Consider the following 227,553-nt stretch of genomic DNA (forward strand, 5'->3'; position numbering starts at 1 on the left):
CGACCGGCGAGCGGCGCTTCTACGGCTGCTTCCTGTTCAGCAAGGGCGTCATCGCGCCGGACGGGGAGTGACGACATGAGCAGGAATGGCGTCGCCGTCCTCGGCGTGTTCGTCGTCGATCTGGCGTTCCGCGCCGGCAACATGCCGGCGATCGGCGAGACCATCGCCGGATCTGGATTCGCGATGGGGCCCGGCGGCAAGGGCTCCAACCAGGCCGTCGCGGCCGCGCGCGCCGGCGCCAGCGTGAGTTTCATCTCGCGGATCGGCAGCGACGCCTTCGGCGAACTCGCGCTGAAGACCTGGGAGACCGAGGGAATTCGTCCGCGCGTCGCCAGGAGCGCCGAAGCGCCGACCGGCGCGGCCTTCATCTACGTCCACGAGACCCGCGGCGATAACGCGATCATCGTGGTGCCGGGTGCGGCGGGCGGGATCAGCCCGGCCGATGTCGACGCGGTGGCGGACGCCATCCGCGACTCTCGCGTGTTCGTGACCCAGCTCGAGCAGCCGGTCGATGCGGCGCGGCGCGGGCTCGAGATCGCGCGCGCCGCCGGCAGCATCACGGTGTTCAACCCCGCGCCGGCGATCACGTTCGACGACGATGGCCTGTTCGCGCTCTGCGATTATGTCGTTCCCAACGAGACCGAGGCCGAAGGGCTGACCGGCATCGCGGTCGGCGATCTCGCCGGCGCCCGCCGCGCCGGCGATGCGTTGCTGGCGAAAGGCGCCGGCACCGCCTTGATCACGCTCGGCGAGCGCGGCGCGTTGTTTCATGCGCGGGATCGCTCGCTGCACGTGCCGCCGTTCGCGGCCGGCAAGGTGGTGGAGACCGCCGGCGCGGGCGATGCATTCGTCGGCGGCTTTGCCGCAGCGCTTGCAGGCGGCGCCGATCCGCTGGAGGCGGCGCGGTTCGGTTCCGCCACGGCCGGAATCTCGGTGACCCGACCCGGCACCGCGCCCGCGATGCCGCAGCGCGCGGAGATCGACGCGCTGCTGAAGGGATGACCGCGCGATGATGCGGAACGATCCGATCAAGCATGTCTTCATCTGGCCGGCGGTGCTCGTCGTGCTGGCGATCTCGATCTTTCCGCTGATCTATTCGCTGACCACGAGCTTCCTCAGCTATCGCCTGATTCCGCCGATTCCGCCGCGCGTGGTCTGGCTCGGCAATTATGCCACGCTGTTGCAGGAGCCGCGGTTCTGGAGTGCGCTGTTCACCACAACGCTGATCGCCTTCATCGCGGTCGGGCTGCAATACGCGATCGGGTTCGGCGTCGCGCTGGCGCTGAACGCGCGGGTGCCGGGCGAGCGGCTGTTTCGCGTTGCCCTGCTGCTGCCGATGCTGCTGGCGCCGGTCGCGGTCGCGCTGGTGGCGCGCATGATCTTCAACCCGACGATGGGGCCGCTCAACCAGTTCCTGTCGAAGTTCGGGCTGGCCAATCTGCCGTTCCTCACCAACGGCCATTGGGCGCTCGCCTGCATCATCGCGGTCGAGGTCTGGCAGTGGACCCCGTTCATCATCCTGATGATGCTGGCCGGCCTGCAAACCCTTCCCGAAGATGTCTATGAGGCCGCCGAGCTCGAGAATGCCAGCGCTTGGCAGCAGTTCTGGGGTATCACCTTTCCGATGATGCTGCCGATCTCGGCCGCGGTCGTCTTCATCCGCCTGATCGAGAGCTACAAGATCATGGACACGGTGTTCGTGATGACCGGCGGCGGACCGGGCGTCGACACCGAGACGCTGACCTTATTCGCCTATCAGGAAGGCTTCAAGAAGTTCAATCTCGGCTACACGTCGGCGCTCAGCTTCCTGTTCCTGATCGCGATCACGATCATCGGCGTCACCTATCTGGCGCTGCTGCGGCCGCATCTGGAGAAGCGCCGATGAGCGGACAGGGCCTGACCGGATTGTCGCCATGGAGCCGCCGCCTGGTCGCGGTCGGTGTTCTCCTCTGGTGCCTGATCACGGTGTTTCCGCTGTATTGGGTGGTGGTGACCGCGTTCAAGACGCCGCCGGGCGTCGTCGGCGGGCCGACTTACATTCCGTTCGTCGACTTCACGCCGACCTTGCAGCCCTTCATCGATCTCTACCAGGGGATCCGCGGCGAGTTCTTCCGGACCTTCCTGAACTCGACCATCGTCGGCATGTCGGCGGCGGCGATCGCCACCGCGGTCGGCGCGATGGCGGCCTATGCGCTGGTGCGGTTCGAGTTCAAGGTCCGGCTTGGTGCGGGCCTGGTGTTCTTCCTGCTCGCGCTCGGCGGCTATCTGCTGTTCAACGCGACGTTGGGGTTGACCCGGCCGCAGGCGCTGCTGCTCGCCTTTCCGATCGCGCTGATCGCGGCCGTTATCGCCAATCGCCTGCCGCTGCCCGGGCCGATCCTCGGCAATGAGGACATCCTGTTCTGGTTCGTCAGCCAGCGCATGTTTCCGCCGATCGTCACCGCGTTCGCGCTCTATCTGCTCTACAGCGAGATCGGCCGGCTCGGCTTTCAGCTGATCGACAGCTTCGTCGGCTTGACGCTGTGCTACGTCGCGTTCTCGCTGCCGATCGTGGTCTGGCTGATGCGCGACTTCTTCGAGGCAATCCCGATCGAGGTCGAGGAGGCCGCGATGGTCGACAACGTGCCGAGCTGGCGCATCTTCATCGGCATCGTGGTGCCGATGTCGATGAACGGCCTGCTGGCGACGTTCATGATCACGCTGGCCTTCGTCTGGAACGAGTTTCTGTTCGCGCTGTTCCTGACCAATTCCAGATGGCAGACGCTGCCGATCCTGGTGGCGGGACAGAACAGCCAGCGCGGCGACGAATGGTGGGCGATTTCGGCGGCGGCGCTCGTCGCCATCGTCCCCATGATGATCATGGCGGGCCTGCTCAGCCGCATGATGCGGTCGGGCCTGCTGCTCGGGGCCATCAAATAGCAAAAGCGTATGTAGGGAGGACTAGACGATGTTACGACGGACGTTCCTGATGTTGACCACCTCGCTCGCGATCGCGGGCGCTGCGAGCCAGGCCAGTGCGGCGTGTAGCCCGGATTACACCGGCGTCACCCTGACGGTGGCGTCGCAGACCGGACCGTATATCGCGTCCGCGCTCAAGCTCGGCGCCGACGAATGGGCCAAGAAGACCTGCGGCAAGGTCAATGTGGTCGAGTTTCCCTGGTCCGAGCTCTATCCGAAGATCGCGACCTCGCTGACCGCATCGGACGCGACGTTCGACCTCGTCAGCTTCGCGCCGGCCTGGCTGCCGGACTTCGTGCCCTATCTCAGCGAGATGCCGAAGGAGATGCAGTCCGGCAAGGACTGGGACGACATCGAGCCGGCCTATCGCGAACGCCTGATGGTGTGGGAAGGCAAGATCTACTCGCAATCGATGGACGGCGACGTCCACACCTATACCTACCGCACCGACCTGTTCAGCGATCCCAAGGAGAAGGACGCGTTCAAGGCCAAGTACGGCTACGACCTCGCGCCGCCGAAGACCTGGAAGCAGTATCTCGACATCGCGGAGTTCTTCCAGCGGCCCGACAAGGGCCTGTGGGGCACGGCAGAAGCGTTCCGTCGCGGTGGTCAGCAGTTCTGGTTCTTCTTCAGCCACGCCGCGGCCTACACCAACAATCCGAACTATCCGGGTGCGATGTTCTTCGACCCCGAGACGATGGACGCGCAGATCAACAACCCGGGCTGGGTGAAGGGGCTTGAGGAATACATCCGCGCGTCGAAGCTCGGGCCGCCCAACGCGCTGAACTTCTCGTTCGGCGAGGTGAACGCCGCGGTCGCCGGCGGCCAGGTGGCGGAATCGATCGGCTGGGGCGACACCGGCGTCATCGCCGCCGACCCGAAGCAGTCGAAGATATCGGGCAAGGTCGGCTCGGCGATGCTGCCCGGTTCGGACGAGATCTGGAACGCGAAGACCAAAAAGTGGGACAAGTTCCCGAGCGTGCTGCCGGGCCCGTTCATGGCATTCGGCGGCTGGCAGATCGCGGTGCCGAAGGCCGGCAAGAACCAGCAGGCGGCGTGGGACTTCGTCAAGACGCTGACCAGTCCCGACGTGTCGGGGCAGGCGGCGATCACCGGCGGCAGCGGCGTCAATCCCTATCGCAAATCGCACACCGCCAATCTGCAACTGTGGAGCAAGATCTTCACGCCGGAAGAGGCCAAGGAATATCTCGGCGCGCAATCGGACTCCATCAACGCCAAAAACGTCGCGCTCGACATGCGTCTGCCCGGCTACTTTTCCTACACCGAGGTGGTGGAGATCGAGCTCGGCAAGGCGCTGGCCGGCCAGACCACGCCGCAGGCGGCGCTCGACGCGATGGCCAAGGAGTGGAACCGGCTGACCGACGAGTTCGGCCGGGCCAAGCAGCTCGCGGCCTATCGCGCGGCGATGGGCCTGCCGCCCAAGAACTAGCTTTCAACCGAGACATCCCGGATGATGCGCAAGTGTCATCCGGGACCTTACCTGCCGTCGACGAAGGGACGGAAAAGGATTCCATGGCGCACGTCGAGATCGAGAACGTCAGCAAGGCATACGGGCCCTACAAGATCATCGAAGGGCTCGACCTCAACGTGGCCGACGAGGAGTTTGTCGTGCTGGTCGGTCCGTCCGGCTGCGGCAAGACCACGACATTGCGCATGATCGCGGGACTGGAGGCCGTCACCGGCGGCACCATCCGCATCGGCAACCGCGACGTGACGCAGCTGCGGCCGGGCTTGCGCAATTGCGCGATGGTGTTCCAGAACTATGCGCTCTATCCACATATGACGGTCGGCGAGAACATCGGCTACGGCATGAAGGTGCGCGGTGAATCGCGCGTCAGCATCGAGAAGGCCGTCAACGACGTCGCGCGCGTGCTTGACCTCGAGCAATATCTACAGCGGAGGCCCAAGCAGTTGTCCGGCGGCCAGCGCCAGCGCGTGGCGATCGGCCGGGCCATCGTGCGCAGCCCGGATGTCTTCCTGTTCGACGAGCCCTTGTCCAATCTCGACGCCAAGCTGCGCATCGAGATGCGGACCGAGATCAAGGCGCTGCACCGCCGCCTCGCCAAGACCATCGTCTATGTCACGCACGACCAAGTCGAAGCCATGACGATGGCGGACCGCGTCGTGGTGATGAACAAGGGCCGGATCGAGCAGGCGGCCGATCCGATCACGATCTACGAGAAGCCGAGCAATCTCTTTGTCGCGGGCTTCATGGGCGCGCCCAGCATGAACTTCATTCATGGCGAGATTGTCGCCCGCGACGGCGCGCTCACCTTCACCGAGCCGTCGGGCACGGCGTTGCGATTTCCGAAGTCGCGTGAGACGGCCTATGCCGGCAGCGTCGGCAAGCCGGTGGTGCTCGGCGTGCGGCCCGATCATGTGTTGCGCGAAGGCGCCCCGGCGGGCTCGTCCATCCGCATCCTTGTGAAGGACGTGGAGCCGCTCGGGCCGCACACGCTGGTGATCGGGACGGTCGGCGCGTTCGCGTTCACGGCGCAAATGCCGGTCGGCGTCGCCGCCGCGCCGGATCATGCGATCGACGTCGCGCTCGATCTCGAGCGAACGCATTTGTTCGACAAGGCGTCGGGGATGGCGATTTGCTGATCGGCCTGCCCGCTCAACGGCTCCGGGTGAGGGCTCTTGCCTCTCGATAGACCATAAACCCTCACCCGATTTGCTGCGCAAATCGACCTCTCCCAAGGGAGAGGTGAACTTTCGATGCCGTTGCAGCTCAACCTAATCTCATCATGCGCTAGCTGCTGAACCCTCGCACGCGCCGGACGGTATCGGACGGATATAGGCCGAAAGCCGAGCGGTACACCGCAGCGAAGCGGCCCATATGGGTAAAGCCCCACTTCAGGGCGACTTCGCTGACCGGAAGCATGTTCTCCGGTCGCGACAGCTCATCGTGGATTGCCTCGAGGCGAATTTGCCGCAGATAGGCGACCGGCGTCGTGTCGTGGATCTTGCGGAAACCCAGTTGCAGGAGCCGGCTGCTGACGCCGACCGTCGCGGCAATGTCCGATATCGTCAGCGGAAGGTGCGGATTGGCGCGCATATATTCGACCGCCTGCCGGATGTAGCGCGGCGGTGTGTCCAGCGGGTGGCGGTTCAGGCGGTCGGTCAGCCGGTGGGGAACATTCTCGAGGATCAGCTGTATCGCAGCCTCGGACAGCAGCGCGCTGGCCTTCGGGGAGCGCGCCAGGGTCCCGTCGTACAAACCGGTCGCGCTCGTGCGAACCAGTTGAAGAAGCGTTTGCCCGGCTCCCGTGGACACGTCGACGATCGGCGTCAAATTGAGATCTTCGAGCGCTGCGCTCCCGAAAGTCGCAGACAGCACCTTTGTGACGATGCCCGTATGCAGCGTCAGCGTGACGCTTGAGTATCTTCGGTCGACCACTTCGACGCGCTGCGCCTCCATCGTCGGGAGGGGGACGATGGCGATCTCGGACGGGGTTCGCTCGATGCTCTTTCCTGCAATCAGCGTCTCGGCCTTGCCGACATTCAGCAGGCCTATTGCGAGCTCTCCGGCGGAGTCCTCGTAGGAGTAGCGCCAATCCCAGCCTGCGGAAAGGTCCGCCCGCACGACGTCGATTTCCGCTCCAATTGCAATATCGGCATGCCAGCGAAACGATCCGTCAGACTGCGGCGAGGAGTGGGCACTGATCCCGTGCGGTCTGAGCATTTCGAGGAGATCTTCAAACGAAGAGCCCGATCGTGTGGGGGGTGCAGCGAGTACGTCTTCGACCATTAATCCCAACCAGTTGCTGTGCGCGACATGACCCGATCCATCCGGACCGCGGTCCATCATTCAGGACGCCTGCCACACGCACAACCCGCACGATCACAATAGCACAGCTTAAGGAATACAGCTCCCGTTCTCTTTTTCTTCTCCCTCAATATCCAATTGCCGAACGGAATATCCATCACGCGAACATCGAGCCGCGAAAGGTAAGATTTGATCCAATTCCTCGCCTCGATTGACGGCGATGCCGCAGCGACCATCGCCCGCCGCGCCTTCGCTGCGGTGCTGATGTTCTGAAGCTACAGCGAGCGTGACGCGTGAGTGATCACTAGCCGAAATCCGAACGCGCCCATCCGGAATGCGATGGCATCCATGGACTCGTAGCCCATTTGGCCTACATCGTCCCGACCAACTCAAACGGGTTATGAAAGCATGCTTACAAGGATTACTTGCGTATTCGCGCTTACGGTTGTTTCGTCCATACCTGCGCTGGCCGATAGCTGCGCAGATCACGTCCAGAGCGCCGGCGTTCCGATGGTATCGGGCATGACGCACAAGACCTGGATGACCTTCCCGTCGGTCAATCCCGGTGTCGCCCTCGACAAGGTGTCGCGCGCCGTACTGGCGGAGGGCTTTGTCGGTGTGAACGTCGACAAGAAACTCGGCACGGTGACCACCCAGCAGGAGACCACCGGATCCGGCCGGCCCCAAACCTTGCAAGTCGTCGTCCGCAAGGACGGCAAAGGCAGCCGCGTCGATGCGAGCTTCATCTTGCCGCCGGGACAGCTGGCTCCAGGCGTCGGCGATAATCTCTGCCGCGTCGTGAACGCAGCCGGCCAGTGAACTCCGCCCATCCGTGAAGCAAGGCTGACGCGCGAATCGTAACCGGCCGCGCGTGCAAGGGTGTCGTCCGGTCCCGCACCGGACGAACCATCCATGTTGAGGGAATTGGGACGCCGGTGCCGGCCTGCGCCCACAGCAATGAAGCAGGAGATATGATGCGTAGGGCTCGCTTTCTGAAAGTCGCTTTGACGGCCACCACCGGCGTTATGATGTTGTCCGCCTCCGCGATCTCGGCTCCGCTGCAGCACGGCGCCGGTGTTGCGGCCGCGGTGCCGCCAGCGGCCGAGCAGGTCTGGTGCCGTTACGGGAATTGCTACGACAATGGCGGCGGTGCGGCCGTCGGCGGACTGGTCGGAGGCCTCATCGGCGGCGTCATCGCGGCCGGTGCAGCCAATGCCGCCGCGCAGCAGGAAGCTGCTGCGGCCCAGCAGCACGCGGCGTCTTGCGCGCAGCGCTATCGCTCGTACGATGCCGCATCGAATACCTTCCAGGCAAAGGACGGCCGGCGCTATCCCTGTCAGTAAGCGTTGAAGCTTTTAGTCGCGACCATATTGCGTTCGGGCTGCGGTGTGGCACCGCAGCCCGTTTTATTTGTCGGGATCGCCACAAGACAGGCCGTGCGGAGTCAATCCGCCGAGAAGCCGAACGGCACGCTCGAGGTTCTGAAATCGTCGGGAAGAATCTCGCGCCCGATCGGGGGCGCCGACCGCGCCGCGCATCGCGGGCGATGGCAGACCCGGCAGGCGACGCCGATCGGGGTCGGCTCGTCCGCGTTCGGTCCCCGTCCATCGCGGGTGTAGATCAACTGGCCGGCATGCTCGGCGGCGCAGCCGATCGCGATCGCACGCTCGACCCGGATGGCGCCGAACGCGCCGCCGCCGGCGGTCACGGTGCGGGCGATCGAGAAGAACCGCTGACCGTCCGGTAATTCCAGCCATTGCGTGACGATCTGGCGCGGCGTCTTGAAGATATCGTGGACCGACCACAGCGGGCAGGCGCCGCCGTGCTTCGCGAACGGAAATCCGGCGCCATCGAGCAGCTTGGAGATGTTGCCGGCGGGATCGACGCGGACCAGGAAGAACGGCACCTTCTCGAGACCCGGCCGCTGCAAGGTCGTGACGCGGTGCGCGGTCTGCTCGAAGCTGGTGCCGAATTGACGTGCCAGCGCCTCCAGATCGTAGCGCCGCGTCTCGACCGCTTTCGCAAACACCGAGTAGGGCATGATGAGCGCGGCCGCGGCGTAGGCTGCGAGTGCGCGGCGAGCCAGCAATTCGGCGCTCTTGCTGCTGAACTTGCCGTCTTCCACCGCCGCGCTGATCTCGCCTTCGAGTTCCAGATAAGCGAGTTGCTTGGCGAGCTGGAAATTGAGGCCTGCGGTATCGAGCGAGTCCTCGAGCAGCAATTGCCGGCGATGCAGGTCGAGCCGCCTGACCGAACCGAGCATGACGTTCGGCGGCAGATAGCGGACCTGGAGCTTGTGACGCTCGCGAAGCCGCTCGATGAACCCGGCTGGTCCAGCCGGTTCATGGACGAGACGCTCGGCGGCATCGTCGAGATTGGCGAAATTGTTGCGGCGCGCGGCGAGGAAGCGCCGGACTTCCGCAACCGGATCGTTGGCATCGAAGTTCTCGCCCGGCAGCAAGGCCGCACCTGCCAGGTCGGGCGCGCGCCGCTCCGCCAGCGCCAGCTGCTCTTCGCGATAGGCGGTGTAGAGGCGCAGGAACGCCTCGGTCATTCCGGGATAGCTCACCGCGAGGTCGCTGACCTCGAGCGCGGGGATGTCGATGTCGGCAAACATCGGTTCCTTCAGGACCGACTGCATGCGCGCGGTGTGATCGGCACCGCCGTCGCCGGCGAGATCGGCCAGATCGATCTTGTAGGTGCGGGCGAGGCGCAGCAGCATGTCCGCCGTCACCGGGCGCTGGTTGCGTTCCAGCAGCGCGACATAGGGGGCGGAAATCTCGAGATCGGCGGCCATATCCGCCTGGGTCAGGCCGAGGTCGCGCCGCAGCCGGCGCAGCCGGGGGCCCATGAAAACCGAACGGGCGGTTGAGGTGACCATCGCCTAATCCATGTAAGATTCTTACAACAATACAACGCTTTCTTGTAAGTTATGACAAGTTTTCCGCGCCAGGTCTAGCTCCTGACGGCGCCGCGGGTCACAAACGGTGCAGTTATTTCGTCACCGAAGGGATCACGGACATGAACTTCCAACCGCGCGGGATCAGCGACCGGGCCATCCAGGGACCGGCTTCGTATCAGAGCGAGATCGAGGCGGCCGAGGCGCTGCTCAAGACCAAGGATACCTGGAACGGCGTCACCGCCGAAGCCGTGGCGCGCATGCGCCTGCAGAACCGCTTCAAGACTGGTCTCGATGTCGCCCGCTACACGGCTGCGCTGATGCGCGCCGACATGGCCGCCTATGACGCCGACAGCACCAAGTACACCCAGTCGCTCGGCTGCTGGCACGGCTTCATCGCCCAGCAGAAGCTGATCTCGGTCAAGAAGCACTTCGGCAATACCGACCGCCGCTACCTGTATCTGTCGGGCTGGATGATCGCGGCGCTGCGCTCCGAGTTCGGCCCGCTGCCGGATCAGTCGATGCACGAGAAGACCTCGGTGCCGGCCCTGATCGAAGAGCTCTACACCTTCCTGCGTCAGGCGGATTCGCGTGAGCTCAACGATATCTTCCGCGCGCTCGATGCGGCGCGTAAGGAAGGCGACAAGGCCAAGGAAAAGGCGCTGATCGAGAAGATCGACAACTTCCAGACCCACGTCGTGCCCGTGATCGCCGACATCGACGCCGGCTTCGGAAACGCGGAAGCGACATATCTGCTCGCCAAGAAGATGATCGAGGCGGGCGCCTGCGCCCTGCAGATCGAGAACCAGGTCTCCGACGAGAAGCAGTGCGGCCACCAGGACGGCAAGGTCACCGTGCCGCATGAGGTGTTCATCGCGAAGATCCGCGCCTGCCGCCATGCGTTCCTCGAGCTCGGGGTCGAGGACGGCATCATCGTCACCCGCACCGACTCGCTCGGCGCAGGTCTCACGCAGCAGATCGCCGTCAGCCACAAGCCCGGCGACATCGGCGACCAGTACAACAGCTTCCTCGATTGCGAGGAAGTGACGGCTGCCAACGCGCGCAACGGCGACGTCATCATCAACCAGAACGGCAAGATGATGCGTCCGAAGCGGCTGCCCAGCAACCTCTACCAGTTCCGTCCCGGCACCGGTGCGGACCGCTGCGTGCTCGACTGCATCACCTCGCTGCAGAACGGCGCCGACCTGTTGTGGATCGAGACCGAGAAGCCGCATATCGAGCAGATCGCCTCGATGGTCGATCGCATCCGCAAGGTCATTCCGAACGCCAAGCTCGCCTACAACAACTCGCCGTCCTTCAACTGGACCCTCAACTTCCGTTGGCAGGTCTACGACGCGATGAAGGAAGCGGGTCAGGATGTCAGCAAGTACAACCGCGCCGAGCTGATGAAGGCGGAGTACGACGACACGCCGCTGGCGAAGGAAGCCGACGAGCGGATCCGCACCTTCCAGGCGGACTCGGCCAAGCGCGCCGGCATCTTCCACCATCTGATCACGCTGCCGACCTATCACACGGCTGCGCTGTCGACCGACAATCTCGCGCGGGAATATTTCGGCGAGCAGGGCATGCTCGGCTACGTCAAGAACGTGCAGCGCGCGGAGATCCGTCAGGGCATCGCCTGCGTCAAGCATCAGAACATGGCGGGCTCCGACATCGGCGACGATCACAAGGAATACTTCGCCGGTGAAGCCGCCCTCAAGGCGGGCGGCGCCCACAACACGATGAACCAGTTCGGCTAATCGAACGGATCATTCCGACCATCGGCTGGACAGGCTGGCTTGCGAGCAGCCACCTGTCCGCCGACTTGACGGGGCGATTTCGACCACTGGTCGAAATTGCCCCGCAACGTTTTGCAGAGCCGCTTAGTCGCGATCCGCGGCAGCATTCACCGCCGTCGTCCCTGCGAAAGCTATCAAGTCCGTCATCCTGAGGAGCGCGTAGCGCGTCTCGAAGGATCGACGGCCACCGGCCGTGCATCCTTCGAGGCTCGCCCAGCGGCGCAATCGCGCCGCAAGGCTCGCACCTCAGGATGACGGTCTAGGTCGGCAAGTCGGAGAAGTTCATTCCCCCGCAACGAGGTGGCCGACCGGCTGATGCGCGAGGCGGCGGTGCCTGCGGCGCGACAGATAGAGCAGCAGGCCAGTCACGGCGAACAGCGGCATCATCGCGGCCGCCAGCATGAAGGCGAGCTTGCCCGGCCAGCCCAGGATGGCGCCGCGGTGGATGTCGAGCACGCCTGCCAGCACGCGCTCGCCGAAGGTCTTGTCGGCGTAGCGATCCGAGGAGATGACGCGCTTGGTGACCGCATCGATGCGGAATTCGTCGCGCACGCTCTCGAGCGATGAATCCCGTGGCCATGACCGCACGCGCACCGCCGTGCCTGCGCCGGCCGGCAGGGTCAGCAATGCGCGTCCGTAATCGTTGTTCTCCTGCTGCAGGAACGCTGACCAGACGTGATCGAACACCAGCGGTTTTGCCTCGGCCTTCGCGTGCGCCCCGGCTTCAGCCTTGCCCTCTGCAGCGACCGTGCCGCGTGGTGATTTGGGTTGCACCGCTGCGGCCGTGGCCTGAGGCCGCGCGAACAGCCAGTTGGCGCCGGCCTTGTACCATTCGAACGAATACCACAGGCCGGTGAGCGTCATCACCAGATAGACCGGCAGCACCCAGGTGCCGATCACGGCATGCAGCGAGCGGTGCAGGCCACGCCCGCGCAGGCCGAAATTGGGCTTCAGCCACATCTTCACGCTGCGCGCGCGATGCGGCCAGCGCAGCACGAGGCCGGATATCAGCATCACGATCAGGCATATTGCGGCCGACCCGGTGATCTTGCGGCCAACGCCATTGCCGTCGCCCGGCAGCAGCAGCCAGCGATGCAGCTTGCGGACGGTGGCGAAGAAGTCCTCACCGCGCGGCGAACCGAGCACATGTCCGTCATAGGGGTCGACATAGACCGAAGACGGCCGCGCGCCGCCATCGCTGCGGGCAAAGCGGATACGCGCCGCGGCCGACGGATCGCTGGACATGGTGACGGCCGAGACCTTGCCGAAGTCGCCGGCTGTCTGAAGCCGCGCGACCAGTTCGTCCGGCGTCAGCCGCCGGGCGGCGCTGGCGTCGACATGCATCATGTGGCTGTTCAGGCTGGCCTCGATCTCATCCTCAAAGGCCATGGTCGCGCCGGTGAGCCCGACCACGGCCCAGAGCAGGGCCAGCACGAGGCCAACGACGGAATGGACCTGCAACAGCGCGGCCTTGATCGGGCGTCGGAGGTCACTCATCGATTCCGGCCTTTCGGATCAGGGCGATCGCGGCCGCTTGATGCGCGGCGATCTCGTCGACAGGCAGTGCATCGGCAGGGAACGATCCGATGCCCTCGACGATCGGCGGCAGCTTTGCGGTCGCAAGGACGGGATATTCCAGCTCGGCAGCGGCAAAGATCGTCTGCGCGTCGGCTGTGACGAGGAATTCGAGGAACGCGCGCGCGGCGGCCGGATGCGGCGCATGCCGGGCGATCGCCGCGCCGGTGAGGTTGACGTGACTGCCGCCGTCCGTGAATGCGGTCGGTACCGGTTTCACGGCATCCGCCCATACGCGCCAGTCATTGCCTTCACGGCCGTCGCGCAGCTGGGCCAGCGCGACCGTGTTGCCTATGCCGATGGCGCAGTGGCCTTCGGCGATATCGCGGGCCACGTCGTTGTCCTTGCCGGCCGGTTTGCGCGCGAGATTGGCCTTCAACCCGGCGAGCCAGGTTTCCGTTGCGTCCGTCCCGTGATGCGCAAGATAGGCTGCGACCAGCGCGACATTGTTCTGGTGCGCGGCCGGCCGCATGCACAATTTGCCGCGCCATTTGGCATCGGCGAGGTCTTCATAGGTGATTGCGGCGAGGGGATCGTCCTTGCGCGCGAACACCACGCGCGGACGGATGGCGAGCGCAATCCATTCGCCGTCCTTGCCACGCAGGTTCGCCGGCACCGCCCGATCGAGCGTGGGCGATGCAAGCGCCTGCGTCAGCCCGCGCGTCGCCAGTTGCGTCGTCTTGTCGAGACCGATGCTAAGCAGCACATCCGCCGGCGAATTGTCGCCTTCCGAAGTCAGGCGGTTGACCAGGCCGTCTTCGATGAAGACGGTCTTGACCTTGGTGCCGCGCGCGGCCGTGAAGGCCGCGATGACAGGCGCGACCAGATGGGCTTCCCGGGTCGAATAAAGCGTGAGCTCGTCGGCGCGGACGCTGGTGGCGAGCGCGGTCGTGGCCAGGATGGCGAGCAGTCCGATCGCTATCCGACCTGCGCGCATGCTAGAATTTCACCGTCGCCGAGAGCGAGAAGCGCCGCGCGTCGCCCATCGCCACGGCCAGATTGCTGACGGCCGAGGGATAGTAGACGGTGTCGAACAGGTTCTTGACGTTGAACTGGTAGATCACCGGGAAGCTCTGGACCTTGGTCTCGTAGGTCGCAAACGCATCCGCGACGGTGTAGGCCGGCAGCACGAAGCTGTTCGCGGCATCGCCGGGCCGGTCGCCGACATAGCGCGCACCGCCGCCGAGACGCAGCCGGCCGGGCAGGGTGGTGCCGAAATCGTAGACCAGATAGAGCGAGGCGGTGTTGAGCGCGACGTTCTGCAAGGCGTTGCCGGCGAGCGTCGGATCCTCGGTGACGCGTGCATCGGTGTAGGCGTAGCTGCCGATCATGCTCCAGCTGTCGGTCAGCCTGCCGGTGACGTCGAGCTCGACGCCGCGCGAGCGAACCTTGCCGGCGGTGCGGTACTCGACGATGCCGTTCGAGGCGTTGAGCTGCGAGACCAGCACGTTCTTCTTGTCGATGTCGTAGAACGCAAGCGTGCCGGAGATCCGCTTGTTGACGTCGAACTTGACGCCGGTCTCCCACTGGGTGCCCTGTTCGGGCGCGATGTTGGAGCCGATCACGACACCGCCGGTGAGCGGCGCGATGGTCGAGGTCGGCTTCAGCGACTGCGTGTAGCTCGCATATAGCGAGACCTCGTCGGTGAGCTTGAGGATCGCGCCGGCGAGCGGCAGCACCTTGTCCGCCGACACGTTGGTGTTGGTGATGAACGGCCGACCCCTGCCGGCGATCTGGTCGTAGTCCATGTAGCGCACGCCGCCGACCAGCGCGAAGCGTTCGGTCAGATGCAGCGTGTCCTGGAAGAACAGCGACCACTGGCCGAGCTTGTCGGTCTGGGCGCTGTCGCTGGCGGAGACCGTGGTGCCCGGCGAGACCAGGCCATAGACCGGGTTGTAGAAGTTGAAGCTCGGCGTCGCCTGCCGGATCAGATTGTCGCGATAGATCGTGCGATACTGGCTGTCGCCGCCGAACAGCACCTCGTTGCGGAAGCCGCCGAGCCAGACATTGCCCTGCAGATAGGAGGTGCCGTAGCTGGCATTGCTCAGCGAGCCCTGCGTGCCGTCATTGCTGCGGGTCTCGACGCCGGTCTTGGCGTTGATGCCGGTGATGCGGAGCTGGTTGGCGCTGAAGCTCTCGGTGTTGTAGCTGTAGGCCGCGAACAGCTTCCAGTCCTGGTTCAGGCGGTGCTCGACCGAGGCCTGCATCAGGTCGGAGGTTCCCCACATGTTGTTGAAGGGCTCGTCGAGCCGGCGCGTCGCGGGAATCGCAAGCGGTGCATTGTTGACGAACGCGGTGCCGCGGTCGAACGGCGTGATGAATTCGCGGTGCTCATAGTTGAGCTGCACGGTGGTGTTGTCGCCATACCAGGCCAGCGACGGCGCGACCAGCATCTCGCGATGCCGTCCGAAATTGCGCCAATAGTCCTCGCTGACGCCATAGCCGATGAAGCGATAGGCGAGGCCGCCATCGCCGATCGGGCCGGTGATGTCGACCGTGCCGTCGGCGCCGGTCTTCGAGTTGGCGTAGGTCGAGCCGAGCAGCGTCACCGAGCCGTGCTGGTAGAGCTCGGGGCGCTTGCTGATCGTGTTGACGATGCCGCCGGGATCCATGATGCCGTAGAGCAGCGACGCTGGACCCTTCAAGACCTCGACGCTTTCGACCGCCGCATTGAGGCTGCGGCCTTGCACCAACGGCATGCCGTTGCGCATGATCGAGCCGTCGCGGTTGTCGCCGAAGCCGCGCCGCATCACGGCGTCCTGGGTGCCGGCCAGCGTGTTGCCCTGGGTGACGCCGCTGACATTGGCCAGCGCATCATCGAGATTGCGCGGCAGCTGATCCTTCAACACCTGCTCGGGCACGACGTTGACGGTTTGCGCGGTGTCGAGCGGCGAGGCGCCGCTGCGCAGCGTGGTCGAACTCGGCATCGCGCGGTAATGCAGCTTGGCTTCGTTCAGCACCGCGGCGGCTGCCGCCGCGCGCTGCGAGGGGGTCGGTGCTGTTGGTTGGGCGTTGCGGGCGCGCTGCCGTGCCGCCGCCTGCGTTCGCTGCGCCGACCGTGCCGAACTGGCTGCCGGCTTGCGCTTCTGGGTCGGCTGCTCCACCGTGACCGGCGGCAACGGCACGCTCGATTGGGCGCCTGCCGGGGTCGCCGCGGAGGAGACGTCGGCGAGCAGGAATGCTGCACCGATCAGCAGGTGGGTGCGGCCCTTGTCGGCGGCATTTCGACGGTCGCCGGCAACCCGGCGATCAGCATTCACAGGCACTCTTGGACTTCCGATTCACGCGAACTCATTCACGCCGCGCCTCTAGCAGTCGGCGCGCGCGAAAAGAACCGGAGCAGACTTGAATCCCTCTAACCGCGGTGAATTTGAATCGTTCTAAGACGCCGCAAGACTCGCGCGTGCGCGAGCCCTGCACCTCATGACTTGGTTGTCGCGATGACTTGGTTGTCGCGTCAGCGCGTCAATTGGTCGCGATTGTGGCGAGAGACGACAGTCGTCGTCCTGTCACGCCTCGAGCGTAGTGTCGCCCGTGTGGCGCGATGCGCCTTACGACAATGTCAGGCTGACAGGCGCCTTGCCGACCATTCCCGTGCTGACGCCGTCGCGGGCCATCGATTCGATCTCGCCCCAGTTCTCGCGAAAGATTCGCGCCGCCTCGTTGGCGCTCTCGGCCTGGATCGTCAGACTGCACGCGCGTCGCGTGCCATTGCTGGCAAGCTGAAAGTAAAGGACATAGCCGGATGAGTCCGCGTTCCGCGCGGCCAACGGTGCCTGCTGCATGTAGGTTTTCCCCAAGTGTTCTTGTTGCGCCACCGGTAGTCAGCATTGGGCCGGGATGCGGCACAGTCGTGGTCGCGATCGAACCAAGCTGAACGTTTGTTCATTTTGTTCGCCGGTGTTGCCGGGATTCAACAGGCGATGGAACCGGCGATGCGCACGGTTGCAACTCAGCCGCGACCACGGCGCCGCGGCTTCAACCTACCTAGTGTGGTGTCTCCGACAGTCCATTCCGTCATTCCGGGGCAGCCCGAAGGGCTGAGCCCGGAATCCATCGGGCCGCGAAGCTTGCGGCGCAATGGATTCCGGGTTCTCGCTTCGCGAGCCCCGGAATGACACTGAGCGAATCCGAAAATCGACGCCGCGGCAGACCGCCGGCAGCGAGCGCGACCGCGCAAGCCTGAGACCGCGGGCGCCGCCGACAGATTGTATCCTTGCGCGCTGTTCCGGGATGCGCGGCGGCTTCTTAAAGCCGCTTGCCGGCCCGCGGGGCTCGTGCTAATTATTTACCGAACGACCGTTCGGATTATTATTGACGACCGATAAAGCACCGCGGCAAGCGGCTGGCGAGGGAGACGGAGCGATGAACATGATGACCGGCGTCTCGCCATGGGAACGGCTGATCCGGCCCGACCGGGTGCACGGCTCGCTCTATACCGATCCCGAGATCTTCGAGGCCGAGCTCAAAAACATCTGGTACCGGACCTGGGTCTATGTCGGGCACGAGAGCGAGGTGCCTGATGCCAACGACTACGTGGTCAAGTCGATCGGCCCCCAATCCGTGATCATGACCCGCGACGAGCAGGGCAAGGTCAATCTGCTGCTCAATCGCTGCTCGCATCGCGGCAACCAGGTCTGCTCGTTTGAGCGCGGCAATGCGCGCTCGTTCACCTGTCCGTTCCACTCCTGGACGTTCGCCAATGACGGCCGCCTGGTCGGCTATGCCTTCCCCGACGGCTACGAGGGCCAGGACAAGGCGCAGCTTGCGCTTGGGCGGGTGACTCGCGTCGAGTCCTATCGTGGCTTCGTGTTCGGCTCGTTCGCGGCCGAGGGGCCGACCCTGAAGGAGCATCTCGGCGGCGCCGCCGAGACCATCGATCGCCTGGTGCGGACTTCGCCGGAGGGCGAGGTCGAGATCACGGCGGGCTTCCTCAAGCATCGCGTCAAGGCGAACTGGAAGTTCATCCTGGAGAACGAGTGCGATGGCTATCACCCGGCCTTCGTGCACACCTCGATCTTCGGCGTCGCCGACAGCATGATCGGCAAGCTCTACGGCGGCGCCTCGACCGCACTGACCCGCGATTACGGCAACGGCCATACCGAGATCGATCTGCGGCCCGAGTTCCGCAAGCGCGGCGCGCCGATGAGCTGGTTCGGCACCAGCGACGAGCGGCTGCCGGACTACACCGCGCGGATGAAGGCGGCTTACGGCGACAGCGCGGCGCGCCAGATCATGATCGACGGCACGCCGCATGTGATGATCTTCCCGAACCTGTTCATCGCCGAGATCCAGATGTTCGTGATCCAGCCGCTCGGCGTCGACGACAGCGTGCAGCATGTCACCGCGCTGCAGTTCAAGGGCGCGCCGGATCTGAACCGGAGGCTGCGCCAGCAGACCATGGGCTCGGTCGGCCCGGCCGGCTTCCTCCTCGCGGATGATTCCGAGATGTACGAGCGCTGCCATCGCGGCGTGCTGGCGCGCAATCCGGAATGGATCTTCCTCGGCCGCGGCGAGAAGCGGGAACGGCAGGACGAGCAAGGCTTCACCGTCGGCCACGTCACCGACGAGGTGCCGTCGCGCGGCATCTGGACACACTATCGCAAGCTGATGGAGCCCAACTGATGCTGTCGCACGAGAGCAGCGCCACGTTGATGAGCGCCATCACCGCCTTCCTCTTCCGCGAGGCGCGGTTGCAGGACGAGCATCAATACGAGGCCTGGGAAAGGCTCTGGACCGATGACGGCGTCTATTGGGTGCCGGCCAACGGCGCCGACATCGACCCGGAGCGGCAGATGTCGATCATCTACGACAACCGCTCGCGGATCGCGCTGCGCGTCCGCCAGCTGATGACCGGCAAGCACTTCACCCAGACGCCGCAATCGAATTTGCGCCGGCTGATCTCCAACATCGAACTGATGGACGAGCAGCCTGACGACGGCGACATCGCGGTCGCCAGCAACAGTCTCATTTTCGAGTCGAGCCTGCGCGACGACACGCTGTGGGCGGCGCGCAATGAATACCGGCTGCGTCATGTCGATGGCGAATTGCGGATGGCCAGCAAGAAGGTCATCCTCGTCAACAACGACAAGGCGATCTACACGCTGTCATTCCTGGTTTAGGGAAGGTCTCGCCATGATCGACAAGGGCCCCGTCCTGCTCGACATCACCGACGGCATCGCGCGGCTGCGCCTCAACCGTCCCGATGCGGCCAACGGCATGAGCGCCGAACTGTTGAGCGCGCTGTGCGACGCCATCATGGTCTGCCACGGCCATCCGGATCTGCGGGTGGTGCTGCTGAGCGGCGAGGGCACGAACTTCTGCGCCGGCGGCGATGTCCGCGCTTTTGCTTCCAAGGGCGAGAAGCTGCCGGACTATATCCGCCAGGCCACCGCGTACCTGCAGAATGCGGTGACCGGCCTGTTGCGGCTGGAGGCGCCGGTCATCGCTTCGGTGCAGGGCTTTGCGGCGGGCGGCGGCGGCTTCGGCCTGGTCTGCGCCTCCGACATCGTGATCGCAGCCGAGTCGGCAAAATTCCTCGCCGGTGCGACCCGGGTGGCGATGGCGCCGGATGCCGGCGTCTCCGTCACGCTGTCGCGGCTGGTCGGCTTGCGCAGGGCGATGTCGATCCTGCTGACCAACCCGGTGATATCAGCTGCCGAAGCGTTGCAGATGGGCATCGTCACCAAGGTCGTGCTCGATGCCGAACTCGCCGATGCGTCGCTGGCATTGGCGTGCGAGCTCGCGGCCGGCGCGCCGAAGGCGCTGGCGGCGACCAAGCGGCTGGTCTGGGCCGGCACCGGCACCAGCATCGAGCAATGCCTGTCGGAAGAGGCGCGCACCGTCGCCGAGCTCTCGGGGATGGCCGACGCGCGCGAAGGGCTCGCCGCCGTGATCGAGCGGCGCAAGCCGGTCTTCACGGGGCGCTGAAATGGCGACCCTGCCATTCGGGCGCCTCGATGGCCGCCGTGCCTTCGTCTCCGGCGGCGCGCGCGGCATTGGCGCCGCGATCGTGCGCAGCTTTGCCGGGGCCGGCGCCAGGGTCGTGATCGCCGATCTCGATGTCGCCGCGGCGTCCGAGCTTGCGCGCGAGACCGGCGCTGTCGTCGCCGGGCTCGACGTCAGCGATGCCACCGCGGTGCAGTCCGTGATGGTGCAGGACGGTCCGTTCGACATTGTCGTCAACAATGCCGGTGTCGATCAGCACGCCTTTTTCACCGAGACGACGGCGGAGGATTGGACCCGGCTGATCGCCGTCAATCTCACCTCGGTGCTGGCCTGCACCCACGCCGCGCTGCCGGCGATGCAAGCGGCCCGCTTCGGCCGCATCATCAACGTCACCTCGGAGGCGGCACGCCTCGGCTCCAAAGGCGGTGCGGTCTATTCCGCGGCTAAGGGCGGCGTGATCTCCTTTACCCGGAGCATCGCGCGGGAGAACGCGCGCTTTTGCATCACCGCGAACGCGATCGCGCCGGGACCGATCCGCACCCCGATGCTGGAGCAGGCGGTCGCGAAGGGCGGCGACAGGATATTGCAGGCGATGACCGGCGCGACGCTGCTCGGCCGGCTCGGCGAGCCGGAGGAGGTTGCGGCGGCCGTGCTGTTCCTGGCTTCCGATCAGGCGGCCTATATCACCGGTGAGACGCTCGGCGTGTCCGGCGGCATGGGCGTCGGCGGCTGAGATGGCGGACGCGAGCGACGATATCGCACTCACGCCGGTCGATCGTGCCATCGCGCGCCTGCGGGCGATCTATCGCGGTTGGACCCGCGAGACATCGGCGGCGCAGATGCGCAGCGATTGGGACAATGCTTTTGCTGGCTGCACGGTGCCGGTGACGTGCCGGCCGGTCTCCGACGGCGTCGACGGAGAATGGCTCGTGCCATCGGATGCGCCGCGCGAAAAAGCGATCCTCTATTTCCACGGCGGCGGCTTTCGCATCGGCTCGGTCGCCTCGCACCGTGATCTGGCTGCGCGGATTGCCGATGCATCCGGCTGCCCGGGTGCTTTCGATCAATTATCGCCTCGCGCCGGAGCATCGCTTTCCGGCGGCGCCGGACGATGCGTTGTTTGCTTATCAATATCTGCGCGATCAGGGACTGCGTCCGGCGGATATCGCTTTCGCCGGCGACTCTGCCGGCGGCAATCTCGTGCTCAGCGCGATGTTGGCGGCGCGCGATCGCGGCCTGCCGCTCCCCGTCGCCGGCGCGCTGATGTCACCGTGGACCGATCTTACTGCTGGCGGCGCGAGCTACGAGAGTCGGGCCGAGGCCGATCCGATCCACCAGCGCGCGATGATCCTGGCGCTGGCGAAGAATTATCTCGGCAGGGATGCCGATGCCCGTGATCCGCTGGCCTCGCCGCTTTACGCGGATCTCGCTGGGTTGCCGCCGCTGCTGGTGCAGGTCGGCGACCGCGAAACCGTGCGCGATGACTCGATGGAATTGGCGGCAAAGGCGAAAGCCGCCGGCGTCGACGTCGAGCTACAGGTCTGGGACGGCATGATCCATGTGTTCCAGATGTTCCCGGAAATTCCGCAGGCTGGGGAGGCGATCGCATCTCTCGCGAATTTTCTGCGCAAGCATCTTCACATCGGCCATCAGAGGGCGCCACAATGAACGTCATGACCTCGGATCCGCGCCAGCTCTCAGACATCGAATTCCATTTCCCGGAGCAGCCCAACCTGCCCGAAGAGCTGCGCATGCTGCGCGAGCAGGTCCGCCGCTTTGTCGAGAAGGAAGTGGTGCCGCATGCCGACGACTGGGAGTGCGACGGCAAGATCCCGCGCGAGATCTATCGCCGCATGGGCGCGCTTGGTTTCCTCGGCATGCGCCATGCAGCCGAATATGGCGGCACCGACATGGGGCCGCTGGCCTCGATGGTGTTCGCCGAAGAGCTCGGCCGCTCGAGCTTCGGCGGCTTCACCTCGTCGGTCCTCGTGCATACCGACATGTCGGCAGTGCACATCTCCTTGCGCGGCACGCCCGGACAGAAGCAGAAATATCTGCCGGCGATTATCCGCGGCGAGACGGTCTGCTCGATCGCGGTGACCGAACCCGACGCCGGCTCCGACGTCGCAGGGCTGAAGACGCGGGCGCGGCGCGACGGCGATCATTGGGTGATCAACGGCGCAAAAATGTTCATCACCAACGCGGTCTATGGCGATCTCCTGATCGTTGCCGCGCGTACCGACCCGCACGCCAAGGGCAGCCGCGGCATCTCGCTGTTCATCGTCGAGCGCAATTTGCCGGGCATCACGGCAACCAAGCTCGACAAGCACGGCTGGCTCTGCTCGGACACCGCCGAGCTCGGCTTCCACGATGTGCGCGTGCCGGCGGAAAACCTGCTCGGCGAGGAGAACAAGGGCTTCTATGGCATCATGGAGACCTTCCAGAACGAGCGCATCTGCATCGGCGGGATCTGCGCCGGCGAATCCGCCAAAGCGATCGAGCTGACGACGAACTATGTGAAGACGCGGCAGGCGTTCGGCGGCCCGCTCTGGAACCAGCAGGGCGTGCGGCTGAAGCTCGCCCAACTCGCCGCGAAGGCGGCCGCCGCGCGCGCATTGGCCTATCAGGCCGCCGAGCTCGCCGCCGCGGGGAAGGAATGTCTGCGAGAAGTGTCGATGGTCAAGGCGCTGTCGCCGGAGGTGCTGCACGAGGTCGTGCATGGCTGCCTGCAGCTGCACGGCGGCTCAGGATTCATGCGCGGCACCGCGATCGAGCGCATGGTGCGCGACGCCCGCGTGCTGACGATCGGCGGCGGCGCCACCGAGGTGATGCTGGAAGAGGTTGCCAAGCGGATGTGAGGAGGCTTACCTCGCCCCGCTTGCGGGGAGAGGCCGGATCGCATCGTGAGATGCGATCCGGGTGAGGTGGGTAAACCACCGGGAGGGGTGAGGTAGGTTTGCGGGAGCTGTTCACTGCACCGGCTTGAAGCTGAGCGTCGCCGCGTCGGCCTGCATGATCTGCAGCTTCTGGTTCGAGAAGCGGACGCCGGGACCGAAGCTGATCGGTGCCATCACGCCGGTCTCGATGTTCTTGGTCTTCTCCAGTTCCGAGATGGTGCAGGCCCAGGTCGGTTGTTTGCCGCAACGTTCGATCGCCGCGATCAACACTTTCGCCGCGGCGTAGCCGGTCATGGTGTAGCGGTTGATGCCCTTGAACTCGGCCTCCGAGACCAGCGGCTTGGCTTTCTCCAGGAACGCCTTGCCGGCGGAGCCTGCGAACGGCTCGACATAGTCGACCGCATAGATGCCGTCGCCGGCCGGGCCCATCAGCTTCAGCACCGGCTCGATGCGTCCGGGCCAGAAGATGCCGGTCACCGGCTTGATGCTGAGCTTCTCGAGCTCCTTCATCATCGCGATGTTCTCGGCGATGATACCGCCGGCCAAAAACACCTCGGCGCCGGACTCCTTCAGCTGCAGCATGTCGGACGAGAAGTCCTGCTGGCCCTTCTTGTAGTTGCCGCTGTAGACGACGTTGAGCTTCTTGGCCTTGACCACGGAATCGAATCCGTCGCGCACCGTGATGCCGTAATCGTCGTCCTGGGTGATCAGGCCCCATTTCTTGCCGGGGTTCCTGTCGGCGAGGAAGTTGACGAGGTGGATGATGCCTTCCTCGTAGGACTGCCCGACCACGAACACGTTCTTGCGCGGCGGCTCCCACAGGAATTTCACCGGCGCGACGTCGATCACGGTCGGAATGCCGGATTTCTCCAGCACCGGCATGACGGCGATCGATTGCCCCGAGCCGGAGATGCCGAGCATCGCAAACACCTTGTCGACGTCGATCACCTTCTTGACGCCCTGGATGGTGCGCGCGGTGACGTAGCCGTCATCTTCCAGCACATATTTGATCTTGCGGCCGTTGATGCCGCCGGCGGCGTTGGCTTCCGCGATCGCGATCGTGTGGCCGATCGAGGCGGCGACGCCAAGCAGCGCCGGCGGCCCGGTCAGCGGCTCGACGTCGCCGATCAGGATCTCGCTGTCGGTGATTCCGGGATCGGCGGCCGCCGCCGGACCGATGGTAAGACAGGCAGTGGTGAGCAGCAGCGCGATCGCCGCCAGATATTTGATCATTGTCTCCTCCTCACGGTGTTTTCTTTTTTGTTAGTAGCGCAGCGGCCAGTGCACCCAGGTCCGCTTGATGTCGTGCCAGGCGCCGACCAGCCCCCTCGGCTGGAAGCGCAGGAACAGGATGATGACGAAGCCATAGAGCATGCTCTTCAGCTCCTGCGCCCCGGTCGTGAAGACGGCGTCCATCTGCGCGCTGAACAGGCTGAGGACGAGCCGTGTCGCCTCCGGAAGCAGCACGATCAGGATGGTGCCGAGCACGGCGCCGAGCGCCGAGCCGAGGCCGCCGACGATCAGGATCGCCAGCGCCTCGATCGAGAGCAGGAACGGAAAACCTTCGACGCTGACGAAGGAGAGATAGATGCCGTAGAGCGCGCCGGCGATGCCGGTGATGAAGGCCGAGGTGACGAAGGCGAGCAGCTTGTAGGCGTGCAGATTGATGCCCATGACGCGGGCCGCGGTGTCATTGTCCCTGATCGCGACGAAGGCGCGGCCGACCCGGCTGCGGCGGATGTTGAGCGTGGCGAACAGCGTCAGCGCCGCGATCGCGAGGCAGAGATAGGTGAACGCGGCATCGCTGTCGAAGCTGATGCCGAAGATGTCGGGGCGCGGCACCTGGATGCCGCGCGCGCCGTTGGTGAGCCAGCGCATCTCCAGGATCACGGTGTTGATGATGAAGGAGAAGGCGAGCGTGGTGATCGCGAGATAGAGCCCCTTCAGCCGCAGCGACGGCGCGCCGACGATCAGGCTTGCGAAGCCCGGCACCACGCCGGCGCCGAGGAAGCCGACCAGCGGCGGCATGTGATATTTCGATACCAGCACCGCATAGGCATAGGCGCCGGTGACGAGGAAGCCGACATGGCCGAGCGAGATCAGGCCGGTATAGCCGGTGAGGATGTTGAGCCCGAGCGCGCCGGTCACCGTAATCAGGATGATCATCACGAACGACAGCGCGTAGGAGTTCAACACAAACGGCGCTGCGATCAACGCCAGCAGCAGCACCGCCGACCACAGCCACACCGGCGGGGAATCGATCAGCGCGACCAGCTCGCCATAGCTCTGCTTGTAATCGCCCGTGCGCATCACACCCTCTCGATGTCGCGTTCGCCGAAAATGCCGAACGGGCGGACCATCAGCACCACGATGATCATGGCAAAGCCCGCGACCTCCTTCATGCCGGAGCCGAGATAGCCGCCCGCCAGGTTTTCGGTGATGCCGATCAGGAGGCCGCCCAGGCCGGAGCCGAGCACCGCGTCGAGGCCGCCCAGGATCGTGGCCGGAAACGCCTTCAGCCCGAGCTGGAACACCGCCGGCGACAGGTCGTAGGACAGCGCGAAGAACACCCCGCCGATGCCGGCGATCACCGAGGAGGCGGCCCAGGCCAGCGCATGGACTTTTGTAGCGCTGATACCCATCAACAGCGCGGTGCGGTCATCGGCCGCGACCGCGCGCATCGCGACGCCGACCTTGTTGTAACGGAAGAAGGCCCAGATCGCGGCGAGCAGCAGAAGCAGCGTCGCGATCACGGCAATCTGCCCGGTGCGCACGCCGATGCCGCCGAGATGCACGATGCCGCGGCCCATTCCGAGCTCGAGGCCGTGCGGATAGGCATCCCAGATGAAGTTGATCGCCGAGCGCAGGATCACCGCGAGCCCGATCGTCACCATCACGGTCGCGAACACCGGCTCGCCCAGCATCGGCCGCATCACCAGCCGCTCGATGACGAGGCCGAGCACGACCGCGGCGAGGATAGCGCCGATCGCGACCACGACCACATTGCCGCTGACCGTGGTCGAGATGGTCCAGGCGATATAGGCCGTGATCATGGTCATCTCGCCCTGCGCGAAATTGACCAGCCCGGTCGACTTGTAGATCACCGCAAAGCCCATCGCGATCAGGCCGTAGATCGCACCGATCGCGAGCCCCGAGATCAGGAGCTGGATAAGGTACTGCATTCAGCCCTCCGCCCGGTAGATGATCGCGAGCTCGCGCGCGAACTTCTTCTCGATCATGGCGCGCCGCACCTTTTGCGTCGCGGTCAGCTCGCCATCGTCATGGTCGAGCTCCTTTTCGAGGATGGCGAAGCGCCTGATGTTCTCGACCCGGGCGAAGCGCTTGTTGGTCTCGTTGACGACGCGTTCGACCAGCTCGTGCACCTCGGGGAGCTGCGACAGCGACTTGTAGTTGGTGTAGGCCAGCGCCCGGTCGCGCGCCCAGCGGCCGACATTATCGTAATCGACCTGGATGATGGCGCCGAGATACTTCCTGGCCTCGCCGACCACGATCGCCTCCTTGATGAATTCGGAATCCTTCAGCGCATTCTCGATCTCGGATGGCGCGATGTTCTTGCCGCCGGCAGTGATGATGATCGCCTTCTTGCGGTCGACCACGGCGATCTCGCCATTGTCTGTTATCTCGACAATGTCGCCGGTGCGCAGCCAGCCGCCTTGTTCCAGCGACGCGGTGGAGGCCTTCTCGTCGAGGAAGTAGCCCTTGAAGACGCCGGGGTTGCGCAGCAGGATCTCGCCGTCGGGATCGAGCTTCCATTCGGTCTGCGGCAGCGGCACGCCGCAGCCGCCGATCCGGTGATGGCTCTCGGTTTGGATGAAGGCGACGCCGCCGCTCTCGGTCAGGCCATAGCCCTGCGACACCGGCCGGCCGATGATGTCGAAGAAGCGCAGCGTCTCCGGCGAGATCGAGGCGCCGGCGCAGAGCCGGTGCCGGCTATGCGCGAAGCCGAGATGGCGCTGCAAATTGCGGAACATGAGCACATAGAGCAGGCCATAGGCCAGGCGATCGAGCAGGTTCTCCTTGCCGGCCTGGCGGCGGTCGGACAGCATGCGGCCCCAGCCGAGGCAGGCCCTGGTGAAGCCCTGCCGCAGCCGGCCGCTCTCGCCGAGCCGGAACAGAAAGCCCTGCTGCAGCTTCTCGTAGATGCGCGGCACGCCGACAAAGAAAGTCGGCGCGATCTCGCGGATGTTGATCGCGACCGTGTCGATCGATTCGGCGAACGAGACGGTGCCGCCGAGCACCAGATGGGTCACCGTACCGTAGCAGCGCTCGGCGACGTGGCACAGCGGCAGATAGCTCACCGCCTCGAACGGGTTGTCGGCGATCCCCACAGTTTTGGCGTAGGCGTAGGCCGCGTAGACCAGATTGCGGTGGGTCAGCATCGCGCCCTTCGGCGGGCCCGTCGTGCCCGAGGTGTAGACCAGGATGCAGACATCCTCGGGCGCGCCCTGGCTGATCAACCGGTCGAGGGTCGCGTTGGCTTCGGGATTCGCTTCGGCATAGGCCTTGCCGCGCGCGCATAGTGCCTCGAACGACATCAGTCCGGACTGCCGATAGTGCCGCAGCCCCTTCATGTCGACGCAGACGATGGCCTCGAGGTCCGGCAGGCCGCCATTGTTGGCCATCGCATCCAGCACCTTGTCGGTCTGCTCCTGATCGCCGGTGACGACGACGCGTGCGCCGGAATGCTTGACGATATACTGCAACTCGACCCAGGGATTGGTCGGATAGATGCCGACCGCGACCGCGCCGATCATCTGGGCGCCGAGATCGGCATAGAACCATTCCGGCGTGTTCTCGCCGGCGATGGCGACGCGGTCGCCCGGCTTGATGCCGAGCGAGAGCAGGCCGAGCGCGACCGCACGCGCAGTCTCGTAATAGTGCCGCCAGGAATACGGGTTCCAGATGCCGTAATCCTTCTCGCGCAGCGCCAGCGCATCGCCATGCATCGCGGCGCGCTGCCGCAGCAATTGCGGGATGGTGATGGCGGCATCCGCAAGTGCGGCCTGGAGCGCATCGGCACTTGTCGCCGCCGGGTTGCGCAGCGTGCCCACCTGCAACGGCGGATGAGCGGTGCGGAGACTGTCCAGCGTCGACATCACGCGCCTGCCTTTGCCATGGCCTCGGCGCGCTGGCCGCCAAGATAGGCCTCCGCCACCGCCGGGTCGCGCCTGATCTGGTCGGGCGTGCCTTCGGCGATCTTGCGGCCGAAGTTCAGCACATGGATGCGGTCGGAAATGTCCATCACGATCCGCATCTCGTGCTCGATCATCACGACGGTGACGCCGAGCTCGTCGCGGATATCGAGCACGAAGCGGGCGATGTCCTCGGTCTCCTCCTGGTTCATCCCGGACACCATCTCGTCGAGCAGCAGCAGCTTCGGCTCGCAGGCCAGCGCGCGGCCGAGCTCGACGCGCTTCTGCTGGCCGTAGGACAGCGTGCCGACCACGGCGTCCCTGATATGCTCGATCTCGAGGAATTCGACGATGTGCTCGACGCGCTGCCGCGCCGCGATCTCCTCGTTCCGGGTGCGGCCGAAGAACACCACGGCGTCGAGCACGGTCGAGCGCAGATGGGTGTGGCGGCCGGTCAGGATGTTCTCGACCACGGTGCCGTGCTTGAACAGCGCCAGGTTCTGGAAAGTGCGGCCGATGCCGACGGCGGCGAACTTCCACGGCGAGATGGTCGCAAGGTCGATGCCGTCGAAGACGATGCGACCGCCGCTTGGCCGCAGCACGCCCGAGATCATGTTGAACAGCGTGGTCTTGCCGGCGCCGTTCGGGCCGATCACGCTGCAGATCTCGCCCGGCGCGACCTCAAGGCTGACGTCGGCGACCGCCTGCAGGCCGCCGAAGCGTTTTGAAAGCTTGTCGACCGTGAGCAACGCGGTCACGACAGCCACCGCTTGCGACGCTTGTAGTGCTTGACGTCGCGCAGGCTCTTGCGGCCGCCGGAGGAGACGCCGAGGTAGAATTCCTGGACGTCCTCGTTGGCGGCGAGCTTCTTGGCCGTGCCGTCGAGCACGACGCGGCCGGTCTCCAGGATGTAGCCGTAGTCGGCGATGTCGAGCGCGCGCTGCGCGTTCTGCTCGACCAGCAGCACCGTCATCTTCAATTCGTCGCGCAGGCGCACGATCACCTCATAAATCCGGTCGATGATCAGCGGCGCGAGGCCGAGCGACGGCTCGTCGAGCGCCAGCAGCACGGGATCGGTCATCAGCGCGCGGCCGATCGCGAGCATCTGTTGCTCGCCGCCGGACATGTAGCCGGCGATCTGGTCGCGCCGTTCATGCAGCCGCGGAAACAGCGCGAACACCTTGTCGCGGCGCTCGCGCGCCTCGGCGCCGGTCCTGGTGTAGCCGCCCATTTGCAGGTTCTCGTCGATGGTCAGCGCCGCGAACACGCGGCGGCCCTCCGGCACCTGCACGATGCCGCGGCGCACCAGCTCGTCCGGGGCGAGGCGATGCACCTCGTCATTGCGGAAGCGGATGCTGCCGTTCTCGATCACGCCTTCCTCGGTATAGAGGATGCCGGACATCGCCTTCAGCAGCGTCGACTTGCCGGCGCCGTTGGAGCCGAGCAGGGCGACGATGCTGCCTTCGCCCACCGCGATCGAGACGTCGCGGATCGCTTCGATCGCGTTGTCGTAGACGATCCGGACGTTGCGGAATTCGAGCAAGGCATCCTGCGCCGGCGCGGCCTGCGGCGTCGGATGAGGGATCGTCGTCGGCATCGTGCTCAGCCCCGGCCCGCCGCGCGGCGCGGCCGCGCAGCGAGGATCGTATCGGTGACGATCTTGGCGGTCTCGGCGCAAGCCTGCGTGCCGCCATTGCCGTATTGCTTCACCGCGTCGCCGACGCACCACAGGCCCGCGATGCCGGTCTCGCGCGGCAGGTCGTAACCGGCGCAGCTGCGTTGCGCCGGCCAGTCGTCGCGCATCACCCGGATCGACAGGATTCTTGCCTGGTCGAAATTGGCGAACTGCTCGCGCAGATCCTCGAGCGCCAGCGCGACCTCGGCATCGCCATCGAAATCGCCGAGCGCGGGCACCGGCACCGCGTAGGCGACATAGAGATGCCAGCCGGGCGGCGCGAGTTCCGGACAGGTGGCGGAGAGGTTGGCCATATTGCACAGCCGGCGCGTCTTGCCGAAGGTGACGATGCCGGGGTGGTTGATCAGCGGCTCGCGGCTCGCGATATTGATGACGATATTGGCGGCCGGGCGAAGATCGCTCTTCACCTTGACGATATAGTCCGCCGGAAAAGCCTCACTGCCGGCGAGCGCGACGGTGGCCTTCGGCCCCGCATTGCTGATGACGAGATCGGTGTCGATCCGCATGTGCTCGCCGTTCCGAAGAACAGTGACGCCCTCGACGCGGCCATTGGACGTGTGGATCGCCGTCGCCGGCGTACCGAGCCAGATGTCGCCGTTGCGCCGGACGGCGCTGCCGAGGCTGTTCCAGACGCCGATCGTGCCCTGAGGGCAGAAGCCGAACTTCTTGAAGGCGCCCTTGCTGGTGAAATAGGTGAGGAAGGCGCGAGCCGGCAGCTCGGCGGCGTTGCAGGCGAAGATCGCCGCGCAGAGATTGCGGAACAGCGCATGCACCGTAGCGTTGCTGGTGTAGCCCTTCAGCCAATCCTCGGTCGATTGCCGCCCGTCGGGCAGATTGCCTGAGCGCGCATCGGCGAATTTCTCCAGGATGCGCGAGGCCTGTTTTGTGAGCTGCCCGAGCAGCAGCGACCAGCCGCCGCGGCCGACGTCGATCACCTTGCCGTCGATGAAGAACGAGCTCGCGGGCTCCGGCGCGCGAATGTCGAGCGGCGCGCCGACGGTGTGGAAGGTCTCCTCGAACACGCCGCCGAACTCGATCGCGATCGCGCCGATATTGACCTTGAAGCCGTCGATCTCCTCGGTCGAGGCGCGGCCGCCGAGCCGGTCCTTGTCGTCGACGACCAGCGTATGCAGCCCGCCATGGGCGAGGCGCGCCGCCGCGCACAGCCCGCCGGCGCCGGCTCCGATCACGACAGCATCGACCTTGTGAGCATCCACGCGCAGCCTCCCTCGATGCCGCCGGGTTGGTCCCGGCGTGCGCAATCCGCTTGCTTGACGGCAGGCACTCTAATATAATCCGACCGGTCGTTCAAATTATTTTTTGACGCAGGTCAATGGACCGGCGCCGCTTGATCGACGAGTTCTGGTGGATGGTGCCCGCAAAGGGGAGGAGGGCGCGGGGTGGCGGTAGTATAGAGAGACGGGTGCCGCTCGATTCCGGCGACGCCGATGGTGCACGAAAGAGACGGGTATGGCGCGGACGCGCTCGGAAAATTACGACGAGATCCAGCAGGGCATTCTCACCACCGCCTGCGGCCTGTTCGCGCGGCAGGGCTATATGCGCGCCTCGATCGCCGACCTTGCCGATGCCTGCAAGCTGTCGCGCGGCGCGCTGTATCACTATTTCGACTCGAAGGAAGCGATCCTGTTCGCGATCCTCGATGCGCATATCCGCGAGATGATCGCCGACGTCGATGCCGCGATGGCCGGCAAGGCGACGACGCTGGAGCAGTTCCGCGCCGCGATCCAGGCCATCGTCGCGCTCAATGCGCGCTCCAGCGACGAGCAGCGCGTGATCCTCAACGATCTCTCGTTCCTCGGCGAGACGGAGCAGGATGCGATCAAGGCGCTGGAGCGTCAGCTGGTCGACACCATCGCAGATCTTCTGGTCAGGCTCGACAAGGAAGGCAAGATCGTCAAGCGGACCAAGAAGATCTACAGCATGATGCTGTTCGGCATCCTGAACTTCAGCCACACCTGGTACGATCCGAAAGGCGGAATCGATCCGACCGAGTTCGCCGACATGGTGGTGGACCTGTTCCTGTACGGTTTCACCATGCCGGTGCCGGCAAAAGACGCGCGGCCGCTGCGCCAACGCGCGTGAACGAAATGGTTTTCGAGCGAAGTGGATTCCGCTTCGCGTGAAGAAAACGCGTCAAGCAAGAAGCTTCGTTCCGATTTATCGGAACGAAGCTTCGGCCGCGACGGCAAGTCAATTCTCCAGGATGTGCACGTAACAGACAGCGCCGACACCGACCATATGCGCAAGCCCGGTCCGCGCGCCGCCATGCTGTCGTGGGCCGGCTTCGCCGCGGAGCTGCATCACGATCTCGCCGATCTGGCCGATCCCGGTCGGGCCGATCGGGTGTCCCATCGCAATCAGGCCGCCGGAGGGATTGATCGCGCATTGCCCGCCGATATCCAGCGCGCCCTCCTTCAGCATGCGAACGCCATGCCCTTCGGGGCAGAGGCCGATGCTCTCGATGTAGTGCAACTCCTCGACCGTGAAGGCGTCGTGCAGCTCGATGACGTCGAGATCCTTCGGCGTCAGCCTGGCCTGCGCCAGAGCGAGGTCGGCGGTCTCCTTGGTGAGCGCCGCGTCGAAACCTGCGCCGGGCGGATAGACCCGCTCGCTGCGGCCGACCGACGCCGTGGTGCGAATGGCGCGGCCGGCGTCGATGCCGAGCCTGCGAATGCCGTCCTCGGATGCGACGATCACGGCGGCGGCGCCTTCACCGATCGGCGTGCATTGCAGAGCCGTCAGCGATCCCGAGACCTTCTTGCCGCCGAGCACTTCATCGAGCGTGCGCTCCTGCTGCCGCTGCGCGTTGCGATTCTTCGCCCCGTTGCGGTGGTTCTTCACCGCGACCAGCGCGATGTCCTCGGCCGACGCATTGTGCCGGACCGCATATTCATTGGTCAGCAGCGCGAAGTGCGTGAACGGGACGATCGCGTCCTCGGCGAGGTGACCGATGCCGGTGTCCGAGCGCCGCACCGGATTGCGCTTGTCGACACCGACCGCCAGCGCAACGTCGGAGATGCCGCTTGCGACCTCGATGCAGGCATGGCGGAACGCGGTCGAGCCGGACGCCGACGCGTTCTCGACATGCATCAGCGGCGCGCCGGTCGCGCCGAGATGGCGCAGCATCGGCCGTCCCGACGCCATGCCGAGCAGCGCGGTCGCGACATAGCTCGATTCCACCGCGGGCCATTCGATCCGCGCATCATCGAGTGCGGCGCGGATCGCGGTGAGGCCGAGCTCCACATAGGGCGTCTCGCTCGGGTTCTGATAGCGGTGCCAGCCGATGCCGACGACGTAGACCGGGCGCAAATGATTGAGTGATCGTGCCATGGTGATCCTCCAAATCAGGATGCGGCGCTGAAGCGGAGATCGAGCACGGTCTCGCCGCTCTCGCTCTGCGTCGTCGGAACGAGCCTGCCGGTCACGCGCTGACCTTGCGCAACCGGTGCGCTGTCGTCGGCCAGCAGGGTGCGGATCACGGGCCCGTCGTCGAGCGCGACCTTGACGATGGTGAAGGGGGCCGGGCGGTTCTTGTCGGCGTGCAGGTGAACGGTCGCTTCCGCAAGCAACACTCCGTTGGTCGACAATTCGCAGGGCGTCAGCGCATCGCCATGGCTGCCGCAGCGCTCGCAGCCATAGGTCTGCATCGGGAAGAATACGTATCCGCAGCGGCAGCGGCCGCCCTTCAGGCGGGCTGTCGCGCCGCCGCATTCGCGTAGCTCCGCGGAATACAGGCCTGGTTTCAATAGCTTGCTCGGTTGCATGCATTTCCTCCAAGATATTTGTTGACTGACCAACAAACATCGTTCTAGCTTGAATGCAAGCAAGAAGTCGCCGTGCGGCAAAGGGAGCGAAGCTGAATGGCACGAGCAGTTCGACGCGCGCAGGAGCCGCGAGATGACGCACCGGCGTCACGGCGCACGCAGGTCGAGCGCCGCGACGAAGCGGAGCGGCGGATCCTTGAAGCCGCCGCACTGATCGTCGCCGAGAACGGGCTCGACGCGATCACGCTCGCCGAGGCCGGTGAGCGCGCCGGCTATAGCCGCGGGCTGCCGTCACACTATTTCAAGACCAAGGCCGATCTGTTGTCGGCGCTCGCCACCTACGTGATCGAGTCGTTCATCACGACGCGCCGCGCCGCCGCGCCGGAATTGACCGGCTACGACGGCCTGATCGCGTCGTTCAAATATTACTTCCTGTTGCCGGCGCGGAATCCCGTGATGGGGCGCGCCTTTCACGTCGTGCTGGCGGCTGCGCTCACGGTGCCGCAGATCACGGCTACGGTCGCCAGGCTCAATCGCGAAACGCGCGGCGAAATTGCAGCCGGCCTCAGTGCGGGGATCGCGGCAGGCCGGCTGCGCGCCGACCTCGATCTGGAGACCGAGAGCGCACTGATCCTCGCCACGCTGCGCGGATCGATTGCGCAGTGGCTGGTCGATCCGGAGGGCGTCGATCTCGAGACAATGAGCGCGCGGTTCATCGCGGCGGTCGAAGGAAGGTTGGCGAAATGAGCATCCTGCCGAACAGCGTCGAATACTGGGCCGCCAATCGTCCCGACGATGCCGCCTTCATCGAGGGCGACCGCCGGATGACGTGGTCGGAGCTCAACGATGCGGCGAATCGTGTTGCACATGGCCTGGCGGCCCGGGGCGTGGTCGCCGGCGACATCGTGGTGCTGCGGACCCAGATCCGGATCGAATGGCCGGTTCTGAGCGAGGCGATCGGCAAGCTGCGCTGCTCGCTGCTCGGTCTGAACTGGCGGCTGACGCCGTCGGAGACGCAGTATGTGCTGTCCAACAGCGGCGCCCAAATCGTCGTCTGCGACGACGAGGATCCCGCGGCGCTGCGCCCTGCATTCGAAGGCTTGCCGATCAAGCTCGCGGTCTCGATCGGCACGGCGTCGCCCGGCTTCGTCGCCTTCTCCGAGCTGCTCGACACGCCTGCCGATCCGCCGCTGCATTCAACCAGCCGGCCGCCGCTGATCCTTTATACGTCGGGCACCACGGGCCTGCCCAAGGGCGTGGTCTCGGTGGTGCAGCCGGGCGTGCAGATGGATCAACGCACCAGCGAATATCTCTCCGACGTCGCATCGACCCGGCGCGGCCAGGCCGGCGGCGTCTCGCTGTTGACACTGCCGCTGCATCACGGCGCCGGCCCGTCCCAGGTCTGGGGCGCGATCCAGCTCGGCAATCCGACGATCCTGATGCGCCGCTTCGATCCCGAAGGCGCGCTTCGCCTGATCGCGGCCCATCGCGTCACCAACTGGACCGGCGTTCCGACCATGTATAAGCGCCTCGCGGCGCTGCCCAAGGAGGTGCTCGACGCCTACGACGTCTCGTCGATCCGCGCGCTGTCGATTGGTGCTGCACCGGTGCCCTATGAGCTGAAGCGCTGGATCATCCGGTATTTCGGCAGCGATGTCCTTGGTGAAGGCTACGGCGCCACCGAGGTCGGCATGATCAGCTTCCTGCCGCCCGAGATGCAGGAGCGCAAGCCCGGATCCAGCGGCCGCCCGCACAAGCACGTCGATATCTCGATCCGCGATGTCGAGGGGCGCGAGCTGCCGCGCAACCAGTCCGGCGAGATCTGGATCAGGACGCCCGTGACGATCCGCTCCTATCTGAACGGCAAGCCGCTCGGGACGGACACGCGTGACCACGACGGCTACTTCCGCGTCGGTGATGTCGGGATGCTCGACGACGACGGCTATCTGTTCATCACCGATCGCGCCAAGGACATGATCATCGCCGGCGGCGTCAACATCTACCCGGCCGAGATCGAGGCCGCGATCCTCCGGCATCCGGACGTGCAGGACGTCGCGGTGATCGGCATTCCCGACGACGAGTTCGGCGAGCAGGTCAAGGCATTCTGCGAGCTGAAGCCGGGCCATACCGCTGACGAGACCGCGATCCTCGACTTCTGCCGCGACCATCTCGCCTCGTACAAGCGGCCGAAGACGCTGTCGATCGTCGATGAATTGCCACGCAACACCATGGGCAAGCTGCTCAAGCGCGAACTGCGCGAGCCCTACTGGAAGGGACGGGAGAGAAACGTATGAGTGATATCCTTGATCTGAACGGCAAGGTGACGCTGGTCACCGGTGCGGGCCAGGGCGTCGGGCGCCAGATCGCGCTGCATTTCGCCGCGCACAACGCCGCCGGCATTGTCGTCAACGACTACTTCCTCGATCGCGCCGAGCAGGTCGCGCGCGAAATCAACGCCGGCGGCGGCAAGGCAGTCGCGGTGCAGGCCGACGTCACCGATCTCACATCGGTCAAGGCGATGGTCGGCAAGGCCGAGCAGGCGTTCGGCCCGATCGACGTGCTCGTCAACAATGCCGGCAATGCCGGCGCGACCCCCGATCCGGATGCGCGCAAGCCGTTCTGGGAGACCGGCCCCGAAGTCTGGAACAGCTTCATCGGCGTCAATCTCTACGGCGTCATCAACTGCGCCTCGGCCTGCGTGCCGCAGATGATCGAGCGCAAGGGCGGCCGCATCGTCACCATCATCTCGGATGCCGGCCGTGCCGGCGAGGCGGGCCTCGAGGTCTATTCCGGTGCCAAGGCGGGCGCCGCCGGCTTCACGCGCGCGGTCGCGCGCTCGCTCGGCCGCCACAACATCACGGCGAACTGCGTCGCGATTGCCGCCACCCTGACGCCGGCGATCGAGGCGCGGCTGAAGGCCAATCCCGAGATGCAGAAGAAGATGATGGAGCGATACGTCATCCGCCGCCCGGGCCTGCCGTCCGACGTCGCCAACATGGTGCTGTTCCTGGCCTCCGATGCCAGCGCGTGGATCACCGGCCAGACCTATCCGGTCAATGGCGGTTTTACCTTCGCATTGTGAGGCGTAGCGATGAGGACCGAGAATGAACAGGTCGTTCTGACCGAGCGGCGCGGCCACATCCTGGTCGTGACCCTGAACCGTCCCGAGGCGCGCAACGCCTGCAACGCCGCGCTTGCGCGCGGTATCTCCGATGCGATGGATCTGCTCGACGCGGAGGACGCGCTGTTCGCAGGCGTCATCACCGGTGCGGGCGGCAATTTTTCGGCCGGTGCCGACCTCAAGGCGGTTGCGCGCGGCGAGCGCGGCGTGACCGAACGTGGCGGCTTCGGATTGTTTCGCCGGCCGCCGCGCAAGCCCCTGATCGCGGCCGTCGAGGGCTATGCCGTCGGCGGCGGGCTCGAGCTTTGCCTGTCCTGCGATCTGATCGTTGCGGCGCGCGACGCCAAGATGGGCCTGCCGGAAGTCCGGCACAATGTCGTTGCGATCGGCGGCGGCCTGTTCCGGTTGCCGAAGCGGATCCCCTATCACGTCGCGATGGAGCTGGCGCTGACCGGGCAGTTCAAGGGCGCGGAGTATTTCGAGCGCCTGGGCCTCGTGAACCGGCTCGTCGAACCCGGGCAAGCACTCGAAGCCGCGGTCGCCTTTGCCAATGAGCTCCTCGTCAACGGCCCGACGGCGCTCGCCGCCTCGAAGGAGATCATCTTCCAGGCCGCGAACTGGACCGACGAAGGGGGCTGGGCCGCACAGATGCCGATCGCGGAACGCGCGTTGAACTCCGAGGACCGCGCCGAAGGCCTGAAGGCGTTCGCCGAGAAGCGCAAGCCGGTCTGGAAAGGGCGCTGATCATGCAGGTCGCTGCCCGCCGGAGTGCGTTTCCCGCCGCGATCGCGCAGCGGCTTCGCCTGCCGCTGATCGCAGCGCCGATGCTGCGCGTGTCCGGCGTCGATCTCGTGACGGCGGTCTGCCGCTCCGGCGCGGTCGGCGCGTTTCCAACTGCGAATGCCCGCTCGGTCGAGGAACTCGACGCCTGGCTCACCCGGATCGCGCGCAACGTCGCCGAGCTTGGCCGCCCCGCGGCGCCGCATTGTCCGAACCTCATCATCCGCCAGCCGCGCTTCAAGGACGACCTCGCCTGCCTTGTGCGGCACAAGGTCGAGATGGTCATCACCAGCGTCGGTTCGCCGGCGGCAGCCGTTCAGCCATTGCATGATGTCGGCTGTCTCGTCTTCGCGGACATTGCCTCGCTACGTCATGCCGAGAAGGCGATCGAGGCGGGCGCCGATGGCTTGATCCTGCTGACCGCGGGGGCCGGCGGGCAGACCGGCTGGGCCAATCCATTCGCCTTCGTGCGCGCGGTGCGCGCCATGTTCGACGGTCCGGTCGTGCTCGCGGGCGGGGTGACCGACGGCACCGCGCTCGCCGCGGCGCGGCTGCTCGGCTGCGATCTCGCCTATATGGGAACGCGCTTCATTGCGGCGCGCGAGAGCATGGCGAGCGATGCCTATCGGAATATGCTGGTCGACAGCACGCTCGATGACGTCATGCTGACGAAAGCCTTCACCGGGCTCGATGCCAGCATGCTGCGGCCCTCGATCGTCGCCGCGGGTCTCGATCCCGCAAATCTCGACGAGTCGGTTTCGGAAGCGCGCGCGCGCGAAAAGTTCGGCGGCAAGAATGACGCGGACGGGCCGCGGCGCTGGATCGACGTCTGGAGCGCCGGTCATTCGGTCTCCGGCGTGCACGCGGTGACAGGCGCCGCCGACATCATCGACGAGATCGCCGCGCAATATCATGCGGCATTCGACAGAGGCGCTGCATAAGGCGCCCAGATCAAGCGGAGGAAACCATGGAGACGATCAGCCGTAGAACGCTGCTCGGGACGATGGCGGCTGGGCTCGCGGCGTCCCTTGGCGGCAGGGCCTTTGCCGGCGCCTCATACGATCCCGGCGCCAGCGATGCGGAAATCCGCATCGGGCAGTTCGGGCCGCTCAGCGGCCCGGTGTCGTCGTTCGGCGTGCTTGCCAATGCGATGGATGCCTATTTCCGGATGCTGAACGAGAGCGGCGGCATCAATGGCCGCAAGATCAGGTTCATCAATTATGACGACGCCTACAGCCCGCCGAAATCGGTCGAAGCGGCGCGGCGCCTAGTCGAGGGCGACGAGGTGCTGTTCATCGCGGGCGCGATGGGAACGCCGGGCAACATCGCGGTGCAGAAATACATGAATGCGCGCAAGGTGCCGCAGCTGTTCCTTGCGGCCGCCGCCAGCAAGCTGGCGGACCCGGTGGCCAATCCATGGACCATGGTCAGCGGATCGACCTACGAGATCGAAGGCGGGGTCGTCGGCCGCTACATTGCCGGTTCCACGCCCGATGCGAAGATCGGCCTGCTGTACCAGAACGACGACGCCGGCAAGGCGACGCTGGCAGGCCTGAAGTCCGGTCTCGGCGCCAAGACCGCGCAGATCGTGTCCGAGCTGAACTATGCGGTCGGCGATCCCACCATCGATTCTCAGATCGTCCAGATGAAGCTGTCCGGCGCCGACGTGGTGTTCCTCGTCACCATTCCCAAGATGGCGAGCCAGGCGCTGCGCAAGATGGCTGCGCTCGAGTGGCGGCCGCAGGTGTTCCTCGGCGCCGGCAACGGCTCGGTGCGGGCGACGCTCAAGCCTGCCGGCTTCGAGACTGCGCAGGGCGTTCTCGCCTTCGCGACGCGGATGGATCCCGGCAATCCACTCTGGGCCGACACGCCGGACATGAAGCAATACATGGCGTTCCTCGATGGCTACGCGCCGAACGCCGATCGCGCCGACGATCTCTACGCCATCGGCTACACCGCCGCGGCAACCGCTGCCCACGTCATCAGGCAATGCGGCGACCAGCTGACACGCGCCAATATCCTGCATCAGGCGACCAGCCTGAAGAACTACGCCGCGCCGCTTCTCATTCCCGGCATCACCCTCAACACCACGCCGAGCGACTATGTGCCGATCAAGCAGTTTCAGCTGATGCGGTTCAAGGGCGAGGCCTATGAGAAGGTCGGCGAGCTGTTCACTGCGGCGTGACCCATCACCTCGCCCGCACATCCTTGTGAAGGCCGTGGCCGCGTCCTGCGCGTAACACACGCGCGGCGCGCTGCGTAGTCCTGCCACGAACGCCGCAATAGCGGCCGATGATGGCAACCCAGGGAAGAAACATCCGGATGAATCTGTCGTTCAACATCGCCGAACGAGGCGAGGGGTCTTTTCGTCTGCTCGCGATCCTGCGCTGGGTCATGGTGGTGATCTTCGTGTCGTTCGGCATGCAGAAGTTCACGCTGCAATCGGCGCAAGGCATCGCGCAATTCATCAGCAACAGCCCGTTCGTCTCGTGGCTGTCGGTGTTCGGCCTCCGCGGCGAGGCCTATGTGCTCGGTGTCACCGAGTTCGGCATCGCCGTGCTGCTTGCCGCCGGCGCATTCAACCCGATGCTGTCCGCGATCGGCGCGCTGATGGGCGTGATCACCTTCGCGGTGACGTGGTCGTTCTTCTTCACCACGCCGGGCGTGGTCACATGGAGCCTGTCGACCGATCCGATGGCCTGGAACCTGGCCGGCGAGTTCCTGTTCAAGGACGTCGTGCTGCTCTGCGTCTGCTTCGTGCTGCTGCTGGCGTCGTTGCCGGGTCGGATCATCCGCTCGCGCGCGGCATAGTCGCGTCACTCGCGCGGTCGATGGTTAATCCATGCTTAATCGTGGCATCGCGCGCATCCGGCATCTGGAACAGGACAATTCGTCGCAGACCGCAATGTCTTGTCACTCGAATCCGATGCGGCTATGCAACCCTTGATTGACGAATTGTTGCTAGTAGGAAACGGTCCCCGGTTGGGAGCTGAATGTGACGAAGTCAGACACGTCGACGGTCGGCCCGGCAAGCGTTGGTCTTGGCCATCCGTCGAAGCTTACCCCCGGCATTTTCAAACGCCCCGCATTTTTTGATGTCATTGCAGTTCCCGCGCCGTGGCTGGAGTGGGAGGGCGGTCGCGATCGCGACGTCCGGCAGTGACCGCCGGAACCGCGATCGGGCCGCCCGTTCCCCGGCCGGGGCGGATCACGCTGGAATGCGCGCAATCGTGAATGCGGACCGACCGGTTCCGTCGCTAGGATCGCGATGTCGCCACCTCTTGATGGCTGAACAGGCCCGCCCGCGGGTCACATCGCAACATCGTCCCGATTTCAGTCTTTATGAGACAATGGCTTCTCGTCCGGATCGTCACCGTCCTGCTTGCCGCAGCTGTTAGCGCGCTTGCGACGGCGCGCGCGGATTCCGACATGGATGCGCAGATCAGGGATATCGTCACGACGGAACTCGCGCCGACCGCGACGCCCGCCGATCCCGGAGGCCTTGCCGCGGCGGTCTACGCCGGCGGCCAGGTGACCTTCTTCACCTACGGCCTTGCTGACGTTGCGCGGAAGCAGCCGGTCACCCCGGACACCCTGTTCAACCTCGCTTCGCTGCGCAAGCTGTTCGAGGCGACGCTGCTCGCGCTCGGCGCCGAGCGCGGCGAATTGCGGCTCGACGATCCCGTCGAAAAGTATCTGCCCGAGTTGCACGGCGACTATATCAGCCGCGTCACCCTCGGCGAGCTCGTCAATCATACGTCCGGGCTGCTGCTGCCGACCGATCATCCGCCATGGCCGAACGAGACCTTCGGCCGCGATCAGTTCATTGCGATGCTCAATGCCTGGACGCCGCCTGACGGAGTAGCGCCCGGCAAGCAGCGCATCTACAGCCATGCCGGCTATGTGCTGCTGCAATTGGTGCTGGAGCGGCGCTATGGCACACCGATCGCGACGTTGATCGAAAGCCGCATCCTCACGCCGCTCGGCATGACCTCGACCTTCGTTCCCGAGCGTGCCGAGGACAATCGCGCGGTGCTCGCGCCGGAGATCATGCAGCGCATGGTTCAGGGTTACTCCCACGACGGTACGCCGATCGGGCCGCCCGGCAATCAGCAGAGCTATTATGATTTTGCAGGTACCGGCCAGATGTTTTCGTCGGCGCGCGATCTCGGCATCCTGCTCGGCGCCTGCCTCGACGGCGCGGCAATCGATCCCGAATTGCGTGCGGCATTGCAGGCGACCATGCGCGAGAGTTTTCGTGTCGATGCGAAGTTCGGCCAGGCGATGGCGTGGGAGCATGTGCGGCTCGATGGCGTCACCGTCATCGACAAGCCCGGCGGTCTCAACAATGCCTCGGCCTATATCGGCCTGGTGCCGGCGCGCAGGTTCGGCATCGTGCTGCTCGCCAATCGTGGCGACTATCCGCACGAGATCGCGCGCTACAAGATCCTGCCGGCCCTCGCGCGGCTCTGATCAAACCCTGATTCCCTAGCAACGCCGCGTGCCAATCCGATGACATGGCACGCGCGGCAGCGTAGGGGGCTGCATGCAAAAATTGTCATGGCACGGAACCATGATCGGCTGTATAAGCCGGTAGCTTCTTCTCCATTCTGAAGAGGCTGCTATGACTGATCTGCAAAATTCCGATTTGCACACTCCTGATCTGCACACTCCTGATTTGCACAACACGGACCTTTACGGTTGGCTTTCGCAACAGCCGCACGGCTTGCGAACCTACCGAACCCTCCAGGACAAACTCGAGACCTTGAGCAGGCATCAGCCCGAGCAACGGGCGATGTGCCGGCTGCTGAGCGGCTTGGTCGGCAATTACATCGAGGCCTTCGATGAGGAGCCATTGCCTGTGGCGGTGGCCGACCGCGCCTATGGCCGGTTGCTCGATCTCGTCGCAAGCCTTGATTTCAAGGGAAATTCCGACCGCCGCCTCGCCGACATCAACCGCATTGCGTCCTGCGACCTGCTGAACTGATCGTGGCCTGAGTTACCTGCGCGCGGCGGCGAGCTCGCGATAGAGCGCGGCGTAGTGGCCGGCGCGATTGCGCCACGACACATCGGTGGCCATGCCGGCCTGTTGCAGCCGGCGCCAGGTCACCTTGTCGTTGAACAGCAGGTTCGCCGTGCGCAAGCCATGGGCGAGCGCTTCCGAGGTGACGGGTGCGAATTTGACGCCGGTTGCGGCACTGCCTGTGACAGCGGCTTCATCGAAGCCCAGCACGGTGTCGGCAAGGCCGCCGACATTGGCGACGACAGGGACGGCGCCGTAGCGCAGCGCGCAGAGCTGGGTGAGGCCGCACGGCTCGAACCGCGACGGCACCGCAAGCGCATCGGAGCCGGCTTGGATCAGATGCGCCAGCGCCTCGTCATAGCCGATCATGACGGCGATCCGGCCGGGATTGTCGTGCGCCAGCGCGGTGTAGCGGTCCTGCAGATCGCGATCGCCGCTGCCGAGCAGCGCGAGCTGAATGCCTTCGCCGAGCAAGGTCGGAATGTTCTCGAGCAGGAGGTCGAGGCCCTTCTGCCACGACAGCCGGCTGATGACGCCGAGCAGCATTGCCTCCGGCGCCGGATCGAGGCCGAAGCGCCGCTGCAGCGCCGTCTTGTTGGCGGCCCGCTCGGCGATCTGCCCGGCGCCGAAGCGTGCCGCGATGTCGGGATCGGTGGCCGGATTCCAGACGTCGATATCGATGCCGTTGAGGATGCCGCTCAGCACGTCGGCCCGTTCGCGGAGCAGGCCGCCGAGCCCCATGCCGCCTTCGTCGCTCTGGATCTCCTGCGCATAGGTCGGCGACACCGTGGTGATGCGATCGGCGAATTGCAGGCCGGCCTTCAGGAGACTGACGGTGCCGTAATATTCGACGCCGTGCAGCGAGTAGGCTTGGTCCGGCAGGCCGAAGGCGGCGAGCATGTCCGGCGAGAACTGTCCCTGATAGGCGAGGTTGTGCACGGTCATCACCGTGCCCGGCCGTTTGGGCCCGCCATAATGCAGATAGGCCGGCGCAAGCCCGGCCTGCCAGTCATGCGCGTGCACGATGTCGGGGACGAATGACGGGATCGCACCGCGGCCGATTTCGGCCGCCATCCGCGACAGCGCCGCAAAGCGGATGCCGTTGTCGAGCCAGTCGCGTCCGTCGGGGCCGACATAGGGATTGCCGGGGCGGGCATAGAGATGCGGCGCGTCGAGCGCGAACAGGTCGAGGCCGCCATGGCTGCCGCCGAGCACGCGGATCGGCCCGCCGTAGAATTCCGGCCAATGCAGCAGCGTCTGTGCGGAGGCCAGCGCGTCGAGCACGGCCGGATAGCCGGGCACCAGCGTCCGCGTCGCGACGTCATGCCCTTGCAGCGCCGCCGGCAGGGCGCCGACCACATCGGCGAGGCCGCCGGTCTTGACGATCGGATAGACTTCCGAGGCGACCGCGAGGACGCGCAGCTGCGTCATGTCCCGAGCCTGTCGATCATCGGCTGGGTGATCAGCGTGATGCCGTGCTCGGTGGTGCGGAAGCGCTTGCCGTCGAACTCGGGATCCTCGCCGACCACGAGTCCCTCCGGAATCCGCACGCCGCGATCGATCACGACGTTCCTCAGGCGGGCGCCGCGGCCGACATTGACATAGGGCATGATCACCGCATTCTCGACATTGGCGTAGGAGTTGACGTGGACGCCGGTGAACAGCAGCGAGCGGCGCAGCGCCGCGCCGGAGATGATGCAGCCGCCCGAGACCAGCGAGGTCACCGCCTGCCCGCGCCGGCCATCCTCGTCATGGACGAATTTGGCCGGCGGCGTGATCTCGGCATAGGTCCAGATCGGCCATGAGCGATCGTAGAGATCGAGCTCCGGCACCACGTCGGTGAGATCGATATTGGCGGCCCAATAGGCGTCGACGGTGCCGGCGTCGCGCCAATAGGCGCGCGGATCGTCGCCGGAGCGGACGCAGGAATCGTTGTACTGATGCGCGATCGCGCGGCCGTGCTTCACGATGTAGGGAATGATGTCCTTGCCGAAGTCGTGGGCCGAGTTCGGGTCGGCGGCATCGCGGCGCAGTTCGTCGAACAGGAATTCCGAATTGAAGACATAGATGCCCATGCTGGCGAGCGACTTGTCCGGCTTGCCCGGCATCGGCGGCGGGTCGGCCGGCTTCTCCAGGAAGGATTGGATCAGGCCGTTCTCGTCGATATGCATGATGCCGAAGCCGGAGGATTCCGCGCGCGGCATTTCCAGGCAGCCGACGGTGACGTCGGCGCCGCTCTCGACATGCTGCTTCAGCATGATCTCGTAATCCATCTTGTAGACGTGGTCGCCGGCGAGCACCAGGATGTACTTGGTGCCGTGCGCCTCGATGATGTCGATGTTCTGGTAGACCGCATCGGCCGTGCCGACATACCACATCGTTTCCGAGACGCGCTGGCTTGCGGGCAGGATGTCGAAGCTCTCGTTTCGTTCCGGGCGGAAGAAGTTCCAGCCGCCTTGCAGATGCCGGATCAGGCTGTGCGCCTTGTACTGGGTCGCCACCGCGATGCGGCGGATGCCTGAATTCACCGCATTGGAAAGCGCGAAATCGATGATGCGCGACTTGCCGCCGAAATACACCGCCGGCTTGGCGCGCCTGTCGGTGAGCTCCTGAAGTCTGCTGCCGCGTCCGCCGGCCAGCACGAAGGCGAGGGCGTGACGCGACAATGGTTCATTTACGACGGTTCTCATGGTCATCCTCCCAGAACTTCAGGCGTGGCCCCGCTGCCTCCTCTTGTCTGGAAGGCCTCATCGGGCGCCAACGGGGCCGATTGGGAACGTAGCAAGCGCGCCCCGGTTGAGCAAAGCGGATGATCAATTTTCGTTCCCCTGACCCCGGCTCGTGAAGATCGGGGTTGCAGGCGGGTTAAGCCTATTGACGAGGCGCGATTTCGGCCTAGAGCAGGTCTGCGCATAACCCGCCCAAGGTCCCGTCCAAGGCCAGCATCTCATGACAGTTTCTTCGGTGACGCCTCAGACCGTCCGTGCAATGCTTCTGCTGGGCAGGGAGATCGCGCTGCTCGACGTCAGGCATGAGGCGGAGTTCGCCACCGGCCATCCGCTGTTCGCCGCCAACATGGCCGCCGGCCGGATCGCGCTCGAAGCCGAGCTGCGCTTGCCGCGCAAGGACGTGCCGATCGTGCTCTATGACAATGGTGAGGGGCTGGTCGCAGCCGCGGCCGAGCAGCTGCAGGCACTGGGCTACGGCAATGTCGCCGCGCTCGAAGGCGGCTTGCAGGGCTGGAAGGCCGCCGGTTACGAGGTGTTCGAGGACGTCAATTCCTATGCCAAGGCGTTCGGCGAGCTGGTCGAGGCGCGCAGGCATACGCCATCGCTGAGCGCCGACGAGGTCGCCGCGCTGATCTTCGAGAAAGCCAACATCGCGATCCTCGATGTGCGCCGGTTCGACGAATACGCCACCATGAACATTCCGGGCTCGGTCAGCGTGCCCGGCGCGGAGCTGGTGCTGCGCGCAGGGCGCGCGGCACCCGATCCCGACACCACCATCATCGTCAACTGCGCCGGCCGCACCCGCTCGATCATCGGCACGCAGTCGCTGATCAATGCCGGGTTGCCCAACAAGGTGCGGGCGCTGCGCAACGGCACGATCGGCTGGACGCTCGCCAAGCACGATCTCGAGCACGGCGCCGGCAAGCGCGGCGCGGTCGGGCCGTTCGCCGGCGCCGCCGACAACGCGCGCGACGTCGCCTATCGCGCCGGCGTCCGCCATATCAGTCAGGCCGAACTCGCCGCGCTGGAAGGCGACGCGCAGCGCACGCTGTATCGCTTCGACGTGCGCGATGCGGAGGAATATGCCGCCGGTCACCTGGCCGGATTCCGGCATTATGCCGGTGGCCAGCTGGTGCAGGAGATCGATATGGCAGCTCCCGTGCGCGGCGCGCGCATCGTGCTGACCGACGACAAAAGCATCCGCGCCGACATGACGGCGTCCTGGCTCGCGCAGATGGCGTGGGAGGTCTACGTGCTCGAAGGCGGCTATGACGGCCGGCTCGAGGTCGGTGCACCTCACGTCGTGCCGCGGCCCGATCCCGCGCATCGCTATCGGCGCCCTTACGAGGGCACCGGCGTCGCCGAGCAGGCGATGCAGGCCTATCTCGATTGGGAGTACGGGCTGGTCGAGCAGCTCCGTCGCGACGGCACGCATGGGTTTTATGTGATCTGAGGAGCGGCGAGACGCGGTTCGAGCTATGACCGCACCGCCCCTGCGCTCCCTCTCCCCGTTCTTACGACGATCTTACGGGGAGAGGGTTGGGGTGAGGGGCGTCTCGCGAGTTCGGTGACAGGCTGAGTTCGCGGAGGCTCCCCGTCACCCGTAACGCATCTGACGATGCGTTACGGCCGCTCCCCGCACGCGGGGCGAGGTGAGCCAGCGGTCCGATCTCTACTTCGGCAGCGCCACCGGTGTCAGCGTGAACGGACCGGGGTCTTTTCCCTTGTTGTCGCCGATGATGTAGGACAGCTTGCCCTCGGCGATCCAGCCAGTGCCGCCGACCTCGGTCACCGAGACCGGCTCGGCGAGACCATCCTTGATGGTGTCGATGGCGGCCTCGCTGCCCGTCACGGTCACCTTGTCGAGCTTGCCGTTGCCCTCGATCAGCAGCAAGCCGCTGCCATGGGCACGCAGCGCGTCGGCATGATCGAGCGGCCGCGACGGCTTCAGCTCGGTCACCGTCCCCGCCTTGCCGTCCTTGACCTCGACCTTGAACAGCTTCGCGGGAATGAAGGTCGTGACGTAGATATTGCCGTCGGCGCCGATCGCGATGCCGTCGAGGCCGACGCCGTCCTTGGCCGGCGCGAGCTGCGGATCGGTGGCAAAGGTCGCAAGCGCCGTGGCGCCGGGCTTCAGGCTGTAGACGATCGGGGTGAAGGAGTCGCTGACATAGGCGGTGCCGTCGGCGCCGACCGCGATGTCGTTGCACAGCGATTTCGGATCGCTCAGCGCGAAGCTGCCTTTCGGCGCGCCGCTCTTGAGGTCGAAGGTCTTCAGCCAGGCGCCCTTGGTGTCGCTCGGTCCGGCAACGCCGAAGCCGGAGATGTCGTTGGAGCAGACATAGAGCGTGCCGCTCTTCTCGTCGGCCAGCACGCCGAGCGTCGAGCGGCTGTCGGCGGCACCCGGCTTGACCAGCTGCTCGGCCTTGCCGCCGGAAATCTTGGTCACGCCGCCATGGTTGAAGCTGCCGACGTAAAGCGTGCCGTCGGAAGTCGACGTCACGCTCTCCGGAAAGCTCTTGTCGGGCACGCCGACCGGCGCGGTTTCGGCGCGGGCTGCGCCGGCCGGATCGAGTGCAAGGATAAGGGCCGCAGCGCTCGCGAGCGATGCGCGGCGGATCTTGAGCAGGTCTCCCGTTGCGCGCGGATGTCCCGCGTCGCCATTCTTCTTTATCATGATCGCGTTTCCTCGATGATCCCAGTTGGACCAGGCAGGAAGTGTTGCGGCGATCGTCTCCGGTCTATGGTTGTTGTGCAGGGTTCCCGACCGGATTGTTCACCCGCCTGCCTTGTCACTATCGATGTATACGATAGTATATAGCGCGAGGAAAGCTCGACGGCGGGAAAGCGGGTCTACGGATGCGTGGGCGTTCGCCTGCAACGAATGCACCGCGAGCCTGATCGTGGATGCAGCACGGCGCAGGCAGGAGACGGTTCGGCGGAAGTCGTAAGGCGGGATGCTTCCAGTTCCGTCATTGCGAGGAGCGCGAGCGACGAAGCAATCCATCTATCCGTAAGCAACCGGATAGATGGATTGCTTCGTCGTTTCACTCCTCGCAATGACGAAAGTGCGACGGAACTCAATCCGGGCTGAACGCGTCGTACACCAGCTTGCGGAATGCCGGCGTGATGCGCTGGCGCTCGTTCTGGGTCTGCTCCAGCATGATGTAGATCATGTCGAGTTTCGGATCGACGCCGAAATAGGTGCCGCTGCCGCTGTCCCATTTCAGCTCGCCAATCGAGCCGGGCGGCGCCGGCTTGGCGATGCCGGGATCGGTGCGCACCGCGATTCCGTAGCCGTAGCCGAAGCCGTCGCCTGGAAAATACCAGTAGTCGCGGCCGACGCCCGAGCCCGGCCCGATATGATCCGTCGTCATGGTCTTGAAGGCGGCGGGGCTGAGGTAGCGCTTGCCGTCGAGCTCGCCGCCGTTGAGCAGCATCTGCGCGAAGCGCGCATAGTCGGTTATGGTCGACACCAGGCCGCCGCCGCCGGATTCCCATTCCGGATGCGCGCGCCGGTCGTTCTCGCCTTCGATCAGGATCGTGTCCGAAGGCAGCGGTTCGGCCAGCCGCGTCCGTTCGGTCTCCGCATCGAGCACGTATCGGGTGTCGGCCATCCCAAGGGGATCGAATATGCGCTCCTTCTCGAACTGATAGAGCGTCTTGCCCGAGACGATCTCGATCACTCGGCCGAGCACGTCGGTGGAATGGCCGTAGCGCCACAGCGTGCCGGGCTGCCGCGACAGCGGCAGCTTGGCCAGCCTTGCTGTGAATTCCTTGTTGTCGAACTTGCCGTCGAACAGATGTCCCGCGCGGTAGATCTTCTGGATCCAGTCGGCGCCGATATATTCGTAGGTGATGCCCGAGGTGTGCCGCATGATGTCTTCGATGGTCACCGGGCGGATCGGCGGCACCAGCTCCACCTTGTCCGGATCGTTGCCGCCGTCGGGTTCGATCGCGACCTTCACGTCGGCGAACGCCGGAATGTATTTCGACAGCGGATCCTGCGGCGACAGTCTGCCTTCGTCGACCAGCATCATCGCGGCGGTGTTGGTGATCGGCTTGGTCATCGAATGCAGCGCGAACATCGTGTCCGCCCGCATCGGCGATTTGGTCGTGACGTCGCGATAGCCAAAGGCTTTCAGATAGACCGGCTTGCCGTGCTGCTGGATCAGGATGACTGCGCCGGGCAGCTTGCCGCTGTTGACTTCATTGTTGAAGAATTCGGTGATGCGGTCGAGCTTCTCCGGCGACGGGGCAGGGGCGTCGGTGGCGCGTGCGTCGCCCGATGTGACAAGTGCAAGACACGCGATCGCGGTCGTTACCCCACGAAGTATCCGCACGGCAAGGTGGATCGCCCGATCATATCCACATGACATTGAGAAGCCCGCCCCTGCCTGATGTTCTGAACGCCGCATGTCTAGCGCAGGCGCCCGCGCAGCATAATCATTTTCGAGCGAGTTTATTCCCGAACGATGGTCGAATTTTAGACAATCTGCGTGGCGCCGGCCGGCGTGCGCACGGCACTCGACAGCACCTGCAGCGCCTGGCTCAGCTCGGCGCGGTTGCGTGCGGCACCGAGCGAGACGCGCAAGCCGCGCGGCGCGGCATCGCCCGCTGCAAAGGCGTCTTCGCCGACGACGGCAAGGCCATTGCGCATCAGATGCGACAGCAAATCGGTGCCGTCGAAATGCTTCGGCAGCGGCATCCACAGATGATGGCTCGCCGGCCGCGCCGCATAGCTGACGCCCTTGAGGAAGCGGGCGGCGAGCTGCTGGCGCGCGGCGGCCTCGTTGCGGATGGCGCGGATGATGTCGGCGGCGACGCCGGAGCGCAGCCATTGCGTCACCAGCGCCACCATCAGCGATGGCGGCATTTGCATGGTGGCCTGCATGCTGGCGCGCATGCGCTGCTCGGCGCTCGCATCGGGCGCCAGCAGATAGGCGACGCGCAAGGCCGGCGCGATGCATTTGGCGATGCTCGCGGCGTAGTAGGTGTGCTCCGGAATCAGGGTCGCGATCGGCGCCATCTGCGGTTCGAGCGGGCCGTAGACGTCGTCCTCGATCAGGACAGAGCCGCGCTTCCGGATGATGTCGGCGATCGCCTTGCGCCGCGCAGTGCCCATGGTCGCGGTGGTCGGGTTCTGCTGCGTCGGCACCAGATAGACCGCCTTCGGCCTGTGCTTGCGGCAGGCCTCGTCCAGCGCGTCGGGCCGCGCGCCCTCCGCGTCCATCGCCACGCCGACCAGGCGGACATCGAGCCGCGCCGCCGCGGCCTTGATGCCGGGAAACGTCAATGCTTCCGTCAGCACCACATCGCCGGGCGAGGTCAGCGCCAGCAGCGCGTTGAAGATGATCGCCTGCGAGCCCGGATAGATCACGATGCGGTCGGCGGAAGCGTTCGGCACGCGCGGCTGTAGCCATGCGGCGCCGACCTCGCGCTCGTCCGCGGTGCCGCCGGGCCGCGTGTAGCCGAGATAGGCGGAGAACCCGGCGTCTGAGCGGATGGTCGCGAGGCCCTGCGCGATGCGCAGGTCGAGATTGGCCTCGACCGGCTGCGGCGGCAGGTTCATCGACAGGTCGATGTTGACGGGCGCCGATAGTTCGGGGGCTGCGCGCGCGGTGGTCTCGGAGACGAAGGTGCCCTGGCCGACTCGGGCATCCAGCAGTCCGCGCCGCCGCGCCTCGCCATAGGCGCGTGTCACCGTCGTGAGGTCGATGCCGAGCGCGGTCGCCAGCGCGCGATGGGTCGGCAGCCGCTGGCCGCGGACCAGCCGGCCGCTGGCGATATCGGCGGCCAGCGCATCGACGATGCGCAGGAACATCGGGCCGTGCCATTCCGAAACTGTAGGGATCCAATCCATGCAATCCAGCACATTGTCTTTGATTGTAGGCTCTTATGGGCATATTGTATGGATCATCAGATCAGGTCAAGGACAACGACCAAGGACGACGACGATGACCGAGACGGTTTCCCTGCCAAAGGCGATGTTGCGCGGATTTTCGATGAAGTGCCCGAACTGCGGGCGCGGCCATCTGTTCGGCCGCTTCCTTAAAGTGGCTGATCATTGCGAGGTGTGCGGCGAGGACTTCACCCCGCAGCGTGCGGACGATTTCCCGGCCTATCTCGTCATCGTCGTGGTCGGCCACGTCGTGGTGCCGGCGCTGCTCTGGATGGAGATGACCTACGCGCCGCCGGCCTGGCTGCAACTGGCGATCTGGCTGCCGGTCACCTTGTTCAGCGCGCTGGCGCTGTTGCAGCCGACCAAGGGCGCGATCGTCGGCTTGCAATGGCAGCTCGGGATGGAAGGATTTGCGGCGACGCGGCGCGCGGTGTCGCCGGCTCGTGCCAACGTGGGCTCTGTGGGGCGGATTAGCGACTTGGCCGCCGTAGCTCGAAGAGCGAAGGCGGAAGCGTAGTCCGCCGCGCTGCTCGATAGAAATGCGATGGATTACGCCTTCGACTAGTCGAATGGAGATGGGTACGACATCTGGCGCCGCCGGTTGAATGTGTTTGGTTGTCGGCAGTCCTACGGCGCGCTGACAAATACCTGTGCTTTGCTTCGAAATGTCCGTGGTTAAACGAAACGGGCCACTTGTATCCAGACACCCGTCCCCCCAGATTCCGGCCAAGCTGCCGAGGAGGGCGGGGAATGATTGCTGAGGAGGACTTTGCAGCCGTGGCGGATTGCCCGCCCGATTTGGCGTTTGCGAGGCTGGAGAAGAAATTTCGTGATCGGCTCGAAATGAACCTTGAGCATACCCAGAACAACAATTCCTGGGCTCACTATATTATCGAGTACATGAACCATACCTCCGCCGCCGCCGAAGTGCTCGGATTGGACTTCCTCGACTTTTTCGTGATCCCCGATAACAACAACACCTCGGGTCTCGACGATGTGTACAATGCGTTCGTCAGAGCAGTAGACAACTACACCGTGCGTGCGCACATCCGAAATGTTCGCGTCGGTCCATCAACCTCACTCCCCCTCGATGAGAACGATAAGAAGCACATCCGGGCCTATGTCACGAAAATCAAGGAGATCGTGGAGGCATCTGCCCTAGAGATTGGGAAGAAGGAGACGTTGATGAATCGACTCAACGCATTCCTGGCTGAGGTCGACCGCGACCGGACTTCAATGCAGCGGTTCAGCGACTTCATCATGTCGTTGGCCAAGACCACGGCGGATGCGACCGAAGAGTTAGAGCCTACGTGGAAATGGGCGCGGCTCATCGCCGCGATATTTGGCGTTCGCTATGATGCCGAGAACGCCAAGTTGCCGCCGCCGAAGAAAAACATCGAGCCGCCGAAGCCGAAGCTCCCTCCGCCCAGAAGAGCAAACGGTGCTAGTCGAGACATGGACGACGACATTCCCTTTTAGGATTTATCCCGCTTGTCCACAAAACGACCTGACTTGATCAAAGACCGGCCGACTGAGGACCAGCAGATCGACGTTCTGCAAGCTCTCAGAACCGCGCCTGACCATATGTTGGCTATCACTGCGGCGGCCTACGTGGACTACGCCCTTGAAATGGTCATCCGCGAGCGGTTCCGTATCGACAAGGATGAGGACGCGCGGATATTCGACGGCGCGCAAAACGGCTTTCTGGCCACGGCATCGTCGAAAGTCACTATCGCCTATGCTGCTAGATTTATTGAAAAGATGTCTCGGGACGATCTGCGGATCATCAACAGGGTTCGAAATACCTTCGCCCACTCGATGCATCAGATCGATTTCAAACATCCTGAAGTCTCGGCCAAGTGTCGAAAGCTGAGCTTGGTGCAGCGACGGAGCGACATGTTTCCTAACGCCGCAACAGCAGACCCACGCTCGCTTTACTGGAATACGTGCCTCGACTTCTTCGCCGCCTGGCAGTTTCAACGGCGTGGCATCCGGGAGGACGGGACGATCCTGACTGTCGCTCCGTCTGACGAAGAGTAATCCGCACCCTCGACTTTTCTTCGGAATTGAAAAGTCGGATTGACGAAGCGTAATCCGCCGCACTGGTGGTGACGAAGACGGTGGGTTACGCCTTCCGCCTTCGCTCGTTGAGCTACCGCGGACGTAGTCGGCTAACCCACCCTACAAGATCAAATCGGATGGTGATGGGGCCGGAACATGCGGCCCTTTTCCGTCACCAGCACCACGGCGAGCGCGGCCAGCGTGCAGAGGAAGAAGCCGGTCGCGAACGGCTCTAGCGTGCCGTTGTAATCCTGGCCGATCACCGTCCCGACGCCGATCCCGAGCAGCGTGGTGATGGTGCCGTACAGCGAGGAGGCGGTGCCGGCGATCTTGCCCTGCGGCTCCATCGCCAACGCCGTGAAGTTCGCCATCATCAGCCCGAACGCGAACATCATCAGGCCCGCCAGCACCATGAACAGCGGCAGCGACAGCGTGTTGGTCTTCACGGCGAGGAACAGTGCCGCGGCGACGACGGCGAAACCGGTCAGCGCGGCGTGCGAGATCACCCGCATGCCGATGCGGCCGACGATGCGAGAATTGAGGAAGCCGGCGATCGCGACGCCGACCGCGCAGGCGGCGAACGCGACCGGGAAGTAATGCCCGAGCTTGAAGATCTCGGTGAAGATCTGCTGCGACGAGAACACGAAGGCGAACAGCGAGCCCTGCACGCCGCCGGCGGCGAGCGCATAGCCGAGCGTCTGGCGATTGGTGACGGTCTGGCGGAATGCGGACAGCACCTCCGGGATCGCCAGCGACTTGCGCAGCTCCTTCGGCAGCGTCTCCGGCATCCGCATCGCGCTCCAGGCCAGCGCGATCACCCCGTAGATCATCAACAGCACGAAGATGCCGCGCCAGTGCGTCAGCAGCATCACCGCCTGGCCGAATGACGGGGCGATCACGGGGACGGCGATGAACACCATCATTGCCAGCGACATCACGCTCGCCATCCGCCGCCCGGCGTAGCAGTCGCGCACGATCGAGGTCGCGATCACGCGCGTCGCCGCGGTGCCGAGCCCTTGCAGCGCGCGCGCCAAGAGCAGCGTCTCGAACGAGGGCGCCATGATCGCGAGCAGGCCGGCGATGGTGTAGACGGTCATGCCGCCGAGCAGCACCGGGCGGCGGCCGAAGCGGTCCGACAGCGGGCCCATCACGAACTGGCCGACCCCGAAGCCGACCAGGAAGATCGACAGCACCATCTGCGGGCGGTTGGCGTCGGCGATCTGGAATGCGGAGCGGATGTTCGGCAGCGCCGGCAGCATCATGTCCATTGCCAGCGGGTTCAGCGCCATGATGGAAGCGATAACGACGACGAATTCCGGAAAGCCCATCGGGCGGTGGCCTGAGGAGACCCAGGCATCGGCATTGATGTCAGACACTTACGACCTCTTGGAGCGCTGGGATCATAATGCTCTTGCTGCAATGCACAATCGGCGTTTTGGGATGGGAGACCGTCGGCGACGGGTGAGGTAACGGGGTCATGGAACCGGTCGGGCAGGGGGTGGCGGCATGTCGGCCGTGGCTACACCGTTGCGATTGCAACTATTTTGCTCGTGCTCGGCCGGAAGCTCTGCTATCCCGCTACCAGCACCCGTGCCGGGGCAGGCCATCGCGCCCGAACACCCGCACGGACAAGAACCGCACTTGGGGAGGCCACATGTCCATCGAACTATCCGCGCGCTCGCGCGGTGCTGAACTGTCGGATGAGGAACGCAAGGTTCTCACCGCAACGCTCGTCGGCACCACCATCGAGTGGTACGACTTCTTCGTCTACGCCCAGGCCGCCGGCCTGGTGTTCGGCGCGCTGTTCTTCGCGCCGATGAACGCCAACAATCCGCTGCTGGCGCAGATCGTCTCGTTCGCGACGCTCGGCCTCTCCTTCCTGTTCCGCCCGCTCGGCGCGATCGTCTGCGGTCATCTCGGCGACCGCTTCGGGCGCAAGAACATGCTGGTCGTCACGCTGCTGTTGATGGGCGCTGCGACCGCGCTGGTCGGCCTGCTGCCGACCTATGCGCAGATCGGCGCCTGGGCGCCGGCGCTCCTCATTCTTCTGCGCATCCTGCAGGGCTTCTCGGCCGGCGGCGAGTGGGGCGGCGCGGCGCTGATGGCGGTGGAATCGGCACCCGTCGACAAGCGCAGCTTCTTCGGCTCGTTCCCGCAGATCGGCACGCCGCTCGGCATGATCCTGGCGACCGGCGTGCTGTGGGTGCTGACGGCGATGCTCGGCAAGCAGGCGATGATCGAATGGGGCTGGCGGATCCCGTTCCTGCTGTCGATCCTCTTGATCGTGGTCGGCATCGTGATCCGCCGCACCGTGGAGGAATCGCCGGTGTTCCAGGCGATGCAGCGGCGGCACAAGGAATCCTCCGCGCCGCTGCGCGAGCTGATGCGCAATCATGCCAAGGAGATCCTGCGCACCGCCTTGATCTTCATGGCCAACAACGGGGCCGGCTACATCCTGATCGCGTTCATCATCAGCTATGGCGCCAACACGCTGAAGCTGCCGTCGGAGCAATTGCTGCTGATCGGCACGCTGGCGGCAGTGAGCTGGTTCATCTTCACGCTGCTCGGCGGCATCCTCGGCGACAGAATAGGCCGCGTGCGCTGCTTCCAGATCGGCTACACCCTGATGGTGCTGTGGGCGGTGCCGATGTGGTTCTTGATCGACAGCAAGAATTTGCTGCTGTTCTTCATCAGCGCCGTCGGCCTCACCATCGCGCTCGGCCTGTCCTATGGCCCGCAGGCCGCGCTCTATGCCGAGCTGTTTCCGGCCAAGGTGCGCTATTCCGGCGTCTCGATCGGCTACGCGCTCGGCGCCATCTTCGGCGGCGCCTTCGCACCGATGATCGCGCAATGGATCATCGGCACTTACGGTGAGTCCTGGCGGGTGGGCGTCTATATCGGCCTGCTGGCGCTGATCTCGCTGATCACGGTGTCGACGATCAGGGATCCGCAGGGCGTGGACCTGAACGTGAAGGACGCAGGGACGTAGGCGAGGGGAATCCGTAGGGCGGATTGGCCGCAAGCGTAATCCGCCACTGCCGTTGCGTCGCGGTGGATTTTGCCTTCGGCTAATCCACCTTACGCAGCGGCGGCCATTCAGATTCGGGCGCCGCGGTTGTAGCCGTCGACGAGTTCATTGTAGTCGCGCATCAGCCGGGCCGGCGATCCTTCCACCATCCAGCCGGCGCCGGCATTGCTCAGCATCATCTTCTCACCGGAGCTGTAAGGCACCTTGTCGCGCATGCGGCGCATCAGCTGCTTGGCCGTGGTGAGGAATGATTTGGCGCTGCCGACGAACATCGAGCCGAGCTTGACGTCGCCGTCCTTGCCCGAGGCGTCCTCCATGGCCTTCACCGTCGCTTCATATTCGCTGAGCCCCTGGGTGATCGCGTCGAGGTCGGGCTTGTCGGCCTGCTCCGCGCGAAGCACGCGTTTGGCCTGGATCATCAGGGCCTCGACATAATAATGCGACTTGCGGCCTTCGCTCGCCTCGATCGCGGCCAGCTGCTCGGCCGAGCGCTTGTCATTGATCGCCTCGACGCCGGCGCGCAGCGCCTTGTCGGCGCCGGCGAATGCATCCCATGCCGCGACCAGGCGCGGATGCAGCGCCTTGCCCTTGGCCATCTTGTCGTCCTTGTAATTCTCCTGGGTGTAGTAGTCGTCCGCCTCCTTCAACAGCGGCTCGAGCGTGGTCACGGCGGCAACATAGGCATTCGCAGCCGACTCAAGCCCGGCATCGTGCGGGTCCGCCGCATTGGCGGCCGCGACGCTCGTCTTGCAGTCGGAGGTGTCGTAGATCGTGTAGGTGCCGTAGATGATCCGCTCCTTGCCGGTGGGACCGCTCCTGGCGGCCCAGGAAAAGTAGCGGTCGCGGGATTCGTAGGAGCGCGACGACAGACGATTGATGCACCCGACATAGGCATTCATCTTGCGCGTCAGTTGCGCGGAGGCGGCGCTCTCCGATGACGCAGGCGGGGCCTGCTGGGCGACGGCCGGTTCGAGACAGGCAGCGATGGCTGCAATTGCAAAGAAACGGATATTTCGCATCGGGAGTTTGCCCTCATCTCGGCCGCACGTTGCCCGCCCCAGCTTGGAAGGATTGTGTGACGGCAGACCGTGACGTCACACGAGCCTTCGCCGAGGCCGCGCGGCACACTATCGATCAACGTGTTTGTCGGCTATGGGCCAGACGCCACCACCGCCGAAACAATGCGCTGATGGCCGCCTACTTGATTCCGAGCAAAGCCTTCAACTTCAACACCGCGCTGTCGGGCGTCGTCAGCACCTCGCGGCCGGTGATGTCGGCGACGCGCGCGGCGGCCGGGGCCATGCTGTACTGGGCGAGCGCGATCAGGTCGCAGTCGCGCAAATCGCGGCTGGCCTCGACCACGATGCGGTCGTGCTCGGCGCGGTCGCCGCGATCGAGCGCGGCCAGCGCGCCGTCGGCGAGCTTCGGCACCAGCGTCACGGACGACGGAAATTCCGGCGGCATCGACGCCAGCGTCGGCGGAAAGGTCGAGAGCAGGCCGATGCGTTTTCCCATGGCGACCGCCTGTTCGATCATCGCCTCGTTCGGCTTCAACACCGGCATCGGCGCGTGCGCACGCGCCACCGCCTCGATGCACGGGCCGAACGCCGAGCAGGTGAACAGGATGCCCTCGGCGCCGGTGCCGACTGCATATTGCCCGATGGCAAGGAAGCGCTCGGTCATCCGGTCGGTCAGCTTGCCGTCGCGCGCGAGGTCGGCCGACAGACTGTCGTCGAGCAGGTTCATCAGCCGCGCTTCCGGCCAATGTTTTGCGAATGACGCCTCGATCGGCGCGATCGAATGCTTCAGGGCGTGAATGAGCGTGATGCGCATGATTTCTTTCTACTCCCTCTCCCCGCAAGTCGTTGAGGTTGGAGGCTATAATCCATCAACTCGTCATTGCGAGGAGCGATAGCGACGAAGCAATCCATCGCTGTACTTGTGCCGCGATGGATTGCTTCGCTTCGCTCGCAATGACGGGAGGAATAGGTTCAAGGCCTATCAGAGGATCATTTGAACGGGATCGCGTACATCAGGCCGCCCTTGCTCCAGGTGGCGTTGAGGCCGCGTTCGAGCTTCAGGGGGCTTGCCTTGCCGACATTGCGCTCGAAGATCTCGCCGTAATTGCCGCCGGCCTTGATCGCCGCGACCAGCCATTTGTTGTCGAGGCCGAGCCGCGAGCCGAGATCGCCGGATGCGCCGAGCAGGCGCTGGATCGCCGGCACCTGCGACTTCGTCATCTCGTCGACATTGGCTTGCGTCACGCCGAGCTCTTCGGCTTCGACCAGCCCGTAATGCAGCCAGGTGATGATGTCGCTCCAGACCTCGTCGCCGTTGCGGGTGAACGGGCCGAGCGGCTCCTTGCTGATGGTCTGCGGCAGCACGACATAGTCGTCGGCCTTCGGTGCCGCGGTTGCGACCGCGCCGGCAAGCGCCGAGGCGTCCTGGGTCATGGCATCGCAGCGGCCGCCGAAGAAGGTCTGGTACATGGTATCGGGACGGTCGAACACCAGCGGCTTCCAGTCGATGCCGTTGGCGCGGCCGTAATCGCCGAGCGTCACTTCATGCGTGGTGCCCTGCGCGACGCAGACGGTGGCGCCCTTGAGGTCCTTCAGCTCCTTCACGCCGAGGTCCTTCTTCACCACAAAGCCCTGGCCGTCGTAGAAATTGACCGGGCCCTGGCGCAGCCCGAGCGTGGTGCCGCGCAGATAGGTCTGCGTCGAATTGCGGTAGAGCACGTCGATCTCGCCGGATTGCAGCGCGGTGAAGCGGTTCTGCGCGGTCAGCGCGACGTAGCGCACCTTGGCTGGATCGCCGAGCACGCCGGCGGCAAGCGCGCGGCAATAGTCGACGTCGAGGCCCTTGAAATTGCCCTGCGAGTCCGGCGCCGAGAAGCCGGCAAAGCCGGTCGAGACGCCGCACACCAGGGTGCCGCGCTGCTTGACGGTGTCCAGCGTCGCCGCGCTTGCGGTCGCGGCGCCGGCGACGAGAACGGCTGCAGTAATCAATCCCCTGTACATTTTACACCTCCCTCATGCTTGAGCATGATCTTCTCGGAAAACCGGTACCCACTTTTCCGGATCATGCTCCGTGACCAACATCCTTCAGCGCGCTGTCGACCGCAGCGCCGAGCCTTTCGACGATCATGTCGATGTCGCCGGGCGTTGCGATATAGGGCGGGGCGAGCAGCACATGGTCGCCGCGCTGGCCGTCGGCGGTGCCGCCCGAGGGATAGCAGCCGAGGCCGCCGGCAAAGGCTGCGGACTTGATTCGCTGATGCAGCTTCAGCTTCGGATCGAACGACTGCCGCGTGCCGCGGTCGGCGACCAGCTCGATCCCCCAGAACAGGCCGCGGCCCCTGATGTCGCCGACATGGCGATGATTGCCGAAGCGCTCGATCAGCCGCTGCTCGAGCTGGCGGCCGCGCTCCTTGACCTGGTCGAGCAGCCTCTCCTCGGCGATCGTCTTCTGCACCTCGAGGGCGGCGGCGCAGGCGAGCGGATGCGCGAGATAGGTGTGGCCGTGCTGGAACGCGCCGGAGCCGTTGCGCACGGTGTCGACGATCGTGCCGCTCGCGAGCATCGCGCCGATCGGCTGATAGCCGCCGCCGAGCCCCTTGGCGATCGCCTGGATGTCCGGCGAGATGCCTTCCTGCTCCCACGCATGCAGCGTGCCGGTGCGGCCCATGCCGCACATCACCTCGTCGAGGATCAGCAGCGCCCCGTGGCGAGTGCAGATCTCGCGCACCGCCTTGAAGTAGCCCTCCGGCGCCGGCACGCAGCCGGCGGTGGCGCCGACCACGGGTTCGGCGATGAAGGCTGCGACATTCTCGGGGCCGAGCCGTTGGAATTCAGCCTCTAATTCGGCGGCGAGGCGGCCTACGAACGCGGCCTCCGATTCATCGTCGCGCTTCTCGTGATAGGCGAAGGCGGGGGTGACATGGCTGAACGAGGGCGACAGCAGCGGCGCGTAGGGCTCGCGGCGCCAGGCATTACCGCCGGCCGACAGCGCGCCGAGCGTGTTGCCGTGATAGCTCTGGCGGCGGGCGATGAAGCGCGCGCGCTTAGGCTCGCCGCGCTCGATGAAATATTGCCGCGCCAGCTTGATCGAGGCCTCGATCGCCTCCGATCCGCCGCTGACGAAGTAGACATAGCCGAGCCCGCCGGGCTCGTGGCCCACTAGCCGCTCGGCGAGCTCTTCCGCGGGCTCCGACGAGAAGAAGCCGGTGTGCGCATAGGCGATCTTCGACGCCTGCTTGGCGATGGCGGCAAGAATGCGCGGATGCTGATGACCGAGGCAGGACACCGCGGCGCCGCCGGAGGAATCCAGGATGCGGTGACCGTCTTCCGCGATCAACCAGACGCCGTCGCCGCCGATTGCCTTGGGCGGGGTCTCGCGCAGGCTGCGGTGCATCACGCGGCTCTTGGAGGCGGCTGTCATGACAGTCATCCTTTCTCGACAGTATATTGCGACATCCCGGCAAGCCGGCTTTCAGTCTCTTCCAGCTTGCGTTTTGCCCCGGCGCCGCCCAGCGTGAAGGCGACCGCGGCGAGCGACTGCGCGACTGCGATCGCGCCGGTGAGGCTCGGGAAGAAGCCGGGCGAGGCGGCGGCCTCGAACAGCAGCAAATGATCGGCGCCTTCGGCCATCGGCGCCGAGATCGTGTCGGCGATCGCGATCAGCGCGGCGCGCGCCTGATGCGCCGCACGCGCGGTCTCGACGCTGACCAGCGTGTAGGGCGCAAAGCCGATCACGACCACGGCGTCCTCAGTGCGGAAGGCGCCATGGTCGAGATCGAACGGGCCGGACCCACCGACCAGCTGCACGGCGTCAGGGCGGAACAGGCGAAGCTGATAGGTCAGCAGTTCCGCGACGCTGCGGCAGCTGCGAAAGCCGGATATCCAGATCCGGTTGGCCGAATGCAGCGCACGCGCGGCGTCCGCAATCGCATTCGCGGAGATGCGCGCAAGCCCCGCGGCTTCGGCTTCCAGCTTGTCGTGCACCAGTTTGACATCGGCATTCGGCCCGCCGCGGCGGCTCTTGGCGCGGCCGGAGAACGGCGAGCCCTGCTCGGGCCGCCGCGCCTCGGTGAGTGCGGCGCGCAATTCGTCCCAGCCGGAATAGCCGAGCGCTTTTGCCAGACGTGTAAAGGAGGCTGGATCGGCGCCGGCGACGGCGGCGAGCTCGCGCATCGAGCGGGTGGTGGCGTCGTAATCATTGGCTGCGACAAACCGACCGACCTCCTGCAAACGCATTGGCAGCGACGGCAATGCGCTGCACAATTCGTTGAGGGGCGATGGTTTCGGCTCAGCCTGGGCCATGAAACATATGTTGCATGAATCTTGATTTGGTGCAACATATGATGTGCGCATGCTCGAATAGACGCCTGCGCATGGCAGAAGATCGCTTCTCAGGGGATCCTGTGCTGTGACGACATCGACGCCGAAACACCCTCCCGTCCGCAACTGGCGGCTCTCGCTCAGCGATCCCCGCGTCGCCGGCCTGTTCTGGCAGGTCCTGGTGGTCGGCATCGCGGTCGCCATCGTCGCCTTCCTGTGGTCGAACGCGCTGCATAATCTCTCGGTGCGGCGGATCTCGACCGGCTTTGCCTTCCTCGGCCGCGAGGCCGGCATGCCGATCGCGGATTCCTGGATCGACTACACGCCGAAGGACACGTACCTGCGCGCCTTCATCGTCGGCGTCGTCAACACGCTGCGCGTCGCCGTGATCGGCATCGTGCTGGCGACCGTGATCGGCACGCTGGTCGGCATCGCGCGGCTGTCGTCGAACTGGCTGCTGGCGCGGCTCGCCGCCGTCTATGTCGAGGTGCTGCGCGACCTGCCGCTCTTGCTGCAGCTGTTGTTCTGGTACGTGCTGATGCAGGGCCTGCCGGCGGCGCGCCAGGCGTTCAAGCCGGTCGAGGGCGTCTATCTCTCCAATCGCGGCCTGATCCTGCCGTCGGTCCCGCTGCACGAAGCCAATTGGTGGACCATCCTCGCGCTGGTCGCGGGCCTGGTCGTTTTCACTTTCCTCAGGCGCCGCCTGATCGCGCAACAGATGCGCGACGGCCGGGCCCGGCCGGCCTGGCCTTATGCGCTCGGCCTCGTCGTCGCGCTGCCCGCGCTGGTGTCGTTCCTCTCGGGCGCGAGCTGGAGCATCACGCTGCCGGAGCTGCGCGGCTTCAACTTCGTCGGCGGATTGACGCTCGCGCCGGAATACTTTGCGCTGCTGATCGCGCTCGTCACCTACACCTCGGCCTTCATCGCCGAGATCGTGCGCAGCGGCATCCAGGCGGTGCCGCGCGGCCAGTCCGAGGCCGCCAAGGCGCTCGGGCTGAAGCGCGGCTTCGTGTTGCAGCACATCGTGCTGCCGCAGGCGCTGCGCGTCATCATCCCGCCGATGACCAGCCAGTATCTCAACCTGACGAAAAACTCCTCGCTCGCGGTCGCGGTCGGCTACCAGGACATCGTCTCGATCGCCAACACCACGCTGAACCAGACCGGGCAGGCGATCGAGTCGATCGCGCTGATCATGATGGTGTTCCTCACCATCAGCCTCGGCATCAGCCTGTTCATGAACTGGTACAATGCGCGGATCGCGCTGGTGGAGCGCTGACATGAGCTCGGTCGCCCACCTTCCGCAGGATCCGCTGCCGATCGGCCCGCGCCCCGCACCGCGCGCGCTCGGCGGTCATCTCACCGCCTGGCTGCGCGCCAATCTGTTCGCCTCGATCCCCTCCAGCATCATGACGCTGCTGTTGTTGTTCGTGCTCGGCAAGGCCGGCATCGCGTTCTGGCAATGGGGCATTGCCAACGCGGTCTGGATCGTCTCCGGCAACGACACCGCGGCCTGCCGCGCGCTGCGCGGCGTCGGCGCCTGCTGGGCGGTCGTGCCCGAGAAGTACCGCTTCATCCTGTTCGGCACCTATCCGTTCAGTGAACAGTGGCGGCCGGCGCTCGCGGTCGTGATCTTCATCGCACTGTTCGTGGTGTCGAGCCGCCGCAGCTTCTGGCGCAAGGAATTGTTCCTGCTGTGGGCCGCGGCGCTGATCGTGATCGGCTGCCTGATGTGGGGCGGCTTCCTTGGCCTCACCTTCGTCACCCAGGACCGCTGGGGCGGGCTGCCGGTGACCTTGATCCTCGCGACGTTCGGACTGGCGCTCGGCTTCCCGCTCGGCATCCTGGTCGCGCTCGGCCGCCGCTCGAACTTGCCGGCGATCCGTTCGCTCTGCGTGCTCTATGTCGAATTGATCCGCGGCGTGCCGCTGATCAGCCTGCTGTTCATGGCGAGCGTGATGTTCCCGCTGTTCATGCCCGACGGCGTCAACATCGACAAACTCCTGCGCGCGCAGATCGCCTTCATCCTCTATGCCGGCGCCTATCTCGCCGAAGTCGTGCGCGGCGGCCTGCAAGCGGTGCCGCGCGGACAATATGAGGCCGCGGATGCGCTCGGGCTGTCTTATTGGGAGAAGCACGCGCTGATCGTGCTGCCGCAGGCCATCCGCCACGTCATCCCGCCGCTGGTCAACACCTTCATCGCCTTCTTCAAGGACACCAGCCTTGTCCTGATCATCGGCATCTTCGATCTCTTGACGACCGCGAAAACCGCGATCGTCGATCCGGCCTGGCAGTCCTTCAGCGTCGAGGTCTACGTCTTCGTCAGCGTGATCTATTTCGTGTTCTGCTTCGCGATGTCGCGCTACAGCCGGAGCCTCGAGGCGCAACGCGCGCACGGCTGAGCCGGCCGGGCTTTCCGCCAATTCCCGAATGTTCGATTCTGGCGTGCCGTCCGAAGGACGGCGCCGCTCCCGTTCGCTCGGAGGTCGGAAGCGAGCCCCTTGCCAAGCCGTCGCAATCCTATTTATGATCATAAAATGGATAAATCGGCTCTGCCCACCCTCGACCCCTCCCGCCGCGCTTCGATCAAGCGCAAGCGCCCGGACGCGGTCGCCGATCTGATCCGCAGCCACATCTTCCAGGCCGGCTTGCAGCCCGACGACCGGCTGCCGCAGGAGGGCGAGCTGATCGCGATGTTCGGGTGCAGCCGCTCGACGATCCGCGAGGCGCTCAAGTCGCTGGAAGTGCAGGGGCTGGTGCAGAACACCACCGGGCCCGGCGGCGGCGCGCGGGTGGCGCCGGTCTCGATCAACCGGATCGTCGGCCTGCTCAGCAACTACTTCTATTTCCAGTCGGTCAATGCCGCGCAGATCTACCAGATCCGCCGGCTGATCGAGCCGGAGCTCGCCTTCAGCGTGGTCGGGCACCTCACCGCGGCGCATCTTGCCGCGCTCGACAACGCGATCGCGGTTCAGGAGCATCACCCCGGCGGCGAAGCCGATTGGGATCATCATCGCCACGCCGAGATCGATTTCCACGACATCCTGATCGAGGCCTGTCCCAACCCGCTGCTCGGCCTGATGTGCAGGTTCGTCAACGAGGCGATCCGTCACCTGATCGGCAAATTCGGCGCGCAGCAGTTCTCGTCGCGCTTCACCTGCGAGAACATCGACTTTCACAAGCGCCTGATGGCCGCGTTTCGCTCCGGCAATGCGGCGCGCGCCCGGCGCGTGATGCTCGATCATGTGCTCAGCGCCGAGGCGGTCGTCGTTCCCAAAGAAGACCGGCGGATGGACCAGCCGGTGTTCTACGAGCCGTTGCGGCTCGACTGAACCAACCAGCAAGAAACCAGTGCGAGAACCAGTGGAGGATAACACGTGACGAATGCACCGATCTGGCAATGGTCGGCCGTGGAGACGGCTGCGGCGATCAGGAACGGCGAGGCGACCTCGGAGCAGGTGGTCCGCGCGCATCTCGATCGCAAGCAAGAGGCCAACCCGGCGCTCAACGCTGTCGTCGTCGATCTCGGTGACGCCGCGCTGAAGTCGGCGAAGGCCGCGGACGAGGCGTTGGCCGCCAGCAAGCGCGGCGGCGCTGCCGTCGGGCCGCTGCACGGCGTGCCGGTCACGATCAAGATCAACATCGACGTCGAGGGCCAGGCCAATTCGAACGGCGTGGTCGCCTTCAAGGACAATATCGCGCCGGGCGACTCGCCGGTGACCGCCAACCTCAAGAAGGCCGGCGCCATCATCATCGGCCTGACCAACACGCCGGAATTCTCGCTGCGCGGCTTCACCGACAACCCGCTGCACGGCCTGACGCGCAACCCCTGGAATGCGGAGGTGACCTGCGGCGGCTCCTCCGGCGGCGCCGGCGCGTCGATCGCGGCCGGCATCGGCACCATCGCGCATGGCAACGACATCGGCGGCTCGCTGCGCTGGCCGGCGCATTGCAACGGCATCGCCACCATCAAGCCGACCCAGGGCCGGATTCCGGCGTTCAATCCCTCCGCCACGGCAGAGCGGCCGCTGATGGCGCAGTTCATGTCGTCGCAGGGACCCTTGGCGCGCCACGTCGCCGACGTCCGTCTCGGGCTTGAAGTCATGGCGCAGCGCGACCCGCGCGATCCCTGGTACGTGCCGGCGCCGCTCACGGGGCCGAAGCCCGCCGCGCCGGTCAAGGTCGCGCTCGCGAAGGTCCCCGAGGACATGGTGACCGATCGCGGCGTGATTGCGCTTCAGCGCAAGGCGGCCGATCATCTGGCCGATGCCGGCTATGCGGTCAGCGAGGTCGAGGTCCCCGAGCTCAACAAGGTCTGGCAGCTCTGGTGCGACCTGATCATGACCGAGGTCCGCGTGCTGCAGCAGGACCAGATGCTGGCGACAACCAGCACCGACTTCCAGAAGACGTTCCACGGCTTCATGGCGCTGGCCAACCCGCTCGATCAGGCCGGCTACATGAAGGCCATTGCCGAGCGCTCGCGCCACATCAGGGCGTGGATGGCCTTCCTCGAGCAATATCCTGTCGTGCTGATGCCGACCACGGTGCGCAAGACGCCGGAGGTCAATGCCGATCTCGGCGGCGATCAGCGCGTCAAGGATTTGTTCTGGAACGATCTGCGCTTCATCTCGTCGATCAACGTGCTCGGCCTGCCGGCGGCCGTGGTGCCGGTCGGCCTGCATGAGGGCGTGCCGGTCGGTGTCCAGATCGTCGGCTCGCGCTATCGCGAGGACATGTGTCTCGACGCCGCCGAGGCGATCGAGCGCAAGGTCGGCATCCTGGCAAGGCAATTGTGGGAGCGGCGTTGAGGCGATCTCGTATCGTCATTCGTATGATCCAGGCAACGCCGCGGCAAAATTTCGTCGCGGCGTTCGCATGACCGGCGACGCGCGAGCCGACGCATTCGTCGCGTTCCTCCTCCCGGAATTTTGCCGCGGAATCGCAGAGCGCCATGCCGGCGAACGGGGTTGTCGGTGATCCCTGATTGCTTCAGGAGTTCGTCGAACCATCCGAACTGTCCGAAACCTTTGGGAACGAAATGTCCATCACGAAACGCTCGCCTGTCCTGGCCGTCATTGCCGCCGCGTGTCTGTCATTTGCGGCCGGCACGGCCCACGCGGAGGATGGTGTGCTGCGGGTCGGCATCATCACCGATATGAGCGGGCAATATTCCGACGGCAATGGCCCGGGATCGGTGATCGCGGCGCAAATGGCCGCGGAGGAGATCGGCGGCACGGTCGCCGGACGCAAGATCGAGATCATCTCGGCCGATCACCAGAACAAGCCTGACGTGGCGACCGGCATCGTGCGCAACTGGATCGACACCAAGGGTGTCGACGTGATCGCCGAAGGCGTCAACTCTGCGGTGGCGCTCGCGATCCAGACCGTGACGCGCGACCGCAAGAAGCTGTTCCTGATCTCGGGCTCCGGTTCGTCCGATCTCACCGGCAAGCAGTGCTCGTCGACCAGCGTGCAGTGGACTTACGACACCTATGCGTCCTCGAACGCGACGGCAAAGGCCGTGGTCGCGCGCGGCGGCACGCCGTGGTTCTTCCTCGCCGCGGACTACGCGTTCGGCCAGGCGCTGGAGCGCGATGCCAGCAAGGCCGTGACCTCAGCCGGCGGCAAGGTGCTCGGCGCGGTCCGTCATCCCTTCGACACCGCGGACTTCTCGTCCTTCCTGTTGCAGGCGCAATCCTCCGGCGCAAAAATCCTGGCACTCGCCAATGCCGGCTCCGACTTCCGCAACGCGGTGTCGCAGGCCGACGAATTCAACATCCGGGCCAGCATGCAGGTCGTCGCGTTGCAGGTGACGCTCACCGACGTGCCGGCGCTCGGGCTGGCGCACGCGCACGACCTCTTGTTCACCGATTCCTTCTATTGGGATCGCACGCCGGAAACACGCGTGTTCGCCCAGGAGTTTTTCAAACGGCATGGCGCGATGCCGACCGCCTACCAGGCCGGCGTCAATTCGGCGCTCAGGCACTATTTCAAGGCGGTCGCCGCCACCAACTCGGTGGATTCGGAAACCGTGATCGCGCAGATGCGCAAGACCCCGGTCAACGACTTCTTCGCCCAGAACGGCGTCGTGCGCGAGGATGGCCGCATGGTGCACGACATGTACCTGATGCGCATCAAGAAGCCGGAAGAGTCCAGGAGCAAGTGGGACCTCTACGAATATCTCGCGACCGTGCCGGGCGACCAGGCCTTCCGTCCGCTCGATGAAGGCGGCTGCCCCTACGTCGCCAAGGCGCATTAGGGCTCTAGTCATTCCGGGGCTCGCGAAGCGAGAGCCCGGAATCCATCAGGCCGCATGTACCGTGGATGGATGGATTCCGGGCTCGCGCTGCGCGCGCCCCGGAATGACGAAGGGATACCGCGTAGCTGGTTGCGGCGATGCTGTTGCAAATTCGACACGTCGGGCAACTCAACAAAATGCGTCAAGCCCCCGCGGCAAAAATATTTCGCTTTATCCGAAGTATAACTCAGTGTATAAGTTCGCCCGTCTCGCCCGATTGAGGGGCGCTTCGCGGTCGTCACGAACGCGGGTCGAGATGCGGTGGACGCTGCGCGTGGCCTGACGAGAGCACGCAAGGCGGACGGTGAAGTCGTGCAGGCCTGACGCCCTAGCGGTAGGTGTCTCTTCCGATTGCGCAAATGCGCGTTGTGAAGACGGTGACAACAAAGCCAAGTCTCGCCGGGGAGAGCACGTATAAGCCGTAAGCCATCGCGCAGGGAAAGCCGGATTGCTCCGGTTACACCTGTGGTCCTACCCCCGTGCTTTCTACCCATTGCACGGGGCCCATGGGTGCGATCGGCACCCGGCTTTCCCTGCGCCCTCTGTAAGACGAGGGCGGAACGAAGAGCAAGACTCGGACGATTCATGTCGCGAGAATGCGGATTCACGCGATCATCACTGTTTGATAAGCGCAGCAGAAATCAAACCGTCATCCTGAGGTGCGAGCCTCTTCGGCGAGCCTCGAAGGATCGACGGCCCGGCTGGTGGCCGTCGATCCTTCGAGACGCCGCTTCGCGGCTCCTCAGGATGACGGTTCGAGAGCTTTCGCCAGGACGACGGCTGTGATGAAATCGGGCCGTTCGTGTGTATCCTGCATCTCGCGGCGTCATCGACCGCCATATCACCGTGTCCACATCAAGAGGCACCATGACCAGCACCATCGAAGCTCCCGACGGCGGCTACCGCTTCATGCCCGGCGTCAGTCAATATTCATGCGGCATCGGTGCGCTATCAGGCTTTGCCATTGAGCGCGTTCGGTTTGCCGATCCGGTGCCGCTGAGCGAGGGCTTTAAAAGGATTGAGTCAATCATCAAGGCCGCCGGCCGGCCGTTGACCGCGTTCGCAGCCTGCGAGCTGCGCTCGCCGGCGCCGTTCACCGAGGACGGGTTCAAGGCGTTCAACGAGATCTACATCAAGACCCTGATCGACTGGGGTGTGATGCGCGACGCCGTCAATCCGGTGGCGCGCAGCAATGTCTGCCCGAAATTCGATCCGCCGGCTGAGCCGAGCTTCCACGCCTTCTGCTACACGGTGCCGGCTGCGAACGACGCGCCGGCGAGCTTCGTCGTGGCCGGCAGCGGCGAGTCGGTCGAGGGCAAGGCCAATTATCGTGACCATACGGTCGCGCCCGGCGATACCAGCCCGGCCGGCCTCCTGGCGAAGGCGAAATTTGTGCTTGGCGAAATGGAACGCCGGATGAGCGCATTCGGTGGCTCCTGGCGCGACACCACCGCGGTGCAGCTCTACACCGTGCACGATGCCTATCCGGTGCTCGAAGGTGAATTCGGCCGCCGTGGCGTGCTGCGCAACGGCATGACCTGGCATTTCGACCGACCGCCGGTGGTCGGGCTCGATTTCGAAATTGATTGTCGGCGCGTGCACCGCGAGCGCGTGGTGTGATGGGTCGGTCGCCTGACGCATCAAAAGCGCGTGTGGCTGGATGTGGAAGCGTGCGGCCTTTCTTGACACGGATCGCATCAACCGTTTCCCTTCGCATCGACGTCAGCGGCTGGGTGGGCGCGGGTGCAGAACGAATCTGTGATCAGGCGGCGGGATCTGCTGACGCTGATCGGGACCATTGCCGGCAGTTCGGCGATGTATCACGCGATGACGAGCCTCGGCTTCGCATCGGAGTCCGCCTACAAGGGGCCGGTCAAGCTCGCCGGCGACGTCAAGGGCGCCTCGGTGCTGATCCTCGGCGCCGGGCTTGCCGGCATGACGGCGGCGCTGGAACTGCGCAAGGCCGGCTACAAGGTCCAGATCCTCGAATTCAACAGCCGCGCCGGCGGCCGCAACTGGTCGATCCGCGGCGGTGACAGCTTCACCGAGCTCGGCGGCTTCAGGCAGACCTGCCAGTTCGAGCAGGGGCTCTATCTCAATCCGGGCCCATGGCGGATTCCCTATCATCACCGCGCGCTGCTCGATTACTGCCGCCGGCTCAATGTGACGCTGGAGCCCTTCATCCAGCTCAACCACAATGCCTATCTGCACGCGACGCGCGCATTCGACGGCAAGCCGCAACGCTTTCGCAGCATCAAGGCGGATTTCCAGGGCGGCGTGTCGGAGCTGCTTGCAAAAGTCAGCCAGCAGGGCCGGCTCGACGAGTTCGTCGGCAAGGAAGACCAGGAGATCCTGTTGCAGGCGCTGCGCGACTGGGGCGCGCTGGATCGCGATTACAAATACAATGCCAACCTCGGCTCCGCCGAGTTTCGCGGTTATGCCCACGATCCCGGTGGGGGCCTGATGCCCGACCCGCTGCCCAGCGACCCGATCTCGCTGCAGGAGCTGTTGCGGTCGCGGATGTGGCGCTATCTGCAGACCTTTGCGCGCTACGACTTCCAGACCACGATGTTCCAGCCGGTCGGCGGCATGGACTTGATCGGCAAGGCGTTCGTGCGCGAGGTCGGCGATCTCATCCGCTACAACGCCAAGGTGACGCAGATCCAGCAGAACGGCTCCGGCGTCACCGTGAGCTATGTCGACACCGCCAACCCGTCCGCGGTGCAGCAGGCGACCGCCGACTGGTGCATCTGCACCATCCCGTTGCCGATCCTGAGCCAGCTGCCGATCGATGTCGGCGCGCCGATGAAGAGTGCGATCGAGGCCGTGCCCTATGCCGCCTCGGTGAAGATCGGGCTGCAGTTCAAGCGGCGGTTCTGGGAAGAGGACGAGGCGATCTATGGCGGCATCAGCTACACCGATCTGCCGATCCGGCAGATCGCCTATCCGAACACTGGCTTCAACCGCGGCGGCCGCGGCATCCTGCTCGGTGCCTACATGTATGGCGGCGCCAATTCGTTCGAGTTCACCGCGATGACGCCGGCCGAGCGGGTCGCGAGCGCAGTCGAGTTCGGGTCGGCGATCCATCCGCAATACCGAAGCGAATTCGAGAACGGCGTCGCGGTGGCCTGGCATCGCGTGCCGTTCACGCTCGGCTGCGCCGGCGAATGGACCGAGGCCGCGCGGGCGCAGCATTACCGCAATCTCTGCCAGATCGACGGCCGCATCGCGCTGGCCGGCGAGCATGCCTCGCAGCTGCCGGCCTGGCAGGAGGGCGCGATCCTGTCCGCGCTCGACGTCATCTCCCGATTGCACGAACGCGTGGTGAAGACGTGATGATGCGCAAAGGACCATCTGTCATTGCCATGTTGGCGCTGCTCGCAACGTCCGCGGCCGCTGCGCAGGACGGTGGTGCGGGCAAGCGCACCTTCTCCTCGGGCTACCGCTTCGTCGAGATGACCGGCGAAGAGCTGTTCGCCAATGTCTGCCAGGGCTGCCACATGCCGGACGCGACGGGCGCGAGCGGCGCCGGCAGCTATCCTTCGCTCGTCGGCAACAAGAATCTCGAATCCGGCAGCTATCCGATCTTCCTCGTCGTCAATGGCCGCCGCGGCATGCCGGCATTCGGCGACATGATGACCGATGGTCAGGTCGCCGCCGTTGTGAATTATCTGCGGACGCACTTCGGCAACAGCTATCAGGACGCAGTGACGACCAAGGACGTCCAGGACGCCCGCCGCTAACAAATACACTTGGGAGAGTTTGATGAAATTCACCGCTATCGTGTTGGGCGCCGCGCTGTCGGCGATGGCGACCGCCGCCTCGGCCGACGTGGTCAGGCATCCGATTCCCAACTCGACATTCCCGATCGCGCAGGCCGTCACCGTCACCGGCAACACCACGACGATCTATGTCAGCGGCCAGGTGCCGCCAGTCGTCAACAAGGATGCCGATCCGTCGAGCCCGCAGGCCTATGGCGACGCCAAGACCCAGACCGTCGGCGTGCTCAACCGGATCAAGGCGATCCTGGAGGGCCAGGGGCTCGGCATGGGCGACGTCGTCAAGATGCAGGTGTTCCTGGTGCACAGCGCGGCCGCGCCGATGGACTTCAAGGCCTTCATGGAGGGTTACACCCAGTTCTTCGGCGGCAGCCAGCCGAACCTGCCGGCGCGCTCGGTGGTCGGCGTCGCCGCGCTGGCCAATCCCGGCTTCCTGGTCGAGATCGAGGTGATCGCAGTCAAGGATTCCAATAAGGACTCCAAATAGCGTGCACGAAACTGCGGAGCATGCGCGCGCAAATTGAAGGGCTTGCCGTCTTGCCAAAGCCCGTGTCGCCTGTCTGAATTCGTTGCAGTGGAATTCTGGGAGAGCATGATGTCGCACAAGACCCGAAACATGGTTCGATCGTTGCTGCTGTCGGCGGCGCTCGGTGCGCTGCTCGCAACCGGCGCCGCAGCGGAGGGATTGACCGAGCAACAGCAATTTGCCCGCGGCATCTACCAGGAGCTGGTCGAGATCAACACCACCACCGCGACCGGCGACACCCGGAAGGCGGCGGAAGCGATGGGCGCGCGGCTCCGCGCTGCGGGCTTCCCCGAGGCCGACGTGCATGTGTTCTCGCCGGCGCCGCACAAGGGCAATATGGTGGCGCGGCTGCACGGCTCCGGCGCACGCAAGCCGATCCTGCTGGTCGCCCATATCGATGTCGTCCCCGCCCTCCGGGAAGACTGGACGGTCGACCCGTTCAAGCTCACCGAGCAGGACGGTTATTTCTACGGCCGCGGCTCGAGCGACGACAAATACATGGCCGCGTCCTTCATCACCAATCTGATCCGCTACAAGAAGGAGGGCTACAAGCCGGACCGCGACATCATCGTAGCGCTGGAGACCGACGAGGAGATCCTCGATGCCAACGGCCTCGGCATGCAGTGGCTGATCAAGAACCATCGCGACCTGATCGACGCCGAGTTCGCGCTCAACGAAGGCGGCGGTGTCGGCCTGAAGAATGGCAAGGCGATCCGCAACAGCGTGCAGACCAGCGAGAAGGTCTCGGTCGGCTACCAGCTCACCGTGAAGGATCGTGGCGGCCATTCATCGCTGCCGCGCAAGGACAATGCGATCTACCGGCTCGCCGAAGGCCTGGTTCGTCTCTCCAAATACGACTTCCCGATGAATCTCAACGAGACCACGCGGATCTATTTCGCCAAGACCGCCGAGACCGAGAGCAAGGAGAACGCCGACGACATCAAGGCAATCCTGGCGCCGCAGCCCGATCCGGCGGCCTTGGCGCGATTGTCGGACAAGCCCGGCTACAACGCCCAGCTCCGCACCACCTGCGTCGCGACCATGCTGGAGGGCGGCCATGCCATCAACGCGCTGCCGCAGCTGGCGAGCGCCAAGGTGAATTGCCGGATCCTGCCCGGCGAGCCGGTCGATGGTGTCCAGGCGGCGATCGAGCGCGTGCTGGCCGACAAGCAGATCGAGGTGACCGCGACCGGCAAGGCGGTGCTGAGCCCGCCGTCACCGTTGAACGAGGAGATCATGGGTTCGATCGAGAAGCTGTCGAAGGAGTTCTGGCCGGATGCGGCCATCGTCCCGGTCATGAGCACCGGCGCGACCGACGGCAGCTATCTGCGCAATGCCGGAATCCCGACCTATGGCCATTCCGGACTCGGCGCCGATGTCGACGACAACCGCAACCATGGCAAGGACGAGCGCGTGCTGGTCAAATCGTTCTACGAGGGCCAGGAGTACCTCTATCGCCTGGTCAAGATGCTCGCCGGTGGGAAATGATGGCGGACGGTAAGGCTAAGTTGCGGGTCGCGGTCGCCGGCCTCGGCGCGATCGGCACCGACGTCGTCAAGGCGCTCGATCAGGGCATCGAGGGCCTGACGCTGGTTGCGGTGTCGGCCAATAGTCCGGACAAGCATGGCGGCTGGGTCGCGGCGCTCAAATCCGCGCCGCGGCTGGTGCCGATCGAGCAGCTTGCCGATGTTGCCGACATCGTGGTCGAGTGCGCGCCGAGCAAGGTGGTGCGCGCGATCGTGGCGCCGGTGGTCGCGCGCGGCAAGACCGCGGTCGTGCTCAGCGTCGGTGCGCTGTTGCAGAACGAGGACCTGGTCGATCTCGCGCGAGCCCATGGCGGCCAGATCATCGTGCCGACCGGCGCGCTGATCGGGCTCGATGCGGTGACCGCGGCGGCGGTCGGGACCATTCGCTCGGCGAAGCTCGTGACGCGGAAGCCGGTCGCGGGCCTGCTCGGCGCGCCGCATCTGGTCGAGAACGACATCAAGATCGATGATATCACCGAGCCGCTGCGCATCTTCGAAGGCAGCGCGCGCGACGCCGCAAAAGGCTTTCCGGCCAATCTCAACGTCGCGGTGGCGCTGTCGCTCGCCGGCATCGGCCCGGACCGGACCCGGGTCGAGATCTGGGCCGATCCGACGGTGACGCGCAACACCCACCGCATCGAGGTCGATTCCGATTCCGCGCGGTTCTCGATGATGATCGAAAACATCCCCTCGGAGAACCCCAAGACCGGCCGCATCACCGCGCTGTCGGTGATCGCCTGCCTGCGCAAATTGCGCGCGTCGTTACGGATCGGCACCTGATGAAGATTGAGCCTGACGATCTCCTGTTGATCATCGACGTGCAGAATGATTTCTGCCCCGGCGGCGCGCTGGCGGTTGCCGACGGCGATGCGGTGGTGCCGGTGATCAACCGGCTCGCGGCGCGGTTTGACCATGTCGTGCTGACCCAGGACTGGCACCCGGCGGGCCACAGCTCGTTTGCGACCTCGCATCCGGGCGCGGCGCCATTCTCCGCGATCACCATGCCCTATGGGCCGCAGACGCTGTGGCCGGACCATTGCATCCAGGGCACCGCGGGCGCGGCGTTTCATCCGGGCCTCGCCATCGACCGCGCCGAGCTCGTGATCCGCAAGGGGTTCCGCTCGGCGATCGATTCCTATTCGGCGTTCTTCGAGAACGACCGCACAACCCCGACCGGGCTCGCCGGCTATCTGCGCGAACGTGGCCTCACGCGTGTCCTGATGGCGGGGCTGGCGACGGATTTCTGCGTGCAATATTCGGCGCTCGATGCGCGGCGGCTCGGCTTCGAGACGGTGGTCGTGTTGCCGGGCTGCCGGGCCATCGATCTCGGCGGTTCGCTTGCGGCTGCCATCGCGGCGATGCGCGAGGCCGGCGTGAAGCTTGTCGAGGAGATCGTCTGAGCCTCGCCAGGCAGGGGCAAAAACCATTGTTTTGACTGGCCTTTTGTTCTAATCCCCAGCCGTTGATGATCACGCGCAGCGGAGCTTTCGTGTCGGGACAGGTTTTGCGGATTGGGACGCGCAAGAGCGCGATGGCACTCGCGCAGACGGATGAGGTCGCGCGGCTGCTGCGCGCCTCGGCAGCGGACCTTGCCGTCGAGATCGTCAAGTTCGAGACCCGCGGCGACCAGGACCAGACCAGCAAGTTGCTGCGTCACGGCGGCAAGGGCGGCGCCTTCGTCGCCGAGATCCGCGAGGCGATGCGCGCGGGCACCTTGCAGGCCGCGATGCATTCGCTGAAGGACGTGCCGGGCAATGAGGAGACGCCGGGTCTGGTCCTCGCGGCGATGCTGGCGCGCGACGCCGCCAATGACAGCCTGGTGCTGCGGCCGGGCCTGTCACTGGAGACCCTGCGCGCCGCCCGCGGCAAGGGCTTCATGATCGGTACCAACGCGGTGCGCCGCGCCGCCTATCTGCGCCGGCTGTTTCCGGAAGCAACCGTGATCCATTATCGCGGTGCTGCCGACACGCGAGTCGCAAAACTCGATCGCGGCGACAAGCAGCGATTGCCGGATGGCGGCGAGGTCGGGCCGGCGGATGCGCTGGTCATGGCGCGCTCCGGCCTCGAGCGCATCGGCATGACCGCGCGCATCGCACATGATTTCTCCGTCGGCGAGATGCTGCCGGCGGTCGGCCAGGGCATCGTCGCGGTCGAATGCGTCGCGACCGATTGGGCGACGCGGGCGCGGCTTGCCGCGATCGACAAGGCGGCGTCGCGGCTTGCCGCCGAGGCCGAGCGCGAGGTGCTGTGGGTGCTCAACGGCCATTGCAACTCGCCGATCGCCGGCCACGCTACGCTCTCCGGAAACGAGATGACGCTGCGCGCCTCGGTGCTCGACGAGGGAGGCGCCGGCTTCATCGAGGTGACGCGGCACGGGCCTTCGGATCGACCGCGCGAACTCGGCCGCGCCGTCGGCATGGAGTTGTTGGAGAAAGGCGCCGCCGAGATCATCGCCCGCACCAGGGTGGACGAGTAGCGTCCGCTATTGCGCGCGCAAGGGCCAGCTGTCGATGATCCGGAACCGGGATGCACGATCGGCTTGCTTGAACAGCGCGATGCGGTCGACCGCGAGCGTTGCAAGCTCGATTGCCGCGAACCGTTCGCGCAGTTGCGCTACGATAGGGCCGCGCCGTTCGTCGCTCAACCGCCCGGTCAGCGTCATGTGGAAGCGGAATTCCTCCATGACGTAGGGATAGCCCCAGCGGTCGAGATAGTCGCGCTGCCGTTCCGTGAGCCGTTCGGGTTTGCGCCGCGCGCGATCGTCCGGCGTGAGTGGCGCGCGAAACCTGTCGAATTCGGTGACGCAGTCGGCGGCAAGCTGCTGCAATTCATCCGAGCGGCTGGCCGGGATCACGGCAATGAAGCCGCTGATGGCATCGACCACCGGTTCGATCACGGGAATGCGCCGCGCGCGTCCGGCGAAGGCGGCGCAGGCGTCGAGAAGTTCGGACTCGCTCCTGCCGTCGGCGAGCGCGGTGGGCGCCTTCAGCGTGGCGTGAAAACCGTATTTGCGCGGATCCGCCGTCACCTCGCGCCAGTCCGGCGCGACGCCATCGGGAAACGGCAGGTCGTTGCCGTCAACGGCATCGTAACCGAGCAGTGTCGAGCCGAAGCGATGCAAGGCGCTGTCGGGCGGCGGCGTATAATAGATCGCGTAGCGCGGGATGGAAGTCATGGCGGCAGAATAGAGCCTGACTACGCGGCCGCAACCGCCTTGCGCTGCGCGAACGAATGAACGAGGCAGCTTGCGTCGGCGAGATGCACCAGCCGCCCGGCCGCGATCACGGCGACGATGCGCGGGCGCATTGGCACCTTGTCGTCGACGACGATGACGTCGGCGCGGCAGCCCGTGGCGAGCACGCCGCGATCGGCGAGCCCGGCGGCGCGCGCCGGCGCCGACGAGATCAGGTCCCACGCCTCCGTAAGCGGCAGGATGCCGTCGGCGGCGAGCCGGAACGCCGCGAGCAGCTGCGCCGGATAATAATAATCCGACGCCAGCACCGAGCAGAGGCCCTGCGCGATCATGTCGGAGGCCTTGGTCCAGCCGGTGTGGCTGCCGCCGCGCACCACGTTGGGCGCGCCGAACACGATGAAGTCGCCGGCAGCCGCGGCATCGCGCGCGGTCTCCTCGTTGACGGGGAATTCGGCGATCGTGGCGCCGAGCGCACGAAACTCCTGGCGCATCGCCGGGCTGTTGTCGTCATGCGACAGCATGCGGATATCAGCCGCGCGTGCAGCCGCAGCCAGCCGCCTGATCGAAGCCGGCACCTCGGGACGGCGCGCCACGATCCGATCGAGCATGTCGTTGACGGCGTCGACGGAGAGTCCGCTACGTTCGGCGAGCTGGTTACGCTTCTTCGGCTTGACGTTGCTGTGGTCGTTGAAGGCGAACAGATCGATGCGGCCTTCGGTGAGCCATTGAATGATCTCGGCCTCGGCGTCGAGATTGTGGGTCTCGTGACGCAGATGGAAGCGGGTATCGGCGGCGAGCTGCGGCCGCAGTGCCTCGATCGCATCGAGCAGCTTGCGCGCGTTCTCAGCGCTGCGCAGGCCGGGCTCCCACGACCAGGTGGTGCCGTGGAACACGGTGGTGATGCCGTTGGCGATCGCCTGCCGGTCGCTGTCAACAATCGCCACGTCGGTCGGGAAGTCGACACCTGGGCGCGGCATCATCTGCCGCTCGAACGCATCGCCGTGCAGATCGATGATGCCGGGCAGCACCAGCAGGCCCTTGGCGTCGATATGAAGCGCGGCGCGACCCTGCTCGGCGTCGAGCGCGCCGATGTCGCGGCCGGCGGTCCGCAGCGAGGTCTCGACCAATGCCCCGTCAACCAGCGCGCGCCCGCCTTCGATGAAGATATCCGTCACGATGCGGCGCTCCGTTGTTTGTCCAGTGATTGGGATACGGCCTCGGCCTCATACTTGTCGAGGAATTCTTCGGCCGTGAGCTTGCGAAAATCGGGCAGCACACGACGAAGTGTTTCGTGATCCCAGTCCCACCATGCGAGCGCCGCAAGGCGATCCGCCGTGGTCTCGGAAAAGCGCCGCTTGATCGGACGCGCCGGATTGCCGGCAACGATCGTATAGGCGGGGACATCCTTGGTCACGATCGCACCGGCGGCGACCACGGCGCCGGTTCCGATGTTCCGTCCCGGCAGCAGGATCGCGCCGTGACCGATCCAGACGTCATGGCCGATATGCACGTGATGCGCACGTCGCCAGTTGAAGAAATCGACGTCGTCGCTCTCTCTGGGGAAGTAGGCGCTGGCGCGGTAGGTGAAGTGCGCCTGCGTCGCGCGATGCATCGGATGGTTGCCGGGGTTGATCCGGGTCATCGCCGCGATCGAGCAGAACTTGCCGATCGAGGTGTAGGTGATCTGGCTGTCGTTCACGACGTAGGAATAGTCATCCATGCTGACTTCAAGCAGGATCGTGCGCGCGCCGACCTCGGTATATTTGCCGAGCTTGCTCTCGCGGACCGACGCGGTCGGGTCGATGGTCGGCACAACCGAGAGTGTTTTTCCGGCCATCAGGGCCCTCCGCAATTCTTGCAAATCGTTGGCTTCCGGGGAGATGGGGCCCGTCATCGGGATGCTTGATGACGGCATCATGACGTTAGGATGACGACATGCGAGCGGGTGTGGACGATCGCCGCACCGCAACGTCACGTCACATAACTGTAAAACGCCGGGGATAGCGATGGCCCAAACGCGACGCGGTTGGAGCATTGCATGCTGGTGGTGGAAGGTTTGACGTGCCGGTTCGGCACAAAAGCCGCAGTCGACAACGTATCGTTTTCGATCGCGCCGGGCAGCTTTGTCGGTGTGATCGGCCGCTCCGGTGCCGGCAAGTCGACCCTGCTGCGGATGATCAACCGTCTCGCCGATCCGACCTCCGGCCGCATCCTGTTCGAGGGCATCGACGTCACCGCGCTGCGCGGCAAGGAGCTGCGGCAGTGGCGGGCACGTTCGGCGATGATCTTCCAGCAGTTCAATCTGGTCGGTAGGCTCGACGTGCTGACCAATGTGCTGATGGGCCGGCTTGCGCAGATTCCGTCCTGGCGCTCGCTGGCGCAGGTCTGGCCGGAGCAGGACAGGGCGCTGGCGATGTCCGCGCTCGATCAGTTCGATATTGCCCAGCTCGCGGCGCAGCGCGCCGACCAGCTTTCCGGCGGCCAGCAGCAGCGCGTTGCGATCGCCCGCGCGCTGGTGCAGGAGCCCGATATCATCCTCGCCGACGAGCCGATCGCCTCGCTCGATCCGCGGAACACCAAGATCGTGATGGATGCGCTGCTGCGCATCAACAAGCATTTCCGCATCACGGTGCTCTGCAACCTGCACTCGCTCGAGCTGGCGCGAACCTATTGCGACCGCCTGGTCGGCATGGCGGCCGGCCGCGTGGTGTTCGACGGCGCACCTGCGGCGCTGACCGACCATATCGCCCGCGAGCTCTATGACCTCGAGGCCAATGACGTCATCGGCGCGGCGCCGCTGCCCGCGCCCGACGGTGCGACCGCGCCGGCGCTCGGCACCGCTGCCGCGGCCTGAGCGTCGCGCATTTTTCTTGATCTGCGAGGCTGGGCGTTTTGCCCGGCCAACAGGTGTGTAACCACAAAAGAGGGGTAGTCATGTTCACTCGTCGCATCATTCTGGTCGGCGCTGCCGCGCTGGCCTTCGCCGGTTCGGCGTCCGCGCAGGACTGGAAGGCCAAATATCCGGAGCTCACCTTCGCGGTGGTGCCGGCCGAGAACGCCTCGGGCGTCACCGAGCGCTGGACGCCGTTCGTGGCGTATCTATCGAAGGAGCTCGGCGTGAAGGTCACGCTGCGCATCGCCAACGACTACGCCGCCGTGATCGAAGGTCAGCACGCCGGCAACATCCAGATCGCCAGCTACGGTTCGGCGTCGTTCGCCCGCGCACGCCTCACCGGCGTCAAGACCGACGCCTTCGCCAACGACATGAACCAGGACGGTTCGACCGGCTACTACTCGGTGTTTTACGTGAAGGCGTCGAGCCCCTACAAGAAGGTCGAGGATCTGAAGGGCAAGAACCTCGGCCTGGTCGACCCGAATTCGACATCGGGCAACAACGTGCCGCGCTTCGAACTCGACAAAATGGGCATTCCCGATGCCGAGGGCTATTTCGGCAAGGTCGTGTTCACGGGCAGCCACGAAAACGCCGTGCTGGCGCTGGCGCAGGGCACCGTCGACATGGCGGCCAATCAGTGGACCAACGACGACGATTCGACGCTCGCGCAGATGCTGACCAAGGGCATGCTGAAGAACGCCGACGGCTCGGCGATGAAGAAGGACGACTTCCGCATCATCAACAAGTCGTCGCCGATCATCAACGGCCCCTACGCCTATAACTCCGACCTTCCGGAGGACCTGAAGGCGGCGATCGCCAAGGCCTTCTTCGACGCGCCGACCAAGGACAAGGCCGCGTTCGACCGTCTCTCCGACGGCCAGAAGAAGGGTTTCCATCCCGCCACGACCAAGGATTGGGACAGCACGATCGAGCTGATCAAGTTCGTCGACAGGCTGCGCAAGAAGGCGAGCTGATCGCACCACGGAGACATGCGGAGCCGGGTTTTTCATAACCCGGCTCTTTCCGTTGAACCTCCAGCCCGGCTGATCAACACGATGGCAACTGCCGTATCCATCCTTCCGGCCCAGCAACTGGCGGTGCTGGAAGACGCCTACCGCAAGGCGGTTGCGCGCAAGCGGCTGAGGGGCGCGCTGGCGACCGCGGCGTTCTGCGTCGCCCTGGTCGTCGCCGCGTTCGGCGCCGAGGTGAACCTGCGCACGCTGTTCACCTATTTCGGCAATTTCGTCAGTTATTTCGATCGCATCCTCACGCTCGATTCCGGCGCGCGGGTCTGGACCGACCCCGCCGAATGGTTCTGGGGCTGGCACAAATGGCTGAGGATGCTCGGCGAGACGCTCCTGATCAGCTATGTCGGCACGTTGACCGGCGCGGTGTTCGCCTTCGCGCTCAATTTCTTCGCCGCCCAAAATACCTCGCCGGGGCCCTGGGTGCGCTTCATCATCCGCCGCCTGCTGGAATTCGCCCGCACCGTGCCCGGCATCGTGTTCGCGCTGATCTTCGTGATCGCGTTCGGCCTCGGCCCGATGGCCGGCGTGCTGGCGATCGCGATCCACACCACAGGCGCGCTCGGCAAGCTGTTTGCCGAGATCGTCGAAAATGCCGACATGAAGCCGGTCGAGGGCATCCGCTCCACCGGCGCGAGCTGGCTGTCCTGCATGCGCTTTGCCATCCTGCCGCAGGTCTCGGCCGGATACGCCAGCTACGCGCTGCTGCGCTTCGAGATCAATGTCCGCGAGGCGTCGGTGATGGGTTTCGTCGGCGCCGGCGGCATCGGCCAGGAGCTCGTGGTCGCGATCCGCAAGTTCTATTACTCGGACGTCAGCGCCATCCTCGTCACCATTATCCTCACCGTGTTCATCATCGACATCTCGACCGGCTGGCTGCGCGGCCGGCTGTTCGGCAAGGAGACGCGCCGATGAGCCAGATGCCGAAGCCGGATGCCGCCGAACTCCGTGCGAAATATCCCGACGCCTTCGAGCGGCCGGCATCGGCGCGGCTGGCATTGCCCGCGATGATCGCGGTCGCGTTCGCGATCTTCGTGTTCGGCCTGGTCGATCTCGACTTCTCGCCGTCCAGGCTGATCTCGGGCGTCGGCCAGCTCGGCTGGATCACCATGCTGATGATCCCGCCGAATCCCGGCGCATCATTCCCGCTCTACATGCAGGCGCTCGGCGAGACGCTGTCGATCGCGCTGCTCGGCACCACGCTTGCGGCGCTGTTGGCGCTGCCGGTCAGCCTGCTGGCGGCCCGCAACGTCATCCCCTCGAATTTCATCCGATTCCCGGTGCGGCGCTTCCTGGACACGATCCGCGGCGTCGATACGCTGATCTGGGCGCTGGTCTGGATCAACGTCGTCGGGCTCGGTCCGTTCGCCGGCGTGCTCGCGATCATGGTCTCCGACTTCGGCGCGTTCGGAAAGCTGTTCTCCGAGGCGATCGAGGCGGCCGACCGCAAGCAGGTCGAGGGCATCCGCGCCTCCGGCGGCAATGCGCTGCATGAGATTCGCTTCGGGCTGCTGCCGCAGGTGCTGCCTGTCATCGCCGGACAGGTGCTCTATTTCATCGAGTCGAACACCCGCTCGGCCACCATCATCGGCATCGTCGGCGCCGGCGGCATCGGCCTGCAGCTCGCCGAGCAGATTCGCGTGCTGGAATGGCAGAAGGTGTCGTTCCTGATCCTGATGATCCTGATCGCGGTCGCTGCGATCGACTTCGTCTCGAGCAAGCTGCGCTTCGCCATCATCGGACGGCGAGCGGTGGCGTAGGACTCCACCTCGCCCCGCTCTTGCGGGGAGAGGTCGGATTGCGAAGCAATCCGGGTGAGGGGTGCTTCCCCGTGCTCATATCTGTCGAATTCGCGGAGACAGCCCCTCACCCCAACCCTCTCCCCGCAAGAGCGGGGCGAGAGAGCAGAGCGATCAGCCGTTCTCGACCAGAAACTCGACGCGCTCGGCGGCGAAGCGCGAGCGCTTGGTCACCAGCGGCTGGTCCAGCATGTCGACATCGGTGGCATCGACCACCAGCACCGGCCGTCCCAGCGGCAGGTCGAGCCGCGCCGCATCGGTGGCATCGGCAATCGCGGCGGTGATCCGGGTCGAGGCGCGGTGATAATCCTTCACGCCGTAATGTCCGAGCAGCTTGGTCATCGAGTGGACATTGGCGAACACGCTGCCGGCATCGGGAAATCGCTCGGCGGACAGCCATGTGGTGGAGACGCAGATCGGTGTCCGGTCGGCAAGCCGCACCGCTTCGATCCGGATCAGCGGCGCACCGATCTTCAGGCCCAGCTCACGCGCGATCTCGCGGTTGGCAATATCCTCACCGGCCTCGATCAGCTGGCCACGCGGTTCGTGGCCGCCGGCGCCGACGATCTCCGAGAATCGCGTGCGCGAGCGCAACGGATAGGCGAGGCGCTGGGCTTCGACATAGGTGCCGCTGCCGCGCTCGGCGCGCACCAGTCCGCGCTCCGCCAATGCGGCGAGCGCGCGCCGCACGGTGTGGCGATTGACGCGGTAAGTCTCGGCGATCTCCATCTCGCCGGGCAGCTTTTCGCCCGCGGCAAAGCGGCCGTCAGCGATGCCGCGCTCGATGCCGTCGGCGACCTGCCGCCACAAGGCGACGCCGGAACTTTCCTGCATGCTCATCGCGCGGTGATACCAGAAATCTTCGGTTTGTCACGAAACAGTCATGGCGCTCCGCTATCAAGTTGTCTAGTATCATAGACAACTTGATACAAGCAAGGTTGCCAATGAGTTCGACCGGATCAAACAGCAAGCAGGCCCAGCGCAAGGCTGCGATGACGGTGCTGGCGCACTCCGCGGCTGCGGATATCGCGGGCAGGCTGGCGGCGATCGCAATGCCCGCGCACGAGAACCTCCGTGAACCGGAAAACGGCCTTGTGATGCTGCGCGGACGGATCGGCGGCGACGGCGCGCCGTTCAATCTCGGCGAGGCGACGGTGTCGCGCGCGGCGGTGCGGCTTGCCACCGGCGAGGTCGGCTTCGGCTACACGCTCGGCCGCGATGCAGAGAAGGCGCGGATGATCGCGCTGTGCGACGCCATGGTGCAATCGGCGGCGTTGTCCGGCGAGGTGGAGACCAAGGTGATCGCGCCGCTGCGTGCCGCGATGAATGCTGAACGCGCCCGCAAGGCCGCGGAGACCGCGGCGACGCGGGTCGATTTCTACACGATGGTGCGCGGTGAGGGGTGATGCAATGACGACGATTGCCGAAATGCCCGCAGGCTTTGCCGACAAGGTGCTGTCGGCGCAATCCACCTTCCGTTCCGTGATGGATGCGATGGCGCGTCCAGGCAGCGTGCAGCGCGTCGCAGCAAGCGTCGGGGTGCCCGCCGGCATGATGCGCGGCTCGGCCGCGATCGCGCTGACGCTGTTCGATCACGACACGCCGATCTGGCTCGATGCCGCGATGTCGGCGACGCCGGATGTCGCCCGCTGGCTGAAGTTTCACGCCGGCGCGCCGGTGGTCGGGGATTCCTCGATCGCAAGCTTCGCGCTGATCGGCGATGCCGCGAACCTGCCAGCGCTGGAGCGCTTCGCGCTCGGCAGCAGCGAATATCCGGACCGGTCGACTACGCTGATTCTCCAGGTCGACAGCCTGACCCAGGGGCCGGCCTTCGAGCTGAAAGGGCCCGGCATCGACGGCAGCGCGTTGCTGCAGGCGATGATCAAGCCGCGCGATCTGTTTCAGCGGCTCGCAATCAACGAAGTCCTGTTCCCGCGCGGCATCGATGTCGTGCTGGTCCATGACGACGCCATTGTCGCGATCCCGCGCACCACGCGGCTGATCGCAAGCGGAGTGTGAGCGATGTATGTAGCCGTCAAGGGAGGCGAACGCGCCATCGAGAACGCTCATCGCCTGCTGGCGCATGAGCGGCGCGGCGATCGCGATGTGCCCGAGGTGACGCTGGCGCAGATCTCCGAGCAACTCGCGCTCGGTGTCGATCGCGTGATGACCGAGGGCTCGCTATACGACCGCGAGTTGGCGGCGCTGGCGATCAAGCAGGCGCGCGGCGACATGATCGAGGCGATCTTCCTGGTCCGCGCCTTCCGCGCCACGCTGCCGCGCTTCGGCGCCACCGAACCGGTCGACACCGGCGAGATGCTGGTGCGGCGGCGGATCTCCTCGACCTTCAAGGACGTCCCGGGCGGCCAGATCCTGGGACCGACTTTCGACTACACCCATCGCCTGCTCGATCCGCAGCTCGCGGCAGGCTTCATGCCGGAGCGGCCGGCCACCGCGGAGGCGTCGCAGGCGGCAACGCCGCGGGTCACCGATATCCTCGGGCCGCGATGGCCTGATCGAATCCTCGCCGCAGGCAGATAGCAACGCGCCGGTCGGCGACCTCACGCGCGAGCCGCTGAGCTTCCCGGCCGATCGCGATCTGCGGCTGCAGAACCTGGCGCGCGGCGACGAGGGCTTCCTGCTCGCGCTCGGCTATTCGACGCAGCGTGGCTATGGCCGCAATCACCCCTTCGCCGGCGAGATTCGCTTCGGCGAGGTCGAGGTCGAGCTGTTCGCCGAGGACGTCGATTTTGCGGTGCCGCTCGGCTCGATCGAGCTGACCGAATGCCAGATGGTCAACCAGTTCAAGGGCTCGACATCAGAGGCACCGTGCTTCACCCGCGGCTATGGCCTCGCCTTCGGCCAGAGCGAGCGCAAGACCATGTCGATGGCGCTGGTCGACCGCGCGCTGCGGGCACGCGAGCTCGGCGAGGAAGCGGCGGCGCCGGCGCAGGACGAGGAGTTCGTGATGTCGCACTCCGACAATGTGCAGTCGACCGGCTTCGTCGAGCATCTCAAGCTGCCACATTATGTCGACTTCCAGTCCGAGCTCGGCCTGCTGCGCAAGCTGCGGCAGGAATTTGCCGAGGCCAATCAGGCGATCGAACTGCAGGAGGCCGCGGAATGAGCGCGCCGACATACAATTTCGCCTATCTCGACGAGCAGACCAAGCGGATGATCCGCCGCGCGATCCTCAAGGCGATCGCGGTCCCCGGCTACCAGGTGCCGTTCGCCAGCCGCGAGATGCCGATGCCCTATGGCTGGGGCACCGGCGGCGTGCAGGTGACGGCCGCGATCCTCGGTCCCGACGACGTGCTGAAGGTGATCGACCAGGGCTCGGACGACACCACCAACGCGATCTCGATCCGCAAGTTCTTCGGCAAGACCGCAGGTGTCGCGACCACGACCTCGACCGTAGAGGCGACCGTGATCCAGACCAGGCACCGGATTCCCGAGGCGTCGCTGCATGAAGGCCAGGTGCTGGTCTATCAGGTGCCGATCCCCGAGCCGCTGCGCTTCCTGGAGCCGCGCGAGACCGAGACGCGGCGGATGCACGCGCTCGCCGAATACGGCCTGATGCACGTCAAGCTGTACGAGGACATCGCGCGCTTCGGCCACATCGCGACCGCCTACGCCTATCCGGTGAAGGTGAATGCGCGCTATGTGATGGACCCGTCGCCGACCCCGAAATTCGACAATCCGAAGATGGACAATTGCGCGGCGCTGCAGCTGTTCGGCGCCGGCCGCGAGAAGCGCATCTACGCGATCCCGCCCTACACCACGGTGGTGTCGCTGGATTTCGAGGATCACCCGTTCACGCGGTACCGCTTCAACGCGCCCTGCGCGCTGTGCGGCGCCGACAATTCCTATCTCGACGAGATCGTCACCGACGACAGAGGCGGGCGGATGTTCGTCTGCTCCGACACCGACTTCTGCGAGCAGCGCCAGGCCGCCGGCCATCACGGCACCGAGAGCGCCGCGCCCCACAAGGAGAAGGCGCATGCCTGAGCTCGCAAGCCTCGACAACGACCAGCCGCTGCTGGTGGCCGACGGGCTCGCCAAGAATTACGGCCGGCTTCCCGCCTGCCGCGACGTCTCGTTCGCGCTGTATCCCGGCGAGGTGCTGGCGATCGTCGGCGAGTCCGGTTCGGGCAAGTCGACCTTGCTGCAACTGCTTTCGGCGCAGCTCGCGCCGAGCGCGGGCCGGGTGTCGTACCGGATGCGCGACGGCGTGCTGCGCGATCTCGCCGAGCTCGGCGAGGCCGAGCGGCGCTTCCTGTTCCGCACCGACTGGGGCTTTGTGCATCAGGACCCGGCGCAGGGATTGCGCATGGGCGTCTCGGCCGGCGCCAATGTCGGCGAACGGCTGATGGCTGTGGGATGGAATCACTACGGCCGGATCCGCGACACCGCATCGACCTGGCTGGAGCGGGTCGAGATCGATGTCGGCCGTATCGACGACGCGCCGAAAACCTATTCCGGCGGCATGCGGCAGCGATTGCAGATCGCGCGCAACCTCGTCACCGAGCCGCGGCTGGTGTTCATGGACGAGCCGACCGGCGGCCTCGACGTCTCGGTGCAGGCGCGGCTGCTCGACCTGATGCGCAACCTGGTCAGCGAGCTTGGCCTCGCCGCCATCGTCGTGACCCACGATCTCGCCGTTGCGCGCCTGCTGTCGCATCGCGTGATGGTGATGAAGGGCGGCCGCGTGATCGAGACCGGTCTCACCGACCAGGTGCTCGACGATCCGCGCGAGCCCTACACCCAGCTGCTCGTTTCCTCGATCCTGCCGCCATGAGCTTGCCAATGACCGCGATGATCGAACTTGCCAACGCCGAGAAGACCTTCACCATGCATCTGCAGGGCGGCGTCGAACTGCCCGTGGTGCGTGGCGTCTCGTTCCACGTCGTCGCAGGTGAATGCGTGGTGCTGTCGGGCCCGTCGGGCGCCGGCAAATCCTCGATTCTGAAGATGATCTTCGGCAACTATCGCTGCGACAGCGGCCGGATCGGCATCCGCCACCACGGCACGGTGATCGACCTTGCGACCGCCGAGCCGCGCCAGGTGCTCAGCATCCGCCGCTCGACCATCGGCTATGTCAGCCAGTTCCTGCGCGCGGTGCCGCGGGTGGCGACCATCGACGTCGTCGCCGAGCCGCTGATCGTCAACGGCGCGACGCGCGAGGAGGCCCGCGAGCGCGCCGGGAAACTGCTGCGCCGGCTCAACATCCCGGAGCGGCTGTGGACCCTGCCGCCCTCGACCTTCTCCGGCGGCGAGCAGCAGCGCGTCAACATCGCGCGCGGCTTCATCTCGAACCTGCCGATCCTGCTGCTGGACGAACCGACCGCTTCGCTCGACGCGCCGAATCGCGCCGTGGTGGTCGAGCTGATTGCCGAGAAAAAGACCAAGGGCGTCGCCATGGTCGCCATTGTCCATGACGACGAAATCCGTCATCTGATCGCCGACCGGATCGTCGACGTCACCTCGTTCGCCGCTGCCGCCTGAAGGACCGTTTGCAATGACCGCCAAGCAAGACACCATCATCGGCAACGCCCGGCTGGTCCTCGCCGATCGCGTGATCGAGCAGGGCTGGCTCGCGATCGCGGATGGCAAGATCGCCGAGTTCGGCGAGGGCAGGGCGCCGGAGGCTGCCGAGGATGCCGGCGGCGATCTGCTGATGCCCGGGCTGATCGAGCTGCACACCGACCATCTCGAGATGCACTACGTGCCGCGGCCGAAAGTGTTCTGGAATCCGGTTGCCGCCGTGATCTCCTATGATGGCCAGCTCGCGACCTCGGGCATCACCACGGTGCTGGATTCGCTGCGGGTCTGGCGCGAGGACGGCGCCGAGGATGTCGACGGCCGCGCCGGCGTGCTGGCGGCGGCGATCTCGGCCGCGCGCGAGGAGAACCTGCTGCGCGCCGATCACTTCCTGCATCTGCGCTGCGAGGTGCCGATGCCTGACGTCGTCGCCGAGGCCAAGGAGCTGATCGACCGGCCCGACGTGCGGCTGATGTCGCTGATGGACCACACGCCGGGCCAGCGCCAGTTCCGCGACGAGGTCAAGCTGCGCGACTACTATCGCGGCAAGGGCGGCGGCATGACCGACGCCCAGCTCGACGTGCTGTTCGCGCGGCGCTTCGCCTACCAGAAGGAATATGCCGTCGCCAACACCCGCGCGATCGTGGCGCTGGCGCATGCGCACAGGATCCCGCTGGCGAGCCATGACGACACCACGGACGAGAACGTGGTCGACGCCATCAACGACAAGGTCGCGGTCGCGGAATTCCCGACCACGATGGAAGCCGCGCGCGGCCTGCATGCGGCAGGCATCGACATCCTGATGGGCGCGCCGAACGTGGTCCGCGGCGGCTCGCACTCCGGCAATATCGCCGCGGTCGATCTCGCCAATGAGGGCATGCTCGACATCCTGTCGTCGGATTACATCCCGTCGAGCCTGTTGATGGCGGCGTTGCAATTGCCGCGGCATGTGCCGGCGATCGATCTCGCTGCTGCCGTCCGCACGGTGACCAAGACGCCGGCGGAAGCCGTCGGGCTCATCGATCGCGGCGAGATCGCGGTCGGCCGGCGCGCCGATCTGATCCGCGTCCACGTCGCGCGCGACCTGCCCGTGGTGCGCAGCGTCTGGCGCGAAGGGGGGAGGGTGGCGTGACCGACGCGTCCGTCATCGCGGAGCCGCGCGCTGCGATCGGTCCCGGCCGGTTGATCCTGGTGGTCGGCCCGAGCGGTGCCGGCAAGGATACGCTGCTGGGGCTCGCGAAAGCGGCCTGTGCCGGTGATCGTGACATCGTGTTTCCCCGCCGCCTGATCACCCGCCAGGCCTCGGCGTCGGAAGACAATGAAGAAATCGGCGCGGACGCCTTCCAGAGCGCCGCTGCCGCCGGCGACTATGCGATGCACTGGGAAGCGCACGGCCATCGCTATGCGCTGTCGCGGACGATCGACGACGAGATCCGCGCCGGACGCATCGTGATCGCGAACGTGTCCCGCACCGTGATCGCGGCAGCGCGGCGCAACTATGCCAACGCGACCGTGGTGTCGATCACGGCGCCGCCGGATGTGCTCGCGGCACGGCTGGCTGCGCGGGCGCGCAGCAGCGACGGCCTGCTCGCGCAGCGGCTGTCTCGTGCCGTCGACGAGAGCACGGCGACGCCCGATTTCACCATCGTCAATTCCGGCACCGCCGAATATCACGCGCGACAGCTGGTCCGCATCATCAAGGGCGAGCGCTGGGACGACTAACCATAGAGGGAGAACAGCACTGATGTCGGTTATTTCTACGATCGAGCAGCTTGAGGCGATCTACGGCTTTCCGAACGACGCGTCGACCGTGAAGGTCGCCGATCATGTGACGCCGCTCTATCGTGTGCTCATCGAGAGGTCGCCATTCGTGTCGCTTGCAACCTCTGGCCCCGAGGGGCTCGATTGCTCGCCGCGCGGCGACCTGCCAGGTTTTGTCCGCATCCATGATCCGAAGACGCTGATGATGCCGGATCGCCGCGGCAACAATCGCTGCGATTCGCTGCGCAACATCGTGCGCGATCCCCGCGTCGGGCTGCTGTTCCTGATTCCGGGCTCGGGCAGCACGCTGCGCGTCAACGGCCGCGCCCATGTCACGGCCGAGCCGGAGCTGCTCGCCTCCTTCAAGATGGAAGGCAAGGCGCCGCGCACGGTGATCGTGATGACTGTGGACGAAATCTACTTCCAGTGCGCCCGCGCGATCGTGCGCTCCGACCTCTGGAATCCCGATAAGCGGGTCGATCCGACGACGCTGCCGACGCCGGGCCAGATCCTCGCCGAGATGAGCGAGCACACGGTCGGCGGCGAGACATATGATCGCGAGTGGCCGGAGCGTGCGCGCCAGACGATGTGGTGACGTAACGGGCCGCTCAGCCCTTCGCCTGCTCCTCGAATGCCTTCAGCGACACCGCAGCGATCTCGCGCAGCGCGTTGCGGTCGGCACCCGAGGAGGCCATCACGCACATGCCTGACGTCACCGCGGAGAGATAGCGCGCGAGCGTGGCTGGATCGACGCTCTCGCCGAGGTCACCCTCGGCCTTGGCGCGGTCGAAGCGATTGCGCAACTGGTCCTCGGTTCGGGTGCGACGCGCCGCCAGTTCAAACGGAACGTTCTCCGAGCCGGTGCCGCAGGCAAGGCCGCCCTGCACCAGCAGACAGCCGGGCGGGTTTGCGGGGTCGGTCTGGGCGTCCGCATGCTCCATCACGAATCGTTCGGCCACCTCGTGCGCGGTCGGGGCATCGAGCACCCGGTCCATCCAGGCGTCGCGCTTTTCGGTGTAGCGGTCGAGCGCGGCCTTCAGCAGGCCTTCCTTGCTGCCAAAGGCGGCATACAGGCTCGGCGGATTGATGCTCATCGCCTCGGTGAGCTGCGCGATCGTCGCGCCCTCGTAACCATGGCGCCAGAACACATCCATGGCCCGGTCCAAAGCGGCGTCCGCGTCGAAGGCGCGGGGGCGTCCCATTCCCATGTGTCGTTGCTCCGTAAGCCGGGTGCCGTTTCTGCGACGGATTGTCCCCGGCTTATCCTCTTGTTGCACGTGATGTTTTTCCGCGTCTTCCCATTTCCCCACGAATGAGATAATAAATTCATAGTGCTCGATACATAAGTATCTTGCGAACCGGCGTCCAGCTCCACATCTGTAGCGAACACTACAGATATCTGGAGCGCGTGAATGCCCTCGTCAACCCAAAATCCCCGTTCCGGCCGTTTCCGACGCGTCGTCGGCGGTGTCATGATCCTTGGCGCCCTCGGGGCGGCCGGGTCGATCGCGACCGGCCACTATTTCCATGCCGCCCAAGCGACCGCGACTGCCACCGCCGCCGCTGAACCGGCGGTGCCGGTCACCGTGGCCGTGATCCAGCCGCGGCCGACCACCCTGTTCGATGACTTCTCCGGCCGCCTCGAGGCCGTCGATCGCGTCCAGCTGCGTCCGCGGGTGGCGGGTGCGATCCTGTCGACCAACTTCACCGAGGGCGCGCTGGTGAAGGCCGGCGACATCCTTTTCAAGATCGACCCTGCGCCCTATGCGGCCGAGGTCGACCGGGCCCAGGCGCAGCTCGAGGCCGCCAAGGCCCGTGCGGTTTTTGCCGCCAATGAGGTTGAGCGCGGCGCGCAGCTGGTCGGCAACAACATCGTCACCAAGCGCGATTTCGACCAGCGCGACAACACCAATCGCGAGGCGATCGCCAACGTCAAGGCCGCCGAAGCCGCGTTGCAGACCGCAAAGCTCAATCTCGACTATACCGAGGTCCGCGCGCCGGTCGACGGCCGGGTCGGCCGGATCGAGGTCACGGTCGGCAATCTCGTCGCAGCAGGCACGTCGTCGCCGGTGCTGACCTCGCTGGTCTCGGTCAATCCGATCTATGCGAGCTTCGATGCCGACGAGGAAGTGGTGCTGCGCGCGCTGAACTCGATCGCGGATGCCTCCGGCAAGCGCGGCAATCTCGACCAGATCCCGGTCGACATGGTGACGTCGGGCGGCCTCAGCGCCAAGGGGCACATCCAGCTGATCGACAACCAGGTCAACGGTCAGAGCGGCACCATTCGCGTCCGCGCCGTGTTCAACAACGATGACGGGCGATTGATCCCCGGCCAGTTCGCCCGCGTGCGCATGGGCCAGCCCAAGCAGCAGACCCTGGTGCTGATCGACGAGCGCGCCGTCGGCACCGACCAGGACAAGAAGTTCGTCATGCTGGTCGGCGACGACAGCCGCGCGGTCTACCGCTCGGTCACCCTTGGCGGTGCGGTCGATGGCCTGCGGATCGTCACCGCCGGCCTGAAATCCGGCGACCGCATCGTCGTCAACGGCCTGCAACGCGTGCGTCCCGGTGCGCTTCTGAAGATGGAAGTCGCCGAGATGGGCGCCCGCGGCATGCAGCAGGCATCCACTGAAACCAACCAGCACGTCGTGCAGCGCTAGGCGCTGCACGCGGGGGCGAAGCCATGAATCTCTCGAAATTCTTCATCGACCGGCCGATCTTCGCCGGCGTGCTGTCGATCCTGATCTTCCTGGCCGGCCTGATCTCGCTGGTGGCGATGCCGATCTCGGAATATCCCGATGTGGTGCCGCCGTCGGTCGTGGTACGCGCGACCTATCCCGGCGCCAATCCGAAGGTGATCGCCGAGACGGTGGCCACGCCGATCGAGGAGCAGATCAACGGCGTCGAAGGCATGCTCTATATGTCGAGCCAGGCGACCACCGACGGCGCGATGACGCTGACGGTGACGTTCCGGCTCGGCACCGACCCCGACAAGGCCACCCAGCTGGTACAGAACCGTGTGCAGCAGGCCGAGCCGCGCCTGCCGGCCGTGGTGCGCCAGCTCGGCATCATCACCAAGAAGAGCTCGCCCGACCTCACCATGGTCGTGCATCTGCTGTCGCCGAACAACCGCTACGACATGACGTATCTGCGCAACTACGCAGTGCTCAACGTCAAGGACCGGCTGGCACGGATCGACGGCGTCGGCGACGTCCAGCTCTATGGCGCGGGCGACTATTCGATGCGGGTCTGGGTCGATCCGCAGAAGGCGGCCGAGCACAGCCTGACCGCAAGCGATGTGGTGCGCGCGATCCAGGCGCAGAACGTCGAGGCGGCCGCCGGCGTGGTCGGCTCCTCGCCGAGCGTCAAGGGTCTCGACCTGCAGCTCTCCGTCAACGCCGAGGGACGGCTGTCGACCGAGGAGCAGTTCGGCGACATCGTGGTCAAGACCGGCTCAGCCGGCGAGGTGGTGCGGCTGCGCGACGTCGCGCGGATCGAGCTTGGCGCCTCCGAATACGGCCTGCGCTCGCTGCTCGACAACAAGCAGGCGGTCGCGATCCCGATCTTCCAGGCGCCGGGCTCGAACGCGCTTGAGATCTCCGACCATGTCCGCGCCACCATGGCCGAGATCAAGAAGAACATGCCGGAAGGCGTGTCCTACCAGATCGTCTACGATCCCACGCAGTTCGTGCGCTCCTCGATCGAGGCCGTGATCCACACCCTGCTCGAGGCGATCGCGCTCGTCGTGCTGGTCGTGATCCTGTTCCTGCAGACCTGGCGAGCCTCGATCATTCCGCTGATCGCGGTGCCGGTGTCGATCGTCGGCACCTTCGCGGTGATGCATGTGTTTGGGTTCTCGATCAATGCGCTCAGCCTGTTCGGCCTGGTGCTCGCGATCGGCATCGTGGTCGACGACGCCATCGTCGTGGTCGAGAACGTCGAACGCAACATCGAGTCCGGGCTGTCGCCGCGCGACGCCACCAACCAGGCGATGCGCGAAGTGTCCGGCCCGATCATCGCGATCGCGCTGGTCCTGATCGCGGTGTTCGTGCCGCTCGCCTTCATCTCCGGCCTCACGGGACAGTTCTACAAGCAGTTCGCGCTGACCATTGCGATCTCGACCGTGATCTCGGCGATCAACTCGCTGACGCTGTCGCCGGCGCTGTCGGCGCTGCTCTTGAAGGGCCATCACGAACCGAAGGACTGGCTGACCCGGATCATGGAACGGTCGCTGGGCTGGTTCTTCCGCGGCTTCAACAAGGTCTTCACCAAGTCCTCGGAGAACTACGGCCGTACCGTCACCAAGGTGATCTACGGCAAGGCCGTGGTGATCGGCCTCTACGTGCTGCTGATCGGCGTGACCGGCGTGCTGTTCAAGCAGGTGCCGTCGGGCTTCGTGCCGGGCCAGGACAAGCAGTATCTGGTCGGCTTTGCCCGGCTGCCCGACGGCGCGACGCTCGACCGCACCGAAGAAGTGATCCGCAAGATGAGCGACATCGCGCTGACCCAGCCGGGTGTCGAAAGCTCGGTGGCATTCCCCGGCCTGTCGATCTCCGGCTTCACCAACTCCTCCAACGCCGGCATCGTGTTTTCGACGTTGAAGCCGTTCGACGAGCGCAAGGATCCGTCGCTCTCGGGACCTGCGATCGCGATGGCGCTGAATAAGAAATATGCCGGGATCCAGGACGCCTTCATCGCCATGTTCCCGCCGCCGCCGGTCAACGGTCTCGGCACCATCGGCGGCTTCAAGCTGCAGATCGAGGACCGTGCGGGCCTCGGCTATGAGGCGCTGAACGACGCCACGAAGGCGTTCATGGGTGCGATCCAGAAGGCGCCGGAGATCGCCGGTGCATTCTCGAGCTTCCAGGTCAACGTGCCGCAGCTGTTCGCCGACATCGACCGCACCAAGGCGTTGCAGCTCGGCGTGCCCGTGACGGAAGTCTTCAACACGCTGCAGATCTATCTCGGTTCCTACTATGTCAACGACTTCAACAAATTCGGCCGCACCTATTCGGTCTATGTGCAGGCCGACGCGCCGTTCCGCGCGCGTGCCGACGACATCAGACAATTGAAGGTGCGTTCGTCGTCCGGCGACATGGTGCCGCTGTCGGCCTTGCTGAAAGTCCGCCAGAGCGCGGGTCCGGAACGTGCGATCCGCTACAACGGCTTCCTGTCGTCGGACATCAACGCCGCGGCCGCGCCCGGCTATTCCTCCGGCCAGGCGCAGGAGGCGGCGACGCGGATCGCGGCCGAAGTGTTGCCGCCGGGCTTTGCCTTCGAATGGACCGACCTGACCTATCAGGAGTTCATCGCCGGCAATTCCGGGCTCTGGGTGTTTCCGCTTGCGATCCTCCTGGTGTTCCTGGTGCTCGCCGCGCTCTATGAGAGCCTGGCGCTGCCGCTCTCGATCATCATGATCGTGCCGATGGGCCTGCTGGCCGCGATGTTCGGCGTCTGGCTGTCGAAGGGCGACAACAACGTCTTCACCCAGATCGGCCTGATCGTGCTGGTCGGCTTGTCGGCCAAGAACGCCATCCTGATCGTCGAGTTCGCGCGCGAGCTCGAATTCGCCGGGCGCTCACCGATTCGCGCCGCGATCGAGGCGAGCCGGCTGCGGCTGCGGCCGATCCTGATGACGTCGATGGCGTTCATCATGGGCGTGCTGCCGCTGGTGCTGTCGACCGGCGCGGGTTCGGAGATGCGGCGCGCGATGGGCGTCGCGGTGTTCTCCGGCATGATCGGCGTCACGGTGTTCGGCCTGTTCCTGACGCCGGTGTTCTATGTGCTGCTGCGCAGCCTCACCGGCATGAAGCCGCTGACGCAGCACGGCGAGGCGACGATCCCGGGAAAGACACACGCGGCATGATGCCGCGTGTGTAAGCTTGATGTCAGCTTCGAAGGATCAGGCTGCGATATCGAGCAGCAGCAGCGACGAACCGCGGACCAGCACCTTGCGGCCCGCGGGCGTCAGTTCAAACGAATCGCCGCGCATGGCGACGTAGCCGAGCGTGATCAGGCTCTCGACGGCAAATCGGTTCAGCCGTGACGGGTTTGCTGCGGGAGCCCGCAGCGCTTTCAGCGCATCCCACTGATCGGGTCTGAGTTCGAATTCTTCGCTCATCGGTCCAGGCACTCCAGAAGTTCTTGGCGTGCGAGATACCGAGCGCAGATGAATTTCGTGCGACCACAACGAGTCAGGATTTCGATTTATGTGGACGCGCCGTCACATCGCCGTGTCATTGGAATACTTCAATTTTTTCGAATCATTGCGGCGCAATAACGCGTGATTGCGTCACATAGATTAACCGCGCGTGGTCACATAGGTTAATCGTCCGGGTTAACCGCGCCGCACGCTTGCGCCGCCATCGACCGGCAACGTGACACCGGTCACGAAATTCGCCTCATCAGAGGCGAGAAACAGCGCGGCATTGGCGACATCCCAGCCGGTGCCCATCTTGTGACGCAGCGGCACCTTGCTGTCGCGCTCGGCCTCGACCTCGGCGCGGCTCTTCTTGAATTCGCGCGCCCGCGTGTCCACCGCCATCGGCGTGTTCATCAATCCCGGCAGGATCACGTTTGCGCGAATGCCATATTGCGCATTCTGGTAGGCGAGCTGTTCGGTGAAGGCGATCATCGCCGCCTTGGTCGCCTTGTAGGCGACGTAGGGATAGGTCGTGATCGCGGCCATCGACGAGATGTTGATGATCGAGCCGCGCTGCTGCCGGCGCATGATCGGGATCACGTGCTTGGCGGCGAGGATGCAGCTCTTCAGGTTGATCGCCACGCAGCGGTCGAACGCTTCTTCGGTAAGGTCGAGCAGCTCGGCATCGCCGCCGGATAGGCTGACGCCGACATTGTTGTGCAGGATATCGACGCTGCCCCAGCGGCCATGCGCTTCCGCCACCATCGCCTTGATGTCGGCATTCCTGGTGACGTCGGCCTTGAAGGCAACTGACGTGCCGCCCTTGGCCGCGATCAGATCGACGGTCTCCTGGGCCGAATCCAGATTGTAATCGACACACAGCACCTTGGCGCCTTCGCGGGCGAAGGTCAGCGCGGTGGCACGGCCGTTGCCGATACCCTCGCCGGGGCTCTGCCCGGCGCCGACGACGATGGCGACGCGATCTTTAAGGCGCATATCACTTCACTCCCGGGATCGGGTACTGTTGCAGTACCTCTTTGTAGGTGGGCTCGTTGTCGATCTGCATGGTGGCGAGCACCCGCACCACGGCGCAGTAGAACGCGATGGTCAGTACCAGGTCGGTCATGTGTTCGTCGGACAGCTCCCGCTTGATCTCGGCGAAGGTCGCCTCCGACATCGCGAGCTCGCGCACCATCTCGCGGGCACCCCTGAGGATCGCTTTCGCCAACGGCTCGAGCGCCGAGGGCTGGCCGTTGGTCTCGGCGATCAGGCCCTGGATGTCCTCGTCGGTGACGCCAAACTCCTTGCCGATCTTCACATGGTGGGTGAACTCGTATTCCGACTTCTCGAGCCAGCCGACCTGCAGGATCGCAAGCTCGCGCAAGCGCGGATCGAGCTTGCTCTTGAAGCGGATATAGCCGCCGACGCCGTTGAAGGCCCGCGCCATCTCCGGCGAGTTCACCAGCAGTTTGTGCAGATTGGTGTTGCGCTTGAGCATGTCGCGATATTCTGACGCGACCTGGTCGGCTTCGAGATAGGGCAGGCGGGCCATTGTTGTTGTCCTTGTTGCGGCGGCTTGCGGAACAGGCGGCTATTGCCTCAGCCGTAGAGGGCCTTGTGCTCGCGCTCGTAGTTGGCGTAGGAATCCTTCATGCTGGCGCCGTTGAGCAGCATGGTGGCGACGACGGCGTTGTCGGCATCGAACACGGTCGAGCGCACCCACATGCTCTCGGTGCGCTTGCTGCCGGAGAGCGCCACGACCTCGCGCTCGACCCAATAGGTCTCGCCCGGGAATAGCGGCCCGCGCACGAGCCGGATCTCCTGGTCGGCGAACAGCCCGACGGCGGGGCCACGGACCGGCAACCGGTCCTCGCGGGCGCGGTACTGGAACAGCACGCTCAGCATCTCCATCGGGATGATGGCGCGGCCCCAGGGATTGTGCTCCAGCGAATAATAGTCCGACGGCTCGGTGATCACCTTGAGCTTGTCGGCCAGCGAGAACGGGTAGAGATCGCCCATGTTCTGGTCGAAATCCATCCTGATCGCCTGCCGCGGCGTCTTCATGCCGAGCTTGATGTCGGCGAGGATCACCGGATCGGTCAGCGGCTTCAGTTCGCCGAGCCGATGGCTCAGCGCGGTCTCGCTGCCGTCACCGTCGATCGAGGCGGTGCCGCGCAGGATTTCAGTGCCGTCGCGCTTGATCATCCCGATGGTGCAAACGGTCTGCCCCGGCTTCGGCTTCTCGATCTGGGCCTGCACCTCTTCGCCTTCGAACACCGGGTTGCGATAATGCGCGGAGAGGCATCCGGTCATGAACCAGGCCCGGCCCCAGATCCGCTCGCACAGCGGCGCGAACTGGCTGAAATGGGTCGGCCCTTCAATCGTGCCGCCGCGGAAGCCGAGCTTCTGCGCGGTTGCGTCGTCGTGGATCGACGCGTGGGAGTCGTAGGTCTGGGCCTGCAGCATCTGCTTCGGGCTGCGCCAGGGACCCACCAGCAGACTCTCCTTCTCCACGATTTCCGTCGTGAACGCGGATTCGACTGTAATCATCCTTGGTCTCCCTTTGCCCGCCACCGTTTCAAAGATGCCAGGGTTCGGCAAGCCTCGCGGAGAAACAAGGCCTCGCAGAGCCATAAGGCCTCGCACGCGCAGCACGAGATATGTGCTGCGGCCATGGAACGGGGCTGTTCATGCATAACAAAATCAGTGCATGCTGATGCATGATTATTGCGACGACAACGAGACCGGTGCGGACCGGCGCGACTAACCGGCGGGGAGCCTGACTGATGGCGTTGATGGAAGTTGGACTGGACGACAAGTACCGGTTGGACACCAAGCGAATCTTCCTCTCCGGTACCCAGGCGCTGGTCCGATTGCCCATGTTGCAGCGCGAACGCGACCGCGCGCACGGGCTGAACACCGCCGGTTTCATCTCCGGTTACCGCGGCTCACCGCTCGGCATGTACGACCATGCGCTGTGGCGAGCGAAATCCTTTCTGAAGCAGCATGACATCGCCTTCGTTCCCGGCCTCAACGAGGATCTGGCAGCGACCGCGGTCTGGGGCAGCCAGCAGGTCGGCATGTTCCCCGGCGCCAAGGTCGATGGCGTGTTCGGCATCTGGTACGGCAAGGGGCCCGGCGTCGACCGCTCGCTCGATGCGCTCAAGCACGCCAACTCGGCCGGCACCTCGCCGAATGGCGGCGTGATCGCGCTCGCCGGTGACGACCATGGCTGCCAGTCCTCCACGCTCGCGCACCAGAGCGAGCAGGTGTTCGCCTCGGCGCTGATGCCGGTGATCAATCCGGCGACGCTGCAGGATTATCTCGATCTCGGCATCCTCGGTTTCGCGCTGTCGCGCTATTCCGGCTGCTGGGTCGGCTTCAAGGCGATCTCCGAGACGGTGGAAAGCTCGGCTTCGATCGTCAGCGATCCCGACCGCATCAGGATCATCATGCCCGACGATTTCGAGATGCCGCCGGGCGGGCTCTCGATCCGCTGGCCGGATCCGCCGCTGGAGGCCGAACGTCGTCTGCACGGGCCCAAGATGGAGGCCATCGCGGCCTTCGCCCGCGCCAACCGGTTCGACCGCATCGTGCTGGATTCCAAGCCGGCGCGGCTCGGCATCATGGCGACCGGCAAGGCCTATCTCGACCTGCGCCAGGCGCTCGCCGATCTCGGCATCACCGATGCCGAGGCGCAGGCGCTGGGGCTGCGCATCTACAAGGTGGCGCTGACCTGGCCGCTCGAAGCAAACGGCGCGCGCGCCTTCGCCGAGGGCTTGCAGGACGTGCTGGTGGTCGAGGAGAAGCGCGGCTTCATCGAGGACCAGCTGGTCCGCATCCTCTACAACATGGATGCTGCCAGGCGTCCGTCGGTGGTCGGTAAGCGCGACGAGAGCGGCGCGCCGCTGCTGCCGAGCGAGGGCGAGTTGACGCCGACCATGGTCGCCGCCGCCGTGGTGGCGCGGCTGCGCAAGCTCGGCCACCGCAGTCCGCTGCTGGAGCAGCGCCTGGCAAAACTCGAGGCGTTCGATCGTCCGGCCGAAGGTACGGGGACCGCGAAACTGTCGCGGACGCCGTATTTCTGCTCGGGCTGCCCGCACAATTCGTCGACCAAGATCCCCGAGGGCAGCCGCGCGATGGCCGGCATCGGCTGTCACGGCATGGCGCTGTCGGTGCCGAACCGCAACACCCAGACCATCTCGCATATGGGCGCGGAGGGCGTGAGCTGGATCGGGCAGGCGCCGTTCACCAGCGAACAGCACGTGTTCCAGAATCTCGGCGACGGCACCTACACGCATTCCGGTCTGCTGGCGCTGCGCGCGGCGGCGGCCGCCGGCGTCAACATCACCTACAAGATCCTCTACAACGATGCGGTGGCGATGACCGGCGGTCAGCCCGCCGAGGGCGGCTTCACGGTCTCGCAGATCGCGCATCAGGTCTGGGCGGAGGGCACCAAGAAGCTCGCGATCGTCTCCGACGATCCCGACAAATATCCCGCCAATTATTTCCCGTCGGGCGCCACCATCCATCATCGCCGCGAGCTCGACGCCGTGCAGCGCACCTTGCGCGAGATCGAGGGCCTCACCGTCCTGATCTACGACCAGACCTGCGCCGCCGAGAAGCGCCGCCGCCGCAAGCGCGGGCTGTTTCCCGATCCGGCCAAGCGCGTGTTCATCAATGAGCGCGTCTGCGAAGGCTGCGGCGACTGCTCGGTGGCGTCGAACTGCGTCTCGGTGCAGCCGCTGGAGACCGAGCTCGGTCGCAAGCGCCGCATCGACCAGTCGAACTGCAACAAGGATTTCTCCTGCATCGAGGGCTTCTGCCCGAGCTTCGTGATGGTGCAGGATCCCAAGCTGCGCAAGGCCGACCGCACCGCTGCCGATCCGAAGGCGCTGTTTGCCGACCTGCCGACGCCGCCTGCGGCCACCCTGAGCAATCCCTACAACATCCTGATCACCGGCATCGGCGGCACCGGCGTCATCACCATCGGCGCGCTGCTCGGCATGGCCGCGCATGTCGAGGGGCTGGCCTGCTCGACGCTCGACTTCACCGGCCTGTCGCAGAAGAACGGCGCGGTCATGAGCCATGTCCGGCTGGCGCCTACATCCGATATGCTGACCACGGTCCGCATCGCGCCGGGCAATGCCAATCTGATCCTCGGCTGCGACCTCGTCGTCGCCACCAGCGTGCCGGCGCTGAGCCGTGCCGAGCGCGGCGTCACCCGCGCCGTCGTCAACGCCGACCTGCTGCCGACCGCGAGCTTCGTGATCGATCCCGATATCGACTTCGAGGCAAGCTCGATGCGCGATGCCCTGAACGGCGCGGTGACATCAGGCGATCTCGACATCCTCGACGCCACCGGGCTTGCCACCGCGCTGATGGGCGACAGCATCGCCACCAACGCCTTCATGCTCGGCTTCGCGTTCCAGCGCGGCGCGATCCCGCTGTCGCTCGACGCGATCCTGAAGGCGATCGAGCTCAACGGCGCCGCGATCGAGATGAACAAGACCGCGTTCTCGTGGGGCCGGCTTGCCGCGCACGATCTTCAGCGCGTGGTCAGCGCCGCCCGCTTCAAGAATGCGGGCGCAGCTCCGGCCAAGAAGACGCTGGATGAAGCGATCGCATTCCGCGCCAAATTCCTCACCGACTATCAGGACGCGGCCTACGCCAAGCGCTATCTCGACGACGTCGCGCGTGTCCGCACGGCGGAAGCCGCGGCGGCGCCGGGCTCGCAGGACCTGACCGAGGCTTTTGCAAAAGGCCTGTTCAAGCTGATGGCCTACAAGGACGAATACGAGGTCGCGCGGCTCTATTCCGATGGCGAGTTCAGCAAGGCGCTGCGGGAGCAGTTCGAGGGCAATTCCGGTTTGAAGGTCCTGCTGGCGCCCCCGCTGCTGGCACAGCGCGATCCCGTCACCGGGCGCTTGCAGAAGCGCGAGTTCGGCCCGTGGATCTTCAAGGCGTTCGGCTTGCTGGCCGGGCTGAAGGGCCTGCGCGGCACCGCGTTCGACATCTTCGGCTATACCGCCGAGCGCAAAATGGAGCGCGCGCTGCCGGTCGAATATTCGGCGATGATCCTGCGGCATCTCGACGGCAACAAGCCGCTCGATCTGCCGCGCCTGGTGGCGCTGGCCAAGGCTGCGGACCTCGTGCGCGGCTACGGCCACATCAAGGAAGGCAACGTCGCCCGCTACCGCACCGAATGTGCGCGGCTGGAGCGTGCGATCGGCCAGCCGCTGGCGCAGGCGGCCGAGTAGGGGAACTTTCCGCGGCCGCCTTGGTTGACCGGTAACCCTGCCCGCAACCTGCGGCTGGATTCGCGCGGCCGGGCCCCTACATGATGGCTGTTCTGTTCGAGTGATTTCAGGAGGCCCTTTTGACGGTCCTGAAAAACGTTTTGGTTGCAACCGTTTGCGCCGCGTGCCTGGCATGGGGCGGTGTCGCGTTGGCCGACGACTACCGCCCGAGCGAGTTCTTCAGCCTCGATCTTTCACGCGCAGTCCTGTCGCCGAAGCCGCTTGGCCCGCCGGCGCAGTTCGAGCCGGTTCCGGTCGAGGCGAAGGCCGACCACGGTGCCGATCAGCATGCAGCCGCCGAACCGAAGGTTGAGGAGCCGAAGGTCGAGCGGCAGAAGCCGGTACGGACCACCAGGGTGACGCCGCCGCGCGAGACGGCACCGCGAGAGCGGAAGCGCGCAGTCGCGCACGTTCCTGCTCGCGCCAAGCTCGCGCGTCGGCATTCGAACCCGCTCGATGCCGAAGCCCGCGATACCAGGATCCAGACCTGGCCGTGCCGCACCGGCGGCATCTGCAACTGGCGGCGGTGAGAGGCGGCGGCCGCGCCTCTCTCTTTCGAGGTGCACTAATCCCAAACCGTCATCCTGAGAGCTTGTGACGGATTCGGCTCCTGCGGAGTTTTTGGCGGCTGTTCGTCGCAGCAATTGGCAGGTTTGAGTTCGAGTTCGGCGATGACCCGTTGTTTAGGCTCTGGAGAGGCGGTTGCCTTGCAGGATGTTGTTGACGAGGGCGTACCAGAGCACGACGGCACGGACCTTTTCGATGCCGCGCACGGTCAATTGCCGCAGGTCCCAATTGCGCCAGCGGGCATGGATGCACTCGCAGATCGACCGGGACCTGTATCGGGCCTTGCCCTCTTCGCTCGCCATTCGCGCACGCCAGGCCAACACCCCCGGACCGTCGCCGCGCCGCGGTAGATAGGGATCGGTACCGTGCTTGGATTGAGTGGGCGGACAAAAGATATCGATGCCCTCGGCATAGGCCCATTCGATGTCCTCGGCACTGCCAAAGCCGCCATCGACGAGATGGTCCTTGGGCAACCCTCCGGGCCGCGCACGCTGCCGCTCCAGCATGGGGCGCATCAGGCCGCGATCGGATCCGACGTTGCAAATTCTGGTGTCGACGACGATCTGCTCGCCGGCCACGCTCGTCACCTGCACGTTGTAGGCGGGGCGGAAGCCGCCGTTCGCCATCTTCATGACCCGTGCATAGGCGTCCGTCGTGGAGGCCCGCGGCTCCTTCGGCGTCTTGCCGTTGCCGCGACTTTCTTCGCGCTCCTTGCGCTGCTGCTTGATCTCGGCGAGCGCCGTCTGCGCCGCCTTCACCCGCGCGCTGCGTTCCCGCGCGGCCCGCTCCTTGGCTGCCCGGGCACGCTTATTGCTGGCGTCCGAGCGTGTGTCGACCTCGCGCTTGAGGTCTTCCACCACGGCCTCAGCCTGCGCCAAATGCTTATCCAGCGTCGCCTCGCGCCGGAACGAGGCGGCCCCGGCGCTGGCCCGGACCCGCATGCCATCCTGCGCCAAGGTCTCCAGATCGACGAGACCGGCCTTTGCCAACGCTGCCAGATGCTCACTGAGCAGTCGGTCAAGCAGATCGGCGTTGCCGACCCGGAAGTCCGCCAGCAGGTGATAGTTCACCGACACCCCGCCGCACAGCCAGCGATAGGCATCGTGGCTCTCGCACAGCCGCTCCAACGCCCGCGCGCTGCCAACGCCTTCGCTGGCGGCATAGAGCCACAGCGCCAGCAAAAGCCGGGGCGAGGTCGCGGGGTGACCGGGACGATCGCCGCGAGCCTTGATCCGGTCCTCCAACTCACTCAGATCAAGCTCTTCGACATAAGACCAGATCAGCCGCACCGGATGGTCTTCCCCGATCAGGCTCTCAATATCAACCGCTCGCAGCGCAATCTGGTCGCGCTGGGGCTCACGCAGCCGCGGAGCGCCGGGCAAGCCCGCTTCGGCTGGTGGCTTCGCCTGCTCCGGCAGGTCCCCAAACAACTCATCGGCAGCCAACATCACCTCCCGCGAATCCGTCATCGCCAGAGAATCACACCGCGCCGGCTTTCGGCTATAATGCTCGCTGAAACCCCAAAAAAATCACACCCTCTGAGGAGCGCGCCTTGCGCGCGTCTCGAAGGATCGACGGCCCGTCTCTGGCCGATTCATCCTTCGAGACGCGCGGAGCCTGTCATCGGGCCGCGCTTCGCGCGGACCCGGTGGCGCTCCTCAGGATGACGGGTCAGGCGCGTGAGCGCTCGGCGCCCGATGCCGTTCCCAGAATTTCCCTGAGTCATCCCGCCGTCGCAAAACCGTCGGCGCAGAGTCAAGAAACCGTCAGGGCGGAGTCAAACGGCGCAGGCAAAACCTTCGTTGCGATTCGACGAAGGTTATTCGATGCCGACAGTGATCTCCGCAAGGGGGCGAGGCCTTACAAGGCGTCAACTTCTGGTGCGCTCGGCGTCGACGGCTGCGCTCGCGGGATTGGGGGCGCTGGCAAGGCCCTATCTAAGCCGCGCCGCGGATCGGCCCGCGATCACAGGGATCCAGTCCGGCGATGTCGCCAGCGATTCCGCTGTCATCTGGGCCCGCGCCGATCGCGCGGCACGGATGCGCATCGAATGCGCCGCAGTCGAGAGCTTCGTCAGCATCCTGCGCACGGCGACCACGGATGCGCTGCCCGAGCGCGACTTCACCGCAAAACTGCTGCTCGATGGCCTGCCGCCGGGGCAGGACCTGTTCTATCGCGTCAGCTTCGAGGATCGCGACGGCCTCGTCGGCGAAAGCCGCATCGGGCATTTCCGCACTGCGCCGGTCGATCGCCGCTCGGTCTCCTTTGTCTGGTCCGGCGACGTCGTTGGGCAGGGCTGGGGCATCGACCCCGCTCGCGGCGGCCTGCGCAGCTACCGCACCATGCTGAACGAGCGCCCGGATTTCTTCATCCACTCGGGCGATCATATTTATGCGGATTGCACGGTGCCCGCGGAGCAAGCGCTGCCGAACGGCGAGGTCTGGCGCAACGTCGTCACCCCTGAGAAATCCGTCGTCGCGCAGACTCTTGAGCAGTTTCGCGGCAATTACAAATACAACTGGCTCGACGAGAATTTCCGCGCCTTCCATGCCGAGGTGCCTGTGTTCGCGCAGTGGGATGACCACGAGGTGGCCGATGACTGGTCGCCGATCGGCACCGCCGACGCGACCGGCTACGACGCGGATGGCAATTCGAAGCTGGTGGCGCGGGCGCGGCGTGCGTTCCACGAATTCATGCCGATGCGGCTGATGCCGGAGCGTGATGGCCGGGTCTATCGCAAGATCGGGCCGCTGCTCGACGTCTTCATCGTCGACATGCGCTCCTACCGCGATTCCAGCTGGAACAAGCAGGGCGATCCGGAGCAGGCGTTCATCCTCGGCGAGAGTCAGCTGGCCTGGCTGAAGCGCGAACTGATGGCATCGGATGCTGTCTGGAAGGTGATCGCGGCGGATCTGCCGATCGGGCTCATCAGCCTCGATGCCGTTGCGCTCGGCGACGGGCCGCCCGAGCGGCGCGAGCACGAGATCGCCGACCTGCTGTCCTTCATGAAGCGCGCCGGCGTCCGCAACACGGTGTGGCTCACGGCGGACATGCATTACACCGCGGCGCATCACTATGATCCGAACCGCGCCGTGTTCCAGGAGTTCGAGCCGTTCTGGGAGTTCGTCTCCGGTCCGCTGCATGCCGGCACCTGGTCGCCGGGCGCACTCGACAACACCTTCGGCCCGAAGGCGATGTACGAGAAGGGCTGCACCGCCGAGCAGGGCGACAACCTCGCGCCCTGCTTCGGCCTGCAATTCTTTGGCCGCGTCGACATCGACGGCAGGACCGCCGTGATGACAGTGACGCTGAAGGACGTCGACAACCACGATCTCTGGTCGGTCGACATCGAGCCAAGGCCGGACGCACGGCCCGGCCAGATCTTGGCGGAACATATTTAAGCTCGCCAATGCCGTCGCGACATCTTGATTTGCGGCGGCTTGCCCGAAGGGCCGGTTTGCGGGCAGACTAGGCATTGGCAGTCCTGCCAATTTCATTCCACGAAACGATTTGCTGGCGTGACGTCGTCGATTTCCTCGGCGTCCCACGCGTCAGGAGCTATCCATGGAAAATCTGCAGACACAGGGCATCAGCCTGCCGCAACTCGGGCTCGGCACCTTCCGCATGCAGGGCGATGCCTGCCGCGCGGCGGTCGAGAGCGCGCTCGGGCTCGGTTACCGGCACATCGACACCGCCGAGATGTACGCCAATGAAGAGCCGATCGGCGCGGCGATCGCGGCTTCCAAGGTCCCGCGCAAGGACCTGCATGTGACGACCAAGGTGTGGCACGAGAATCTGGCACCGGATGCGATCCGGACGGCGTTCGATGCCAGCCTGAAGAAGCTGCGGCTCGATCACGTCGATCTCTATCTGGTGCACTGGCCGTCGAAGAACATGAAGCTGCCGGCCGTGTTCGAAACGCTGATGCGGCTGAAGCAGGAGGGCCGCGTCCGGGCGATCGGCGTCGCCAATTTCACCACCGCGCTGCTCAAGATCGTGGTCGAGGACATCAAGGCGCCGATCGCCTGCAACCAGATCGAATATCACGCGATGCTGGACCAGACGCCGGTGCGGACATATCTCGCCGCGAAATCGATCCCGCTGGTGGCCTATTGTCCGCTGGCGCAGGGCCGTTTCGCGACCGACGAGACGCTGGCGAAGATCGGCAAGAAGCATGGTGCGACCGCAGCCCAGGTGGCGCTGAAATGGCTGCTCGATCAGGACGGCGTTGCGGCGATTCCGAAGGCCTCGCGCGCGGAGAGCCAGCAGGCCAATCTCGACTCGCTGAAGGTCAAGCTCGACGATGATGATCGCAACGCGATCGCTGCGCTCCGCAAGGACATGCGCTGCGTCAATCCGGGCTTTGCCCCGGCGTGGGATTGAGCCCCTCCAGCGTCTGATCAAGACGCAGAATAAGAAAATGGCTCCGCGAGGAGCCATTTTCCGTTGTGTCGGTCTCTTGGATGTGTCGGTGATTAGTAGCGATCGCGCCGGATCACGACCGTGCGGTCATGATCGTGATGCCAGCCGCGATGCCAACCGCGGTCATGCCAACCACGGCGCATCTCGGCGCGCGCGCCCCAGCCGCGATCCCAATGATGGTGATGGCCGCGCTTGATCACGACGGTCTCGGCGCTCGCAATCGACGGAACGGCCACTGCGAGCGTGCCGATCGCCGCAAGAACAAAACCAATCTTTTTCATGTCATCCTCCTCAAATGATGCGACGAGAAAACCGTGCAGGCATCGAAACGTTCCTGAGGAACAAGCAGAGTTTTCTGAACGGTTGTTCATGTGGGCTTGCCTAACCCCGGAGTCCGACGCATCATCGCGCCACAAAAATCAATGTTCGGGGGGACGTTGCCGTGAGTGGATCTTCACGCCGGGATTTCTTGAAAGGTGCGGGATCGGCTGCCGCCGCTGCCATCGCAGGGCCGGCCGCAGCCGCGATGGGGCCGGATGACAAGTTCGACCTCGTGATCAAGAGCGGCGACGTGATCGATCCCAGCCAGTCGTTGCGCGGCAAGCGCGACATCGGCATCCGCTGGGGCCTGATCGAGGCGATCGAGGACGAGATCCCGGCCGCGCGCGCCAGCAAGATCATCGATGCGTCGGGCAAGCTCGTGATGCCGGGCCTCGTCGATCTGCATTGCCACGTCTACCCTTATGGATCCGCGATCGGCATTCCCGCCGACGAGCTGGTGCAATTCCAGGGCACCACGACAGTGGTCTCGGCCGGCGATGCCGGCGTCAACAACCTCGCGGCGCTGCGACGCTTCATCGTGGCGCAGTCGCGGACGCGGATTTATGCTTTCGTCCACATCGCCAATAACGGCCTGTCGGCCTTCCCGGTGGCCGAGCTCTACAACATCGACAACGCCCAGGTCGAAGCCTGCGCGATGGCGCTGGCCGAGAACCCGGACTTCCTGATCGGGGTCAAGGTGCGGATGTCGGAGAACGTCATCTTCAAGCACGGCATCGAGCCGCTGAAGCGCGGTATCCAGGCCTGCGAGATGTGCGGCTGGCCGGCGCGGATGATGGTGCATATCGGCGGCGTCGAGACCAAGGAGCTGATGTCCGACATTCTCGACCTGCTGCGGCCGGGCGATATCCTCACCCACGCCTATTCCGGCGCGCCGAACATGTCCGGCGCCTTCACCAACATCGTGCAGGACGGCAAGCTGTTGCCCGCAGCGCTCGCGGCCAAGCAGCGCGGCGTGCTGTTCGACGTCGGCCATGGCGGCGGCAGCTTTGACTTCACGGTGGCCGAGATCGCAATTCCGGCGGGCTGCACACCCGATACGATCTCTTCCGACATCCACGTCTTCTCCGGCAATTCGCCCGGCATCCCGTTCCTGCCGAACGTGATGAGCAAGTTTTTGGCGATGGGGTCCTCGCTGGATCAGGTCGTGGCAATGGCGACCTCGGCGCCGGCGCGGATCATCAATCGGACGCCCAAGATCGGCACGCTGCAGCGCGGCGCGCCCGGCGACCTCGCGATCATGGACCTCGTCGAAGGTCCGGTCACCTTCGTCGACACCCGCAACAACAAGCGCGATGGCAATCAGCAGTTGAAGCCGGTGCAGACAGTCATCAACGGCGTGCCGTTCGGCCGGCCCTATCAGGCGCCGTTTTCGGTGCGTTGAGCGCGGAACATCAGCCGCGCTTCTCCACATTGCTGCTGCGCGCGGGCACGCCGAATTCCTTGCGGCACACCTCGGCCAGCACCGCGATGCCTTCGCGGATCTGCGCGTGCGAGGGGTTCGCGAAGCAGAGCCGCAGCCGGCTGCCGGAATGCGCCTTGCTGGTCGACCATTCCGGTCCCGGATTGATCGAGACCCCGGCGGCGAGCGCGGCCTGATAGAGCTTCAACGTGTCGACATTGTCGGGCAGCTTGACCCACAGGAAGATGCCGCCCTTCGGCGCCTCGAATTCCGCCGCGGTGCCGAATTGCTCGTTCAGCGCCTCCATCAGCGTGTCGAGTTTTGCGCGCAGCCCTCGCGTCAGTTTGGGCACGTGGGTCGCGAAATGCGGCGCACAATATTCCGCGAGCACCATCTGCTCCAGCGCGCCGGAGCCGGCATCGGTCTTCAGCGGCAGCATCCGCGACATGATTGCCCATGGCGCGACGATGAAGCCGACCCGCAGCGCCGGCGCAATCGACTTCGAGAACGAGCCGATATGGATCACGCCGCCATGCGTGCTCATGGCGTAGATCGCGGGGGGCCGCTCGCCGTTCCAGATCAGATCGGCATAGCAATCGTCCTCGAAGATCGGCACGCCGTATTCTTTCGACAGCTTCAGCATCTCGGCGCGGCGGCTTTCGGGCAGGATCGAGCCGGTCGGGTTCTGCACGGTCGGGATGGTGTAGATGTATTTCGGCGTGATGCCGCGCCGCTTGTGATCGGCGAGCGCGGCGGCCAGCGCATCGATCCGGATGCCGTCGCCGTCGAGGGGAATGCCGACCGCGTTGACGCCGAGCCGCGTCAGCCGGTTCAGCGAGCCCTGATAGGTCTCCTGCTCGATCAGCACGGTGTCGCCCTTGGCGAGCAGGGTTTGATTGACCAGATCGAGCGCTTGCAGCGAACCGGAGACGATCATGATCTCATCCGGCGTGCAGCCAATTCCGGCATCGCGCTTCAGCTTCTCGGTCAGGAACTGGCGCAGCGGCAGATAGCCCTGTGGCCCGTGCGCGAGGTTGTAGGTCGCAAGATTCCGGCCCTCGCGCTTCAGCACGGCGTTGACCGCCTCCAATAGTCCGTCGACCGGGACCTGGTCGGGATCGTTGTTGCCGCCGACGAAGCTGTATTTGGCGAGCCCGGTCCAGCGCGCAGCCGGTGCAGGCAGGCCGGCCGGGAGCAGTGGTGCAAAATCGAACTGGGCTGAGGTGGACATGGGACGTTTCGCTCCGTGTTGTTATCGTTGAGGCGGCCGCACGTCAGCGGACGTCCGTGAAGTCAGTTCTTGCCGGTCAGCCGGATCGGGCGGCCCTGGCTGACGAAGGCATAGTGCCCGGCGCCGACGCTGCCGATCATCAGGGCCTCGACTGCCGGTTCCGCGATCTCGCCGGCGGCGGCCCAATCGACCACGAAATTCGCGCCGGTGCCGCCGCGTGTATCGGTGGTCGCGATCGCGACCTCGACGGTCGCAAACGGTTTTAGCGCGATCGGCGATTTGAGGTAGTTCTCCACCATCTTGCCTGATGTGTCGAAATAGGCGATCCGCTTCAGCACCAGCGGCTTGGTCTCGGAGGCGTTGTGCACGCTGAGCGTCACCGAGAAATCCGCCCTGAGCTTGCCCTGGCTCATCGACACGCTGGAATACACCGGCACGTAGAACGCACCGGTGGCGGTGAGGCCTTCCGACGGCACCGCGGTCAGCGAGTTCGCAAAATTTTGTTCAATACTCGCCGGAGATTGTGCTAGCGCCTCCGTCGCCCGCACGGTGGGCAGGCAGAGCAGAACTGCCAGAAAAATGCCGCCTGCGCGGATGTGACACATTGCTAGGTTGATCCTCACGCCCGGCCCTCTAGGTTGCGGCAAAGGAAGTCTTTGACGCATGCATGAACTGATTCCCGATATCACGCTCTGTATCCTGTTTGCCTGGGGGATTGGGCTATTGGCCCATTTCTCCCGGCAACCGCTGATCCTTGCGTACCTTATCGCCGGCTTTTTCATTGGTCCATTCGGCATGGGCTGGGTCAAGTCCCAGGAATCGATCAGCGTCATCTCCGAGCTCGGCCTGATCTTCATGCTGTTCATGATCGGGCTCGAAATCGACCTCAAGAAGATCATCCGCGCCGGCAAGGTCATCCTGTTCGCCGGCGCCGGCGAGCTGATCGGCGGCTGCCTGATCGGCGTGGCGTTCTTTGCGGGAATAGGCCTTGCGGTCGGCGGCGGCAAGTTCGATGCGGTCTATCTCTGCGTCGCCTGCGCGCTGTCCTCGACCGTCATCATCGTCAAGGTGCTCTACGAGAAGCGCGAGCTCGATACGCTGCCGGGCCGCATCACGCTCGGCGTGCTGGTGCTGCAGGACATCTTCGCGATCCTGTTCCTGGCGGTTCAACCGAGCCTCGATAACCTGCAGATCAGCGTCGTGCTGCTGTCGATCGCCCGCGTTGCGGTTCTGGTCGCGACCGCGCTGGTGCTGAGCCGCTACGTGCTGCCGCGGCTGTTCCACCAGATCGCGCGGCGGCCCGAGCTGGTGCTGCTCGGCGCGCTCGCCTGGTGCTTCCTGATCGGCGAGATCGCCGAGCGGCTGCATCTGTCGCGCGAGATGGGCTCGCTGGTCGCGGGCGTCTCGATCTCGACCTTTCCCTACGCGCTCGACGTCACCGCCAAGGTCACGACGCTCAGGGATTTCTTTATCACGCTGTTCTTCGTCGCGCTCGGCATGACGATCCCGATCCCGGGCTTGCAGGTGATCGGACTGGCGCTGGTCATCGCAGCCTTCACGGTGGCGAGCCGCCTGGTCACGACGTTTACGCCGCTCTACCTGATGAAGCAGGGCCTGCGCGCCAGCCTGCTACCGGCGATCAATCTGGCGCAGATCTCCGAATTCTCGCTGGTGGTGATCCAGACCGGCATCGCCGCCAACCATATCGGGACCGAAACTGCGAACGCGGCCTCGTTCGCCTTCGTGGTGCTGGCGGTGCTTTCGACCTTCGCGATGGGGCGCAGTGACCAGATCGTGCGCGGCCTGATCGGCCCCTTGAAGCGCATCGGGCTGCGCGATCTCGACCATGTGGGCGAAGCCCGCGGTGAGGGCGGCCAGGAGGGCGGACATGGCGAGATCCGGCGCATCGTGATCCTCGGCTTTTTCCGCGCCGCGAGCGCGCTGATCAGCCAGATCGAGCGGCAGAACCAGTCGCTGCTTGAGCAGATCAGCGTCATCGACTTCAATCCGCTGGTGTTCCGGACGCTGTCCGACCGCGGCATGCACGTGATCTATGGCGACATCAGCAACGTCGACACGCTGGTCCATGCCGGCATCGGCAAGGCCGAGATCATCATCCTGAGCGTGCCGGATTTCCTCCTGGTCGGCGCCGACAATGAGAAGCTGGTGCGCCACGTCCGCGCGCTCAATCCCACCGCGCGGATCGTCGCCACCGCCGATCTCCTGACCGGCGTCGACGATCTCTACGCCGCCGGCGCCGATTACGTGACGGTGACCCGGCTCAGCGACGCCGCCGAGCTTTACTCGGTGATCGAGGCCGCCGACGCCGGCCTGCTCGACGACAAGCGCGCCGAGCTGGATGCCCAGCTCGCCGATCGCCGCGAAGTGCTGCCGTAGAAGCCGGCTGTGTAGCCAGGATGCAGCGAAGCGAAATCCGGGGATGTTTCCGTGTGCATGGTCCCGGATTTCGCTTCGCTCCATCCGGGCTACGAGCTCCTGGTATGCCTGCCAAACGCATGGCGGGTTGCATAATGATACTGGCGCTGCCATCGGAACCCGGCTAATCCACTGCCTGCATAAAGCGAGATGTCAGGACAATGGCCGATACGATCCAGGAAGTGCTGCAAGCCTTTGCGAAGGGTGAACTCGTCGTCGTCACCGACGATGACGATCGGGAAGGCGAGGGCGATCTGATCGTCGCGGCGTCGTTCTGCACGGCGGAAAAGATGGCCTTCATCATCCGCCACACCTCCGGCATCGTCTGCGCGCCGATCACCACCGAGGATGCCCGCCGGCTGCGGCTCGACCCGATGGTGGCGCACAACGAGTCCAACCACACCACGGCCTTCACCGTCTCGATCGACTACAAGCCCGATGGCGGCACCGGCATCTCGGCCGAGGAACGTGCCTCCTGCTGCCGCGCGCTGGCCAATCCCAATGCCGGCGCCAACGACTTCGCGCGCCCCGGCCACATCTTCCCGCTGATCGCGCGCGATGGCGGCGTGCTGCTGCGCTCCGGCCATACCGAAGCCGCGGTCGATCTGTGCCGGCTCTCGGGCCTGCCGCCGGTCGGTGTCATCAGCGAGCTGATGAACGACGATGGAACCGTGATGAAAGGCGAGCAGGTTGCGAAATTCGCCGCCGCCCACAAGCTCAAGCACGTCACGATCGCCGACATGATCGCCTACCGCCAGGCGCGCGAGAAGCTGATCGAGCGGGTCGCGACCTTCACCACCGAGAGCCCGATCGGTCCGCTGCAGGGCTACGCCTATCGTTCGCCGTTCGACGAGATCATGCATGCCGCTTTCGTCTATAACGGCATCGGCGACGGCCGGGACGTGCTGACACGGCTGCACAAGCCCAACATCGTCAAAGACCTCTTCACCGGGTCGGCGCGGATGGAAGCCGTGTTGCGGCACTTCGAGGCTGCCGGCCGCGGCGTGCTGGTCTATTTGCGCGACGGTGCCGCCGGTGTTCCGGTCCAGCCGGTCGGTGAGCAGAAGTCGGCGGAAGCCGATCGCAACAAGCAATGGCGCGAGGTCGGCGTCGGCGCCCAGATCCTGCGCGATCTCGGCATCACCTCGATCCGGCACCTGACCTCGTCGGTGCACGACTACAAGGGATTGTCCGGTTTCGGCATCGAGATCGTGTCGAATGAGAAGTTCGACGGTTAGCACCCGTCATTCCGGGGCGCGCGATAGCGCGAACCCTCAGGGGCGCAATTGCGCCCCGAGAATCTCGAGATTCCGGGTCTGGTGCTCGCGCACCATCCCGGAATGACGGTGAGAGGATCACCAATTGCGCTTCGCGGCTGAGCGCTTTAATTTATCCGCCAATTTCCGAGTGATGATGCGAAAGGATGTTTCATGAGCGTGCGCCCCCAGTCCAAGGACAAGCCGGCTGCCGCCAGCTTCCAGTGGGATGATCCCTTCCTGCTTGACGACCAGCTCACCGAAGACGAGCGCCTGATCCGCGACACCGCGCGGGCCTATGCGCAGGACAAGCTGCTGCCGCGGGTCACCAAGGCCTATCTGGAAGAGAAGACCGACCGCGAGATCTTCAACGAGATGGGCGAGCTCGGCCTGATCGGCGTGACGCTGCCCGAGGAATATGGCTGCGCCAATGCGAGCTACGTGGCCTACGGCCTCGTCGCACGCGAGATCGAGCGCGTCGACTCTGGCTATCGCTCGATGAACTCGGTGCAGACCTCGCTGGTGATGTATCCGATCTACGCCTATGGCGACGAGAGCCAGCGCAAGAAATATCTCCCCAAGCTTGCGACCGGAGAATGGGTCGGCTGTTTCGGCCTGACCGAGCCCGATGCCGGTTCCGATCCCGGCGGCATGAAGACCCGCGCCGAGAAAGTCGCCGACGGCTACAAGCTGAACGGCGCCAAGATGTGGATCTCGAATGCGCCGATCGCCGACGTGTTCGTGGTGTGGGCCAAGTCGGCAGCGCATGACAACCAGATCCGCGGATTCATCCTCGAGAAGGGCATGAAGGGCCTGTCGGCGCCGAAGGTCGGCGGCAAGCTCTCATTGCGCGCCTCGATCACCGGCGAGATCGTGCTCGACAATGTCGTGGTGCCGGAAAGCGCGCTGCTGCCCAACGTCTCCGGCCTCAAGGGCCCGTTCGGCTGCCTCAACCGCGCCCGCTACGGCATTTCCTGGGGGGCGCTCGGCGCCGCCGAGGACTGCATGCACCGCGCGCGCCAGTACACGCTCGACCGCAAGCAGTTCAACCGGCCGCTGGCCGCCACCCAGCTGGTGCAGAAGAAGCTCGCCGACATGGAGACCGAGATCGCGCTCGGCCTGCAGGCCTCATTGCGCGTCGGCCGCCTGATGGACGAAGGCAAGATGGCGCCCGAGATGATCTCGATCGTCAAGCGCAACAATTGCGGCAAGTCGCTCGACATCGCCCGCATGGCGCGCGACATGCACGGCGGCAACGGCATCCAGATCGAGTATCACGTGATGCGGCACGCCGCGAACCTCGAGACGGTGAACACCTATGAGGGCACGCACGACGTCCACGCGCTGATCCTCGGCCGCGCCATCACCGGCATCCAGGCGTTTTCGTAAGGGACACTGCTCCGACAGCGTAGGATGGGTAGAGCGAAGCGAAACCCATCTTACTGCCCGCCATGCGGCTCGCATGATGGGTTTCGCTGCGCTCTACCCATCCTACAAGATCGCACTCCGGGCACTCACCATGGCCGACAATGACGACATCCCATTCAACCGCGATTTTCCGCTCAGGCCCGGCGTGGTCGAACAGGTCCGCCCCGGCGTCCGCCGCGTCCTCTGCAACAATCCGAGCCCGTTCACCTTCACCGGCACGGTCAGCTACATCGTGGGCGAGGGCAAGGTCGCGATCATCGACCCCGGTCCTGACGACGAGGCGCATGCGAAAGCGCTGCTCGATGCGGTCAAGGGCGAGACCGTGACCCATATCCTGGTCACCCATACCCATCGCGACCATTCGCCGAACACGCCGCGGATCAAGGCCGCGACCGGCGCGCCTGTTTATGCCGAGGGGCCGCATCGTGCCTCGCGGCCGCGCTTCGAGAGCGAGAAGCACAATCCGGAATCCGGCGCCGACCGCGATTTCCGGCTGGACATCGCCGTCAAGCACGGCGACGTCATCGAGGGGGCAGGCTTCGCGCTGGAGGCTGTCGCGACCCCCGGTCACACCGCCAATCATCTGGCCTTCGCGTGGACCGAGCGCAGCATCAATTTCGTCGGCGACCATGTGATGGGCTGGTCGACTTCGATCGTGGCGCCGCCGGACGGCTCGATGATCGACTACATGGCCTCGCTGGAGCGGCTGGAGCAGCGCCCCGAACAGCTCTATTTCTCGGGCCACGGTCCGGAGATTCCGGAAGGACCGCGCTATGTCCGTTTCCTGGCGCGGCATCGCCGCGCGCGCGAGGCGTCGATCCTGCATCGGCTCGGCAAGGGCGAGGCCGACATTCCGACCATGGTGCGGGCGATCTATATCGGGCTCGACCCGCGCCTCGCCAACGCCGCCGGCTATTCGGTGCTGGCGCATCTGGAGGACCTGGTCGGGCGCGGCGTCGTGGCGACCGACGGCGATCCGGTGATCGGCGGCACGTATCGGTTGGCGTAGGGACGCTGTCCATTCGTCATTCCGGGGCTCGCGAGGCGAGAGCCCGGAATCCATTTCACCACATCACTTGCGGCCCGATGGATTCCGGGCTCATCGCTGCGCGATGCCCCGGAATGACGGAGAGAGATTTATTTCTTCACCGTCTTCGCCGGCGGCGCCTTGGGTGCGACCGGAGCTGCCTTCTTCGCCGGCTTGTCCTTGTCGTTTTCCGCCGCGGTGTTGAGGTCCTCGATCAGCTTCTTGACCCGCGCGGCGTTGCTGCCGAGATCGGTGTCGAAATAGCGCGAGGCCGAGCGGATATCGACGCGGGAATCCTCGTCGTCGGGCGTAACGCGGATCGCGACGTCCTCGCGAAAGCCCATGATCGGCGTGCGCGCCACCGCCTCGATGCGGCCGATATTGCGCGGCGGCTGCGGGGCGCGGGCGTCGATGACGAGCCATTTGCGGCGGTTGACCAGCCGCAGCGCCAGCTCGTAGGCGCGGTCGGCCGGGACCTCAAGCTCGACCGTCTCAATATCCGGATAGGCGGCGCGCTGCCGCTCGGCCGAAGCGAGGCCCGCGTAGGCGGCGGGATTGGTGCCTTCCCCGGTGCGCAGCCGCGCCAGCGCCTCGAATCTCGGCGGGTCGATCGCGTCGGTGGTGACGTCGTAGAGCCGCGGCAGCTTGCGGTACTGATAGGTCAGGTAGGCCGGGTAGGCGAGGATCGCGGCGTCGATCAGGAACGCGAGCAGGATCCGGCCCATGCCGCGGGTGCCGTTCTGCCAGATCGCGGCGAAGGCGGCCAGCCCAAGCAGGACCGATAGGCCGGCCAGGCCCAGCGCGCCGAAGAAGGTCGCCAGCGCCGGCTTGACCTCCAGGAACCCGAAACGGACGATCAGGATCGAGACCACCACCGCGACGACGGAGAAGATCGCGAGGTTGCGCGACCAGGTGGCAAGACCGGACACGGGCTCCTGCTGGTAGGGAGCGGAAAACCTGCGCGCCATCGTCGAAAAATCTGCCGGTTGAGATGTCCCCGGCGACCTCGGCCGCCGCCAATGACCGTGTGAGACCACGGACCTGCGGCGAATTCAAGGGATTTGGGCGGGTGTCTTATGCTCCGTTGGAGGGCAGGGCGATCGCACATCGCCGGCCTCCGCAGCGGCGCACGGCCAAAACATCGAAAACAACCCCATGCAAAGGAGCCGGCGGCGTATGCCGGCCCCACCTCGGTCCGCATTTCGCTGCGCGTCATGCGAACCCATCCCGGAGCGAGCTGCGCTCGTCTCGACCCCCTCCGGGGAGATAAGGGAGCCTACGCCGCAGCGGTCGGGAAGGTGTAGTCCTTGAACTGGTCGCGCAGCGCCGTCTTCAGGATCTTGCCGGTCGCGGTGTGGGGAATGCCGTCGACGAAGGCGACGTCGTCGGGCATCCACCATTTGGCGATCTTGCCATCCATGAACTTCAGGATGTCCTCCCGGGTGGCGCTCTGGCCCTGCTTGAGTTGCACGATCAGCAGCGGCCGCTCGTCCCATTTCGGGTGATGGACGCCGATCACGGCGGCTTCCGCGACCGCCGGATGGCCGACTGCGAGGTTCTCCAGATCGATCGAGGAGATCCACTCGCCGCCGGACTTGATCACGTCCTTGGAGCGGTCGGTGATCCGCATGTAGCCGTGCTCGTCCATCGTCGACACGTCGCCGGTGTCGAAGAAGCCGGCATCGTCGAGGATGTTGGCATCGACCCGGAAGTAGGCCTTGGCGATCGCGGGACCGGAGACCTTGAGGCGGCCGAAGGTCTTGCCGTCCCACGGCAACTCCTTGCCGGCATCGTCGGTGATCTTCATCTCGACGCCGAACGGCGGATAGCCCTGGGTTTGCAGGATGTCGAGCCGCTCCTCGCCGCTGCGATCGGTGAACGGCGGCTTCAGCGTCGCCAGCGTGCCGAGCGGACTCATCTCGGTCATGCCCCAGGCGTGGCGCACCTGGCTGCCCATGTCGAGGAACGCCTTGATCATCGAGCGCGGCATCGCCGAGCCGCCGCAGATCACCATCTGGAGGTCGGGCAGCTTGAGATTGTTGGCGGCCATGTATTGCAGCAGCATCAGCCACACCGTCGGAACGCCGGCGGTATGGGTGACCTTCTCGGTCGACAGCAGCTCATACACCGAGGCGCCGTCGAGCTTCGGGCCGGGCATCACCAGCTTGGTGCCCATCGACGGGGCCGAGAAGGCGATGCCCCAGCTGTTGGCATGGAACAAGGGCACCACCGGAAGCATTGTGTCCGATGCGGAGGTGCCGAGCGCGTCCTTCGAGTTGGCCATCAGCGCGTGCAATACGTTGGAGCGGTGCGAATACAGCACACCCTTGGGATCGCCCGTCGTGCCGGAGGTGTAGCACATCGCCGCCGCGGTGTTCTCGTCGAAGCTCTTCCACTCGAACTTGCCGTCGGATGCCGCGATCCAGTCCTCATAGGCGACCGCGTTCTTCAGCGTGGTCTGCGGCATGTGCGCCTTGTCGGTCAGCACCACGTAGCGGTCGACGCTCGGCAGCTGGCTTGCGATCTTCTCCAGCACCGGAACGAAGGTGAGGTCGGTGATGACGATGCGGTCCTGGGCGTGGTTGACGATCCAGGCGATCTGTTCCGGAAACAGCCGCGGATTGATCGTATGGCAGATCGCGCCGATCCCCATGATGCCGTACCAGACCTCGAGGTGGCGCCAGGTGTTCCAGGCGATGGTGGCAATGCGGTCGCCGAGCTTGATGCCGTCGCGCTCCAGGCTCTGCGACACCTTCAGCGCGCGGGCATGGATCTGGGCATAGGTGGTGCGATGGATCGGGCCTTCGACCGACCGCGTCACGACTTCCTGCGTGCCGTGATATTTCGCGGCGTGCTCAATAATCTTGTGGCACAGCAAGGGCCAATCTTGCATCAAGCCAAGCATACGCAACTCCCTCCTCGATCCTCACGCATGATCTGCCGGCATCTTGGACGGCCGGCAGTAAAATCATGGAACTGACATGAACTGTAGCGCGGAGAAAGCAAGCCGGAAATGGCCTGATGGCGCGTTTCGTCGCGCCTGCGCGGCAATGGTTACCGCTGCCGCCGCGCTGCTTTGCCTTGGCATGCAAGCGGGCCCCGCTGCGGCCGCCCGCGGCGCACCGAGCTTCCCGTGGGACGATCTGTTCGGCACAAGGCCGCAGCGGGCGCACAAGGCCGTGCGCCGCTCCGCGGTGCCGCTGCCGAAGCCGCGCCCCGCCGAGGCGCCGGCGGCATCCGAGGCACCGGCGACCGCTGAGCCTGAGCGTGAGCCGCCTGCGGCCGCGACGCAGCGGGCTGCCGCGCCTGCCGAAGCCGCCAAGCCGGCCGAAGCGGCCAGACCGGCCGAGCCGCCCAGGCCGCAGCTCTCGGCCTGCCGGCAGGCGCTCACCGAGGAGATCGCGATCGCGCCGAGCATTCCGGATATCCACGGCGCCGGCGGTTGCGGGGGCGAGGACCTCGTGCGGCTCGAGGCCATCGTGCTGGCGGACAAGCGCAAGATCGCGGTCAAGCCCGCGGCGATCCTCCGCTGCAAGATGGCCGCCGCAGTCGCGGACTGGGTCCGCACCGATATCGCGCCGCTGGCGCAGAGCTTCGGCGGCGAGATCAGCAATCTCGACAATTTCGACTCGTTCGAATGCCGCGGCCGCAATCGCGTCGCCGGCGCACAACTTTCCGAACATGCCCGCGCCAATGCGCTCGACGTGCGCGCGTTCGGTCTTGCCAACGGCAAGTCGATCTCGCTGACCGATCGCAGTGTGCCGCGGACCCTGCGCGAGACCGTGCTGCATTCGGTCTGCTCCCGCTTCTCCACCGTGCTCGGCCCGGGCTCGGACTGGTACCACGAGGACCACATCCATCTCGACCTGATCGAGCGCCGCAACAATTACCGGATCTGTCAGTGGAACGTGTACGACCCGCTGCCGCAGGTCGCGCCGGTATTGCCGGCCGAGCGGCCCGAGGAGGCGCCGCCGCGCGAGGTCGCTGCAAAATCGGACGTGTCCAAGCCGGACGCATCGAAAGCCGACCGCAGCAAGGCCGATGAGCCGGATGCGGCGAAATCAGACGATGCGGCCCCGTCCGAGGGTGCAGCCGAGACCAAGCCGCAACCGCAGCCAACAAAAAAGCGCCGGCACAGCCGGCGCTTTTGATCTCGTCCGCGTATCTGGTGCGGTTCAGTAGGTGACGTTGCCGCCACCCTGCAGCGCCATCTGCGGCTTGTAGGGCGAGTCGCCGTGCTTCGGCTCCAGCACCACCACGATGGTGCCGAGCTTGACGCGGTTGTAGAGGTCGATGACGTCCTCGTTGGTCATGCGGATGCAGCCTGAGGAGATCGACGAACCGATGTATTCCGGCTGGTTGGTGCCGTGGATGCGGAACAGCGTGTCCTTGCCGCCCGAGTAGAGATACATCGCGCGCGAGCCCATCGGATTGTCCGGGCCCGGGGCCACGAAGGTCGGCACGCCGAGGCGCGAGATCTCGCCGGGAGTGGGGTGCCAGGCCGGCCATTCGGTCATGCTGCCGACCTTGGCGATGCCGGACCAGGCCATGGCTTCTTCACCGACGGTGATGCCGTAGCGGATCGCCTTGCCGTCGTTCAGCACGTAATAGAGGTAGTGGTTGTCGGAATCGACCACGATGGAGCCGGGGGCTTCCTTGCGGTGATACTCGACGATGGCGCGGCGGAACGGCTCGGCGACCGGGGTCTTGACGTAGGTGGTCTTGGCCAGCAGTTCCTTGTCACGCGGCTTGAACGCAGCGGTATTGGTTGCCTCGTAGGTCGTGGCCTGCATGCAGCCCGACAACATCAGGCCCGCAGCGAGGATCCCGAGGGTAACTTTGAGCGACGACATGATTACATTCCAATCGAAAATCCGCGCCCGAAAGCGCCAACATTACGCCCCAAACGCCACGATTCCATGAGGGGCATTATCGCTGAAACCTGTGGTTCTTCCCAGACTTTAGATGGCTTTCCCGCATCGCGGGACGTGATCTGTGGCTTTTTTGCCGCAACTGTTCTGGCGTGGGTCGATTTTTTGTGCAAACAGGCAACGGTCGTCGAGTCGAAGCTCCCTCACTGCCAACTGGCCGCCACAAATATGGACGCTCGGTTAATGCCGCGGTCATGAAGCGCCCGCCAGAATCGGGCTAAGTCGGCGGTCCTGCCAGCCCTTTTTGTGGAGTTCGTGATGCTGTCGGTGTTCGTTCCCTCCGATTTCTCCCTCAAGAAGGTCGCCGCCACCGACCTCGGCGCGCTGCCCGAGGGCGCGGTCTGGGTCGATCTGGTGAACCCGACCGTGGAGGAGGACCGGGCCGTCGAGAAGCTCGCGGGGATCGCAGTTCCGACCCGGGAAGACATGCAGGAGATCGAGATCTCCAGCCGGCTCTATATCGAGAACAGCGCGCGCTACATGACCGCGACGCTGATGTGCCATTCCGACACCGACATGCCGCGCACCACGGCGGTCACCTTCATCCTGACCAGCCATCGCCTGGTCACGGTGCGCTACGACCTGCCGAAACCGTTCGCGCTGGTCGAGAACAAGCTGGCCCGCGCCTGTTCCCCCGGCATCACCGGCGAGCAGGTGCTGATGGAACTGCTGGATGCCGTGATCGACCGCTGTGCCGATCTGCTGGAGCGCTGTGGCGCCGACATCGACCAGGTCTCGCACGACATCTTCGAGCCGGAGAGCGAGCGCCACGGCCACGCCAAGCAATATTCGCAGATCCTGATCGCGATCGGCCGCAAGGGCGACCTGACCTCGAAGGTTCGCGAAAGCCTGGTCTCGATCGGCCGCCTCGTCACCTTCCTGTCCGCGATCGTGGAAGGGGTGAAATGGTCCAAGGACATGCGCGAGCAGCTCAAGACCATGCAGCGTGACGTGGCCTCACTGACCGATCACGCCTCCTATCTCTCCAACAAGATCACCTTCGTGCTCGACGCCATGCTCGGCGTGGTCAATCTGGAACAGAACAACATCATCAAGCTGTTCTCGGTGATGGCGGTGGTCTTGATGCCGCCGACGCTGATCGCCTCGATCTACGGCATGAATTTCAAGATCATGCCGGAACTCGAATGGACGCACGGCTATCCGTTCGCGCTGGTGCTGATGCTGATCGCGGCGATCGTTCCGTACTGGATTTTCAAGTGGAAGAAGTGGCTGTAGCGCTTGTTCCATCGTCGCGTTTTGGGACGCGCTTTTCTGCCTTATTTCCTCTCCTAAAATTTGAGCGTTGCGCTGAACGTTTGGGCGAAACTTGTCTGCGATAACGCCCGCCTCGAAGCCGGAGGACAGCAATGGTTGAGAAGATCATAACGCCACGGCGTAACGTCATCGACTTTGCGCGCTATCAACAGGACCGCGCAGCAGGCAAGGTGCAGGCGATCTCGCCGAGACTTTGCCGTTACTGTGACGCGGCGCTGCTTGATGGCGAGGACGAAGACGACTGCTCCAGCGCGCTGAACGACGTCGCGCTGCGGCAAACTGAGAAGAAGTCACGCCGGTTTTACGCCGACTAGAGGCAGAAGCCTCGTCCGCGTCGTTACGCCTGCCATCGAAGCAATCCCTCTATCACGGCCGCGGCGGCGGCCGGGATCGCCTCGAACCCCTCGCTTCCTTCCCCGGAACACATCCAAGCCCGAAGCTCAGACGTGCTGGCCACCATTGATGTGGATCTCGGCGCCGTTCACGTAAGAGCTGGTCTCCGTGCACAGCACGTAGATGATCTTGGCGACCTCGTCGGGGGTGCCGAGACGATGCATCGGGATCTGCTGGTCGACGATCTTCTCGGTGCCGGGCGACAGGATCGAGGTGTCGATCTCGCCGGGCGCGATCGCGTTGACGCGAACGCCGACGCGGCCGAAGTCCGATGCCATTTCGCGCGTCAGCGCCGCCAGCGCCGCCTTCGAGGTCGCATAGGCCGCCCCCGCGAACGGATGCACGCGCGAGCCGGCGATCGAGGTGACGTTCACCACGGCGCCCTTGGCGTGCTTCAGCTCCTCGATCAGACCGCGCGCGATCATGATCGGAGCGAAGAAGTTGACGTGGAAAACGTGATTCCAGGTCTCGACGTCAGTGTCCATGGTGCCAAGCCGGCCGCCGCCGGGCGCCTTCGGCGAGATCGCGGCGTTGTTGACCAGCGCGTGCAGCTCGTCGTTGTCGAGCCGCCGCCGGATCTCGGAGATCGCGCGCACGGTGTCGTCATGGCTGCCGAGATCGACCTCGATGTGGTCTTCCGGCCCGGCGCCCCACGGACAGACCTCGGGGAAGGCATGCCGCGACAGGGTGATGACGCGCCAGCCGGCGGACGAGAACCGGATCGCTGTGGCGTGGCCGATGCCGCGGCTCGCGCCGGTCAGGAGCAGCGTGCGCCGCGGCGCATTGGAAGGGCGGGTCATCGACGGGGTTCTTTCGTTTTCGTCATGCGCAGCATCGTGCCGGGCATCGACGTCCTTGAACGATGGAGGATCAAGCCGTCGATGGCCGGGGTCATCTTACACGAAGACGCGCTTCGTACTTTCGCCCTTCCATGACGGTCGCGGCTTTTTCAGGGATAGAGCCGCACCTTCGACCAGGCGCTGCCGGCGCCATCGCGGCGGAATTCGATGCGGTCGTGCAGGCGATACGGGCGGTCGTGCCAGAACTCGATGCGCTGTGGCGTGATCCGCCAGCCGCTCCAGCCCGGCGGCCGCGGCACCTCGCCGATGACATATTTCGCGCCGGCCTTGGCGATCGCCTGCTCGAAGGCGAAGCGGCTCTCCAGCGGCTGCGACTGCTTGCTGGCCCAGGCGCCGATCTGGGCCTGCTTCGGCCTTGTGGCGAAATAGGCGTCGGCCTCGGCATCGGTGACCGGCGCGACCGGCCCGCGGATGCGCACCTGGCGGCGCAGCGATTTCCAGTGAAACAGTAAAGCCGCCTTAGGATTTGCGGCCAATTCGCGGCCCTTGGCGCTGGCAATGTGACTGTAGAACACGAAGCCGTCGGCATCGAAGCCCTTCATCAGCACCATCCGCACGTCGGGCAGGCCGTCGGCGTCGACGGTCGACAGCGCCATCGCGTTCGGATCGTTCGGCTCGGACTTGACCGCTTCCGCAAACCATTCGCCGAACAGGGCGAACGGCTCCTCCGCCGCGGTGAAATCACCCGATGTTAACGGTGTCGGGTGTTTGATGGAGGTCGTGTCGGTCATGTCAGGAGTCCCGATTTGCATCCGCCCGCGTCAGACAACGCGTTCCTGGCCCTATATAGGGCATGGGGGCGCGTTGGCCTATCGGTGATCCGCCCCGCGGGCGCGGTGGTGACCTTGATCGTTGTCGGCGTCGGCGCCAGCGGCTGCAGCCTGTCGCGCACCGATGCCTTCGCCAAGATCGACGACAAGGATGTGACGGGCTCGATCAGCCCGACTCTGGTCAACGCGCCGATGCCGACCGACAGCGATCTCGCCTTCGCCCGCAACGCCGCCTCCGACGTGCTGACCAAGGGCGACAAGGATTCCAGCCAGCCTTGGGAAAACCCCGAAACCGGCGCGCGCGGCTCGGTGACGCCGCTGGCCCAGGCCTACTCGGGCGAGGACGGCAAGACCTGCCGGGATTTCCTCGCCAGCTATGTCAACGGAACCACCGAAAGCTGGCTCCAGGGCGCCGCCTGCAAGGCTGGACAAGGGCGGTGGGAAATCCATAGTTTGAAGCCGTGGAGAAAGTCCTGAGGTTCCGGCTGGAGTCGGTCCAGGACTAGTTGCAAAAATGCCACTGACCCCCCACATCAAGGCGAGGTGGGCCCGGATGGGCTCCCAGCCAGAATCGATTTTCCCGTGAAGGAGACGTGACGGATGCGCGACCCCTATGAGGTCTTGGGGGTGCAGCGGAGCGCCAGCGCTGCGACGATCAAGAGCGCCTATCGCAAGCTCGCCAAGAAGCATCACCCCGACAACAACAAGAACGACCCGAAGGCGGCGGCCCGCTTTGCGGAGATCAACACCGCCAACGAGATCATCGGCGACGAGGACAAGCGCAAGCAGTTCGATCGCGGCGAGATCGATGCCGACGGCAAGCCGCGCTTCCAGGGCTTCCCTGGCGGCGGCGGTGCCGGCGGCCGTGCCGGTCCGGGTGGCTTCGAGTACAGCTTCCGCAGCGGCCCTGGCGGCGGCATGGGGGGCGGCAGCTTCGAGGACATCCTCAACAGCATGTTCGGCAATGCCGCGCGGGGCGGCGGCGCCCGCGCGGGCCGCGCCAGTCCGTTTGAATTCGATGGCGGCGGGGTCGGCGTCGACCTCGATCTGTCGGTCGCAATGACGGTGTCGCTGGAGGAATCGGTCAGGGGCGGCGACAAGCGAGTCCGCCTGCCGACCGGCCGCGAGCTCAACGTCAAGATTCCGCCCGGCGTCACCGCGGGCCAGCAGATCCGGCTGAAGGGGCAGGGCGACACTGCGCCGGGCCATCCGCCCGGCGATCTCCTGATCACGATCTCGATCGCGCCGCATCCGTTCTTCAAGGTCGACGGCAACGATCTCAGGATCGATCTGCCGGTGACGCTGTACGAGGCGGTGCTGGGCGGCAAGGTGCGGGTGCCGACGCTGGGCAGCGCGGTCGAGCTGTCGATCCCGAAGAACACCTCGAGCGGCCGCACCTTCCGCCTCAAGGGCAAGGGGCTGCCGAAGGCGGGGGCTGTCGGCGACCTCTACGTCACCACCCGCATCATCCTTCCCGATGGGAACGATGCCGAGCTTGAGGCATTGATGCAGACGTGGCGGGAGCGTAACCCCTATAATCCGCGCAGCGATCTCGGCTGACCGCCGAGGGCGCGTCCCTAAGACGCGAAGACGCGAAACTGCAACTACCCCGGACTCTATCGGGGTAGACGCGGCGCCGTGAGCGCGTCAAAGGATGACCGGCCGTCCGTACTCCTGGTCTGCGGCGTGCAGACCGGATGGCGGAAAAAGGAGTGCGGCCTCGAGAGGGGGACCAGCGCGGTACACAAAACCCCAATCGAGGCCGCGTGCGCCGATCGGCGGATCGGGCGCTGATCATCTTCGCGTGAGCATCCGGTGCGATAATGAGACGCGGCAATGACGCGAATCGAAATTTTCAATGTCGGAATTGGGACGCTGAGTGAGGCTGGATTCACTTACTCGAAACGGCACAATGTCGCGACACGATCTCCCGTAGAATTACGGGAGATCAGCTTTTCTCCATCTGATCGTACACGGCCTGAGCGACCTGGTTCAGGCGGCTGCGGTCGGTGCCGCCGCTGACCACATAGGCGACACCGCGATCGGCCCAGAACAATGCGCCGTCGCTGCCCTGCACGGCATAACGCATCTGGGTCGCCTCGGTCTTGGCCTTGGCGGTGTAGACCGTGAAGCGCTCGCCGGACGTGCTCTCATACATCAGGAACGACGCCGGCCCGCTCGGCCCGGGCAGCAGGCGGCCGCCGACCAGCTTCAGCCCGCTGAGCTCCGGCGCCCGGACGTCCCAGCCGCAGCGCTTGGTCAGCCATTGCTGCAGATGGTCGCGCTCGCTGCCGGGCACCTCCACGGGATGGCGGACCTCGACCACGTAGAGCCGGTGCGCATCGAGCGCATCAAGCGTGAAGCTCTGGAAGGTCGATGGTGCAGCCGTAGCGCCGCGCGCGATCCAGCCCACGCTGCCGCCGGCGATGAAGGCGACCAGCGTTGCCGCCACCGCACCATAGACCCAGCGGCGCGGCTGGCGCACCAGCCGTTCGAGCTCGAGCCGCTTCGGCACCGCCTCGTCCAGCACGCCGTCGTAGCGCGCATGCAGCGTCTCGGCCATCGCGCGCCATGACTGCACCCGCGCCGCGTCGTCAGGATGGGTGGCGAGCCAGGCCTCGACATCGCCGCGGCGTTCGGCCGGCAGCTCGTTGTCGACGTAAGCGTGCAGCTCGTCTTCGGTGACGGGGATGTTCGGGTTCGTCATATCAGTCGTCTCTGCCAAATCCTGTTCGAAAATCGTTCAAGCGAAACAGCTCAAGCGAAACAGCTGCCATCGCGCACGTTATCATTTCACCCGCCTGAGCGCCGGGCGCTGGCCCTCGATCGAGGCCCGCACATGGGCGCGTGCGCGGGCGAGGCGGGACATCACGGTGCCGATCGGTACGCCCTGGATGTCGGCGACCTCGCGGTAGCTCATGCCCTCCAGCATCACCAGCAGCAGCACCGAGCGTTGCTCCTCGACCAGCGTCGACAGCGCGCGCTCGATGTCGCGTCCCTCGGCCTCGGTGCCGCTGGCATCGGCATTGTTGTCGAGCAGCGGCATCAAAGGCGGCCGCCGCGCCAGCGAGCGCCTGCGGTTCTTGTTCAGGTTGGTCAGGATCGTATAGAGCCAGCTCCTGACGTCGCCGCCGAGAAACAGCCGCTCCGAGCGCAGCGCCCGCACCAGCGTGTCCTGCACCAGATCGTCGGCGATATCGGTGTCGCGCGTCAGCGCCCGCGCATAGCGGCGGAGCGCCGGAATCATGGCTTCGACACTTTGGCGAAACGCGGTCATGCATCCAGTCTTCGATGGTCTCGGCGATGGTCTGCCTTGTCCAGCATAACACCCTAACGGCGTGGCTATTCCGGTTGCATCGATCTGCGCGCAGAGCGCCTCAGCTGCGGCGGATTTGGACTTGTCGCCAGGCGAAGCGCTGGTGTACCTCCGAGCCGGAAAATTCGAGGCGTGGAAGCCTGTGGTGAGGCGCCCGACAGCTCAGGATCAGCCGTTACGGGAATGCCGGTGCCAACCATCTATTACATCCGTCACGGCGAGACCGCTTGGAACGCCGAAGGCCGGCTTCAGGGCGCGCAGGACATCGCGCTCAACGAGCGCGGTCGCGCCCAGGCGGGGCATGCCGGACGCATCCTCGGCGATCTGCTGGCGCGCGACGGCCGTGACAAGGCGACGCTGCCGTTCGTCGCGAGCCCGCTGATCCGGGCACGCGCCACCATGGAGCTGGTGCGCGCCGAGCTAGGCCTGCCGCCGGGCGACTACGCCCTCGACGCGCGGCTGCGCGAGATCGGCTACGGCACGTGGGAGGGCTCGACCTTGGCGCAGGCGCAGGCCGCCGACCCCGTCGTCTATGCCCGCCGCCTGACCGAGAAGTGGCAGGTCGCGCCGGAGGGTGGCGAGAGCTATGTCGAGGTGCAGGCGCGGATGACCGACTGGTACCATTCGGTGACGTCGGACACCGTCGCCGTCGCCCATGGCGGCACGGCGCGGGCGCTGATGGTGGCGCTCGGCTTCGAGACCCCGGCCTCGGCCGCCGAGCTTTATATCGAGCAGGGCGCGGTCTACGTGTTCGGCGCGGCGGGCCTGCGGAAATATAGTTAAAGCCAGTAACTCTCTCCATCGTCATTCCCCGGTGCGCAATTGCGCACCTGAGGGCGACGCGTAAGCGTCGAGCCCGGAATCCATCAGGCCGCGTGTCCCGTGGGCCAATGGATTCCGGGCTCTCGCTTCGCGAGCCCCGGAATGACGACCTGGACGGCTATGCCCGGCCCTGACGAAGTCGAGGTTTGACCCCGCTGCCTCCGCGCGTTACGACACGCCATGTCCTTCAACACCTTCGGCCATATGTTCCGCGTCACGACCTTCGGCGAGAGCCATGGGGTCGCGATCGGCTGCGTGGTGGACGGCTGCCCGCCGATGATCCCGCTGACCGTGGAGGAGATCCAGCACGATCTCGACCGCCGCCGGCCCGGCCAGTCGCGCTTCACCACCCAGCGCCAGGAGCCGGACGCGGTGAAGATCCTGTCCGGCGTGATGGCGCATCCGGAAACCGGCGTGCAGGTCACGACCGGCACGCCGATCGCGCTGTTGATCGAGAACACCGATCAGCGCTCGAAGGACTATTCTGAGATCAAGGACAAGTTCCGCCCCGGCCATGCCGACTTCACCTATGAAGCGAAATACGGCCTGCGCGATTATCGCGGCGGCGGCCGTTCCTCGGCGCGCGAGACCGCGACCCGCGTCGCGGCCGGCGCGATCGCGCGCAAGGTGCTGCCCGACGTGAAGGTGCGCGGTGCGCTGGTGCAGATGGGCCCGCACAAGATCGACCGCGAGAAGTGGGACTGGGACGAGATCGCCAACAACCCGTTCTTCTGTCCCGACAAGGACAAGGCGGCGTTCTTCGAGAGCTATCTCGACGGCATCAGGAAGAGCGGCTCCTCGATCGGTGCCGTCATCGAGGTCGTCGCCGAAGGCGTGCCGGCCGGGCTCGGCGCGCCGATCTATGCAAAACTCGACAGCGATCTGGCGTCGGCGATGATGAGCATCAACGCGGTCAAGGGCGTCGAGATCGGTGCCGGCTTCGGCGCCGCCGAACTCACCGGCGAGGAGAACGCCGACGAGATGCGGACCGGCAACAATGGCACGCGCTTCCTGTCCAACCATGCCGGCGGCGTGCTCGGCGGCATCTCGACCGGCCAGCCCGTGGTGGTGCGCTTTGCGGTCAAGCCGACATCCTCGATCCTGACCACGCGCCGCACGGTGGATCGCAAGGGCGCCGATACCGACATCCTGACCAAGGGCCGCCACGATCCCTGCGTCGGCATCCGTGCGGTGCCGGTCGGCGAGGCCATGATGGCCTGCGTGCTGGCCGATCATTTTCTGCGCGACCGCGGGCAGACCGGGCGCTGATCCCCTATATCCTATATAATGGCGGTACCAGACCGCCTTGGGGACTGCCATGAACGCGTCGGAGCTTCGGGATATCATCGCATGGATGATCGGCGGCGCGCGATCGGCGCCGACCCCGGTGCAGATGATGGCGGAATGCTGCGAACGGCTGACGCGGGCCGGGCTGCCGCTGTGGCGCATCGGCGTCTTCGTGCGCACGCTGCATCCCGAGATCTACGGCCGGCATTTCCTCTGGAAGCCCGGCGCCGAGGTCGAAACCGGCACCGTCGCGCACAACATCGAGGAGTCCCCGGACTTCGCCGTCAGCCCGCTGCGGATCGTCTTCAAGCAAGGTGTTGAAGTACGCGCGCGGTTCGACGACCCCTCGAGCAAACGCTTTCCCATTGTCGAGGACCTGCAAGCCGAGGGCGTCACCGACTATATCGCGGTGCCGCTGATCAACACCGACGGCCGCCCCAATGCGTCGAGCTGGACCACCAAGCAGCCGGGCGGCTTCACCGACGAGCAGCTCGATGCGATCCGCTCGATCGCCGTGCCGCTGGCGCGCTACATCGAAATCGTGACGCTGCGCCGCACCGCCTCGCTGCTGCTTGATACCTACGTCGGCAACCGCGCCGGCGAGCGCATCATGGGCGGCCAGATCCGGCGCGGCCATGCCGACACGATGGATGCCGCGATCTGGCTGTCCGACCTGCGCGGCTTCACCGCGCTGTCGGACCGCCTGCCGGCCGAGACCGTCGTCGAGATCCTCAATCTCTATTTCGACTGCCAGGTCACCGCGATCCGCGACCATGGCGGCGAGGTGCTCAAATTCATGGGCGACGGCCTGCTCGCGGTGTTTCCGGTCGACGAATATCTCGGCGACGAGGTGCAGGTCTGCTCGCGGGTGCTGGATGCCGCGCGCGCTTCCCGCGCAGGCGTCGAGGCGCTGCAATTCCCCAACGGCGATGCGGTCGAGCGTTTCCGCTTCGGCGTCGCGCTGCATCTCGGGCGCGTGCTCTACGGCAATATCGGCGGCGGCAACCGGCTCGATTTCACCTGCATCGGTCCGGCGGTCAATCTCGCGGCACGGCTCGAGAGGATCGCCGGCCGTCTCGGCCGCACCGTCGTCGCCTCCGAGCGCTTCGCCGGCATCCATGATGGCGGCTGGAGCGATCTCGGCGAGTTTCCGATCGCGGGATTTGCCAAGGCCGAACGGGTCTACGGCCTGTTCGACGAGGCGCCGGTCGCGGCTGCGAGCTAGCCGCCGGTGTGACGTGGCTGACACGAACGCGCAGCATCGCAAGGGGATTGCGCTGGTCGTGGCGGCGGCTGTGGCCTGGAGTACCGCGCCGTTCTTCACCCGGCTGCTGCACTTCGATTCCTGGACCATCCTGTTCTGGCGCGGCCTGTTCGGCGGCGGCGCGATCGCGCTGTTCCTCCTCGCCACGCAAGGCCGGCGCGGCGTGCGCGATCTCGTCGCGATGCCGGCGAGCGGATGGCTGGTGGCCGGTCTCTCGACCTTCGGCATGGTGACGTTCATTCCGGCGCTGCAACTGACCAGCGTCGCCAATGTCGCCATCCTCATCGCGATGCAGCCGTTCGCGGCGGCCGCAATCGCCCGACTCTGGCTCGGCGAGCGGGCGCGGCCCGGCACATTGCTGGCAAGCCTCGTCGCGCTCGCGGGCGTCGCCATCACCGTCAGCGGCGCCGCAGGCGTTACGGATTACAGGGGCATTGGGCTCGCCTGCGTGATGGTGCTGGCGATTTCGCTGATGACGGTGGTGATCCGGCGGCACCGGGGCACGCCGATGATCGCTGCCGCGGCGCTCTCGAACTTTCTCGGTAGCGTCACCAGTCTGCCGCTCGGGCAGGGCATCGGCGCGGTTGGCGGCACCGATCTCGGCGTGCTCGCGATGTTCGGAGCGTGCCAGGTCGGGCTCGGGCTCACTTTGTTTACCGTCGGCTCCAGATTCCTGCCGTCCGGGCAGGCGTCGCTGATTGCCACCCTGGAGACGCCGCTGATGCCGTTCTGGGTATGGCTGGCGTTCGCCGAAGTGCCGTCGCTGCGCGCGCTCATCGGCGGCGCGATGGTGCTGGGGGCCGTCGTCGCAGACATCGTGGCCAGCCAGCGGGCCGAGTCAGCGCGACGGTGATGCCTGCTACTCTTCCGGCTCGGTGGTGAACAGCAGCGGATAGCCCTTGGCGCGGCCGGCGTCGGTGGCGCGCGTCGCCTTGGTTTCGGCGACATCCCTGGTGAACACCGCGACCACGCAGACGCCGCGCTGATGCGCGGTCAGCATCACCTTGTAGGCCTGGTCGTCGGTCATGCGGAATTCACCCTTCAGCACGGTGACGACGAACTCGCGCGGCGTGTAGTCGTCGTTGACCAGGATCACCTTGTGCAGGCGTGGCCGCTCGACCTTGGTCTTGGTTCGGGTTTTCGGCTTGACGACAGTATCTGGCATCGCACTCCCTCGCGATTGCCCCGTAAGACTACCGTCTTCCGGCAGCTGTTGGAACCGTTCGAATTGCACGGCGTCATTGCGGCAACGGCACGGCGCGTGCTGCCGCATTCGCGGCAAGTCACGTCGAACCTGCAAGCGCCTAACTCGAATGTGAAGGACAGATGATATCAGCGCTTTTCGCCGCCTGATTTGCGTGTCACCATGACGCGACACGACGGGAGGGCCGCAATGCGCTGGTATGTCTCGATCGGAGCGGTGCTTGTCGCGGGCATGCTGGCCAGCGGCGATGTGGCCGGTGTTGCCGCGCCCGGCCCGGGACCACAGACCGGCCGGCTGGCTGAAAAGGAATCCACGCCGAGCGTCGACATCGAGCTGATCATCGCGGTCGACGTCTCCTATTCGATGGACATGGACGAGCTGGCGATCCAGCGTGAGGGCTATGCGCAGGCGATCGTTTCCAAGGATTTCCTGCAGGCGCTGAAAGCCGGCCCGAACGGCAAGATCTCGATCACCTATTTCGAATGGGCCGCCTCCAACGACCAGAAGGTCATCATCCCCTGGCGGGTGATCGACGGTCCTGAATCCGCCGACGCGGTCTCCGCCGAGATCATGAAGACGCCGGTGCGGCGCGCCTCGCGCACCTCGATATCAGGCGCGATCTATTTCGCGATCCCGATGTTCGACGAGAATCCGCATCGCGGCCTGCGCCGCGTGATCGATATTTCCGGCGACGGACCCAACAACAACGGCGCACCGATCACGCCGGCGCGCGATGCGGCTCTCGACAAGGGCATCGTCATCAACGGCCTGCCGATCATGGTCAAGGAGCCGTCCTACTCGACGATGGACATCGAGAATCTGGATTACTATTACGAGGATTGCGTGATCGGCGGACCCGGCTCCTTCGTGGTGACGATCAAGGATCGCGAGAAATTCAAGGAGGCGATCCGCACCAAGCTATTGCTCGAGGTCGCCGGCCGCACTCCCGAGCGCCCGGTGGTGCGGACCGCCGAGAAGGAGCCGCGGGTCAGTTGCATGATCGGCGAGAAGATCTGGCAGGATCGCTGGGGGCGGTAGCTGTGATGTAGGACGGGTAGAGCGAAGCGAAACCCATCATTCTAGCCGCGAAGAAGAATTGATGGGTTTCGCTCCGCTCTACCCATCCTACAGTTCTTTGCTAGCCCAGCCTGCAAATCTTTGAAACGTCGCTTTCAAGTTCGCGCAGCACCTGCAACGCACCGGTATGCTCGCCGGCTCCGATCCGTCGCCAGACTTCGGCAACATGCGTAGCGAGGTCGCGGACCGTCACCGGAAAATTCGCGGCCTGCGCCAGCGCGCCCTTCTCGTTGATCAGATATTGCCCGTTCAGCGCAAACAGCACCTGTGCGATGCAGGCCAGCGCGCGATAGGCGCAGCCGGCGATGTGCGTGCTGTCGCCGCGCGGCAATGCGAGCTCGGCATTCTCGATCGCGAACAGGATTTCCCATTGGAAACGCCGCACGAGAGCATCGCGCAGCGCCGGCGGGTAGGGCGCAGTCCGCGCCTTCAATGCCGCGATCAGGCCGTCGGGATCATGCAGGACGCGGCACAGCGCGATCTCGCCCATCCAGATCGCCGAGCAGAAGCCGTGCGGATGGCCGGGCTGGTAGTGCATGCTGATCTCGCCGCCGCGGCAGGCATCGATGACAGCGGTGACCTGGTCGACGCTGCGGTAGAGCAGGTCGACCTTGCGGCCGCCGATCGCAAGCCAGGCGCCGCCGACGATCCATGGTCCCCATTCGCCGACCGGCGTCACATGCGCAGCAGCGGGATCGTCGACCAGAGCCGCAACCGCCGCGCGCAGCTGGTCGATATCGAGAGTGGCGTCATCCCGGTAGTAGATACCGAGATCGTAATCCGACATTTCATGTGCTGTGCCGCGCGCCCGCGAGCCGCCGAGCACAATGGCGGTGACGCCGGGCACGGCGGCGAGGATGGGAATGATGCGCGCGAGCAGCGGATCGTGGGACATGCAGGGCGGACTATAACGAGACTGCCACGCGCTGCGATAGTCGCAGCGTCGTCTCAGCGCGCAAACCGTGCCACCAGCTCGATATGCGGCGTGTGACGGAACTGATCGGCCGGGGTGACATCGGCGAGCTTGTAGCCGCCATCGATCAGGATCTTTGCGTCGCGCGCAAAGGTCGCGGCGTTGCAGGACACCGCGACGACCACCGGCACCTTGCTGGCCGCGAGCTGGGTGACCTGCGCCTGCGCGCCCTGACGCGGCGGATCGAACACGACGGCGTCATAGTCGCGCAATTCCTGCGGCATCAAGGGGCGGCGGAACAGGTCGCGCGCCTCGGCCTTCAGCGGCTTCAGCCCCGGCGTCGTCTGCGCGGCCTTCTGCAGCGCCGCGATCGCGCCGGCGTCGCTGTCGAACGCCGCGATCCGCGCCTTCTCCGCGAGGCGGAGCGCAAACGGGCCGACGCCGCAAAACAGATCGGCGATGTGCTTGGCGCGACCGCAATGCGCACGAACCAGCGCCGCAAGCGTCTCCTCGCCCTTGACGGTGGCCTGCAGGAACGAGCCCGGCGGCAGCACGACCTTCGCCTTGCCGATCGCAATCTCGGGCGAGCCGCGCTGCAGCACCAGTTCGCCGTGCCGGGTCAGCCGTGCCAGCCGGTGCTTTTCGGCGACCCGCGACAAGGTGGTGATCAGGCTGGTCGGCAGCGAGCCTGAGCCGCGCACGTCGATGTCGAGGCCGTTGAGCGTCGCGGTCACCTGGATGTCGAGCGGCTTGCCGATCGAGATCAGCGGCTCGGCGACCGCCCAGGGCCGCCTCGAGCGCGCCGTCGAGCGCGGGATCGAGGATCGGGCAGCGGTCGACGGGAACGATGTCGTGCGAACCGGCAGCGGCGAAGCCGACCTTGAGGACCTCATGGGTGCCCATGCGCCCGTGCAGCGTGATGCGGCGGCGGCCCGCGCCGTGCGCGTCGAGCAGCGGCGCGACCTCGGCGTCGATCCTGGCCTGCGCCAGCGTTTCCACGACAATGTTGCGCTTCCAGGCGTGGTAAGGCGCCTCGCTCCAGTGCTGGATCGCACAGCCGCCGCAGACACCGAAATGCGGACAGAACGGCGCGATGCGCTCGGGGCTTTGCTGGGTGACCCGCAGCAGCCGCCGCCGGTCGGGATGATTGCCGGGGACGTCCTCGACCTCGACGGTTTCGCCGGCCAGCGTGTAGGGCACGAAGATCGACTGCGCGCCGTCGATCGCGACGCCGTCGCCACGGTGGCCGACATGGTCGATGGAGAGAAGCTCAGCCACGGCGGGCGCCGAGGAAGAATTCGATGTTGCCGTCGCCGCCTGGGATCGACGACGGGAACACCTCGATATCGGTGCAGCCCTGCGAGGCGGCAAAGGCGGCGATGTCGTCGCAGATCTGCTGGTGCACCATCGCGTTGCGGATGACGCCGCGCTTGGAGTGTTTGCGGGCCGCCTCGAACTGCGGCTTGATCAGCGCCAGCAGATGCATGGGGGCTGCCGCCAGCGACAGCGCCACCGGCAGCACCAGCTTCAGCGAGATGAAGCTGACGTCGATCACCACGACGTCGGGCCGCGCCGGCAGGCGCTTGCCCTCGAAATTCCTGATGTCGGTCTCCTCCATGGAGACGATCTTCGGATGCCCTTGCAGCGACGGGTGCAGCTGGCCGTGCCCGACATCGACGGCGAAGACGAGGCTCGCACCGTTCGCGAGCAGCACTTCGGTGAAGCCGCCGGTCGAGGCGCCGACATCGAGACAGACATGGCCCTCGACGTCGATCGGGTAGTGCTCGAGCGCGCCGGCAAGCTTGACGCCGCCGCGCGAGACATAGGGATGTGCCGGCTCGGCGGTGAGTACGGCGCCGGACGCGACGATCTCGGACGCCTTCGCAATCTGCTTGCCGTCGGCGGTGACGAGGCCGGCGTCGATCGCGGCGCGCGCCCGGGCCCGGCTCTCGAACAGGCCGCGTTCGACCAGCAGCACGTCGATGCGCTTGCCGGCGGAGGCGTTGTTGTCGTTGTCGCCCGCCTTGGTCACGTGTGTTTGCTCACTTGGCAGCCTGACGGCGCTGCGCGGCTGCGAGCCGCACGCAGGCCTCGAAGGAGGTGAGGTCGTGCCAGAGGTCGGCCGCCGGCTCGCGCGGGGTGACTAGCGGGCTGCCGTGCAGATCGAGCGCGTGCATCATCATCAGATTGTCCGGCAAGCCAAACTCTTCCACGGTCAGACCCTCCGCGTCGATCAGGCGTCCGTCGGATGCCGGCGCCACCTGGCTCAGCCGTGCCACGCGATTGGCGTAGGACGTGGGATCGTTCGAATAGGCGAGGCACAGCTTGCCGCGTCCCGCCATGTAGCCGAGTTCGTAGACGGTGCCTGCGTCGGCACTGGGGCCGCGAAACGGCGTCAAATTGGCGATGATGGCGTCGGCGGACTCCATCATCGCCTCGTTGCTCTTGAAGATGCTGAGCGACGCGCCGGCGACGGTCGGATTGATGCTGTTGTCGAGCGGGTACAGCCCGGTCAGCCCGTGGTAGGCGCAGACCTCCGCCTTGCGGCGGCCGATCTCCACGGCATCCGGCAGGAATACGTCAGGACCTGCCAGATAGATTCTCATGGACGTGCCGGTGCTATGGCGTTTCGTGCAAACAGGAAGCCAGAGCTCCGGTTCTGATTCAATCAGAACCGGAAATCCTCGGGCCGCCCGGAACGATTACGCGAGCTTGACGGTCTCGGTCTTGTAGTCCTTGCCGAGGGTTTCGAACACCTTGGCAACGATGCTCTTGGCGTCGAGACCGGCGCGGGCATACATCGCCGCCGGCGTGTCGTGATCGAGGAACACGTCGGGCAGGATCATCGAGCGGAACTTGAGCATGCCGCTGTCGAGCATCGCGTTGTCGGACAGGAACTGCATGACATGCGAGCCGAAGCCGCCGATCGAGCCTTCCTCGATCGTGATCAGGATCTCGTGGTCGCGGGCGAGCTTCATGATCATCTCTTCGTCGAGCGGCTTCATGAAGCGCGCGTCAGCGATGGTGGCGGAGAGGCCGTGGGCGGCGAGCTCGTCGGCGGCCTTCTCGCACTCGGCGAGGCGGGTGCCGAACGACAGCAGCGCGACCTTCTTGCCCTCGCGGATGATGCGGCCCTTGCCGATCGGCAGGGGAACGCCGACTTCCGGCATTTCGACGCCGCGGCCTTCGCCGCGCGGATAACGCAGCGCGCTCGGACGGTCGTTGATCGCAACCTGCGTCGCCACCATGTGCACCATCTCGGCCTCGTCGGCGGCAGCCATGATCACGAAGTTCGGCAGGCAGCCGAGATAGGCGTTGTCGAACGAACCGGCATGGGTCGCGCCGTCGGCACCGACCAGGCCTGCGCGGTCGATCGCGAAGCGGACCGGCAGGCTCTGGATCGCGACGTCATGGACCACCTGGTCGTAGCCGCGCTGCAGGAAGGTCGAGTAGATCGCGCAGAACGGCTTGTAGCCCTCGGTGGCGAGGCCGGCGGCGAAGGTCACCGCATGCTGCTCGGCGATGCCGACGTCGAAGGTGCGGTCGGGGAACGCCTTGTTGAAGATGTCGACGCCGGTGCCCGACGGCATCGCCGCGGTGATGGCGACGATCTTGTCGTCCTTCTGGGCTTCCTTGACCAGGCTCTGGCCGAACACGTTCTGGTAGGCCGGCGCATTCGGCTTGGCCTTGGCCTGGGTGCCGGTCGCGACGTCGAACTTGACCACGGCGTGGTACTTGTCGGCGGAGGCTTCGGCCGGGCCGTAGCCCTTGCCCTTCTGGGTCACGACGTGAACCAGGATCGGCCCGGTCTCCATGTCGCGGACGTTCTTCAGCACCGGCAGCAGATGGTCGAGGTTATGACCGTCGATCGGGCCGACGTAATAGAAGCCGAGTTCCTCGAACAGCGTGCCGCCGTCCATCATGAAGCCGCGGGAATATTCCTCGACGCGGTTGGCGCGGTTGGCGAGGATCTTCGGCAGGCGCTTGTTGATCTGCTTGGCGGCCTCGCGCAACGAGCGGTAGGTCTTGCCCGAGTAGAGGCGCGACAGATAGGCGCTCATCGCGCCGACCGGCGGCGCGATCGACATGTCGTTGTCGTTGAGGATCACGATCAGGCGCGAGTTCATCGCGCCGGCATTGTTCATGGCCTCATAGGCCATGCCCGCTGACATCGCGCCGTCACCGATCACGGCGATAACGTTGTTCTTGCCGCCGGAGAGGTCGCGCGCCACGGCCATGCCGAGGCCGGCCGAGATCGAGGTGGAGGAGTGCGCGGCGCCGAACGGATCGTAGTCGCTCTCGGTGCGCTTGGTGAAGCCGGAGAGGCCGCCGCCGGTGCGCAGGGTACGGATGCGGTCGCGGCGGCCGGTCAGGATCTTGTGGGGATAGGCCTGATGGCCGACGTCCCAGATCAGGCGGTCGCGCGGGGTGTCGAAGATGTAGTGGATGGCGGTGGTCAGCTCGACGACGCCGAGGCCGGCGCCGAAGTGGCCGCCGGTCACCGACACGGCATCGATGGTTTCCTGGCGGAGCTCGTCGGCAACCTGCCGCACCTGCTCGACCTTCAGCTTGCGCAGGTCATCGGGCGTGTGAATAGTGTCAAGAAGCGGCGTTTTACTAAATGTGGTCACAGCGAATTTCCAATTTTTGCCTGTCGGAACGAACCGCCCGACGCGAGATGGGTTGGCGCGCACATCGCGCAGCGAATGCCAGACATCGGGTGCCGCCCCGGCAGACCGTGCCTGGTTGTAAGCCTCAATTCACTCCGGATTGGACCACGTGATATGCATCACCTTGGTCGCTCTTCACCCGTCCCGGTTCAGTTTTGTCGAACCATTCGAGATGCATGCCGCCCGAAAAATTCGGGCCGCCGGCCACCCTCAAATGCCCATAGAACTGGAAGCATTACACCAAAGCTGTAGCCAAAGCCAACCCGATCGGGGGTGCAGGGTTCCTATGCGCCGCATTGAAAAGCCTAGCCTTTTCAATGCCTGCGCCGGGTTCCGGTTCCACTTCGCCCATTTTTGCGGCAACCGGACGGTCCGGATCGGCCTGATTCGCGGCCGCACCCGATCGCCGCGGCGAGCTCCGCGTCGTCACGGAATGCTGGAAACACGCAGCAACAATCGCCCGCCGTGGCGGACATCGTGTCGCACGATCGGAGGTGCGAAACGCCCGCGGCGCTACTGCACGTCGAGCGGCTCGGTGCCGGTCGGCTGGCCCGAGGCGTCGGTGGTGATCTTGTCGACGCGGGCTTCGGCCTGGCGCAGCAATTCCTCGCAGCGCCGCTTCAGCGCTTCACCGCGCTCGTAGATCGCAACCGATTCCTCAAGCGGGACCTTGCCGTCCTCGAGCCGCTTGACGATCGATTCGAGCTCCTCGATCGCGCGTTCGAAGGACAGCTTCTTGACGTCGGCTTGAGTGTTTTCGGCCATTCTTTGCGTTCCCGATTGCGTGGATCAGATCGCAACCTGATCTTGTCGTCCAAACATGACCCGTCGCAGGCCATGTTTGCCCCGGCGCAGAATCAATCGAATTTTTGCGGACGTATTGTGGCGGGTATTTACGCGCCCATCAATGCGGTGACATGAGATGCCACCGACTCTTTCAGGCCCTCGAGGTCGTAGCCGCCTTCCAGCACGGAGACGACCCGGCCGCCGGCGCTCTTGTCGGCAACATCCATCAGCTTGCGCGTGACCCAGCCGAAATCCTCAGCCGTGAGGTTGATCGAGGCCAGGGGATCGCGGTGATGCGCGTCGAAGCCTGCCGAAATCACGACAAGTTCGGGCGAGAATTTTTCGAGCTGCGGCAGGATCAGGTTCTCGAACGCGGCGCGGAACTTGGCGCCGCCGTCGCCCGGCGCCAGCGGCGCGTTGACGACGGTGTCGTGCTCGCCGCGCTCGCCCGAAGCGCCGGTGCCGGGAAATAACGGCATCTGGTGCGTCGAGCAGTACATCACGGTGGGGTCGGCCCAGAAGATATCCTGCGTGCCGTTGCCGTGATGGACGTCGAAATCGACGATCGCGGCGCGCTTGATGCCGTATTTGCGCTGCGCGTGGCGGGCGGCGATCGCGACATTGTCGAAGAAGCAGAAGCCCATCGGCGTCGACTTCTCGGCATGATGTCCCGGCGGGCGCACCGCGACGAAGGCGTTCTGATGCTTGCCCTCCATCACCGCTTCGGTCGCGGCCACCGCGCCGCCGACGCCGCGCATCACGGCTTCCCAGGTGCCCGGCGACATCGAGGTGTCGCCGTCGATATAGATCATGCCCGAGGTCGGCGCGATGTGACGCAGCTCACCGACATAATGCTCGCCGTGGCAGAGCAGCACGGTGTCGAGGTCGCCCTCCGGCGCGAGGTCGCGCACCAGCGCCTTGAAGCGGTCCTCGCCGAGCACCTCGGCAACCGCGCGCAACCGGTCGGGGCGTTCGGGATGTCCGGGCGGGGTGAGATGGTTGAGGCAGGCGGTGTGCGTCAGAAGCAGTGTCATGCAAATTCCCGGCGCAATGGAGGCGCGTGCGAGGACGCATGATCCGGAAAAGTGCGCAGCGGTTTTCCGGACAAGATCATGCGCGAACGACCCCTAATCTAGGCCGTTAGCGGCGTTCCGGAAAGGGCCCGCCCTGAGCCGGTCCTCACCTTTTCGGGACAGCGACCGAACGTGGAGGCAAAAGCCGAACTCATTCCACGTCATTGCGAGGAGCTACGCGACGAAGCAATCCATGCAGCCGCATGCGCGGATGGATGGATTTGCTTCGCGGAGCCTGTCATCCAGCGGCGCCGCGCGCCGACCGGGTGGCTCGCAATGACGAAGGATGCAGGGTGTTCCATGCCCGCACGTCTTTCAATTGATCCGCTCAATTGATCCGCTCGATCCGCTTTCCGGCCGCCGGGCCGACCGGGCTGTTGACCTTGAAGTACGCATAGAGCGCGTCGACGTCGTAGATGCCGAACTGCTGCGCTGCTCCTTGCTTGAATACGGTGAAGCCGTCGCCGCCTTCGGCGAGATAATTGTTCACGGTGACGCGGTAGCTCGCGGGGGCCGGGTCGATCGGCTTGCCGTCGAGCGACATCCGCTCGGCGATGATGCGCGCGCCGTCGCCCTTGCTCGCATCCCATGCATAGCCAAAGCCCTTCGAGACCTGCAGGGCGCGCGGCCGTTTCGGGTCGGCCCATTGCTGCTCCAGCACGTCCTTGAGCTGCTTGCCGGTCAGCGTCATCGTCACAAGCTGGTTGCGGAACGGCTGGCTGGCGAAGATATCGGCATAGGTGACCGCGCCGTCCTCGCGCTTGACGATGTCGGTGCGCACGCCGCCGGGATTGGTGAAGGCGATCACCGCGCCGCCATTCGGCTCCGAAGCGGTCGCAGCGAGCTGCGCGTCGGCGACGATATCGCCGAGCACGCTCTCGCCGGTCTCGGTGGGCATACGCGATAGCGTTTCCGTGACCGAGCCGGCCGCGCGATTGGCGATCGGCGCGGCCAGCCGGTCATAGGATTCCAGGAGCGCGCTCTGCTCCGGATCCTTGGCCGTGCCGCCGATTTTCACGATGGTGTTGGCGGCCGTGGCGCTGATCACGTCACGGCTCTTCGGATCGAGCTTGAGATCGAATGCGGTGACCAGCGTGCCGTATTTGTCGCCCGATGTGACGAGACGTCCGTCGATCTCGCAGACATAGGCCTGGTGGGTATGGCCTGAGATCACGACGTCGACCGCGCGATCGAACTTCTTGACGATGTCGACGATCGGGCCGGAGATCCCTGGGCATTCATTGTAGTCGCCGGTCGGGAAGCCGCCCTCATGGATCAGCACCACGATGGCCTCGACGCCCTTGGCCTTCAGCTCAGGGACCAGCGCATTGACGGTGTCGGCCTCGTCGTGGAAGTCGAGGCTGGCGACGCCGGCCGGTGACACCAGGTTCGGGGTGTTCTTCAGCGTCAGCCCGATGAAGGCCACCGGAATGCCGTCGAATTCCTTGATCTCGTAGGGCGGAAAAACCGTCTTGCCGGTGCTCTTGTCGAAGGTGCTCGCCGCCAGATAATGGAATTTGGCCCCTAGGAAGGGATGCGGGCCCCGGCACTGGTCGACCGGGTGACAGCCGCCATTCTGCATCCGCAGCAACTCGTCCTTGCCCTCGTCGAATTCGTGATTGCCGACCGAGGAGATCGCAAGCCCCATCATCGAGAGCGACTCGATGGTCGGCTCGTCATGAAACATCGCCGACAAGAACGGGCTCGCGCCGATCAGGTCGCCGGCGGCGACGAAGATGTTGTTCTTGTGTCCGTCGCGCAACTGCTTGACGACGGTCGCCATCCGCTCGGAACCGCCGGCGGGCACCATGATCTTCTTGGTCGCGTCGGCGGGATCGGTGATGCGGATGCCGCCCGGCGGCGGCCGCAGGTAGCCGTGGAAGTCGTTGATCGCGAGAACGCGCAAGTCGACCGGCGCTGCGCCCTGCGCCAGGCAGGGACTTGCTGCGGCGAGGCCAAGCGCGAAGAACGCGGCGAGGGGCGTGAGGCGGGGCTGTCTCATGACCTGTCCATGGAGCACACGATCATGGCGCGACGCCACTACAATTTTGCGACGCTTCGTTTCAATCCTTCGCGCGCGCCATGAACGCCTTGAAGGCGGCGATCGCCTCGTTGGAGCGCATCCGCTCGCTGAACAAATGGTTCTCCTGCTCGATGCGGCGGGTGACGTCCTCCGGCGGCAGCCGGATCAGGCGCCGCGAGGTCGCCACCGCCTCGGCCGGCAGCGCGCAGATCTCGCGCGCCACCTTGTGCGCCTCGACCTCGGCATGTCCCGGCGCCACCACTGTGTTGACGAAGCCGGCGACGCGGGCGTCGTCGGCCGACATGGTGCGGCCCATCACCAGCATCGCAAACGCCCGCTGGTGGCCCATCATCCGGGGCATCAACAGGCTGGAAGCGCCTTCCGGCACCAGCCCGAAATTGGAGAACGGCGTCGAGAACAGCGCGGTCTTGCTCGCCAGCACGTAGTCGCAGTGAAACAACATGGTGGTGCCGATGCCCATCGCGACGCCGTCGACGGCGGCGATGATCGGCTTCACATTGTGGGCCAGCGAATACAGGAACTTGACCAGGTCCGAGGCGGGCGGCGTGTCGCCGGTCGAGGTGCCCTGCGCGAGCAAATCCTCGATGTCGTTGCCCGCAGTGAACACGCCGGAGCCGCCGGTGATGATCAGGCAGCGGATCTTCGGATTGTTCTGCGCCTTGTCGACCGCATCGCTGATCGCGCGAAACATCTCCTGGGTGATCGCGTTCTTCTTCTCGGGCCTGCGCAGCCGGATCACGCGTGTGGCGGCTTCGTCGGTCACTATGACATGCGCGGTCATCAAGCGGTCCCAGGGTCGGCCGGCGTCGTCGCCGGGCGGAAGCATGCCGCTATCCTACATGATCCGGTGCAAGCCCCAAGGGCTCCAGGCCGCTTTTCCCGGTAGGCGAGCATGAGAACGGCGCAATGCAGTTAACCGGATTTCCGCGCCTGCGGCGGGAGACGTTGGTCGTAGGCCGGTTTCGCGCGGTGAGGCCGAGGGGCCGCGCCATAATGGCGCAGTGGCGGCCGGCCTGCGGCGGCGTACCGCGCTCTCGACGAGTTTAAGTTCGGGCGAGAAACATTCCGCTGCCCGCAGCATTCCCCTCAAGTCCAGCCGGAGCCGACCCGGTGGTTCCGCGCTCGGCCGATGCGTGAGGAGGAGAGCGGCATGCAGATCTCCGGACATTTGGAACTATCCCGCCGCCATCTGTTGATTGTCGGAGCCGCCTCGCTGGCAGCGTCGTCGATCGCAACGCCGCCGCCCGCAACTGCCCAATCTGCCCCAACCGGAGCGCCCGTGATGACGCGAGTATCCTTTGACGTGAACGGCGAAACCCATCAGCTCGAGCTCGACACCAGGACCACGCTGCTCGATGCCCTGCGCGAGCACCTGCATCTGACCGGTACCAAAAAGGGTTGCGACCACGGCCAATGCGGGGCATGCACGGTGATCGTCGATGGGCGGCGGATCAATTCCTGCCTGACGCTGGCCGTGATGCATCAGGGCGACGAGATCACCACGATTGAAGGTCTCGGCACGCCGGACGGGTTGCATCCGTTGCAGGCGGCGTTCGTCGAGCACGATGGCTACCAATGCGGCTATTGCACACCGGGGCAGATCTGTTCGGCGGTCGCGGTGCTGGCCGAGGTCAAGGCCGGGATCCCGAGCCATGTCACCGATGACCTCAATGCGCCGGTGCGATTGACCAATGCCGAACTCCGCGAGCGCATGAGCGGCAACATCTGCCGCTGCGGCGCCTATTCCAACATCGCCGAGGCGATCAGCGAGGTCGCCGGGAGGAGCGCATGAGATCATTCAGCTATGAGCGCGCGAGTTCGCCGCGCGACGCGGCCGCCGCAGCTGCCGGCACCGCGCACGCGAAATTCATCGCCGGCGGCACCAATCTGCTCGACCTGATGAAGCTCGAGATCGAGACGCCGGCGCACCTGATCGACGTCAATGACCTCGCGCTCGACCGGATCGAGGAGGCCGCGGACGGCGGCTTGCGCATCGGTGCGCTGGTGCGCAACACCGATCTCGCCGCGGATCGGCGCGTGCGGCGCGACTATGGCGTGTTGTCGCGCGCGCTGCTCGCCGGTGCCTCCGGCCAGTTGCGCAACAAAGCGACCACCGCCGGCAATCTGTTGCAGCGGACGCGCTGTCCGTACTTCTATGACACCAATCTGCCCTGCAACAAGCGCAAGCCCGGCAGCGGCTGCGCCGCGATCGGCGGCTTCAGCCGCCAGCATGCGGTCGTCGGTGCGAGCGACGCCTGTATCGCGACCCACCCGAGCGACATGGCGGTGGCGATGCGCGCGCTCGACGCAGTGGTCGAGACGGTGCGGCCCGATGGCACCACGCGCAGCATCCCGATCGCCGCGTTGCATCGTCTGCCCGGCGACAGCCCCGAGCTCGAGACCACTCTGGAGTCCGGCGAATTGATCACGGCGGTGACGCTGCCCAAACCGATCGGCGGCACGCAGGCCTATCGCAAGGTCCGCGACCGCGCCTCTTACGCCTTCGCATTGGTCTCGGTCGCCGCGATCGTGCAGCGCGACGGCAGTGGCCGCGTCGCGCTCGGCGGCGTCGCGCACAAGCCATGGCGCGTCGAGGCGGCGGAGTCGGAATTGCCAAATGGTGCCAAGGCCGTCACCGCACGGCTGTTCGCCGATGCAAAACCGACCAAGGACAATGCGTACAAGCTGCCGCTCGCCGAGCGGACGCTGGCAGCGGTGCTGCGCGAGGCCAGAGCCTGAGACAGGCTTGAAATGAAGGCTTGAGATGAGGGCTTAAGATCATGCGTTTTGAACATCCCGCCACCTTCAATCCGATCGACCAGCTCAAGGTGGTCGGCCATCCGACCAACCGGATCGAGGGGCCGCTGAAGACCACCGGCACTGCGACTTACGCCTATGAGCGGCACGAATTCGAAGCGAACCAGGCTTATGGCTACGTAGTCGGATCGGCGATCGGCAAGGGACGGATCGGCTCGATCGATCTCGAGGCCGCGAAGGCTGCGCCCGGCGTGCTCACCATCGTCACATCGGACAATGCCGGCAAGCTCGGCAAGGGCGAGCGCAACGCGGCGCCGCTGCTCGGCGGGCCGGAGATCGCGCATTACCACCAGGCCGTCGCCATCGTCGTCGCTGGAACCTTCGAGCAGGCGCGCGCCGCCGCGCAACTGGTCCGGATCGACTACGTCAAGGGCGACGGCCGGTTCGATCTTGCCGCGGAGCGCGACAAGGCTGGGACGCCGGATCCGAAGATCGGCGGCCCGGCCGATACCGCCGTCGGCGATTTCGCCGCCGCCTTCGCCGCTGCGCCGGTGCAACTCGACGCCACCTACACCACGCCCGATCAGGGCCACGCGATGATGGAGCCGCACGCGTCGGTCGCGGCGTGGGACGGCGACAAGCTCACGGTCTGGACCTCCAACCAGATGATCGCCTGGGGCGCGGAGGATCTGGCGAAGACGCTTGGCATCCCCAGGGAGAATGTCCGCCTGGTGTCGCCCTATATCGGCGGCGGCTTCGGCGGAAAACTGTTCCTGCGCGCCGACGTGCTGCTCGCAGCACTCGGTGCCCGCGCGGCCGGCCGTCCGGTCAAGGTCGCGCTGCAACGTCCACTGATGTTCAACAACACCACCCATCGTCCCGGCACCATCCAGCGCATCCGCATCGGCGCCGAGCGCGACGGCAAGATCACCGCGATCGGTCATGAAAGCTGGTCCGGCAACGTCAAGGACGGCGAGCCCGAGATGGCGGTGAGCCAGACCCGGCTGCTCTATGCCGGCGCCAACCGGATGACGGCGACGCGGCTCGCCGCGCTCGATCTCCCCGAAGGCAACGCGATGCGCGCGCCGGGAGAAGCCTCCGGCATGATGGCGCTCGAGATCGCGATCGACGAGCTCGCCGATGAGCTCGGCATCGATCCGGTCGCGCTGCGCATCGCCAATGACACCCAGGTTGATCCGGAGCACCCGCAGCGGCACTTTTCGCAGCGGCAGCTCGTGCAGTGCCTGAACGAGGGTGCAGCGCGGTTCGGCTGGAGCAAGCGCAATCCGAAACCGGGCCAGGTTCGCGACGGGCGCTGGCTGGTCGGCATGGGCGTTGCTGCGGCCTTCCGCAACAATCTCGTCACCAAATCGGCGGCCCGCGTCCGCCTCGACCGGCAGGGAAGGGTGACGGTCGAGACCGACATGACCGACATCGGCACCGGCTCCTACACCATCATCGCGCAGACGGCGGCCGAGATGATGGGCGTCCCGCTGGAGCAGGTCGTGGTGCGGCTCGGCGATTCGGATTTTCCGGTGTCGTGCGGCTCGGGCGGGCAGTGGGGCGGCAACAATTCCACCGCCGGCGTCTATGCCGCCTGCACCAAGCTGCGGGAGACCATTGCGCAGAAGCTCGGCTTCAACTCCGCAGAAGCGGTGTTCGCCGACGGCGCGGTCAGCTCGGGCAATCGCACCGTGCCGCTGGCGCAGGGCCGCCGGCGCGGGTGACCTGGTGGCGGAGGATGCCATCGAATATGGCGATCTCGCCAAGACCTACCAGCAATCGACCTTCGGCGCGCATTTCGTCGAGGTCGGCGTCGATGCCGACACGGCGGAGATCCGCGTCCGGCGGATGCTGGCGGTGTGCGCTGCGGGCCGCATCCTCAATCCGAAGGCGGCGCGCAGCCAGGTGATCGGCGCAATGACGATGGGCGTCGGCGCCGCGCTGATGGAGGATCTCGTGGTCGACAAGCGGCACGGCCTGTTCGTCAATCACGACCTCGCCGGCTATGAGGTGCCGGTCCACGCCGACATCCCGCATCAGGACATGATCTTCCTCGACGAGACCGATCCGATCTCGTCGCCGATGAAGGCCAAGGGTGTCGCCGAGCTCGGCATCTGCGGCGTCGCCGCCGCGGTCGCCAATGCGGTCCACAACGCGACCGGCGTGCGGGTGCGCGACTACCCGATCACGCTCGACAAGCTGCTCGCAGGGATGCCGGTCTAGCCGCGTCCGACGAACGAGCCGATGCCGCGGCCGATCGCGGCGCCGTGCTGAAACAATGCGCCGAGATGATCGCCGGGGACCGACATCGCGTACAGGCCGTTCTCTGCGGCAAAGCGCTGCATCGGCGCGTGCGGTCCGTCGTCCTGCCCGTTCCACAGCAGCACCGGAACGCGCGACGACAGCACGGCGTCCCTGGCACCGTCGACCTGGCCGAGCGCATTGAAGCAGGCGCGCACTCCGTCTTCGAGATCGGACGTCACCCATTCGGCGAGCTCCGGCACGGTGCGGCGGGCGAAGGTGATGAAGGCGGCATAAGTCAGCGGGCCGGCATTGCCGCGCGGCAATCCGGTGAGAAAATCCCAGCCGCCGATCGAAAGTGATGCCAGCCGCGCCGGGAAAAACCGGGCAACGCCGACCGCAACCCAGCCGCCCATCGAATGTCCGACCACATGGGCGCGCTCGCCGCCGAGATCGTCGATCACGGCGACGATGTCGCCGGCGCGCTGTTCCTGATCGTAAAGTTCGGGATCGGCGGGCTTGTCGCTCGCGCCGTGTCCGAGCGAGTCGACGCAGACGACGCGAAAGCGATCGGCAAGCGCGTCGACCACGCCGCATTGCTTCCAGCTTGCGGCGTCGAGCAGCAGGCCGTGTTGCAGCACGATCAGCGGCCCGGATCCCTCGACGGTGTAATGGATACGTTGGCCCCGATGATTGGCGAAAGGCATAGATGGAGTTCCCCACGTTTCACCAGAGGTGAGCGTGGAGATGGGCGACTTCAAGGCCCCGTTTAGATCGGGAACCGTTGCCATTGCGCGATCGCGGACGGAACCGCGCTCAGCCGCCCCACACGGCGGCTTCCGTCCATCCGAGCTCCTTGAACTCGGCCGCGCGCAGCGGGGCTTCGCCGGCGGCGAAGAATTCGTCGAGCTGCGGCGGCTTCACCGTGGTTTCGGACAGCATCGCGTGGGCCTGGCCGCGATGATGGATCTGGTGTTGAAACAGATGCATCAACAGGCGGTCGCGCCGGTCGGTCTGCACGGATGTGTCGCGATTGACCTTGACCAATTCGTCGAGCCGCTCAGCCGTCAGCGCATCGCAGTGGGCGATCAGCCGCTGGTCGACCGCGCGCTGCGCGCTCTTCAACGCGGCGACCGCGGGGTAAGGCACTTCGTTCGCCCACGCCTTTGGCCCGAGCCAGCCGCCTTCGAGCGCGTCGACATAGAACAGATCGATGACATGGATGTGGTTCAGCGTCGCCTGCAGGCTCGGGAAGAACCCGGTGCGCGCCGCGGCGAACTCCGCCTGGCTGAGTTCACCGCAGGCCGTCAGCAGGCGATGGTTGGCCCAGGCATTGTTGTAGGCAAAAGCGCGAAAGGTCTGAACCAGGCCTGCTGGCATATCGGTCCTCGCTGATTGACTGTGTCAGGCGGTCGCAGCGGCCAGGCGGCCGACCCGCGATAGTGATCGTGGTGCTTGCGTTGGTGACCTGATCCTCGCATAGCTGGCCCATCGTGGTGCACTTCATCCGAGGACAGCAGCAGATGCAACTGGCAAAGACGGTGATCGACATCGGCCTCTCCTCGAACCATCTCGAGCCGATGCTTCGTTTCTGGCAGCAGGACGCCGGCCTTCGCTTCGACCATGTGCAGCCGATCCGTCGTGGGCAGAAGCAGTACCGACACGACGCGCATGGTTCGGTGATCAAGCTCAATCATCATGTCGAGCCGCTGCCGGATGCGCCGCCGAGCGGCTATCGCGAGCTGATCGTTGCGCGCGAGGGCGTCGCGGCGCCGCAGCGCATGGTCGACCCAGACGGCGCCCGGATTGCCTGGTGGCACCCGGACATGACGGCATCTCGCAGATCGCGGTCCTGATGGCGGTGCGCGACCTTGCCGCGCACCGCAGGTTCTACGGCGAGCTCCTCGGCTTTGCCGAGCAATCGTGGTCGGGCGGCCCGGCGTTTCGCCTTGGCGACAGCCTGATCCTGCTCACGGAAGATCGTGCCGCGACCGTCGATCCGGTCCGGTCGGCGCGCGGCTGGCGCTATATCACGTTGCAGGTCGCCGACATCGACGCGGTGCATCACGCGCTGCGCGCCAAGGGCGTGCGCGAGGGCCTTGCGCCGGTGACGCTCGGCGAGGTCGCACGGATTTCCATGATCCTCGATCCCGACGGCAACTGGATCGAACTGTCCCGCCGCGCGTCGATCGTCGGCAGCCTGACCGACCACAAGGCGCCGCGGCCGGACGCGACTTCAATCTAGCTTGCGGACATTGCCCGCGGGCCGTCGGCGTGGCTGGAGTGTCGGACTTCCCGAGAGCAGAGGTTGTCAGGCCGCTATCAGGCCATTAGCAGCTCTTCTGTTGCAGATGCTGGATGCAGGTACATGTCGTCGAGGCCGTCAGCTTGACGTCATAGTACGGAAAGTTCGCGTTGGCGGGGCTGTTGGTCGAGCAGCGCGGGAACAGGTAATAGCTGTCCGCGAGCGTCAAGGTCCCGCTGATGGTGAAGCCGAGGTGGGGTGTGTAGCCGTACGACACTTCGCCCAGGACAAACGAGACATTGTAGTTCTGTGTCCCGGTGAGCGAAGCAGGCAACGTGATTTTCTGCCCGACCGGCCGTCCCGTGCCGTAGCTCGTTCCATTGTACGATTCGCTCCATTGCACCGTCGCGTTGCCGTTGTTGTCGGTGGAGACGCCGGAAACGGTAATCGTGGTGACCGAGCTGCCGTTGGCGGTTGTTGGATACGGCGCGAGAATCGCGGTCGAAGCGCCGAGGATGTTCTGCAGCTGGGTCGCGCTGACCTGGGTGTTCTGCGAGACCATGTCGGCGACCGAATGAGCGGCCGCGGTGACCTTGACGTTGATGGCCATGCCATTGGCGAGCTCGATGCCGCCGACATAGAGCAGCAGCATGAAAGGCAATATCATGGCGAACTCGATCGCGGCCAGGGCCTCGGTGTCGATCCAGAACTTCCGCACGCGAAATGACGGGGGTCTCATGAAAATCACCTGTTACGAAGACGGCTCGTTCTGGAAGGCGGCGGTCGCCAGGATCAACCGCGTGTTGTTCGGCTGATTTGAAAGATTGAATCCGAGTGGTCCGAGGAAGACCGGCCACAAATACATCACCCGGACCACGACGATGTCTCCGGCGTTGCCCGGATTGAATTGCATGTTGTTGACGTTGCCCTGGCTGTCATACGTCGGAACGAGAGCCGAGGTATCGGCGCTCGACCAGCTGCTCGCGACCCGCACGTCGACGAATATCTTGCTGCAGGTGAACAGGACGGTGACCTGATTGCAGACGGTCTGGTGAAAGGCGGCCTGTGTCGCTTGTGCCGATTGGGTCTGCCCGGTCAGGATTTGGCGGCTCGATTGCTGCACTACGGATTCGAGCAATTCCTGCGCAAAAAAGACGAGAAACGTCTGCAGGATCGCGATAAGGAGCGCGATAAAGGGCGCCGCGACCAGCGCGAACTCGACCGCGGTGGCGCCCCGGCAATCCCTGACGAATCCGGCAGAGCGATATCGATGTTGTCTTGCCAATGCGAGTGTCACGTGGGTCTCGGCGCTTTCTTATTGCGTGAGGCTGGCTGTGCTTGAGGCGACCTTGATGAACAAGTCCGTCAACGCCGTGGAGATGTCGCCGCCGGTTTGAACATCGGAGAAAAGGCCGGGCGAGGCGCATGCTTGCAGGTTCTGCGCGATCTGGCCGGTTGAGGAGGATGGATTGTTGAATTGGGCGATGTGACCCGTGTACCAACTGTCGGTCGGAAGTTGCAGATACTCGGTGTAGAGGATCGCGATCCGGATGCCCCGGTTCTTGATCGTCGTGCACATCGTGGTGTCGAGCGGCTGCTGGCATCGATAGCTGGAGCCCACCGCTTGCAGCGTCGCGTTGGCGTTGCAGGACGAGCTGAGGGCAACGATCTTGTCGTCGACGCCGTCAGTGACGAGGAAGACGACTTCCTGCGGCGTATCTCCCGATTGATTGCTGCCAAGACCGGGGTTGGGCATCAGGTTGTTGACGCTGGTCAGCGCGTTCTCGATGTCCGTGCCGTAGTCGGTGTTGCAGCTTCCCGAGATCACGCAGTTCTGGTGATCGACCGTCATCAGCTGAATGTTTGAGATGGCCTGTCCCGCCGTGGATGGGCTGGTCGGCGACTGCAGCGTGTTGAAGTTGTAGTCGAAGGTGTAGAGGCCTGCCTTGTAGGTGGTGTTGTTCAAGGCCGACATGCATTGCATGACGCCGCCCGACACGCTGGTCTGCGGGCAGTTCGACCACGACACGAGCAGCTGATTGACGGCATTCACCACGAGATCGATGCGCAAGGTGACGCCTTTGTTCCGCGCGATGGTCAGGTTGTCGACGCTCGAGGACTTGGCACCCGAGTCGAGGTTGGGATGCGTCTCGTGGCAGGCGAAGCCGCAGTTCTGCGAAGCCGACGGCTGAGCGGATGTGTAGGAGATGAGGTTGTTGATGTCGGTCTGGGTCGCGCCGATCGCCATCGAGGGCGAGTCGTCGAGCACCAGATAGAAATTCATGTTTGGCGCGCTTGCCGCCTTCGCGGTCGAACTGCCGTTGATCGGCCAGGCCGCACTGCGCAGCAGGGTGCCGAAATTGTTGATCGATGCGGCGCTATACGAGACCGTCACGGTACGTTGCAGGCCGGAGTCGACGATGTTGATCGTCGGTGACGGGGCCGAGGTCAAGCCCGACATGCTGTTGGCGGTCGACGCGAAGACGGCGGCGGCCGCGGCCTTCGCCGTCGAATCCGTTTGCAGCAGCATCGCGGGCCTGACGGCTGCAATGGCGGCTGCGTCCGCCGCGGCATCCAGCTGGTTCTTCTTGCGCAGGGCCTGCGTGTAGTCCGTCGCCATCCCCAGCAGATAGATCAGCGGTACGGTCGCGAGCGCGAAGATGATCGCAACGTTGCCCCGGCGGTCTGTGGCGAAGCGATACAACCCGGAGCGCATCATGAACTTCATCTTCCACTATCGGTTTTAATAAAGCGATTTGCGGCAAACTCTGAGCGGCCGGAGGTATCCGGTGCTGTCAGAAGTTCTGAGGATGAAGCTCTTAAGCAATGCTTACGCACCCATATGAATCTCTATGGGGTCATAAAAATCTTTGCGTCGATGCGTACGAGTGCAAAGCTTTTCGGCATCGGCTTACACGAAACTTACGGTGAGCTGACGCGAGGCTTACTGCGCTGCTGTTTGCGGATATCGATTGATCGCCTCCCCTAGCAACATACTCCGTGTCGTCCCGGCCTAGTGCGCAATTCCGCACGGGAGATATGTGCGTCAACCAAGCGGGCCGAGGACAGCCGTGATGGTGGAAGACTGCCGGCGCGCTATCCCGCCAGCACCGCATCTGCCCCGGTCACCGCCTCGGCGCTCTCCGTCACCGTCTTCTCCAGCGACGGCGCCTGCACGGCGATGTTCTCGGCGAAGAAGCGCGCCAGTGCGACGTAGCGTTGCGGCTCGGCTTCGCCATTGGCCTTGGCGGCGAGCGCCTCGCCGGCGAGCATGCAGCCGCCGAGCGTCGAACCGAACAGCCGCAGATAGGGCGTCGCACCTGCCAGCGCCTCGTTCGGTGCGGAGGCCAGCCGCTCGAGCAGCCATTTGCTGCTGCGTTCCAGCGCGGCGTGGGCGTCGCGGAGCTTGGTGCCCGTGGTGCCGAACGCCGGATCGTTCGAGGTCTCGACCTGCTTGATGGTGATGGCGAGTTCGTCGAGCAGCGCCCACACCGAGGCACCACCATTGGCGCCGAGCTTGCGGGTGACAAGGTCGATCGACTGGATGCCGTTGGTGCCTTCATAGATCGAGGTGATGCGGGCATCGCGATAATGCTGCGCGGCACCGGTCTCCTCGATGAAGCCCATGCCGCCATGGACCTGGACGCCGAGATAGGCGACCTCGTTGCCGATGTCGGTGGAGAAGGCTTTCGCAATCGGGGTCAGCAGGGCGCCGCGCGCAGCGGCCTCGGCGCGGACCTTGGCATCCCCAGCGCGCACCGAGACGTCGAGCGCGACCGCGGTGGCGTAGCAGATCGTGCGCGCCGCCGCCGTCATGCTGCGCATCTGCATCAGCATGCGCTTGACGTCGGGATGCACGATGATCGGATCCATGCCGTCGCCCTTGTGGCCGACGGCCTTGCCCTGCTTGCGCTCCTGCGCATAGGCCAGCGCCTGCTGATAGGCGCGGTCGGCAATGCCGACGCCTTCGAGGCCGACGCCGAGGCGCGCCTGGTTCATCATCGTGAACATGCAGCGCATGCCGGCGTTTTCCTCGCCGATCAGGAAGCCGATCGCGCCGCCCTTGTCGCCCATCGTCATGGTGCAGGTCGGCGAGGCGTGCATGCCGAGCTTGTGCTCGACGCCGGAGGCGTGGATGTCGTTGCGCGCGCCAAGCGAGCCGTCGGCGTTGACCAGGAACTTCGGCACCAGGAACAGCGAGATCCCCTTGGTGCCGGCAGGCGCATCGGGCAATCGTGCGAGCACGAAGTGCACGATGTTGTCCGTCATGTCGTGCTCGCCATAGGTGATGAAGATCTTGGTGCCCTTGATGCGGTAGGTGCCGTCTCCGGCGCGCTCGGCGCGGGTGCGCAGCGCGCCGACGTCGGAGCCGGCATTGGGCTCGGTCAGCTGCATCGTGCCGGTCCATTCGCCGGTGACGAGCTTCTCGAGATAGATCTTTTTCAGCTCGTCGTTGCCATGGGCATCGAGCGCCTCGATCGCGGACAGCGTCAGCAGCGGACAGAGGCCGAAGGCGACGTTCGAGGCGCTCCAGATCTCGGTGCAGGCGGCGTTGATCGCGAGCGGCAGGCCCTGGCCGCCGAACGCTTCCGGCCCCGACACCGCGTTCCATCCGGCGGCGGTCCAGCGCTGATAGGCATCGGGCCAGCCCGGCGCGGTGGTCACCTTGCCGTTGTCGAGCTTGATGCCGTGCTCGTCGCCGACCTTGTTCAGCGGCGCCAGCACATCGGAGGCGAACTTGCCGGCTTCTTCCAGCACCGCAGCGGTAATATCGCCGTCGAAATCGCCGTAGTGGCCGGCCGCCACGGCGGCCGCGAGCCCCGCACCGTGGTTGAGGGACAGCAGGATATCGTTGATCGGCGCACGGTAGGTCATGGCGTTACTCCCGACGAGGCGTTTGGGAATTGTCTTCCCATGAAACCGGCGGCCTCTCAACAGTCCGAGCGGATAGCGCACGGTCTGTTTCGGCCGCCGCGGCGTATCTCTATAATGGAGCCGGCATCACCTTGCGGCTTTCGTGCCTTTTCGACCGTCGCGGTGTTGAAATGGCGGGACTCACCCTATAGACCGACGTGGCCGTCGATCGGCGCGTTGGGGCGTAGCCAAGCGGTAAGGCAGCGGATTTTGATTCCGCCATTCGGAGGTTCGATCCCTCCCGCCCCAGCCAGCAAACAAGCTATTGATTCAGATGGAAGAATCGATTTCTCCCGATCTCGCCCCGGCGCGGGCATTTCGGGGGTCGGATCGGGCCTTCTGTCGGAAACCTGTGCCGCTTTGGTCTCCATGCCAGGGGGCGACAGGCCCCGAGTCGCCCCGAAATGCTTGTCATCAGGCACTCGGACTTTCGACATAACGATGGATGTGACGTGGCGAAGACCAGGAAGACTCGCGCTGCTGCTGGCGTGAGCAAGAAAAGCAAGGGAGCGGCGCGCTCCGGAATCTCATCGTCCTCGCCGCTCGGCATGCTGGCGCTGCATCTGCTGGAGCAATGGAAGAAGTCCGGCCGTGACGGCATCGTGTTCCTTGCGGACAGCGAGAACAGGGCGGAACGTCTCGGCAGCGTGCTGCATTCGCTCGATCCATCGCTCGAGGTGCTGGTATTCCCGCGGCTGAACACCTTGCCGTTCGATGGGCTGGAACCGTCGCGCGAGATCGCCGGCAGACGAAGTTCGGTGTTGCGGCGTCTTGCGAAGAGCAGGAAGCCGGTGTTCCTGGTGTCGACGGCGGAAGCGATCATGGAGCGGCTGCCGCTGCCGGCGAGCTGGGCCCGCCTCAGCATCAGCCTGAAGGTCGGCGCCGTTTATTCCGAGCAGGATCTCAAGGATCGCCTGGAAGCGCTCGGATACGATCTCGACGAAGAGGCGGATTATCCGGGAAGTGTCCTGTTTCACGGCATGACGTTCGAGGTGTTTCCCGCCGGCGCGCTGGGGCCGTTCAGGATCGAGCATTCCGCCGGCGTGATCCGCCGCATCGCCGGCGTCGATCCGGACGAGCACGACGTCGTCTTCGACACGCAGGAGCTGCTGATCGATCCGATGTCCGAACGGATCGCGCTGGGCGGCAAGCGGATACAGCGCGCGGCGCTGCCGGATTATTGTCAGCGCGCGCGCTGGATCGCGGATGCCGCGGTGTCGGGTCATGCCGATAGCTGGCTCGGCACGATCAAGGAGGCGGCCGGCCGCCGCGACGTCGAACGCGAATATCTCGGGCTTGCCGACTGGAAGCGGCTCGCCAAACGCATGAGCGTGCTGCCGCGAAAGGCGGCGTTCACGGCGACGCCCGATTTCTCGAAGCTCGCCTCGTCGCGGAAGGCGCTCCGCGTCTTCGTTGCCGACACCGAGCGCGCCGGGTCGCGGCTGCTGTTCGTCGCGGCGGTCGAGGACGACCTGCGCGCGATGGAGCGCATGAGCGGGATCAAGGCGGAACGCTGCGCCGACTGGAACGAGGCGGCGAAGGGACGGGGCGGCGAAGCGGCCTTGCTGGCCGACTTCGACACCGGCTTCATCGGTTCCGGCCGCAAGCCGCTGGTCGTCGTGACGGCGACCGACGTGCTCGGCAGCCGGGCGCATCATCCGCAGCCGATGGCCAAGGCCTGGGCTGCAGCCTTCGATCATCCCGACGTGCCGGAGCGCGGCGCGGTCGTGGTTCATTTGCAGCGCGGGCTCGCCGTGCTCGACGGCTTGCAGACCTTCGACATGGGCGAGGAATCGGCCAAGGGATCGGCGAAGGGATCATCGCGCGAGATGGTCAGGCTGGCATTCGCGGGCGATGACGCCGTGCTGGTCCCGCCGGCCGATCTTGCGCTGATCTGGCCGTATGCCGCGGAGCTCGGCAGGCTGACATTGGACAAGGCCGATGGCAGCACGTGGTGGGCGCGGCGGACCAAGGCGGAGCAGGAAATCCAGATTGCCGCCAAGGCGCTCGCCAGGCACATCGCGCAGCGGCGCCGCCGTCGCACGCAGAGGCTGGTCGCTCCCGGCCCCGCCTATGAGCGGTTCGTCGCGCGCTTTCCCTATTTCACGACGGTCGATCAGGCGAAGGCCATTCGCGACGTGCTCGATGATCTCGCCTCGGGGCATCCGATGGATCGGGTGGTCTGCGGCGATGTCGGATTTGGCAAGACCGAGGTTGCGTTGCGCGCGGCGGCGGCCGTTGCGCTGTCCGGCAAGCAGGTTGCCATCGTCGTGCCGACCACCGTGCTCGCCAGGCAGCACGTCGCAACGTTCCGCAAGCGGTTCGCGCCGCTTGGCATCGAGGTCGGAAGCCTGTCGCGTGCGACCTCCGCGCAGGACATGCGGGAGACCAAGGAGGGCCTGCGCAGCGGCAAGATGAAGGTCGTGGTCGGCACCCAGGCGATCGCGTCGAAGGACGTGAAGTTCGCCAAGCTCAGTCTGGTCATTGTCGACGAGGAGCAGCATTTCGGCGCCGCGGAGAAGGCGAAGCTGTCGGGCCTCGCAAAGGGCGTCCATACGCTCTGGATGAGCGCCACGCCGATCCCGCGCACGCTTGCGGCGGGGCTTGCGGGATTCAGGGAGCTCAGCGTGATCGCATCGCCGCCGGTTCATCGGCTGCCGGTCGTGACCAAGATCGCGCCGCTCTCGGACGCTGCCATTGCCGCCGCTTTGCTGCGCGAGCAGCGGCGTCACGGGCAAAGCTTCCTGATCTGTCCGCGCATCCAGGATCTGGAGCCGATGCTGGCGCGCGTGCAGGCGACAGCTCCGGAGCTCCGCATCGTTTGCCTGCACGGCAAGCTGCCCGCCGACGAACTCGACGACCGCATGATGAGCTTCGTCGAAGGCGCGGCGGACGTCCTGCTCGCAACCAACATCGTCGAAAGCGGTCTCGACATCCCCCGGGCGAACACCATCGTGGTGTGCTGGCCGGAGAAGTTTGGCCTGGCGCAACTGCACCAGCTCAGAGGGCGGGTGGGCCGCGGCGGCACGCGTGCCTTCGCCTATATGCTGACCGAATCCAGTTCGGAGCAATCCGGCAAGCGCCTCGCGGTTCTGGAGGAGTTCAGCAGACCGGGCGCAGGCTTCGCCATCAGCGAGCGCGATCTGGATCTCAGAGGTGCCGGCGATCTGTTGTCCGAGCGGCAGTCCGGCCATGTGCAGGTGTTCGGGCCGGTGCTCTACAGCCACCTTCTCAAACAGGCATCGGAGAAGACCAGCGACCGGGCCGCCGATCTATGGGTGCCCGATCTCAACCTTCCGCTCGCCGATCTCCTGCCCCGGAGCTACGTGCAATCGGAAGCCATGCGGCTTGAAATCTACGGCCGCGCTGCCAGGTGCCGGAACGAAGACGACCTGGAGGATCTGGAGGAAGAGACCTCGCGCCGCTTCGGCAAGCTGCCCGCGGCCGGCCGGGACTTCTTCGCGGCGGCCAGACTCAGGATCGATTGCAAGCGGCGCGGGATCGTGCGGCTCGACGTCGGGCCTGAGGCTGTCGCCGCGACGTTCCTGCCGGGAAGGCTGCCGAAATCCAAGGCACGATCCAAGGCACATTCCAAGGCACGTTCGCTCCAGCGCGACGGCGATCGGGTCTTCTACTCGGGCAACACGAATGAGCCGCCTTTCGAGCGGATCGAAGATCTGCTGGATATTCTGGACGAGTGATACGCCGGCGCCTTCGTCCGACTCACGCGGGCTGACATCTCACTGACATCGAGCTTCGCTACTGGACAGCTCGCGTGATCCGTCCGCCCTCGTTTGGCCTGCTCCGAGCAATCGGAATGCCCCCTTCCAGGTCCGAGTCGGCGGTATCCGAGGCAGGTTATCTCGTTCAGATGCCGGCTATTTTTGAGCCAAAATAATGAGCAAGGCGGCGGAATCAGCCGTCTCCAGATCGGTGCCGGCCGCCGCTTGCTCCGTAGGATTACGCGTTTTGCACACCGTTCCGCCCGGTGTTGCCCAAACTTGTGCCCGCCAACGGTAACTTAAATATTCCTTTTTTGAATCAGTCACTTGGCCGAACGTCGCTGTTCAAATGCCCGTGATATTTGTGCAACATTTGCCCGAAAACAGCCGCAACTCATCCCAAACTCAGCGGTCTTTTGTTGCGTGATCGGGGGCCTTCTGTCTCATATGGAACTGCGACGGAGGGGGGCATCCCAAGGTCGTCCCGTTTTAGGTGGTTCGCTTAAGTCCCTCGCGTTCATGCGGGTGTGTCCGAAGGCGCGAAGCGACTGAGCGGGGTTTAAGGGACAAAGGGAACCAACCTGAGGGTGTTTTACCCGGCGGATCCGGAACCTTCCCTGAGATAGAGCAACTTGGAGGTTTAACATGAAGATGGTTAAGAGCCTTATCCTCGGCTCGGCGGCGGCTCTCGTCGCGGTCGGCGGAGCTCAGGCGGCCGATCTTCCCGTCAAGGCCAAAGCGGTCGAGTACGTGAAGGTTTGCTCCCTGTATGGTCCCGGTTTCTATTACATCCCGGGCACCGATACCTGTATCAAGCTGGGCGGCTACCTGCGTGTCGACGTCGTGGCGAACACCAACTCGGACCACACCGGTAACTACGGTGGTGCGGGCGGTGCGGGCAACCGTTTCACCAACGGCTACACCTGGCGCTCCCGTGAAGATCTGAACATCGATACGCGCACCGCGACCGAATACGGCGTGGTCCGCACCTTCTTCGATGCGACCTTCAACTGGACCTCGGACAGCTACGCGGGTCAGGGCAACGGTTCGTCCGTCTACTCGGCGATCGGCACGGTTCAGGCGCCGAACAACGCCAACGGCGCTGCGGTTGCGGCCGGTACGGTCGGCGTCTACTACGCCTTCATCCAGTTCGCCGGCTTCACCATCGGTAAGGCGGTCTCGCAGTTCGCGGCTCCCTGGACCAACTACCCGGCCGGCAACACCTTCGACGGTCTCGTCGGCGGCAACAGCACGGTCACCGGTGTGAACCAGTTCAGCTACACCGCGCAGTTCGGCAACGGCGTGTCGCTGTCTCTGTCGGCTCAGGACCAGGTCGCCTATACTCAGGGTGGCGTGCTCAACCTCGGCGCGGCTCCGGGCGCGCTCGGTCCGTACGGCACCAGCGACTATGCCGGCACGATCGCTCCGGACCTGATCGCGGCTCTCCGCGTCGACCAGGCTTGGGGTCTGTTCCAGGCGTCGTTCGCGGCGCATGACAACCACGCGGCCTACTACGGCGGCACCGAGTTGACCGGCCATCCCGACGACAAGTGGGGCTGGGCTGGTGCGTTGGCCCTGTCGATCAAGAACATCCCGACCGGACCCGGCGACACCATCAACATCCAGGGCGTCTACACCAACGGTGCGACCCGGTATAACCTGCAAGAGCTCTCGGGCACTTCCGCCTTTACCGCGTTCAGCGGCACCGGCGTTCCCGGCGCCTACCAGAGCATCGGCTTCGGCTTTGCGCCCGACTCGGTGTTCATCAACGGTGGCTCGCAGCAGCTGATTACGACCTACGGCTTCCGTGGTGCGTACATCCACAACTGGAACCCCTACTGGAACACCAGCATCTACGGTGCTTGGGCCCAGGTTAACTACAACAGCACTGCCAAGAGCTACATCTGCGGCCCGACCGGCAATGGTGTTGGCGGCTCGTTCGGCGCCACCTTCGGCACCGCCGGCCTGACCTCGTGCAACCCGAACTACAGCGTTGCGCAGCTCGGTACCCAGACCCAGTGGACGCCGGTGAAGAACCTGACCTTCTCGGCAGACTTCACCTACACCCGCCTGGATCAGAGCTATGCCGGCACGATCACCTATCCCGGCAGCGCCGCGATCGGCAAGCCGGCCGGCATCTACGAGCTGAAGGATCAGAACACCTACCTGTTCGCCCTCCGCGCTCAGCGCAACTGGTAATACCGGTTGATCCGACTGTGATCTAACAGAGCCCCCGGCGCCAAAACGCCGGGGGTTTTGCTTTGTGCGGCCAGAGCGTTTTCGAGCGAAGCTTGTCCCGGACTTGATCCGGGATGGACACCGGTTCGCGTGAAGAAAACGCATCAAGCAGGAATCCAGAGCTTCGGCTCTGATTCAATCGGGACCGAAGCTCTCTCGCTGCGTTTACGCCGCGAGCATGTCGCGGACCATCGGCACCACCTTGCTGCCGTAGAGCTCGATGCTCTTCATCAGCTTCTCGTGCGGCAGCGGGCCGGCCGAGTATTTCAGCTGGAAGCGCGCCGCGCCGAGCGCCTTCACGGTCGCCGCGATCTTGCGGGCGACGGTTTCCGGCGCGCCGACATAGAGCGAGCCGTGCTCGGCCTCGGAGACGAACTCGTCACGGCCCATCGGCGGCCAGCCGCGCTCCTTGCCGATCCGGTCGCGCATCACCTTGTAGTCCGGCCACAGCTCCTCGCGCGCCTGCGCGTCGGTCTCGGCGACATAGCCCGGCGAATGCACGCCGATCGGCTGCGGCGTCCGGCCGAACTGCTGGTAGGCACGCTGGTGCAGATCGACATAGGGCGCGAAGCGCTTGGGATCGCCGCCGATGATGGCGAGCATCAGCGGCAGGTCGTAATGCGCTGCGCGCACCACCGATTCGGGGCTGCCGCCGACGCCGATCCAGGTCTTCAGCCGGCCGTGCTCGATCGGCGGATAGACCGACTGGCCCTTCAGCGGCGGCCGCAGCTTGCCCTGCCAGGTCACCGGCTCCTGCTTCAACAGCGCGGTGAACAGGTCGAGCTTCTCCTCGAACAGCTCGTTGTACTGCTTGAGGTCGAAGCCGAACAGCGGGAACGATTCGGTGAAGGAGCCACGGCCGAGGATCACTTCGGCACGGCCGTTCGAGACCGCATCGACGGTCGCGAAGCGCTGGAAGACGCGGATCGGATCGTCCGAGCTCAGCACCGTCACCGCGGAGCCAAGCCGGATGTTTTCGGTGCGCGCGGCGATGGCCGCCAGCACGGTCTCGGGAGAGGAGATCGCAAAGTCCGCCCGGTGGTGCTCGCCGAGCCCGATGAAATCGATTCCGAGCTGATCGGCCAGCACCGCCTCGTCGACGACGTTGCGGATCACCTGGGCATGCGACACCGGCACGCCGGCCGACTCCTTGCTGGCCAAGTCCTTGGTGACGTCGCCGAACGTGTCGAGCCCGAATTCGAGAGAGGTCGTCATCACAGAGTCCAGTTGTCGGCATGGCGGAGCATCCGCCACGGGCCACCCATCGCACGCAGGCCGGTAGGTCGTGTTGCTGCGGAGATGTCCGCAAGCCTGCGCTGTGGAGCCTTCGGTTGGAGATGGTGTGGAGGTATGGCTTGTTCGCCGGCCGGCAAGGTCACGCCGCGAAACGCAGCGTTTCCAGCTCGCCCGTATTCCCCAGCCGTGGCGGCGACTGCGACGGTCAGCCCGGGACGACCAGGAAGCCGGCCCGCGGGAAATGCACCACGACCTCGCCGGCGCGCTCGTCGGAGCGGCGGATCGCGATGTGCTGCGCCGACAGCGAGACGATCTCGCCGCGGACCGGGACCTTGCCGTAGTCGTCCGGCATCACGCTGACGATGTCGCCGGGCTTGCGGCCGTTCGGATCCGCGGGGTCGCCGAACACAGGCGATTCCGGCTGCGCTTTCGCCGCGATCTCGAGCGCGTCGGCCGACGACATCTCGGTGCGCGTGCCGTGGCCGATGCCGCGGATGCGCTCTTCCCACGCTGCAACGCGCGGAAAGGCTTTCATGATCTCGCCCATCGTGGCGAGGCTCTGCCGCGCGTACCACACGTTCATGGAGGCGCTGACATCGGCAAGGCTGAACTCGCCGAACAGCCATGGCCTGTTATCGCCGAGCTGCGCCTCGATCCAGTCGAGGTTGGCGCGGAACTGGTCGCGCATCTGCGGCAGCGCTGCGGTCATCGCGGCGACGTCGAACTTGGCGCCGCGCAGCTTCTCGCGATCCGCGATGAAATCCTGCGGGACCTTGTCGCCGATGAAGCCGAACACGAGATTGACCGTGTTCTGGAAGAACGGCCGGTCGGCCCACATGCCGAGCGCCCAGGGCATCCCGGCATTGCCCGCGGGAAACAGCGTCGGCGTCGGATAGCGCCGCTCCAATTCGCGGATGATGATCTGGGTGTCGCAATAGATGTCAGCGCCGATCTGCATCGTCGGGGTGCGGCGATAGCCGCCGGTCATCGGCATCAAATCCGGCCGCGGCATGATCCGGGAAATCCGCACCGAGTTCCAGGCGAGCTTCTTGAATCCGAAGATGATGCGGATCTTCTCGGAGAACGGCGACTGATCGAAATGATGCAGGATCGGTGTCGGCTGCGACATGGCCTTCTCCCGGGATATGGTGCGATCTCGACGAACCTTGTCGCCTAGCCTGACAAGATTTCGGCCGATCGCAACCGATTTTCCCGGGTGAAGAGCGGCGATCCTCGGCCGTCAGAACTGTTCCGCCCAGGGCCGCAGGTCGAGCTCCAGCGTCCAGGCGCTGCGATGCTGATGATGCAGCACCCAATAGGCGTCGGCGATCGCCGCGATGTTGAGCAGGCCATCCGGCCCGCGCTCGTCCTTCAATTGCGGACGCAGGCTCAGCAGCCGGTCGCCGCCGATGCCGCCATCGACCACGACGTGGCCGACGTGAATGCCCTGCGGCCCGAACTCCCGCGCCACGCTCTGCGCCAGCGCGCGCAGCGCGGCCTTGGCGGCGGCGAACGGCGAGTAATTGGCCTTGCCGCGCAGCGAGCCGCTGGCGCCGGTGAACACCAGCGTGCCGCCGCCGCGCGCCAGCAGGGCAGGGATCGCGGCTTGCGCGAGCTGGAAACCGCCGAGCGCATGTTCGCGCCAGTGCTCCTCGAAGCGCTGCTCGCTGACCTTGAGGAACGGCGCGGGCCGGTTCGAGCCCGCATTGTGCACGGCCATCGCCAGTGGCGCGAGCCGTTGCGCCGCCTCGACGAAGCGGGCGACATCGGCCGCGGTGGAGACGTCGCCCACGACATGAGTGACGTTGGCGCCGCTGGCTGCGAGTTCGGCCGCCGTCGCGGCGAGCTTCTCGGCATTGCGTCCGGCGACCGCGACGGGATAGCCGCCGGCGGCAAAGCGGCGCGCGATCGCAGCGCCAAGGCCGTTGGATGCGCCGACGCCCGCGATCAGCACGCTTCCCTGCACCGCGGTCGGCTCGAGGACGGATCGGTCGTTCATGGCTCGCTCCATCAAGCAGCCCGCGGTGCGGGCAAGATCATTCGTCGGACGCCATCGCGACGACGCTGTCGCGCACCGTGCGCAGAACGGCATCGGATCGCTTCGGATCGGTGAGGACGCGCGAGATCGCGAGCGCGCCGACCATGGCGCTGACCGCGACGATTGCGCGGCTGTCGTCATCGTCACCGAGCGCCTCGGCGACCTTGGCGATGAAGGCTTCGATGTGCGGCTCCATCACCGCGCGACACTGCGCGTCGGCGCGGCCGACATCGGAGATCAGCGCGCCGATCGCGCAGCCCGACGTGGGCTGGTCGCGATGGCTGCGGCTGAGATAGCTTCGCGCCAGCGTGTTGACGCTGACCGGCTTGTCGGGATCGCGCGCGGCGTGCGCCGACGCTTCGCCTGAAGTCAGCGCCTGTTGCAGCGCGGCGGCGATCAGCTCGGAGCGCGAGGCGAAGTGCCCATAGAAGCCGCCATGGGTCAGCTTCACCTGCTGCATCAGGCTGCCGATGCTGAGCGCGTCGAGCCCCTTGTCGCGGATCTGCGCCGCCGCCTCGTTCAGAATCCGCTCACGGCTCCTGGCCTTGTCGGCCTGGGAATGGCCCATCTCGCATCGCCCCTGTTTGACTCTCCTTCTGGATTATGACCATCATGCATCTGGATGACAAGCATCATCCAGAAAATGTTCAGTCACAAGGCAGGGAGGAACAGATGTCCGACGGCGCGAGTGAGGGGCGGGTCCGCCACGAGCGGCATGACCACATCCTGAAGATCGTCATCGACAATCCCGCCAAGAAGAATGCCTTCAGCCCGGAGATGATGGCCGAGCTGTCAGACGCGCTGACCTTGCTCGATAATGACGACGGCCTCTGGGTCGGCGTGCTCTGTGCCGCCGGCGGCAGCTTCACCGCGGGCCTCGACATGCCGAAATTCTTCGGCCCGACGGCGACCCGCAAGCCGCTGCCGGAGGGTAACGTCGACCCCTTCGGGCTGTCGAAACGATGCCGCAAGCCGATCGTCACGGCGGTGCAGGGCATCGTGTTCACCGTCGGCATCGAGATGATGCTGGCCGGCGATATCGTGGTCGCCGCGGACGACAGCCGCTTCTGCCAGATGGAGGCCAAGCGCGGCATCGCGCCGCTGGCCGGCGCGCATTTCCGTTACATCAGCCGCGCCGGGTGGGGCGATGCGATGTATCACCTGTTGCTGTGCGACGAGTTCTCCGCGACTGAAGCGCATCGGATCGGTCTGGTGCAGGAAGTGGTGCCGGCCGGTCAGCAGATCGAACGCGCAATGGCGCTTGCCGCGATCATCGCGCGCAACGCACCGCTCGGAATCCAGGTGACGAAGGAAGCGGGCCGCAAGTTCATCGAAGCCGGCGAACAGGCAGCAATTGCGATCATCCCGCACATCCGCGAACGCGTGCTCAACACTGCGGATGCGGCCGAGGGCATCAAGTCCTTCGTGGAACGCCGCGCGGCCGTGTTCCAGGGACGCTAGGCCGGTCAGATTAGGTTGGGCTGGAGCGCCGTCGAACGTTCACCTCTCCGTTGGGAGAGGTCGATTTGCGCAGCAAATCGGGTGAGGGGTTTCGGTCTATCGAGAGAGCAAGAGCCCTCACCCGGATTGCACCGGACGATGTTTCGCATCGGCAGGCGCAATCCGACCTCTAACGGAGAGAGGTGAAGCGAGACCGCCAAGCCGATTCAGGTTGTGACAATGTTGTTGCAACCGGCCGATTTCGATCGCAACGATGTTGCGACGACTCTTGTCGAGATTCGTCGAATCAGGGAGATTCGAAGCATTCATTACATTCCATTTCGTCCTGCTTTGACTCAAGCGTCCGGTAGGGATTCCCATGACAAACGCGCGCGTCATCGTTGTCGGAAACAACAAGGGCGGCTCTGGCAAATCGACAATTGCCATGCACATCGCCGTCGCGCTGATCAAGGCGGGTCAGCGTGTCGCCACCATCGATCTCGACAACAAGCAGAAGTCGCTGACGCACTACGTCGATAACCGGCGGGACTGGGCGCGGGAGACCTCGCTGGATCTCGGCATCCCCGCGCATATGTGCTTCGAAACGGTCGACGGCAGGAGCAGCGAGGTCGAGACGCTCGGCCGCAGCGCGCTCGCCGAGATCGTCGAACGGCTGAGCCGGTCGCACGATTTCATCGTGATCGATTGCCCCGGCCACGACACCTATCTGACGACGTTCACGCATTCGCTGGCGAACACGCTGATCACGCCGCTGAACGACAGTTTCGTCGATTTCGACGTGCTCGGCACTGTCGATCCGAACGACTTCAAGGTGACCGGCATCAGCCACTATGCGAACATGGTGGAGGAGGCGCGGCGCCAGCGCAGCGCGCACGATCAGCCGACCTTCGAATGGGTGGTGTTGCGCAACCGCCTGTCCACGATCGGGTCGCGCAACAAGCGCCTGGTCGGCGAGGCTCTCACCGAGCTGTCGAAGACGCTGAATTTCCGCCTGGTCGACGGCCTGGCCGAGCGCGTGATCTTCCGCGAATTCTATCCGCGCGGATTGACTGCGGTCGACGACGTCAATCAGCTCGCGCTCGGTGGCCGGCCGACCATGTCGCATGTCACTGCGTGGCTCGAGATGGAGCGGCTGATGACCGCGATCATGCTCGGCCATCTGGTGGCGCGCCCGCCGGCGTCCGCCGACGCCAGCCGCGACGCCGCATAAGCCGACGACGGACCGCTACCGGCAATTGCTGTTGCCCGTATCGGCAACGATCAGGAACGTGATCGTCGCAGGCGCGAACACAATCGAGCCTGCTGCGGTTAAGACACCGCTCAGATCGGGAATTTCGTCGGAAGTCCCGAGTGCAAGCGTGCTGCCGTTGAGCTGAATGCTGCCGTCGGCGGGCCTTGCGCTCGCCAATGTGTAGCGTTGCGAGGCGACTGGCAGCGTCAGCCTGCGCTGTCTCCGCTGATCATTGTTGATGACGAGCAAGGCTACCCCGTCTGGCATGTCGCGCGCGCAATGCGCATAGACATGGAAGCCGGGTTGCTCGGCGATGCTGGCATCGAGCACGGTGGTGCCCATCAGCCGTCGCCACAGCAGCGCGGCCCAGTAGTTCGGCCGCGGCAGATGGGTTCGCTCGTCGAGCAGCCCGTAGTCGCTCGCGGCAAGCGTGTTGTGCATCACCACCTGGACGCCGGCCTTGGCCAGTCGCCCGAGCTGATCGAGGTAGCGGAAGGTATCGATGAAGGTCGCCGCCCAACGGTTGCCGCCGCACGCGGTCTCGGCGGTCTCGGTCAGCCAGATCGGCTTATTCGGTGCGAGCCGGTCGCGCAGCGTCCGGTCGACGGCGAATGTCTTGCCGGTTCGTGCCAGCCATTCGTCCGACAGGGCTTGCGTCGCCGTGCGATCGCCGCCGCATCGCGCCGAGAGCGCGCCATAGTGATGGTAGGAGACCGTGTCGATGCCGGCCGCCGAGACGGCGAAGCGCGCGCGCGCATCCGCTCCAGTGCCGATCGTGCCGGGACCGAGGATGGTCACATCGGGCGCGGTGTCCTTCATGAAGGCGCGGAAGGTCGCAAAATCGCGGCCGTAGGCCGCGGCTTCGTAGCGGTCAGGGGCGCCGCCGATCGCCGGCAGGTCCGGCTCGTTCATGAACTCGGCTGCGGCGATCTGCCCGTCGCTCGATTGCGTGAAGGCGAGCAGCTGCCGCCCCTGTTCGGAGGTCCATCGCCCCGCCGCGTCACGCGTGCCGGCGCTGATCGCAAAGGAGGTGACGATGGGCACGTCGACCGCGTGCGAGAAGTCGATCACGTTCCGCCACTGCTGTCGCGTCAGCACGCCTTTGAAGCCGATCGGCGGTGCCGCCGGTGGCGTCTCGGAATCCGCAAAGAACGTGCTGTTGGCCCAGGTCCCGCTGACGCGCAGATACGCAGGCGAGAGCGCTGCGGCGAGCTTGCGCAGCCTGCCGTCGTGCAGATCGATCGGGGTGCGCGCCGCGAACAGCTCCGCCTTGGCACCGGCGGCACCATATGGTTTCCAGAATCGCCCACCGGTCACCTCGACCATCTCGATATTGTAGGACTGGAAGCGCGGATCGATGGTCGCGACGCGCGGCATGGTCGCGACATCGAGCGTCGGTTCGGCCGCGATCGCCTTGGCGCAAATGAGGGCGGCAACCGCCGGGATGGCGATGCGCGTGAGACGTCGAAATGCGGCCCGGCAATGGTTGCGCACGGCTCCTCGCGGCGTTCTGAACTGCAAGTTACGTTAGCAAGCCTTGTCAGAATGCCGCCGCAGCCTGTTTGAATCAACGCTATGGCGCGTCCTTCGGCTCGTTCGCGATGCGATCCCACAGCGCGCGGATCATGTCCTTCATATCAAGCGCGTCCTGCCAGCGGTCGGACAATTCCCTGCCGTCAGGTCCAGTGATCGCATAGGGCGGCGGGCCGAGCTCGCACAGGAAGGTCAGGGTCGCATCGGGCCCGGCGCGCTTGCGCCAGGAGCGGATGCCGTAGTCCCACCAAGCCGTGAACAGCGACACCCAGCCCTGGTGCTGCGGAAAGCCGAGCGAGATCTGCACCTGCTCGCGGCTGGCGATGCGGCCGTGGATGCCCCAGGCATGGTCGAGGATGCGATGGATCATCGCATGGTTGATGTCGTCGACCGGCCAGGCGAATTCGCGGCCGACCAGGTAATGCGAGAGATCGGCGGTCAGCCGCAGGTCGGGACAGTGATCGAGCAAATCGAGCATGAAGAACAGATCGGTCGTCATGCGGTCGCGATGGGTCTCGACATGCACGGCAACGCCGGCCTCGGCGGCAAGCCGTCGCCAGCCGTCGAGCAGGGGAATGCAATCGGAAAGCCGGCGTGGCCGGACGTCCGGTTGCAGGTTGACGTGATCGGCGCCGAGCCGGGCGACCAGCTCGAGCACCGGCTTCAGATCGTCGACGCTCTTCGGATAGCATTGCGCCTGCCAGATCATGCCGTGCGCGCGAAGGAAGCTCGTCACCTCGCGCGCAAAGGCCGGATCGATGAAGCGCACGCCGGCGCCGTCAAACCCGGCATCGCGGATCATCGCGAGCTGGGTTTGCAGCGGCCATTCGGCCTCATCCGCCAGCCGCCGCTCCATCGCCCAGAGCGATTGCAGGACCCGCAGTTGCTGCGCCACCGATCAGGCCCGCGCAGGGATCGCGGTGGGCAACTCGGCCTGCTCGCTCGCATCGGCCGCGATGTTCTCCTGATAGGTCTCCGGCCCGATCCAGATCGCAATCACGGTGCAGGCCGACAGGAACATCGCGTAGCAGGCGACCGGCCACCAGGTGCCGTAGGCCGCCACCAGCGCAGTGGCGACGAACGGTGCCGGGCCGCCCGATAGCAGCGAGCCGAGCTCGCGCGCGAAGGCGAAGCCGGCGAAGCGGCGCTGCGGCGGGAACAGCTCGGCGAAATACGCCGCCTGCGGCCCGAACATCGCCGCCGTCACCACGGCGCGGGCCAGGATGAAGGCGAGCGCGATCATGATCCATTCCTTGGTGCCGACCATCCAGAAGAACGGGAAGGCGAGCGCCACGCCGGCCAGCGCGCCGAACATGTAGACCGGCCGCCGTCCGACCCGGTCCGACAAGGCGGCGAAGCCGAGGATCGCGAACAGCTCGACCGTGAAGGCCAGCATCAGCGCGCTGAGCGCGTCCGCTTTCGGCACGCCGAGCGTGGTGATCACGTAACTGAGGCCAAATACCGGGAAGAAATAGCCGAGCCCGTTCTCGGCCATGCGGGCGCCGAGCACAACCAAGAAGTTGCGCGGGTGCTGGCGCAACGCCTCCATCGCCGGGTTGCTCTCGACCTTGCCGCGCGCGACCACCGCCTCGGTATAAACAGGCGTCTCGGCGATGCGCATGCGGACGAAGATGCCGACCACGATCAGGAGGAAGCTTGCCAGGAAGGGCAGGCGCCAACCCCAGCCCATCAGCTGCTCGCGCGGCAGCATCGTCACCAGCGCGAAAGCGCCGGCGGCGAGCAGATTGCCGACGGAGACGCCGAGCGGCGCGAAGCCGCCCCAGAAGCCGCGATGCTTCGGCGGCGCATTCTCGACCAGATAGATCACCGCGCCGCCATACTCGGCACCGGCGCCGAGGCCCTGGATGACGCGCATCGCGACCAGCAGCACCGGCGCCCAGATGCCGATCTGCCCATAGGTCGGCAGCACGCCGATCGCGGTGGTGCCGATGCCGATCATCAGGAGCGTGGCGACCAGCACCGGCTTGCGGCCATAGCGATCGCCGAGGATGCCGAACAGCAGGCCGCCGAACGGGCGCACCACGAAGCCGACGCCGAAGGTCAGGAACGACAGCAGCGTGCCGACCACCGGATCGCTCTTCGGAAAGAACAATTCGCCGAACACCAGCGCGGCTGCGGTGCCGTAGAGGAAGAAGTCGTACCATTCGAGCGCGGAGCCGATGCTTGCGGCAAGAATCACACGCAGGCGCGATTTGCTGGCGCCATCTGCCATCTTGGTCATTCGTTTCCCCGTTGTCTGTTTTTATGTCTGGAAAGCAGCAATGCCCGCGGCTCGGCCACGGGCATTGTCTCAGGTCCTAAGCGGCGCGCGTGAAGTAGGATTTCTTCGACGCCGACTGGGTCTCGTAGATCGATCCCTGCCGCTTGGCCGGCGGCAGCGGCATCCGCACCGGGACGTCGGCGAGCCGCGGTGCGACCACCGGCGGACCCGCCAGCAGGCGGCTGTTGAACTCGTCGAAATCCTTCACGCCCATCAGCGGCCAGGCATCGCTGGCGGCGACTTCGTAGAGCAAGAGGTTTCGCGGCCGGTTCGACGTATTGGTCGCCGAGCCGTGCAGCGCGCGCACGTGGTGGAACGACATGCTGCCGGCCTTGCCCATGCAGGGCACCGCGCGCTTGATCTCGTCCTGGATCTGGTCCGGATCGATCAGGCCGGCGAAATGGCCGTCCTCGCCGTGATGATCCCACATCGTGGCGCCGGTGTGGGTGCCCGGCGTCACCAGCATCGGGCCGTTCTCAATATCGCAATCGTCGAGCAGCACGCCGATCGCGAGGATGTCGTCATTGGTGTGCGGATAGAATGCCCAGTCCTGGTGCCACTCGACCGGCGAGCCGTATTGCGCCGACTTCATGTTGAGCTTGGAGCCGTGCAGGCGAAGGCCGGGGCCGATCAGTTTGGTCAGGATCGAGATCACGGCGGGGCTGCGGACGATCTCGTCGAAGATCGGGTGCACCTTGTGCGGCGCCTTGATGCGGCGGACGCGCGGGTTCTCCGGGGTGTGGCCCGGCTCGAGGTCGTAAACATCGGTGTGCTCGGTCACCGCGGCGGCCCCGGCCACCAGCTCCGCGAGCACCGTGCGCACCTTGCCCAGGGTCTCCTGGTTGAGCACCTCGGGGACCACGATCACCCCGTCGCGCTTGTAGGCTTGGGCCTGTTCGTCCGAAATCATGCCGTTTCTCCCTTCTTGTTCAATGTTAGCGCTAACATGAGGCGATGCTAGCGCTAACATCATGGCTTGGCAACCCGGAATCGTGCAGGGTCGGGCCATGAGCTCCGAACTCACCGCCCCCAGGACCGTCCCGAGGACCGGCCCGGCCGGTGCCGCGCCCACTCTGTCAGAGGTGGCCAAGCGCGCCGGCGTCTCCTCGATCACGGTCAGCCGGGTGGTGCGGATGCCCGATCTGGTCGCCCCGGAGACAAGGGCGCGGGTCGAGCAGGCGATGCGCGATCTCGGCTATGTGCCGAACCTGGTGGCCGGCGCGCTGGCGAGCGCGCGGACCAATTCGGTCGGCGTGCTGGTGCCGACCATCGCCAACTCGATCTTCGCCGACACGGTGCAGGGCCTGTCCGACAAGCTCGAGCCGCTCGGATTCTCCGTGATCCTGGCGCAGTCGCGTTACGACGCGGCGCGCGAGGACCGCATGCTGGCGGCGCTGCTGTCGCGGCGGCCCGAGGCGATCATCATGGTCGGCTCACCGGCCACGGAGGACGGCAGCCGCCTGCTGCGCAATGCGCGGATTCCGATCGTCGAGACCTGGGATCTGCCGGCAAGCCCGATCGATGCGGTCGCGGGCTTCGACAATTACAGGGCCGGTGTCGCCGTCGCCAGGCATCTGGTCACGCAGGGCCGCAAGCAGCTCGCCTTCATCGGCGGCGACGATCCGCGCGGCACGCGCCGCTGGCTCGGTTTCAGGGATGAAGCGCTGGCGAGCGGGCTCGCCGAGCCGCGCCGGCTGATCCTGGACCGCAAGGACTCCGGCAGCGTGGCCGCGCATGCACGGCTGCCCGGTGTCGATGCGGTATTCGCCGCCAACGATGCCCATGCGATCGGCTTCATGTCCGGGCTGCGCAAGGCCGGCGTGCTGCGTGACGGGCCCGCATCGGCGCAGCCGGTCGCCGTGATCGGGCTCGGCGATCTCGAGATGGGCCGGCTGATCTCGCCGACGCTGAGCACGATCAGCGTGCATGGTGACGCGATCGGCCGCACCGCGGCGACGCTGACGCTGGAGCGCGGCGGCGAGCGCCGCATCGATCTCGGTTTCGAGCTGGTGCTGCGCGACAGCGGCTAGTTGCTTGCGCGTCTCTGCCACCGCTCGACGCCGGCGAGCAGCGCGGCGATTACGCACCCCGAGATGATGCCGAACGTCAGGTCCTCGAACACCGTCAGGCCGAAGGTCGGGATCAGCACCACGGCACCGCGCCAGCGCCGGATCAGGTGCAGGAAGTCTTCCTTCTCGGCCATGTACCAGCACACGACGACGAGCACGCCGGCCAGCGCCGAGAGCGGGATGTAGCTCGCAAGCGGCGCCGCCACGACCATGAACCCCAGCAGGAACGCCGAATGCATCATGCCGGACAACGGGCTGCGCGCGCCGGCCCGGATGTTGGTTGCGGTGCGCGCGATCGTGCCGGTGACGCTGATGCCGCCAAAGAACGCCGAGGCGATGTTGGCGATGCCCTGCGCCACCAGCTCCATGTTGGATCGGTGCTTGCGGCCGGTCATGCCGTCGGCGACCTTGGCCGAGAGCAGGCTCTCGACGCCGCCGAGCAGCGTGAAGGACAGCGACGCCGGCAGGATCTGCAGCAGCAGCGCCCAGGAGAATTGCGGCAGATGCGGCACCGGCAGACCGCGCGGAATTTCGCCGAACCGGCTGCCGATGGTCTCGACCGGCAAATGCAGCAGCAGCGCCGCGACCGACGCGATCGCAATCGCAATCAACATTGCCGGCCAGGAAGGCCTAGCAGCGCGCAGCACGAAGATCACGGACGCCGACCCGATGCCGACGGCAAGCGCCGACCAGTTCAGCGTCGGCAAAGCATGGCTAAGCGCCGCGAGCTTGGGCAGGAACGGGCCGGGCTCGGCGCCTGATAGTGTCAGCCCGCCAAGATCGCGCAACTGGCTGGCCAGAATGGTGACCGCGATTCCGCAGGTGAAGCCGACGGTGACGGGATGCGGGATGTAGCGGATCAGCGAGCCGAGTCCCGACGCGCCGATCAGCGTCAGCATCAGGCCTGACACCAGCACCGTGAGCAGCAGCCCTTCGACGCCGAATTTCGCGGTCGTTGCCGCGACGAGGACGATGAAGGCGCCGGCCGGGCCGCCGATCTGAAACCGGCTGCCGCCGAGCGCCGAGACCAGGAAGCCGCCGACGATGGCCGTGAACAGCCCACGCTCCGGCGTCACGCCGGAGGCCACCGCGATCGCCATCGACAACGGCAGCGCCACCACGGCCACCGTCAGCCCTGCCATCACGTCGTGGCGGAATGCGTCGAGACCGTAACCTTCGGTCAGCGTGGTGACGAGCTTGGGACGATAGAGATGCGTTGTGGAGGAACCGTCAGGCATGGTGATGACCTAGGGAACAGGGTGAAGAAATCCGGCAGAAAAGCTGGATGCTGAAAACATGCTTCGGATTGCCGGCGCGGCCGGGGCGAGGCAGTGCGCTCATTCGGCGATCTTCCGGTAGACCGCCGCGGCGCGGCGCAGGAGGTGGTTCTTGCGCTTCCGCGCATGCACGCGCTGGTGCTTGGCCTTGCGCTCCTCGGCGCGCTGCGCGGCCGCGTCGGCAGTCTCGACCAGCTTGCGACGCACCTCGTGATCGTTCAGCTCGCCGAGTAGTTGCTGGCCTTTGCGCAGATGCTTCAGCACATTGCGCCATGATGCGTAGTCGTCGGGGGGCAGGCCGCCCTCGGAGAATTCGATGGCGTAGCGCAGCCGCTTGCTGGCAAGCCGGACGCGGTGGCGCTTGTTCTTGCCCATGCCCTGCAGCCCGCGGCTCTTCTGGCACAGTTTGCCATGCCACCGCGCCAGCCGGCGCGCGTGAAACACCGCGACCGGCACGGCGCGCCGCTGGGCGGCGCGGCGATCCTGCCGTGCGGTCCAGGGGCCGCTGCCGACCCAGTCCCACATGCCGTCGAACCATTGCCAATAACGGTCGCTTTGCATCGCCTCCTTGAGGGCTTCGAACGCGTCGGTTCGCGCGGTCTGGAGCATGTGCTGCTCGGGCAAGCCCTCGCTGTTTTCGATCGCGACGTCGAAGTCGCGCGTGGCGCCGAGATGGGCGCTCAGCCATTTCAGCTCGGATTTGAGTCGCTTCCATTCGGCGTCCGCCACCATCGGGCCATAGAAGGCCACCGCGGCCTTCAGCCGCGTCAGTGCAATACGGGTCTGATGCAGGGCGGTCGGATCTCCGGAGCTCACGGCTTCATGGTTGGTCGCGACGTCTTCGAGGCATTCGGACAGGATCAGGCGAAACGCGGTCTCACAACGCATGGCTTCGCTGAGATGGCGCGGCCGCTTCGGGCGGATAGCACGCTCCCGGTCCGGACTGGCCGCTGACGTCATGACACTCCCGTGGCGCCGCCGAAGCCGCGAAGCAGTGACACGGCTCACGGGAGAGAAGATTTCCCATTTGGTTGATGTCGATCAAGGGTTTTCTGCGTGGCCGCCGTGAAACGGTCCGCCGGGGCGTTCAAAATGTCGCAATTGCCTGCGGAGCTGGCTTATTTCGGGGTCATACGTGGGGCTCGCTCCGATCAGGGCGCCCTGTTGCGCTTTATTTCGCGCGCGAAATATCTTGATATTTCGCATACGAAACATATAACGAGGATATGAAAGCGGAACACCGGCTGATCTTCCTTCTGACCGTGGCCTACCGGCGGCTGCAACGCGCCATCGATCAGGAGACGGCCGCGCATGACCTGACGTCGGCGCAGGCCGGCGTGCTGTTTTTTCTCGGGCGCAACGACGGCGCGCTGATCGGCGACGTCTCTCAGGCGCTCGACATCGTGCCGTCGGCGATGACCGGGCTCGCCGACCGGATGGAACGCGCGGGCCTCGTCAAGCGCCGCCGCGATGGCGAGGACGGGCGCAGCCAGCGGCTCCATCTCACCGTGGCGGGGCAGGAGCTCGGCAAGCGCGCGGCGACGCGGACCAGGGTGATCAACAACCGCCTGATGGACGGATTTTCGGAAGCCGAGATCGACGTGGTGTCGCGCTGGCTGACCAGCCTGCAAGAAAAATTTCCGAAAGATGTCTAGCAATCAAGGAGTGAGACATGAGTGAAGTGACCGTGGCGCTGGACAATGGCGTGCTCACCGTGACGATGGCGCGTCCGGACAAGAAGAATGCGATCACCAACGCGATGTATGGCGCGATGGCCGACGCGCTCGAACGCGCGGAAAGCGATCCTGCAATCCGCGCCGTCGTGATCCAGGGCGATGGCGACAGCTTCACCGCAGGCAACGACCTTGCCGATTTCGCGGCGGTGTCGCGCGGTGTGCAGGGCGAGCGTCACGTCTCGCGCTTCCTTAGCTGTCTTGCCAAGGCGACGCGGCCGCTGGTTGCCGCGGTGCAGGGCAATGCGGTCGGCATCGGCACCACCATGCTGCTGCATTGCGACCTCGTCTATCTGGCGCCGACCGCGCGGCTGATCACGCCGTTCGTCAATCTCGCGCTGGTGCCGGAGGCGGCGTCGACCTATCTGCTGCCGCAGCGCATCGGCTACGCGCGGGCCTATGCGATGTTCGCGCTCGGCGAGCCGGTCGAGGCGGAGACTGCGGTCGCCATCGGCCTCGCCAATGCGGTGGTGCCGCTTGAGGATCTCCGCGCCAGGGCACGCGCGGCGGCGGACGCATTGGCGAAGCGGCCGTTCGGCTCGCTTCAGCACACCAAGGCGCTGATGCGCGATCCCGCGGGGATCAGCGCGCAAATGGCCCGCGAGGGCAAAATCTTCCAGGAGCGGCTGATGAGTGCGGAGGCGCGCGAAGCGTTTGCCGCCTTTGCCGAGCGCCGTCCGCCCGATTTCTCCAAGATCGTCGGGTAAAAGATCGTCGGGTAAGCCGGGATGGGGCCGCCGCGTGCGGCCCCATCGCTTTGGGGTTGACGGCATCGCCCGCATCGAACATCTCGTGTCCGGGGCACAGCGAACCCGGCGAGGCGAGGCATGAGCGACAGTCACACGTTGCGCGGTGATGGCATCGCGGCGACCATTCAGGCCGAGGGCGCCGAACTGTCGTCGCTGAGGAATGCCGAAGGGACGGAGCTGTTGTGGCAGGCCGGCCCGCAATGGCCGCGCCATGCGCCGATCCTGTTCCCGATCGTCGGCCGGTTGAAGAACGACACGCTGCGTCACAACGGCAAGACCTATCCGATGACGCAGCACGGCTTTGCGCGGGACCGCCGCTTTGCCTGGGTGGAGCAGGGAGCTCGGTCGTGCAAGCTCGCGCTGTCAGACGATGCCCAGACGCGGGCGCGCTACCCTTTCACGTTCCGGCTGGAGGTCACCTGCACGGTCGACGGCGCCGATCTTGACGTCGCCTTCGACATCATCAACACCGACGACGAGGTGCTGCCGGCCTCGCTCGGCGGTCATCCCGCCTTCAACTGGCCGCTGGTGCCGGGGCTGCCGAAGGAGGCTTACACATTGACCTTCGGCAAGGCCGAACCCGCGCCGATCCGACGGTTGAAGGATGGATTGATGCGGCGGCAGCCTGAACCCAATCCGGTCAAGGGCAGAACGCTTGCGCTGTCGGAGGAGTTGTTCGATGACGACGCGATGATCTTCGATCAGGTCGCAAGTCCGTCGATCGTCTTCGCGGCGACACGAGGTCCGGCAGCAGCCACCCAGGGCCCGGCGGTGGAAATGTCATGGCGTGGCTTTCGCGAACTCGGCATCTGGTCGAAACCCGGCGGTGCACCGTTTCTGTGCATCGAGCCGTGGCATGGTTTTGCTAGTCCAGTGGAGTTCGACGGCGAGTTCGCCGACAAGCCCGGCCTGATGCATATCGCGCCGGGCGCCCGTCAGTCGCTCGGCTATCGCATTCGCGTGAACTGATCGGCAATAAACTGTGCCGCAACTCAATGCGCGCGGCTGCCGAGCGTGTTGGTGAGTGCGCCGACCGATGGCGGGTTTTCGTGCGCCCAGGCCTCGTGCGCGGCGAGATCGCGATAGTGCTCGGCCATCCGCAGCAGCCGCTCGCGGATGGCGCTATCTTCCTCGCCGTCGGCCTGGTCGGCGAGCTGCGCGGCGCGTTCGAGAAGCGTTTTCGGATCGATCACGACGGGCTCCAAATCCGGTTTCGCCTGGCGGATAACGGTCACAGCCAAGCACAGTTCCTGCCATGGCTTGATGACAGCTGTGCCGAACCGATCGATGCCGTCGGACTGCGTTGGAACCCTAGTTGAACGCCATGCCGCCGCTCATCGCGATGGTCTGCCCGGTCATATAGGGATTGTTGACCAAGAGCATTACCGCCTGCGCGACTTCCTCGGCGGTACCGAAGCGGCCGATCGGGATCCGGCTGACGAGGCCGCTCTGTCCCTTCATCATGTCAGTCTCGATCAGCGACGGCGCGACGGCGTTGACGGTGATGCCTTCCTTGACCAGGCGCGCGGCATAGCCGCGGGTCATGCCCTCCATCGCCGCCTTGGACGCGTTGTAGTGCGGCCCAATCGCGCCGGCGCCACGCGCCGCGCCGGAGGAGATGTTGACGATGCGGCCCCACGTCCGGGTGCGCATCATCGGCAGCACCGCTTGCGTGCAGAGGAACGCCGATTTGAGATTGACTGCGATGGTGCGGTCGAAATCCTCTTCGGTGAGGTCGTCGACACCCTTGACGATCGCGATGCCGGCGTTGTTGACGAGGATGTCGATCGGGCCGAGCTCGGACTTGGCGCGCTCGACCAGTCTCGCGACGGCGGCCGCGTCCGAGACGTCGGCGGCGACCGCGACGGCCCGGCCGCCCGCGGCAATGATGCCCTTCGCCAGCGTCTCCGCCTCGGCCGAGCGCTCGCGGTAATTGATCGCGACGGCGGCGCCGGCCTCCGCCAGCATCTTGACGATGGCCGCACCGATGCCGCGCGAACCGCCGGTCACCAGCGCCACATGTCCGTGCAGACTGTTGGTCGTCATTGGCCGTCCTCCTGTGCGCGTGCGGTCAGGTTCGCAAAGCGGGCGGCGCGGCGCAACGCAGCCCTGCTCAAATCTGCGTTGCGGCAGCCGCCCTTGCGGCCAAAAAACCGGCGTCCCGGGCCGGAATCGGCCTTGCGTCCGGCGCGGGCCGGCGGCAATGGTTGGGACGTCACTCCCCCCGCCTACCCACGAGAGCCCGATGAGCAAACTGATTGTCCGCGCCGGCGATTTCACCTTTGATGCCCGTTTCGAGGAACAGCTCGCGCCGAAGACGGTCGCCGCGTTCCGCAAGGCGATGCCGTTCGAGAGCCAGGCGATCCATGTGCGCTGGAGCGGCGAGGGGGTCTGGATGCCGCTCGGCGATCTCGATTTCGGCGTCTCCTACGAGAACCACACCAGCTATCCGGCGCCGGGCCAGATCATCCTCTATCCCGGCGGCATCAGCGAGACCGAGATCCTGCTCGCCTATGGCGGCGTGCACTTCGCCAGCAAGATGGGGCAACTCGCCGGCAATCATTTCATCACGCTGACCTCGGGGCTGGAGAACCTCACCGCCTTCGGCAAGACCGTGCTGTGGAAGGGCGCGCAGAACATCCGCTTCGAGGAAATCTGATGTGACCGAGGCCCGCTATCCGCGCGACCTCCGCGGCTACGGCCGCAATCCGCCCGATCCGAAATGGCCCGACGCCGCGCGCATCGCGGTGCAGTTCGTGGTCAATTTCGAGGAGGGCGGCGAGAACAACATCCTGCACGGCGATCGGGCCTCGGAAGCGTTTCTGTCCGACGTGCTGGGCGCACAGCCCTGGGTCGGCCAGCGCCACGCCAACATCGAGACCATGTTCGAATATGGCTCACGCGCCGGCTTCTGGCGGCTGTGGCGGGTGTTCACCGAGCGGAAGCTGCCTGTGACCGTGTTCGGCGTCGCGATGGCGCTGAAGCGCAATCCGGATGTTGTCGCCGCGATGCAGGAGGCGGGCTGGGATATCGCCAGCCACAGCCTGCGCTGGGTCGAACACAAGGACATGTCGGAGGACGAGGAGCGTGCGGAGATCGCGCGCGCGATTGCCGTGCACACCGAGGCGACCGGCGCGCGGCCGCTCGGGTGGTACACCGGCCGCTCCTCGATCAACACGCTGCGGCTTCTGATGGAGGCGGGCGGCCTGCGCTATGTCTGCGATTCCTATGCCGACGATCTGCCGTACTGGATCAAGACTGATAGCACCGAGCCGCATCTCGTGATCCCCTACACGCTCGATGCCAACGACATGCGCTTCATCAATCCGCAGGGTTTTGGCGGCGGCGACGAGTTCTACACCTATCTGAAGGACAGTTTTGACGTGCTCTATGCCGAGGGCGCGACGCGACCTGCAATGATGTCGGTCGGCCTGCATTGCCGCGTCGTCGGCCGCCCCGGCCGCGCTGCCGCGCTGATGCGCTTCCTCGATTACATCCAGAAGCACGAGCACGTCTGGGTGCCGACCCGGCTTCAGATCGCCGAGCATTGGCACGCCAATCTGAAGCATCTCGCCGCGGACGCGTTCGAGATCGCCTAGCGGTTCCACTGCCGTCGACGTGACGAGGGTAGAGCATCTCGCGCATCCGGGCTGCGCGAGATGAATTGCTGCGTTGCGTCAGAGGCAGCAGCCATCTCGATTGCCGTGCGTTAGCGCCGCATCCGCGTGGGGAACGAGAGCGTCAAGGTTCCATGGAAGACATTGTCGGCAGGGTGGAGCGCCTCTTCGACTGGGTGCCACAATGGGTTGTCGGTCTTGGCCTTGTTGCGGGCGCAATCTTGCTTGCGCTCGTAGCCCATTCGATCGCGCTGCATCTGCTCTGCCGCATTCTGAACACGAGGTATCCGGTCGCCACCGTGATGCTCAACCGGACGGCGGGCCCGACGCGATTGGCGGCGTGCCTGGCCGCGGTCGCTCTCGTGCTTCCGCTGGCGCCGCTCAACGATCTGCTGCGTCAGGCGCTCAGTCACTTCTTCGGCGTCGCGGTGATCGCGCTGGTGGCCTGGATCTCGATCAGGGTCGTCGACATGGCGTCGGCCAGGTACCTGGACCGCTTTCGCCTCGAGGTCGCCGAGAATTTCCTGGCGCGCAAGCACGTCACCCAGGTTCGTGTCTTCAAGCGGGTCACTGACACCCTGATCATCATCATCGCGGTCTCGACCGCGCTGATGACATTCGATTCCGTCCGGCAATATGGCGTCAGCCTGTTCGCCTCTGCGGGCGCCGCCGGCGTGATCGTCGGCCTTGCGGCGAGGCCGCTGCTCAGCAACCTGATTGCCGGCGTGCAGATCGCCGTCACCCAGCCGATCCGGATCGAGGACGCCGTCATCATCGAGAACGAGTGGGGCTGGGTCGAGGACATCGCCTCGACCTATGTCGTGATCCGGCTGTGGGACTGGCGGCGCATGGTGGTGCCGCTGTCCTACTTCATCGAGCGACCGTTCCAGAACTGGACGCGCGACGCGCAGTCGCTGATCGGAGCGATCATTCTGCACGTGGACTACAGCGCGGACGTGCCGCGGATCAGGAAGCGGCTGGAGCAGATCGCGAAGGAGTCGCGGCTCTGGGACGGCGCGGTGGTCAATCTGCAGGTGATCGATACCCACCCACGCACCATCGAGCTGCGCGCGCTGGTCAGCGCGCGGAATGCGCCGCAATCCTGGGATCTGCGCTGCGAGATCCGCGAGAAGCTGCTGGCCTATATCCGCGACGAGATGCCGGAGGCGTTGCCGCGCGATCGCGCGATCCTCGCGCCTGCCGTCGACGATTTCGGCCGGGCGTTCCTGCGCGGCGCGCCTGCACGGCAGCGCGCAGCGCCGCCGTCGCGCAATTAGTCCGCGGCTTGCCTTAATGGCCGGCCATGTGCCGGCCGATCTCGGTGAGATCGGCCTCGCTGGCACGGGCCTCGTGCACGAACGCGCCATGGAACATCACGACCAGCCGGTCCGACAGTTCCAGCAGCTCGTCGAGGTCTTCGCTGACCAAGAGCACCGCCGCGCCACGGTTGCGGGCGGCCATGATCTCGGCGTGGATCTGCGCCACTGCCGCGAAATCGAGCCCGAAGCACGGATTGGCGGCGATCAGCACCTCGACGTCGCCCGAGAGCTCGCGCGCCAGCACCGCGCGCTGCACATTGCCGCCGGACAGCGCCGCGATCGGCGTCTCCGGCGTGCGGGTCTTGATCTTGTAGCGGTTGATCTTACGGGTCGCGTCGTCGCGGAACGCCGAGCGGTTCAGCCACCAGCCGCCGCGCGCGAACGGGGCGCGGTCGAATTCGCGGAACGCGATGTTGTCGGCGACGCTCATGCCGCCGACGCAGGCGTTCTTCAGCGGCTCTTCCGGCAGCAGCGACATCCGGTGGCGGCGCATCTCCTCGCGGCTTGCGGAATATGCTTCGCCCTGGACGCGGATCACGCCGCTCTCGGCCTCGCGCTGTCCGGCCAGCACCTCGACAAGCTGGCGCTGGCCGTTGCCGGAGACGCCGGCGATGCCGACGATCTCGCCGCTCCTCACGGTCAGCGACACGCCGTGCACGGCAATCGCGCCGGCGTCATCGAGCGCGGTGAGCTTGTCGAGCTCGAGCCTGGCCGCGCCGGTCTCGCCGGTGCGCGGCGGCTGCACGGTCAGCTGCTCGGCGCCGATCATGGTGCGCGCCATTTCGTCGGGCGTCAGCTCCGAGACCTTGCCGGTGCCGGCGAGCTTGCCGCGGCGCAGGATGGTCACCTCGTCGGCGAACGCCATCACCTCGCGGAACTTGTGCGTGATCATCAGGATCGTCAGTTCGCCCGCGACCACCATGGCGCGCAGCATGCCGAGCACCTCGTCGGCTTCGCCCGGTGTCAGCACCGAGGTCGGCTCGTCCAGGATCAGGAAGCGGCGCTTCAGATAGAGTTGCTTGAGGATCTCGCACTTCTGCCGCTCGCCGGCGGAGATGTCGGAGACCTTGGCATCGAGCGGCACCTTGAACGGCATCCGCGCCAGGAACGCTTCGAGCGCGGTCTTCTCCTTGCGCCAGTCGACCACGGGGGGCACGTCGTCGCGCGCCAGCACCAAATTCTCGGCAACCGTCATCGCCGGCACCAGGGTAAAATGCTGATAGACCATGCCGAGCCCGAGCGCATGCGCATCCTTGGGATTGGCGATGGCCTGCTGACGGCCGCCGACCAGGATGTCGCCTTCGGTGGCGTGATAATAGCCCATGATGCATTTGACGAGCGTGCTCTTGCCGGCGCCGTTCTCGCCGAGCAAAGCGTGGAACGAGCCGGGGCGTACCTTGAGCCCGACATTGTCGAGCGCCGTGAAGTCGCCGAACCGCATCGTCACGGATATGGCGTCCACACCGAACGCGCCTGAGGGTGCGGGCGGCTCGCCGATGATCACGACAGCGCTCCGATCAGGTCGGCGGATCTGGTCACGGCGCCGAACACGCCGCCCTGCATCTTGATCATCTTCAGCGCGTGGTCGTGGTTGCTCCTGTCGGTGGCGCCGCAGCAATCCTCGACCAGCACGCATTCGAAGCCGCGGTCGTTGGCCTCGCGCATCGTGGTGTGGACGCAGACATCGGTGGTGATGCCGGTCAGCACGATGTTCTCGATGCCGCGCAGCCGCAGCATCAGCTCCAGATCGGTAGCGCAGAACGAGCCTTTGCCCGGCTTGTCGATGATCGGTTCGCCCGGCAGCGGCGCCAGATCGGGGATGATGTCCCAGCCGGGCTCGCCGCGCACCAGGATGCGGCCGCAGGGGCCGGGATCACCGATGCCGGCGCCGATCTGGCGCGAGCGCCAGCGCTTGTTGGCGGGCAGGTCGGCGAGGTCAGGCCGGTGGCCTTCGCGGGTGTGGATGATATGGAAACCCTGCGCCCGCATCACCGCGAGCAGCTTCTTGATCGGCTCGATCGGCGCCCGGGTGAGCGAGAGATCGTAGCCCATCTTGTCGACATAGCCGCCGACGCCGCAGAAATCGGTCTGCATGTCGATGATGATGAGCGCCGTGTTCTCCGGCCGCAGATCGCCGTTATAAGGCCAGGCATAGGGTTCGGATTTGACATAGCGCTCGGGCATGTTGAACTCACTAGTTCTATCGGGTGATCGACAATTCGGCCGGCGCGCCGGTCAGCGTGCGCTTCGGCGAGCAGGTGATGATCATGATCGCCAAGGTCAGGATGTAGGGCGCGGCGTTGAACAGATGATAGCCGGAGGTGATGCCGACCGATTGCAGCGCCGGCCCGAGCGCGGCAGCGCCGCCGAAGGCGAGCGAGGCCCACAGGCACAGCATCGGGTCCCAGCGCGCGAAGATCACCAGCGCCACCGCGGTGATGCCTTGTCCGGAGGAGAGGCCCTCGTTCCAGCTGCCGGGATAGAACAGCGACAGGAACGAGCCGCCGATGCCGGCGAGGAAGCCGCCGACCATGGTGGCGCGCAACCTTATCAGCAGCACGGAATGGCCCATCGCGCGCGCCGCATCCGCGCTCTCGCCGGCGGTGCGGATCAACAGGCCCCAGCGCGTCGTCCTGAACGCCCAGTAGAGCAGCGGCGCGATCGCGACGCCGATCAGGAACAGCACGTTGATGCGCAATGCCGCGCGGAGCTGCGGCACGTCGCTCCACCAGCCGAAATCGATCGCCGGCAGCCGCGCCGCGGTCGGCTCGATCAGCGGCTTGCCGAGGAAGAAGGCGAGACCCGTTCCGAGCAGCATCAGCGCGATGCCGACCGCGATGTCGTTGACGCGCGGCAGGGAGCAGATGCCGGCATGCAGCGCACCGAACAGCGCGCCGGTGATCCCTGCGGCGAGCACGCCGAGCCACGGCGAGCCGGACAGGTAGGAGATGCCGTAGGCGCTCATCGCGCCCATCACCAGCGTGCCTTCGAGGCCGAGATTGATGCGGCCAGATCGCTCGGTGATGCATTCGCCGAGGCTGACGAACAAAAACGGCGTCGAGACGCGGATGGCGCCGCCGAACACGGCGAGCGGAACGGTCCAGAGCCCGAGCGATGCGTCCGCCATGTCAGGACTTTCCCTTCAGGAAGCCGATCCGCCCGTAGAGCGCATCGCTTGCCAGCACGAACACGAAGATGATGCCTTGCAGTACCAGCACCGAGGCGTCGGGCAGACCGAGCCGCCGCTGCAACAGGCCGCCGGAGGCCGAGATGCCGCCGAGCAGGATCGCGACCGGAATGATCGCGAGCGGATTCTGCCGCGCCAGGAATGCGACCAGGATGCCGGTGAAGCCGTAGCCTGCGGCGAGGTTGGCATTGGTGCGGCCCTGCACGGCCGCGACCTCGATCATGCCGGCAAGCCCGGCGCAGCTGCCGGCGAGGAAGCACACGGTCATGATCAGTTTGCCGACCGAAAGCCCGACGATCTTGGCGGCGCGGATGTTGCCGCCGGCCACCCGCGCGGCGAAGCCGAAGGTGGTGTGATAGATCAGGATGTAGGCGGCAACGGCCGCGACGAGGCCGAACACCAGTCCCCAATGCACGTCGGTGCCGGGAATGCTGCCGATCATGTTGGCGGCGCCGATCTCGCGCGTCGACGGCTTGTTGAGGCTCGCCGGATCGCGCATCGGTCCCTCGACCAGATGGTTGAGGATCGCGAGCGCGATATAGACCAGCAGCAGGCTCGAGATCGTCTCGTTGACCCCGCGATACTGCCGCAGGCCGCCCGACAGCGCGATCCACAGCCCGCCGCCGATCATCCCGGCGATCACCATCGCGATCTGCACCACGATCGGCGCGGCGCCCTGCAGGGCCAGCGCCGCCGATGTCGCCGACAATGCGCCGATCAGCAGCGCGCCTTCGCCGCCGATGATCACCATGCCGAGCTGCGCCGGCAGCGCCGTGCACAGCGCGGTCAGGATCAAGGGCGCGGCGCGGGTCAGCGTATTCTGCCAGGAGAAGGCGGTGCCGAATGCGCCGTAATACATGTAGAAATAGAGATCGAGCGGGTTCTTGCCGTAGAGCGCAATGAAGCCGCCGAACACCGCGAGCGCGCCGATCAGCGCAGCAGCCGGGATCAGGATGTATTCGATGCTTGCGCCATGGCGCTGGAGGAATCCGGCATCGGCGGCCGGAGCAACGCCGGCCGCCTCCACCGATTCCGCCGCCTCGGTTGTCACGCGGTGGCTCCGATCACGCCCTCGACGAGATAGTCCATCTTCTCGAGTTCGGGATCCTGCTGGCCGCGATCGGTGCCGCCGGCAATCACGGTCTTGCCCTTGTTGTCGGCGATCGGACCCTTGAAGATCGTATACTCGCCCGATATGAACTTGGCCTTGACGTCGTCGGCATGCTTGCGCGCTTCCGCCGAGACCATCTCGCCATAGGGCGAGACCTTGACGATCTCTTCCTTCAGGCCGCCGCGATAGAAGTTCGGGATCGCTTCTCCAGCCACGATCATCTTGACGAATTTCGGATAGAGCGCTTCCCAATTCCATTCGGCGCCGGTGAGATAGGCCTTCGGCGCCAGCGGCGACTGGTTGACGTGATAGCCGCATACCATCGCGCCGCGGCGCGCGGCGTTCTCGACCATCGTCTTCGGTCCGTCGACGTGACAGGTCAGCACGTCGACGCCCTGGTCGATCAAGCTGTTGGTCGCCTCGGCCTCCTTGACCGGCATCGACCAGTCGCCGGTGAAGATCACCTGCGTGGTGGCCTTCGGGTTAGCGAGGCGCGCGCCGAGCGTGAACGCGTTGATGTTGCGCAGCACCTGCGGGATCGGCTTGGCGGCGACGAAGCCGAGCTTGCCGCTCTTGGTCGAATAGCCGGCGACGATGCCGGAGATGTATTGCGCCTCGTCGATGTAGCCGAAATAGCTGCCGGCGTTCTTCGGGTCCTTCTCGGACCACAGGCCGCCGCAATGCTCGAAGTGCATCTTCGGAAACTTGGCCGCCATCTTGAGAACGTGCGGGTTGTAGTAGCCGAACGAGGTCGGAAACAGCAGCGAGGCGCCGTCGAGATTGATCATGGACTCGATCGTCTTCTCGACCGCATCGGTTTCCGGCACCTTTTCTTCCTCGACCACCTTGATGCCGGGCAGCTTCTTCAGCGCCGCCGCGCCTTGCGCGTGCGCCTGGTTGTAGCCGTAATCGTCGCGCGACCCGACATAGATGAAGCCGACCGTGGTTTCCGCCGCCGCCGCGCCGCGAACACCGAGCGTGCTGCCGAGCGCCAATGCCGCGCTTCCCTGCAATAAATGCCTTCGTGAAATCCTGCCAAAATCCATCGCCTGCTCCCTCCGGCGGGCCGGCCCGCCTGCCCTTGTCGCGGCCGCCGTAACGGCGACGCTTGACGGAATGTCGCAAGCTTCGTGCCAGAGCACGTTTGGTAATCATGGTTCCATAAGTAATTGAATATGAAAGAGAACGGATATTCACCTGCGGCTGCCTGCAAGCTGATCAAGATCGGATTGCCTATTTTGTGAGCGATCAATCGTTGTTGTATGCAATGCCGTTAAGCAGTCGCTAACCGGCCGGCGGCCGATGCGAGCCCGCTTGTGACCAGCTCACGGCGCACGATTTGCCGGCTGGTGAATCGGACTGGGCCTGCTACGAGTGAAGCGGGCTGCGGCGCCGGATTGGACTGATGGGAAACAGTATGAGCGAGACAAAACCGTCCTCGAAATCGTCCCCTCTTGGTGACGAGATCGTGGGCCGGATCAATCAGCTCGCGACGATCTCGGAGACGCCGGAGCATCTGGCGCGAATCTTCCTCACGCCCGAGCACCGCAAGGCGGCCGATCTCATCCTGTCCTGGATGCGCGAGGCCGGCATGCGCGCGCATCTCGATGCGATCGGCAATGTCTGCGGCCGCTACGAGGGCGAGCGGCCGGGCCTGCCGGCGCTGATGCTCGGCTCGCATTACGACACCGTGCGCGACGCCGGCCGGTGGGATGGCCCGCTCGGCGTCATCACCGCGATCGCCTGCGTCGCCGAGCTGAACCGGCGCGGCAAGCGGCTGCCGTTCGCGATCGAGATCGTGGGCTTCGCCGACGAGGAGGGCGTGCGCTTCGCCTCGACCTTGCTCGGCAGCCGCGCGGTGGCCGGCACGTTCGACGAGAGCGTGCTCAACACAAGCGATCGCGCCGGAACGACGATGCGCGATGCGCTGATCGCCTTCGGGCTCGACCCCGATCACATCGGCAGAGCGGCGCGCGCCCGCCGCGAGCTGCTCGGCTATGTCGAGCTGCATATCGAGCAGGGCCCCGTGCTTGAGGAGAAGGCGCTGCCGGTCGGCGTCGTCACCGCGATTTCAGGCGCGACGCGACTCGCCGCCAGTCTCACCGGCATGGCCGGGCACGCCGGCACCGTGCCGATGCCGCTGCGGCGCGATGCGCTTGCGGGCGCGGCCGAATGCATCGTTGCGATCGAGCAGTTCTGCAAGTCCGACGAACAGGGCCTGGTCGGCACCGTCGGCTACATCAATGCCATGCCCGGCGCCACCAACGTGATTCCGGGCAAGGTGTCGTTTACCATGGACATCCGCTCGCAGAGCGACATGCATCGCAAGCGCGCCGTCGCCGACATCGTGCGGCAGATCGAGGCGATCGCCAAGCGCCGCGAGCTCGCCCTGCAGATCGACATCACTCACGAGAACCGCAGCGTGCCCTGCGCGCCGTGGCTGAAAGCGCAGATCGCCGAGGCGGTCGCCGCCGAAGGCCATGCCGTGTTCGAGCTGCCGAGCGGCGCCGGCCATGACGGGATGGCGATGGTCGACATCGCCGATATCGGCATGGTCTTCGTGCGCTGCCGCGGCGGCATCAGCCACAATCCGGCGGAGCATGTCGAGCTCGCCGACGCCGACACCGGCGCGCGGGTGCTGCTGCGCTTGATCGAGAATTTTCGTCCGCACGCTACCGTGAATAGCTGAAGCTGCAGCGCCAATGCCATCTGAACCGTCATCCTGAGGTGCGAGCGGAGCGAGCCTCGAAGGATGCACGGCCACAGTTGGGCCGTCGACCCTTCGAGGCTCGCTCCGCTCGCACCTCAGGATGACGGTCCAGATGGCGTTCCACCTTGCGTCAGCACGCCGCAGACCCGTGTCGAATCCGGACAGGTCAGACCGTCATTTCCGGCTCAGCTGCGGCTATTTGCGCCCCGGCCCTGAAGCGCTAGACTTGCGCCGATTGGGGAGGGGGAGGACATGCGGTCGTCCGTCGTCCAGGACGTTCAGTTCCCAAAGCAACCGGCGCTGCAGCTGATCTATGACACTGCACCAATCGGCCTTGCGTACCTCTCGCCCGATTGCCGTTACCTCCAGATCAATCAGCGCCTCACCGAGATCTGCGGCATCTCGGTCGAAGGTCATCTCGGACGCACGGTGCATGATTGCGTGCCTGCGCTGGCCACCGCGGTCGAAGACATCGTTCGCTCGATCATGGAGACCGGCGAACCCGTCACCGGCGTCGAGGTTTACGGCCAGCGCCCGGGCCACAATGACGAGCGCTGCTGGATCACGCACTGGCATCCGCAGCGCGGGGCGAACGGCAACATCGTCGGCGTCAACGTGGCGGCCGAAGAGATCACCGATCGCAAGCGCAGCGAGCGTGAGATCCGTGCCGCGCGCGATGCGGCCGAGAAGGCCTTGCATCATTTGCAGGAGACCCAGGCATCGCTGATCGAGGCGGAGAAGCTCGCGGCGCTCGGCCGGCTGGTGGCCGGCGTCGCGCACGAGATCAACAGCCCGGTCGGCACCAGCCTCACGGTCGCCTCGGTGCTGGAGCAGAAATGCGCGGACTTCGCCGCCGAAGCGGCGCGCGGCAAGCTGAAGCGCTCGACCCTGAGCGATTTCATCGAGGTGGTCGAAAGCGCGTCGTCGCTATTGGTCGGCAATCTCAAGCGCGCCGCGGATCTGGTGCAGTCATTCAAGCAGGTGGCCGTCGATCGCAGCTATTTCGACCGCAGCGCGTTCGATCTCGGCGAGGTGACCGAGCAGGTGCTTTCGAATCTGCGTCCGGTGCTGCCGAAGAACAACCTCGCACTCGCGGTCGATTGCCCGTCGGGTGTGGCGATGAACAGCTATCCCGGTCCCTGGGGCCAGGCGCTGACCAATCTGTTCGTCAATGCGGTGGAGCATGCTTTTCCGGACGGCAGACGCGGCACCATCACGATCCGGCTGCGCGCGTCAGGCGTGGACCGGGTGGAGATCCTGTTCGCCGACGATGGCTGCGGGATGGACCGCGACGTGCTGCGGCAGGCCTTCGATCCGTTCTTCACCACCCGCCGCGACATCGGCCGTATCGGGCTCGGCCTCCACATCGTGCACAACATCGTCACCAATCGGCTGGGCGGCGAGATCGATCTCGACAGCGTCCCGGGGATGGGGACCAGCGTGCGGATCACGCTGCCAAGGGTGGCGCCGCAGCGCGGGACCGATCATTGATAGGGGCCTGAGAAGGAAATCCTCCCCGGCCTCCGGCCCGGAAAACGTCCTTCCAAGGTACCGGCGCAAAAGGCATTCCACGACCCTTGCTTCCGCCCCCACCGTCGCGACATTGTCACGGTAATCCCTGATGGTCACGAGATGAGCCAATCCGCATTCGATCCCTTCGGTGAGCCGGTCCCCCCAGTCGATTCGTCAGCCGCGAGCGAGGGCGTGTCGAAATGGCTGAAGACCGCGGGCACCAGCGTGTTCTGGGTGCTGGTGGTCGGCATTGTGCTGGCGCGCGCCGTCTATTTCGAGCCCGGCGTGTTCAGCTTCGAGCATGCCGTTGCCTGGGCGCAGGGTCTGTTTGCCGCGCTCTAGCCTCCGGCATCCGCGGTGCCGTCTTCGCAGTCGTCGTCTCCCGAATGATCCCCTCGAACGCCACCGCCGCCGGCACGTCGAGCCGGCCGGGCGATTTGAGCTGCCATAGCGTGCGTTCGATATGGACGCCCTTGATCGGGATCACCTTCAGCTTTCCGAGCTTCACCTGATCGTCGATGGTCGCGATCGACACGATGGCGACGCCGACGCCTGATGCCACCGCCTGCTTGATCGCCTCGGTGCTGCCGATCTCGAGCGTGCGCTGCGGCTCGACGCGGTGGGCGGCGAGCGCCTGCGCGACCACCTCGCGGGTGCCGGAGCCGGGCTCGCGCACGATCAGGATCTCGTCGTTGAGGTGGCGGACATCGATTGGTCCCGTGGCGCTTGCGTAGCGGTGATCGGGCGCTGCGATCAAGACCATCGCGTCGGTGCGCCAGGCTGCGCTGGTCAGGGCCTCGTCCTCGACCGGCCCCTCGACCAGCGCGATCTCGATCTCATGCCCCAGCATCAACGCGGCGATATCAGAGGTGTTGGCGCTGACGACATGCAGGTCGATGCCGGGAAAGGCGCGGTGGAACACGCCGAGATATTGCGGGATCATGTAGGTCGCGATCGTGGTGCTGGCGCCGATCCGCAGCGAGCCGCTGTCGAGGTTGCGCAGCGCCTGCAACTCGTCCTCGGCGGCGCGCTCGGCCGCGAACAGCGTCTCGGCATGGCGGGCCAGCGCCGCGCCCTCGCGGGTCGGGCGCACGCCCTTCGGGGTGCGGTCGAGCAGCCGGCAGCCGACCTGCAGCTCGAAATCCCGCACTCCCTTCGAGATCGCCGGCTGGCTGATGTGCAGCAGGTCGGCGGCGCGGGAGAAGCTGCCGGTTTTCGCCACGGCCGCGAACAAGCGGAGCAGATGCAGGTTGAGGGACATAACTTCTCTCTATCGGGGCAGTCCGAAAATATATTAGCCAAGAGACCCGCTCCGGCGCATAAAATCTTCTCCGAAAAGAGGATTTCGTGCCGGAACAACAACAAGACCAGGGCGAGAGGCAGGGGGCGCTGACGCGCATATTCCTGCTCATTCCCGGCATCCTGCTCTGCGGGGTGGTCACGGTCATCTCGCTCGGCATCCAGGCCGCCGAGGAGCGCCTTTTCGACCATCCCTATATCGAGGCCCTGGTCGTCGCGATCCTGCTCGGGATGGCGGTGCGCACCCTCTGGGAGCCGTCGGAGCGCTGGCGCTCGGGCATCGCCTTCAGCGCCAAGCAGTTGCTCGAGGTCGCGGTGATGCTGCTCGGTGCCTCCATCAGCTTTGCCGCGATCGTGGCGTCGGGCGGGCTCCTGATCGGCGCCATCGCGGTGACCGTGGTGATCATGCTGGCGGTGAGCTATGGGCTGAGCCGGCTGCTCGGTCTGAAGACAAAGCTCGCGATCCTGATCGCCTGCGGCAATTCGATCTGCGGCAATTCCGCGATCGCGGCGGTGGCGCCGGTGATCGAGGCCGACGGCGACGACATCGCCTCATCGATCTCGTTCACTGCCATTCTCGGCGTGCTGATGGTGCTCGGCCTGCCGCTCCTGATTCCGCTGCTGAAGCTGACCGCGACGCAATACGGCATCCTCGCCGGGCTCACGGTCTATGCCGTGCCGCAGGTGCTGGCGGCGACCGTGCCGGCCGGCATCGTCTCGACCCAGATCGGCACGCTGGTGAAGCTGGTGCGGGTGTTGATGCTCGGCCCGATCGTGGTCGGCCTCTCGCTGCTCGTCGCGCGGCGGCGCAAGGGGGCTGCGAAAGCCGCCGCGATCAGCCCGTTCAAGCTGGTGCCCTGGTTCATCATCGGCTTCCTGGTGCTGGCCGCGCTGCGCTCGTTCCAGCTTGTGCCGGACATCGCGATCGCGCCGGTGACCAGGACGGCCGCGATCCTCACCGTGGTGTCGATGGCCGCCCTCGGGCTCGGCGTCGACGTGCGCGTGCTCTCCACCGTCGGTGGCCGGGTGACGGCCGCGGTCACGCTGTCGCTGCTGCTGCTGCTAGCCTTGAGCATCGGCCTCGTGCATTTCTTCAAGTAGCCAGCTGCGGCGGCTACTCGGCCGCCTTCGCGGTCTTGCCGAACATTCGTGTCGGTGCGGGGAAGCCGCAGGACGTGCCGTCCGTGATCTTGACCTGATCTTCCCAGGGCAGACGGAAGCGGCCCGACACCATGTCCTGCATGAAGGTGTAGGGGCAATCCATCGCGCCGCCTTTCACCGCGACATAGCCGCGGTGCCACAGCTGATAGATGTTGTTCTCGACGCCCCAGTTGATCCGCGCCTCGCGCACGAGGTCGGGCCGCACCTCGGCGGTGATGATCTCGTCGGCCCGTCCCGTGGTGCCGTGCGCGACGATGCTGCCGTCGAAATTGACGATCATGCCCTCGCCCATCGAGTCGAACGAGCCGTCCGAGCCGCACATGCAGACATTGGCGGTCACCATCAGGTTCTGGAACGCGTTGGCCTGGTTGGTGAAGCGCCAGCTGTCGCGGATCGGCGCGGTATAGCCCGCGGTGCGGATCATGATCTCGGCGCCCTTGTAGGCGCATTCGCGCGCCATTTCCGGGAACATGCCGTCGTGGCAGATGATCAGTGCGATCTTCGCGCCGTTCGGCCCGTCGATCACGGGAATCCCGATGTCGCCCGGCTCCCACGGCTCGACGGGAATCCAGGGATGAAATTTTCGGTAGTACAGCTTGATCTCGCCGTGATCGTCGATGATCAGCCCTGAATTGTAGGGATTGCCATGCGGGTTGAACTCCATGATGGAGAAACAGCCCCAGATTCTGTTGTCGATGCAGGCCTTCTTGAAAGCCGCGACTTCGGGGCCGTCGAGCCGGCACATGATCTCCGGATTGGTATCCATCGAGAGGCCGTGCAGCGAATATTCGGGGAACACGACCAGATCCATGGTGGCGAGATTGCGCCGCGCCTTGCCGACCATCCAGACGATGCGCTCGGTCTGCCGCGCCAGATCGGCCTTGGTCGCGACCACGGGCAGTTGCAGCTGCACCAGTCCGATCACCACGCCGTTGGGTGACTTGTTGAGGCCGCCAAGTCCATTCATGCCTGTCCTCCCGCTTGTTTGAAATCGGCTGCCATTTCGCGAACGTTCGTCGCCGCTCGTTCGGGCTCCCGGCCAGCTCTTAGCTAGCAACGATCATGCCAGCAGGATCAAGCGATGCGCAAATCAAGCGGATGAGAACCGGGCAGGGCGAACGGCCGCGCGCGTGTCTCAAGCAATTGAGATGCGGGGCATTTCGGGCAGTTGCGGGCGACCGCCACATCATTGCGCAATGGCACGCGGTTTGCTTAATCACGATAGGGCTTTCTCGCATTCGGGGTGTGCGTCATGGCAAATTCAGGCGGGATCATCGTGGCCGAGCCGGCGCCGATCACACTCGACTGGAGCAAGACGGCGCTCGTCATCATCGACATGCAGCGCGATTTCATGGAGCCCGGCGGTTTCGGCGAGACCCTCGGCAATGACGTCAGCCGGCTTGCCCGCGCGGTGCAGCCGATCGCAGCAGTGCTTGCGGCGGCGCGCGATGCTGGGCTGTTGGTGGTCCATACCCGCGAGGGTCATCTGCCCGACCTCTCGGACGCGCCGCCGGCCAAGCTCGAGCGCGGCGCGCCGTCGCTTCGGATCGGCGATCCCGGGCCGATGGGACGGATCCTGATCCGCGGCGAGGCCGGCCACGACATCATTCCCGAGCTCTACCCGCTCGAGAGCGAGATCGTGATCGACAAGCCGGGGAAGGGCGCATTCTACGCCACCGAGCTCGGTGACATCCTCAGGAAATACGGCATCGAAAATCTCCTGGTCTGCGGCGTCACCACCGAAGTCTGCGTCAACACCACGGTGCGCGAGGCCAACGACCGCGGCTATCGCTGCATCGTGATCTCGGACGGTTGCGCGTCCTATTTCCCGGAATTCCATGAGATGGGCCTGAAGATGATCAAGGCCCAGGGCGGCATTTTCGGCTGGGTCACCGATTCAGCCGCGGTGCTGGCGGGGCTGGCTGGTTAGTGGCCCTGCGACATTTCGGAATATTAGAATATAATCCCTGAGTTGCCCGACATGTCAAGTTGCCTGGTCGACCGCCGGCCGCCGCCGGCTCCTTTGCATGGGGTTGTTCTTCGATATTTGGTGGGCCGCCCTGCGACGGCCGACAACTCGATATTCGTCTAGCCGCCTTTCACCGCCCCCGCCGTTAGCCCGGCGACGATCTGCCGCTGCGCCAGCACCGTGAGCAGCAGCACCGGCGCGGTCACGATCAACGCGGCCGCGGCGAGCGGGCCCCAGCTCAGCTGGTCGAACGAGATCATGTTGTAGACCGCAACCGGCAGCGTCCGGGTCTCGCGCCCGGCCAGCACGATGCCGAACACAAAATTGTTCCAGGAGAAGATCACCGCGAGGATGAAGGCGACCGCGAGGCCGGGCCTGGCGATCGGCAGCGCGACATGGCGGAACACCTGCCAGCGCGTGGCGCCGTCGATCAGCGCGGCCTCCTCCAGCTCCAGCGGCGTGGTCTCGAAATAGCCGATCATGATCCAGATCACGATCGGCACCGTCACCACGAGGTGAATGATGATCTGCGGCACCAGCGTGCCGAGCAGGCCGAGCCACTGGAACAGCAGGAACAGCGGGATCAGGTACGACAGGCCCGGCGTGATGCGCGCGATCAGGATCACGATCGCGGATTTATGCGCCGCCATCCGCGCAATGCCGTAGCCCGCGGGCACGCCGACCAGCATCGCAAGCGCCGTGGCGCAGCCGGTGACGACAAGGCTGTTGGTGAAATAGCTCAGGAAACGATTCGAGGCGAACACGTCGGCATAGTTCTTCCAGGCGACGTGCTCGGGGAAGAACACCGGCGGATAGGAGGCGTTGTCGATCTCGAATTTCAGCGACAGCGAGGCCATCCAGAGGAAGAACAGGATCGCCGGCGAGACGATGACCAACACCGACAGCCACAGCCCGATCCGGCCGAGAATCTGACGCGGGTTCATGCCTCGCTCCCGAGCTGCGACGTCCACAGCAGGCGCTTGCGCAGGTAGAGCAGCAGCGCCGCCAGCGCCACGATCAGCAGGAAGAACACCACCGCGATCGCCGAGCCGTAGCCGAGGTCGTAATAGACGAAGGCGACGCTGTAGAGATAGACGTTGATGGTCTCCGACGCCGAGCCCGGTCCGCCCTGGGTGATCGCGAAGATGATGTCGAAGCTTTTCACCGCGTCGATCATCCGGATCATGCCGGCGATGAACAGGAACGGCATGATCAAAGGCAGCGTGATGAAGCGGAACACCTGCCAGAAATTGGCGCCGTCGATCTGTGCGCTCTCATAGGGTTCGGTCGGGATCGCGGCGAGGCCGCCGAGCACGATCAGCATCACCAGCGGTGTCCATTGCCAGGTTTCGACCAGCACCAGCGACGGGATCACCGTCGTCGGGTTGAACACCCAGAGCTGTGGCGGCAACCCGACCAGCGACAGCAGATAGTTCAGCACGCCGAGCTGCGGGTGGAACATCATGGTCCACACCAGCGCGATCGCCACGGGCGTTGCCATCATCGGCATGATGAAGATGCCGCGCAGAAAGCCGCGCGCGGCGAATTTCTGGTGAAACACCACAGCGGCCAGCGTGCCGAACAGCAGCGGCAGCACCACCGACAGCGCGGTGTAGGACAGCGTGTGCCCGACCGCCTCGACGAACCGCGGATCGGTCGGCAGCCGCAGATAGTTGGCGAGCCCGACGAACACGGTGGGCGAGCCGACCTTCCACTCCTGCAGGCTCATCCAGATCGTGAACACCCAGGGAAAGATGATCACCGCCAGCACCACGACGAGCGCCGGGATCACGAACGGCCAGTAGGACGGCGGACGCCATTCACGCGCCGGCGCAACGTTCTCGGTCGTTGCCGCCGGCGAACCTTGTGTCACCACGCTCACGCTTTTTCGCTACGCTCCAGGATGGGGCGGAATTGCTCGTGCGCCTTCTTCAGCTCGGTGGCGGGGTCGGCGCCCGACAGCGTCGCGGTCAGCGCCGCACCGACGATGTCGCGGAATTCGGCGACCGGGATGATCACCGGCAGGCCGAGCTTGGAGATCTTGGCGGACTCGACCACCGATTGCAGCCACTCCTTGGTCTTCACGCCCTTGGCGACCTCGGCATCGTCGACGATGGAGTTGCGGAACGGCACGCCACCGCCGGCCTGCAGCAGGCGCGCGCCCTGTCCGCGCGAGACCACCCATTGGCAAAGCAGATAGGCGGCTTCCTTGTTCTTGCTGGCGGCGGCGATGCCGACGCCGTCGCCATAGGTCGAGGAGAATTTGCCCTTGGGACCGGCGGGCACCAGCGTGTAGCCGACCTTGCCGACGACGCGCGAGGCGGCGGGGTCCTCCAGCGGCGGGGCCCAGCCATCGGCGTCGATCCACATCGCCGACCTCCCTTGCGTGAAGGAAGCCATCGACTCCATCCAGTTGAAGCCGGCGACGCCGGGCGGCGCGCATTTGGTCAGCAGCCGCTGATAGAGTTTGGTCGCCTCAATCGCCTCGGGGCCGTCGGTCAGGATGTTGCCCTTGGCGTCGAGGAATTCGCCGCCATAGTTCAGATAGAAATTGGTCCACATCGCCATATTGGCGTTGCGCAGGCCGCGGCCGACGAAACCGTAGATGCCTTCCTTGGGATCGGTGAGCTTCTCGGCGGCGACCGCCATTTCGTCCAGCGTCTTCGGGACTTCGACGCCCTTCTTCTGGAACAGCTCCTTGTTGTAGTAGAGGATGAAATAGTCGACCGACCACGGCAGCGACAGCATCTGGCCCTTGTCGTTGCGCGCATATTGCAGGCCGGCGGCGGAGAAATCGCTCTCGACGAGGTCCGACAGCGTCATGCTCGGATCCTTCAGATAGCCCGACATGTCGGCGAGCCAGCCGGCCTTCTCGAACTGCCGCTTCTGCACGTGATAACTGAGATGCACGACGTCGAAGCTCGGCTTGCCCGAGGACAGCTCGATCACGCATTTCTGGCGCTGCTGCTGCTCGGGGACCTGCTCCGATTCCACCTTGATGCCGGTGAGCTCGGTGAATTCCTTGATGTATTTTTGCAGATTGTCGCCGCGCGGTCCCTTGGCGAGACTGACTTCGAGCGTGGTGCCGGAATATTTCCTCCAGTTGACCTCGGCGCGGGCCGGAAATCCGGTCAATCCAACCGCGCCGGCGGCAGCGGTGCCGGCCAGCATCTGCCGGCGCGAGATCAGGTGATGCGACATGTTTCTCTCCCAGGACTGCTTCTTGTTTGGGAGAGATACTAGCGTGTGAACGTCGTCTGCCTAGCCCCCACGAGCGCGGCGCCGCTGCATAACGTCGCGCCGCGCATCCTCCTAAGCCCGTAATCCCCGCGCAAAGGCGAAGCCTTTGCGCGGGATGACGGGAAGTGGCAGCTAGGCCTGGACGAAGGCGAGCAGGGTGCCGTTCGCTGCAGCCGGCGGCACGGTGATGCCGCTGCTGCTCTTCACGCCGGTCGCGCCCAGCGCCTTCTCGGTCGCGGCGAGATCGGCCGCGATCACGAGGCCGGCGCCGCCGCGATCGGACAGGCCATCCAGCGATACGCCGGGATAACGTTTACCGAGCTGATCCCTGGTCAGGAACACGAAGTCGGCGCGATCACCGCCTGAGGGTACCGCGACCGCGCCGTCGGGATCGTTTCTCACTGCGATATCGATCATCTTCGACAGATGCGCGGCGTCCGTTGCTGGATCGGGCGAGACGATCAACACCTGCTTGAGGCGTTTTGCCCCATTGGCGTGCGTCATCAGTTCGGGAATCCACACCGTCTCGCGGGTCTTGTGCTGGCAGGCGAAGATGCGGACCCCGCCGGGTGCTTCGGCGGTCGGCCACTGGAAGGTGCGGAATTTCGCCGCGGAGACCGTACCGTTCGGCAGCGTCACCGGGCGTTCGAAATCGGTCGGTCCGATCGGTGTGTAGCCGCGGGCGCGGATCTCCTCGGCACCTTCGGCGGAATCCACCGCGGTGAACGCGATGCGCTCGATGCCTTCGCCGCGTTTCTCCAGGAAGGCGCGCGCCGGCGCATTGTGTTCCGTCGGCGTCAGCACGCCGAGCAATTCCATGTAGTCGGGGTCGAACATGATGGTGTAATTGCCCGATCCCATATGCGCGCTATGGGTGCCGCGCGGCGACACGGTGAAGCCGAGCCGCTTGTAGTTCTCGGCCGCCTTGTCGAGGTCCTTCACCATGACCACGGCGTGATCGATTCCGATGACGTTTTTGAGTGCCACTTGTTGTCTTCCCGGCTTGAATAGGAGGCTTCACGTGAGCATGATCTTTTTCGGAAAACCGCTACGCACTTTTCCGGATCATGCTTTAAAGCTAACCAGAATGACCGGGCGCCCGCAAGAAAGGATGATGATGAGCAGCAATGCCGTGCGCTGGCCCAACTCGCTCTGGGCCGCAGCGACGCCACCTGGCCCCGATTGTCCCGAACTGACGGGCGCGCAGCAGGCCGATGTCGTCATCATCGGCGGCGGCTTCACGGGCCTGTCGACCGCGCTGCACCTGCGTGAGGCCAATGTCGACGTCGCGATCGTCGAGGCTGCCGAGCCGGGCTGGGGCGCCTCGGGCCGCAACAACGGCCAAGTGATCCCGACGCTGTCGCGGCCTGATCCGGACGACATCATCAAGAGGCACGGCGCGGCGGGCGAACGCTTCGTCGCGATGCTGCGCGACAGTGCGGCCATGCTGTTCGACGTCGTCAAGCGCTACAATATCGAGGCCGAGCAGGAGCAGGCCGGCTGGGTGCAGCCGGTGCATTCGCCGGGCCGCATCAAGATCGCGGAACGGCGGGTGCAGCAATGGTCGAAATTCGGCGCGCCGGTCGAATTGCTGTCGCGCGACCAGACCCGCGACATGCTCGGCTCGGATGCGTGGTACGGCGGCTTCGGGAACAGGACCGGCGGTCACATCAATCCGCTGGCGCTGGCGCGCGGCCTTGCGCGCACTGTGCTGAACCTCGGCGCGCGGATCTACGCCCGCTCGCCCGCGCTCGCTTTCGAGCGCCGCGGCGATCGCTGGGTGGTGAAGACCGAAAAGGGTGAGATCTCCGGTCGCGCGCTTGTGGTCGCCACCAATGCCTATAGCGGCGAGTTCGCCAAATCGCTGGTGCCCGAGATCGCGGCCGAGGTGATGCCGGTACTGTCCTGGCAGATGGCGACGCAGCCGCTGTCGGACAATGTCCGCAAGACCGTCATCCCCGGCCGGCACGCGATGTCCGACACCCATGGCGAGCTGTACTTCGCGCGCTACGACGCGCGCAATCGTCTGGTCACCGGCGGCGCCGTGCTCGGCCCCGGCGACAAGACCGGGCGGCTGAAGGCGCGGGTGACCGAGCGGTTGCAGCGCTTGTGGCCACAGATCGGCGACGTCTCGTTCGACTATGTCTGGAACGGCTATGTCGGCATAACCGCGGATTTCCTGCCGCGCATGCATCGCCTCGGACCGGACGCCTATGGCTGGACCGGCTGCAACGGCCGCGCCGTCGCGCTGACCATCCCGCTCGGCCGCGAACTGGCGAAGGCCGTGCAGGGCGTGCCGGAAAGCGAGCTGGCGCTGCCGTTCACCGAGCCGGTGCAGTACATGGCGCATGGCTTGTTGCGCAAGCTCGCGCCGTGGATGCTGGTGCTGTACCGGCAGCGCGACGCCCAGGAACTGGTCGGGGGCGACCGCTTCGAGCTGCTGCGCTGGGCGGAACATCTCCTCGCCTCGCGCCGGTCGCGGTAAAAGTCGAGCGGCCCGATCAGGCGATCAAGGCATCGCGCTTGCGCGTGAAGTCGCCGCCGGGGATCGCCGACAGCAGCGCCTGCGTATAGGGATGCTGCGGCCTGCCGAATACCTCGGCGGTCAGCCCTTGTTCGACCACGGCGCCGTCCTTCATCACTGCAACGAGATCGCAGATTTGCGCCGCGACCCTTAGATCGTGGGTGATGAAGATAATGGAGAGGCCCAGCTGCTGGCGCAGTCCGGCGAGCAGCTTCAAGACCTGCGCCTGCACCGAGACGTCGAGCGCCGAGACTGGCTCGTCTGCAACCAATACATCCGGCTTCAGCGCCAGCGCACGCGCGAGCCCGATGCGCTGCCGCTGGCCGCCGGAGAATTCGTGCGGGTAGCGGTCGCCGGCGGACGGGTCGAGCCCGACCAGCTCGAACAACCGTCGCGCCTCGGCGACCGCGGTCGCGCGGTCGGTGCCATGCACGATCGGGCCCTGCGCCACCAGCTCGGCCGCCTTGCGCCGCGGGTTGAGCGAGGCGAACGGATCCTGGAACACCATCTGGATGTGACGGGTCTCGCGCCTGATCTCGTCGCGGTTGAGCTTCGCCCAGTCCTTGCCGTCGAGCACGATCGACCCGGTATCGGGGTCGATCAGCCGCACGATGCAGCGCGCGAGCGTCGATTTGCCCGAACCGGACTCGCCGACGATGCCGAGCGTCGCGCCGCGCGGCAGCCGCAGCGAGACGTTCTTGACGGCGTCCGTAACCCGCGCGCCGCGGCCGAGGAAGCCCCCGGTACGGTAGGTTTTTGAAACGCCATCGATGGCCAGGATGTCCTTGCCGGAGAGGATGCGCGGCGGCGGCGCGTTCAGCGGCGGCACGGCTGCGATCAGTTGCTTGGTGTAAGTATGCCGCGGATCGTTCAACACCGCATCGGCGGTGCCCTGCTCGACGATTGCGCCGTGCTGCATCACCACGACGCGGTCGGCGATCTCGGCGACGACGCCGAAATCATGGGTGATGAACAGCACCGCCGTCTTCTTGCGCTGCTGCAAATCGCGGATCAACTTCAGGATCTGCGCTTGCGTCGTGACGTCGAGCGCGGTGGTCGGCTCATCGGCGATCAGGAGCTTCGGGTCAAGTGCGAGCGCCATCGCGATCATGGCGCGCTGGCGCTGGCCACCGGAGAGCTCGTGCGGATAGGCTCCTGCGGCCGCCTTGGGATCAGGGATGCGCACGTCCTCGAGCAGCGCCAGCACCCGGGCATTGATCTCGGCCTTGGACAGGCCGGTGTGGATCGCAAACATCTCGCCGATCTGGTCGCCGATGGTGCGCAACGGGTTGAGCGCCGTCATCGGCTCCTGGAAGATCATCGCGATCCCGGCACCGCGCACCTCGCGCATCGCGGCCGGGTCGGCGGCGCAGAGGTCGCGGCCGTCGAACATCATCCGGCCCCGTTCGATCGCCACCTCGTTCGGCAGCAGCCGCATGATGGCGTTCGCCATCATCGATTTGCCGGAACCGGACTCGCCGACCACGCAGAGGATCTCGTTCGACGCAACTGCAAGCGAAACGTCGGACAGCGCATGCGGCCGGTCGGCGCCCTTGGGCAGGCGCACCGTCAAGGCGTCGAGCGAAAGGACGGTGTCGCTCATCGGCTCTTCAGCCTCGGATTGAGCGCATCGTTGAGGCCTTGGCCGACCAGCGACACCGCCAGCACGGTGACGAGGATCGCAATGCCGGGGATCGCCGAGACATACCATTGCACCCGCAGCACGTCGCGGCCGAGCCCGATCAGATTGCCCCAGGAGGCGACATTCGGATCGGATAGTCTCAAGAAAGCGAGCGCGCTTTCCAGCAGGATCGCGACCGCCATCACCACGCTGGCATAGACGATCACCGGCGGCAGCGCGTTGGGCAGGATCTCGCCGAGGATGAGCTGGACGTCCTTCATGCCGAGCGTCTTGCCGGCCTGGACGAATTCGCGGCTGCGCAGCGACAGGAACTCGGCGCGGGTCAGCCGCGCCGGCGCCGGCCACGACACCACGCCGACCGCGATCGTCACCGTGGTCAGCGTCGAACCGAACACTGCGACCAGCACCAGCAGCAGCACGAAGTTCGGCAGCGTCTGGAACGCCTCGGTGATCCGCATCAGCACATTGTCGACCCAGCCGCCGTAATAGCCGGCGAAGGCGCCGACCAAAATGCCGATCAGGATCGCGATCACGGTGGCAACGCCGCCGATCAGGAGCGAGATCCGCGCGCCATAGAAAATCTGCGCGGCGATGTCGCGGCCGGAATTGTCGGTGCCGAGCAGGAAACGCGGGTTGGAGAACGGCCAGACCAGCGGCCGGCCCGCCAGCGCCAGCGGATCGCGCGGGTAGAGGAAGCCGGCGCTGACCGCCATCGCGATGACGAGCAGCAGCAGGATCAAGCCGATCACCGCGGCCGGGCTGCGGAAGTAGCGTTTCACCGCGTCCATCGTCAGCCCTCCGCCGCGATGCGCGGATCGAGCCGCGCGTAGAGCAGGTCGACGATGAAGTTCACTGCTATGACCAGCAGCGCCGAGACGAACACGATGCCGAGCAGGGTGTTGAGGTCGCGCTGCACCACAGATTCATAAGCAAGGCGGCCGAGGCCGGGCAGCGAGAACACGCTTTCCACCACCACAGAACCGCCGAGCATGGTGCCGGCCTGCAATCCGATCAGCGTCACCATCGGCAGCAGCGCGTTGCGCAGCACATGGCGGGTGATGACATGGGTTTCGTCCAGCCCCTTGGCGCGGGCGGTGCGGACGAAGTCGAGGTTGAGCACCTCCAGCATCGAGGCCCGCATGATCCGCAGATAGATGGCAAGGAAGATCAGCCCGAGCGTCAGCGTCGGCAGCACCAGATGCGCGGCGATATCGAGCACGCGCCAGATCCCGGTCTGGACGGTGCCGATGTCCTCGAAGCCACCCGGCGGCAGCCATTGCAGATAGACCGAGAACACCACGATCGCCATCAGCCCGAACCAGAACGAGGGGGTGGCGTAGAAGATCAGGCCGAGGGTCGAGATCAGCGTATCCGGCCAGCGGTTGACGCCGCGCGCGGCGATCACGCCGAATACCAGGCCGAAGAAGAACGCGAACGACAGCGACGCCGTCATCAGCAGGATGGTCGGCGGCAGCCGTTCCAGGATCACGGTCGCCACCGGCTTGCCGTAGATCGAGGAGAAGCCGAGGTCGAGCCGCACCAGGTGCCACAGATAATTGCCGAGCTGCGCCGGAACCGAGAGGTCGAGCCCGTAGAACTTGCGCAGCTCCTGCGCGGTCGCGGCATCGCCGCCGCCCATCTGCGCCATCAGCGCATCGACGGTGTCGCCCGGCGCGAGCTGCAGCAGCAGGAACACGCCGATCAGGATCAGAAACAAGGTCGGAATCGAGGCGGCAAGCCGCCGCCCCGCAAGGCTCAGGATACGCATGATTTATCTATAGCGTGTTCAGACGATGTGGACACTGGCCTCTCTTACCTCGCTCCGCTTGCGGGGAGAGGTCGGATCGCATCGCCAGATGCGATCCGGGCGAGGGGGTACAGGTCTATCGATGGATCAATGTCGTGGAGAGAACCCCTCAGCCCAACCCTCTCCCCGTGAAGAACGGGGAGAGGGAGGCGCGGCCTCATGCACTCAGCCAAAGATCGTGCCAGCTCGCCGAGCCCCAGCGCGGCGTGTTGGAGTGGTTACGCGCCTTGGCGGTGATCACGGTGACGAAGATCTGCTCGATCGGCATCCAGACCGGCAGCTCGGTGTTCACCTCCTTGACGAAATCGGCATAGAGCGCCTTGCGCTTGGCCGGATCGACTTCGGTGGCCGCATCGTCGATGGTCTTGTCGACGGTCTTGTCCTCCCAGCCCCACTGGTTGGTCCACGGCGCGCCCTTGGGTTGGCCGGAGCGGTACCATACCGTGGTCGAGACCGCGGGGTCGTTGCGATACTGGTGCCAGCCGGTGGCGAGATCGAAGGCGTGGTCGTCATAGACCTGCTTGAGGAAGCCGCCGCCGTCGTTGCGCACGATGTCGACCTGGATGCCGACTTCGCCGAGCGACTGCTGGATGAAGGTCGACCACAGCGAGATGTCCTCGCCCCACGGCGCCGGCAGCAGTTTCAGCGCGAAGCGGTTGCCGCCACTGGCCTTGAAGCCGGCCTCGTCGAGCAGCGCGATCGCCTTGGCCTTGTCGTAAGGATATTGCGGCGTGTTCGGCCCGGGATAGAAGTCGGTCGAGGTCGAGGGGATCGGGCCGGTGCCGAGCTTGGCGAAATCGCCCAGGAAATTGTCGATGAAGAACGGCACGTTGATCGCGTGCGCGATGGCGCGGCGGACCCGGATGTCGGACAATTCCTTGCGGCGGAAGTTGAACTCGATGGTGTTGGTGCGGGCGTTGCCCTCATTGCCCTTGGTCGAGACGATGAAGCGCTTGTCCTTGCCGAGCCGGGCCATGTCCGAGATCGTCAGCCCCGAGAACGGGCTGTAGTGCAGCTCGCCGGCCTCCATCTGGGCGGCCGCGGCGGCGCGGTCGGTGATCACCTTCCAGACGATGCGGTCGAGATAGGGCGCGTTCGGCCGCCAGTAATCCGGATTGCGATCGGCGATGATGTATTGCCCGCGCTCATATTTGACGAATTTGAACGGGCCGGTGCCGACCGGCGCCAGGTTGGTCGGGTTCTGCCTGATGTCGCCGCTCTCATAGAGATGCTTGGCCGAGACGTAGCCGAGGTCGGGCAGGGCGCGCAGCAAGAGGTTCAGCGGCATCGGCCGCTCGTAGCGGAAGATCGCAGTCTGCGGATCGGGCGTGTCGACCGCGGTCAGGAACAGTTGCAGCGTCGATCCGTAATTGAGGATCTTCTTCCACATGTTCATCGCGGTGAAGGCGACGTCCTCCGACGTGAACGGCTTGCCGTCGTGCCAGGTGATGCCCTTGCGCAGCTTGAAGGTGACGGTCTTGCCGTCGGGCGTCGCCTCCCAGCTCTCGGCGAGCACGCCGACCGGCTGGCCATTGGCATCGAGGTCGACCAGGTTCTCCTGGATCTTGCCGCCGATGATGTAGACACCGGTCGAGGCCTGAATGCTCGGGTTGAGCTGGCGCTGCTCGGCGCCGTAATGGACGTTGAACACGCCGCCCTTGCGCGGGGTCTCTTGCGCGAAGGCCCGCATCGGATTGATGACGTTGGCTGCGATCGCGGCCGAAGTCAGCAGGGCCGTGCGGCGGTTGATCTCGAGGCGGCTCAAATCCATACGCTACTCTCCAGCACTTACATCAGGGCTTACAATAAAGGCTTGCATCGGGGCCGCCCGCCGGTCGGCGTGGCGCCCCGTCGCGATGTTAGCTTGGAATGGGAACCCGAGTCATTTTCTATTGCCTCGGCCTTTTGGAGGATCGTTTCCGAAACCTGAAGTGGCGGGCCGCAGTGCTTCGCAACCCCGATTGCGCGCGGTGGTGTCGCACGCCGGCGGTGCGAGACGTGTCAGGTGATTCTCTCGCAGGCGGCGTTTCGGGAGCGCCGAAGCCGCGCAAACCCTGTAAATTTAGGGGTCGGAAGCGACTTGACTGGAAAAAACACTGGAAAAAACCTGATTCGGGCGCTGTCCACAGCGATATTGCTGGGGTGAGTGCAGAAAACACTGTTTTTCTCGGCGTTTTCCGCCATATCGTGCCCACTCCAGAATCAATGGAGCAACCATGGCTACCCAACTGTCGAAGTCGCAAGTGATCGAGAAGATCGCGACCACCACCGAACTCTCCAAGCGCGACGTCAAGAACGTTTTGGACTCGCTCGTCGATGTCGGCCATAAGGAGCTGAAGAAGGCTGGGGTGTTCCTCGTCCCCGGCTTCGCGAAGTTCGTTGTGGTCAAGAAGCCTGCGACCAAGGCGCGCAAGGGCACCAACCCCTTCACCGGCGAAGAGATGATGTTCAAGGCCAAGCCGGCCCGGAAGATCGTCCGCGCACGGCCGGTCAAGGCCGCCAAGGACGCGGTTTAAGATGAAAGGCCTCCGGTGACGGAGGCCTTTTGCTTTTGAGCCGTTAGCCAGCCGCAGTAGGTTGCCTGCCCGCGAGAGTGTTCGAGCGCAATGGACTCCGGCTCGCATGTGGAGACGTGCCGAAGCAAGCATCCGGAGCTCCGGTCCTGGCCGCGCCAGGGCCGGAGTTCTGGATCGCGAGAGTTCTAGACCACCGGCGAGCGGCCACCATCGACATTGATGGCGGTGCCGGTGATGTAGGAGCCTTGCTCCGAGGCCAGGAAGCAGGCGAGGTTGGCGAATTCCTCCGCCGTGCCGATACGGCCGAGCGGCGTGCCCTTGGCAAGGCCCTTGGCGAATTCCTCGAAATCCGTGTTCGGCGCCTGGGCCGCATGCCGCTTGACCCATTGATCGCTCATGATCAGGCCGACTAACAGCGCATTGACCAGGATGTTGTGCTCGCCGCCTTCATTGGCCATCACCTTGGTCAGCGCCATGCCGGCCGCGCGCGATACCGAGGTCGGCGCGGAATGACCGGCCGGCGCCTTGGCGAAGGTGTTGAGCACGTTGATGATGCGGCCCCATTTGCGCTGCTTCATGCCCGGCCAGACCAGCCGGCTGAAGCGGATCGCAGCGAACAGCTTGAGGTCGAGGTCCTCCTGCCAGGCCTCGTCGCTGATGCTCTCGAAGGCCAGCGTACGCGCGGTGCCGGCGTTGTTGACCAGCACGTCGATCTTGCCGAAGTCGGCGACGATCTGGTCGTGAGCCTTGCTGATGTCGGCGGCCTTGGCGACGTCGCAGACGTAGTCGCGCACCACGAGGCCGTCCTTGGCGAGCGCCTCGCGCGCCGCTGCGAGATCGGCCGCGCCGCGGGCAAGGATCGCGACCTCGGCGCCGGATTCCGCAAATCGCCGCGCCACCGCGATCCCGATACCTTTGCTGCCGCCGGTGACCACCGCCACGCGGTCTTTCATTGATAGGTTCATTGTTGTTCTCCCTGGGGCTGGCCCGGAGAGAACGCTATCAAACCGACAGCGCGACCAACAAGGTCATGCAGAGCAGGTGTGCCGTGACGATCAGTGCGAGATGGAGCGGGCCGGGCATCGGATGTCTCCATGGCGGTGCAGTGTGAGGTGAGCACCGCCGTCAAGCTCCCTCACCCTGAAAGGGGGAGGGCGGGGTGGGGGTTGCTCTCCGCGGGCGCCGGCGTCTGTGGAAAGAGCGGATCCCCACCCGGCTTGCGCTGACGCGCAATCCGACCTCCCCTTTTCAAGGGGAGGTGAAGAACCGCGGCTAGTTCGAGCTCGCGCCGGCCGTAAAGCTGCGATCGACCGCCTTGCCGACATCCAGCGTCTTGCCGAGGATGCCGTAGCGCGTGGCGCGGTCGGAGGCGGCCTGCACCTCCTTCACCACGGCCTCGTCGATCGCGATCGGGCTGGTCTTCTGCGCGGTGTAGGCGGCGAGCAGCACATCCTCCGGCAGTTTTGTCAGCTCGGCCGTGCTCTTGGCATATTCGGCGAGATGGTCGAGCGACCACAGCCGCGCCTTGTTGAGCCGCTGCACCAGGTCCTGCACTGCCGCGCGCTTGGTCGCGATCGCATTGTCGGAGGCGACGATGAAGGTGATGGTCGGTGTCAGGCCCTCGCCGTCGGCGACGACCCGCGCGTTGTCCTTCAGCTTGGCATAGGAGACATAGGGCTCCCACACCGCCCAGGCGTCGATCGAGCCGGCAAGCAGCGCGATCTTGGCGTCGACCGGGCCGAGCGGCGCGAAGGTTGCGTCCTCGATCCTGCTGCCGGCCTTCTCCAGGGTCGCGTTGATCAGGAATTGGCCCCAGCCGCCGCGCGTGCCGGCGAGCCGCTTGCCCTTCAGGTCCGCCGCCGTCTTGATCGGCGAATCCCCGCGCACCAGGATGGCCTGCGTCCGCGCATCGGAGCGCGTGCCGCCGATCGCCTTGATCGGCGCGCCCGAGGCATAGACGGTGAGGAAGGACAGGTCGCCGGTGTAGCCGACGTCGAGCGCGCCGGCATTGATCGCCTCCAGGATCGGCGCCGCGGCGGGGAATTCCGACCACTCGATCTTGTAGGGCAGGTCCCGGGCGAGGCCGGAAATCTCCAGCAGCGAGCGGTTGCCGCCCTTCTGGTCGCCGACCCGCAGCACGACCGCGTCGGCCGCCAACGCTGCCGCCGATGTCGAGAGCGTGATCACTGCGGTGATCAGCGCAGCCGCGGTGCGGCGGGTGAGGGAATGGAAAGAACCCGAGCGGGTCTGTTTGCGCATATCGATTGTCTTTCTGATTCATTGCGGCGGAAAGCGCGGCAGCGTTCCATCGAGTCTATGAGCAAGCCGTTCGCCGTCAACGAAACGGAAATCTGTATTCGTCGGCTGTACGGCAAGGATGATTTCGTCGCGCATGCCGAATGGAGAAGACATCCTGCCTGGCACCGCCAGTCGCTCAAATTCGATGCAGGTGCGGTAACGGCGTTGCACGTCTGTGTCGCGACGAAAGCGAAAATCCTTTCATCGTCGTGCGGCGCGATCGTGGAGAGTTCGACTGCGGTGCCTGTGACATTCGAAATTCCATTTCATTGACGGTGAACTTGTCGCGCCGCATCATTTGAATGTTGCTTTGAGTGCAATAGCGCCGGAGAAATCGGCTTTTTCTGAACCATGAGCTTCGACGACGGGGTGCGCTGGCGGAGACGTCCGCGCGCGGGGCGGAGCCTTGCCGAAATGCAGGAGTGAACATGTCTGTCGACAACAAGAAGACGGTGATGGATCGCCGCACCTTGCTGCGTGCGGGTGCCGCCGCGGCCTTTGCCGGGCCGATCGGAGCCTATGGTGCGCAGGCCTTCGCGCCGCGCGCGATCACGCCGGCGATCGACTTTTCCGAATTCCCGGTCTGCAAGGCAGCCTCCGATGCGCCGCCGCTGGCAGGTAGCCCACGCAAGCTGAAATTGTCCTGGAACGCCGGCGCGGTCTGCCTCGCGCCGCTGCCGGTTGCGATCGACCACGGCTTCTTCCAGAAGCAGAACCTCGACGTCGAGCTCGTCAATTATTCCGGCTCGACCGACCAGCTCTTGGAGGCGATCGCCACCGGCAAGAGCGATGCCGGTCTCGGCATGGCGCTGCGCTGGCTGAAGCCGCTCGAGCAAGGCTTTGACGTCAAGATCGCCGCCGGCACCCATGGCGGCTGCATGCGGGTGCTGACCCGCACCAATTCCGGCGTCGACAAGCTCGCTGACCTGAAGGGCAAGATCGTCGCGGTCGGCGATCTCGCCGGTCCCGACAAGAACTTCTTCTCGATCCAGCTCTCCAAGCTCGGCATCGATCCGGTCAAGGACGTCGACTGGCGCGCCTATCCCGGCAACCTTCTGAACGTCGCGGTCGAGAAGGGCGAGGTGCAGGCCTTCCTGTCGTCGGATCCGCTGGCCTATCTCTGGCTGAAGGATGCGCAGTACAAGGAGGTCGCCTCCAATCTCGACGGCGAATACCGCGACAAGAGTTGCTGCATCGTCGGCCTGCGCGGCAGTCTGGTCCGCGAAGAGCCGCAGGTTGCGCGCGCCATCACGCAGGCGCTGCTCGATGCCGCGATGTTCACCTCGCAGAATCCGGACAAGGCGGCGAAATCGTTCCAGCCCTATGCGCCGAAGGCGGCGAGCCTCGCCGATCTCGAGGCGATGGCGCGCTACCACACCCATCACCATCATCCGACCGGCGAGGTGCTCAAGCGTGAGCTCAAGGGCTACGCCGACGATCTGAAATCGGTGCAGGTGTTCAAGCAGAGCACCGACACGGCCAAATTCGCGGAGCGGATCTATGTCGACGTATTCAGTGTCTGACGCGACGACAGCTGCGGCGCCGCGCGCCACGGTCACGTTCTCGCATCTCTCCGGCAGCTACGGCGTCGGCCTTGCGGCGAGCCTCGCCTGGCTCGCGTTCGGGCTGTCGTGCCTGTATTGGCCCGATGTCGGCGACTGGTCGCGGACGGAATCGCTCGGCATCGGCGCGATCGTGATCGCGGCCTTCATCCTGTTCGGCACGTTCAGCGCGGACTATCTCGGCAGCGCCGGGCAGGCGTTGCGCAAACGTGCGCCGTGGCTGGTGGCGTTCGGCGCGTTTGTGACGCTGTGGGAAGTTGCCACCGCGAAATTCGCCTGGCTGCCGCTGCCGTTCTTCCCGCCGCCGCAGTCGATCCTCGAGGTCTACACCGACGATCTGCCGAAGCTGCTCGACAGCGTGTTCGCTTCGATCAAGCTGCAACTCGGCGGTTACATCATCGGCGCGACGGTGGGCTTCATCACCGGCGTCTCGATCGGCTGGTCGCAGAAGATCGGTTACTGGGTGCACCCGGTGCTGCGCTTCATCGGCCCGCTGCCGGCCACCGCCTGGCTGCCGATCGCCTTCTTCACCTTCCCGTCGAGCTGGAGTGCCTCGACTTTCCTGATCGCGCTCGCCACCGGCTTCCCGGTGACGGTCTTGACCTGGTCGGGCGTGGCGAGCGTCAGCAGCGCCTACTACGACGTGGCGCGCACCCTCGGCGCCAAGCCGTCCTTCCTCGTGCTCAAGGTCGCGATCCCCGCCGCGCTGCCGCATGTGTTCGTCGGGCTGTTCATGGGACTCGGCTCGTCTTTTGCCGTGCTCGTCGTCGCCGAGATGATCGGCGTCAAGGCCGGGCTCGGCTGGTACCTGCAATGGGCGCAGGGCTGGGCGGCCTATGCCAACATGTATGCGGCGCTGATCGTGATGTCGCTGCTCTGCTCCGGCGCGATCACGCTGCTATTCCGCACCCGTGATCGCCTGCTGGTCTGGCAGAAGGGCGTCGTCAAATGGTAGTGCAGTCCGCGGCTGAAGCGATCACCTATCCGGCCGTCGGCGCCGAGCTCGATATCGAGGGCGTCAGCCACGCCTTCGACATCGATGGCGCTCTTCTGCCGGTGCTCGACAATGTCAACCTTTCGATCGCGCCGGGCGAGTTCGTCGCGCTGCTCGGCCCGTCCGGCTGCGGCAAGTCGACCTTGCTGCGGCTGGTGGCCGGGCTGGAGAAGCCGCGGTCCGGCTCGCTGCGCGAGGATGAGGTCCGCATCGCCGGCCCGCATCCGTCGCGCGTCGTCGTGTTCCAGGATCCGACCCTGTTTCCCTGGCGCACGGTCTGGGACAATGTCGCGCTCGGGCTGGAAGCGCAGGGCATCCTGAAGACGCAGCGGCACCGGGTCGATGAGGTCATCGAGCTGGTCGGCCTGTCCTCGTTCCGCAATGCCTATCCGCACCAGCTCTCCGGCGGCATGGCGCAGCGCGTGGCGCTGGCGCGGGCGCTGGTCAACGATCCCAAAATCCTGGTGCTCGACGAGCCGCTCGGCAAGCTCGATTCACTGACGAGGATTGCGATGCAGTCCGAGCTGGTGGCGCTGTGGCAGCGCAAGGGCTTTACCACGCTGCTCGTCACCCATGATGTCGAGGAGGCGCTGGTGCTCGCCAACCGCGTCATCGTGCTGTCCGACCGGCCGGCGCGGATCAAGGCGGATATCGCGGTACAGCGGCCGTACCCGCGGCATCGCGGCGATCCCCATCTCGCGGAGCTGCGCAAGCAGATCCTCGGCCTGCTCGGACTGGAGGCGACATGGTGACGTCTACCGCGAGGGAGCTGCCGCCGGCGAATGCGCCGGAATCCGTCGCGCGTGCGTTGCGGCTCGCCGAGCTGTTTGCGGCGCGCGCGCCCGCGCATGATCGCGACGCCAGCTTCCCGTTCGAGAATTTCGCCGATCTGTCGCGCGAAGGCCTGCTGGCATTGACCGTACCGGCGGCGCTCGGCGGCGGCGGGGCGGGCGCGTGTGAGGCCACGCGCGTGCTCGGCATCATCGGCAAGGCCGATCCGTCGACCGCGCTGGTGCTGTCGATGCATTACATCCAGCACCTGGTGATGGCGCGCAGCACGCGCTGGCCGGCAAGGCTGTCGCGCAAGCTCGCCAAGGAAACGGTCGAAGGCGTCGCGCTGATCAACGCGTTGCGTGTCGAGCCCGAGCTCGGCTCGCCGGCGCGCGGCGGCTTGCCGGCGACCACGGCGCGCCGTACCGAAACCGGCTGGCGGCTGACCGGCCGCAAGATCTATTCGACCGGCGCGCCGATCCTGAAATGGTACGCGGTCTGGGCCAAAACCGATGAAGCCGATACCCGCGTCGGGCAATTCCTGGTTCCCGCCGGCCTGCCGGGAACGCGGATCGAGGAGAGCTGGGATCATCTCGGCCTGCGCGCCAGCGGCAGCCACACCGTGATCTTCGACGACGTGGTGTTTCCGCTGGACTACGAGATCGACGTCCGCAGGCCCGACGACTGGAAGGTTCCCGACGTCACCCAGGCGACCGTGCACGCGATCTTCGTGGCGGCGATCTATGACGGCATCTCCCGCGCGGCCCGCGACTGGCTGGTCAAATTCCTCAAGGAGCGGGTGCCCGCCAATCTCGGCGCGCCGCTGGCGACACTGCCGCGGATGCAGGAGGTCGTCGGCGGGATTGAGGCCCGCCTGGCGGTCAATACCCGCCTGATCGACAGCTTCGCTGCCGATTTCGATAACGGCTTCCCGCTGTCCGCGATCGAGTCTAACATCGTCAAGCTGACGGTGACCAATAACGCCGCAGCAGCGGTGGAGGATGCCTTGTCGCTGACCAGCAATCACGGCCTGTCGCGAACCAATCCGCTGGAGCGGCATTACCGCGACGTGCTGTGCGGCCGCGTCCATACCCCGCAAGACGATGCCACCCGTGTCTCCGCCGGACGCTTCGCGCTGGGCGTCTGAAAAACAATGGAGCGTTTTCAAGCGAAGTGGATGCCGGTTCGCGTGAAGAAAACGCGTCAAAATAAGAATCTAGAGCCTCGTTCAGATTCTATCGGAACGGGGTTCTAGCCAACAACAACGGAGTTCCCAGTCATGCCGGTCGAGTTCATCGGCTTCATCACCAACAACAATGCCTCCGAAACGATCGTCCGCGCCGGGCCCGTGCTCGATCCGCCCTATATCGAGACCGTCGCCAAGGCCCATGAGCTGGCCGGTTTCGACCGTGCGCTGCTCGCGTTCCACTCCACCACACCGGATGCATTGCAGGTCGCGCAGCATGTGCTGACCATCACCAAATCGCTGAAGGTGATGATCGCGCAGCGCCCGGGCTTCACCGCGCCGACGCTGCTGGCGCGCCAGCTCGCGACGCTGGACCAATTCTATGGCGGCCGCGTCTCGCTGCATGTCATCACCGGCGGCAACGCCATCGAGCTGCGCCAGGACGGCAACACGCTCGACGACAAGGATGAGCGTTACGCCCGCACCAGCGAATTCCTCGACGTGGTGCGGCTGGAATGGACCAGCGAGAAGCCGTTCAATTACAGCGGCAAGTACTACAACGTCGAGAACGGCTTCTCGCAGGTGAAGCCGTTGCAGAAGGGCGGCATCTACACCTTTGTCGGCGGCGGCTCGGATGCCGCGGTCGAGGTCGCCGGCAAGCACGCCGATACGTTCGCGCTGTGGGGTGAATCCTATGCGCAGGTGCGCGACGTTACCGGGCGGGTACGCGCCGCGGCGGCCAAGCATGGCCGGCCGACGCCGCGCTTCAGCCTGTCGGTGCGGCCGATCCTGGCCGACACCGAGGAGAAGGCGTGGGCGAAGGCGGAGCATATCCTCGAGCGTGCCACCGCCTTGCAGGACCAGACCGGTTATCGCCGGCCCAACCACGCGACCGACGGCGCCAAGCGGCTGTTGGCACTGGCCGATCAGGGCACGCGCATCGACAAGCGGCTGTGGACCGAAATCGCAAAGCTCACCGGCGCCAACAGCAACACGACGGCGCTGGTCGGTACGCCCGAGCAGGTCGCCGAGGTGTTCGCCGATTATTACGATCTCGGCGTCAGCCACTTCCTGATCCGCGGCTTCGATCCGCTGGTCGATGCCATCGACTATGGCCGCGCGCTGATTCCGCTGACCCGCAAGCTGATCGAAGCGCGCGACCAGCAGCGGGGGATCGCGGCCGAATGATCCGTCTCATTGTCGCGGCGGCGCTTGCGCTCGCCGCCATCGACGGGGCCTTCGCGCAGACCACGTTGCGCGTCGGCGACCAGAAGGGCAATTCGCAGGCCGTGATGGAAGCGGCCGGCGTGCTCAAGGACGTCCCCTACAAGATCGAGTGGAAGGAATTCGCCGCCGCCGCGCCGCTGCTCGAAGCGCTGGGCGCCGGTGCGATCGACACCGGCCTGGTCGGCGATGCGCCGTTCACCTTCGCGGCCGCCGCCAACGTCCCGGTCAAGGCGATTGCCGCGGTCAGGCAGTCCGGCGAGGGGCTTGCCATCGTGGTGCCGGAGAATTCCGCCATCAAGAGCTTCGACGATCTGCGCGGCAAGAAGATCGCGACCGGCCGCGGCTCGATCGGCCATCAGCTGATCCTGGCCGCGCTGGAATCCAGGGGCTGGAAGGCAAGCGACGTGCAGATCGTGTTCCTGGCGCCGTCGGACGCCAAGGTCGCCTACACGCAAGGCGCGGTCGACGCCTGGTCGACCTGGGAGCCGTATGTGAGCCAGGAAGAGGTGCTGTTCAAATCGCGCCGCGTCATCACGGCTGACGGTATCACGCCCGGCCTCGGGTTCCAGGTCGCAACGCCTGACGCGATCAAGGCCAAGCGCGCCGAGCTCGAGGATTTCGTGCGCCGGCTCGCGGCCGCGCGCGCCTGGTCGCAGAATAATGTCGCGGGTTACGCTGCAACCTGGGGCAGGCTGATGAACATCCCGCCCGCGGTGCCATTGAACTGGCTGGCGCGCGCAAAAATCCGCATCGCGCCGATCAACGACGGCGTGGTCGCCGACGAGCAGAAAACCATCGATCTCTACGACCGCTGGGGCCTGATCCGGCAGAAGATCAAAGCCGCTGACATCGTCGACCGGTCGTTTGGTGCGGCGGTGGAGAAGGGCGCGGGGCTGTAAGCGCAATCGCGCGACCTTTGGTGCTTGCGCCGCGCACGTTGAGAGAGCGCGACGTGTGGCACCCCTCTCCCTAGCCCTTCCCCGCAAGGGGGGAGGGAACCCATTCGTCGGTGGCTCCCTCACATCGGTGCGGTTTGCATAGGATATCTTCGTGAGGTGAGCACGCTCGTCGGGCTCCCTCTGCCCTTGCGGGGGAGGGAGAGGGGTAAGCCGCGAAGTCGGCCCGTTCGAATGACCGCGAAATAACCATCCACGTCGCGACGCCGCCGCCGGAAGGAATTTCCCCATTCCGCGTCCGCGAAAACCGCAACGTTGCTATTTTCGCCGCGCCCTTGCCGCATTCCCCGGCACCGCCAAGATCAAACAGACGAACAATCGAGTCCGGGAGATCACCATGGGCCTGCAACAAACTCGCATCGAGTCGCTGCCGTTTGTGACCGCTGAACTGAATTATCTCGCGCCGACGCCGGGCAAGCCCCGGACCTACGCTTTCGATCCGCCGCCCGGCGAACCCAAATCCACCGCGCTGCCCGAAGCCCACAACGTTCCGATCTTCGACGGACGCCTGATCGCAGACAGTTTCTCGCTCGACCGCGAGGGCTTTGCGCTGGTCAAGCATCCGACCAGCGTCAAGGACTATTACGACGACAACGAAGTCCGCAACGTCTACTACCCGGCTGTCGAGGCCTTCCTGAAGGCGACGCTGAAAGCGGATCGCGTCTTCATCTTCGATCACACCGTGCGCAAGCGCGTCGAGGGCGCGGCTGACATCCGCGGCGGCGGACCGGGTCAGCCGGCAACCCGGGTCCATGTCGACCAGACCGCGGTGTCCGGCCGTAACCGCGTGTTCGAGCATCTGCCCGATGAGGCCGAGCAGCTCGTCAAGGGCCGGGTCCAAGTGATCAATTTGTGGCGTCCGATCCGCGGTCCGCTGCGCGATTCACCGCTGGCGATGGCCGACGGCACCACGATTGCGCCGGAGGATCTGATCGCCTCCGACCTGATCTACCCGAACCGCAGCGGCGAGACCTATTCGGTGAAGTATAATCCGAACCATCGCTGGTTCTACATTCCCGAGATGACGCCGGACGAGGCGATCCTGTTGAAATGCTACGACTCGGCGACCGACGGCCGCACCCGGTTCGGGCCGCACACGGCGTTCGTCGATCCGACCACGCCGGCGGACGCCGCGCCGCGCGAGAGCATCGAGCTCAGGACGCTGGTGTTCCACAAGCAGTAATAGTCACGACAACGGATCCACGAATTCGTCATGCCCGGGCTTGTCCCGGGCATCCGCGTTTTTGGCGCCCCTCGAAGAATGACGTGGATGGCCGGGACAAGCCCGGCCATGACGGCGAGTGTAGGTGTGCCTCAAAAGTTGGCACCCCCAGCCAATAATGTTACGCCCGTCCCCAAGACGCTCGGGGAAGAGGCGATTCGTGGACGGGGTGGTGACCAAGGAAGAGGCGGGGATCGGGCTCCGCGCCCTGGTTTTGGCACTGTTGGCATTGGCTTCGGGCCATATGCTGTCGACGCTGCTGCGGACGATTCCGGCGATCAGCCTCGATCTGATGGCGGGCGATTTCGGAACCTCGCCGCAGGCGCTGGCGAGCCTGACCTCGATCTATCATTTCTCGTTTGCCGCCTCGCAGATCCCGGTCGGCGCCGCGATGGACCGCTTTGGCGTGCGGCCGGTGTCGCTGAGCCTGCTCGCCGGTACCGTGGTCGGAACGCTGGTCTCGGCGATCGCCTCGGGTCCCGCGAGCTTCGTGCTCGGACAATTGATGCTCGGCGTCGCCACCTCGGGCATGCTGATGTGCCCGATGACGCTGGCCGCCAAGCAGATGTCGGCGGCGAAGTTCGGCCTGTGGTCGGGGCTGATCCTCTCGATCGGCAATATCGGCATGCTGCTGTCGGCAAGTCCGCTGGCGTTCGTGGTCGATCAGTTCGGCTGGCGGGCCGGCTTCTGGGTCGCGGCCGGCTTCGGCATTGTGGTGCTGATCGCGGTGTTCGCGCTGGTGCCGCGGCAGCCCGCCGCGCATGCGGATGATTCCTCGCCGCTGCGGCAGATGGCCGAGGTGCTGCGGCTCGGCCTGTCGCGCGCCCTGCGCGGATTGATCGCGCTGTCGCTGGTATCGCTCGGCGCCTCGCTGACCTTGCGCGGACTGTGGGGCGGGCCGTGGCTGATGGATGTCAAGGGGCTCAGCCGGATCGAGGCCGGCAATGTGCTCGGCCTGTTCACGCTGGCGATGATCATAGGCCCGGCCTGTATCGGAGCCTTCGATCGCAAGTTCGGGCATCGCCGCACCATGGTGGCGGCGACGCACGCGATCGCCGCGCTGCTGCTGGTGCTGATGGCAGCCGGCGCGCCGCACTTCCCGGTCTCTGATCTGTTCGGCGTGGCCGTGATGCCGTCGCAATACGACCTGGTGCTGCTGATCCTGATCGGGCTTGTCACCTCGGCGCAGCCGCTGATCTACGGCATGACGCGGCAACTGGTCGATGCCCAGAATACCGGCAAGGCGCTGTCGTCGGTCAACCTCGCGTTCTTCCTCGGCGCGGCGCTGCTGCAATCGAGCACCGCCGGCGTCGCGGCGCTGTTCGGGCTGCCGGCGGTGCTGCTGTTCATCGCCTTAGCGCTGGTGATCGGCACCGTGCTGTTTTGGCTCTATACCTCGACGACGGCGACGGTAAGATAGCGGCCTGTTCCATTGCTCACGGAAGTCACGTGTCCGCGCCTGCCAAGATCGATCCGATCACCCGTTCCGTCGTTCAGCACCGCCTGTCGTCCATCGTGAAGGAGATGGGCGAAGCCATGCTTCGCACCTCCTATTCGCAGATCCTCAATTCCAGCCGCGATTTCTCGCTGGCGATCTGCGACACCGGCGGCCGGCTGATCGCGCAGGCCGACCACATCCCGGTGCATGTCGGCGCGCTGCCGTGGGCGACGCTCGCGGTCGAGGAGCGCTTCAAGGACGTCGCGCCCGGCGACGTCATCCTGCTCAACGATCCCTATCAGGGCGGCAGCCATCTGCCTGATCTCACGGCCTTCGTGCCGGTGTTCGACGGCGACAAGCGGCTGCTCTGGACCATCGTGCGGGCGCATCAGAGCGACATCGGCGGCGCCACCCATGGCGCCTACAATCCCGGCGCGACCGAGATCTACCAGGAAGGCATCCGCATTCCGCCGATCAAGCTGTACGAGGCCGGCAGACCGCGCGAGGACCTGCTTGACCTCCTGGCGCTGAACATCCGTAACCCCCGCGAATTCCGCGGCGACCTCGCCGCGATGCTCGGCGCCGCGCATCTCGGCGAGCGCCGGGTCGCAAAGCTGTTCAGCGAGTTCGGCGCCGAGACGGTCGAAGCCGCGATCGAGGCCATTCTGGATGCCACCGAGCAGCAGACCCGCGCCGTGGTGTCGTCCTGGAAGGACGGCGTGTTTTACGGCGAAGCGCTGCTCGACGACGACGGCCACGGCCGCACCGACATCAAGATCGCCGCCAAGGTGACCAAGACAGGCAGCGACATCGAGGTCGATCTCACCGGCTCCGATCCGCAGTCGACGAGCTTCGTGAATTCCTCGCATGCCAACATGCAGGCCGCGGTCGCGATGGCCTTTGCCTATCTGATCGATGCCGACATCCCAAAGAACACCGGCGCGCTGCGGCCGCTCAAGGTGGTGGCGAAGCAGGGCACCATCGTGTGGGCCGATCCCGGTCGTCCCGTGACCTTGTGCACCAGCCATCCTTCGAACGAGATCGTCGAAGCCATCATCAAGGCGATGTCGGCGTCCTGTCCGGATCGCGTGATGGGCGGCTGGGGCCGCAGATTCCGCATCGCGATCCAGGGCGAGGATCCGCGCAACGGACGCAACTTCATCTGGCACATGTTCCAGGCGCGGCCGGGCGGCGGCGCTTCGCCCGGCGGCGACGGCTATTCCTCGATCGGCGAATGGCACTCGGTCGGCGGACTCAAGTTCGGCAGCATCGAGGTCGCCGAGGTGCGCTTCCCCCTGCATTTCCGCCAGCACGAATTCCGGCCGGATTCCGGTGGCGATGGCCAGCATCGCGGCGGCCTCGGCGTCGCGCTCGACATGGTGCTGGAGACGCAAAAGCCGGCCAGGGGCAACACCGCCGGCGACGGCGCGCGCCACGGCCCCTGCGGCATGCTCGGCGGCCAGGACGGCGAGCCGCATCACTATCGCCTGTTGTCGGAAGGCCGCGCGCCGCGCGTGCTGAAGACCAAGGAGGTCGGCATCGAGTTGCACCCCGGCGACTGCCTCGAGATCCGCTCCTCCGGCGGCGGCGGCTGGGGTCCGCCCGAGAAGCGCTCGGCGGAGGCGCGGACGCGCGATGCAGCTCAAGGTCTGGTTTCGAAGGCGGTGTAGCGCAGTGATGTACACGATTGGAGTCGACGTCGGTGGCACCTACACCGACCTGGTTGCAACTGACAAAACCGGACGCACGGTTTTCGCGAAATCACCGTCCACGCCCGCCGATCAGTCGATCGGCGTCATGACGGGACTGGAAGAGCTGGCGCGGCGTCTCGGCGTCACGCGCGCGGCGATGCTGGCCGCGACCGATCGCCTGGTGCATGGCACGACGGTTGCGACCAATGCGCTGCTGGAGCGCAAGGGCGCCAAAGTCGCGCTGCTGACCACCGAGGGCCATCGCGACGTGGTCGAGATGCGCGAGGGGTTGAAGCCGGATCGCTACGATCTGCGCACGCCGCCGCCCGAGCCCTTGGTGCCGCGCGAACGCCGCTTCGGCGTGCGCGAGCGGCTGAAGGCCGACGGCAGCGCCGCAATCGCACTCGATGCCACGGCGCTCGGCGACGTCATCGCCGAGGTGAAACGATCCGGTGCGAATTCGGTCGCGGTCTGCTTCCTGCACGGCTATCTCAACCCGGCGCATGAGCTTGCCGCTGTCGAGCGGCTGGCGAAGGAGATGCCCGATGTCAGCGTTTCGCGCTCCAGCGACGTGCTGCCGCAGATCAAGGAATATGAGCGCGTCTCGACCACGATCGTGAACGCCTATGTCGAGCCGACGGTGCGGCGCTATCTCACCAATCTGGAGCGCAGCCTGCATGAGGCCGGCTTCAAGGGCTCGCTGTTCGTCGTGCTGTCGCATGGCGGCATGGCGCCGGTGGAGGAAGCCTCGCGGCTTGCCGCGGGCACCGTGCTGTCGGGCCCCGGCCGGCGGCATCTCCGGCAGCCGCCGCTGCGCCGAGATGCTTGGAATTCCCGATCTGGTGCCGTTCGACATGGGCGGCACCTCGACCGACATTTCCTTGATCGCGGACGGCCAGGCCTCGCTGTCGGCCGACGGCATGCTCGCCGGCCAGCGCATCGCGCTGCGCAGTCTCGACATCGCGAGCATCGCAGCCGGCGGCGGCTCGATTGCGAGCGTCGATGGGGGCCGCACGCTGCGGGTCGGGCCGGAGAGCGCGGGCTCGGTGCCGGGGCCGGCCTGTTACGGCAATGGCGGCCTGGCTGCCACCGTCACCGATGCCAATGTCGTGCTCGGCTATCTCGATGCCGCCGCCTTCATGGGCGGCGCGCGGCCGCTCGATCGCGGGGCGTCGGAAGCCGCGGTGGATCGGATCGCCGCGGCGCTCGAGCTGTCGCGGATCGAGGCCGCCGCAGGCATCGCCAAGATGATCAATCTGAAGATGGCCGACGGCATCCGCCTGATGACCCTGCGCCGTGGCGTCGATCCCCGCAAATTCGCGCTGCTCAGCTTCGGCGGCGCCGCCGGCATGCATGCCGCCGAGGTCGCGCGCGAGCTCGAGATCAAGCGCATCATCGTGCCGACGGTCGCCTCGGTGCTGTCGGCCTGGGGCATGCTGACCAGCGATCTGCGCTACGAGGTCAGCCGCACCCATTACGGCGCCGGCCGGATTTCGGCCGACGAGGTGAGGGCGCTGTTCGCCGCGCTTGAGCAGCAGGCGGCCGGCCGCCTGCGCGACTGGTTCAAGGGCGACATCGCGATCGAGCGCTCGGCCGAGATGCGTTACGGTGAGCAGGTGTTCGAGATCGACGTGCCGCTCGGCGATCTCGATCTCGGCGCCGAGGACCTGGTCGCGCAGATCGAGGAGCGCTTCCATCGCCGCCATGAGGAGCTCTACACCTATGCCTCGCGCGGCCAGGAGGTGGTGTTCGTCAACGCCCGCGTCGCCGCGGTCGGCAAGGTTGCGCGCGGCAGCGCTGATGCCGGAAAGGCCAGCTCGGCTGCGCCCAGCGCGCCGCGCGGCAAGCGGCAGGCCTGGCTCGGCGCCTGGCGCGAGGTGCCGGTCTATGGCCTCGACGATCTCAAGCCGGGGCAATCGCTGGCCGGTCCCGCCATCATCGAGGCCGAAACCACCACGGTTCTGGTCGATGACGGCGATCGCGTTGCGGTCAACCCGCTGGGCTGGCTCGACATAACATTGCGCTGAGGCCCGCCTCCGCCATCAACATTTCATTTTTCCGACGTTGGCTTGGGCGATAAGCTCCGCGGGAGGGAGCGCAGGCCTGTGCCGGCGTTTGTGGCGATGTTGATGCAAACAAAAAGACGAACTGCGCTTTCAATATCCCTCGTCCTCGCGGCAATGCTCGCGGCGGCGCCGTTGCGCGCGCAGACGGCGGTCGGCAGCGATATCCGCGTCGGCAATGTGATGCCCTATACCGGGCCGCTCGCCGCGTTCGCGACCATCGGGCGGGCGGAAGCCGCCTATTTCGACATGGTCAACGAGCATGGCGGCATCAACGGCCGCAAGGTCAAATTCGTCTCGGTCGACGATAGCTCCAATCCGAAGACCGCGATGAAGCAGACCCGCGACCTCGTCGAGAAGCAGGACGTGCTGCTGATGTTCGGCTCGTTCGGCACGCCGAGCAATCTCGCGGTCCGAAAGTATCTCAACGAGCGGAAGATCCCGCAGCTGTTCGTCGCTTCCGGCGACGAGGAATGGGCGCATCCGAAAAGCTTCCCCTGGACGATGGGCTGGCAGCCGACCTTCCGCGCCGAGGGGCAGATCTACGCCAACTACATCCAGGCCGCCTATCCCTCGCGCAAGATCGCCGTGCTCTGGCAGAACGACCAGTTCGGCCGCGATCTGTTCAGGGGATTGCAGGAGGGACTCGGCGACACCGCCGGGATGATCGTCGCCGACCTCGCCTTCGACGCGTCCGAGACCGCGATCCAGAACCAGATCGGAATCCTGAAGAACTCCGGCGCCGACATCCTGGTGTTCGACGGCGCGCCGGCGATCGCGGCGCGTGCGATCCGTATCGCCGCCGATCTCGACTGGCATCCGGTGTTCATCCTCGACAATGCGTCGGCCTCGATCGCCAGCGCATTGCGCCCGGCGGGCCTGCAGAATTCGCTCGGCGTGATCTCGACCTCGTTCCTGAAGGACGCCGGCGATGCCGCCTGGAAGAACGACCCGCAGATCAAGGCGTGGGACGCCTTCATGGACAGGTATTATCCCGACGGCGACAAGGACGACATCTACGCCGTGTTCGGCTATGCCGCCGCCGACACGCTGATGCAGGTGCTGCGCCAGTGCGGCGACGACCTGTCGCGCGACAACATCATGCGGCAGGCCGCCTCGCTGAAAGACTACCAGAGCCCGATCGCGCTGCCGGGGATCGTGATCAACACCGGCCCGAAGGATTTCCGCCCGATCAAGCAGATGCGCCTGGTGCAGTTCGACGGCAACGCCTGGCAGCCGATCGGCGACGTGATCGAGAGCGCATTCACGCCGGTGCGCGAGGATAATTGAAGCGAGCCTTTGTTCGCTGTACGCGCAGCGCTTCGATCACCGTCACCCTGAGGAGGCCGCGCAGCGGCCGTCTCGAAGGGTCGACGGCCCGAGTGTGGCCGTGCATCCTTCGAGACGCGCTGCGCGCTCCTCAGGATGACGGATTGGGCGGTGCCGCCGCTCGGTTCCCTAAGTAACCACCTAGATATTTACGTGAAGCTCGTCGCTCTCTCACCGTCACCCTGAGGAGGCCGCATAGCGGCCGTCTCGAAGGGTCGACGGCCCGACTGGCGGCCGTGCATCCTTCGAGGCTCGCTCCGCTCGCACCTCGGGATGACGGGTCGGTCAGCATGACCACCTACTTCTTCAGCCCGTAGTTCAACAGCCCGCCCTTGTTCTTCGGCGGATGCGCGCGCAGGCCTTCCTCGTTCGGCTCGGTGCCCCAGCCCGGACGGTCCGGGATCACGAGATGGCCGTCGACGAACTCCGGCACATGGGTGAACAGCTCATGGTCCCAGGCCAGCCGATCGATATCGGTCTCCATGATCCGCAGGTTCGGCACCGCGGCGCAGAAATGCGCGTTCATCATGGTGCAGAGGTGGCCGTAGAAATTATGCGGCGCGACGTTGACCTCGAAATGTTCGGCGGCCGCGGCGATCTTCATCGACTGCCAGACCCCGTTCCACGGCGTGTCGATGATCGCGACGTCCATCGCCTGCTCGGTGAAGTAGGGCAGGAATTCGCGCAGGCCCAGCAGCGTCTCGCAGGACGAGATCGGATGCGGGCTCTGGCGGCGGATATAGCCGAGCGCCTGCGGGTTGAAGGTGTCGATCTCGACCCAGAACATGTCCATCTTCTCGATGGCGCGCAGGATCTTCAGATAGCCTTCGGTCTTGGCATTGAAATTGAGGTCGAGCAGCAGATCGACATCCGGCCCCGCGCCGTCGCGGATCGCCTCCAGATGCATGCAGAGATTGCGCAGCACCGCGCGGTCGACATTGATCTCGGGCGCAAACGGCGAGCCGAAGCCGGGGCGCCAGCCCACTGGCTTGCCGTCGGTGTAGACGAAGATGTTGGTCTTCATCGCCGAGAATTTCTTCTCGCGCACCTCGGCGCCGATCTCCTTGACGCCGTCGAGATCGGTAATGGCCGGCTTGTACCAGTTGGGATGATTGATGCGCCAGGTCGCGCAATGCGACCAGTAGACCCGCACGCGGTCGCGGATCTTGCCGCCGAGCAGATCGTAGCAGGGCACGCCAAGCGCCTTGGCCTTGACGTCGAGCAGCGCGTTCTCGATGGCGCCTAACGCCAGCGCCACCACGCCGCCGGCGGCGGGGCGCGTCGCGGCGAACAGCTCGACATAGATGCGCTCGTGCTCGAACGCGTTCTTGCCGACCACCCGCGCCGACAGCCGCTCGATCGCCGCCGTCACGCCGGGCGCGCCGAAGCCCTCGTCATATTCGCTCCAGCCGGTCAGCCCGTCCGTGGTGGTGACCTTGACGAAATGATAATTCCGCCAGCCGGCATCGCAGGCGAGCGTTTCGACGCTTTTGATGGTGGTTGATTTGCTCATGGTTTCCGCCCGGCTTTTGTTGGTGTTGAGCGAGTTCAACAACGGATCGGCTGATGCGTCAATTCGCGCTGGGGCAAGGCGACAATGCAGCCCAGTCATTGCGCTCGAGCGGCGAAGCAATTCATCGCCGGACGTGTGGAAGGATGGATTGCTTCGCTCCGCTCGCAATGACGGGTGAGGGGGCGTGCGCACAATTCTTCCCCGTCACCCTGAGAGCCTGACCGAAAAAGAAAGTTGAGTGATTTCAGCCCGTTGTGATTCCTTCGTGTTTGCGAAGACTCGAGGGAGCACAACATGAGTTGGACCAAAATCACCCGCCAACAATATCGGCGCGACGGACTTCGTTATGCAAGCGACATGACGGATGCGGAGTGGAGATTGATCGAGCCGTTGATGCCTGCACGATGCCGGCGCGGCCGTCCGCGCGAGATCAACCTGCGCGTGATCATGAATGCAATTCTCTACATTGGAGCCAGCGGCTGCCAATGGCGGGCACTGCCGAAAGACTTCCCGCCATGCTCGACAGTTCAGTATTATTTTTACAATTGGCGCGGGTCTGGCTTGTGGCGCACGATCAATGACGTTCTGGTCCGGCGGATGCGAGAACGGCAAGGACGCAGCCCCACCCCAACGGCAGGGATTATCGACAGCCAGAGTGTGAAGACCACGGAAAGTGGCGGTCCAAGCGGGTTTGACATGGCCAAGCGGGTCAAGGGGCGCAAGCGTCATATCGTCACCGACACTGAGGGCTCCTTGCTGGCTGTGCAGGTGCATCCCGCCAACCTTCAGGACAATCACGGCGCAGTGCCGCTGCTGCGGATCATTGGCCGCCTGTTCCCTAGCCTGCGCCACGTCTTCGCCGATCGCGTCTATCGTGGTCCAAAGCTGCTCGATGCCATCGCTGATCTGGGCCAATGGACGATTGAAATCGTCACCCGCTCGCAAAGCGTTGGAACGTTCAAAGCCGAACCTCGACGTTGGGTCGTCGAACGGACGTTTGCCTGGTTCGGCCGCAATCGACGGCTTGCCAAAGACTTCGAGGCAACCATCGCCAGCGCAGAGGCATGGGTTCTCATCGCAAGCATTCGTCTACTATCCCGCCGACTGGCCAGAGCCTGAGATATCAATGACCTATTCTGAGTCAGACTCTGAGGAGCGCGCTCTTGCGCGCGTCTCGAAGGGCCGACGGCCCGGCTTTCCCCGCACGGATCGAGCGGGGCCGTGCATCCTTCGAGACGCCGCTTCGCGGCTCCTCAGGATGACGGAGAGGGAGTTTGCGCGTGCGGCCGGAACAATGTCGGCCGCTGACGCTCGAACGTCTTGCGGCCGCGCTTAAATCCCATCAGCACATCGGGCAGTTCGGCGATCGCGTTGGTTCCGCTGTCGGTGTCGAGCACGACGAGGTCGGCGGGGTTGCCGATCGCGATGCCGTAGTCTTTCAGGTTCATCAGCCGCGCCGGCAGCTCGGTGACGAGATCGAGGCAGGCGTCGAACTCGCCGGTCCCGGCATGCGCTGTATTGGCGTAGAGATTGGCCATCCGCAGCAGCGAGGCATCGCCGAACGGCGTGAAGGGATTTTGCACATTGTTGGTCGCGACCGAGCACAGCACGCCACTGGCGACCAGCCGGTGCGCCGCGGTCAGGCCGCGCGGCGCGTTATGGGTGGCATCACGCCCCATCAGATAGAGGTCGGTCGCCGGCAGCACGGTGACCGCGACGCCGGCCGCGGCGAGGCGGGCGCTCGCCGCCTTCAGTTCGTCAGGCGGCAGCGCCGAGAGCTTGGTCGCGTGCCCGATCGCGACACGGCCATGATAGTTGCGCCGCTCGGTCTGGCGGCAGACCTCCTCCATGTGCCACCAGGAGGGATCGAGGTCGAAATCGAGATGCAGGTCGACATCGATGTCGAATTGCTGTGCCAGATCGAAGATGCGCGCGATCTGCGCGTTCGGATCGCTGTCGACATAGGGGCAGCCGCCGATCGCCTCGGCGCCATCATTGAGCGCGGCGACCAGCAGTTCATCTGTGCCGGGATCGTTGGTCAGACCTTCCTGCGGGAACACGCAAAGCGACAGCTCCAGCGCCCAGGCATAGTCGCGCTTCAGCGCCTTCACGGCCTCGAAGCCGCGCAGCCCGATCCGCGGGTCGATCTCGACATGGGTGCGCATCCGCGTCGTGCCCGCGCTGATCGCACGCTCGATCACCTTGGCGCCGCGCGCATAGACGTCCTCGACCGTGAAGTCGCGCTTCATCGCCGCCACCGCGCGAATGGCGTCCGCGACGCTGCCGTGATCGTGGCCGCAGCGGCCGAGCAGGCATGCCTTATCGAGATGGATATGGCTGTCGACGAAGCCGGGCAGCGCCAGCCGTCCGGCAAGGTCGACCTCGACGGCCCTCGCAGGCGAGCTGCGGCGCGATCGCGGCGATGCGGCCGTCGGCGACGCCGATATCGACCGCGACGGCAGAGCTGCGCGTTACGGCATTGCGGAAGACCAGGTCGAAGGCAGGTTTCGCGATCATCGGGCAGGAAACGTCAGGTTGGTTTCAGCCTAGCGGAACGGCAGGGAACCGGCAGCACCACATTGTGTGCAATCTGCTCGCCGAATTGTTCAAAAAATGTGCATACACTTTTGCGTCTGGATTGTAGAGTCCTGATGTTCCCTGGAGGCCCGCCATGTCCGTGACCGCCACAGCCGATGCCCGCCCGCTGTCCGACGCCGAGATCGTCGAGGCTTATCTGACCGCGTCGATGATCCCCGATCCGGATGCGGCGGCGGCCTATATGAAGCCGGGCACGGTGATCACCTTCACCGGTGGCCGCGAATTCGACCATCCGCGCGGGCCGACCGGCTTCAACGCCAGGCGCTATCGCTGGGTGAAGAAAAAGATGGACCGCTTCGACGTCTGTC

At 65.4% G+C, this 227,553-nt stretch carries 204 protein-coding genes, 1 tRNA gene and 6 pseudogenes (2 of these 211 cut by a window edge); 117 read left to right on the plus strand and 94 right to left on the minus strand.

Annotated features, from left to right (window positions below; all coding sequences use genetic code 11):
* The 6 genes from ACVMB0_RS18085 to ACVMB0_RS18110 form a co-directional block, all read left to right on the plus strand.
* Positions 1–71 carry the end of an RbsD/FucU family protein gene (locus tag ACVMB0_RS18085; protein WP_461347157.1) on the plus strand. The gene continues 385 nt to the left of window position 1, outside the view, so 71 of the gene's 456 nt are visible here — the last part of the coding sequence; the start codon falls outside the window, past its left edge; the stop codon is at positions 69–71.
* A 4-nt stretch (positions 72–75) separates the two neighbouring features.
* Positions 76–1,002 (plus strand): ribokinase, encoded by a 927-nt coding sequence (locus ACVMB0_RS18090; protein ID WP_461347158.1) that lies wholly within the window; start codon positions 76–78, stop codon positions 1,000–1,002.
* 7 nt (positions 1,003–1,009) lie between these two features.
* Positions 1,010–1,885 (plus strand): carbohydrate ABC transporter permease, encoded by an 876-nt coding sequence (locus tag ACVMB0_RS18095; RefSeq protein ID WP_456749473.1) that lies wholly within the window; start codon positions 1,010–1,012, stop codon positions 1,883–1,885.
* Complete coding sequence (locus ACVMB0_RS18100) at positions 1,882–2,919, plus strand: carbohydrate ABC transporter permease (protein WP_461347159.1); 1,038 nt, start codon at positions 1,882–1,884, stop codon at positions 2,917–2,919. Before ACVMB0_RS18095 ends, ACVMB0_RS18100 begins: the two co-directional genes overlap by 4 nt.
* A 49-nt stretch (positions 2,920–2,968) precedes the next feature.
* The gene (locus tag ACVMB0_RS18105; RefSeq protein WP_456756259.1) at positions 2,969–4,408 is read left to right on the plus strand and encodes an extracellular solute-binding protein; all 1,440 of its coding nucleotides are present in this window, start codon (positions 2,969–2,971) and stop codon (positions 4,406–4,408) included.
* Between the two features lie 83 nt (positions 4,409–4,491).
* Positions 4,492–5,583 carry an ABC transporter ATP-binding protein gene (locus ACVMB0_RS18110; RefSeq protein WP_461347160.1) on the plus strand — a complete coding sequence of 364 codons (1,092 nt, stop codon included), beginning with the start codon at positions 4,492–4,494 and terminating at the stop codon, positions 5,581–5,583.
* Between the two features lie 148 nt (positions 5,584–5,731).
* Here the strand turns inward: ACVMB0_RS18110 and ACVMB0_RS18115 are convergent, their stop codons facing one another.
* Positions 5,732–6,790: a helix-turn-helix transcriptional regulator gene (locus ACVMB0_RS18115; protein ID WP_461347161.1), complete on the minus strand. Its 1,059-nt coding sequence runs from the start codon at positions 6,788–6,790 to the stop codon at positions 5,732–5,734.
* A gap of 480 nt (positions 6,791–7,270) precedes the next feature.
* On the opposite strand from ACVMB0_RS18115, the gene ACVMB0_RS18120 reads away from it, so the two are divergent.
* Positions 7,271–7,567: a hypothetical protein gene (locus ACVMB0_RS18120; RefSeq protein ID WP_456749468.1), complete on the plus strand. Its 297-nt coding sequence runs from the start codon at positions 7,271–7,273 to the stop codon at positions 7,565–7,567.
* Positions 7,568–7,722: 155 nt separating this feature from the next.
* Complete coding sequence (locus ACVMB0_RS18125) at positions 7,723–8,091, plus strand: BA14K family protein (protein WP_456798716.1); 369 nt, start codon at positions 7,723–7,725, stop codon at positions 8,089–8,091.
* Between the two features lie 101 nt (positions 8,092–8,192).
* Here ACVMB0_RS18125 and ACVMB0_RS18130 read toward each other — a convergent pair whose 3' ends face one another.
* Positions 8,193–9,629 (minus strand): helix-turn-helix domain-containing protein, encoded by a 1,437-nt coding sequence (locus ACVMB0_RS18130; RefSeq protein ID WP_461347162.1) that lies wholly within the window; start codon positions 9,627–9,629, stop codon positions 8,193–8,195.
* A 140-nt stretch (positions 9,630–9,769) separates the two neighbouring features.
* Between ACVMB0_RS18130 and ACVMB0_RS18135 the strand changes: the two genes are divergently transcribed.
* The gene (locus ACVMB0_RS18135; protein ID WP_050401550.1) at positions 9,770–11,407 is read left to right on the plus strand and encodes an isocitrate lyase; all 1,638 of its coding nucleotides are present in this window, start codon (positions 9,770–9,772) and stop codon (positions 11,405–11,407) included.
* A gap of 321 nt (positions 11,408–11,728) precedes the next feature.
* On the opposite strand, the gene ACVMB0_RS18140 is transcribed toward ACVMB0_RS18135, so the two are convergent.
* The 4 genes from ACVMB0_RS18140 to ACVMB0_RS18155 form a co-directional block, all read right to left on the minus strand.
* Positions 11,729–12,943, minus strand: a complete 1,215-nt coding sequence (locus ACVMB0_RS18140; RefSeq protein WP_461347163.1) for a PepSY-associated TM helix domain-containing protein — start codon at positions 12,941–12,943, stop codon at positions 11,729–11,731.
* On the minus strand, positions 12,936–13,958 hold the full coding sequence (locus tag ACVMB0_RS18145; protein WP_456798713.1) for an extracellular solute-binding protein: 1,023 nt from the start codon (positions 13,956–13,958) through the stop codon (positions 12,936–12,938). Before ACVMB0_RS18145 ends, ACVMB0_RS18140 begins: the two co-directional genes overlap by 8 nt.
* Before the next feature lies 1 nt (position 13,959).
* On the minus strand, positions 13,960–16,281 hold the full coding sequence (locus ACVMB0_RS18150; protein ID WP_461347164.1) for a TonB-dependent siderophore receptor: 2,322 nt from the start codon (positions 16,279–16,281) through the stop codon (positions 13,960–13,962).
* A 291-nt stretch (positions 16,282–16,572) separates the two neighbouring features.
* On the minus strand, positions 16,573–16,806 hold the full coding sequence (locus tag ACVMB0_RS18155; RefSeq protein ID WP_456749462.1) for a hypothetical protein: 234 nt from the start codon (positions 16,804–16,806) through the stop codon (positions 16,573–16,575).
* Positions 16,807–17,386: 580 nt separating this feature from the next.
* Between ACVMB0_RS18155 and ACVMB0_RS18160 the strand changes: the two genes are divergently transcribed.
* The 6 genes from ACVMB0_RS18160 to ACVMB0_RS18185 all read left to right on the plus strand — a co-directional run bounded on the left by ACVMB0_RS18160 (position 17,387) and on the right by ACVMB0_RS18185 (position 22,827).
* Positions 17,387–18,646, plus strand: a complete 1,260-nt coding sequence (locus ACVMB0_RS18160; protein ID WP_461347165.1) for an aromatic ring-hydroxylating oxygenase subunit alpha — start codon at positions 17,387–17,389, stop codon at positions 18,644–18,646.
* Positions 18,646–19,143, plus strand: a complete 498-nt coding sequence (locus tag ACVMB0_RS18165) for an aromatic-ring-hydroxylating dioxygenase subunit beta (protein WP_461347166.1) — start codon at positions 18,646–18,648, stop codon at positions 19,141–19,143. Before ACVMB0_RS18160 ends, ACVMB0_RS18165 begins: the two co-directional genes overlap by 1 nt.
* A gap of 13 nt (positions 19,144–19,156) precedes the next feature.
* Complete coding sequence (locus ACVMB0_RS18170) at positions 19,157–19,951, plus strand: enoyl-CoA hydratase/isomerase family protein (RefSeq protein ID WP_461347167.1); 795 nt, start codon at positions 19,157–19,159, stop codon at positions 19,949–19,951.
* A 1-nt stretch (position 19,952) separates the two neighbouring features.
* Positions 19,953–20,702, plus strand: coding sequence for an SDR family NAD(P)-dependent oxidoreductase (locus tag ACVMB0_RS18175; RefSeq protein WP_461347168.1), 750 nt, complete (start codon positions 19,953–19,955; stop codon positions 20,700–20,702).
* A 302-nt stretch (positions 20,703–21,004) separates the two neighbouring features.
* Positions 21,005–21,637, plus strand: coding sequence for an alpha/beta hydrolase (locus tag ACVMB0_RS18180; RefSeq protein WP_461347169.1), 633 nt, complete (start codon positions 21,005–21,007; stop codon positions 21,635–21,637).
* On the plus strand, positions 21,634–22,827 hold the full coding sequence (locus tag ACVMB0_RS18185) for an acyl-CoA dehydrogenase family protein (protein ID WP_461347170.1): 1,194 nt from the start codon (positions 21,634–21,636) through the stop codon (positions 22,825–22,827). Before ACVMB0_RS18180 ends, ACVMB0_RS18185 begins: the two co-directional genes overlap by 4 nt.
* A gap of 111 nt (positions 22,828–22,938) precedes the next feature.
* On the opposite strand, the gene ACVMB0_RS18190 is transcribed toward ACVMB0_RS18185, so the two are convergent.
* The 7 genes from ACVMB0_RS18190 to ACVMB0_RS18220 are packed head-to-tail and all read right to left on the minus strand — an operon-like array spanning position 22,939 to position 30,932.
* The gene (locus ACVMB0_RS18190; protein WP_461347171.1) at positions 22,939–24,099 is read right to left on the minus strand and encodes an ABC transporter substrate-binding protein; all 1,161 of its coding nucleotides are present in this window, start codon (positions 24,097–24,099) and stop codon (positions 22,939–22,941) included.
* 30 nt (positions 24,100–24,129) lie between these two features.
* Positions 24,130–25,176 carry a branched-chain amino acid ABC transporter permease gene (locus tag ACVMB0_RS18195; protein ID WP_461347172.1) on the minus strand — a complete coding sequence of 349 codons (1,047 nt, stop codon included), beginning with the start codon at positions 25,174–25,176 and terminating at the stop codon, positions 24,130–24,132.
* Positions 25,176–26,048, minus strand: coding sequence for a branched-chain amino acid ABC transporter permease (locus ACVMB0_RS18200; RefSeq protein WP_461347173.1), 873 nt, complete (start codon positions 26,046–26,048; stop codon positions 25,176–25,178). The genes ACVMB0_RS18195 and ACVMB0_RS18200 overlap by 1 nt, the downstream gene beginning before the upstream one ends.
* Positions 26,049–27,983: an AMP-dependent synthetase/ligase gene (locus ACVMB0_RS18205; protein ID WP_461347174.1), complete on the minus strand. Its 1,935-nt coding sequence runs from the start codon at positions 27,981–27,983 to the stop codon at positions 26,049–26,051. It lies immediately after the preceding gene.
* Positions 27,983–28,777, minus strand: a complete 795-nt coding sequence (locus ACVMB0_RS18210; RefSeq protein WP_461347175.1) for an ABC transporter ATP-binding protein — start codon at positions 28,775–28,777, stop codon at positions 27,983–27,985. The genes ACVMB0_RS18205 and ACVMB0_RS18210 overlap by 1 nt, the downstream gene beginning before the upstream one ends.
* A complete protein-coding gene (locus ACVMB0_RS18215; RefSeq protein ID WP_456749450.1) occupies positions 28,774–29,616 on the minus strand; it encodes an ABC transporter ATP-binding protein in 843 nt (280 codons plus the stop codon). The genes ACVMB0_RS18210 and ACVMB0_RS18215 overlap by 4 nt, the downstream gene beginning before the upstream one ends.
* Positions 29,617–29,621: 5 nt before the next feature.
* Positions 29,622–30,932: a phytoene desaturase family protein gene (locus tag ACVMB0_RS18220; protein ID WP_461347176.1), complete on the minus strand. Its 1,311-nt coding sequence runs from the start codon at positions 30,930–30,932 to the stop codon at positions 29,622–29,624.
* Between the two features lie 253 nt (positions 30,933–31,185).
* On the opposite strand from ACVMB0_RS18220, the gene ACVMB0_RS18225 reads away from it, so the two are divergent.
* Positions 31,186–31,818: a TetR family transcriptional regulator gene (locus tag ACVMB0_RS18225; RefSeq protein ID WP_461347177.1), complete on the plus strand. Its 633-nt coding sequence runs from the start codon at positions 31,186–31,188 to the stop codon at positions 31,816–31,818.
* 108 nt (positions 31,819–31,926) lie between these two features.
* Here the strand turns inward: ACVMB0_RS18225 and ACVMB0_RS18230 are convergent, their stop codons facing one another.
* Together ACVMB0_RS18230 and ACVMB0_RS18235 are read right to left on the minus strand one after the other, a co-directional pair.
* Positions 31,927–33,066 (minus strand): thiolase family protein, encoded by a 1,140-nt coding sequence (locus tag ACVMB0_RS18230; protein ID WP_461347178.1) that lies wholly within the window; start codon positions 33,064–33,066, stop codon positions 31,927–31,929.
* A 14-nt stretch (positions 33,067–33,080) separates the two neighbouring features.
* Positions 33,081–33,500: a Zn-ribbon domain-containing OB-fold protein gene (locus tag ACVMB0_RS18235; RefSeq protein ID WP_456749446.1), complete on the minus strand. Its 420-nt coding sequence runs from the start codon at positions 33,498–33,500 to the stop codon at positions 33,081–33,083.
* Between the two features lie 96 nt (positions 33,501–33,596).
* Here ACVMB0_RS18235 and ACVMB0_RS18240 point away from each other — a divergent pair, with 96 nt between their 5' ends.
* From ACVMB0_RS18240 to ACVMB0_RS18285, 10 genes are all read left to right on the plus strand, one after another.
* Complete coding sequence (locus ACVMB0_RS18240) at positions 33,597–34,247, plus strand: TetR/AcrR family transcriptional regulator (protein WP_456749445.1); 651 nt, start codon at positions 33,597–33,599, stop codon at positions 34,245–34,247.
* Positions 34,244–35,794, plus strand: a complete 1,551-nt coding sequence (locus ACVMB0_RS18245) for a class I adenylate-forming enzyme family protein (RefSeq protein ID WP_456749444.1) — start codon at positions 34,244–34,246, stop codon at positions 35,792–35,794. Before ACVMB0_RS18240 ends, ACVMB0_RS18245 begins: the two co-directional genes overlap by 4 nt.
* Complete coding sequence (locus tag ACVMB0_RS18250) at positions 35,791–36,582, plus strand: SDR family NAD(P)-dependent oxidoreductase (protein ID WP_461347179.1); 792 nt, start codon at positions 35,791–35,793, stop codon at positions 36,580–36,582. The genes ACVMB0_RS18245 and ACVMB0_RS18250 overlap by 4 nt, the downstream gene beginning before the upstream one ends.
* Positions 36,583–36,591: 9 nt before the next feature.
* Positions 36,592–37,365 (plus strand): crotonase/enoyl-CoA hydratase family protein, encoded by a 774-nt coding sequence (locus tag ACVMB0_RS18255; protein ID WP_461347180.1) that lies wholly within the window; start codon positions 36,592–36,594, stop codon positions 37,363–37,365.
* Positions 37,366–37,367: 2 nt separating this feature from the next.
* Positions 37,368–38,342, plus strand: coding sequence for an NAD(P)H-dependent flavin oxidoreductase (locus ACVMB0_RS18260; RefSeq protein WP_461347181.1), 975 nt, complete (start codon positions 37,368–37,370; stop codon positions 38,340–38,342).
* Between the two features lie 26 nt (positions 38,343–38,368).
* Entirely contained in the window at positions 38,369–39,586 is a 1,218-nt protein-coding gene (locus ACVMB0_RS18265) for an ABC transporter substrate-binding protein (protein ID WP_461347182.1), read from the plus strand.
* 137 nt (positions 39,587–39,723) lie between these two features.
* On the plus strand, positions 39,724–40,212 hold the full coding sequence (locus tag ACVMB0_RS18270) for a DUF417 family protein (protein ID WP_456749439.1): 489 nt from the start codon (positions 39,724–39,726) through the stop codon (positions 40,210–40,212).
* Between the two features lie 184 nt (positions 40,213–40,396).
* Positions 40,397–40,564: a hypothetical protein gene (locus ACVMB0_RS18275; protein ID WP_461347183.1), complete on the plus strand. Its 168-nt coding sequence runs from the start codon at positions 40,397–40,399 to the stop codon at positions 40,562–40,564.
* Between the two features lie 179 nt (positions 40,565–40,743).
* On the plus strand, positions 40,744–41,874 hold the full coding sequence (locus tag ACVMB0_RS18280; RefSeq protein ID WP_456749437.1) for a serine hydrolase: 1,131 nt from the start codon (positions 40,744–40,746) through the stop codon (positions 41,872–41,874).
* Between the two features lie 151 nt (positions 41,875–42,025).
* Positions 42,026–42,388, plus strand: coding sequence for a hypothetical protein (locus tag ACVMB0_RS18285; protein ID WP_461347184.1), 363 nt, complete (start codon positions 42,026–42,028; stop codon positions 42,386–42,388).
* 12 nt (positions 42,389–42,400) lie between these two features.
* Here the strand turns inward: ACVMB0_RS18285 and glgA are convergent, their stop codons facing one another.
* Both glgA and glgC read right to left on the minus strand, forming a co-directional pair.
* Entirely contained in the window at positions 42,401–43,855 is a 1,455-nt protein-coding gene (glgA, locus tag ACVMB0_RS18290) for a glycogen synthase GlgA (RefSeq protein WP_461347185.1), read from the minus strand.
* Positions 43,852–45,114 (minus strand): glucose-1-phosphate adenylyltransferase, encoded by a 1,263-nt coding sequence (gene glgC / locus ACVMB0_RS18295; RefSeq protein ID WP_456749434.1) that lies wholly within the window; start codon positions 45,112–45,114, stop codon positions 43,852–43,854. The genes glgA and glgC overlap by 4 nt, the downstream gene beginning before the upstream one ends.
* 259 nt (positions 45,115–45,373) lie before the next feature.
* On the opposite strand from glgC, the gene ACVMB0_RS18300 reads away from it, so the two are divergent.
* Positions 45,374–46,606, plus strand: coding sequence for a rhodanese-like domain-containing protein (locus ACVMB0_RS18300; RefSeq protein ID WP_461347186.1), 1,233 nt, complete (start codon positions 45,374–45,376; stop codon positions 46,604–46,606).
* A 219-nt stretch (positions 46,607–46,825) separates the two neighbouring features.
* Here ACVMB0_RS18300 and ACVMB0_RS18305 read toward each other — a convergent pair whose 3' ends face one another.
* From ACVMB0_RS18305 to ACVMB0_RS18315, 3 genes are all read right to left on the minus strand, one after another.
* Entirely contained in the window at positions 46,826–47,830 is a 1,005-nt protein-coding gene (locus ACVMB0_RS18305; protein WP_461347187.1) for an NHL repeat-containing protein, read from the minus strand.
* Between the two features lie 403 nt (positions 47,831–48,233).
* Positions 48,234–49,532 (minus strand): serine hydrolase domain-containing protein, encoded by a 1,299-nt coding sequence (locus ACVMB0_RS18310; RefSeq protein WP_461347188.1) that lies wholly within the window; start codon positions 49,530–49,532, stop codon positions 48,234–48,236.
* 107 nt (positions 49,533–49,639) lie between these two features.
* The gene (locus tag ACVMB0_RS18315) at positions 49,640–51,016 is read right to left on the minus strand and encodes an aminotransferase-like domain-containing protein (protein WP_461347189.1); all 1,377 of its coding nucleotides are present in this window, start codon (positions 51,014–51,016) and stop codon (positions 49,640–49,642) included.
* Between the two features lie 94 nt (positions 51,017–51,110).
* Between ACVMB0_RS18315 and ACVMB0_RS18320 the strand changes: the two genes are divergently transcribed.
* The 3 genes from ACVMB0_RS18320 (at position 51,111) to ACVMB0_RS18330 (ending at position 53,095) form a co-directional block, all read left to right on the plus strand.
* The gene (locus ACVMB0_RS18320) at positions 51,111–51,572 is read left to right on the plus strand and encodes a DUF983 domain-containing protein (protein ID WP_461347190.1); all 462 of its coding nucleotides are present in this window, start codon (positions 51,111–51,113) and stop codon (positions 51,570–51,572) included.
* A gap of 233 nt (positions 51,573–51,805) precedes the next feature.
* Entirely contained in the window at positions 51,806–52,534 is a 729-nt protein-coding gene (locus ACVMB0_RS18325; protein WP_461347191.1) for a hypothetical protein, read from the plus strand.
* 12 nt (positions 52,535–52,546) lie between these two features.
* Positions 52,547–53,095, plus strand: a complete 549-nt coding sequence (locus ACVMB0_RS18330) for a hypothetical protein (protein WP_461347192.1) — start codon at positions 52,547–52,549, stop codon at positions 53,093–53,095.
* 149 nt (positions 53,096–53,244) lie between these two features.
* On the opposite strand, the gene ACVMB0_RS18335 is transcribed toward ACVMB0_RS18330, so the two are convergent.
* On the minus strand, positions 53,245–54,444 hold the full coding sequence (locus ACVMB0_RS18335; protein WP_461349678.1) for a multidrug effflux MFS transporter: 1,200 nt from the start codon (positions 54,442–54,444) through the stop codon (positions 53,245–53,247).
* A gap of 326 nt (positions 54,445–54,770) precedes the next feature.
* Here ACVMB0_RS18335 and ACVMB0_RS18340 point away from each other — a divergent pair, with 326 nt between their 5' ends.
* Positions 54,771–56,105 carry an MFS transporter gene (locus tag ACVMB0_RS18340; protein WP_461347193.1) on the plus strand — a complete coding sequence of 445 codons (1,335 nt, stop codon included), beginning with the start codon at positions 54,771–54,773 and terminating at the stop codon, positions 56,103–56,105.
* A 107-nt stretch (positions 56,106–56,212) separates the two neighbouring features.
* Here the strand turns inward: ACVMB0_RS18340 and ACVMB0_RS18345 are convergent, their stop codons facing one another.
* The 5 genes from ACVMB0_RS18345 to ACVMB0_RS18365 form a co-directional block, all read right to left on the minus strand.
* The gene (locus tag ACVMB0_RS18345; protein ID WP_461347194.1) at positions 56,213–57,163 is read right to left on the minus strand and encodes a YiiG family protein; all 951 of its coding nucleotides are present in this window, start codon (positions 57,161–57,163) and stop codon (positions 56,213–56,215) included.
* Between the two features lie 178 nt (positions 57,164–57,341).
* Positions 57,342–57,977 carry an aspartate/glutamate racemase family protein gene (locus tag ACVMB0_RS18350; RefSeq protein ID WP_461347195.1) on the minus strand — a complete coding sequence of 212 codons (636 nt, stop codon included), beginning with the start codon at positions 57,975–57,977 and terminating at the stop codon, positions 57,342–57,344.
* Between the two features lie 176 nt (positions 57,978–58,153).
* Positions 58,154–59,164 carry an amino acid ABC transporter substrate-binding protein gene (locus ACVMB0_RS18355; protein WP_461347196.1) on the minus strand — a complete coding sequence of 337 codons (1,011 nt, stop codon included), beginning with the start codon at positions 59,162–59,164 and terminating at the stop codon, positions 58,154–58,156.
* A 61-nt stretch (positions 59,165–59,225) separates the two neighbouring features.
* Positions 59,226–60,584 carry an aspartate aminotransferase family protein gene (locus tag ACVMB0_RS18360; protein WP_461347197.1) on the minus strand — a complete coding sequence of 453 codons (1,359 nt, stop codon included), beginning with the start codon at positions 60,582–60,584 and terminating at the stop codon, positions 59,226–59,228.
* A 5-nt stretch (positions 60,585–60,589) separates the two neighbouring features.
* Complete coding sequence (locus ACVMB0_RS18365; RefSeq protein ID WP_461347198.1) at positions 60,590–61,465, minus strand: MurR/RpiR family transcriptional regulator; 876 nt, start codon at positions 61,463–61,465, stop codon at positions 60,590–60,592.
* A gap of 106 nt (positions 61,466–61,571) precedes the next feature.
* Between ACVMB0_RS18365 and ACVMB0_RS18370 the strand changes: the two genes are divergently transcribed.
* The 13 genes from ACVMB0_RS18370 to hemC all read left to right on the plus strand — a co-directional run bounded on the left by ACVMB0_RS18370 (position 61,572) and on the right by hemC (position 76,085).
* Positions 61,572–62,759: an amino acid ABC transporter permease gene (locus ACVMB0_RS18370; protein WP_461347199.1), complete on the plus strand. Its 1,188-nt coding sequence runs from the start codon at positions 61,572–61,574 to the stop codon at positions 62,757–62,759.
* 1 nt (position 62,760) lies between these two features.
* Positions 62,761–63,882 (plus strand): amino acid ABC transporter permease, encoded by a 1,122-nt coding sequence (locus tag ACVMB0_RS18375; RefSeq protein WP_461347200.1) that lies wholly within the window; start codon positions 62,761–62,763, stop codon positions 63,880–63,882.
* Between the two features lie 135 nt (positions 63,883–64,017).
* Positions 64,018–64,812, plus strand: a complete 795-nt coding sequence (locus ACVMB0_RS18380; protein WP_461347201.1) for a FadR/GntR family transcriptional regulator — start codon at positions 64,018–64,020, stop codon at positions 64,810–64,812.
* Between the two features lie 45 nt (positions 64,813–64,857).
* Positions 64,858–66,288 carry an amidase family protein gene (locus tag ACVMB0_RS18385; protein ID WP_461347202.1) on the plus strand — a complete coding sequence of 477 codons (1,431 nt, stop codon included), beginning with the start codon at positions 64,858–64,860 and terminating at the stop codon, positions 66,286–66,288.
* A 230-nt stretch (positions 66,289–66,518) separates the two neighbouring features.
* Positions 66,519–67,739: an ABC transporter substrate-binding protein gene (locus tag ACVMB0_RS18390; protein ID WP_461347203.1), complete on the plus strand. Its 1,221-nt coding sequence runs from the start codon at positions 66,519–66,521 to the stop codon at positions 67,737–67,739.
* Positions 67,740–68,645: 906 nt separating this feature from the next.
* Positions 68,646–69,398, plus strand: a complete 753-nt coding sequence (gene cnbZ, locus ACVMB0_RS18395; protein WP_461347204.1) for a 2-amino-5-chloromuconate deaminase CnbZ — start codon at positions 68,646–68,648, stop codon at positions 69,396–69,398.
* A gap of 123 nt (positions 69,399–69,521) precedes the next feature.
* A complete protein-coding gene (locus ACVMB0_RS18400) occupies positions 69,522–71,114 on the plus strand; it encodes a flavin monoamine oxidase family protein (protein WP_461347205.1) in 1,593 nt (530 codons plus the stop codon).
* A 2-nt stretch (positions 71,115–71,116) separates the two neighbouring features.
* Positions 71,117–71,521: a c-type cytochrome gene (locus ACVMB0_RS18405; protein WP_461347206.1), complete on the plus strand. Its 405-nt coding sequence runs from the start codon at positions 71,117–71,119 to the stop codon at positions 71,519–71,521.
* A gap of 22 nt (positions 71,522–71,543) precedes the next feature.
* On the plus strand, positions 71,544–72,044 hold the full coding sequence (locus ACVMB0_RS18410) for a RidA family protein (protein WP_461347207.1): 501 nt from the start codon (positions 71,544–71,546) through the stop codon (positions 72,042–72,044).
* 108 nt (positions 72,045–72,152) lie between these two features.
* Positions 72,153–73,571 (plus strand): M20/M25/M40 family metallo-hydrolase, encoded by a 1,419-nt coding sequence (locus ACVMB0_RS18415; RefSeq protein WP_461347208.1) that lies wholly within the window; start codon positions 72,153–72,155, stop codon positions 73,569–73,571.
* Positions 73,571–74,389: an aspartate dehydrogenase gene (locus ACVMB0_RS18420; RefSeq protein ID WP_461347209.1), complete on the plus strand. Its 819-nt coding sequence runs from the start codon at positions 73,571–73,573 to the stop codon at positions 74,387–74,389. Before ACVMB0_RS18415 ends, ACVMB0_RS18420 begins: the two co-directional genes overlap by 1 nt.
* The gene (pncA, locus tag ACVMB0_RS18425) at positions 74,389–75,009 is read left to right on the plus strand and encodes a bifunctional nicotinamidase/pyrazinamidase (protein WP_461347210.1); all 621 of its coding nucleotides are present in this window, start codon (positions 74,389–74,391) and stop codon (positions 75,007–75,009) included. The genes ACVMB0_RS18420 and pncA overlap by 1 nt, the downstream gene beginning before the upstream one ends.
* 65 nt (positions 75,010–75,074) lie before the next feature.
* The gene (gene hemC, locus ACVMB0_RS18430; RefSeq protein WP_461347211.1) at positions 75,075–76,085 is read left to right on the plus strand and encodes a hydroxymethylbilane synthase; all 1,011 of its coding nucleotides are present in this window, start codon (positions 75,075–75,077) and stop codon (positions 76,083–76,085) included.
* 6 nt (positions 76,086–76,091) lie between these two features.
* Here hemC and ACVMB0_RS18435 read toward each other — a convergent pair whose 3' ends face one another.
* The 3 genes from ACVMB0_RS18435 to ACVMB0_RS18445 are packed head-to-tail and all read right to left on the minus strand — an operon-like array spanning position 76,092 to position 78,639.
* Positions 76,092–76,784, minus strand: coding sequence for a DUF1045 domain-containing protein (locus tag ACVMB0_RS18435; protein ID WP_461347212.1), 693 nt, complete (start codon positions 76,782–76,784; stop codon positions 76,092–76,094).
* A gap of 20 nt (positions 76,785–76,804) precedes the next feature.
* Entirely contained in the window at positions 76,805–77,977 is a 1,173-nt protein-coding gene (locus tag ACVMB0_RS18440; RefSeq protein WP_461347213.1) for an alpha-D-ribose 1-methylphosphonate 5-triphosphate diphosphatase, read from the minus strand.
* A complete protein-coding gene (locus ACVMB0_RS18445; protein ID WP_456756599.1) occupies positions 77,974–78,639 on the minus strand; it encodes a transferase hexapeptide repeat family protein in 666 nt (221 codons plus the stop codon). The genes ACVMB0_RS18440 and ACVMB0_RS18445 overlap by 4 nt, the downstream gene beginning before the upstream one ends.
* Positions 78,640–78,840: 201 nt before the next feature.
* Between ACVMB0_RS18445 and phnC the strand changes: the two genes are divergently transcribed.
* The 4 genes from phnC to phnE (ACVMB0_RS18465) all read left to right on the plus strand — a co-directional run bounded on the left by phnC (position 78,841) and on the right by phnE (ACVMB0_RS18465) (position 82,480).
* Complete coding sequence (phnC, locus tag ACVMB0_RS18450; protein ID WP_461347214.1) at positions 78,841–79,656, plus strand: phosphonate ABC transporter ATP-binding protein; 816 nt, start codon at positions 78,841–78,843, stop codon at positions 79,654–79,656.
* Between the two features lie 80 nt (positions 79,657–79,736).
* Positions 79,737–80,669 (plus strand): phosphonate ABC transporter substrate-binding protein, encoded by a 933-nt coding sequence (gene phnD, locus ACVMB0_RS18455; RefSeq protein WP_461347215.1) that lies wholly within the window; start codon positions 79,737–79,739, stop codon positions 80,667–80,669.
* 81 nt (positions 80,670–80,750) lie between these two features.
* Complete coding sequence (gene phnE / locus ACVMB0_RS18460) at positions 80,751–81,635, plus strand: phosphonate ABC transporter, permease protein PhnE (protein WP_456798671.1); 885 nt, start codon at positions 80,751–80,753, stop codon at positions 81,633–81,635.
* Positions 81,632–82,480 (plus strand): phosphonate ABC transporter, permease protein PhnE, encoded by an 849-nt coding sequence (gene phnE, locus ACVMB0_RS18465; protein ID WP_456798670.1) that lies wholly within the window; start codon positions 81,632–81,634, stop codon positions 82,478–82,480. Before phnE (ACVMB0_RS18460) ends, phnE (ACVMB0_RS18465) begins: the two co-directional genes overlap by 4 nt.
* A gap of 153 nt (positions 82,481–82,633) precedes the next feature.
* Here the strand turns inward: phnE (ACVMB0_RS18465) and phnF are convergent, their stop codons facing one another.
* On the minus strand, positions 82,634–83,359 hold the full coding sequence (phnF, locus tag ACVMB0_RS18470) for a phosphonate metabolism transcriptional regulator PhnF (protein WP_456798669.1): 726 nt from the start codon (positions 83,357–83,359) through the stop codon (positions 82,634–82,636).
* Positions 83,360–83,463: 104 nt separating this feature from the next.
* On the opposite strand from phnF, the gene phnG reads away from it, so the two are divergent.
* From phnG to ACVMB0_RS18515, 9 genes and pseudogenes are all read left to right on the plus strand, one after another.
* Positions 83,464–83,925, plus strand: coding sequence for a phosphonate C-P lyase system protein PhnG (gene phnG / locus ACVMB0_RS18475; protein ID WP_456798668.1), 462 nt, complete (start codon positions 83,464–83,466; stop codon positions 83,923–83,925).
* 4 nt (positions 83,926–83,929) lie between these two features.
* Positions 83,930–84,538 (plus strand): phosphonate C-P lyase system protein PhnH, encoded by a 609-nt coding sequence (phnH, locus tag ACVMB0_RS18480; protein WP_456798667.1) that lies wholly within the window; start codon positions 83,930–83,932, stop codon positions 84,536–84,538.
* Between the two features lie 3 nt (positions 84,539–84,541).
* Positions 84,542–85,646, plus strand: a pseudogene (locus ACVMB0_RS18485) (carbon-phosphorus lyase complex subunit).
* A complete protein-coding gene (locus ACVMB0_RS18490) occupies positions 85,643–86,527 on the plus strand; it encodes an alpha-D-ribose 1-methylphosphonate 5-phosphate C-P-lyase PhnJ (RefSeq protein ID WP_461347216.1) in 885 nt (294 codons plus the stop codon). The pseudogene ACVMB0_RS18485 and the gene ACVMB0_RS18490 overlap by 4 nt, the downstream one beginning before the upstream one ends.
* Entirely contained in the window at positions 86,520–87,317 is a 798-nt protein-coding gene (gene phnK, locus ACVMB0_RS18495) for a phosphonate C-P lyase system protein PhnK (protein WP_456798664.1), read from the plus strand. The genes ACVMB0_RS18490 and phnK overlap by 8 nt, the downstream gene beginning before the upstream one ends.
* Positions 87,318–87,325: 8 nt before the next feature.
* Positions 87,326–88,024, plus strand: a complete 699-nt coding sequence (phnL, locus tag ACVMB0_RS18500; RefSeq protein WP_456798663.1) for a phosphonate C-P lyase system protein PhnL — start codon at positions 87,326–87,328, stop codon at positions 88,022–88,024.
* Positions 88,025–88,037: 13 nt separating this feature from the next.
* Positions 88,038–89,192: an alpha-D-ribose 1-methylphosphonate 5-triphosphate diphosphatase gene (locus ACVMB0_RS18505; RefSeq protein ID WP_456798662.1), complete on the plus strand. Its 1,155-nt coding sequence runs from the start codon at positions 88,038–88,040 to the stop codon at positions 89,190–89,192.
* A complete protein-coding gene (gene phnN, locus ACVMB0_RS18510; RefSeq protein WP_461347217.1) occupies positions 89,189–89,782 on the plus strand; it encodes a phosphonate metabolism protein/1,5-bisphosphokinase (PRPP-forming) PhnN in 594 nt (197 codons plus the stop codon). Before ACVMB0_RS18505 ends, phnN begins: the two co-directional genes overlap by 4 nt.
* A 22-nt stretch (positions 89,783–89,804) precedes the next feature.
* Positions 89,805–90,416 carry a pyridoxamine 5'-phosphate oxidase family protein gene (locus ACVMB0_RS18515; protein WP_461347218.1) on the plus strand — a complete coding sequence of 204 codons (612 nt, stop codon included), beginning with the start codon at positions 89,805–89,807 and terminating at the stop codon, positions 90,414–90,416.
* Positions 90,417–90,429: 13 nt separating this feature from the next.
* Here the strand turns inward: ACVMB0_RS18515 and ACVMB0_RS18520 are convergent, their stop codons facing one another.
* Positions 90,430–91,029, minus strand: a complete 600-nt coding sequence (locus ACVMB0_RS18520) for a TetR/AcrR family transcriptional regulator (RefSeq protein WP_461347219.1) — start codon at positions 91,027–91,029, stop codon at positions 90,430–90,432.
* Positions 91,030–91,233: 204 nt separating this feature from the next.
* On the opposite strand from ACVMB0_RS18520, the gene ACVMB0_RS18525 reads away from it, so the two are divergent.
* The gene (locus ACVMB0_RS18525; protein WP_461347220.1) at positions 91,234–92,481 is read left to right on the plus strand and encodes an efflux RND transporter periplasmic adaptor subunit; all 1,248 of its coding nucleotides are present in this window, start codon (positions 91,234–91,236) and stop codon (positions 92,479–92,481) included.
* 23 nt (positions 92,482–92,504) lie between these two features.
* Positions 92,505–95,687 (plus strand): efflux RND transporter permease subunit, encoded by a 3,183-nt coding sequence (locus tag ACVMB0_RS18530; protein ID WP_461347221.1) that lies wholly within the window; start codon positions 92,505–92,507, stop codon positions 95,685–95,687.
* 36 nt (positions 95,688–95,723) lie between these two features.
* Here ACVMB0_RS18530 and ACVMB0_RS18535 read toward each other — a convergent pair whose 3' ends face one another.
* The 4 genes from ACVMB0_RS18535 to ACVMB0_RS18550 all read right to left on the minus strand — a co-directional run bounded on the left by ACVMB0_RS18535 (position 95,724) and on the right by ACVMB0_RS18550 (position 98,513).
* The gene (locus ACVMB0_RS18535; protein ID WP_456756224.1) at positions 95,724–95,942 is read right to left on the minus strand and encodes a hypothetical protein; all 219 of its coding nucleotides are present in this window, start codon (positions 95,940–95,942) and stop codon (positions 95,724–95,726) included.
* A 216-nt stretch (positions 95,943–96,158) separates the two neighbouring features.
* The gene (locus ACVMB0_RS18540; protein WP_461347222.1) at positions 96,159–96,959 is read right to left on the minus strand and encodes an SDR family NAD(P)-dependent oxidoreductase; all 801 of its coding nucleotides are present in this window, start codon (positions 96,957–96,959) and stop codon (positions 96,159–96,161) included.
* A 1-nt stretch (position 96,960) separates the two neighbouring features.
* Entirely contained in the window at positions 96,961–97,515 is a 555-nt protein-coding gene (locus ACVMB0_RS18545; RefSeq protein WP_461347223.1) for a carboxymuconolactone decarboxylase family protein, read from the minus strand.
* A gap of 47 nt (positions 97,516–97,562) precedes the next feature.
* A complete protein-coding gene (locus ACVMB0_RS18550) occupies positions 97,563–98,513 on the minus strand; it encodes a hypothetical protein (protein ID WP_461347224.1) in 951 nt (316 codons plus the stop codon).
* Positions 98,514–98,749: 236 nt separating this feature from the next.
* Here ACVMB0_RS18550 and ACVMB0_RS18555 point away from each other — a divergent pair, with 236 nt between their 5' ends.
* Together ACVMB0_RS18555 and ACVMB0_RS18560 are read left to right on the plus strand one after the other, a co-directional pair.
* Positions 98,750–102,223: an indolepyruvate ferredoxin oxidoreductase family protein gene (locus ACVMB0_RS18555; protein ID WP_461347225.1), complete on the plus strand. Its 3,474-nt coding sequence runs from the start codon at positions 98,750–98,752 to the stop codon at positions 102,221–102,223.
* A gap of 128 nt (positions 102,224–102,351) precedes the next feature.
* On the plus strand, positions 102,352–102,792 hold the full coding sequence (locus ACVMB0_RS18560; RefSeq protein ID WP_461349679.1) for a hypothetical protein: 441 nt from the start codon (positions 102,352–102,354) through the stop codon (positions 102,790–102,792).
* A gap of 153 nt (positions 102,793–102,945) precedes the next feature.
* Here the strand turns inward: ACVMB0_RS18560 and ACVMB0_RS18565 are convergent, their stop codons facing one another.
* Positions 102,946–104,277, minus strand: a complete 1,332-nt coding sequence (locus tag ACVMB0_RS18565) for an IS1182 family transposase (protein WP_461349680.1) — start codon at positions 104,275–104,277, stop codon at positions 102,946–102,948.
* Positions 104,278–104,655: 378 nt separating this feature from the next.
* On the opposite strand from ACVMB0_RS18565, the gene ACVMB0_RS18570 reads away from it, so the two are divergent.
* Positions 104,656–106,230 (plus strand): alkaline phosphatase D family protein, encoded by a 1,575-nt coding sequence (locus ACVMB0_RS18570; protein ID WP_461347226.1) that lies wholly within the window; start codon positions 104,656–104,658, stop codon positions 106,228–106,230.
* A 163-nt stretch (positions 106,231–106,393) separates the two neighbouring features.
* A complete protein-coding gene (locus tag ACVMB0_RS18575; protein WP_461347227.1) occupies positions 106,394–107,212 on the plus strand; it encodes an aldo/keto reductase in 819 nt (272 codons plus the stop codon).
* A 92-nt stretch (positions 107,213–107,304) separates the two neighbouring features.
* Here ACVMB0_RS18575 and ACVMB0_RS18580 read toward each other — a convergent pair whose 3' ends face one another.
* Positions 107,305–107,532 carry a hypothetical protein gene (locus ACVMB0_RS18580; protein ID WP_456756216.1) on the minus strand — a complete coding sequence of 76 codons (228 nt, stop codon included), beginning with the start codon at positions 107,530–107,532 and terminating at the stop codon, positions 107,305–107,307.
* A 161-nt stretch (positions 107,533–107,693) separates the two neighbouring features.
* Between ACVMB0_RS18580 and ACVMB0_RS18585 the strand changes: the two genes are divergently transcribed.
* Positions 107,694–108,974: an amidohydrolase family protein gene (locus ACVMB0_RS18585; protein WP_456798649.1), complete on the plus strand. Its 1,281-nt coding sequence runs from the start codon at positions 107,694–107,696 to the stop codon at positions 108,972–108,974.
* A 10-nt stretch (positions 108,975–108,984) separates the two neighbouring features.
* Here the strand turns inward: ACVMB0_RS18585 and ACVMB0_RS18590 are convergent, their stop codons facing one another.
* Positions 108,985–110,223, minus strand: coding sequence for an aminotransferase-like domain-containing protein (locus tag ACVMB0_RS18590; RefSeq protein WP_456798648.1), 1,239 nt, complete (start codon positions 110,221–110,223; stop codon positions 108,985–108,987).
* A gap of 62 nt (positions 110,224–110,285) precedes the next feature.
* Positions 110,286–110,828, minus strand: a complete 543-nt coding sequence (locus ACVMB0_RS18595) for a DUF3124 domain-containing protein (protein ID WP_461347228.1) — start codon at positions 110,826–110,828, stop codon at positions 110,286–110,288.
* A 58-nt stretch (positions 110,829–110,886) separates the two neighbouring features.
* Between ACVMB0_RS18595 and ACVMB0_RS18600 the strand changes: the two genes are divergently transcribed.
* The 4 genes from ACVMB0_RS18600 to ACVMB0_RS18615 all read left to right on the plus strand — a co-directional run bounded on the left by ACVMB0_RS18600 (position 110,887) and on the right by ACVMB0_RS18615 (position 116,352).
* Positions 110,887–112,620, plus strand: a complete 1,734-nt coding sequence (locus tag ACVMB0_RS18600) for a cation:proton antiporter domain-containing protein (protein ID WP_461347229.1) — start codon at positions 110,887–110,889, stop codon at positions 112,618–112,620.
* Between the two features lie 200 nt (positions 112,621–112,820).
* A complete protein-coding gene (gene ribB, locus ACVMB0_RS18605) occupies positions 112,821–113,897 on the plus strand; it encodes a 3,4-dihydroxy-2-butanone-4-phosphate synthase (protein WP_461347230.1) in 1,077 nt (358 codons plus the stop codon).
* 192 nt (positions 113,898–114,089) lie between these two features.
* Complete coding sequence (locus tag ACVMB0_RS18610) at positions 114,090–115,304, plus strand: acyl-CoA dehydrogenase (protein WP_456756210.1); 1,215 nt, start codon at positions 114,090–114,092, stop codon at positions 115,302–115,304.
* Positions 115,305–115,434: 130 nt separating this feature from the next.
* Entirely contained in the window at positions 115,435–116,352 is a 918-nt protein-coding gene (locus ACVMB0_RS18615) for an MBL fold metallo-hydrolase (protein WP_461349681.1), read from the plus strand.
* A gap of 128 nt (positions 116,353–116,480) precedes the next feature.
* On the opposite strand, the gene ACVMB0_RS18620 is transcribed toward ACVMB0_RS18615, so the two are convergent.
* Positions 116,481–117,338 carry a DUF1499 domain-containing protein gene (locus ACVMB0_RS18620; RefSeq protein ID WP_456756209.1) on the minus strand — a complete coding sequence of 286 codons (858 nt, stop codon included), beginning with the start codon at positions 117,336–117,338 and terminating at the stop codon, positions 116,481–116,483.
* Positions 117,339–117,646: 308 nt separating this feature from the next.
* A complete protein-coding gene (locus ACVMB0_RS18625; RefSeq protein ID WP_461347231.1) occupies positions 117,647–119,275 on the minus strand; it encodes a fatty-acid--CoA ligase in 1,629 nt (542 codons plus the stop codon).
* Positions 119,276–119,351: 76 nt separating this feature from the next.
* Here ACVMB0_RS18625 and ACVMB0_RS18630 point away from each other — a divergent pair, with 76 nt between their 5' ends.
* Positions 119,352–120,521, plus strand: coding sequence for an extensin family protein (locus ACVMB0_RS18630; RefSeq protein ID WP_461347232.1), 1,170 nt, complete (start codon positions 119,352–119,354; stop codon positions 120,519–120,521).
* Between the two features lie 24 nt (positions 120,522–120,545).
* Here ACVMB0_RS18630 and ACVMB0_RS18635 read toward each other — a convergent pair whose 3' ends face one another.
* Positions 120,546–121,223 (minus strand): L,D-transpeptidase, encoded by a 678-nt coding sequence (locus tag ACVMB0_RS18635; RefSeq protein ID WP_456756206.1) that lies wholly within the window; start codon positions 121,221–121,223, stop codon positions 120,546–120,548.
* Between the two features lie 336 nt (positions 121,224–121,559).
* Between ACVMB0_RS18635 and ACVMB0_RS18640 the strand changes: the two genes are divergently transcribed.
* Entirely contained in the window at positions 121,560–122,537 is a 978-nt protein-coding gene (locus ACVMB0_RS18640; RefSeq protein WP_456756205.1) for a magnesium transporter CorA family protein, read from the plus strand.
* A 131-nt stretch (positions 122,538–122,668) separates the two neighbouring features.
* Positions 122,669–122,890 carry a hypothetical protein gene (locus ACVMB0_RS18645; RefSeq protein ID WP_456756204.1) on the plus strand — a complete coding sequence of 74 codons (222 nt, stop codon included), beginning with the start codon at positions 122,669–122,671 and terminating at the stop codon, positions 122,888–122,890.
* Between the two features lie 126 nt (positions 122,891–123,016).
* Here the strand turns inward: ACVMB0_RS18645 and ACVMB0_RS18650 are convergent, their stop codons facing one another.
* Positions 123,017–123,769 carry an SDR family NAD(P)-dependent oxidoreductase gene (locus tag ACVMB0_RS18650; RefSeq protein ID WP_456756203.1) on the minus strand — a complete coding sequence of 251 codons (753 nt, stop codon included), beginning with the start codon at positions 123,767–123,769 and terminating at the stop codon, positions 123,017–123,019.
* Between the two features lie 149 nt (positions 123,770–123,918).
* Entirely contained in the window at positions 123,919–124,560 is a 642-nt protein-coding gene (gene pdxH / locus ACVMB0_RS18655) for a pyridoxamine 5'-phosphate oxidase (protein WP_456756202.1), read from the minus strand.
* A gap of 15 nt (positions 124,561–124,575) precedes the next feature.
* Here pdxH and ACVMB0_RS18660 point away from each other — a divergent pair, with 15 nt between their 5' ends.
* Both ACVMB0_RS18660 and ACVMB0_RS18665 read left to right on the plus strand, forming a co-directional pair.
* Entirely contained in the window at positions 124,576–125,076 is a 501-nt protein-coding gene (locus ACVMB0_RS18660; protein WP_461347233.1) for an RT0821/Lpp0805 family surface protein, read from the plus strand.
* A gap of 123 nt (positions 125,077–125,199) precedes the next feature.
* On the plus strand, positions 125,200–126,159 hold the full coding sequence (locus ACVMB0_RS18665; RefSeq protein ID WP_461347234.1) for a DnaJ C-terminal domain-containing protein: 960 nt from the start codon (positions 125,200–125,202) through the stop codon (positions 126,157–126,159).
* Between the two features lie 388 nt (positions 126,160–126,547).
* Here ACVMB0_RS18665 and ACVMB0_RS18670 read toward each other — a convergent pair whose 3' ends face one another.
* Both ACVMB0_RS18670 and ACVMB0_RS18675 read right to left on the minus strand, forming a co-directional pair.
* On the minus strand, positions 126,548–127,306 hold the full coding sequence (locus tag ACVMB0_RS18670) for an anti-sigma factor family protein (protein ID WP_461347235.1): 759 nt from the start codon (positions 127,304–127,306) through the stop codon (positions 126,548–126,550).
* 81 nt (positions 127,307–127,387) lie between these two features.
* The gene (locus tag ACVMB0_RS18675) at positions 127,388–127,876 is read right to left on the minus strand and encodes a sigma-70 family RNA polymerase sigma factor (RefSeq protein ID WP_021076763.1); all 489 of its coding nucleotides are present in this window, start codon (positions 127,874–127,876) and stop codon (positions 127,388–127,390) included.
* 222 nt (positions 127,877–128,098) lie between these two features.
* On the opposite strand from ACVMB0_RS18675, the gene ACVMB0_RS18680 reads away from it, so the two are divergent.
* The 4 genes from ACVMB0_RS18680 (at position 128,099) to ACVMB0_RS18695 (ending at position 132,141) form a co-directional block, all read left to right on the plus strand.
* Complete coding sequence (locus ACVMB0_RS18680) at positions 128,099–128,698, plus strand: histidine phosphatase family protein (RefSeq protein WP_461347236.1); 600 nt, start codon at positions 128,099–128,101, stop codon at positions 128,696–128,698.
* Positions 128,699–128,917: 219 nt separating this feature from the next.
* The gene (gene aroC, locus ACVMB0_RS18685) at positions 128,918–130,006 is read left to right on the plus strand and encodes a chorismate synthase (protein WP_456756197.1); all 1,089 of its coding nucleotides are present in this window, start codon (positions 128,918–128,920) and stop codon (positions 130,004–130,006) included.
* A 49-nt stretch (positions 130,007–130,055) separates the two neighbouring features.
* Positions 130,056–131,249, plus strand: a complete 1,194-nt coding sequence (locus ACVMB0_RS18690; RefSeq protein ID WP_456756196.1) for an adenylate/guanylate cyclase domain-containing protein — start codon at positions 130,056–130,058, stop codon at positions 131,247–131,249.
* Between the two features lie 13 nt (positions 131,250–131,262).
* Positions 131,263–132,141 carry a DMT family transporter gene (locus ACVMB0_RS18695; RefSeq protein ID WP_461347237.1) on the plus strand — a complete coding sequence of 293 codons (879 nt, stop codon included), beginning with the start codon at positions 131,263–131,265 and terminating at the stop codon, positions 132,139–132,141.
* Positions 132,142–132,147: 6 nt separating this feature from the next.
* Here ACVMB0_RS18695 and clpS read toward each other — a convergent pair whose 3' ends face one another.
* Positions 132,148–132,453: an ATP-dependent Clp protease adapter ClpS gene (gene clpS, locus ACVMB0_RS18700; protein WP_021076758.1), complete on the minus strand. Its 306-nt coding sequence runs from the start codon at positions 132,451–132,453 to the stop codon at positions 132,148–132,150.
* 228 nt (positions 132,454–132,681) lie between these two features.
* Between clpS and ACVMB0_RS18705 the strand changes: the two genes are divergently transcribed.
* Positions 132,682–133,530: a DUF1194 domain-containing protein gene (locus ACVMB0_RS18705; protein WP_212017953.1), complete on the plus strand. Its 849-nt coding sequence runs from the start codon at positions 132,682–132,684 to the stop codon at positions 133,528–133,530.
* A 100-nt stretch (positions 133,531–133,630) separates the two neighbouring features.
* Here the strand turns inward: ACVMB0_RS18705 and ACVMB0_RS18710 are convergent, their stop codons facing one another.
* The 9 genes and pseudogenes from ACVMB0_RS18710 to ACVMB0_RS18750 form a co-directional block, all read right to left on the minus strand.
* Positions 133,631–134,464 (minus strand): nucleotidyltransferase domain-containing protein, encoded by an 834-nt coding sequence (locus ACVMB0_RS18710; protein ID WP_461347238.1) that lies wholly within the window; start codon positions 134,462–134,464, stop codon positions 133,631–133,633.
* A gap of 53 nt (positions 134,465–134,517) precedes the next feature.
* A pseudogene (locus ACVMB0_RS18715) lies at positions 134,518–135,760 on the minus strand (class I SAM-dependent RNA methyltransferase).
* A complete protein-coding gene (locus ACVMB0_RS18720; RefSeq protein WP_461347239.1) occupies positions 135,753–136,514 on the minus strand; it encodes a TlyA family RNA methyltransferase in 762 nt (253 codons plus the stop codon). Before ACVMB0_RS18720 ends, ACVMB0_RS18715 begins: the two are co-directional and overlap by 8 nt.
* A gap of 10 nt (positions 136,515–136,524) precedes the next feature.
* On the minus strand, positions 136,525–137,088 hold the full coding sequence (locus ACVMB0_RS18725; protein WP_461347240.1) for a nucleoside 2-deoxyribosyltransferase: 564 nt from the start codon (positions 137,086–137,088) through the stop codon (positions 136,525–136,527).
* A gap of 96 nt (positions 137,089–137,184) precedes the next feature.
* Entirely contained in the window at positions 137,185–139,113 is a 1,929-nt protein-coding gene (gene dxs / locus ACVMB0_RS18730; protein WP_456756190.1) for a 1-deoxy-D-xylulose-5-phosphate synthase, read from the minus strand.
* Positions 139,114–139,665: 552 nt separating this feature from the next.
* Complete coding sequence (locus ACVMB0_RS18735; protein ID WP_028334494.1) at positions 139,666–139,917, minus strand: exodeoxyribonuclease VII small subunit; 252 nt, start codon at positions 139,915–139,917, stop codon at positions 139,666–139,668.
* A 128-nt stretch (positions 139,918–140,045) separates the two neighbouring features.
* Positions 140,046–140,972 (minus strand): histone deacetylase family protein, encoded by a 927-nt coding sequence (locus tag ACVMB0_RS18740; protein WP_456756189.1) that lies wholly within the window; start codon positions 140,970–140,972, stop codon positions 140,046–140,048.
* 367 nt (positions 140,973–141,339) lie between these two features.
* Entirely contained in the window at positions 141,340–143,013 is a 1,674-nt protein-coding gene (locus ACVMB0_RS18745) for a bifunctional metallophosphatase/5'-nucleotidase (protein WP_461347241.1), read from the minus strand.
* 61 nt (positions 143,014–143,074) lie between these two features.
* Entirely contained in the window at positions 143,075–143,836 is a 762-nt protein-coding gene (locus ACVMB0_RS18750; RefSeq protein ID WP_456756597.1) for a crotonase/enoyl-CoA hydratase family protein, read from the minus strand.
* 369 nt (positions 143,837–144,205) lie between these two features.
* On the opposite strand from ACVMB0_RS18750, the gene paoA reads away from it, so the two are divergent.
* From paoA to paoC, 3 genes and pseudogenes are all read left to right on the plus strand, one after another.
* Positions 144,206–144,847 carry an aldehyde dehydrogenase iron-sulfur subunit PaoA gene (paoA, locus tag ACVMB0_RS18755; protein ID WP_461347242.1) on the plus strand — a complete coding sequence of 214 codons (642 nt, stop codon included), beginning with the start codon at positions 144,206–144,208 and terminating at the stop codon, positions 144,845–144,847.
* Entirely contained in the window at positions 144,844–145,794 is a 951-nt protein-coding gene (locus ACVMB0_RS18760) for an FAD binding domain-containing protein (protein ID WP_461347243.1), read from the plus strand. Before paoA ends, ACVMB0_RS18760 begins: the two co-directional genes overlap by 4 nt.
* Before the next feature lie 41 nt (positions 145,795–145,835).
* Positions 145,836–148,038 (plus strand): annotated as a pseudogene (paoC, locus tag ACVMB0_RS18765) (aldehyde oxidoreductase molybdenum-binding subunit PaoC).
* On the opposite strand, the gene ACVMB0_RS18770 reads toward paoC, so the two are convergent.
* Both ACVMB0_RS18770 and ACVMB0_RS18775 read right to left on the minus strand, forming a co-directional pair.
* Positions 148,035–148,763, minus strand: a complete 729-nt coding sequence (locus ACVMB0_RS18770; protein WP_461347244.1) for an alpha/beta fold hydrolase — start codon at positions 148,761–148,763, stop codon at positions 148,035–148,037. The pseudogene paoC and the gene ACVMB0_RS18770 overlap by 4 nt on opposite strands.
* Before the next feature lie 109 nt (positions 148,764–148,872).
* Positions 148,873–149,436, minus strand: coding sequence for a DinB family protein (locus ACVMB0_RS18775; RefSeq protein WP_461347245.1), 564 nt, complete (start codon positions 149,434–149,436; stop codon positions 148,873–148,875).
* 143 nt (positions 149,437–149,579) lie between these two features.
* Here ACVMB0_RS18775 and ACVMB0_RS18780 point away from each other — a divergent pair, with 143 nt between their 5' ends.
* Both ACVMB0_RS18780 and ACVMB0_RS18785 read left to right on the plus strand, forming a co-directional pair.
* A complete protein-coding gene (locus ACVMB0_RS18780; RefSeq protein ID WP_461347246.1) occupies positions 149,580–149,912 on the plus strand; it encodes a hypothetical protein in 333 nt (110 codons plus the stop codon).
* Positions 149,870–150,301 carry a VOC family protein gene (locus ACVMB0_RS18785; protein ID WP_461347247.1) on the plus strand — a complete coding sequence of 144 codons (432 nt, stop codon included), beginning with the start codon at positions 149,870–149,872 and terminating at the stop codon, positions 150,299–150,301. Before ACVMB0_RS18780 ends, ACVMB0_RS18785 begins: the two co-directional genes overlap by 43 nt.
* 85 nt (positions 150,302–150,386) lie before the next feature.
* On the opposite strand, the gene ACVMB0_RS18790 is transcribed toward ACVMB0_RS18785, so the two are convergent.
* The 4 genes from ACVMB0_RS18790 to ACVMB0_RS18805 all read right to left on the minus strand — a co-directional run bounded on the left by ACVMB0_RS18790 (position 150,387) and on the right by ACVMB0_RS18805 (position 155,176).
* Complete coding sequence (locus ACVMB0_RS18790) at positions 150,387–151,040, minus strand: TadE/TadG family type IV pilus assembly protein (RefSeq protein ID WP_461347248.1); 654 nt, start codon at positions 151,038–151,040, stop codon at positions 150,387–150,389.
* Positions 151,041–151,052: 12 nt separating this feature from the next.
* Positions 151,053–151,598: a TadE/TadG family type IV pilus assembly protein gene (locus ACVMB0_RS18795; RefSeq protein ID WP_456756180.1), complete on the minus strand. Its 546-nt coding sequence runs from the start codon at positions 151,596–151,598 to the stop codon at positions 151,053–151,055.
* 18 nt (positions 151,599–151,616) lie between these two features.
* Positions 151,617–153,020, minus strand: coding sequence for a TadE/TadG family type IV pilus assembly protein (locus ACVMB0_RS18800; RefSeq protein WP_461349682.1), 1,404 nt, complete (start codon positions 153,018–153,020; stop codon positions 151,617–151,619).
* Between the two features lie 377 nt (positions 153,021–153,397).
* Positions 153,398–155,176 (minus strand): acyl-CoA dehydrogenase, encoded by a 1,779-nt coding sequence (locus ACVMB0_RS18805; RefSeq protein ID WP_461347249.1) that lies wholly within the window; start codon positions 155,174–155,176, stop codon positions 153,398–153,400.
* Positions 155,177–155,393: 217 nt separating this feature from the next.
* Here ACVMB0_RS18805 and ACVMB0_RS18810 point away from each other — a divergent pair.
* The 3 genes from ACVMB0_RS18810 (at position 155,394) to ACVMB0_RS18820 (ending at position 161,136) form a co-directional block, all read left to right on the plus strand.
* A tRNA-Gln gene (locus ACVMB0_RS18810) sits at positions 155,394–155,468 on the plus strand.
* Between the two features lie 295 nt (positions 155,469–155,763).
* Positions 155,764–158,916 (plus strand): DEAD/DEAH box helicase, encoded by a 3,153-nt coding sequence (locus ACVMB0_RS18815; RefSeq protein ID WP_461349683.1) that lies wholly within the window; start codon positions 155,764–155,766, stop codon positions 158,914–158,916.
* 666 nt (positions 158,917–159,582) lie between these two features.
* Positions 159,583–161,136 carry a porin gene (locus ACVMB0_RS18820; RefSeq protein WP_461347250.1) on the plus strand — a complete coding sequence of 518 codons (1,554 nt, stop codon included), beginning with the start codon at positions 159,583–159,585 and terminating at the stop codon, positions 161,134–161,136.
* Between the two features lie 204 nt (positions 161,137–161,340).
* Here ACVMB0_RS18820 and ACVMB0_RS18825 read toward each other — a convergent pair whose 3' ends face one another.
* From ACVMB0_RS18825 to ACVMB0_RS18840, 4 genes are all read right to left on the minus strand, one after another.
* Positions 161,341–162,390: an LLM class flavin-dependent oxidoreductase gene (locus ACVMB0_RS18825; RefSeq protein WP_461347251.1), complete on the minus strand. Its 1,050-nt coding sequence runs from the start codon at positions 162,388–162,390 to the stop codon at positions 161,341–161,343.
* Positions 162,391–162,616: 226 nt separating this feature from the next.
* Positions 162,617–163,540, minus strand: coding sequence for a glutathione S-transferase family protein (locus ACVMB0_RS18830; RefSeq protein WP_461347252.1), 924 nt, complete (start codon positions 163,538–163,540; stop codon positions 162,617–162,619).
* Positions 163,541–163,651: 111 nt separating this feature from the next.
* A complete protein-coding gene (locus ACVMB0_RS18835) occupies positions 163,652–164,410 on the minus strand; it encodes an SDR family NAD(P)-dependent oxidoreductase (protein ID WP_461347253.1) in 759 nt (252 codons plus the stop codon).
* 37 nt (positions 164,411–164,447) lie between these two features.
* Positions 164,448–165,017, minus strand: a complete 570-nt coding sequence (locus tag ACVMB0_RS18840) for a TetR/AcrR family transcriptional regulator (RefSeq protein WP_461347254.1) — start codon at positions 165,015–165,017, stop codon at positions 164,448–164,450.
* Positions 165,018–165,121: 104 nt separating this feature from the next.
* Here ACVMB0_RS18840 and ACVMB0_RS18845 point away from each other — a divergent pair, with 104 nt between their 5' ends.
* Positions 165,122–165,910 carry a crotonase/enoyl-CoA hydratase family protein gene (locus ACVMB0_RS18845; RefSeq protein ID WP_461347255.1) on the plus strand — a complete coding sequence of 263 codons (789 nt, stop codon included), beginning with the start codon at positions 165,122–165,124 and terminating at the stop codon, positions 165,908–165,910.
* Positions 165,911–166,027: 117 nt separating this feature from the next.
* Here the strand turns inward: ACVMB0_RS18845 and ACVMB0_RS18850 are convergent, their stop codons facing one another.
* Positions 166,028–166,336: a hypothetical protein gene (locus ACVMB0_RS18850; protein WP_461347256.1), complete on the minus strand. Its 309-nt coding sequence runs from the start codon at positions 166,334–166,336 to the stop codon at positions 166,028–166,030.
* On the opposite strand from ACVMB0_RS18850, the gene ACVMB0_RS18855 reads away from it, so the two are divergent.
* The gene (locus tag ACVMB0_RS18855; RefSeq protein WP_461347257.1) at positions 166,335–167,120 is read left to right on the plus strand and encodes a division plane positioning ATPase MipZ; all 786 of its coding nucleotides are present in this window, start codon (positions 166,335–166,337) and stop codon (positions 167,118–167,120) included. The genes ACVMB0_RS18850 and ACVMB0_RS18855 overlap by 2 nt on opposite strands.
* 15 nt (positions 167,121–167,135) lie before the next feature.
* Here the strand turns inward: ACVMB0_RS18855 and ACVMB0_RS18860 are convergent, their stop codons facing one another.
* The 4 genes from ACVMB0_RS18860 to ACVMB0_RS18875 all read right to left on the minus strand — a co-directional run bounded on the left by ACVMB0_RS18860 (position 167,136) and on the right by ACVMB0_RS18875 (position 171,865).
* Positions 167,136–168,635 (minus strand): glycosyl hydrolase family 79 N-terminal domain-containing protein, encoded by a 1,500-nt coding sequence (locus ACVMB0_RS18860; RefSeq protein WP_461347258.1) that lies wholly within the window; start codon positions 168,633–168,635, stop codon positions 167,136–167,138.
* A gap of 79 nt (positions 168,636–168,714) precedes the next feature.
* On the minus strand, positions 168,715–169,569 hold the full coding sequence (locus tag ACVMB0_RS18865; RefSeq protein ID WP_461347259.1) for a sugar phosphate isomerase/epimerase family protein: 855 nt from the start codon (positions 169,567–169,569) through the stop codon (positions 168,715–168,717).
* A 3-nt stretch (positions 169,570–169,572) separates the two neighbouring features.
* Positions 169,573–170,916, minus strand: a complete 1,344-nt coding sequence (locus ACVMB0_RS18870; RefSeq protein WP_461347260.1) for an MFS transporter — start codon at positions 170,914–170,916, stop codon at positions 169,573–169,575.
* A gap of 76 nt (positions 170,917–170,992) precedes the next feature.
* The gene (locus ACVMB0_RS18875; protein ID WP_461347261.1) at positions 170,993–171,865 is read right to left on the minus strand and encodes a phytanoyl-CoA dioxygenase family protein; all 873 of its coding nucleotides are present in this window, start codon (positions 171,863–171,865) and stop codon (positions 170,993–170,995) included.
* A 97-nt stretch (positions 171,866–171,962) separates the two neighbouring features.
* Between ACVMB0_RS18875 and ACVMB0_RS18880 the strand changes: the two genes are divergently transcribed.
* Positions 171,963–172,985 (plus strand): LacI family DNA-binding transcriptional regulator, encoded by a 1,023-nt coding sequence (locus ACVMB0_RS18880; RefSeq protein ID WP_461347262.1) that lies wholly within the window; start codon positions 171,963–171,965, stop codon positions 172,983–172,985.
* A gap of 35 nt (positions 172,986–173,020) precedes the next feature.
* On the opposite strand, the pseudogene ACVMB0_RS18885 reads toward ACVMB0_RS18880, so the two are convergent.
* Together ACVMB0_RS18885 and ACVMB0_RS18890 are read right to left on the minus strand one after the other, a co-directional pair.
* A pseudogene (locus tag ACVMB0_RS18885) lies at positions 173,021–174,262 on the minus strand (SulP family inorganic anion transporter); the annotation flags it as partial.
* 99 nt (positions 174,263–174,361) lie between these two features.
* Positions 174,362–175,261 carry a CHAD domain-containing protein gene (locus ACVMB0_RS18890; RefSeq protein WP_461347263.1) on the minus strand — a complete coding sequence of 300 codons (900 nt, stop codon included), beginning with the start codon at positions 175,259–175,261 and terminating at the stop codon, positions 174,362–174,364.
* Positions 175,262–175,527: 266 nt separating this feature from the next.
* On the opposite strand from ACVMB0_RS18890, the gene ACVMB0_RS18895 reads away from it, so the two are divergent.
* The 3 genes from ACVMB0_RS18895 to ACVMB0_RS18905 all read left to right on the plus strand — a co-directional run bounded on the left by ACVMB0_RS18895 (position 175,528) and on the right by ACVMB0_RS18905 (position 177,752).
* Positions 175,528–175,956 (plus strand): MarR family winged helix-turn-helix transcriptional regulator, encoded by a 429-nt coding sequence (locus ACVMB0_RS18895; RefSeq protein WP_456756164.1) that lies wholly within the window; start codon positions 175,528–175,530, stop codon positions 175,954–175,956.
* Positions 175,957–175,973: 17 nt separating this feature from the next.
* Positions 175,974–176,741, plus strand: coding sequence for an enoyl-CoA hydratase-related protein (locus ACVMB0_RS18900; RefSeq protein WP_456756163.1), 768 nt, complete (start codon positions 175,974–175,976; stop codon positions 176,739–176,741).
* A gap of 120 nt (positions 176,742–176,861) precedes the next feature.
* Positions 176,862–177,752, plus strand: a complete 891-nt coding sequence (locus ACVMB0_RS18905) for an aldose 1-epimerase family protein (protein WP_461347264.1) — start codon at positions 176,862–176,864, stop codon at positions 177,750–177,752.
* A 23-nt stretch (positions 177,753–177,775) separates the two neighbouring features.
* Here ACVMB0_RS18905 and ACVMB0_RS18910 read toward each other — a convergent pair whose 3' ends face one another.
* Together ACVMB0_RS18910 and ACVMB0_RS18915 are read right to left on the minus strand one after the other, a co-directional pair.
* Positions 177,776–178,018: a hypothetical protein gene (locus ACVMB0_RS18910; protein ID WP_456756594.1), complete on the minus strand. Its 243-nt coding sequence runs from the start codon at positions 178,016–178,018 to the stop codon at positions 177,776–177,778.
* A 76-nt stretch (positions 178,019–178,094) separates the two neighbouring features.
* Positions 178,095–178,829 carry an SDR family NAD(P)-dependent oxidoreductase gene (locus tag ACVMB0_RS18915; RefSeq protein WP_456756161.1) on the minus strand — a complete coding sequence of 245 codons (735 nt, stop codon included), beginning with the start codon at positions 178,827–178,829 and terminating at the stop codon, positions 178,095–178,097.
* 199 nt (positions 178,830–179,028) lie between these two features.
* Here ACVMB0_RS18915 and ACVMB0_RS18920 point away from each other — a divergent pair, with 199 nt between their 5' ends.
* The 3 genes from ACVMB0_RS18920 (at position 179,029) to ACVMB0_RS18930 (ending at position 181,677) form a co-directional block, all read left to right on the plus strand.
* Positions 179,029–179,442, plus strand: coding sequence for a DUF3830 family protein (locus ACVMB0_RS18920; RefSeq protein ID WP_021077459.1), 414 nt, complete (start codon positions 179,029–179,031; stop codon positions 179,440–179,442).
* Position 179,443: 1 nt separating this feature from the next.
* The gene (gene puuE, locus ACVMB0_RS18925) at positions 179,444–180,382 is read left to right on the plus strand and encodes an allantoinase PuuE (RefSeq protein WP_461347265.1); all 939 of its coding nucleotides are present in this window, start codon (positions 179,444–179,446) and stop codon (positions 180,380–180,382) included.
* 152 nt (positions 180,383–180,534) lie between these two features.
* Positions 180,535–181,677, plus strand: a complete 1,143-nt coding sequence (locus tag ACVMB0_RS18930) for a mechanosensitive ion channel family protein (RefSeq protein ID WP_456798565.1) — start codon at positions 180,535–180,537, stop codon at positions 181,675–181,677.
* A gap of 13 nt (positions 181,678–181,690) precedes the next feature.
* On the opposite strand, the gene ACVMB0_RS18935 is transcribed toward ACVMB0_RS18930, so the two are convergent.
* Genes ACVMB0_RS18935 through ACVMB0_RS18955 form a run of 5 tightly spaced genes read right to left on the minus strand, consistent with a single transcriptional unit; the run spans position 181,691 to position 187,063 of the window.
* Positions 181,691–183,223: an ABC transporter ATP-binding protein gene (locus ACVMB0_RS18935; protein WP_461347266.1), complete on the minus strand. Its 1,533-nt coding sequence runs from the start codon at positions 183,221–183,223 to the stop codon at positions 181,691–181,693.
* On the minus strand, positions 183,220–183,903 hold the full coding sequence (biuH, locus tag ACVMB0_RS18940) for a biuret amidohydrolase (RefSeq protein WP_456798563.1): 684 nt from the start codon (positions 183,901–183,903) through the stop codon (positions 183,220–183,222). Before biuH ends, ACVMB0_RS18935 begins: the two co-directional genes overlap by 4 nt.
* A 16-nt stretch (positions 183,904–183,919) precedes the next feature.
* Positions 183,920–184,846, minus strand: coding sequence for an ABC transporter permease (locus ACVMB0_RS18945; protein WP_050631205.1), 927 nt, complete (start codon positions 184,844–184,846; stop codon positions 183,920–183,922).
* 1 nt (position 184,847) lies between these two features.
* Positions 184,848–185,957, minus strand: a complete 1,110-nt coding sequence (locus ACVMB0_RS18950; RefSeq protein WP_456798562.1) for an ABC transporter permease — start codon at positions 185,955–185,957, stop codon at positions 184,848–184,850.
* Positions 185,954–187,063 (minus strand): BMP family ABC transporter substrate-binding protein, encoded by a 1,110-nt coding sequence (locus ACVMB0_RS18955; protein ID WP_456756155.1) that lies wholly within the window; start codon positions 187,061–187,063, stop codon positions 185,954–185,956. The genes ACVMB0_RS18950 and ACVMB0_RS18955 overlap by 4 nt, the downstream gene beginning before the upstream one ends.
* A gap of 371 nt (positions 187,064–187,434) precedes the next feature.
* Here ACVMB0_RS18955 and ACVMB0_RS18960 point away from each other — a divergent pair, with 371 nt between their 5' ends.
* From ACVMB0_RS18960 to ACVMB0_RS18970, 3 genes are all read left to right on the plus strand, one after another.
* Positions 187,435–188,706: an allantoate amidohydrolase gene (locus ACVMB0_RS18960; RefSeq protein WP_461347267.1), complete on the plus strand. Its 1,272-nt coding sequence runs from the start codon at positions 187,435–187,437 to the stop codon at positions 188,704–188,706.
* 273 nt (positions 188,707–188,979) lie between these two features.
* Entirely contained in the window at positions 188,980–190,218 is a 1,239-nt protein-coding gene (locus tag ACVMB0_RS18965; protein ID WP_461347268.1) for an ATP-binding protein, read from the plus strand.
* Between the two features lie 141 nt (positions 190,219–190,359).
* Positions 190,360–190,581, plus strand: coding sequence for a hypothetical protein (locus tag ACVMB0_RS18970; protein ID WP_224924305.1), 222 nt, complete (start codon positions 190,360–190,362; stop codon positions 190,579–190,581).
* On the opposite strand, the gene ACVMB0_RS18975 is transcribed toward ACVMB0_RS18970, so the two are convergent.
* Positions 190,529–191,500, minus strand: coding sequence for a LysR substrate-binding domain-containing protein (locus tag ACVMB0_RS18975; RefSeq protein WP_461347269.1), 972 nt, complete (start codon positions 191,498–191,500; stop codon positions 190,529–190,531). The two genes, ACVMB0_RS18970 and ACVMB0_RS18975, sit on opposite strands and share 53 nt — an antisense overlap.
* A gap of 86 nt (positions 191,501–191,586) precedes the next feature.
* Here ACVMB0_RS18975 and ACVMB0_RS18980 point away from each other — a divergent pair, with 86 nt between their 5' ends.
* Positions 191,587–192,639 (plus strand): YeiH family protein, encoded by a 1,053-nt coding sequence (locus ACVMB0_RS18980; RefSeq protein ID WP_461347270.1) that lies wholly within the window; start codon positions 191,587–191,589, stop codon positions 192,637–192,639.
* A gap of 13 nt (positions 192,640–192,652) precedes the next feature.
* On the opposite strand, the gene ACVMB0_RS18985 is transcribed toward ACVMB0_RS18980, so the two are convergent.
* Positions 192,653–193,666 (minus strand): formamidase, encoded by a 1,014-nt coding sequence (locus tag ACVMB0_RS18985; RefSeq protein WP_461347271.1) that lies wholly within the window; start codon positions 193,664–193,666, stop codon positions 192,653–192,655.
* A 285-nt stretch (positions 193,667–193,951) separates the two neighbouring features.
* Between ACVMB0_RS18985 and ACVMB0_RS18990 the strand changes: the two genes are divergently transcribed.
* Entirely contained in the window at positions 193,952–194,629 is a 678-nt protein-coding gene (locus tag ACVMB0_RS18990; protein ID WP_461347272.1) for a cysteine hydrolase family protein, read from the plus strand.
* 158 nt (positions 194,630–194,787) lie between these two features.
* Here the strand turns inward: ACVMB0_RS18990 and ACVMB0_RS18995 are convergent, their stop codons facing one another.
* The 4 genes from ACVMB0_RS18995 to ACVMB0_RS19010 all read right to left on the minus strand — a co-directional run bounded on the left by ACVMB0_RS18995 (position 194,788) and on the right by ACVMB0_RS19010 (position 198,895).
* Positions 194,788–195,612: a carbohydrate ABC transporter permease gene (locus ACVMB0_RS18995; RefSeq protein WP_456756147.1), complete on the minus strand. Its 825-nt coding sequence runs from the start codon at positions 195,610–195,612 to the stop codon at positions 194,788–194,790.
* On the minus strand, positions 195,609–196,550 hold the full coding sequence (locus tag ACVMB0_RS19000; RefSeq protein ID WP_456756146.1) for a carbohydrate ABC transporter permease: 942 nt from the start codon (positions 196,548–196,550) through the stop codon (positions 195,609–195,611). Before ACVMB0_RS19000 ends, ACVMB0_RS18995 begins: the two co-directional genes overlap by 4 nt.
* Positions 196,547–197,869, minus strand: coding sequence for an ABC transporter substrate-binding protein (locus tag ACVMB0_RS19005; protein WP_461347273.1), 1,323 nt, complete (start codon positions 197,867–197,869; stop codon positions 196,547–196,549). Before ACVMB0_RS19005 ends, ACVMB0_RS19000 begins: the two co-directional genes overlap by 4 nt.
* A 171-nt stretch (positions 197,870–198,040) precedes the next feature.
* Positions 198,041–198,895, minus strand: a complete 855-nt coding sequence (locus ACVMB0_RS19010) for a VOC family protein (protein WP_456798552.1) — start codon at positions 198,893–198,895, stop codon at positions 198,041–198,043.
* 130 nt (positions 198,896–199,025) lie between these two features.
* Between ACVMB0_RS19010 and ACVMB0_RS19015 the strand changes: the two genes are divergently transcribed.
* Entirely contained in the window at positions 199,026–200,393 is a 1,368-nt protein-coding gene (locus ACVMB0_RS19015; RefSeq protein WP_461347274.1) for an NAD(P)/FAD-dependent oxidoreductase, read from the plus strand.
* Positions 200,394–200,409: 16 nt separating this feature from the next.
* Here ACVMB0_RS19015 and ACVMB0_RS19020 read toward each other — a convergent pair whose 3' ends face one another.
* The 4 genes from ACVMB0_RS19020 to ACVMB0_RS19035 all read right to left on the minus strand — a co-directional run bounded on the left by ACVMB0_RS19020 (position 200,410) and on the right by ACVMB0_RS19035 (position 205,652).
* Positions 200,410–202,035 (minus strand): ABC transporter ATP-binding protein, encoded by a 1,626-nt coding sequence (locus tag ACVMB0_RS19020; protein ID WP_461347275.1) that lies wholly within the window; start codon positions 202,033–202,035, stop codon positions 200,410–200,412.
* A complete protein-coding gene (locus ACVMB0_RS19025; protein WP_456756141.1) occupies positions 202,032–202,862 on the minus strand; it encodes an ABC transporter permease in 831 nt (276 codons plus the stop codon). The genes ACVMB0_RS19020 and ACVMB0_RS19025 overlap by 4 nt, the downstream gene beginning before the upstream one ends.
* Positions 202,863–202,864: 2 nt before the next feature.
* Complete coding sequence (locus ACVMB0_RS19030; RefSeq protein WP_461347276.1) at positions 202,865–203,842, minus strand: ABC transporter permease; 978 nt, start codon at positions 203,840–203,842, stop codon at positions 202,865–202,867.
* Positions 203,843–204,038: 196 nt separating this feature from the next.
* A complete protein-coding gene (locus ACVMB0_RS19035; RefSeq protein WP_456756139.1) occupies positions 204,039–205,652 on the minus strand; it encodes an ABC transporter substrate-binding protein in 1,614 nt (537 codons plus the stop codon).
* Between the two features lie 445 nt (positions 205,653–206,097).
* Between ACVMB0_RS19035 and ACVMB0_RS19040 the strand changes: the two genes are divergently transcribed.
* Complete coding sequence (locus tag ACVMB0_RS19040) at positions 206,098–206,397, plus strand: HU family DNA-binding protein (RefSeq protein ID WP_021077434.1); 300 nt, start codon at positions 206,098–206,100, stop codon at positions 206,395–206,397.
* 185 nt (positions 206,398–206,582) lie between these two features.
* Here the strand turns inward: ACVMB0_RS19040 and ACVMB0_RS19045 are convergent, their stop codons facing one another.
* Together ACVMB0_RS19045 and ACVMB0_RS19050 are read right to left on the minus strand one after the other, a co-directional pair.
* Positions 206,583–207,350, minus strand: a complete 768-nt coding sequence (locus tag ACVMB0_RS19045) for an SDR family oxidoreductase (protein WP_461347277.1) — start codon at positions 207,348–207,350, stop codon at positions 206,583–206,585.
* Positions 207,351–207,669: 319 nt separating this feature from the next.
* On the minus strand, positions 207,670–208,656 hold the full coding sequence (locus ACVMB0_RS19050) for an ABC transporter substrate-binding protein (RefSeq protein ID WP_461347278.1): 987 nt from the start codon (positions 208,654–208,656) through the stop codon (positions 207,670–207,672).
* A 57-nt stretch (positions 208,657–208,713) separates the two neighbouring features.
* Between ACVMB0_RS19050 and ACVMB0_RS19055 the strand changes: the two genes are divergently transcribed.
* From ACVMB0_RS19055 to ACVMB0_RS19115, 13 genes and pseudogenes are all read left to right on the plus strand, one after another.
* The gene (locus tag ACVMB0_RS19055; RefSeq protein WP_461347279.1) at positions 208,714–208,968 is read left to right on the plus strand and encodes a hypothetical protein; all 255 of its coding nucleotides are present in this window, start codon (positions 208,714–208,716) and stop codon (positions 208,966–208,968) included.
* 155 nt (positions 208,969–209,123) lie between these two features.
* On the plus strand, positions 209,124–210,218 hold the full coding sequence (locus ACVMB0_RS19060; RefSeq protein ID WP_456756135.1) for an ABC transporter substrate-binding protein: 1,095 nt from the start codon (positions 209,124–209,126) through the stop codon (positions 210,216–210,218).
* The gene (locus ACVMB0_RS19065) at positions 210,196–211,212 is read left to right on the plus strand and encodes an ABC transporter permease (RefSeq protein ID WP_461347280.1); all 1,017 of its coding nucleotides are present in this window, start codon (positions 210,196–210,198) and stop codon (positions 211,210–211,212) included. The genes ACVMB0_RS19060 and ACVMB0_RS19065 overlap by 23 nt, the downstream gene beginning before the upstream one ends.
* A complete protein-coding gene (locus tag ACVMB0_RS19070) occupies positions 211,206–212,003 on the plus strand; it encodes an ABC transporter ATP-binding protein (protein WP_461347281.1) in 798 nt (265 codons plus the stop codon). Before ACVMB0_RS19065 ends, ACVMB0_RS19070 begins: the two co-directional genes overlap by 7 nt.
* A complete protein-coding gene (locus ACVMB0_RS19075; RefSeq protein ID WP_461347282.1) occupies positions 211,997–213,169 on the plus strand; it encodes an acyl-CoA dehydrogenase family protein in 1,173 nt (390 codons plus the stop codon). Before ACVMB0_RS19070 ends, ACVMB0_RS19075 begins: the two co-directional genes overlap by 7 nt.
* Positions 213,170–213,301: 132 nt before the next feature.
* Positions 213,302–214,396, plus strand: coding sequence for an LLM class flavin-dependent oxidoreductase (locus ACVMB0_RS19080; protein ID WP_456756131.1), 1,095 nt, complete (start codon positions 213,302–213,304; stop codon positions 214,394–214,396).
* Entirely contained in the window at positions 214,393–215,334 is a 942-nt protein-coding gene (locus tag ACVMB0_RS19085) for an ABC transporter substrate-binding protein (protein WP_461347283.1), read from the plus strand. Before ACVMB0_RS19080 ends, ACVMB0_RS19085 begins: the two co-directional genes overlap by 4 nt.
* A gap of 394 nt (positions 215,335–215,728) precedes the next feature.
* On the plus strand, positions 215,729–216,574 hold the full coding sequence (locus ACVMB0_RS19090; RefSeq protein WP_461347284.1) for a CmcJ/NvfI family oxidoreductase: 846 nt from the start codon (positions 215,729–215,731) through the stop codon (positions 216,572–216,574).
* A 208-nt stretch (positions 216,575–216,782) separates the two neighbouring features.
* Entirely contained in the window at positions 216,783–218,033 is a 1,251-nt protein-coding gene (locus ACVMB0_RS19095) for an MFS transporter (protein ID WP_461349684.1), read from the plus strand.
* 29 nt (positions 218,034–218,062) lie between these two features.
* Positions 218,063–219,721 (plus strand): hydantoinase B/oxoprolinase family protein, encoded by a 1,659-nt coding sequence (locus ACVMB0_RS19100; protein WP_461347285.1) that lies wholly within the window; start codon positions 218,063–218,065, stop codon positions 219,719–219,721.
* Positions 219,722–219,728: 7 nt separating this feature from the next.
* Positions 219,729–220,460, plus strand: a pseudogene (locus ACVMB0_RS19105) (hydantoinase/oxoprolinase N-terminal domain-containing protein); the annotation flags it as partial.
* A gap of 103 nt (positions 220,461–220,563) precedes the next feature.
* Complete coding sequence (locus ACVMB0_RS19110; protein ID WP_461347286.1) at positions 220,564–221,769, plus strand: hydantoinase/oxoprolinase family protein; 1,206 nt, start codon at positions 220,564–220,566, stop codon at positions 221,767–221,769.
* Between the two features lie 102 nt (positions 221,770–221,871).
* Entirely contained in the window at positions 221,872–223,095 is a 1,224-nt protein-coding gene (locus ACVMB0_RS19115; protein ID WP_461347287.1) for an ABC transporter substrate-binding protein, read from the plus strand.
* Positions 223,096–223,432: 337 nt separating this feature from the next.
* On the opposite strand, the gene ACVMB0_RS19120 is transcribed toward ACVMB0_RS19115, so the two are convergent.
* On the minus strand, positions 223,433–224,647 hold the full coding sequence (locus ACVMB0_RS19120) for a mandelate racemase/muconate lactonizing enzyme family protein (protein ID WP_461347288.1): 1,215 nt from the start codon (positions 224,645–224,647) through the stop codon (positions 223,433–223,435).
* Positions 224,648–224,941: 294 nt separating this feature from the next.
* Here ACVMB0_RS19120 and ACVMB0_RS19125 point away from each other — a divergent pair, with 294 nt between their 5' ends.
* The gene (locus tag ACVMB0_RS19125) at positions 224,942–225,766 is read left to right on the plus strand and encodes an IS5 family transposase (protein ID WP_456798830.1); all 825 of its coding nucleotides are present in this window, start codon (positions 224,942–224,944) and stop codon (positions 225,764–225,766) included.
* 134 nt (positions 225,767–225,900) lie between these two features.
* Here the strand turns inward: ACVMB0_RS19125 and ACVMB0_RS19130 are convergent.
* Positions 225,901–227,164, minus strand: a pseudogene (locus ACVMB0_RS19130) (amidohydrolase family protein).
* 154 nt (positions 227,165–227,318) lie between these two features.
* Between ACVMB0_RS19130 and ACVMB0_RS19135 the strand changes: the two are divergent.
* A protein-coding gene (locus ACVMB0_RS19135) for a nuclear transport factor 2-like protein (RefSeq protein WP_456756123.1) crosses the window boundary here: on the plus strand, positions 227,319–227,553 show its 5' portion. Its footprint extends 185 nt past the window's final position; only the first 235 of its 420 coding nucleotides appear in the window; the start codon lies at positions 227,319–227,321; the stop codon falls past the right edge of the window.

The sequence above is a fragment of the Bradyrhizobium sp. USDA 4451 genome (genome assembly GCF_054822585.1).

Coding starts and splice junctions, on each gene's coding strand:
- ACVMB0_RS18565 (WP_461349680.1), bottom strand. CDS start 104,277: ATGTTGGCTGCCGATGAGTTGTTTGGGGACCTGCCGGAGCAGGCGAAG.
- ACVMB0_RS18820 (WP_461347250.1), top strand. CDS start 159,583: ATGAAGATGGTTAAGAGCCTTATCCTCGGCTCGGCGGCGGCTCTCGTC.
- ACVMB0_RS18805 (WP_461347249.1), bottom strand. CDS start 155,176: ATGACCTACCGTGCGCCGATCAACGATATCCTGCTGTCCCTCAACCAC.
- ACVMB0_RS18960 (WP_461347267.1), top strand. CDS start 187,435: ATGAGCGAGACAAAACCGTCCTCGAAATCGTCCCCTCTTGGTGACGAG.
- ACVMB0_RS19115 (WP_461347287.1), top strand. CDS start 221,872: ATGCAAACAAAAAGACGAACTGCGCTTTCAATATCCCTCGTCCTCGCG.
- ACVMB0_RS19025 (WP_456756141.1), bottom strand. CDS start 202,862: ATGGACGCGGTGAAACGCTACTTCCGCAGCCCGGCCGCGGTGATCGGC.
- ACVMB0_RS18100 (WP_461347159.1), top strand. CDS start 1,882: ATGAGCGGACAGGGCCTGACCGGATTGTCGCCATGGAGCCGCCGCCTG.
- ACVMB0_RS19050 (WP_461347278.1), bottom strand. CDS start 208,656: ATGCGCAAACAGACCCGCTCGGGTTCTTTCCATTCCCTCACCCGCCGC.
- ACVMB0_RS18355 (WP_461347196.1), bottom strand. CDS start 59,164: ATGTACAGGGGATTGATTACTGCAGCCGTTCTCGTCGCCGGCGCCGCG.
- ACVMB0_RS18190 (WP_461347171.1), bottom strand. CDS start 24,099: ATGATCAAATATCTGGCGGCGATCGCGCTGCTGCTCACCACTGCCTGT.
- ACVMB0_RS18090 (WP_461347158.1), top strand. CDS start 76: ATGAGCAGGAATGGCGTCGCCGTCCTCGGCGTGTTCGTCGTCGATCTG.
- ACVMB0_RS18405 (WP_461347206.1), top strand. CDS start 71,117: ATGCGCAAAGGACCATCTGTCATTGCCATGTTGGCGCTGCTCGCAACG.
- ACVMB0_RS18985 (WP_461347271.1), bottom strand. CDS start 193,666: ATGAATGGACTTGGCGGCCTCAACAAGTCACCCAACGGCGTGGTGATC.
- ACVMB0_RS18320 (WP_461347190.1), top strand. CDS start 51,111: ATGACCGAGACGGTTTCCCTGCCAAAGGCGATGTTGCGCGGATTTTCG.
- ACVMB0_RS18890 (WP_461347263.1), bottom strand. CDS start 175,261: ATGACGTCAGCGGCCAGTCCGGACCGGGAGCGTGCTATCCGCCCGAAG.
- ACVMB0_RS19055 (WP_461347279.1), top strand. CDS start 208,714: ATGAGCAAGCCGTTCGCCGTCAACGAAACGGAAATCTGTATTCGTCGG.
- ACVMB0_RS18225 (WP_461347177.1), top strand. CDS start 31,186: ATGGCGCGGACGCGCTCGGAAAATTACGACGAGATCCAGCAGGGCATT.
- ACVMB0_RS18780 (WP_461347246.1), top strand. CDS start 149,580: ATGCAACTGGCAAAGACGGTGATCGACATCGGCCTCTCCTCGAACCAT.
- ACVMB0_RS18825 (WP_461347251.1), bottom strand. CDS start 162,390: ATGACGACCTCTCTCGAATTCGGGCTCGACACGTTCGGCGACGTCACC.
- phnE (WP_456798671.1), top strand. CDS start 80,751: ATGGCAACTGCCGTATCCATCCTTCCGGCCCAGCAACTGGCGGTGCTG.
- ACVMB0_RS18905 (WP_461347264.1), top strand. CDS start 176,862: ATGAGCGACAGTCACACGTTGCGCGGTGATGGCATCGCGGCGACCATT.
- ACVMB0_RS18105 (WP_456756259.1), top strand. CDS start 2,969: ATGTTGACCACCTCGCTCGCGATCGCGGGCGCTGCGAGCCAGGCCAGT.
- ACVMB0_RS18310 (WP_461347188.1), bottom strand. CDS start 49,532: ATGTCATGTGGATATGATCGGGCGATCCACCTTGCCGTGCGGATACTT.
- ACVMB0_RS18850 (WP_461347256.1), bottom strand. CDS start 166,336: ATGGCAATTGTCGATTTGCCAGAGCCGCCCTTGTTGTTTCCGACAACG.
- ACVMB0_RS18155 (WP_456749462.1), bottom strand. CDS start 16,806: ATGCAGCAGGCACCGTTGGCCGCGCGGAACGCGGACTCATCCGGCTAT.
- ACVMB0_RS18145 (WP_456798713.1), bottom strand. CDS start 13,958: ATGCGCGCAGGTCGGATAGCGATCGGACTGCTCGCCATCCTGGCCACG.
- ACVMB0_RS18580 (WP_456756216.1), bottom strand. CDS start 107,532: ATGAAAAAGATTGGTTTTGTTCTTGCGGCGATCGGCACGCTCGCAGTG.
- ACVMB0_RS18315 (WP_461347189.1), bottom strand. CDS start 51,016: ATGGATTGGATCCCTACAGTTTCGGAATGGCACGGCCCGATGTTCCTG.
- ACVMB0_RS18970 (WP_224924305.1), top strand. CDS start 190,360: ATGAGCCAATCCGCATTCGATCCCTTCGGTGAGCCGGTCCCCCCAGTC.
- ACVMB0_RS18680 (WP_461347236.1), top strand. CDS start 128,099: ATGCCGGTGCCAACCATCTATTACATCCGTCACGGCGAGACCGCTTGG.
- ACVMB0_RS18870 (WP_461347260.1), bottom strand. CDS start 170,916: ATGACCAAGATGGCAGATGGCGCCAGCAAATCGCGCCTGCGTGTGATT.
- ACVMB0_RS18410 (WP_461347207.1), top strand. CDS start 71,544: ATGAAATTCACCGCTATCGTGTTGGGCGCCGCGCTGTCGGCGATGGCG.
- ACVMB0_RS18625 (WP_461347231.1), bottom strand. CDS start 119,275: ATGCTTGGCTTGATGCAAGATTGGCCCTTGCTGTGCCACAAGATTATT.
- ACVMB0_RS18630 (WP_461347232.1), top strand. CDS start 119,352: ATGAACTGTAGCGCGGAGAAAGCAAGCCGGAAATGGCCTGATGGCGCG.
- ACVMB0_RS19125 (WP_456798830.1), top strand. CDS start 224,942: ATGAGTTGGACCAAAATCACCCGCCAACAATATCGGCGCGACGGACTT.
- ACVMB0_RS18175 (WP_461347168.1), top strand. CDS start 19,953: ATGGCGACCCTGCCATTCGGGCGCCTCGATGGCCGCCGTGCCTTCGTC.
- ACVMB0_RS18615 (WP_461349681.1), top strand. CDS start 115,435: ATGGCCGACAATGACGACATCCCATTCAACCGCGATTTTCCGCTCAGG.
- paoA (WP_461347242.1), top strand. CDS start 144,206: ATGCAGATCTCCGGACATTTGGAACTATCCCGCCGCCATCTGTTGATT.
- ACVMB0_RS18140 (WP_461347163.1), bottom strand. CDS start 12,943: ATGAGTGACCTCCGACGCCCGATCAAGGCCGCGCTGTTGCAGGTCCAT.
- ACVMB0_RS19090 (WP_461347284.1), top strand. CDS start 215,729: ATGGGCCTGCAACAAACTCGCATCGAGTCGCTGCCGTTTGTGACCGCT.
- glgC (WP_456749434.1), bottom strand. CDS start 45,114: ATGAGAACCGTCGTAAATGAACCATTGTCGCGTCACGCCCTCGCCTTC.
- ACVMB0_RS18095 (WP_456749473.1), top strand. CDS start 1,010: ATGATGCGGAACGATCCGATCAAGCATGTCTTCATCTGGCCGGCGGTG.
- ACVMB0_RS18205 (WP_461347174.1), bottom strand. CDS start 27,983: ATGTCGACGCTGGACAGTCTCCGCACCGCTCATCCGCCGTTGCAGGTG.
- ACVMB0_RS18990 (WP_461347272.1), top strand. CDS start 193,952: ATGGCAAATTCAGGCGGGATCATCGTGGCCGAGCCGGCGCCGATCACA.
- ACVMB0_RS18360 (WP_461347197.1), bottom strand. CDS start 60,584: ATGACAGCCGCCTCCAAGAGCCGCGTGATGCACCGCAGCCTGCGCGAG.
- ACVMB0_RS18770 (WP_461347244.1), bottom strand. CDS start 148,763: ATGCCTTTCGCCAATCATCGGGGCCAACGTATCCATTACACCGTCGAG.
- ACVMB0_RS18575 (WP_461347227.1), top strand. CDS start 106,394: ATGGAAAATCTGCAGACACAGGGCATCAGCCTGCCGCAACTCGGGCTC.
- ACVMB0_RS18845 (WP_461347255.1), top strand. CDS start 165,122: ATGTCCGACGGCGCGAGTGAGGGGCGGGTCCGCCACGAGCGGCATGAC.
- hemC (WP_461347211.1), top strand. CDS start 75,075: ATGATCACGCGCAGCGGAGCTTTCGTGTCGGGACAGGTTTTGCGGATT.
- ACVMB0_RS18530 (WP_461347221.1), top strand. CDS start 92,505: ATGAATCTCTCGAAATTCTTCATCGACCGGCCGATCTTCGCCGGCGTG.
- ACVMB0_RS18265 (WP_461347182.1), top strand. CDS start 38,369: ATGGAGACGATCAGCCGTAGAACGCTGCTCGGGACGATGGCGGCTGGG.
- ACVMB0_RS18250 (WP_461347179.1), top strand. CDS start 35,791: ATGAGTGATATCCTTGATCTGAACGGCAAGGTGACGCTGGTCACCGGT.
- ACVMB0_RS18215 (WP_456749450.1), bottom strand. CDS start 29,616: ATGCCGACGACGATCCCTCATCCGACGCCGCAGGCCGCGCCGGCGCAG.
- glgA (WP_461347185.1), bottom strand. CDS start 43,855: ATGACGCAGCTGCGCGTCCTCGCGGTCGCCTCGGAAGTCTATCCGATC.
- ACVMB0_RS18280 (WP_456749437.1), top strand. CDS start 40,744: ATGAGACAATGGCTTCTCGTCCGGATCGTCACCGTCCTGCTTGCCGCA.
- ACVMB0_RS18900 (WP_456756163.1), top strand. CDS start 175,974: ATGAGTGAAGTGACCGTGGCGCTGGACAATGGCGTGCTCACCGTGACG.
- ACVMB0_RS18160 (WP_461347165.1), top strand. CDS start 17,387: ATGAACATGATGACCGGCGTCTCGCCATGGGAACGGCTGATCCGGCCC.
- phnL (WP_456798663.1), top strand. CDS start 87,326: ATGACCGCGATGATCGAACTTGCCAACGCCGAGAAGACCTTCACCATG.
- ACVMB0_RS18195 (WP_461347172.1), bottom strand. CDS start 25,176: ATGCGCACGGGCGATTACAAGCAGAGCTATGGCGAGCTGGTCGCGCTG.
- ACVMB0_RS18550 (WP_461347224.1), bottom strand. CDS start 98,513: ATGATTACAGTCGAATCCGCGTTCACGACGGAAATCGTGGAGAAGGAG.
- ACVMB0_RS19020 (WP_461347275.1), bottom strand. CDS start 202,035: ATGAGCGACACCGTCCTTTCGCTCGACGCCTTGACGGTGCGCCTGCCC.
- ACVMB0_RS18645 (WP_456756204.1), top strand. CDS start 122,669: ATGGTTGAGAAGATCATAACGCCACGGCGTAACGTCATCGACTTTGCG.
- ACVMB0_RS18835 (WP_461347253.1), bottom strand. CDS start 164,410: ATGAACGACCGATCCGTCCTCGAGCCGACCGCGGTGCAGGGAAGCGTG.
- ACVMB0_RS18135 (WP_050401550.1), top strand. CDS start 9,770: ATGAACTTCCAACCGCGCGGGATCAGCGACCGGGCCATCCAGGGACCG.
- ACVMB0_RS18365 (WP_461347198.1), bottom strand. CDS start 61,465: ATGGCCCAGGCTGAGCCGAAACCATCGCCCCTCAACGAATTGTGCAGC.
- ACVMB0_RS18875 (WP_461347261.1), bottom strand. CDS start 171,865: ATGATTTCGGACGAACAGGCCCAAGCCTACAAGCGCGACGGGGTGATC.
- ACVMB0_RS18775 (WP_461347245.1), bottom strand. CDS start 149,436: ATGCCAGCAGGCCTGGTTCAGACCTTTCGCGCTTTTGCCTACAACAAT.
- ACVMB0_RS18380 (WP_461347201.1), top strand. CDS start 64,018: ATGGATAAATCGGCTCTGCCCACCCTCGACCCCTCCCGCCGCGCTTCG.
- ACVMB0_RS18515 (WP_461347218.1), top strand. CDS start 89,805: ATGTCGGTTATTTCTACGATCGAGCAGCTTGAGGCGATCTACGGCTTT.
- ACVMB0_RS18415 (WP_461347208.1), top strand. CDS start 72,153: ATGTCGCACAAGACCCGAAACATGGTTCGATCGTTGCTGCTGTCGGCG.
- ACVMB0_RS18760 (WP_461347243.1), top strand. CDS start 144,844: ATGAGATCATTCAGCTATGAGCGCGCGAGTTCGCCGCGCGACGCGGCC.
- ACVMB0_RS18665 (WP_461347234.1), top strand. CDS start 125,200: ATGCGCGACCCCTATGAGGTCTTGGGGGTGCAGCGGAGCGCCAGCGCT.
- ACVMB0_RS18690 (WP_456756196.1), top strand. CDS start 130,056: ATGAACGCGTCGGAGCTTCGGGATATCATCGCATGGATGATCGGCGGC.
- ACVMB0_RS18710 (WP_461347238.1), bottom strand. CDS start 134,464: ATGTCCCACGATCCGCTGCTCGCGCGCATCATTCCCATCCTCGCCGCC.
- ACVMB0_RS18335 (WP_461349678.1), bottom strand. CDS start 54,444: ATGGGCTTTCCGGAATTCGTCGTCGTTATCGCTTCCATCATGGCGCTG.
- ACVMB0_RS18705 (WP_212017953.1), top strand. CDS start 132,682: ATGCGCTGGTATGTCTCGATCGGAGCGGTGCTTGTCGCGGGCATGCTG.
- ACVMB0_RS18975 (WP_461347269.1), bottom strand. CDS start 191,500: ATGTCCCTCAACCTGCATCTGCTCCGCTTGTTCGCGGCCGTGGCGAAA.
- ACVMB0_RS18235 (WP_456749446.1), bottom strand. CDS start 33,500: ATGCAACCGAGCAAGCTATTGAAACCAGGCCTGTATTCCGCGGAGCTA.
- ACVMB0_RS18635 (WP_456756206.1), bottom strand. CDS start 121,223: ATGTCGTCGCTCAAAGTTACCCTCGGGATCCTCGCTGCGGGCCTGATG.
- pdxH (WP_456756202.1), bottom strand. CDS start 124,560: ATGACCGACACGACCTCCATCAAACACCCGACACCGTTAACATCGGGT.
- aroC (WP_456756197.1), top strand. CDS start 128,918: ATGTCCTTCAACACCTTCGGCCATATGTTCCGCGTCACGACCTTCGGC.
- ACVMB0_RS19035 (WP_456756139.1), bottom strand. CDS start 205,652: ATGGATTTGAGCCGCCTCGAGATCAACCGCCGCACGGCCCTGCTGACT.
- ACVMB0_RS18745 (WP_461347241.1), bottom strand. CDS start 143,013: ATGAGACAGCCCCGCCTCACGCCCCTCGCCGCGTTCTTCGCGCTTGGC.
- ACVMB0_RS18590 (WP_456798648.1), bottom strand. CDS start 110,223: ATGTCCACCTCAGCCCAGTTCGATTTTGCACCACTGCTCCCGGCCGGC.
- ACVMB0_RS18965 (WP_461347268.1), top strand. CDS start 188,980: ATGCGGTCGTCCGTCGTCCAGGACGTTCAGTTCCCAAAGCAACCGGCG.
- ACVMB0_RS18620 (WP_456756209.1), bottom strand. CDS start 117,338: ATGGCGCGCAGGTTTTCCGCTCCCTACCAGCAGGAGCCCGTGTCCGGT.
- ACVMB0_RS18170 (WP_461347167.1), top strand. CDS start 19,157: ATGATCGACAAGGGCCCCGTCCTGCTCGACATCACCGACGGCATCGCG.
- pncA (WP_461347210.1), top strand. CDS start 74,389: ATGAAGATTGAGCCTGACGATCTCCTGTTGATCATCGACGTGCAGAAT.
- ACVMB0_RS18125 (WP_456798716.1), top strand. CDS start 7,723: ATGCGTAGGGCTCGCTTTCTGAAAGTCGCTTTGACGGCCACCACCGGC.
- phnF (WP_456798669.1), bottom strand. CDS start 83,359: ATGAGCATGCAGGAAAGTTCCGGCGTCGCCTTGTGGCGGCAGGTCGCC.
- ACVMB0_RS18390 (WP_461347203.1), top strand. CDS start 66,519: ATGTCCATCACGAAACGCTCGCCTGTCCTGGCCGTCATTGCCGCCGCG.
- ACVMB0_RS18540 (WP_461347222.1), bottom strand. CDS start 96,959: ATGCGCCTTAAAGATCGCGTCGCCATCGTCGTCGGCGCCGGGCAGAGC.
- phnG (WP_456798668.1), top strand. CDS start 83,464: ATGAGTTCGACCGGATCAAACAGCAAGCAGGCCCAGCGCAAGGCTGCG.
- ACVMB0_RS18305 (WP_461347187.1), bottom strand. CDS start 47,830: ATGATAAAGAAGAATGGCGACGCGGGACATCCGCGCGCAACGGGAGAC.
- ACVMB0_RS19120 (WP_461347288.1), bottom strand. CDS start 224,647: ATGAGCAAATCAACCACCATCAAAAGCGTCGAAACGCTCGCCTGCGAT.
- ACVMB0_RS18345 (WP_461347194.1), bottom strand. CDS start 57,163: ATGCGAAATATCCGTTTCTTTGCAATTGCAGCCATCGCTGCCTGTCTC.
- ACVMB0_RS18675 (WP_021076763.1), bottom strand. CDS start 127,876: ATGACCGCGTTTCGCCAAAGTGTCGAAGCCATGATTCCGGCGCTCCGC.
- ACVMB0_RS18375 (WP_461347200.1), top strand. CDS start 62,761: ATGAGCTCGGTCGCCCACCTTCCGCAGGATCCGCTGCCGATCGGCCCG.
- clpS (WP_021076758.1), bottom strand. CDS start 132,453: ATGCCAGATACTGTCGTCAAGCCGAAAACCCGAACCAAGACCAAGGTC.
- ACVMB0_RS18930 (WP_456798565.1), top strand. CDS start 180,535: ATGGAAGACATTGTCGGCAGGGTGGAGCGCCTCTTCGACTGGGTGCCA.
- ACVMB0_RS18815 (WP_461349683.1), top strand. CDS start 155,764: ATGCTGGCGCTGCATCTGCTGGAGCAATGGAAGAAGTCCGGCCGTGAC.
- ACVMB0_RS19080 (WP_456756131.1), top strand. CDS start 213,302: ATGCCGGTCGAGTTCATCGGCTTCATCACCAACAACAATGCCTCCGAA.
- ACVMB0_RS19075 (WP_461347282.1), top strand. CDS start 211,997: ATGGTGACGTCTACCGCGAGGGAGCTGCCGCCGGCGAATGCGCCGGAA.
- ACVMB0_RS18270 (WP_456749439.1), top strand. CDS start 39,724: ATGAATCTGTCGTTCAACATCGCCGAACGAGGCGAGGGGTCTTTTCGT.
- ACVMB0_RS18855 (WP_461347257.1), top strand. CDS start 166,335: ATGCACATCGCCGTCGCGCTGATCAAGGCGGGTCAGCGTGTCGCCACC.
- ACVMB0_RS19015 (WP_461347274.1), top strand. CDS start 199,026: ATGAGCAGCAATGCCGTGCGCTGGCCCAACTCGCTCTGGGCCGCAGCG.
- ACVMB0_RS18535 (WP_456756224.1), bottom strand. CDS start 95,942: ATGAGCGAAGAATTCGAACTCAGACCCGATCAGTGGGATGCGCTGAAA.
- ACVMB0_RS18555 (WP_461347225.1), top strand. CDS start 98,750: ATGGCGTTGATGGAAGTTGGACTGGACGACAAGTACCGGTTGGACACC.
- ACVMB0_RS18830 (WP_461347252.1), bottom strand. CDS start 163,540: ATGTCGCAGCCGACACCGATCCTGCATCATTTCGATCAGTCGCCGTTC.
- ACVMB0_RS18130 (WP_461347162.1), bottom strand. CDS start 9,629: ATGGTCACCTCAACCGCCCGTTCGGTTTTCATGGGCCCCCGGCTGCGC.
- ACVMB0_RS18240 (WP_456749445.1), top strand. CDS start 33,597: ATGGCACGAGCAGTTCGACGCGCGCAGGAGCCGCGAGATGACGCACCG.
- ACVMB0_RS18490 (WP_461347216.1), top strand. CDS start 85,643: ATGAGCGCGCCGACATACAATTTCGCCTATCTCGACGAGCAGACCAAG.
- ACVMB0_RS18640 (WP_456756205.1), top strand. CDS start 121,560: ATGCTGTCGGTGTTCGTTCCCTCCGATTTCTCCCTCAAGAAGGTCGCC.
- ACVMB0_RS18505 (WP_456798662.1), top strand. CDS start 88,038: ATGACCGCCAAGCAAGACACCATCATCGGCAACGCCCGGCTGGTCCTC.
- phnC (WP_461347214.1), top strand. CDS start 78,841: ATGCTGGTGGTGGAAGGTTTGACGTGCCGGTTCGGCACAAAAGCCGCA.
- ACVMB0_RS19085 (WP_461347283.1), top strand. CDS start 214,393: ATGATCCGTCTCATTGTCGCGGCGGCGCTTGCGCTCGCCGCCATCGAC.
- ACVMB0_RS18800 (WP_461349682.1), bottom strand. CDS start 153,020: ATGATGCGCTCCGGGTTGTATCGCTTCGCCACAGACCGCCGGGGCAAC.
- phnE (WP_456798670.1), top strand. CDS start 81,632: ATGAGCCAGATGCCGAAGCCGGATGCCGCCGAACTCCGTGCGAAATAT.
- ACVMB0_RS19045 (WP_461347277.1), bottom strand. CDS start 207,350: ATGAAAGACCGCGTGGCGGTGGTCACCGGCGGCAGCAAAGGTATCGGG.
- ACVMB0_RS18995 (WP_456756147.1), bottom strand. CDS start 195,612: ATGAACCCGCGTCAGATTCTCGGCCGGATCGGGCTGTGGCTGTCGGTG.
- ACVMB0_RS18260 (WP_461347181.1), top strand. CDS start 37,368: ATGCAGGTCGCTGCCCGCCGGAGTGCGTTTCCCGCCGCGATCGCGCAG.
- ACVMB0_RS19005 (WP_461347273.1), bottom strand. CDS start 197,869: ATGTCGCATCACCTGATCTCGCGCCGGCAGATGCTGGCCGGCACCGCT.
- ACVMB0_RS18300 (WP_461347186.1), top strand. CDS start 45,374: ATGACAGTTTCTTCGGTGACGCCTCAGACCGTCCGTGCAATGCTTCTG.
- ACVMB0_RS18895 (WP_456756164.1), top strand. CDS start 175,528: ATGAAAGCGGAACACCGGCTGATCTTCCTTCTGACCGTGGCCTACCGG.
- ACVMB0_RS18915 (WP_456756161.1), bottom strand. CDS start 178,829: ATGACGACCAACAGTCTGCACGGACATGTGGCGCTGGTGACCGGCGGT.
- ACVMB0_RS18740 (WP_456756189.1), bottom strand. CDS start 140,972: ATGACACTGCTTCTGACGCACACCGCCTGCCTCAACCATCTCACCCCG.
- ACVMB0_RS18570 (WP_461347226.1), top strand. CDS start 104,656: ATGCCGACAGTGATCTCCGCAAGGGGGCGAGGCCTTACAAGGCGTCAA.
- ACVMB0_RS19060 (WP_456756135.1), top strand. CDS start 209,124: ATGTCTGTCGACAACAAGAAGACGGTGATGGATCGCCGCACCTTGCTG.
- ACVMB0_RS19030 (WP_461347276.1), bottom strand. CDS start 203,842: ATGCGTATCCTGAGCCTTGCGGGGCGGCGGCTTGCCGCCTCGATTCCG.
- ACVMB0_RS18165 (WP_461347166.1), top strand. CDS start 18,646: ATGCTGTCGCACGAGAGCAGCGCCACGTTGATGAGCGCCATCACCGCC.
- ACVMB0_RS18285 (WP_461347184.1), top strand. CDS start 42,026: ATGACTGATCTGCAAAATTCCGATTTGCACACTCCTGATCTGCACACT.
- ACVMB0_RS18840 (WP_461347254.1), bottom strand. CDS start 165,017: ATGGGCCATTCCCAGGCCGACAAGGCCAGGAGCCGTGAGCGGATTCTG.
- ACVMB0_RS18245 (WP_456749444.1), top strand. CDS start 34,244: ATGAGCATCCTGCCGAACAGCGTCGAATACTGGGCCGCCAATCGTCCC.
- ACVMB0_RS18110 (WP_461347160.1), top strand. CDS start 4,492: ATGGCGCACGTCGAGATCGAGAACGTCAGCAAGGCATACGGGCCCTAC.
- ACVMB0_RS18350 (WP_461347195.1), bottom strand. CDS start 57,977: ATGCGCATCACGCTCATTCACGCCCTGAAGCATTCGATCGCGCCGATC.
- ACVMB0_RS18420 (WP_461347209.1), top strand. CDS start 73,571: ATGGCGGACGGTAAGGCTAAGTTGCGGGTCGCGGTCGCCGGCCTCGGC.
- ACVMB0_RS18255 (WP_461347180.1), top strand. CDS start 36,592: ATGAGGACCGAGAATGAACAGGTCGTTCTGACCGAGCGGCGCGGCCAC.
- ACVMB0_RS18750 (WP_456756597.1), bottom strand. CDS start 143,836: ATGACCGCGCATGTCATAGTGACCGACGAAGCCGCCACACGCGTGATC.
- ACVMB0_RS18955 (WP_456756155.1), bottom strand. CDS start 187,063: ATGGATTTTGGCAGGATTTCACGAAGGCATTTATTGCAGGGAAGCGCG.
- ribB (WP_461347230.1), top strand. CDS start 112,821: ATGGCCGATACGATCCAGGAAGTGCTGCAAGCCTTTGCGAAGGGTGAA.
- ACVMB0_RS18520 (WP_461347219.1), bottom strand. CDS start 91,029: ATGGGAATGGGACGCCCCCGCGCCTTCGACGCGGACGCCGCTTTGGAC.
- ACVMB0_RS18545 (WP_461347223.1), bottom strand. CDS start 97,515: ATGGCCCGCCTGCCCTATCTCGAAGCCGACCAGGTCGCGTCAGAATAT.
- ACVMB0_RS18920 (WP_021077459.1), top strand. CDS start 179,029: ATGAGCAAACTGATTGTCCGCGCCGGCGATTTCACCTTTGATGCCCGT.
- ACVMB0_RS18325 (WP_461347191.1), top strand. CDS start 51,806: ATGATTGCTGAGGAGGACTTTGCAGCCGTGGCGGATTGCCCGCCCGAT.
- ACVMB0_RS18790 (WP_461347248.1), bottom strand. CDS start 151,040: ATGAGACCCCCGTCATTTCGCGTGCGGAAGTTCTGGATCGACACCGAG.
- ACVMB0_RS18670 (WP_461347235.1), bottom strand. CDS start 127,306: ATGACGAACCCGAACATCCCCGTCACCGAAGACGAGCTGCACGCTTAC.
- ACVMB0_RS19070 (WP_461347281.1), top strand. CDS start 211,206: ATGGTAGTGCAGTCCGCGGCTGAAGCGATCACCTATCCGGCCGTCGGC.
- ACVMB0_RS18595 (WP_461347228.1), bottom strand. CDS start 110,828: ATGTGTCACATCCGCGCAGGCGGCATTTTTCTGGCAGTTCTGCTCTGC.
- ACVMB0_RS18650 (WP_456756203.1), bottom strand. CDS start 123,769: ATGACCCGCCCTTCCAATGCGCCGCGGCGCACGCTGCTCCTGACCGGC.
- ACVMB0_RS18525 (WP_461347220.1), top strand. CDS start 91,234: ATGCCCTCGTCAACCCAAAATCCCCGTTCCGGCCGTTTCCGACGCGTC.
- ACVMB0_RS18230 (WP_461347178.1), bottom strand. CDS start 33,066: ATGGCACGATCACTCAATCATTTGCGCCCGGTCTACGTCGTCGGCATC.
- ACVMB0_RS18435 (WP_461347212.1), bottom strand. CDS start 76,784: ATGACTTCCATCCCGCGCTACGCGATCTATTATACGCCGCCGCCCGAC.
- cnbZ (WP_461347204.1), top strand. CDS start 68,646: ATGACCAGCACCATCGAAGCTCCCGACGGCGGCTACCGCTTCATGCCC.
- biuH (WP_456798563.1), bottom strand. CDS start 183,903: ATGCCCGAGCGCTATGTCAAATCCGAACCCTATGCCTGGCCTTATAAC.
- ACVMB0_RS18880 (WP_461347262.1), top strand. CDS start 171,963: ATGAGCTCCGAACTCACCGCCCCCAGGACCGTCCCGAGGACCGGCCCG.
- ACVMB0_RS18735 (WP_028334494.1), bottom strand. CDS start 139,917: ATGGCCGAAAACACTCAAGCCGACGTCAAGAAGCTGTCCTTCGAACGC.
- ACVMB0_RS18445 (WP_456756599.1), bottom strand. CDS start 78,639: ATGGCCGGAAAAACACTCTCGGTTGTGCCGACCATCGACCCGACCGCG.
- ACVMB0_RS18725 (WP_461347240.1), bottom strand. CDS start 137,088: ATGAGAATCTATCTGGCAGGTCCTGACGTATTCCTGCCGGATGCCGTG.
- ACVMB0_RS19065 (WP_461347280.1), top strand. CDS start 210,196: ATGTCGACGTATTCAGTGTCTGACGCGACGACAGCTGCGGCGCCGCGC.
- ACVMB0_RS19110 (WP_461347286.1), top strand. CDS start 220,564: ATGCTTGGAATTCCCGATCTGGTGCCGTTCGACATGGGCGGCACCTCG.
- phnK (WP_456798664.1), top strand. CDS start 86,520: ATGCCTGAGCTCGCAAGCCTCGACAACGACCAGCCGCTGCTGGTGGCC.
- ACVMB0_RS18200 (WP_461347173.1), bottom strand. CDS start 26,048: ATGCAGTACCTTATCCAGCTCCTGATCTCGGGGCTCGCGATCGGTGCG.
- ACVMB0_RS18115 (WP_461347161.1), bottom strand. CDS start 6,790: ATGATGGACCGCGGTCCGGATGGATCGGGTCATGTCGCGCACAGCAAC.
- ACVMB0_RS18185 (WP_461347170.1), top strand. CDS start 21,634: ATGAACGTCATGACCTCGGATCCGCGCCAGCTCTCAGACATCGAATTC.
- ACVMB0_RS19040 (WP_021077434.1), top strand. CDS start 206,098: ATGGCTACCCAACTGTCGAAGTCGCAAGTGATCGAGAAGATCGCGACC.
- ACVMB0_RS18610 (WP_456756210.1), top strand. CDS start 114,090: ATGAGCGTGCGCCCCCAGTCCAAGGACAAGCCGGCTGCCGCCAGCTTC.
- ACVMB0_RS18340 (WP_461347193.1), top strand. CDS start 54,771: ATGTCCATCGAACTATCCGCGCGCTCGCGCGGTGCTGAACTGTCGGAT.
- phnD (WP_461347215.1), top strand. CDS start 79,737: ATGTTCACTCGTCGCATCATTCTGGTCGGCGCTGCCGCGCTGGCCTTC.
- ACVMB0_RS18600 (WP_461347229.1), top strand. CDS start 110,887: ATGCATGAACTGATTCCCGATATCACGCTCTGTATCCTGTTTGCCTGG.
- ACVMB0_RS18180 (WP_461347169.1), top strand. CDS start 21,005: ATGCATCCGGCTGCCCGGGTGCTTTCGATCAATTATCGCCTCGCGCCG.
- phnH (WP_456798667.1), top strand. CDS start 83,930: ATGACGACGATTGCCGAAATGCCCGCAGGCTTTGCCGACAAGGTGCTG.
- ACVMB0_RS18120 (WP_456749468.1), top strand. CDS start 7,271: ATGACGCACAAGACCTGGATGACCTTCCCGTCGGTCAATCCCGGTGTC.
- ACVMB0_RS18945 (WP_050631205.1), bottom strand. CDS start 184,846: ATGGCGGACGCATCGCTCGGGCTCTGGACCGTTCCGCTCGCCGTGTTC.